At 67.4% G+C, this 227,389-nt stretch carries 226 protein-coding genes, 2 tRNA genes, 4 pseudogenes and 1 riboswitch (2 of these 233 cut by a window edge); of the genes and pseudogenes, 108 read left to right on the top strand and 124 right to left on the bottom strand.

What is annotated here, in order from left to right; genetic code table 11:
- Together P6281_RS04875 and P6281_RS04870 are read left to right on the top strand one after the other, a co-directional pair.
- On the top strand, positions 1-89 hold the end of the coding sequence (locus P6281_RS04875; RefSeq protein WP_008254112.1) for a FadR/GntR family transcriptional regulator. Its footprint begins 646 nt before the window's first position; only the last 89 of its 735 coding nucleotides appear in the window; its start codon lies beyond the left edge, outside the window; the stop codon is at positions 87-89.
- On the top strand, positions 86-784 hold the full coding sequence (locus P6281_RS04870; protein ID WP_008254110.1) for a sterol desaturase family protein: 699 nt from the start codon (positions 86-88) through the stop codon (positions 782-784). Before P6281_RS04875 ends, P6281_RS04870 begins: the two co-directional genes overlap by 4 nt.
- A 197-nt stretch (positions 785-981) precedes the next feature.
- On the opposite strand, the gene P6281_RS04865 is transcribed toward P6281_RS04870, so the two are convergent.
- Positions 982-1,911, bottom strand: coding sequence for a TIGR03619 family F420-dependent LLM class oxidoreductase (locus tag P6281_RS04865; RefSeq protein ID WP_008254108.1), 930 nt, complete (start codon positions 1,909-1,911; stop codon positions 982-984).
- Positions 1,912-1,996: 85 nt separating this feature from the next.
- The gene (locus P6281_RS04860; protein ID WP_009957800.1) at positions 1,997-2,620 is read right to left on the bottom strand and encodes an NADPH-dependent F420 reductase; all 624 of its coding nucleotides are present in this window, start codon (positions 2,618-2,620) and stop codon (positions 1,997-1,999) included.
- A gap of 102 nt (positions 2,621-2,722) precedes the next feature.
- On the opposite strand from P6281_RS04860, the gene P6281_RS04855 reads away from it, so the two are divergent.
- Positions 2,723-3,202: a MarR family winged helix-turn-helix transcriptional regulator gene (locus P6281_RS04855; RefSeq protein WP_008254102.1), complete on the top strand. Its 480-nt coding sequence runs from the start codon at positions 2,723-2,725 to the stop codon at positions 3,200-3,202.
- A gap of 122 nt (positions 3,203-3,324) precedes the next feature.
- Here P6281_RS04855 and P6281_RS04850 read toward each other — a convergent pair.
- The 5 genes from P6281_RS04850 to P6281_RS04830 form a co-directional block, all read right to left on the bottom strand.
- Positions 3,325-3,397 (bottom strand) — tRNA-Ala (locus P6281_RS04850).
- A 50-nt stretch (positions 3,398-3,447) separates the two neighbouring features.
- Positions 3,448-4,500 (bottom strand): divisome protein SepX/GlpR, encoded by a 1,053-nt coding sequence (sepX, locus tag P6281_RS04845; protein ID WP_201358857.1) that lies wholly within the window; start codon positions 4,498-4,500, stop codon positions 3,448-3,450.
- Between the two features lie 202 nt (positions 4,501-4,702).
- Positions 4,703-5,356, bottom strand: coding sequence for a GNAT family N-acetyltransferase (locus tag P6281_RS04840; RefSeq protein ID WP_179300620.1), 654 nt, complete (start codon positions 5,354-5,356; stop codon positions 4,703-4,705).
- Positions 5,357-5,376: 20 nt separating this feature from the next.
- Positions 5,377-6,666 carry a molybdotransferase-like divisome protein Glp gene (glp, locus tag P6281_RS04835; RefSeq protein WP_014941349.1) on the bottom strand — a complete coding sequence of 430 codons (1,290 nt, stop codon included), beginning with the start codon at positions 6,664-6,666 and terminating at the stop codon, positions 5,377-5,379.
- A 59-nt stretch (positions 6,667-6,725) separates the two neighbouring features.
- A complete protein-coding gene (locus P6281_RS04830) occupies positions 6,726-7,637 on the bottom strand; it encodes a UTP--glucose-1-phosphate uridylyltransferase (RefSeq protein ID WP_041784812.1) in 912 nt (303 codons plus the stop codon).
- Between the two features lie 76 nt (positions 7,638-7,713).
- Here P6281_RS04830 and P6281_RS04825 point away from each other — a divergent pair, with 76 nt between their 5' ends.
- The 3 genes from P6281_RS04825 to P6281_RS04815 all read left to right on the top strand — a co-directional run bounded on the left by P6281_RS04825 (position 7,714) and on the right by P6281_RS04815 (position 9,485).
- Positions 7,714-8,313 (top strand): 5-formyltetrahydrofolate cyclo-ligase, encoded by a 600-nt coding sequence (locus P6281_RS04825; RefSeq protein ID WP_008254092.1) that lies wholly within the window; start codon positions 7,714-7,716, stop codon positions 8,311-8,313.
- 88 nt (positions 8,314-8,401) lie between these two features.
- The gene (locus tag P6281_RS04820) at positions 8,402-8,740 is read left to right on the top strand and encodes an FmdB family zinc ribbon protein (protein ID WP_008254090.1); all 339 of its coding nucleotides are present in this window, start codon (positions 8,402-8,404) and stop codon (positions 8,738-8,740) included.
- Between the two features lie 64 nt (positions 8,741-8,804).
- Entirely contained in the window at positions 8,805-9,485 is a 681-nt protein-coding gene (locus P6281_RS04815) for an SAF domain-containing protein (protein ID WP_008254088.1), read from the top strand.
- Positions 9,486-9,521: 36 nt separating this feature from the next.
- On the opposite strand, the gene P6281_RS04810 is transcribed toward P6281_RS04815, so the two are convergent.
- From P6281_RS04810 to rpmF, 6 genes are all read right to left on the bottom strand, one after another.
- Positions 9,522-9,941, bottom strand: coding sequence for a large conductance mechanosensitive channel protein MscL (locus tag P6281_RS04810; RefSeq protein WP_008254074.1), 420 nt, complete (start codon positions 9,939-9,941; stop codon positions 9,522-9,524).
- 304 nt (positions 9,942-10,245) lie between these two features.
- Positions 10,246-10,743, bottom strand: a complete 498-nt coding sequence (locus tag P6281_RS04805; protein ID WP_008254072.1) for a MogA/MoaB family molybdenum cofactor biosynthesis protein — start codon at positions 10,741-10,743, stop codon at positions 10,246-10,248.
- A 59-nt stretch (positions 10,744-10,802) separates the two neighbouring features.
- Positions 10,803-12,257 carry a S1C family serine protease gene (locus tag P6281_RS04800; protein ID WP_008254070.1) on the bottom strand — a complete coding sequence of 485 codons (1,455 nt, stop codon included), beginning with the start codon at positions 12,255-12,257 and terminating at the stop codon, positions 10,803-10,805.
- Between the two features lie 72 nt (positions 12,258-12,329).
- Positions 12,330-13,892, bottom strand: a complete 1,563-nt coding sequence (locus tag P6281_RS04795; RefSeq protein WP_036397793.1) for a HAMP domain-containing sensor histidine kinase — start codon at positions 13,890-13,892, stop codon at positions 12,330-12,332.
- A 16-nt stretch (positions 13,893-13,908) separates the two neighbouring features.
- Positions 13,909-14,595 (bottom strand): two-component system response regulator MprA, encoded by a 687-nt coding sequence (gene mprA, locus P6281_RS04790; protein ID WP_008254065.1) that lies wholly within the window; start codon positions 14,593-14,595, stop codon positions 13,909-13,911.
- Positions 14,596-14,732: 137 nt separating this feature from the next.
- Positions 14,733-14,906 carry a 50S ribosomal protein L32 gene (gene rpmF, locus P6281_RS04785; protein ID WP_008254062.1) on the bottom strand — a complete coding sequence of 58 codons (174 nt, stop codon included), beginning with the start codon at positions 14,904-14,906 and terminating at the stop codon, positions 14,733-14,735.
- A gap of 271 nt (positions 14,907-15,177) precedes the next feature.
- Between rpmF and P6281_RS04780 the strand changes: the two genes are divergently transcribed.
- The 7 genes from P6281_RS04780 (at position 15,178) to P6281_RS04750 (ending at position 24,355) form a co-directional block, all read left to right on the top strand.
- Positions 15,178-16,887 carry an acyclic terpene utilization AtuA family protein gene (locus P6281_RS04780; protein WP_324738633.1) on the top strand — a complete coding sequence of 570 codons (1,710 nt, stop codon included), beginning with the start codon at positions 15,178-15,180 and terminating at the stop codon, positions 16,885-16,887.
- On the top strand, positions 16,884-18,032 hold the full coding sequence (locus tag P6281_RS04775; protein WP_009957815.1) for an acyl-CoA dehydrogenase family protein: 1,149 nt from the start codon (positions 16,884-16,886) through the stop codon (positions 18,030-18,032). Before P6281_RS04780 ends, P6281_RS04775 begins: the two co-directional genes overlap by 4 nt.
- A gap of 28 nt (positions 18,033-18,060) precedes the next feature.
- Positions 18,061-19,656: an acyl-CoA carboxylase subunit beta gene (locus P6281_RS04770; protein ID WP_009957816.1), complete on the top strand. Its 1,596-nt coding sequence runs from the start codon at positions 18,061-18,063 to the stop codon at positions 19,654-19,656.
- A 5-nt stretch (positions 19,657-19,661) separates the two neighbouring features.
- A complete protein-coding gene (locus tag P6281_RS04765; protein WP_009957817.1) occupies positions 19,662-21,650 on the top strand; it encodes an acetyl/propionyl/methylcrotonyl-CoA carboxylase subunit alpha in 1,989 nt (662 codons plus the stop codon).
- Positions 21,647-22,813, top strand: a complete 1,167-nt coding sequence (locus P6281_RS04760; protein ID WP_008254047.1) for an acyl-CoA dehydrogenase family protein — start codon at positions 21,647-21,649, stop codon at positions 22,811-22,813. Before P6281_RS04765 ends, P6281_RS04760 begins: the two co-directional genes overlap by 4 nt.
- Positions 22,814-23,617 (top strand): enoyl-CoA hydratase family protein, encoded by an 804-nt coding sequence (locus P6281_RS04755; protein WP_008254044.1) that lies wholly within the window; start codon positions 22,814-22,816, stop codon positions 23,615-23,617.
- Between the two features lie 132 nt (positions 23,618-23,749).
- Entirely contained in the window at positions 23,750-24,355 is a 606-nt protein-coding gene (locus P6281_RS04750) for a DUF1707 SHOCT-like domain-containing protein (RefSeq protein WP_008254042.1), read from the top strand.
- Between the two features lie 21 nt (positions 24,356-24,376).
- On the opposite strand, the gene P6281_RS04745 is transcribed toward P6281_RS04750, so the two are convergent.
- From P6281_RS04745 to P6281_RS04710, 8 genes are all read right to left on the bottom strand, one after another.
- Positions 24,377-25,225: an aldo/keto reductase gene (locus tag P6281_RS04745; RefSeq protein ID WP_008254041.1), complete on the bottom strand. Its 849-nt coding sequence runs from the start codon at positions 25,223-25,225 to the stop codon at positions 24,377-24,379.
- A gap of 20 nt (positions 25,226-25,245) precedes the next feature.
- Positions 25,246-27,231: a vWA domain-containing protein gene (locus tag P6281_RS04740; RefSeq protein ID WP_026071411.1), complete on the bottom strand. Its 1,986-nt coding sequence runs from the start codon at positions 27,229-27,231 to the stop codon at positions 25,246-25,248.
- Positions 27,224-28,618 (bottom strand): ATP-binding protein, encoded by a 1,395-nt coding sequence (locus P6281_RS04735; RefSeq protein WP_008254031.1) that lies wholly within the window; start codon positions 28,616-28,618, stop codon positions 27,224-27,226. The genes P6281_RS04740 and P6281_RS04735 overlap by 8 nt, the downstream gene beginning before the upstream one ends.
- A gap of 133 nt (positions 28,619-28,751) precedes the next feature.
- Positions 28,752-29,315 carry an LGFP repeat-containing protein gene (locus tag P6281_RS04730; protein ID WP_026071410.1) on the bottom strand — a complete coding sequence of 188 codons (564 nt, stop codon included), beginning with the start codon at positions 29,313-29,315 and terminating at the stop codon, positions 28,752-28,754.
- 105 nt (positions 29,316-29,420) lie between these two features.
- Positions 29,421-31,004, bottom strand: a complete 1,584-nt coding sequence (gene purH / locus P6281_RS04725; RefSeq protein ID WP_324738632.1) for a bifunctional phosphoribosylaminoimidazolecarboxamide formyltransferase/IMP cyclohydrolase — start codon at positions 31,002-31,004, stop codon at positions 29,421-29,423.
- A gap of 13 nt (positions 31,005-31,017) precedes the next feature.
- Complete coding sequence (purN, locus tag P6281_RS04720; protein ID WP_008254024.1) at positions 31,018-31,647, bottom strand: phosphoribosylglycinamide formyltransferase; 630 nt, start codon at positions 31,645-31,647, stop codon at positions 31,018-31,020.
- A 288-nt stretch (positions 31,648-31,935) separates the two neighbouring features.
- Positions 31,936-33,387, bottom strand: coding sequence for a cell division protein PerM (locus P6281_RS04715; protein ID WP_236591211.1), 1,452 nt, complete (start codon positions 33,385-33,387; stop codon positions 31,936-31,938).
- 38 nt (positions 33,388-33,425) lie between these two features.
- Positions 33,426-34,322: a DUF5336 domain-containing protein gene (locus P6281_RS04710; RefSeq protein WP_008254020.1), complete on the bottom strand. Its 897-nt coding sequence runs from the start codon at positions 34,320-34,322 to the stop codon at positions 33,426-33,428.
- A gap of 242 nt (positions 34,323-34,564) precedes the next feature.
- On the opposite strand from P6281_RS04710, the gene P6281_RS04705 reads away from it, so the two are divergent.
- Positions 34,565-35,413 carry an LLM class F420-dependent oxidoreductase gene (locus tag P6281_RS04705; protein ID WP_008254017.1) on the top strand — a complete coding sequence of 283 codons (849 nt, stop codon included), beginning with the start codon at positions 34,565-34,567 and terminating at the stop codon, positions 35,411-35,413.
- Between the two features lie 6 nt (positions 35,414-35,419).
- On the opposite strand, the gene P6281_RS04700 is transcribed toward P6281_RS04705, so the two are convergent.
- The 3 genes from P6281_RS04700 to sucC all read right to left on the bottom strand — a co-directional run bounded on the left by P6281_RS04700 (position 35,420) and on the right by sucC (position 39,100).
- A complete protein-coding gene (locus tag P6281_RS04700; protein WP_201408429.1) occupies positions 35,420-36,946 on the bottom strand; it encodes an acetyl-CoA acetyltransferase in 1,527 nt (508 codons plus the stop codon).
- Positions 36,947-37,021: 75 nt separating this feature from the next.
- Positions 37,022-37,924, bottom strand: a complete 903-nt coding sequence (gene sucD, locus P6281_RS04695; RefSeq protein WP_008254012.1) for a succinate--CoA ligase subunit alpha — start codon at positions 37,922-37,924, stop codon at positions 37,022-37,024.
- 12 nt (positions 37,925-37,936) lie between these two features.
- A complete protein-coding gene (sucC, locus tag P6281_RS04690) occupies positions 37,937-39,100 on the bottom strand; it encodes an ADP-forming succinate--CoA ligase subunit beta (RefSeq protein WP_009957827.1) in 1,164 nt (387 codons plus the stop codon).
- Positions 39,101-39,429: 329 nt separating this feature from the next.
- Here sucC and P6281_RS04685 point away from each other — a divergent pair, with 329 nt between their 5' ends.
- Both P6281_RS04685 and P6281_RS04680 read left to right on the top strand, forming a co-directional pair.
- Positions 39,430-40,482: a M23 family metallopeptidase gene (locus tag P6281_RS04685; protein WP_324738631.1), complete on the top strand. Its 1,053-nt coding sequence runs from the start codon at positions 39,430-39,432 to the stop codon at positions 40,480-40,482.
- A 1-nt stretch (position 40,483) separates the two neighbouring features.
- Complete coding sequence (locus tag P6281_RS04680; protein WP_179945066.1) at positions 40,484-41,074, top strand: hypothetical protein; 591 nt, start codon at positions 40,484-40,486, stop codon at positions 41,072-41,074.
- A gap of 84 nt (positions 41,075-41,158) precedes the next feature.
- On the opposite strand, the gene pcrA is transcribed toward P6281_RS04680, so the two are convergent.
- Positions 41,159-43,501 carry a DNA helicase PcrA gene (gene pcrA, locus P6281_RS04675; protein ID WP_324738630.1) on the bottom strand — a complete coding sequence of 781 codons (2,343 nt, stop codon included), beginning with the start codon at positions 43,499-43,501 and terminating at the stop codon, positions 41,159-41,161.
- A 391-nt stretch (positions 43,502-43,892) separates the two neighbouring features.
- Between pcrA and P6281_RS04670 the strand changes: the two genes are divergently transcribed.
- Both P6281_RS04670 and pgi read left to right on the top strand, forming a co-directional pair.
- Positions 43,893-44,213 (top strand): chorismate mutase, encoded by a 321-nt coding sequence (locus P6281_RS04670; RefSeq protein ID WP_080587981.1) that lies wholly within the window; start codon positions 43,893-43,895, stop codon positions 44,211-44,213.
- A 113-nt stretch (positions 44,214-44,326) separates the two neighbouring features.
- Complete coding sequence (pgi, locus tag P6281_RS04665) at positions 44,327-45,991, top strand: glucose-6-phosphate isomerase (protein WP_014381885.1); 1,665 nt, start codon at positions 44,327-44,329, stop codon at positions 45,989-45,991.
- A 7-nt stretch (positions 45,992-45,998) separates the two neighbouring features.
- Here pgi and P6281_RS04660 read toward each other — a convergent pair whose 3' ends face one another.
- The 4 genes and pseudogenes from P6281_RS04660 to cobF all read right to left on the bottom strand — a co-directional run bounded on the left by P6281_RS04660 (position 45,999) and on the right by cobF (position 48,401).
- Positions 45,999-46,748 carry an SDR family oxidoreductase gene (locus P6281_RS04660; protein ID WP_008253997.1) on the bottom strand — a complete coding sequence of 250 codons (750 nt, stop codon included), beginning with the start codon at positions 46,746-46,748 and terminating at the stop codon, positions 45,999-46,001.
- 41 nt (positions 46,749-46,789) lie between these two features.
- A complete protein-coding gene (locus P6281_RS04655; protein WP_237394267.1) occupies positions 46,790-47,257 on the bottom strand; it encodes a zinc finger domain-containing protein in 468 nt (155 codons plus the stop codon).
- Between the two features lie 153 nt (positions 47,258-47,410).
- A pseudogene (locus P6281_RS04650) lies at positions 47,411-47,653 on the bottom strand (DNA-formamidopyrimidine glycosylase family protein); the annotation flags it as partial.
- A 4-nt stretch (positions 47,654-47,657) separates the two neighbouring features.
- Complete coding sequence (cobF, locus tag P6281_RS04645; RefSeq protein WP_041785384.1) at positions 47,658-48,401, bottom strand: precorrin-6A synthase (deacetylating); 744 nt, start codon at positions 48,399-48,401, stop codon at positions 47,658-47,660.
- Between the two features lie 126 nt (positions 48,402-48,527).
- On the opposite strand from cobF, the gene P6281_RS04640 reads away from it, so the two are divergent.
- The 4 genes from P6281_RS04640 (at position 48,528) to P6281_RS04625 (ending at position 52,776) form a co-directional block, all read left to right on the top strand.
- Positions 48,528-49,433, top strand: a complete 906-nt coding sequence (locus tag P6281_RS04640; protein ID WP_324738629.1) for an AurF N-oxygenase family protein — start codon at positions 48,528-48,530, stop codon at positions 49,431-49,433.
- Between the two features lie 254 nt (positions 49,434-49,687).
- Positions 49,688-50,665 (top strand): DUF4873 domain-containing protein, encoded by a 978-nt coding sequence (locus tag P6281_RS04635; RefSeq protein ID WP_237394266.1) that lies wholly within the window; start codon positions 49,688-49,690, stop codon positions 50,663-50,665.
- Positions 50,666-51,045: 380 nt separating this feature from the next.
- Positions 51,046-51,810: an STAS domain-containing protein gene (locus tag P6281_RS04630; protein ID WP_202377964.1), complete on the top strand. Its 765-nt coding sequence runs from the start codon at positions 51,046-51,048 to the stop codon at positions 51,808-51,810.
- A 99-nt stretch (positions 51,811-51,909) separates the two neighbouring features.
- Positions 51,910-52,776, top strand: coding sequence for an LLM class flavin-dependent oxidoreductase (locus tag P6281_RS04625; protein WP_324738628.1), 867 nt, complete (start codon positions 51,910-51,912; stop codon positions 52,774-52,776).
- 207 nt (positions 52,777-52,983) lie between these two features.
- On the opposite strand, the gene P6281_RS04620 is transcribed toward P6281_RS04625, so the two are convergent.
- Positions 52,984-53,790, bottom strand: coding sequence for an enoyl-CoA hydratase/isomerase family protein (locus P6281_RS04620; RefSeq protein ID WP_036396658.1), 807 nt, complete (start codon positions 53,788-53,790; stop codon positions 52,984-52,986).
- Positions 53,791-53,852: 62 nt separating this feature from the next.
- Between P6281_RS04620 and P6281_RS04615 the strand changes: the two genes are divergently transcribed.
- Positions 53,853-54,770 carry a class I SAM-dependent methyltransferase gene (locus tag P6281_RS04615; protein ID WP_014381878.1) on the top strand — a complete coding sequence of 306 codons (918 nt, stop codon included), beginning with the start codon at positions 53,853-53,855 and terminating at the stop codon, positions 54,768-54,770.
- A 4-nt stretch (positions 54,771-54,774) separates the two neighbouring features.
- On the opposite strand, the gene P6281_RS04610 is transcribed toward P6281_RS04615, so the two are convergent.
- Both P6281_RS04610 and P6281_RS04605 read right to left on the bottom strand, forming a co-directional pair.
- Positions 54,775-56,727, bottom strand: a complete 1,953-nt coding sequence (locus tag P6281_RS04610) for a fumarylacetoacetate hydrolase family protein (protein WP_008253979.1) — start codon at positions 56,725-56,727, stop codon at positions 54,775-54,777.
- Complete coding sequence (locus P6281_RS04605; protein WP_008253977.1) at positions 56,724-58,991, bottom strand: ATP-dependent DNA ligase; 2,268 nt, start codon at positions 58,989-58,991, stop codon at positions 56,724-56,726. Before P6281_RS04605 ends, P6281_RS04610 begins: the two co-directional genes overlap by 4 nt.
- Positions 58,992-59,002: 11 nt before the next feature.
- On the opposite strand from P6281_RS04605, the gene P6281_RS04600 reads away from it, so the two are divergent.
- Together P6281_RS04600 and ku are read left to right on the top strand one after the other, a co-directional pair.
- Positions 59,003-59,926 carry a carbohydrate kinase family protein gene (locus tag P6281_RS04600; RefSeq protein WP_014383905.1) on the top strand — a complete coding sequence of 308 codons (924 nt, stop codon included), beginning with the start codon at positions 59,003-59,005 and terminating at the stop codon, positions 59,924-59,926.
- Between the two features lie 154 nt (positions 59,927-60,080).
- Complete coding sequence (ku, locus tag P6281_RS04595; protein ID WP_008253954.1) at positions 60,081-61,010, top strand: non-homologous end joining protein Ku; 930 nt, start codon at positions 60,081-60,083, stop codon at positions 61,008-61,010.
- A gap of 15 nt (positions 61,011-61,025) precedes the next feature.
- Here the strand turns inward: ku and pstA are convergent, their stop codons facing one another.
- The 4 genes from pstA to pstS (P6281_RS04575) all read right to left on the bottom strand — a co-directional run bounded on the left by pstA (position 61,026) and on the right by pstS (P6281_RS04575) (position 65,454).
- The gene (pstA, locus tag P6281_RS04590) at positions 61,026-61,928 is read right to left on the bottom strand and encodes a phosphate ABC transporter permease PstA (protein WP_008253952.1); all 903 of its coding nucleotides are present in this window, start codon (positions 61,926-61,928) and stop codon (positions 61,026-61,028) included.
- 48 nt (positions 61,929-61,976) lie between these two features.
- On the bottom strand, positions 61,977-62,975 hold the full coding sequence (pstC, locus tag P6281_RS04585; protein WP_014379265.1) for a phosphate ABC transporter permease subunit PstC: 999 nt from the start codon (positions 62,973-62,975) through the stop codon (positions 61,977-61,979).
- A gap of 6 nt (positions 62,976-62,981) precedes the next feature.
- Positions 62,982-64,094, bottom strand: coding sequence for a phosphate ABC transporter substrate-binding protein PstS (gene pstS / locus P6281_RS04580; RefSeq protein WP_014941334.1), 1,113 nt, complete (start codon positions 64,092-64,094; stop codon positions 62,982-62,984).
- A gap of 253 nt (positions 64,095-64,347) precedes the next feature.
- Entirely contained in the window at positions 64,348-65,454 is a 1,107-nt protein-coding gene (gene pstS / locus P6281_RS04575) for a phosphate ABC transporter substrate-binding protein PstS (protein ID WP_085976428.1), read from the bottom strand.
- Between the two features lie 237 nt (positions 65,455-65,691).
- Here pstS (P6281_RS04575) and P6281_RS04570 point away from each other — a divergent pair, with 237 nt between their 5' ends.
- The 7 genes from P6281_RS04570 (at position 65,692) to P6281_RS04540 (ending at position 71,473) form a co-directional block, all read left to right on the top strand.
- On the top strand, positions 65,692-66,483 hold the full coding sequence (locus tag P6281_RS04570) for an SDR family oxidoreductase (protein ID WP_014383903.1): 792 nt from the start codon (positions 65,692-65,694) through the stop codon (positions 66,481-66,483).
- 24 nt (positions 66,484-66,507) lie between these two features.
- Positions 66,508-67,584 carry an NAD(P)H-dependent amine dehydrogenase family protein gene (locus P6281_RS04565; protein WP_014383902.1) on the top strand — a complete coding sequence of 359 codons (1,077 nt, stop codon included), beginning with the start codon at positions 66,508-66,510 and terminating at the stop codon, positions 67,582-67,584.
- Between the two features lie 95 nt (positions 67,585-67,679).
- Positions 67,680-68,906 (top strand): Nramp family divalent metal transporter, encoded by a 1,227-nt coding sequence (locus tag P6281_RS04560; protein WP_008253939.1) that lies wholly within the window; start codon positions 67,680-67,682, stop codon positions 68,904-68,906.
- A complete protein-coding gene (locus tag P6281_RS04555; protein WP_008253936.1) occupies positions 68,907-69,986 on the top strand; it encodes a poly-gamma-glutamate hydrolase family protein in 1,080 nt (359 codons plus the stop codon).
- An 8-nt stretch (positions 69,987-69,994) separates the two neighbouring features.
- Entirely contained in the window at positions 69,995-70,819 is an 825-nt protein-coding gene (locus P6281_RS04550) for an LLM class F420-dependent oxidoreductase (RefSeq protein ID WP_009953038.1), read from the top strand.
- A gap of 48 nt (positions 70,820-70,867) precedes the next feature.
- Positions 70,868-70,940, top strand: a tRNA-Arg gene (locus P6281_RS04545).
- 140 nt (positions 70,941-71,080) lie between these two features.
- Complete coding sequence (locus P6281_RS04540; protein WP_080552569.1) at positions 71,081-71,473, top strand: hypothetical protein; 393 nt, start codon at positions 71,081-71,083, stop codon at positions 71,471-71,473.
- Positions 71,474-71,500: 27 nt separating this feature from the next.
- Here P6281_RS04540 and P6281_RS04535 read toward each other — a convergent pair whose 3' ends face one another.
- Entirely contained in the window at positions 71,501-72,877 is a 1,377-nt protein-coding gene (locus tag P6281_RS04535) for a PPE family protein (RefSeq protein WP_014381866.1), read from the bottom strand.
- 35 nt (positions 72,878-72,912) lie between these two features.
- Positions 72,913-74,142: a PPE family protein gene (locus P6281_RS04530; protein ID WP_020188652.1), complete on the bottom strand. Its 1,230-nt coding sequence runs from the start codon at positions 74,140-74,142 to the stop codon at positions 72,913-72,915.
- Between the two features lie 889 nt (positions 74,143-75,031).
- On the opposite strand from P6281_RS04530, the gene P6281_RS04525 reads away from it, so the two are divergent.
- Complete coding sequence (locus P6281_RS04525) at positions 75,032-75,247, top strand: hypothetical protein (protein ID WP_080587915.1); 216 nt, start codon at positions 75,032-75,034, stop codon at positions 75,245-75,247.
- A gap of 45 nt (positions 75,248-75,292) precedes the next feature.
- Here P6281_RS04525 and P6281_RS04520 read toward each other — a convergent pair whose 3' ends face one another.
- Both P6281_RS04520 and P6281_RS04515 read right to left on the bottom strand, forming a co-directional pair.
- Positions 75,293-75,673 (bottom strand): hypothetical protein, encoded by a 381-nt coding sequence (locus tag P6281_RS04520; RefSeq protein ID WP_026071406.1) that lies wholly within the window; start codon positions 75,671-75,673, stop codon positions 75,293-75,295.
- A 48-nt stretch (positions 75,674-75,721) separates the two neighbouring features.
- A complete protein-coding gene (locus P6281_RS04515) occupies positions 75,722-77,251 on the bottom strand; it encodes a DUF4185 domain-containing protein (protein ID WP_014381863.1) in 1,530 nt (509 codons plus the stop codon).
- Positions 77,252-78,110: 859 nt separating this feature from the next.
- Here P6281_RS04515 and P6281_RS04510 point away from each other — a divergent pair.
- Genes P6281_RS04510 through P6281_RS04500 form a run of 3 tightly spaced genes read left to right on the top strand, consistent with a single transcriptional unit; the run spans position 78,111 to position 81,341 of the window.
- On the top strand, positions 78,111-79,331 hold the full coding sequence (locus tag P6281_RS04510; RefSeq protein ID WP_009957327.1) for an acetyl-CoA acetyltransferase: 1,221 nt from the start codon (positions 78,111-78,113) through the stop codon (positions 79,329-79,331).
- 1 nt (position 79,332) lies between these two features.
- On the top strand, positions 79,333-80,853 hold the full coding sequence (locus P6281_RS04505; protein ID WP_008253916.1) for a carotenoid oxygenase family protein: 1,521 nt from the start codon (positions 79,333-79,335) through the stop codon (positions 80,851-80,853).
- Complete coding sequence (locus P6281_RS04500; RefSeq protein ID WP_008253915.1) at positions 80,853-81,341, top strand: VOC family protein; 489 nt, start codon at positions 80,853-80,855, stop codon at positions 81,339-81,341. Before P6281_RS04505 ends, P6281_RS04500 begins: the two co-directional genes overlap by 1 nt.
- Before the next feature lie 4 nt (positions 81,342-81,345).
- On the opposite strand, the gene P6281_RS04495 is transcribed toward P6281_RS04500, so the two are convergent.
- The 8 genes from P6281_RS04495 to P6281_RS04460 all read right to left on the bottom strand — a co-directional run bounded on the left by P6281_RS04495 (position 81,346) and on the right by P6281_RS04460 (position 89,339).
- Positions 81,346-81,780, bottom strand: a complete 435-nt coding sequence (locus tag P6281_RS04495) for a hypothetical protein (RefSeq protein WP_008253914.1) — start codon at positions 81,778-81,780, stop codon at positions 81,346-81,348.
- A 73-nt stretch (positions 81,781-81,853) separates the two neighbouring features.
- Complete coding sequence (locus P6281_RS04490; protein ID WP_008253913.1) at positions 81,854-82,624, bottom strand: VOC family protein; 771 nt, start codon at positions 82,622-82,624, stop codon at positions 81,854-81,856.
- Between the two features lie 84 nt (positions 82,625-82,708).
- Positions 82,709-83,170 (bottom strand): type II toxin-antitoxin system Rv0910 family toxin, encoded by a 462-nt coding sequence (locus P6281_RS04485; RefSeq protein ID WP_008253911.1) that lies wholly within the window; start codon positions 83,168-83,170, stop codon positions 82,709-82,711.
- 3 nt (positions 83,171-83,173) lie between these two features.
- On the bottom strand, positions 83,174-83,362 hold the full coding sequence (locus tag P6281_RS04480; protein WP_008253910.1) for an antitoxin: 189 nt from the start codon (positions 83,360-83,362) through the stop codon (positions 83,174-83,176).
- 65 nt (positions 83,363-83,427) lie between these two features.
- A complete protein-coding gene (locus tag P6281_RS04475) occupies positions 83,428-85,815 on the bottom strand; it encodes a cation-translocating P-type ATPase (RefSeq protein ID WP_014383899.1) in 2,388 nt (795 codons plus the stop codon).
- Positions 85,812-87,395, bottom strand: a complete 1,584-nt coding sequence (locus P6281_RS04470) for a serine hydrolase (protein WP_297847624.1) — start codon at positions 87,393-87,395, stop codon at positions 85,812-85,814. Before P6281_RS04470 ends, P6281_RS04475 begins: the two co-directional genes overlap by 4 nt.
- 96 nt (positions 87,396-87,491) lie before the next feature.
- Positions 87,492-88,601, bottom strand: coding sequence for an MBL fold metallo-hydrolase (locus P6281_RS04465; protein WP_324738627.1), 1,110 nt, complete (start codon positions 88,599-88,601; stop codon positions 87,492-87,494).
- Between the two features lie 6 nt (positions 88,602-88,607).
- A complete protein-coding gene (locus P6281_RS04460) occupies positions 88,608-89,339 on the bottom strand; it encodes an enoyl-CoA hydratase (RefSeq protein WP_014381858.1) in 732 nt (243 codons plus the stop codon).
- 27 nt (positions 89,340-89,366) lie between these two features.
- On the opposite strand from P6281_RS04460, the gene P6281_RS04455 reads away from it, so the two are divergent.
- Genes P6281_RS04455 through P6281_RS04435 form a run of 5 tightly spaced genes read left to right on the top strand, consistent with a single transcriptional unit; the run spans position 89,367 to position 94,878 of the window.
- Positions 89,367-90,848 carry an acetyl-coenzyme A carboxylase carboxyl transferase subunits beta/alpha gene (locus P6281_RS04455; RefSeq protein ID WP_014381857.1) on the top strand — a complete coding sequence of 494 codons (1,482 nt, stop codon included), beginning with the start codon at positions 89,367-89,369 and terminating at the stop codon, positions 90,846-90,848.
- A gap of 51 nt (positions 90,849-90,899) precedes the next feature.
- Positions 90,900-91,610, top strand: coding sequence for a two-component system response regulator PrrA (gene prrA, locus P6281_RS04450; protein ID WP_008253900.1), 711 nt, complete (start codon positions 90,900-90,902; stop codon positions 91,608-91,610).
- Positions 91,611-91,625: 15 nt separating this feature from the next.
- Positions 91,626-92,963, top strand: coding sequence for a sensor histidine kinase (locus P6281_RS04445; RefSeq protein WP_008253899.1), 1,338 nt, complete (start codon positions 91,626-91,628; stop codon positions 92,961-92,963).
- Between the two features lie 53 nt (positions 92,964-93,016).
- Positions 93,017-93,280 carry a DUF2630 family protein gene (locus P6281_RS04440; protein ID WP_008253898.1) on the top strand — a complete coding sequence of 88 codons (264 nt, stop codon included), beginning with the start codon at positions 93,017-93,019 and terminating at the stop codon, positions 93,278-93,280.
- Between the two features lie 26 nt (positions 93,281-93,306).
- The gene (locus P6281_RS04435) at positions 93,307-94,878 is read left to right on the top strand and encodes a phytoene desaturase family protein (RefSeq protein WP_008253897.1); all 1,572 of its coding nucleotides are present in this window, start codon (positions 93,307-93,309) and stop codon (positions 94,876-94,878) included.
- A 43-nt stretch (positions 94,879-94,921) separates the two neighbouring features.
- On the opposite strand, the gene P6281_RS04430 is transcribed toward P6281_RS04435, so the two are convergent.
- The 3 genes from P6281_RS04430 to pdxH all read right to left on the bottom strand — a co-directional run bounded on the left by P6281_RS04430 (position 94,922) and on the right by pdxH (position 98,047).
- Positions 94,922-96,217: a citrate synthase gene (locus tag P6281_RS04430; RefSeq protein ID WP_008253896.1), complete on the bottom strand. Its 1,296-nt coding sequence runs from the start codon at positions 96,215-96,217 to the stop codon at positions 94,922-94,924.
- A gap of 269 nt (positions 96,218-96,486) precedes the next feature.
- Positions 96,487-97,386: an amidohydrolase family protein gene (locus P6281_RS04425; RefSeq protein ID WP_014383894.1), complete on the bottom strand. Its 900-nt coding sequence runs from the start codon at positions 97,384-97,386 to the stop codon at positions 96,487-96,489.
- A 31-nt stretch (positions 97,387-97,417) separates the two neighbouring features.
- On the bottom strand, positions 97,418-98,047 hold the full coding sequence (gene pdxH / locus P6281_RS04420; RefSeq protein ID WP_041784806.1) for a pyridoxamine 5'-phosphate oxidase: 630 nt from the start codon (positions 98,045-98,047) through the stop codon (positions 97,418-97,420).
- Between the two features lie 117 nt (positions 98,048-98,164).
- Here pdxH and P6281_RS04415 point away from each other — a divergent pair, with 117 nt between their 5' ends.
- Entirely contained in the window at positions 98,165-99,286 is a 1,122-nt protein-coding gene (locus P6281_RS04415) for a citrate synthase 2 (RefSeq protein ID WP_008253892.1), read from the top strand.
- Between the two features lie 134 nt (positions 99,287-99,420).
- On the top strand, positions 99,421-99,879 hold the full coding sequence (locus P6281_RS04410) for a VOC family protein (protein ID WP_009957306.1): 459 nt from the start codon (positions 99,421-99,423) through the stop codon (positions 99,877-99,879).
- Positions 99,880-99,932: 53 nt separating this feature from the next.
- On the opposite strand, the gene P6281_RS04405 is transcribed toward P6281_RS04410, so the two are convergent.
- Both P6281_RS04405 and P6281_RS04400 read right to left on the bottom strand, forming a co-directional pair.
- On the bottom strand, positions 99,933-101,621 hold the full coding sequence (locus tag P6281_RS04405) for an FAD-dependent oxidoreductase (protein ID WP_202284650.1): 1,689 nt from the start codon (positions 101,619-101,621) through the stop codon (positions 99,933-99,935).
- A gap of 21 nt (positions 101,622-101,642) precedes the next feature.
- Positions 101,643-102,668 carry an AurF N-oxygenase family protein gene (locus tag P6281_RS04400; protein ID WP_009957570.1) on the bottom strand — a complete coding sequence of 342 codons (1,026 nt, stop codon included), beginning with the start codon at positions 102,666-102,668 and terminating at the stop codon, positions 101,643-101,645.
- 247 nt (positions 102,669-102,915) lie between these two features.
- On the opposite strand from P6281_RS04400, the gene serC reads away from it, so the two are divergent.
- A complete protein-coding gene (serC, locus tag P6281_RS04395) occupies positions 102,916-104,046 on the top strand; it encodes a phosphoserine transaminase (RefSeq protein ID WP_085981100.1) in 1,131 nt (376 codons plus the stop codon).
- Between the two features lie 135 nt (positions 104,047-104,181).
- On the top strand, positions 104,182-104,952 hold the full coding sequence (gene sepH / locus P6281_RS04390; protein ID WP_014379240.1) for a septation protein SepH: 771 nt from the start codon (positions 104,182-104,184) through the stop codon (positions 104,950-104,952).
- 51 nt (positions 104,953-105,003) lie between these two features.
- Here sepH and P6281_RS04385 read toward each other — a convergent pair whose 3' ends face one another.
- From P6281_RS04385 to P6281_RS04375, 3 genes are read right to left on the bottom strand one after another with little or no spacing between them, the layout of a single operon-like run.
- Positions 105,004-105,282, bottom strand: a complete 279-nt coding sequence (locus P6281_RS04385) for a DUF2537 domain-containing protein (protein WP_008253878.1) — start codon at positions 105,280-105,282, stop codon at positions 105,004-105,006.
- A gap of 10 nt (positions 105,283-105,292) precedes the next feature.
- Entirely contained in the window at positions 105,293-106,138 is an 846-nt protein-coding gene (locus P6281_RS04380; RefSeq protein ID WP_014379239.1) for a TrmH family RNA methyltransferase, read from the bottom strand.
- Positions 106,135-106,566 carry a MarR family transcriptional regulator gene (locus P6281_RS04375; protein WP_008253872.1) on the bottom strand — a complete coding sequence of 144 codons (432 nt, stop codon included), beginning with the start codon at positions 106,564-106,566 and terminating at the stop codon, positions 106,135-106,137. The genes P6281_RS04380 and P6281_RS04375 overlap by 4 nt, the downstream gene beginning before the upstream one ends.
- 150 nt (positions 106,567-106,716) lie before the next feature.
- Between P6281_RS04375 and P6281_RS04370 the strand changes: the two genes are divergently transcribed.
- A complete protein-coding gene (locus tag P6281_RS04370; RefSeq protein ID WP_008253869.1) occupies positions 106,717-106,992 on the top strand; it encodes a DUF2530 domain-containing protein in 276 nt (91 codons plus the stop codon).
- Positions 106,993-107,015: 23 nt separating this feature from the next.
- Positions 107,016-107,471, top strand: coding sequence for an SRPBCC family protein (locus P6281_RS04365; RefSeq protein WP_008253866.1), 456 nt, complete (start codon positions 107,016-107,018; stop codon positions 107,469-107,471).
- A 185-nt stretch (positions 107,472-107,656) separates the two neighbouring features.
- On the opposite strand, the pseudogene P6281_RS04360 reads toward P6281_RS04365, so the two are convergent.
- Positions 107,657-108,439 (bottom strand): annotated as a pseudogene (locus P6281_RS04360) (DUF3027 domain-containing protein); the annotation flags it as partial.
- Positions 108,440-108,569: 130 nt separating this feature from the next.
- On the opposite strand from P6281_RS04360, the gene P6281_RS04355 reads away from it, so the two are divergent.
- From P6281_RS04355 to P6281_RS04345, 3 genes are all read left to right on the top strand, one after another.
- Positions 108,570-110,219, top strand: coding sequence for an MFS transporter (locus P6281_RS04355; protein ID WP_036428514.1), 1,650 nt, complete (start codon positions 108,570-108,572; stop codon positions 110,217-110,219).
- A 20-nt stretch (positions 110,220-110,239) separates the two neighbouring features.
- Entirely contained in the window at positions 110,240-110,716 is a 477-nt protein-coding gene (locus P6281_RS04350) for a DUF2771 domain-containing protein (RefSeq protein WP_373307964.1), read from the top strand.
- Between the two features lie 193 nt (positions 110,717-110,909).
- Positions 110,910-111,845, top strand: a complete 936-nt coding sequence (locus P6281_RS04345; protein ID WP_014383889.1) for a hypothetical protein — start codon at positions 110,910-110,912, stop codon at positions 111,843-111,845.
- Positions 111,846-111,971: 126 nt separating this feature from the next.
- Here P6281_RS04345 and P6281_RS04340 read toward each other — a convergent pair whose 3' ends face one another.
- From P6281_RS04340 to P6281_RS04330, 3 genes are all read right to left on the bottom strand, one after another.
- Entirely contained in the window at positions 111,972-112,976 is a 1,005-nt protein-coding gene (locus P6281_RS04340) for a glutathione S-transferase family protein (protein WP_041785382.1), read from the bottom strand.
- A 15-nt stretch (positions 112,977-112,991) separates the two neighbouring features.
- Positions 112,992-114,944 (bottom strand): acyl-CoA dehydrogenase family protein, encoded by a 1,953-nt coding sequence (locus tag P6281_RS04335; protein WP_014383887.1) that lies wholly within the window; start codon positions 114,942-114,944, stop codon positions 112,992-112,994.
- A gap of 97 nt (positions 114,945-115,041) precedes the next feature.
- Complete coding sequence (locus P6281_RS04330; protein ID WP_008253852.1) at positions 115,042-115,449, bottom strand: cold-shock protein; 408 nt, start codon at positions 115,447-115,449, stop codon at positions 115,042-115,044.
- 165 nt (positions 115,450-115,614) lie between these two features.
- Here P6281_RS04330 and P6281_RS04325 point away from each other — a divergent pair, with 165 nt between their 5' ends.
- From P6281_RS04325 to P6281_RS04310, 4 genes are all read left to right on the top strand, one after another.
- On the top strand, positions 115,615-116,022 hold the full coding sequence (locus P6281_RS04325; protein ID WP_014383886.1) for a YccF domain-containing protein: 408 nt from the start codon (positions 115,615-115,617) through the stop codon (positions 116,020-116,022).
- A complete protein-coding gene (gene moaA / locus P6281_RS04320) occupies positions 116,019-117,113 on the top strand; it encodes a GTP 3',8-cyclase MoaA (RefSeq protein ID WP_041784803.1) in 1,095 nt (364 codons plus the stop codon). Before P6281_RS04325 ends, moaA begins: the two co-directional genes overlap by 4 nt.
- Before the next feature lie 4 nt (positions 117,114-117,117).
- On the top strand, positions 117,118-117,396 hold the full coding sequence (locus P6281_RS04315) for a MoaD/ThiS family protein (RefSeq protein WP_009957587.1): 279 nt from the start codon (positions 117,118-117,120) through the stop codon (positions 117,394-117,396).
- 232 nt (positions 117,397-117,628) lie between these two features.
- A riboswitch (cyclic di-AMP (ydaO/yuaA leader) is annotated at positions 117,629-117,812 on the top strand.
- A gap of 13 nt (positions 117,813-117,825) precedes the next feature.
- A complete protein-coding gene (locus tag P6281_RS04310) occupies positions 117,826-118,620 on the top strand; it encodes a transglycosylase family protein (RefSeq protein WP_014383885.1) in 795 nt (264 codons plus the stop codon).
- 100 nt (positions 118,621-118,720) lie between these two features.
- Here P6281_RS04310 and P6281_RS04305 read toward each other — a convergent pair whose 3' ends face one another.
- From P6281_RS04305 to P6281_RS04290, 4 genes are read right to left on the bottom strand one after another with little or no spacing between them, the layout of a single operon-like run.
- Complete coding sequence (locus P6281_RS04305; protein ID WP_008253842.1) at positions 118,721-119,146, bottom strand: molybdenum cofactor biosynthesis protein MoaE; 426 nt, start codon at positions 119,144-119,146, stop codon at positions 118,721-118,723.
- Complete coding sequence (locus tag P6281_RS04300; protein ID WP_009951770.1) at positions 119,143-119,625, bottom strand: MogA/MoaB family molybdenum cofactor biosynthesis protein; 483 nt, start codon at positions 119,623-119,625, stop codon at positions 119,143-119,145. Before P6281_RS04300 ends, P6281_RS04305 begins: the two co-directional genes overlap by 4 nt.
- Positions 119,622-120,152, bottom strand: a complete 531-nt coding sequence (gene moaC, locus P6281_RS04295; RefSeq protein WP_026071397.1) for a cyclic pyranopterin monophosphate synthase MoaC — start codon at positions 120,150-120,152, stop codon at positions 119,622-119,624. The genes P6281_RS04300 and moaC overlap by 4 nt, the downstream gene beginning before the upstream one ends.
- Positions 120,153-120,160: 8 nt before the next feature.
- Positions 120,161-120,361 (bottom strand): hypothetical protein, encoded by a 201-nt coding sequence (locus tag P6281_RS04290; protein ID WP_008253834.1) that lies wholly within the window; start codon positions 120,359-120,361, stop codon positions 120,161-120,163.
- Positions 120,362-120,470: 109 nt separating this feature from the next.
- On the opposite strand from P6281_RS04290, the gene P6281_RS04285 reads away from it, so the two are divergent.
- Positions 120,471-122,729 (top strand): helicase-associated domain-containing protein, encoded by a 2,259-nt coding sequence (locus P6281_RS04285; protein ID WP_014383884.1) that lies wholly within the window; start codon positions 120,471-120,473, stop codon positions 122,727-122,729.
- A gap of 54 nt (positions 122,730-122,783) precedes the next feature.
- Positions 122,784-124,433 carry a DNA repair helicase XPB gene (locus P6281_RS04280; RefSeq protein WP_014379227.1) on the top strand — a complete coding sequence of 550 codons (1,650 nt, stop codon included), beginning with the start codon at positions 122,784-122,786 and terminating at the stop codon, positions 124,431-124,433.
- Between the two features lie 60 nt (positions 124,434-124,493).
- Here P6281_RS04280 and P6281_RS04275 read toward each other — a convergent pair whose 3' ends face one another.
- Entirely contained in the window at positions 124,494-125,639 is a 1,146-nt protein-coding gene (locus tag P6281_RS04275; protein WP_014383883.1) for a thiolase family protein, read from the bottom strand.
- A 15-nt stretch (positions 125,640-125,654) separates the two neighbouring features.
- The gene (locus tag P6281_RS04270; protein ID WP_009951778.1) at positions 125,655-126,071 is read right to left on the bottom strand and encodes a Zn-ribbon domain-containing OB-fold protein; all 417 of its coding nucleotides are present in this window, start codon (positions 126,069-126,071) and stop codon (positions 125,655-125,657) included.
- 144 nt (positions 126,072-126,215) lie between these two features.
- Here P6281_RS04270 and P6281_RS04265 point away from each other — a divergent pair, with 144 nt between their 5' ends.
- Entirely contained in the window at positions 126,216-126,509 is a 294-nt protein-coding gene (locus tag P6281_RS04265; protein ID WP_008253825.1) for a putative quinol monooxygenase, read from the top strand.
- 14 nt (positions 126,510-126,523) lie between these two features.
- On the opposite strand, the gene P6281_RS04260 is transcribed toward P6281_RS04265, so the two are convergent.
- Positions 126,524-127,456, bottom strand: coding sequence for an AraC family transcriptional regulator (locus P6281_RS04260; protein ID WP_014383882.1), 933 nt, complete (start codon positions 127,454-127,456; stop codon positions 126,524-126,526).
- Positions 127,457-127,538: 82 nt separating this feature from the next.
- Between P6281_RS04260 and P6281_RS04255 the strand changes: the two genes are divergently transcribed.
- A complete protein-coding gene (locus P6281_RS04255; RefSeq protein ID WP_014383881.1) occupies positions 127,539-128,033 on the top strand; it encodes an anthrone oxygenase family protein in 495 nt (164 codons plus the stop codon).
- Here the strand turns inward: P6281_RS04255 and P6281_RS04250 are convergent.
- Positions 128,030-129,019, bottom strand: coding sequence for an LLM class F420-dependent oxidoreductase (locus P6281_RS04250; RefSeq protein ID WP_014383880.1), 990 nt, complete (start codon positions 129,017-129,019; stop codon positions 128,030-128,032). The two genes, P6281_RS04255 and P6281_RS04250, sit on opposite strands and share 4 nt — an antisense overlap.
- A 27-nt stretch (positions 129,020-129,046) precedes the next feature.
- Complete coding sequence (locus P6281_RS04245) at positions 129,047-129,583, bottom strand: TetR/AcrR family transcriptional regulator (RefSeq protein ID WP_009951783.1); 537 nt, start codon at positions 129,581-129,583, stop codon at positions 129,047-129,049.
- Positions 129,584-129,664: 81 nt separating this feature from the next.
- On the opposite strand from P6281_RS04245, the gene P6281_RS04240 reads away from it, so the two are divergent.
- From P6281_RS04240 to P6281_RS04230, 3 genes are all read left to right on the top strand, one after another.
- Positions 129,665-130,873, top strand: coding sequence for an FAD-dependent monooxygenase (locus P6281_RS04240; protein ID WP_014711022.1), 1,209 nt, complete (start codon positions 129,665-129,667; stop codon positions 130,871-130,873).
- Between the two features lie 63 nt (positions 130,874-130,936).
- The gene (locus P6281_RS04235) at positions 130,937-131,797 is read left to right on the top strand and encodes an LLM class F420-dependent oxidoreductase (protein ID WP_009951786.1); all 861 of its coding nucleotides are present in this window, start codon (positions 130,937-130,939) and stop codon (positions 131,795-131,797) included.
- Between the two features lie 32 nt (positions 131,798-131,829).
- Complete coding sequence (locus tag P6281_RS04230) at positions 131,830-132,435, top strand: class I SAM-dependent methyltransferase (RefSeq protein ID WP_014383878.1); 606 nt, start codon at positions 131,830-131,832, stop codon at positions 132,433-132,435.
- A gap of 71 nt (positions 132,436-132,506) precedes the next feature.
- Here P6281_RS04230 and P6281_RS04225 read toward each other — a convergent pair whose 3' ends face one another.
- Positions 132,507-134,651 carry a 3-hydroxyacyl-CoA dehydrogenase NAD-binding domain-containing protein gene (locus P6281_RS04225; protein WP_324738626.1) on the bottom strand — a complete coding sequence of 715 codons (2,145 nt, stop codon included), beginning with the start codon at positions 134,649-134,651 and terminating at the stop codon, positions 132,507-132,509.
- 4 nt (positions 134,652-134,655) lie between these two features.
- Positions 134,656-135,867: an acetyl-CoA C-acetyltransferase gene (locus tag P6281_RS04220; protein WP_009951789.1), complete on the bottom strand. Its 1,212-nt coding sequence runs from the start codon at positions 135,865-135,867 to the stop codon at positions 134,656-134,658.
- Positions 135,868-136,067: 200 nt separating this feature from the next.
- Between P6281_RS04220 and P6281_RS04215 the strand changes: the two genes are divergently transcribed.
- The gene (locus P6281_RS04215; protein WP_324738625.1) at positions 136,068-137,249 is read left to right on the top strand and encodes a pyridoxal phosphate-dependent aminotransferase; all 1,182 of its coding nucleotides are present in this window, start codon (positions 136,068-136,070) and stop codon (positions 137,247-137,249) included.
- Here the strand turns inward: P6281_RS04215 and P6281_RS04210 are convergent.
- Genes P6281_RS04210 through P6281_RS04195 form a run of 4 tightly spaced genes read right to left on the bottom strand, consistent with a single transcriptional unit; the run spans position 137,242 to position 139,798 of the window.
- Positions 137,242-137,697: an SRPBCC family protein gene (locus P6281_RS04210; RefSeq protein WP_026071396.1), complete on the bottom strand. Its 456-nt coding sequence runs from the start codon at positions 137,695-137,697 to the stop codon at positions 137,242-137,244. The genes P6281_RS04215 and P6281_RS04210 overlap by 8 nt on opposite strands.
- Before the next feature lie 58 nt (positions 137,698-137,755).
- Entirely contained in the window at positions 137,756-138,211 is a 456-nt protein-coding gene (locus P6281_RS04205; RefSeq protein ID WP_324738624.1) for an SRPBCC family protein, read from the bottom strand.
- 58 nt (positions 138,212-138,269) lie between these two features.
- A complete protein-coding gene (locus tag P6281_RS04200; RefSeq protein WP_324738623.1) occupies positions 138,270-139,349 on the bottom strand; it encodes a CaiB/BaiF CoA transferase family protein in 1,080 nt (359 codons plus the stop codon).
- Between the two features lie 5 nt (positions 139,350-139,354).
- Positions 139,355-139,798, bottom strand: coding sequence for an SRPBCC family protein (locus P6281_RS04195; protein ID WP_009951796.1), 444 nt, complete (start codon positions 139,796-139,798; stop codon positions 139,355-139,357).
- Positions 139,799-139,833: 35 nt separating this feature from the next.
- Between P6281_RS04195 and P6281_RS04190 the strand changes: the two genes are divergently transcribed.
- Entirely contained in the window at positions 139,834-141,549 is a 1,716-nt protein-coding gene (locus P6281_RS04190; protein ID WP_009951798.1) for an alpha-keto acid decarboxylase family protein, read from the top strand.
- A 4-nt stretch (positions 141,550-141,553) separates the two neighbouring features.
- Here P6281_RS04190 and P6281_RS04185 read toward each other — a convergent pair whose 3' ends face one another.
- The 5 genes from P6281_RS04185 to P6281_RS04165 form a co-directional block, all read right to left on the bottom strand.
- Entirely contained in the window at positions 141,554-141,739 is a 186-nt protein-coding gene (locus P6281_RS04185) for a (2Fe-2S)-binding protein (protein ID WP_008253794.1), read from the bottom strand.
- Between the two features lie 9 nt (positions 141,740-141,748).
- Entirely contained in the window at positions 141,749-142,375 is a 627-nt protein-coding gene (locus P6281_RS04180; RefSeq protein ID WP_014379215.1) for a hypothetical protein, read from the bottom strand.
- A complete protein-coding gene (locus P6281_RS04175) occupies positions 142,372-143,775 on the bottom strand; it encodes a FadD3 family acyl-CoA ligase (protein ID WP_014383874.1) in 1,404 nt (467 codons plus the stop codon). The genes P6281_RS04180 and P6281_RS04175 overlap by 4 nt, the downstream gene beginning before the upstream one ends.
- 257 nt (positions 143,776-144,032) lie before the next feature.
- A complete protein-coding gene (locus P6281_RS04170) occupies positions 144,033-145,223 on the bottom strand; it encodes an amidohydrolase family protein (RefSeq protein ID WP_009951843.1) in 1,191 nt (396 codons plus the stop codon).
- A 91-nt stretch (positions 145,224-145,314) separates the two neighbouring features.
- Entirely contained in the window at positions 145,315-145,734 is a 420-nt protein-coding gene (locus P6281_RS04165; protein WP_026071394.1) for a lipoprotein LpqH, read from the bottom strand.
- A 107-nt stretch (positions 145,735-145,841) separates the two neighbouring features.
- On the opposite strand from P6281_RS04165, the gene P6281_RS04160 reads away from it, so the two are divergent.
- Together P6281_RS04160 and P6281_RS04155 are read left to right on the top strand one after the other, a co-directional pair.
- Entirely contained in the window at positions 145,842-146,597 is a 756-nt protein-coding gene (locus P6281_RS04160) for an enoyl-CoA hydratase/isomerase family protein (RefSeq protein WP_014379212.1), read from the top strand.
- A 71-nt stretch (positions 146,598-146,668) separates the two neighbouring features.
- Positions 146,669-147,034, top strand: coding sequence for a hypothetical protein (locus P6281_RS04155; protein WP_009951839.1), 366 nt, complete (start codon positions 146,669-146,671; stop codon positions 147,032-147,034).
- Here P6281_RS04155 and P6281_RS04150 read toward each other — a convergent pair.
- Entirely contained in the window at positions 146,950-147,651 is a 702-nt protein-coding gene (locus tag P6281_RS04150; RefSeq protein WP_014379211.1) for a TetR/AcrR family transcriptional regulator, read from the bottom strand. The two genes, P6281_RS04155 and P6281_RS04150, sit on opposite strands and share 85 nt — an antisense overlap.
- A gap of 194 nt (positions 147,652-147,845) precedes the next feature.
- On the opposite strand from P6281_RS04150, the gene P6281_RS04145 reads away from it, so the two are divergent.
- Positions 147,846-149,141 (top strand): cytochrome P450, encoded by a 1,296-nt coding sequence (locus P6281_RS04145; RefSeq protein ID WP_009951837.1) that lies wholly within the window; start codon positions 147,846-147,848, stop codon positions 149,139-149,141.
- Between the two features lies 1 nt (position 149,142).
- Here the strand turns inward: P6281_RS04145 and P6281_RS04140 are convergent, their stop codons facing one another.
- Genes P6281_RS04140 through P6281_RS04125 form a run of 4 tightly spaced genes read right to left on the bottom strand, consistent with a single transcriptional unit; the run spans position 149,143 to position 151,611 of the window.
- Positions 149,143-149,427, bottom strand: a complete 285-nt coding sequence (locus P6281_RS04140; RefSeq protein ID WP_029383847.1) for a cytochrome C oxidase subunit IV family protein — start codon at positions 149,425-149,427, stop codon at positions 149,143-149,145.
- Positions 149,427-150,017 carry a cytochrome c oxidase subunit 3 gene (locus P6281_RS04135; protein WP_009951833.1) on the bottom strand — a complete coding sequence of 197 codons (591 nt, stop codon included), beginning with the start codon at positions 150,015-150,017 and terminating at the stop codon, positions 149,427-149,429. The genes P6281_RS04140 and P6281_RS04135 overlap by 1 nt, the downstream gene beginning before the upstream one ends.
- On the bottom strand, positions 150,014-150,829 hold the full coding sequence (locus P6281_RS04130) for a hypothetical protein (RefSeq protein WP_201358343.1): 816 nt from the start codon (positions 150,827-150,829) through the stop codon (positions 150,014-150,016). Before P6281_RS04130 ends, P6281_RS04135 begins: the two co-directional genes overlap by 4 nt.
- Positions 150,826-151,611 carry a hypothetical protein gene (locus tag P6281_RS04125; RefSeq protein WP_201358341.1) on the bottom strand — a complete coding sequence of 262 codons (786 nt, stop codon included), beginning with the start codon at positions 151,609-151,611 and terminating at the stop codon, positions 150,826-150,828. The genes P6281_RS04130 and P6281_RS04125 overlap by 4 nt, the downstream gene beginning before the upstream one ends.
- A gap of 101 nt (positions 151,612-151,712) precedes the next feature.
- On the opposite strand from P6281_RS04125, the gene P6281_RS04120 reads away from it, so the two are divergent.
- Positions 151,713-152,315, top strand: a complete 603-nt coding sequence (locus tag P6281_RS04120; RefSeq protein WP_009951830.1) for a TetR/AcrR family transcriptional regulator — start codon at positions 151,713-151,715, stop codon at positions 152,313-152,315.
- A 5-nt stretch (positions 152,316-152,320) separates the two neighbouring features.
- Here P6281_RS04120 and P6281_RS04115 read toward each other — a convergent pair whose 3' ends face one another.
- A complete protein-coding gene (locus P6281_RS04115; protein ID WP_014379207.1) occupies positions 152,321-152,710 on the bottom strand; it encodes a hypothetical protein in 390 nt (129 codons plus the stop codon).
- Positions 152,711-152,922: 212 nt separating this feature from the next.
- Between P6281_RS04115 and P6281_RS04110 the strand changes: the two genes are divergently transcribed.
- The 3 genes from P6281_RS04110 to P6281_RS04100 all read left to right on the top strand — a co-directional run bounded on the left by P6281_RS04110 (position 152,923) and on the right by P6281_RS04100 (position 154,984).
- Positions 152,923-153,717, top strand: a complete 795-nt coding sequence (locus P6281_RS04110) for a hypothetical protein (protein WP_201408023.1) — start codon at positions 152,923-152,925, stop codon at positions 153,715-153,717.
- The gene (locus tag P6281_RS04105; RefSeq protein WP_064893241.1) at positions 153,714-154,331 is read left to right on the top strand and encodes a hypothetical protein; all 618 of its coding nucleotides are present in this window, start codon (positions 153,714-153,716) and stop codon (positions 154,329-154,331) included. The genes P6281_RS04110 and P6281_RS04105 overlap by 4 nt, the downstream gene beginning before the upstream one ends.
- A 131-nt stretch (positions 154,332-154,462) precedes the next feature.
- The gene (locus tag P6281_RS04100) at positions 154,463-154,984 is read left to right on the top strand and encodes a hypothetical protein (RefSeq protein WP_014379205.1); all 522 of its coding nucleotides are present in this window, start codon (positions 154,463-154,465) and stop codon (positions 154,982-154,984) included.
- Positions 154,985-155,029: 45 nt separating this feature from the next.
- On the opposite strand, the gene P6281_RS04095 is transcribed toward P6281_RS04100, so the two are convergent.
- From P6281_RS04095 to P6281_RS04050, 10 genes are all read right to left on the bottom strand, one after another.
- The gene (locus tag P6281_RS04095; protein WP_014379204.1) at positions 155,030-156,769 is read right to left on the bottom strand and encodes an MCE family protein; all 1,740 of its coding nucleotides are present in this window, start codon (positions 156,767-156,769) and stop codon (positions 155,030-155,032) included.
- On the bottom strand, positions 156,770-158,056 hold the full coding sequence (locus P6281_RS04090) for an MCE family protein (protein WP_014383869.1): 1,287 nt from the start codon (positions 158,054-158,056) through the stop codon (positions 156,770-156,772).
- On the bottom strand, positions 158,053-159,480 hold the full coding sequence (locus P6281_RS04085) for an MCE family protein (RefSeq protein ID WP_009951822.1): 1,428 nt from the start codon (positions 159,478-159,480) through the stop codon (positions 158,053-158,055). Before P6281_RS04085 ends, P6281_RS04090 begins: the two co-directional genes overlap by 4 nt.
- Positions 159,477-160,595, bottom strand: coding sequence for an MCE family protein (locus P6281_RS04080; protein ID WP_009951821.1), 1,119 nt, complete (start codon positions 160,593-160,595; stop codon positions 159,477-159,479). Before P6281_RS04080 ends, P6281_RS04085 begins: the two co-directional genes overlap by 4 nt.
- Positions 160,595-161,617: an MCE family protein gene (locus P6281_RS04075; RefSeq protein WP_009951820.1), complete on the bottom strand. Its 1,023-nt coding sequence runs from the start codon at positions 161,615-161,617 to the stop codon at positions 160,595-160,597. The genes P6281_RS04080 and P6281_RS04075 overlap by 1 nt, the downstream gene beginning before the upstream one ends.
- Positions 161,614-162,777, bottom strand: a complete 1,164-nt coding sequence (locus P6281_RS04070; RefSeq protein ID WP_308440615.1) for an MCE family protein — start codon at positions 162,775-162,777, stop codon at positions 161,614-161,616. The genes P6281_RS04075 and P6281_RS04070 overlap by 4 nt, the downstream gene beginning before the upstream one ends.
- A gap of 129 nt (positions 162,778-162,906) precedes the next feature.
- On the bottom strand, positions 162,907-163,752 hold the full coding sequence (locus tag P6281_RS04065; RefSeq protein WP_026071391.1) for an MlaE family ABC transporter permease: 846 nt from the start codon (positions 163,750-163,752) through the stop codon (positions 162,907-162,909).
- A 40-nt stretch (positions 163,753-163,792) separates the two neighbouring features.
- Positions 163,793-164,599 carry an MlaE family ABC transporter permease gene (locus P6281_RS04060; protein ID WP_014381835.1) on the bottom strand — a complete coding sequence of 269 codons (807 nt, stop codon included), beginning with the start codon at positions 164,597-164,599 and terminating at the stop codon, positions 163,793-163,795.
- A gap of 372 nt (positions 164,600-164,971) precedes the next feature.
- Positions 164,972-166,177, bottom strand: a complete 1,206-nt coding sequence (locus tag P6281_RS04055; protein WP_009951816.1) for a CaiB/BaiF CoA transferase family protein — start codon at positions 166,175-166,177, stop codon at positions 164,972-164,974.
- Positions 166,174-167,751: an aldehyde dehydrogenase family protein gene (locus P6281_RS04050; protein WP_201406289.1), complete on the bottom strand. Its 1,578-nt coding sequence runs from the start codon at positions 167,749-167,751 to the stop codon at positions 166,174-166,176. The genes P6281_RS04055 and P6281_RS04050 overlap by 4 nt, the downstream gene beginning before the upstream one ends.
- A 252-nt stretch (positions 167,752-168,003) precedes the next feature.
- Here P6281_RS04050 and P6281_RS04045 point away from each other — a divergent pair, with 252 nt between their 5' ends.
- From P6281_RS04045 to P6281_RS04020, 6 genes are all read left to right on the top strand, one after another.
- The gene (locus P6281_RS04045; protein ID WP_064942042.1) at positions 168,004-168,705 is read left to right on the top strand and encodes an SDR family NAD(P)-dependent oxidoreductase; all 702 of its coding nucleotides are present in this window, start codon (positions 168,004-168,006) and stop codon (positions 168,703-168,705) included.
- A 57-nt stretch (positions 168,706-168,762) separates the two neighbouring features.
- A complete protein-coding gene (locus P6281_RS04040; protein ID WP_009951811.1) occupies positions 168,763-168,960 on the top strand; it encodes a ferredoxin in 198 nt (65 codons plus the stop codon).
- A gap of 46 nt (positions 168,961-169,006) precedes the next feature.
- Entirely contained in the window at positions 169,007-170,371 is a 1,365-nt protein-coding gene (locus P6281_RS04035; protein WP_014379197.1) for a cytochrome P450, read from the top strand.
- A gap of 100 nt (positions 170,372-170,471) precedes the next feature.
- Positions 170,472-170,915, top strand: a complete 444-nt coding sequence (locus P6281_RS04030; RefSeq protein ID WP_193375481.1) for a hypothetical protein — start codon at positions 170,472-170,474, stop codon at positions 170,913-170,915.
- A gap of 32 nt (positions 170,916-170,947) precedes the next feature.
- Complete coding sequence (locus tag P6281_RS04025) at positions 170,948-171,826, top strand: hypothetical protein (protein WP_202377954.1); 879 nt, start codon at positions 170,948-170,950, stop codon at positions 171,824-171,826.
- Complete coding sequence (locus P6281_RS04020; protein ID WP_014379195.1) at positions 171,823-172,395, top strand: hypothetical protein; 573 nt, start codon at positions 171,823-171,825, stop codon at positions 172,393-172,395. Before P6281_RS04025 ends, P6281_RS04020 begins: the two co-directional genes overlap by 4 nt.
- Before the next feature lie 264 nt (positions 172,396-172,659).
- Here the strand turns inward: P6281_RS04020 and P6281_RS04015 are convergent, their stop codons facing one another.
- The 3 genes from P6281_RS04015 to P6281_RS04005 all read right to left on the bottom strand — a co-directional run bounded on the left by P6281_RS04015 (position 172,660) and on the right by P6281_RS04005 (position 175,592).
- Complete coding sequence (locus P6281_RS04015) at positions 172,660-173,835, bottom strand: acyl-CoA dehydrogenase family protein (protein ID WP_201408027.1); 1,176 nt, start codon at positions 173,833-173,835, stop codon at positions 172,660-172,662.
- Positions 173,819-174,817 carry an acyl-CoA dehydrogenase family protein gene (locus P6281_RS04010; protein WP_095580733.1) on the bottom strand — a complete coding sequence of 333 codons (999 nt, stop codon included), beginning with the start codon at positions 174,815-174,817 and terminating at the stop codon, positions 173,819-173,821. Before P6281_RS04010 ends, P6281_RS04015 begins: the two co-directional genes overlap by 17 nt.
- A 124-nt stretch (positions 174,818-174,941) precedes the next feature.
- Positions 174,942-175,592 carry a nitroreductase family protein gene (locus tag P6281_RS04005; protein ID WP_324738622.1) on the bottom strand — a complete coding sequence of 217 codons (651 nt, stop codon included), beginning with the start codon at positions 175,590-175,592 and terminating at the stop codon, positions 174,942-174,944.
- Positions 175,593-175,816: 224 nt separating this feature from the next.
- On the opposite strand from P6281_RS04005, the gene P6281_RS04000 reads away from it, so the two are divergent.
- The 6 genes from P6281_RS04000 (at position 175,817) to P6281_RS03975 (ending at position 180,944) form a co-directional block, all read left to right on the top strand.
- Positions 175,817-176,197 (top strand): carboxymuconolactone decarboxylase family protein, encoded by a 381-nt coding sequence (locus P6281_RS04000; RefSeq protein ID WP_009952143.1) that lies wholly within the window; start codon positions 175,817-175,819, stop codon positions 176,195-176,197.
- Positions 176,198-176,206: 9 nt separating this feature from the next.
- The gene (locus P6281_RS03995) at positions 176,207-177,100 is read left to right on the top strand and encodes an NAD(P)-dependent oxidoreductase (RefSeq protein ID WP_014383860.1); all 894 of its coding nucleotides are present in this window, start codon (positions 176,207-176,209) and stop codon (positions 177,098-177,100) included.
- A 269-nt stretch (positions 177,101-177,369) separates the two neighbouring features.
- On the top strand, positions 177,370-178,461 hold the full coding sequence (locus tag P6281_RS03990; RefSeq protein WP_014379185.1) for an amidohydrolase family protein: 1,092 nt from the start codon (positions 177,370-177,372) through the stop codon (positions 178,459-178,461).
- 40 nt (positions 178,462-178,501) lie between these two features.
- Positions 178,502-179,647 carry an amidohydrolase family protein gene (locus P6281_RS03985; RefSeq protein ID WP_009952148.1) on the top strand — a complete coding sequence of 382 codons (1,146 nt, stop codon included), beginning with the start codon at positions 178,502-178,504 and terminating at the stop codon, positions 179,645-179,647.
- A gap of 1 nt (position 179,648) precedes the next feature.
- Complete coding sequence (locus tag P6281_RS03980; protein ID WP_324738621.1) at positions 179,649-180,062, top strand: Rieske (2Fe-2S) protein; 414 nt, start codon at positions 179,649-179,651, stop codon at positions 180,060-180,062.
- A 15-nt stretch (positions 180,063-180,077) separates the two neighbouring features.
- The gene (locus P6281_RS03975; protein ID WP_014383859.1) at positions 180,078-180,944 is read left to right on the top strand and encodes an alpha/beta fold hydrolase; all 867 of its coding nucleotides are present in this window, start codon (positions 180,078-180,080) and stop codon (positions 180,942-180,944) included.
- Positions 180,945-180,970: 26 nt separating this feature from the next.
- On the opposite strand, the gene P6281_RS03970 is transcribed toward P6281_RS03975, so the two are convergent.
- Complete coding sequence (locus tag P6281_RS03970; protein WP_009952151.1) at positions 180,971-181,444, bottom strand: hypothetical protein; 474 nt, start codon at positions 181,442-181,444, stop codon at positions 180,971-180,973.
- A 36-nt stretch (positions 181,445-181,480) separates the two neighbouring features.
- Between P6281_RS03970 and P6281_RS03965 the strand changes: the two genes are divergently transcribed.
- From P6281_RS03965 to P6281_RS03955, 3 genes are read left to right on the top strand one after another with little or no spacing between them, the layout of a single operon-like run.
- Positions 181,481-182,785, top strand: a complete 1,305-nt coding sequence (locus P6281_RS03965) for an NADH-ubiquinone oxidoreductase-F iron-sulfur binding region domain-containing protein (RefSeq protein ID WP_014383858.1) — start codon at positions 181,481-181,483, stop codon at positions 182,783-182,785.
- Positions 182,782-183,078 (top strand): ferredoxin, encoded by a 297-nt coding sequence (locus tag P6281_RS03960; protein WP_008253702.1) that lies wholly within the window; start codon positions 182,782-182,784, stop codon positions 183,076-183,078. The genes P6281_RS03965 and P6281_RS03960 overlap by 4 nt, the downstream gene beginning before the upstream one ends.
- 28 nt (positions 183,079-183,106) lie before the next feature.
- On the top strand, positions 183,107-184,282 hold the full coding sequence (locus tag P6281_RS03955; RefSeq protein WP_014941306.1) for an acyl-CoA dehydrogenase family protein: 1,176 nt from the start codon (positions 183,107-183,109) through the stop codon (positions 184,280-184,282).
- Here P6281_RS03955 and P6281_RS03950 read toward each other — a convergent pair whose 3' ends face one another.
- The 3 genes from P6281_RS03950 to P6281_RS03940 are packed head-to-tail and all read right to left on the bottom strand — an operon-like array spanning position 184,283 to position 186,939.
- Entirely contained in the window at positions 184,283-185,239 is a 957-nt protein-coding gene (locus tag P6281_RS03950; protein ID WP_009952155.1) for an LLM class F420-dependent oxidoreductase, read from the bottom strand.
- Positions 185,240-185,260: 21 nt separating this feature from the next.
- Positions 185,261-186,004, bottom strand: coding sequence for a hypothetical protein (locus tag P6281_RS03945; RefSeq protein ID WP_014383856.1), 744 nt, complete (start codon positions 186,002-186,004; stop codon positions 185,261-185,263).
- 11 nt (positions 186,005-186,015) lie between these two features.
- Positions 186,016-186,939 carry an NAD-dependent epimerase/dehydratase family protein gene (locus P6281_RS03940; RefSeq protein ID WP_014383855.1) on the bottom strand — a complete coding sequence of 308 codons (924 nt, stop codon included), beginning with the start codon at positions 186,937-186,939 and terminating at the stop codon, positions 186,016-186,018.
- Positions 186,940-187,045: 106 nt separating this feature from the next.
- Between P6281_RS03940 and P6281_RS03935 the strand changes: the two genes are divergently transcribed.
- From P6281_RS03935 to P6281_RS03905, 7 genes are all read left to right on the top strand, one after another.
- A complete protein-coding gene (locus P6281_RS03935) occupies positions 187,046-187,369 on the top strand; it encodes a hypothetical protein (RefSeq protein WP_014383854.1) in 324 nt (107 codons plus the stop codon).
- A gap of 114 nt (positions 187,370-187,483) precedes the next feature.
- On the top strand, positions 187,484-189,139 hold the full coding sequence (locus P6281_RS03930) for a thiolase C-terminal domain-containing protein (RefSeq protein ID WP_041784801.1): 1,656 nt from the start codon (positions 187,484-187,486) through the stop codon (positions 189,137-189,139).
- Positions 189,140-189,347: 208 nt separating this feature from the next.
- Complete coding sequence (locus tag P6281_RS03925) at positions 189,348-190,310, top strand: alpha/beta hydrolase (protein WP_014383852.1); 963 nt, start codon at positions 189,348-189,350, stop codon at positions 190,308-190,310.
- The gene (locus P6281_RS03920; RefSeq protein ID WP_324738620.1) at positions 190,310-191,125 is read left to right on the top strand and encodes an NAD(P)-dependent oxidoreductase; all 816 of its coding nucleotides are present in this window, start codon (positions 190,310-190,312) and stop codon (positions 191,123-191,125) included. The genes P6281_RS03925 and P6281_RS03920 overlap by 1 nt, the downstream gene beginning before the upstream one ends.
- Positions 191,122-191,922 (top strand): NAD(P)-dependent oxidoreductase, encoded by an 801-nt coding sequence (locus P6281_RS03915; RefSeq protein WP_014383851.1) that lies wholly within the window; start codon positions 191,122-191,124, stop codon positions 191,920-191,922. Before P6281_RS03920 ends, P6281_RS03915 begins: the two co-directional genes overlap by 4 nt.
- Before the next feature lie 112 nt (positions 191,923-192,034).
- Positions 192,035-193,240 carry a cytochrome P450 gene (locus tag P6281_RS03910; RefSeq protein WP_009952165.1) on the top strand — a complete coding sequence of 402 codons (1,206 nt, stop codon included), beginning with the start codon at positions 192,035-192,037 and terminating at the stop codon, positions 193,238-193,240.
- A 12-nt stretch (positions 193,241-193,252) separates the two neighbouring features.
- Positions 193,253-193,453 (top strand): ferredoxin, encoded by a 201-nt coding sequence (locus tag P6281_RS03905; protein ID WP_007777398.1) that lies wholly within the window; start codon positions 193,253-193,255, stop codon positions 193,451-193,453.
- A gap of 3 nt (positions 193,454-193,456) precedes the next feature.
- Here the strand turns inward: P6281_RS03905 and P6281_RS03900 are convergent, their stop codons facing one another.
- The 9 genes from P6281_RS03900 to P6281_RS03860 form a co-directional block, all read right to left on the bottom strand.
- Positions 193,457-193,741 (bottom strand): DUF1330 domain-containing protein, encoded by a 285-nt coding sequence (locus tag P6281_RS03900; protein ID WP_009952166.1) that lies wholly within the window; start codon positions 193,739-193,741, stop codon positions 193,457-193,459.
- A 30-nt stretch (positions 193,742-193,771) separates the two neighbouring features.
- Positions 193,772-193,960, bottom strand: coding sequence for a ferredoxin (locus P6281_RS03895; RefSeq protein WP_008253680.1), 189 nt, complete (start codon positions 193,958-193,960; stop codon positions 193,772-193,774).
- Positions 193,957-195,231 (bottom strand): cytochrome P450, encoded by a 1,275-nt coding sequence (locus P6281_RS03890; RefSeq protein WP_014379176.1) that lies wholly within the window; start codon positions 195,229-195,231, stop codon positions 193,957-193,959. Before P6281_RS03890 ends, P6281_RS03895 begins: the two co-directional genes overlap by 4 nt.
- Before the next feature lie 152 nt (positions 195,232-195,383).
- Positions 195,384-195,902 carry a hypothetical protein gene (locus P6281_RS03885; RefSeq protein ID WP_008253678.1) on the bottom strand — a complete coding sequence of 173 codons (519 nt, stop codon included), beginning with the start codon at positions 195,900-195,902 and terminating at the stop codon, positions 195,384-195,386.
- Complete coding sequence (locus tag P6281_RS03880; RefSeq protein ID WP_008253677.1) at positions 195,899-196,513, bottom strand: TetR/AcrR family transcriptional regulator; 615 nt, start codon at positions 196,511-196,513, stop codon at positions 195,899-195,901. Before P6281_RS03880 ends, P6281_RS03885 begins: the two co-directional genes overlap by 4 nt.
- A 123-nt stretch (positions 196,514-196,636) precedes the next feature.
- Complete coding sequence (locus P6281_RS03875; RefSeq protein ID WP_014941303.1) at positions 196,637-197,791, bottom strand: thiolase family protein; 1,155 nt, start codon at positions 197,789-197,791, stop codon at positions 196,637-196,639.
- A gap of 4 nt (positions 197,792-197,795) precedes the next feature.
- Positions 197,796-198,629, bottom strand: coding sequence for an enoyl-CoA hydratase/isomerase family protein (locus tag P6281_RS03870; protein WP_324738619.1), 834 nt, complete (start codon positions 198,627-198,629; stop codon positions 197,796-197,798).
- 59 nt (positions 198,630-198,688) lie between these two features.
- Positions 198,689-199,855, bottom strand: a complete 1,167-nt coding sequence (locus P6281_RS03865) for an acyl-CoA dehydrogenase family protein (RefSeq protein ID WP_008253669.1) — start codon at positions 199,853-199,855, stop codon at positions 198,689-198,691.
- A 96-nt stretch (positions 199,856-199,951) separates the two neighbouring features.
- Positions 199,952-201,250: an amidohydrolase family protein gene (locus P6281_RS03860; RefSeq protein WP_008253666.1), complete on the bottom strand. Its 1,299-nt coding sequence runs from the start codon at positions 201,248-201,250 to the stop codon at positions 199,952-199,954.
- A 397-nt stretch (positions 201,251-201,647) separates the two neighbouring features.
- Here P6281_RS03860 and P6281_RS03855 point away from each other — a divergent pair, with 397 nt between their 5' ends.
- The 8 genes from P6281_RS03855 (at position 201,648) to P6281_RS03820 (ending at position 207,760) form a co-directional block, all read left to right on the top strand.
- A complete protein-coding gene (locus P6281_RS03855) occupies positions 201,648-202,181 on the top strand; it encodes a carboxymuconolactone decarboxylase family protein (protein ID WP_009952174.1) in 534 nt (177 codons plus the stop codon).
- Positions 202,182-202,195: 14 nt separating this feature from the next.
- Positions 202,196-203,473, top strand: coding sequence for an aromatic ring-hydroxylating oxygenase subunit alpha (locus tag P6281_RS03850; RefSeq protein WP_009952175.1), 1,278 nt, complete (start codon positions 202,196-202,198; stop codon positions 203,471-203,473).
- On the top strand, positions 203,457-203,780 hold the full coding sequence (locus P6281_RS03845; protein WP_009952176.1) for a hypothetical protein: 324 nt from the start codon (positions 203,457-203,459) through the stop codon (positions 203,778-203,780). Before P6281_RS03850 ends, P6281_RS03845 begins: the two co-directional genes overlap by 17 nt.
- 3 nt (positions 203,781-203,783) lie before the next feature.
- Positions 203,784-205,004 (top strand): metal-dependent hydrolase family protein, encoded by a 1,221-nt coding sequence (locus P6281_RS03840; protein WP_014383848.1) that lies wholly within the window; start codon positions 203,784-203,786, stop codon positions 205,002-205,004.
- Positions 204,982-205,452 carry a nuclear transport factor 2 family protein gene (locus P6281_RS03835; protein WP_014383847.1) on the top strand — a complete coding sequence of 157 codons (471 nt, stop codon included), beginning with the start codon at positions 204,982-204,984 and terminating at the stop codon, positions 205,450-205,452. The genes P6281_RS03840 and P6281_RS03835 overlap by 23 nt, the downstream gene beginning before the upstream one ends.
- 23 nt (positions 205,453-205,475) lie before the next feature.
- Complete coding sequence (locus P6281_RS03830) at positions 205,476-206,573, top strand: acyl-CoA dehydrogenase family protein (RefSeq protein WP_014383846.1); 1,098 nt, start codon at positions 205,476-205,478, stop codon at positions 206,571-206,573.
- Positions 206,570-207,403, top strand: coding sequence for an acyl-CoA dehydrogenase family protein (locus P6281_RS03825; RefSeq protein ID WP_014383845.1), 834 nt, complete (start codon positions 206,570-206,572; stop codon positions 207,401-207,403). The genes P6281_RS03830 and P6281_RS03825 overlap by 4 nt, the downstream gene beginning before the upstream one ends.
- A gap of 87 nt (positions 207,404-207,490) precedes the next feature.
- Positions 207,491-207,760, top strand: a complete 270-nt coding sequence (locus P6281_RS03820) for a DUF4190 domain-containing protein (protein WP_008253654.1) — start codon at positions 207,491-207,493, stop codon at positions 207,758-207,760.
- An 8-nt stretch (positions 207,761-207,768) separates the two neighbouring features.
- Here the strand turns inward: P6281_RS03820 and P6281_RS26115 are convergent.
- Both P6281_RS26115 and P6281_RS26110 read right to left on the bottom strand, forming a co-directional pair.
- Positions 207,769-208,179: pseudogene (locus P6281_RS26115) on the bottom strand (acyl-CoA dehydrogenase family protein); the annotation flags it as partial.
- Positions 208,180-208,338: 159 nt separating this feature from the next.
- Positions 208,339-208,920: pseudogene (locus P6281_RS26110) on the bottom strand (acyl-CoA dehydrogenase family protein); the annotation flags it as partial.
- A 267-nt stretch (positions 208,921-209,187) separates the two neighbouring features.
- Here P6281_RS26110 and P6281_RS03810 point away from each other — a divergent pair.
- The 3 genes from P6281_RS03810 (at position 209,188) to P6281_RS03800 (ending at position 211,779) form a co-directional block, all read left to right on the top strand.
- Complete coding sequence (locus P6281_RS03810; protein ID WP_008253652.1) at positions 209,188-209,838, top strand: TetR/AcrR family transcriptional regulator; 651 nt, start codon at positions 209,188-209,190, stop codon at positions 209,836-209,838.
- A gap of 238 nt (positions 209,839-210,076) precedes the next feature.
- Entirely contained in the window at positions 210,077-210,925 is an 849-nt protein-coding gene (locus tag P6281_RS03805) for a mycofactocin-coupled SDR family oxidoreductase (protein ID WP_014383844.1), read from the top strand.
- Positions 210,926-210,948: 23 nt separating this feature from the next.
- Positions 210,949-211,779, top strand: a complete 831-nt coding sequence (locus P6281_RS03800; RefSeq protein WP_026071475.1) for an SDR family NAD(P)-dependent oxidoreductase — start codon at positions 210,949-210,951, stop codon at positions 211,777-211,779.
- Here P6281_RS03800 and P6281_RS03795 read toward each other — a convergent pair.
- From P6281_RS03795 to P6281_RS03755, 9 genes are all read right to left on the bottom strand, one after another.
- A complete protein-coding gene (locus P6281_RS03795) occupies positions 211,776-212,585 on the bottom strand; it encodes an SDR family NAD(P)-dependent oxidoreductase (protein ID WP_014941300.1) in 810 nt (269 codons plus the stop codon). The two genes, P6281_RS03800 and P6281_RS03795, sit on opposite strands and share 4 nt — an antisense overlap.
- A 6-nt stretch (positions 212,586-212,591) precedes the next feature.
- The gene (locus P6281_RS03790; RefSeq protein WP_036458227.1) at positions 212,592-215,015 is read right to left on the bottom strand and encodes a CaiB/BaiF CoA transferase family protein; all 2,424 of its coding nucleotides are present in this window, start codon (positions 215,013-215,015) and stop codon (positions 212,592-212,594) included.
- Positions 215,012-215,992, bottom strand: a complete 981-nt coding sequence (locus P6281_RS03785; protein WP_009952191.1) for an enoyl-CoA hydratase/isomerase family protein — start codon at positions 215,990-215,992, stop codon at positions 215,012-215,014. Before P6281_RS03785 ends, P6281_RS03790 begins: the two co-directional genes overlap by 4 nt.
- A 2-nt stretch (positions 215,993-215,994) precedes the next feature.
- Positions 215,995-217,134, bottom strand: a complete 1,140-nt coding sequence (locus P6281_RS03780; RefSeq protein ID WP_014379162.1) for a M24 family metallopeptidase — start codon at positions 217,132-217,134, stop codon at positions 215,995-215,997.
- Positions 217,124-218,368 (bottom strand): M24 family metallopeptidase, encoded by a 1,245-nt coding sequence (locus tag P6281_RS03775; RefSeq protein WP_014383841.1) that lies wholly within the window; start codon positions 218,366-218,368, stop codon positions 217,124-217,126. The genes P6281_RS03780 and P6281_RS03775 overlap by 11 nt, the downstream gene beginning before the upstream one ends.
- Positions 218,368-219,429, bottom strand: coding sequence for an amidohydrolase family protein (locus tag P6281_RS03770; RefSeq protein WP_026071473.1), 1,062 nt, complete (start codon positions 219,427-219,429; stop codon positions 218,368-218,370). Before P6281_RS03770 ends, P6281_RS03775 begins: the two co-directional genes overlap by 1 nt.
- A 164-nt stretch (positions 219,430-219,593) precedes the next feature.
- A complete protein-coding gene (locus P6281_RS03765) occupies positions 219,594-220,838 on the bottom strand; it encodes a cytochrome P450 (RefSeq protein ID WP_009952196.1) in 1,245 nt (414 codons plus the stop codon).
- 2 nt (positions 220,839-220,840) lie between these two features.
- Entirely contained in the window at positions 220,841-221,035 is a 195-nt protein-coding gene (locus P6281_RS03760) for a ferredoxin (RefSeq protein WP_026071472.1), read from the bottom strand.
- A gap of 12 nt (positions 221,036-221,047) precedes the next feature.
- On the bottom strand, positions 221,048-221,725 hold the full coding sequence (locus P6281_RS03755) for a TetR family transcriptional regulator (protein ID WP_014383840.1): 678 nt from the start codon (positions 221,723-221,725) through the stop codon (positions 221,048-221,050).
- Between the two features lie 278 nt (positions 221,726-222,003).
- On the opposite strand from P6281_RS03755, the gene P6281_RS03750 reads away from it, so the two are divergent.
- The 4 genes from P6281_RS03750 to P6281_RS03735 are packed head-to-tail and all read left to right on the top strand — an operon-like array spanning position 222,004 to position 225,992.
- Positions 222,004-223,050, top strand: coding sequence for a glycosyltransferase (locus tag P6281_RS03750; RefSeq protein WP_009952199.1), 1,047 nt, complete (start codon positions 222,004-222,006; stop codon positions 223,048-223,050).
- Complete coding sequence (locus tag P6281_RS03745) at positions 223,047-224,285, top strand: glycosyltransferase (RefSeq protein WP_324738618.1); 1,239 nt, start codon at positions 223,047-223,049, stop codon at positions 224,283-224,285. The genes P6281_RS03750 and P6281_RS03745 overlap by 4 nt, the downstream gene beginning before the upstream one ends.
- Positions 224,269-225,150 (top strand): glycosyltransferase, encoded by an 882-nt coding sequence (locus P6281_RS03740; protein WP_036458256.1) that lies wholly within the window; start codon positions 224,269-224,271, stop codon positions 225,148-225,150. The genes P6281_RS03745 and P6281_RS03740 overlap by 17 nt, the downstream gene beginning before the upstream one ends.
- Positions 225,150-225,992 carry a glycosyltransferase family 2 protein gene (locus P6281_RS03735; protein WP_202284642.1) on the top strand — a complete coding sequence of 281 codons (843 nt, stop codon included), beginning with the start codon at positions 225,150-225,152 and terminating at the stop codon, positions 225,990-225,992. Before P6281_RS03740 ends, P6281_RS03735 begins: the two co-directional genes overlap by 1 nt.
- On the opposite strand, the gene P6281_RS03730 is transcribed toward P6281_RS03735, so the two are convergent.
- Positions 225,964-226,773 carry an SDR family NAD(P)-dependent oxidoreductase gene (locus tag P6281_RS03730; protein WP_014379153.1) on the bottom strand — a complete coding sequence of 270 codons (810 nt, stop codon included), beginning with the start codon at positions 226,771-226,773 and terminating at the stop codon, positions 225,964-225,966. The two genes, P6281_RS03735 and P6281_RS03730, sit on opposite strands and share 29 nt — an antisense overlap.
- Positions 226,774-226,974: 201 nt before the next feature.
- On the opposite strand from P6281_RS03730, the gene P6281_RS03725 reads away from it, so the two are divergent.
- Positions 226,975-227,389, top strand: the start of a protein-coding gene (locus P6281_RS03725; RefSeq protein WP_324738922.1) for a helix-turn-helix transcriptional regulator. The gene runs 2,345 nt beyond the window's last position; the window shows 415 of its 2,760 coding nt (coding positions 1-415); its start codon is at positions 226,975-226,977; its stop codon lies beyond the right edge, outside the window.

The raw sequence follows: 227,389 nt of genomic DNA, 5'->3' as shown, positions 1-227,389 counted from the left end.
TCGGGGCCAAACGTGCCGCGACCGAACTCCTCGAGCCGGCCACCCGCGGCCTGCTCACCGCCCTATCCAGCCTGGATGACGAGCAATGAGAACACCCGTACGCAGCAACCTCACCCTGTCCGCGGCGGGCCGGGAGTTTTGGCGCCACCCTTCTCCCTGGGGCCTCGCACTGACGTTCGCCGGGGCGCTGACGGCCCGGATCGTCGTCGGTGACTGGCGGCTCACCGACGTCGTGCTGCCGGCGCTCATGATCGCGGCCTTCCCGGTCTTCGAGTGGATCATCCACGTCGCCATCCTGCACTGGCGGCCGCGCAGTGTCGGTCGCTTCGTCGTGGACCCCTTGCTGGCGCGCAAACATCGCGAACATCACTGCGAGCCGCGGAAAGTCGAGCTCATCTTCATCCCGTGGCAGACGTTGCCCTGGGTGATCCCGACGGCCGTCGCCGTAGCGTTCGTGGCCTTTCCTCGGCTCGGCCTCGGGCTGACGTACCTGGTCGTCTTGACCGCCGTCGGGCTGGCCTACGAGTGGACGCATTACCTCATCCACACCGACTACAAGCCCAAAAGCAGTGTGTATCGGTCGGTTTGGCGTAACCATCGACGGCATCACTTCAAAAACGAACACTACTGGTTCACCGTCACCACCACCGGAACCGCCGACCGGCTGCTCGGCACGTACCCGGACCAGTCGACGGTACCGACCTCCCCGACAGCCAAGAATCTGCACGGTGTGAGTGCGAGCTCGACCAACGCTGCGGCATCCGGACGGTTTGTACCTCGATAACGAAAACTATTGCTGAATCTACTGATCAACCACTGTGTACCGGACGGTGGTCAAAACGACTGCACGCGCCCCTCTGACCTAGTTCTGTCTTAATCGGACTGGCAGCATTGAACCCGGGCCCACTTTGCCCCGGTCGGACGTAGTCTGAATTTCAATGTGCTGCATCGTCTTTCGTGGGCTTCACCTGCGCAAGGGCGCTACCGGTTGATCACGCGTGATACCGCTACCTTGTCGTCAAGTTTTCGCGTGGTGCGTGCAATTACCTGACCGGCGAAGTCAAGCAACTCCTCAAGGGTGGGGAACATTGCGAAGGCATCCACGATCGCCTCGTCGGCGCCTGACTCGGCGAGGCGCTCGAGCTTGTCGGCAACGAAGTCAACGGGCGTGCCCGGTTCGAGGTTGATCCGCATGGCCGTCTTCAGCGCGTCAGGATCGCGGCCGGCGTCCTGGGCCGCGCCGCGCGCGATCGACCACAGGTGGTCGGTGACCTCGTCCTGCAGCCCCTCGACCCCGAGCCAGCCGGTGCCGCTGCGGCCGACCCGGCGCATCGCGGCCTCGCTGGCACCGCCGATCCAGATGGGTGGACCGCCGGCCTGGACCGGGCGCAGTTCGGCATGGACCGGCGGAAGCGAGAAGAACTCGCTTTCCCAGGACACCGGGGTGGTCGTCCACCATTGGTGCAGAAACGCCAGCAGATCATCGAGCATCCGCCCGCGCCGGTGCCAGTCCGCGCCGCGGGCGATGTCGTGTTCGTCCTTCATCCACCCGACCCCCACGCCTACGTCAAGACGGCCGTCGCTGAGCACGTCGAGCGTGGTCAGCAGTCGGGCCAGGTGCACCGGCTCGTAGTAGAACGTGCTGAGCGTGCTGGAGTTCAGCCGCACCCGGCTGGTCGCCGTCGCGGCAACGGTCCACAGCAGCACCGGATCGAGGTACCGGGTCATCTGGGGCGGGTACGGCTGCTCTTTGCCCGGGTAGGTGCTGTGCATATCGACCGGCGTGACCAGGCGATCGCCGACCCACAGCGTGTCGTAGCCAAGGTCCTCGAGTCCGCGGCAGAACGCGCTCAAGCCAACGGCGCTGCTGACAGCGGGCCCGACGATGGGAAGTGCGAAACCAAGTTTCATTGGGATTCCTTTCGGTGATCCATCAACCATTGTTTGGGCTCCCGGCGCCCCGGTCCGTCCACGGCTCGGACCGGGGCGGTGCGCCTCAGGCGGGAACGGTGGCGCCGAGGGCAAAGTCGAAATTCCCCACGCCGTGGCGGGCGAGGCCCATCACGACCAGGCCCATTCCTTCCAGCCAGTGCGCCATGTGCAACGCGCCGACGTCCAGCGGGCGCAGGTCGAGGCTCTCGATGAACGCCGCCACGTCCGCCTTGGCGCGCACGTCGTCGCCGGCGAGGAAGACGTCGAGCGGCCGGCCCTGGCCCAGGACAACGCCGAAGATGGTGTTGAACGCCTTCACCACGCTGGCGCTGGCCGGCGCGGCCTTGGCAACTTGCTGCGCGACCGAGGTGCCATCGGGGATGGCCAGCCCGTCGGCCGCGGCATTGAAGGGGTTGCTGATGTCGACGATGACCTTGCCAGCGAGGGCGTCTCCGTATTGGGCGACGACCGGAACGACATGGGCGTACAAGAGGGCGACGATGACGATGTCCCCGGCCGGAACGGCGCCGAACTCGCCGGTCGTGGCGTTGCGGCCGAGCGTCTTGGCCAGGTCAGCTGCCTTGGACTGATCGCGGCCGATGACCTCGACGGTGTTGCCACCGGCTACCGCCAGCTCGCCGATGGCTCGGGCCATGTTCCCGGTGCCGATGATGCTGATGCTGCTCATGAGGTGAGTCCTGTCTCGAATAGATGAACGAAAAGGTTGATGTGTCTACCTTAAGGGAGGTTTGATGACGCGTCAACCAAATCGGGGTAGCATGAGTGGCTAATGGATGCGAACTGGCTGAACCCTCGTGAAGACCGCGCCTGGCGGGCGTTCCAGCACGCGCATCATCAGCTCGACGTGCACCTGAACCGGGGGCTGCAGGAAATGGGCCTGTCGGGGGCCGACTACCAGATCTTGGCGGTGCTCTCGGAGCACGACCGGGACCGCATGCCCGCCCGCGACCTGTGCAACACACTGGGCTGGGAAAAGAGCCGTGTCTCCCACCAGGTGCGACGCATGGAGAAGGGCGGGCTGATCTGTCGTGAGCCCAACCCCGACGACGCCCGGAGCACCATGGTCTGCCTGTTGCCGGCTGGCCGCGCCGCGATCGAGAAGGCGGCGCCCCGGCACGTGGAGGACGTCCGCCGGAACTTCATCGAACTGCTTACCCCTGCTGAGCTCGACATGCTCGCCGCCCTCAACGAACGAGTCCTGCGCCACCTGACCAAAGACGACTCTCCAGCCGACGACGAGCCCTCGTAGGTGAGACGGCGGCGTCGCATACTTGGTGCCGCGATCGAATCCGCTGCGTACCCGCTGCGCGGCGGACACCATTCGGTGAACGCAAATAACCGGGAAATGCGCTGTTACGTGCTCAAACTTTGTGGAGCTAAGGGGAATCGAACCCCTGACCTACTCGATGCGAACGAGTCGCGCTACCAACTGCGCCATAGCCCCTGACCGCTAGCAGGCTACCAGCCGCGGCACCAACCGCCGAAACGCGAGCACTACTCGCCGACGGCGCGCGGCAAGTCCCGGGGCCACCCGTAGGTCCTCATCGCCATCGCGTAGTCCAGGTGTTCGAAGACCGGGTCCTCGTCGTCGATTTCCAGCACCACCGCGCCCGGGCGGCGCAGCCGCGACGGGACCACGTCGTACTCCCGGTCGTAGGCGTTCTCGACACCGAGGCGCGCCCGCGCCATCCGCTGCGCCCGGCGGCGGCGCACCTTCTCCTCGATGCGCGTCTGGCGGCGCAGATAGCCCAGGTACAGCAGGGTGATGCCGATCGCGCTGCCGCATACCCACCAGGCGCTCGGCGAGATCTTGAACGCCGCGGTGGCCGAGCCGATCAGGACGAGGGCCATCACCATCAAGACCTTCTTGCGGAACGCGTACTTGCGGGCGCTGACCGCGGCGGCCGTCTTGGCGTCGAGCCGGCGCCGGCGGGCAGCGCTGCGCGGCATCGGGGCTGGAACCTCGTCGTCGTCGTCGGCGTCTTCGGCGGGGGGCTCCAATCCGGACGAGTCCTCGACGTACTCGTAGCGGTCCTCGTCGTCGTGCTTGGCGACGGCCTCGGTGTCGACGTCGTCCTCGGCCGGTTCCTCGTCGACGTCCTCGGCCGCAGAATCGCTGGCCCCCACCGGAAGTGCGGCCGAATCCTCGACGACATCGACGTCGAGGTAGTCGGGCTCGTCGGCCTCGGCGGGCTCGGTCACGGCCATTTTCATCACCACCGGGCGCCGGCGGCTCAGCTCGTCGGTGTCGGCGTCGTCATCCGTCTCGCGGTCGTCGTCGTTCTCGGCAAGGTCGTGCTCCTCGTCGAGGTCGGTGCCGGCCGAGTCTTCCGGCGGTTGCCAGTCGGGATCGCTGCGGTGACCGGCGGCCGGACCGCTGCGCTTGATCAGCCGGGAGTTGGCCCCGCCGTTGAGGACTCGCGTCGCCAACGCCACATCGCTGGTGCGGCGCACCGCGTCGCGTTTGCTGACGAGCATCGGCACCAAGACAAACAGCCACAGCACCACGAGCGATATCCACAACAATGACTGCGGGATGCTTGGCATGATGACCTGCTCTCTGTGGTTCTCATCCCCCGCGAAGCCCATTCGTGGCCAACGCGGCCGGGTCATGACGACCAGGACAATTACACACCTGTAATTTGCCTCCCACAAGCACCACGAGTCACTCGTGTCGCGCCAGTCCCAAATCGGCAAAAATCCGGTCACGGTCGGAGCGTCGCCGACCGACCCAATTAATAGGTGGTCGTCATACCCAGCTGGCGTTACCGGCGCGGACCAGCGCCGATGCCACCGACCCCGTGACCTCTTCGACGGTGATGGCCATCAACAGGTGGTCGCGCCACGCCTTGTCGACTTCCAGGTAGCGCTGCAGCACGCCCTCCTGGCGGAACCCCACCTTTGCCAACACGGCCCGGCTCGCGGCGTTTTCCGGGCGGACGGTGGCCTCCACCCGGTGCAGCATCACCGGCCCGAAGCAGTGATCTAGCCCCAGAGCCAACGCCGCGGTCGCCACCCCGCCGCCGGTGGCCGACCGCGGCACCCAGTAGCCGATCCACGCCGACCGCAACGCGCCGTGGGTGACGTTGCCGATGGTCAGCTGGCCGCAGAACTGCCCGTCGAGTTCGATGACGTAGGGCAGCATCCGTCCCTGGCGCGCCTCCGCCCGCAGGCCGGAGCACAACGCCGGCCACGCGGCCACGGCATGCCGGACCGTCCAATCACCCTCGGCGCTGGGCTCCCACGGCTCCAGATGCGCACGATCGCTCAGCCGGATCCGGCTCCACTGCGCGCCATCGCGCAGCCGCACCGCCCGCAGGCGGACCACGCCCGCCGGAACCCGAAGCGGCCCAACGCTCATGGGCCAACCCGGATGACGGGAATTGGAGCGCAAGAGGTTCACCGTGGACGCAGTCGTTCCGCTCAGCCGCGCTGAGCCAAGAAGGCGACGTCGACGATCTCGCCGGTCCGAATCTGCTCGGCGCCGCTGGGCACCACCACCAGACAGTTGGCTTCGGCGAGGGTGGCCAGCAGGTGCGACGACGCGCCCGGGGCGCCGCCGAGCGCCTGCACCAGATACTCCCCACTCTCCTGGTCGCGCATCAGCTGGCCGCGCAGGAAACCCTTGCGCCCGGCCACCGACGTGATCGGCGACAGTGTGCGGGCCTGCACGATGCGGCGCATCGGCTGGCGCTTGCCCAGCGACAGCCGGATCAGCGGGCGCACCATCACCTCGAAGACCACCAGCGCACTCACCGGATTGGCCGGCAACAGGAACGTCGGGACGCCCTCGCGGCCCAGCTGACCAAAGCCCTGGACGGAGCCGGGATGCATCGCGACGCGGACGACCTCGAGCTCGCCGAGCTCGGAGAGCACCGAACGCACCACTTCGGCCGCCGCACCGCCGACGGCCCCGGCGATGACGATGACCTCGGCGCGATTGATCTGGCCCTCGACGATGTCGCGAAGCTCCTTGGCGCCGCCGCCGACGATCCCGACGCGGTTGACCTCGGCACCGGCGTCGCGGGCCGCGGCCGCCAGTGCATAGGAGTTGACGTCGTAGACCTGGCCGTTCCCCGGGGTGCGGGAAATGTCGACCAGTTCTCCACCCAGCGCCATGATCGTGACCCGCGGCCGGGGATGAACCAGCACCCGTTCGCGGCCGACCGCGGCCAGCAGCCCGACCTGGGCCGCGCCGATGACCGTTCCGGCGCGCACCGCGACATCACCGGGCTGGACGTCGTCGCCGGCGCGGCGCACGTAGGCGCCCGACGGCGCCCCGCGGTAGATCCGCACGCGCGACGTCCCGCCGTCGGTCCACCGCATCGGCAGGACCGCGTCGGCCAGGGTGGGCAGCGGGGCCCCGGTCTGCACGCGGACGGCCTGGCGTGGCTGCAAGCGGCTGGGCGTGCGCGAACCCGCCTCGACGGTGCCCATCACCGGCAGCACCAGCCCGTCGCGCCCGTCGCTCTCGGGTGAGTCGTCGATCGGCTCGGGCAGGCTGTCGTGGCCCACCTCGCCGACGCCGAGGACGTCGACGCTGCGCACCGCGTAGCCGTCGATCGCGGCCTGATCGAAACCGGGCATCGGGCGTTCGGTCACCACCTCCTCGGCGCACATCAATCCCTGCGCCTCGGCGATCGCCACACGTATCGGCCGCGGGGCCACCGCGGCAGCCGTGATCCGAGCCTGCTGCTCTTCCACCGAACGCACAGCGCGCCTCTCTGCCCTCGCTGCCTGACGGGCGGCCCGCCGGCCGGGTTACCGCCGGGCTACTGCTCGGCCAGGCCCAATCGCGCCACCAACCATTGCCGCAAATCCGGGCCGTAGTCGTCACGATCCAATGCAAAGTCAACCGCAGCCTTGAGGTAGCCGCCAGGATTTCCCAAGTCGTGTCGAGATCCGCGGTGCACGACCACATGCACCGGGTGGCCCTCCGCGATCAGCAGGGCGATGCCGTCGGTGAGTTGCACTTCGCCACCGGCCCCGCGCTCGGTGCGGCGCAACGCGTCAAAGATGGCGCGGTCGAGCACATATCGGCCCGCCGCGGCGAACAGCGACGGCGCGTCCTCGGCCTTGGGCTTCTCGACCATGCTCTTGACCCGCAGCACGTCGGGGTTCTCATCGTCGGGCACCGGCTCGACGTCGAAAACGCCGTACGCGCTGATCTCTTCGGGGGTGACCTCGATCGCGCACAACACGGTGCCGCCGTGGTGGGCCCGCACCTTCGACATCGTGCCCAGCACGCCGGTCGGTAACACCAGGTCGTCGGGCAGCAGCACCGCGATCGCGTTCTCGTCGTCGGACAGCCGCGATTCCACGCACCCGATCGCATGGCCGAGCCCCAGCGGTTCGCTCTGCACGACGGACTCGACCTTGATCAGTCGCGGCGCGCGGCGGACCTTGTCGAGCATCGCGGTCTTGCCGCGCTCCTCCAGCGTGCTTTCCAGTACGAGGTCTTCGACGAAATGCGCGACGACGCCGTCCTTGCCCTCGGAGGTGATGATCACCAGCCGTTCGGCGCCGGCTTCGGCCGCTTCGGCGGCCACCAGCTCTATGCCCGGGGTATCGACCACCGGCAGCAGTTCCTTGGGAACCGTTTTGGTTGCCGGCAAGAAGCGGGTACCGAGACCGGCGGCGGGCACAACAGCCGTGCGTGGCACCACCACGTTTGGGCATGACATCGTTCACACGATAACCCGCATCCGCTTTGCCGAGTCGATGTGGCGCGGGCAAAGTCCTGGCTGTCATGGTTGACGCATGGCAACCACGGGCAAGGCCGCGTTGCGCGAACAGCTACTCGCGGCCCGGCGCCGCGTTGCCGACGACGTTCGGGCCGCCGAGGCGGACCTACTGCGGGAAAAGTTGGAAGCCCCGGAAAGCATTGTGGCCAGCGACAGCACGGTCTGCGCCTATGTGCCGGTGGGCACCGAGCCGGGGTCGATTGAGCTGCTGGACATGTTGCTGCGCCGCGCCGGCCGGGTGCTGCTGCCGGTTGCGCGTACCACCGCCGACAACACGCCGCTGCCGCTGTCGTGGGGCGAATACCGGCCCGGCACCCTGACCACCGGCCGGTGGGGATTGCTCGAGCCCCCGCAGCCGTGGCTGCCGGCGGCGGCCCTGGCGGAGGCCGCCCTGGTGCTGGTGCCGGCGCTGGCCGTCGACCGCGCCGGCGTGCGGCTGGGCCGGGGGCGGGGGTTCTACGACCGCTCGCTGGGCGGCCGTGACCCCCACGCGCCGCTGGTGGCGCTCGTCCGCGACGCGGAATTGCTGGACGAGATCCCGGCCGGTCCGCACGACGTCCCGATGACCCACGCGCTTACGCCGCAACGAGGGCTGATCGCCCTCGATTCGCACTGACATGTCGGGAATGAGACATGTCACGTGGCGGTTCTAGCACTTGAGACGCTAGAGTGCTAACCAGGTTTGCAATCATCCGGAGGTTTTCGTGCCGACTTACAGCTATCAATGCACCGAGTGCGACGATCGCTTCGACATCGTGCAGGCCTTCACCGACGATGCGCTGACCACGTGCAAACGCTGCTCCGGTCGGCTTCGCAAGCGCTTCAACTCCGTCGGAGTGGTGTTCAAGGGCAGCGGCTTCTACCGCACCGACAGCCGCGAGTCCGGCAAGAAGTCGAGCGCCTCCACCAACGGCTCCTCGTCGAGCGACTCGGGTTCGAGCTCGGGTTCCAGCGAGAAGTCCGGTTCCAATGACAAGTCCGCCTCGAGCGAGAAGTCGAGCAGCAGCTCCACACCCTCCCCCGCCGCCGCGGCCACCAACTGAGCGTTATCCACACGCGCGTCGCTGACCGGCGACCCGGGCACCGCGTTGCGCCTACCGTTGCCCCGTGGGCGAATCATCGCTGAACCCAAGCGTATTGAGCCGGCTGTCGCTGTGGTTGCGACCGGACTGGACCCGCACCGTGCTGGCGCGCCGCGTCGCGGCGGGCGGGCTGGTCGTGCTGGCCGGCATCGCGACGCTGCGCTCCAATCCCGCCGGTGACTACACGCAGGTGGTGGTCGCCGACCACGACCTGCGCCCCGGCAACGCGTTGACCGCCGCCGACGTCCGAATCGAAAAGCGTTTGGCCTCAACAGTTCCCGACGGGGCTCGCGCCGACGTGGGCGCGGTGGTGGGTTCGACGCTGGCCGGCCCGGCCAGGCGTGGCGAGGTGCTCACCGACGTCCGGTTACTGGGCAACCGGCTGGCCGAGGCGGCGATCGGGTCGAAGGCGGGACCGGGGGCCCGCATCGTGCCGCTGCATCTGGCGGACGGCGCGTTGATCGACCTCGTCCGCGCCGGGGATGTGGTCGACGTGTTGGCGGCGCCGGCGACCGGCGCGCCGGAAACCGCCCATGCCGCCCCCAGGGTGGTGGCGACCGACGCCGTCGTGGTCCTCGTGTCGGCCAAGGAAAAGCTCCAGTCCGCCGATGCCGACCGCGTAGTGTTGGTTGCGCTGCCGGCTCGTGTGGCGAACACGGTGGCGGGCTCGGCGTTGGGCCAGACGGTGACGCTTACCTTGCACTGAGCGGGTCGCCCCAGCCTCGCATCCGTATTCGCTGGATCAGGCCGTCTGGAGGCTGGCACAGTACTTGCACTTGCGCGCGGCCTCCGGGATGTCGGACTTGCACTCCGCGCATGCCTTGGTGGCCGGCTCCTCCACGAACACGGTGACGCCGCGGCGGGCCTGGATGTGCTTGTACGGCACCACGATCATGAAGTACACGGCCGTCATGAAGACGACGAAGTAGATGATCGCCGAGATGAACGATCCGATGTCGAGGAAGGTCGCCTTGTTCCCCGCATCGCCGAGCTGCCAACCCAATCCGAATTTCGTACCGGGCTGCACGGCGGCGACCAGCGGGTTGATCACGCTGTCGGTGAAGGCCTTGACGAGGTTGGAGAAGGCCAGGGCTACGACCAGACCGATGGCCACGGTGATCACGTCACCGCGCATCACGAAACTCTTGAATCCCTTTATCATGCGCACACCTCCCGTAGCGCCGACTATCGGGGCAGCGCGCTGCCGCCCGGAGAAAACGCTATGCCAGGTTGTGCGCTATCACACATTTCCCGAACGATTAGTCACCAAAGGTTGACCGCGTCGTGATGTCTTTACACGCGAGCCGCTGCTCAACGGTGGTGCGGGGGCACGTTCTCCCGCAACCACTGCTCGTGCTCGTACGCGTTGGAATCGAGCCCGTCCGTTGACTCCTGGGTTCGTGAAACGAATTCGGCCTCGAAACCGGAAGGTCTTGTCACCGCCGGACCGACCCCAGGACCGCGAATCAGATCTCGAGGCTCGACAGCTGCCCAATGATCTGGGCCGCCAACGGATTAAGAGTCGCCATTCCGTCGCGCACCGCATAGCGGGAGCCGGCCAGGTTGACCACCAACGTACTGCCGGAGACCCCGGCCAGACCGCGGGACAAACCGGCGTCGATGATGCCCGCCGACAGCCCCGAGCCGCGGATCGCCTCCGCGATACCGAGGATCTCGCGATCGAGGATCTCGCGGGTGGCCTCCGGGGTGACGTCGCGTGGGGTGACACCCGTGCCGCCGACCGAGACGACCAGATCCACCCCGCCGATCACGGCGGTGTTCAGCGCATTGCGGATCTCGACCTCGTCGGCGGCGACCGCCACCACACCGTCGACGACGAATCCCGCCTCGGTCAGCAGCTCGGTGACCAACGGGCCGCTGTGGTCCTCGTCTCCGTGCGCGGTGCGGTCGTCGACCACCACGACCAGAGCCCGGCCAACTACCAATTCCGCCCCCGTTTCCATGGGTGCAACCGTATATCCGAGCTCCGACAACCCCGTCGTCGAGGGTTCGTCCACTCTCACTACTGGTCCGCCTTCCCGAGAGTCACCGGCAAAGTCCGGCTCCCGCCGCCGGCGGGGTCGGAGAACGTCAGCGAAATCTTGTCGCCGGGCGCCTTGGAGCGCACCGCGGCCACCAACGCGTCTGCGCTGTTGATCGGGCGGTCGTCGACCTTGGTGACGACCACGTTCTTCGGCACGCCCGCGGCGGCGGCGGCGCCGCCCGCGACGACGTCGACGACCTTGGCGCCCGGGGTGCCCTTGTCGCTGGTCACCTGGACGCCGAGCGAGGCGTGCGACGCCTTGCCCGTGGCGATCAACTCGTCGGCGATGCGTTTGGCCTGGTCGACGGGGATCGCGAAGCCCAGCCCGATCGAGCCGCTCTGGGCGTCCGGCGATTCGCCGCCGAGGGTGGCGATCGCGGAGTTGACGCCCACCAGCTGGCCGCTCATGTTGACCAACGCGCCGCCGGAGTTACCGGGGTTGATCGCGGCATCGGTCTGAATGGCGTCCAGCACGGTGTTTTGGTTGCCCGACTCACCCGTCGTGGACACCGGCCGGTTGAGCGCGCTGACGATCCCGGTGGTCACCGTGCCCGACAGACCCAACGGCGACCCGATCGCCACCACCGGCTGACCGACGTGCAGATCCGACGAGGAGCCCAGGGAGATGGGCGTGAGTCCGGACATGCCCTGCACGCGAATCACGGCGATGTCGCTGGTGGGATCGGTGCCGACGACGGTGAACGGGGCGGTACGACCGTCGGAGAAGGTCACCGTGGTTTTCGGTGTGGGTCCGCCGGGTCCGCCCGGCGCGACGGGAGGCACCGGGGCCCCGGGGAGACCCGCAGGAGGCTTGGGCGATCCCGCCGCGGCCGCGACGACGTGGTTGTTGGTGAGGATCAGCCCGTCGGTCGACAGGACGATCCCGGAGCCTTCTTCGGACTGCCTTCCGATATCGGTCTCGAGCATCACGACGCTGGGCACGACCTTGGAGGCCACCTGTTCGACGCTGCCCGGTGGCATGTTCGCGGCCGGGACGCTGGGCGCCGCCCCCACGACCCGCCCGCCGCCGTTGCCCGAGGCGTGGTCGCCGAGCTCGATCGCCGTCGCCGCCGCGCCGCCGATACCGGCCGACACCACCGCGATGGCCAACGCCCCAGCGGTCAAAAGCCCTGCGCGAGAACGCTTTCGCGGTTCCGGTGCGGCCGGCATACCGGGCAGCATGCCGGGCATCGGACCCGTGCCGGGGATCCGGCCAGGGCCGGTGTTGCCGAACGGTTCGTAGGGCGGACGGAACTGGCTCGTCTGCGACGGCTGCGACCGATAGCGCCAGTCGAACTGCTGGTTGTACGGCTGCTGCTGTCCCTGGGCATAGCCCGAGGACCCCGCGTGGCTCGGGACGGACGCAGTCTGATTCGGCGCGGGAGGGTATCCCGGCTGCTGCGGCGGTGGCGAATACCTCGGGTCATTCGTCATGTCGCTAAGTCGCTCTTCCTCTATCTCAGTGTTTCGGCAAGTCGACGGCTGGGTTCAACAGTAGCCGCAGACCTACCTTGCCCGCGCGGACTGAGAGTCCACTGAGATAACGTTCGCCGATTCCCCAGAGTTCGCCTCGTCGCCGGCCGCCGGCCCGCCCGCCTCGGTCGCGGCGTCTACCTGGCCGGCCTCCGGCTCGGTCGCGGAGTATGTCGCCGGCGGCAGTGGCCGTCCGGGCAGCAGCACATAGAAGGAGGTACCCGGGGGCTGGCCGCCCGGGACGGTGTCCTCGACGCGCAGCAAGCCGCCGTGGTTGAGCACGACCTTCTTGACGATCGCCAGACCGAGGCCGGAGCCGGGCATGGCCCGTGCCGTCGTCGAACGATAGAACCGCTCGAACACCAGCCGGCGCTCTTGCGGTGGAATCCCGGGTCCGTGGTCGGCGACCACCAGCTCGGCGTGCGACGGGTCGAGTTGCCGCATGGTGACGCCGACGTGACCGCCCGGCGGGCTCCACTTGGCCGCGTTGTCCAACAGGTTCAGGACCGCGCGCGACAGGCCGGCGGCGTCGCCGTACATCTGCCACGGCGTCACGTCGACGTCGAAGTGAATGTCGTTGCGGCGCCGCCTGACTCGCTCCAGGCTGCGGTCGACCACGTCGGACATGTCGACCGGCTCGTGCACCACCTGGCCGGCGTCGTCGCGGGTGAGGTCCACCAAATCGCCTACCAGCGTGGACAATTCCTCGATCTGAGCGACCACGTCGGCGCGCAGGTCGACCATCTCCTGTTCGGGTAGCCGCGGCGCTCCGGGTTCCATCGACGCCATCAGCAGCTCGACGTTGGTCCGCAGCGACGTCAGCGGGGTGCGCAGTTCATGCCCGGCGTCGGTGACCAGCCGCGCCTGCCGTTCCCGCGATTCGGCCAACGCCCGCAGCATCAGGTTGAACGACTCGGTGAGCCGGGCCAATTCGTCGCTGCCGAACACGGGGATGGGTCGCAGGTCGTCGGTGCGCGCGACGCGTTCGGCCGCTTCGGTCAGGCGGCCCACCGGGCGCAGGCCGGCCCGGGTGACCATGCCGCCCGCGACCGCGGCGACGGCCACCCCGACCCCGCCGACGATCAGCAGCACCCAGCGCAGTTTGTTCATCACCGCCTCGGTCGGCTTGAGGCTCTTGGAGATCAGCAGCGAGGTGCCGTTCTGCAGATGGACGGCGAGGATCCGCTGATCGCCGGCGGTGCGCCGCGACATGAACAGATCGCCGTGGATGACCGCCTTCTCCGCCGGACCAACCGGCAGGGTCTGACCGGGCTGCTGGGCGGTGTAGATGGCGTGGCCCGGGTTCACCAAAATCGCGTTGACGTCCGAATAGGCGGTGCCTTCGATCGCCTTGCCGGGGTCGGCGGCCAGGGAACCGCTGGCGATCAGCAGCTGGGCCCGGCTTTGCAGTTGGTTGTCGATGTCGCTGTAGAGCGCGGCCGAAATCACGGCGTAGACGGCGAACGCCATCAGCACCACGACCATGGCGACCATCGACATCGCCAGCAGCATGACCCGCCACCGCAACGACAGCGACGGGGTCGCGCGCAGCGGTGGGCGCATGGGTGGGCGCGGAGGCCGGGGGAACTTGATCATCGTGGGGATTGCATCGTCACGGCGGTGTCTCCCGCAGGACGTAACCCACCCCGCGCACGGTGTGGATCAGCCGGGACTCACCGTCGGCTTCGGTTTTGCGGCGCAGATAGCCCACGTAGACCTCCAGCGCATTGCCCGAGGTGGGGAAGTCGAACCCCCATACCTCCTCGAGGATGCGGCTGCGGGTGAGCACGCGGCGGGGATTGGCGATCAGCATTTCGAGCAACGCGAATTCGGTGCGCGTCAGGCTGATCCGGCGCTCCCCGCGGGTGACCTCGCGGGTCACCGGGTCCAGGGTGAGGTCGGAGAACTTCATCGCCACCGATTCGGCCTCGTCCTCCGGCTTGGTCCGGCGCAGCAGCGCACGCATCCGGGCCAACAGTTCTTCCAGGGCGAACGGCTTGGGCAGGTAGTCGTCGGCGCCGGCGTCCAGGCCGGCGACCCGCTCGGAGACCGAATCGCGCGCCGTGAGCACCAGGATCGGCAGGTCATCCCCGGTGCTGCGGAGCTGTCGGCACACCTCGAGGCCATCCAGCCTCGGCATCATCACATCCAGGACGAGCGCATCGGGGCGATCGCTTGCGATCAGTTCGAGAGCTTCGACCCCGTCATGGGCCAACTCGACCGAGTAGCCGTTGAAGGACAACGACCTACGCAGCGACTCGCGCACGGCGCGATCGTCGTCGACGACCAGTATTCGCACGGCCCCTAGTTTCGTCCCACCGCCTGAGACTGACCTGAGAGGCGCGCCGGTGAGGTTCTAGCGGCGGTCGCAAGTGCGGCGAAGCCGGGCGCAGCGGGCCGCCGCCATCAGGTCAGCGGCGGGCCGCCGCCATCGGGTCAGCGGCGGTCGAGGTCGATCAGGCCGAGGCGGGCGGCCTTGAGCAGCCTGCGCGGCACTCTGTGCCGCTGACCTGCGACCGTGACACCGACGAGTTCGGTCTTCTCGGCCTTCCACTGCGCGCGCCGGCTACGGGTGTTCGCGCGCGACATTCTGCGCTTGGGTACGGCCATGGTCGGGCCTGACTCCTCAATGTGGCTTGCGGTTCGGCATGTCGCGCGGCGTGGGCCGGGAGGCCGAACGGGCGACGATCGGGTATCAGGATAGTCGCTGGTCCGCTCGTCGCCAAAACCGACGCCCGCCGCCCCGGATCGCACCCTGCGCTAGCACGGCCCTGGCGCACCCGCCCCGAAGTGGGATCCTTGACGTGACACCCGCGGTACCCGATAACCTACCGGTTGGTTGGTTGGGTCTCACCGGTGAATCCCTGAATGGAGGACGGGCATGGCCTCTGCTTCCGGCGCTTGCGTCCGGATCGCGAACTGCTCCGGGTTCTACGGCGACCGGCTGTCGGCCATGCGCGAAATGCTCACCGGTGGCGAGGTCGACTACCTCACCGGCGACTACCTGGCCGAACTCACCATGCTCATCCTGGGCCGGGACCGGATGAAGCACCCCGAGCGCGGCTACGCCAAGACCTTCCTGACGCAACTCGAGGACTGCCTGGGCGAGGCCCGCGACCGCGGGGTCCGCATCGTGGCCAACGCAGGCGGCCTCAACCCGGCCGGGCTTGCCGACGCGATCCGCGCGCTGGCCGAGCGCCTGGGTATCGACGCCCGGATCGCGCACGTGGAAGGCGACGACCTGTTGCCCCGCGCCGCCGAACTGGGCCTGGGCAGCCCGCTGACCGCGAACGCCTACCTGGGCGCCTGGGGCATCGTCGACTGCCTGGCCGGCGGCGCCGACGTCGTCGTCACCGGCCGGGTCACCGACGCGTCGGTGATCGTCGGGGCGGCCGCCGCGCATTTCGGCTGGCATCGCACCGACTACGACCAGCTCGCCGGCGCCATGGTCGCCGGCCACGTCATCGAATGCGGGGTCCAGGCCACCGGCGGCAACTACGCGTTCTTCACCGAAATCGCCGACCTCACCCACGCCGGTTTTCCCCTGGCCGAGGTCTATGCCGACGGATCCTCGGTGATCACCAAGCACCCCGGCAGCGGCGGTTTGGTCAGCGTCGACACCGTCACCGCCCAGCTGCTGTACGAGATCACCGGGGCGCGCTACGCCAACCCCGACGTCACCGCTCGGATGGACACCGTTGAGCTCGCGCCCGACGGTCCGGACCGGGTGCGCATCAGCGGCGTGCGCGGCGAAGCCCCGCCGCCCACCTACAAGGTGTCGCTGAACAGCATCGGCGGGTTTCGCAACTCGATGACCTTCGTGCTCACCGGCCTGGACATCGAGGCCAAGGCGGAGCTGGTGCGCCGGCAACTCGACGCCGCGCTCACCGTCAAGCCCGCCGAACTGCAGTGGACCCTGGCCCGCACCGACCACGCCGACGCCGACACCGAGGAGGCCGCCAGCGCGCTGCTGCACTGCGTCGTGCGCGACCCCGATCCCGTTAATGTCGGACGCCAATTCTCTTCGGCCGCAGTGGAGTTGGCGCTAGCCAGCTATCCGGGCTTCCACGTGACCGCACCGCCGGGCGACGGCCAGGTCTACGGCGTGTTCACCCCCGGCTACGTCGACGCCGACCAGGTGCCGCACGTCGCGGTGCACGCCGACGGGACGCGCATCGATATCCCCTGCGCCACCGATACTTTGGTGTTGGCTCCGGCCGATCCCCCGCCGCTGCCCGAGCCGCTTCCGGATGGCCTGCTGCGCAGGGCGCCACTCGGCCGCATCGCCGGTGCCCGCAGCGGCGACAAGGGCGGCTCCGCCAACGTCGGTGTGTGGGTCCGCACCGACGAGCAATGGCGGTGGCTGGCCCACACGTTGACCGTCGAACGGCTCAAGGAGCTACTCCCCGAGGCGGCGGACTTCGATGTCACCCGCCACATGTTGCCGAATCTGCGGGCGGTCAACTTCGTCATCGACGGCATCCTCGGCCAGGGCGTCGCCTACCAAGCCCGATTCGATCCTCAAGCCAAGGGGTTGGGCGAATGGCTGCGCGGCCGCCACCTCGACATCCCGGAGAGTCTGTTGTCATGAATCTTTGGACCACACCCGAGCGTGAGCAGCTACGAAAGACGGTGCGCTCCTTCGCGGAACGCGAGATCCTGCCCCACGTCGACGAGTGGGAACGCAGCGGCGAGCTGCCGCGCGAATTGCACCGCAGCGCCGGGGCCGCCGGGCTGCTGGGCGCGGGCTTCCCCGAATCGGTCGGCGGCGGGGGTGGCGACGGCGCCGACGCGGTGATCATCTGCGAAGAGATGCATCAGGCCGGAGCCCCAGGGGGCGTCTTCGCGTCGCTGTTCACCTGTGGCATCGCGGTGCCGCACATGATCGCCTCCGGCGACGAGCGGCTCATCGAGGAGTTCGTCCGGCCGACGCTGGCGGGCGAGAAGATCGGTTCGCTGGCCATCACCGAACCGGGCGGCGGTTCCGACGTCGGCCACCTGCGGACCTCCGCCGAGCGCGACGGTGATCACTACATCGTCAACGGCGCCAAGACCTACATCACCTCCGGCGTGCGCGCCGACTACGTCGTCACCGCGGTGCGCACCGGAGGCCCTGGCGCGGCGGGGGTTTCGTTGCTGGTGGTCGAAAAGGGCACTCCCGGCTTCGAGGTGACGCGCAAGTTGGACAAGATGGGCTGGCGATCCTCGGACACCGCCGAGTTGTCCTACACCGACGTCCGGGTGCCGGCGGCCAACCTGGTCGGCGCCGAGAACAGCGGGTTCGCCCAGATCGCGCAGGCCTTCGTCGCCGAGCGAATCGGCCTTGCCGCCCAAGCGTATTCGAGCGCCCAGCGGTGCCTGGACCTGACCGTGCAATGGTGCCGCGACCGCGAGACGTTCGGCCGCCCGCTGATCTCGCGGCAGTCGGTGCAGAACACGCTGGCCGAGATGGCCCGACGCATCGACGTGGCCCGCGTCTACTCGCGCCACGTGGTGGAACGCCAGCTCGCCGGCGAGACGAATCTGATCCCGCAGGTGTGTTTCGCCAAAAACACCGCCGTCGAGGCCGGCGAATGGGTGGCAAACCAGGCCGTCCAGCTGTTCGGTGGCATGGGTTATATGACCGAATCCGAGGTCGAGCGCCAATACCGGGACATGAGGATCCTGGGCATCGGCGGCGGCACCACCGAAATCCTGACCGCACTGTCCGCCAAACTCCTGGGGTTCCAGTCATGATCGCAGCGATGAGGAGGAGTGGCGCCAAATGACCACCCTGCAATCCACGCTGAACCACGACGACGCCGAGTTCACCGAGGCCGCGTCGGCGGCGATCGCGAAACTCGACGAGATCGACGCCGAGCTGGCCAATGCGCTGGCGGGCGGCGGACCCAAATACGTTGAGCGTCACCACGAGCGCGGCAAACTGACCGCGCGTGAGCGCATCGAGTTGCTCGTCGACGCGGACTCGCCGTTCCTGGAGCTCAGCCCGCTGGCCGCCTGGGGCAGCGCCTTCAAGGTCGGCGCCAGCACCGTCACCGGCATCGGCGTGGTCGAGGGCGTCGAATGCATGATCGTCGCGAACGACCCGACGGTCAAAGGCGGCACCAGCAACCCATGGACCCTGAAGAAGATCCTGCGGGCCAACCAGATCGCCTTCGAGAACCGGCTTCCGGTGATTTCGCTGGTGGAATCCGGCGGCGCCGACCTGCCCACCCAGAAGGAGATCTTCATCCCCGGCGGGCGGATGTTCCGCGACCTGACCAGGCTTTCGGCGGCCGGGATCCCCACCATCGCTTTGGTGTTCGGTAACTCCACCGCGGGCGGCGCCTACGTCCCGGGGATGTCCGATCACGTGGTGATGATCAAGGAACGCTCCAAGGTGTTCCTCGCCGGTCCCCCACTGGTGAAGATGGCCACCGGCGAGGAGTCCGACGACGAATCGCTGGGCGGCGCCGAGATGCACGCCCGGATCTCGGGTTTGGCCGACTACTTCGCGGTCGACGAACTCGACGCCATCCGCATCGGCCGCCGCATCGTCGCCCGGCTGAATTGGACCAAGCAAGGCCCGAAACCCAAGCCGATCACCGAGCCGTTATTCGACACCGAGGAGCTCATCGGCATCGTCCCCGCGGATCTGCGCATCCCATTCGATCCCCGCGAAGTGATCGCCCGGATTGTCGACGGATCCGAATTCGACGAATTCAAGCCGCTGTACGGCTCCTCACTGGTGACGGGCTGGGCCCAGTTGCACGGCTACCCGATCGGGATCCTGGCCAACGCGCGCGGCGTGCTGTTCAGCGAGGAGTCGCAAAAGGCCACGCAGTTCATCCAGCTGGCCAACCGCTCCAACACGCCACTGCTGTTCCTGCACAACACCACCGGCTACATGGTGGGCAAGGACTACGAGGAGGGCGGGATGATCAAGCACGGCTCGATGATGATCAATGCCGTGTCCAATTCGACCGTCCCCCACATCTCGCTGCTGATCGGCGCCTCCTACGGCGCGGGCCACTACGGCATGTGCGGCCGTGCCTACGATCCGCGGTTCCTGTTCGCCTGGCCGACGTCGAAGTCCGCGGTGATGGGTGGCGCCCAGCTCTCGGGGGTGCTGTCGATCGTGGCCCGCGCGGCCGCGGAAGCCCGCGGCCAGCAGGTCGACGAGGAGGCCGACGCGGCGATGCGGGCCGCGGTCGAGGGCCAGATCGAGGCGGAGTCGCTGCCGCTGGTGTTGTCCGGGATGCTCTACGACGACGGGGTGATCGACCCACGGGACACCCGGACCGTGCTGGGAATCTGTTTGTCCGCCATCGCCAATGGCCCGATCAAGGGGACGTCGAACTTCGGCGTCTTCCGGATGTGAGCCCCATGATTACTCGAGTTCTGGTTGCCAACCGTGGCGAGATCGCGCGCCGGGTGTTCGCCACGTGCCGCCGGCTGGGCCTGGGCACCGTCGCCGTCTACACCGACCCGGACGCCGGCGCGCCGCACGTCGCCGAGGCCGACGCCCGGGTGCGGCTGCCCAAGACCAACGACTATCTCAACGCCGAGGCCATCATCGCCGCGGCCCGCGCCGCCGGTGCCGACGCGATCCACCCCGGCTACGGGTTCCTCTCGGAGAACGCCGATTTCGCGGCCGCCGTCCAGCACGCCGGACTGACCTGGATCGGCCCGCCGGTGGACGCGGTGCGGGCGATGGGCTCCAAGATCGAGGCCAAGAAGCTGATGGCCTCCGCCGGCGTGCCCGTTCTCGACGAGCTCGATCCCGACACGGTCACCCAGGCGCAGCTGCCGGTGCTGGTCAAGGCCTCCGCGGGCGGGGGCGGGCGGGGCATGCGGGTGGTGCGCGAATTGTCCGCCCTGCCAGCAGAAGTCGAGGCAGCGCGCCGCGAAGCGCAGTCCGCGTTCGGCGATCCGACGGTGTTCTGCGAGCGCTACCTGCCCACCGGCCACCACATCGAGGTTCAGGTCATGGCCGACACCCACGGCACGGTGTGGGCCGTCGGGGAACGCGAGTGCTCGATTCAGCGCCGCCACCAGAAGATCATCGAGGAGGCCCCCTCCCCGCTGGTGGAGCGCACCCCGGGCATGCGCGCCAAGCTGTTCGACGCGGCGCGACTGGCCGCCGGCGCGATCGGCTACACCGGCGCCGGGACGGTGGAGTTCCTGGCCGACGACGATGGCGAGTTCTACTTCCTGGAGATGAACACGCGGCTACAGGTCGAGCACCCGGTCACCGAAGAGACGACCGGGCTCGACCTGGTGGAACTGCAGCTCGCGGTGGCCGACGGCGCCCGCCTCGACGCCGAATCTCCTGCCGCCCAGGGTCATTCGATCGAGGCCAGGCTCTACGCGGAGGATCCCGCACGCGAGTGGCAGCCCCAGGCCGGTGTTATGCGCGCGTTCGAGGTGCCCTCCGTGCGAGCCGAGTTCGGCTCGCTGGGACAACGGACCGGCATCCGGCTGGATTCGGGGATCGCCGACGGATTCACGGTGTCGATCCACTACGACCCGATGCTGGCCAAGGTCATCTCCTACGCCCCGACACGCCGCCAGGCGGCGCTGGTTCTCGCCGACGCGCTGACCCGAGCCCGGGTGCACGGGCTGCGCACCAACCGCGACCTGCTGGTGAATGTGTTACGGCATCCAGCGTTCCTCGACGGCGCCACCGACACAGCGTTTTTCGACACGCACGGCCTGGCCGAACTATCGGCGCCGCTGGGTGACGCCGCAGCGGTTCGTCTGTCGGCGATCGCCGCCGCCCTCGCCGACGCCGCGCGCAACCGAGCGCTCGCCCCGGTGTTGGGTGCCATCCCCAGCGGCTGGCGAAACCTGCGGTCGGGTTATCAGGTCAAGACCTACGGTGACGATGACGGCAACGAACACCGCATTCAATACCGGTTCGACAGAACCCGGTTGGTCCTGCCCGACGATCCTTCGGTGCAATTGGTGTCGGCCACGGCGAAAGCTGTGGTATTGAGGACGGACGGCGTCGACCACCACTTCTCGGTGCGGCGCTACGACCCCAGCGATTCCGACGTCTACGTCGACTCCGCGCGCGGACCGGTGCACCTGATCGCGCTGCCGCGCTTCCCCGAGCCCGGTTCGACCGTCGAAAAGGGATCGCTGGTCGCCCCCATGCCCGGCAACGTCATCCGACTCGGCGCTGCGATCGGCGACACCGTCACCGCCGGTCAACCACTGATCTGGTTGGAAGCCATGAAGATGGAACACACCATCACAGCACCGGTCGACGGCGTTCTCGCCGAACTCGACGTCAAGACCGGTCAGCAAGTCGAAGTGGGCGCCGTACTGGCAAGAGTCGAAGCGCCGCAATCAGAAGGAGATCCCCAGTGACCGACAGCAGCTTCATCGAGAACGAGGAGCGTCAGGCCCTGCGCAAGGCGGTGGCTGAATGGGCGTCCAACTACGGCAGCGAGTACTACCTGAAGAAGGCGCGCGCCCACGAGCACACCGACGAATTATGGTCGGAGGCAGGAAAACTCGGCTTCCTGGGCGTGAATCTGCCCGAGGAGTACGGCGGTGGCGGCGCCGGAATGTACGAGCTGTCGCTGGTGATGGAGGAGATGGCCGCCGCCGGTAGCGCGTTGCTGCTCATGGTGGTCTCGCCCGCCATCAACGGCACCATCATCAGCAAGTTCGGCACCGAGGAGCAGAAGAAGCGCTGGCTCCCCGGTATCGCCGACGGGACACTGACCATGGCGTTCGCCATCACCGAGCCCGACGCCGGATCCAACTCGCACAAGATCACCACCACGGCCCGCCGCGACGGCAGCGACTGGGTCCTCAAGGGCCAGAAGGTGTTCATCTCCGGCATCGACCAGGCGCAGGCCGTGCTCGTGGTGGCCCGCACCGAGGAGGCCAAAACGGGCAAGCTGCGCCCCGCGCTGTTCGTGGTGCCCACCGATGCGCCCGGCTTCACCTACACGCCCATCGAAATGGAATTGATCAGCCCCGAACGCCAATTCCAGGTCTTCCTCGACGATGTCCGGTTGCCCAGCGACGCACTCGTCGGCGCCGAAGATGCCGCCATCGCACAGCTTTTCGCCGGCCTGAACCCCGAACGCATCATGGGCGCGGCCAGCTCGGTCGGGATGGGGCGGTTCGCGCTGGACCGGGCCGCCGAGTACGTCAAGACCCGCCAGGTGTGGGGAACCCCGATCGGCTCGCACCAAGGGCTGTCACATCCGTTGGCGCAGTGCCACATCGAGGTCGAACTCGCCAAGCTGATGATGCAGAAGGCCGCGACCCTGTATGACTCCGGCAACGACATGGCTGCGGCCGAGGCCGCGAACATGGCCAAATACGCTGCGGCCGAAGCTGCTACCCGGTCGGTGGACCAGGCCGTGCAGTCGATGGGCGGCAACGGGCTCACCAAGGAATACGGTGTGGGCGCCATGCTGACTTCGGCCCGGCTTGGCCGCATCGCCCCGGTCAGCCGCGAGATGGTGCTGAACTTCGTCGCGCAGACGTCACTGGGCCTGCCGCGAAGCTACTAAATGGACACCCTCGTCGAATACGCCGGACCCGCCGACACGGGCGGGCCGTACGCGCGGCTGACGCTGAACTCACCGCACAACCGCAACGCGCTGTCGACCACGCTGGTCGCCCAGTTGCACCAGGGGCTGCGCGACGCCTCGTCGGATCCGGCCGTGCGCGCGGTGGTGCTGGGCCACGCCGGGGGCACCTTCTGCGCCGGCGCGGACCTGAGCGAGGGCGGCGGCGCAGCCGGGCGAAGCGGGTCGCCACCCCCTGCCTATGACATGGCCGTCGCCCGGGCCCGGGAGATGACCGCTTTGATGCGGGCCATCGTCGCCTCGCCACTGCCGGTGATCGCCGCCATCAACGGCCATGTCCGGGCCGGCGGCTTCGGCCTCGTGGGTGCCTGCGATATCGCGGTCGCCGGGCCGCGCAGCACGTTCGCGCTGACCGAGGCGCGCATCGGCGTCGCCCCGGCGATCATCTCGTTGACTCTGCTGCCGAAATTGTCGCCGCGCGCCGCGGCGCGCTACTACCTGACCGGCGAAACATTCGACGCCGACGCGGCGGCGGAAATCGGGCTGATCACCATGGCCGCCGAGGACGTCGACGCCGCGGCCGAGAAACTGGTCGCCGATGTGGGCCGTGGGTCACCGCAGGGGCTCGCGGCTTCCAAGGCGCTGACGACGGCCGCTGTGTTGGAAGGGTTCGACCGTGACGCCGAACGGCTCGCCGAGGAATCGGCGCGGCTCTTCGTGTCCGACGAGGCCCGCGAAGGCATGTTGGCGTTCCTGGAGAAGCGGCCACCCCGCTGGACGAGTTAGCCAACGACAAGTTAGCCAGATGTCTAAGAGTGGTCCGGCCAAATCGGCCGGCGGTCCGGCCCGAGCCGATGCAAGGTTGCAGTTTAGCCAATCCTCTTGCAGCAAAACCTGGACGTCGTAGGCTCGTGGGTGATGAGCAACTCAACGCAACGGGATGCGGAGGACACGCGCGACCAGCCGTCGCGCGCGGCCGATACCGATCGCATACAGACTGCGCAGTTGCTGGCGTACGCGGCCGAGCAGGGCCGCCTGCAGCTCAACGACTACGAAGACCGTTTGACCAGGGCCTATGCCGCGACGACGTATGAGGAACTGGACCGGTTGAGGGCCGATCTGCCCGGCGCCCCGATCAGCCCGCGCCGCGGCGGCAAACCCAATCCGGCGCCGTCGACGCTACTGCTGGCGTTGATGAGTGGCTTCGAGCGGCGCGGCCGATGGAACGTGCCGAAGAAGCTGACCACCTTCACCCTGTGGGGCAGCGGGGTGGTCGATCTGCGCTACGCCGACTTCACCTCGACCGAGGTTGACATCCACGCGATGTCGATTATGGGCGTGCAGAACATTTTGCTGCCGCCCGAAGTCAACGTGGAGGTGCACGGCCGCGGGGTGATGGGAAACTTCGACCGCGGCGTCCACGGCCAGGGCACTCCCGGGGCACCGACGGTCCACATTCGCGGCTTCTCGCTGTGGGGAGCCGTCGGGATCGCGCGTAAGGCCCGCAGGCCCCGCGGCGGGTAGCCGCTTCCCAGCGACGGAGCCTCAGCGGGGCACGTAGTCGAAGGTGTCAGGGTTGGGTCCGTTGCGTCCCGACTCACCCTTGTTCAGCGCTGAGATCGCGTCCATGTCGGAATCGTCCAGTTCGAAGTCGAACAGCTCGAAGTTGGATTTGACCCGTGCCGGTGTCACCGATTTGGGGAAGACGATGTCGCCGCGCTGAATGTGCCAGCGCAACACGACCTGTGCGGGCGTTTTGTCGCGGGACCCGGCGATGCGGTTGATCACCGGATCGTCGAGCACCTTGCCCTGGGCGATGGGTGCCCACGCCTCCGTGGCGATGCCGTGCTCGCGTCCGTACGCCCTCACCTCGTCGTTGCCGAAGTATGGATGAACCTCGATCTGGTTGACCGACGGCACGGTGTCGGTTTCGTCGGCGAGCCGATTCAAATGTGCGACTTGGAAATTCGACACGCCGATGCTGCGCGCGCGTCCGTCCCGCGCGAACTCTTCGAAGACCTTCCACGTCGAGACGAAGTCGCCGTCGTAGAGCGTGGGCAGCGGCCAGTGGATGAGAAACAGGTCGACGTAGTCCGAATCGAGCGCCTTCAGCGTTTGGTCGAAGGCGCGGCGCGCGTCATCGGGCTTGTGAAAGCCGTTGTTGAGCTTGCTGGTGATGAAGACCTCGCCGCGCTCAAGGCCGGCGTCGCGGATGCCTTGGCGGACTTCCTTTTCATTTCCGTACATTTCGGCGGTGTCGATGTGCCGGTATCCGATGTCGAGCGCCGTCTTGACCGCCGCGGCCGTCTCGTCGGGCTTGATCTGGAACACCCCGAAACCGAGCTGCGGGATCTCGACACCGTCGTTGAGTTCGATCGTGGGAACCTTGCTCACGGGATTTCTCCTTTTATGGTCTATCGACGGCGGCGGGAACGTAGGTAGTCGCCGACCACCGCCGCTCCCAGCCCGTCGAGATCGGGCACCACGACGCGTCCCTCGACGCGCCGGGCGACCTGGTCAATGAAGCGCGCCAGGCCGGGATCGCTGCCCAGCCGGAAGATCGTGATTTGCGCACCGAGGCGCGCCATTTCATCGAAGCCGCGCACGGTGTGGGCGATGGTCCGCGGGTGCGGCGGGTAGTCGAAGAAGACCGTCGTGCCATCACCGTCGAAGTCCTCCAGGTGGGCGGTCGGCTCGCCGTCGGTCACCACCAGCACGACGGGCTGGGCATTGGGGTGGCGGCGCAGATGACGCCCCGCCAGCGCCAACGCGTGATGCAGGTTGGTCCCCTGCTCGTAGACACCTTCCAGGCCGGTGAGTTCGGCGGCGGTCACCGTCCGGGCGTAGCGGCCAAAGGCGATGATCTGCAAGGCATCCGAGCGAAAACGCGTGCACACCAAGTGGTTGAGCGCCAGCGCTGTCTGCTTCATCGGCAGCCAGCGGTTCTCCATCACCATGGAAAACGACGTGTCGACCAGCAGCGCGACCGCGGCCTGCGTGCGGGTCTCGGTCTCGGAGACCTCGACGTCGTCGACGGAGATCTTCAACCGCGCGTCCGGCCCATCGAGGGTGGCCGTTCCCGCCTGCCGCAGCACGGCATTGGTCAGCGTGCGCGAAATGTTCCACGGTTCGGTGTCACCGAACTGCCAGGGCCGGGTGGCGCCCGTGAGCTCGCCGGCCGCACCCGCCCGCCGATGATCACGCTCACCGCGCCGCCCGGAAAGTTGTTGCGCCACATCGCGTAGCGCCGTCTCGCCGAGCCTGCGCATCGCCTTCGGCGACAGCCGCCACTGGCCGTCGGAACCGCGGTCCAGGAAGCCCTGATTCACCAGCGCACGTTCCAATTCGGCGAGCGTGCGGGCATCGACGGCCGCCTCGTCGCCGAGCTGGCGTGCCAGCGCGTCGAGGTCGACGTCATCCATGGTGGCGCCGGGATAGCTTTGCGAGAGCTGCTCGGCCAGTTGCTCGAGCTCGGCGATGTCGGACAGCGCCTGGGTGCCCTCACCCATCCCGAACGGGTTGTCACCGGAGAACTGTTCGGATCCGGTCCAGTCCTCCCCGGGCCGCGCCGCCTGCAGGTGCGCATCGAGCCGACTCAGCGACTCCATCAGGGCCGGTGAGCCGAATGCCTGCTGCGCCAAGGCATCCAGCTCCGCGCGCTGCTCGGCGCTGAGGCTGTTGCGGAAGCGCTGCGCGGCGGCGGCCCGCTTGGCCAGCGAGTCCAGCAGCTCGTCGACGTTGCGCGGGTTCTCCGGGAAGAACTCGCCGTGGGAGTCCATGAAGTTTTCGAAGTCTTCCTGGGTGTCCTCGCCGCGCGCGTGCTTGTCCAGCAGGTCGTTGAGGTCGTTCAGCATGTCGTTGACGCGCTGGCGGTCCTCGTCGGTGGCCCCCTGAAGCGCCTGCTTCATGCCCGCGAAGCGCTGGTCGAGCATCTCGCGGCCGAGCAGATCCTTGATCTGGTCGTACTTTTCGCGCGCCTCGCCGCTGCGCCAGTTGTACTCGGAAAGCTCCTGGACGGCCTTGGCCGGCGACGCCGGTAGCGCGTCCAGTTGGAGTTCGCCGAAGCGGGCGTCGTCGTCGAGCGCGCGGGCCAGCTCCTTGCGTTCGGCCAGCACCGCCTCGTCCAGCAGTTTCTTGATCTCCTGCAGCGTGCCGTCCAAGTTGTTGCGCCGCAACAACTCCCGTCGCCGTCGGTTGGCCTCGGCCGCCAGCCGGTCCGCGCCCGGCATGTTCTTGGTGCCGCGGCGCAGCAGCTCGGAGAGCGCGCGTCGCGGCGAGGTACCGGCCATGACGTCCTGGCCGATCTGTTCGAGCGCCTCGCGCAGATCCACCGGCGGAGCCAGCGGGTCGGGCCCGCCGGTGTACGCCGAGTACCGCGATGAGTGCCCTCTATTAGCCATAGACGGTTTGCCCCTCCTCGGACACCTTGTCGATGCGCTTGGCCAGATACAAAGCCTCGAGCGCCAGCTCGAGCGCGGCGGCGCGTTCGCCCTCCGACCGCGCGCCCAGCTTGTCCGCGATCTTGTCCACCACCGGCAGGCGCGGGACGGCGGCCAGCACGTCCTTTGCCGACACCCGCTCGCCCGTCGTCACCGCGGACCCGCCCTCGACCGCCGACACCAGCGATCCGACGTCGATGCCGCCCAGCACCCGCGACGCGGTGTCCGCGGTCGCGCGGCGCAGCAGGTGTTCGAGCACCGCCTGTTCGCGGCCTTCCTCGCCGGACTCGAATTCCAGCTTGCCGCGCAGGACGTCGATCACGGTGCCCAGATCGACCACCCGTGCCACCGGGTCCGTCTCCCCCAGGATCGCGCCGCGATGGCGGGCGGCGGCCGCGACGGTCTCGGCGGCGGCGATGGCGAACCGCGCCGACACCCCCGAGCGTTGGTCGACGGAATTCGACTCCCGCAGGTAGCGGGCGAACCGGGCGATGATCTGCATGAGGTAGTCGGGCACCTGCGCCGACAGGTGCGCCTCCTGCGCGATCACCCCGACTTCCGCGTCGAGCTCGAGCGGATAGTGGGTCCGGATCTCCGCGCCGAAGCGGTCCTTGAGCGGGGTGATGATGCGCCCGCGGTTGGTGTAGTCCTCGGGGTTGGCGCTGGCGACCACCAACACGTCCAGCGGCAGGCGCAGCGTGTAGCCGCGGACCTGGATGTCGCGCTCCTCCATCACGTTGAGCATCGACACCTGGATGCGCTCGGCGAGGTCGGGAAGTTCGTTGACCGCGACGATGCCGCGGTGCGCGCGCGGAATCAGCCCGTAGGCGATGGTCTCGGGGTCCCCCAGGCTGCGGCCCTCGGCGACCTTGATCGGGTCGATGTCGCCAACCAGGTCGGCGACGCTGGTGTCGGGCGTGGCGAGCTTTTCGGTGTAGCGCTCGCTGCGGTGCTTCCACTCCACCGGCAGGTCGTCGCCCAGGGTGGCGGCCTTGCGGATCGACTCCGGCGTGATCGGCGAGAACGGATGCTCCCCCAGTTCGGCCCCGGCGATCACCGGCGTCCACTCATCGAGCAACCCGACCAGCGCACGCAGCAGCCGGGTTTTGCCCTGGCCGCGCTCGCCGAGCAGCACGAAGTCGTGACCCGCGATCAAAGCCCGCTCGAGCTGGGGCAAGACGGTGTCGTCGAATCCCAGAATGCCAGGCCAGATGGCTGCGCTGTCCGGCCCGTCGGCCAGTGCGGTCAGCAGATTTTCGCGGATTTCCTGCTTGACTCCCCGTTCACGGTGACCGGCGGCGCGCAGTTCGCCGACGGTGCGGGGCAGGTTGCTCGGTGACGTCACCACTCCACGCTACGACGATGCCGCCGATGGGACACTATGCCCTCCCCCAAGTACGCGGGTGCCGGGCAGGCTGATCGACTGCCCGGCACCCGGTCGGAGATCCCGAGCGCAGCGCGATGCTGCACCCGAACACCGCTCAGCTGTAGCTGACGACGGCCTGCGCGTCACCCGGCTTCCACGTGATCGTGCCGTGCTCGAAAGTCGACTTCTTCATGCCATCGGGGGTGTCGACCTCGTCACTGGTCGGATACCCGAGCTTGCCCTGCGAACCGCCGAGCTCATTCCACTTGTCGCGGATCAAGCCCCACACCACGTAGGCCTGCGTCTTGTTGACGATGACGCCGCCATCGAATTGCTGGTAGGTGCCACCGTCGGGATTCGTTTGCTGATTATCCTTCGGGGCCCCTAAGTCCTTGCGCGCCTTGTCGTCGAGGGACTGGTACTTCGCCAAAATTGGTCCCTGAACGGTGTACGGCGTGCCGTTTGCGCCCGGAATCTGCGTCGTGCTGCCTGGCGCACTCGGAGTCGTTGCTGCTGATGTTCCCGCGGCGGCTGAGCTCGAGGTTGCGGCCGACGAAGCGGGTGTAGTTGTTGAACTGCCGGCTTCACCCGATTTATTTGCCGAGCATCCTGCGCCGACGAGTGCGACACTCGCAATCGCGACGGAAATTGTGGCCGTTCGTATTGCGTTCGCGCGCATATCAATTCCTCTCGAATTGTGTTCGCCCCGCTATTGCCGACCCAAAGTGATGCTATTTCCATTCGCGACCATAGAGCAAGGACTGGGATCGACAATTGCCGATCTTCAGTGGGCGAAGTGGCGCGCCCCAGTGAGATACAGCGTGATGCCGGCGTTGGCCGCGGCCGCGGTCACCTCGTCGTCGCGCACCGATCCGCCCGGATGCACGATGGCCTTCACCCCGGCAGCGGTCAGCGTCTCGAGTCCGTCGGGGAAGGGGAAGAACGCGTCCGAGGCCGCGACCGCGCCGCGCACCCGATCCCCGCCGCGTTCGACGGCCAGCCGCGCGGCGTCGACGCGGTTCACCTGACCCATGCCGACGCCGATGGTGGCGCCACCGGCGGCGATCACGATCGCATTCGATTTGACGGCGCGGCATACCCGCCAGGCAAAAGCCAGGTCCGCCAGCGTTTCCGGGTCGGCGGGGTCCCCCGTCGCAAGGGTCCAATTCGCCGGGTTGTCCCCGTGGGCGCCGAGTTCGTCGCGCTGCTGCACCAACAGCCCGCCACTGACGGGCCGCAGTTCGGTGCCGCCGGTGAGCGGCTCGGAGGCGACCAGCACCCGGATGTTCTTCTTGCGGGTCAGGATGTCCAGGGCGGCCGGATCGTAGGCGGGCGCGATGATGACTTCGGTGAAAATCGTGCTGACGTATTCGGCCATCTCGACGCTGACTTCGGTGTTGGCCGCGATGACCCCGCCGAATGCGCTCAGCGGATCGCATTCGTGGGCCTTGCGATGGGCGTCCGCCACCGAGGCCGACGAAATCGCGATTCCACATGGGTTGGCGTGCTTGATGATTGCCACGCATGTCTCTTCGTGGTCGAAGGCGGCCCGCCATGCCGCGTCCGCGTCGGTGAAGTTGTTGTAGGACATCTCTTTTCCGTGCAGCTGCTCGGCCTGGGCCAGCCCGGGCCACGCGCTCGGGTCGTTGTAGAGCGCGGCCTGCTGGTGCGGGTTCTCGCCGTAGCGCAGCATCGCCGAGCGGCGCCAGCTGCGGCCCAGCCACTTCGGGAAGGCGGTCGCTGGATGTTCGGGGGCCAGCGTCGACTCCATCCAACTCGCCACCGCGATGTCGTATTCGGCGGTGTGCTGAAACGCCAGCGCCGCCAGTCTTTTGCGCTCGGCGAGCGTAAACCCGCCCTGCCGGACCGCGGCCAGCACGCCGTCATAGCCCTGCGGGTCGGTGATCACCGCCACGCTGGGATGGTTCTTCGCGGCGGCCCGCACCATCGACGGTCCCCCGATGTCGATCTGTTCGACGCAATCGTCGATGCTCGCGCCGGAGTCCACCGTCTCGCTGAACGGGTACAGGTTGACGACGACGAGTTCGAAGGCCGCGATGCCGAGCTGTTCGAGCGCCTCGGCGTGCTCGGGTTTGCGCAGATCCGCCAGCAGGCCCGCGTGCACGCGCGGGTGCAGGGTCTTGACGCGGCCGTCGAGCACTTCGGGGAACCCGGTCAGTTCCTCGACCCGGGTCACCGGAATGCCTTTTTCGGCAATGTTCTTCGCGGTGGATCCCGTGGAGACGATCTCGACTCCCGCCGCGGCCAGCCCCCGGGCCAGGTCGATGAGCCCGGTCTTGTCGTACACGCTGATCAAGGCGCGGCGGATCGGCCTTTTGGCGTTCTCCCGCCAGTCGTCGGTGCTCATCCGTTGTCGCCTTTCATCCGATCGTCGCTTTTCTCCCGACCAGGGTCAGCCCGCCGGTTGCGATCGCGGCCACCACGTCCGCGAGCAGCTTGCGTTCGGTGACCTTGATGCGTTCATGCAAAGTCTCTTCGTTGTCGCCGTCGAGCACGGGAACGGATTGCTGCGCCAGGATCGGCCCGGTGTCCGTCCCGGCGTCCACCAGGTGCACCGTACAGCCTGTGATTTTCACGCCGTAGGCCAACGCGTCGGCCACCCCATGCGCGCCCGGGAACGCCGGCAGCAGCGCCGGATGCGTGTTGATGACGCGTCCGTAGAACCGTGAAAGGAATTGTGGTCCAAGGATTTTCATGAATCCCGCGGACACCACTAGGTCGGGCGAGTGAGCGGCGGTGGCCTCGGTGATAGCGGTGTCCCAGGCGTCGCGGTCGGGGTGGTCGCCGAGCCGGACGGTGAAGGTGGGCAGGGACGCGGCCGCGGCGATCTCGGTGGCCAGGCAGTCGCGGTCGGCGCCGACGGCGACGATCCGGGCAGGATAGTCCGCGACCGCGGCGGCGATCAGGGAGTTCAGCAGCGATCCGGTGCCCGAGGCCAGTACCACTACCCGCGCCGACGCGTTGGGGGGCACATGGAGGGCTTCGACCACATCGGCGAGCCTAGTCGGGCGACGATGCGCGCCCTTACGGGCGCGCTGAGGAGCCCGACGATCGGCACAGCGGGCGACGATGCGCGCCCTCACGGGCGCGCTCAGGAGCCCGACGATCGGCACAGCGGGCGACAATGCGCGTCCGCACGGGCGCGCTGAGGAGCAGACGGCGGCGGCATGCGTTTGACGATCAAGCTGGCCAATAGGGCAATTGCCCACCTCCGAGCGACAACCGTCCGACGCCCGCGATTTCCCACGGCCGTTGTCGCTCGGAGGTGGGCAATTTGCCTATTGCTCCGGATCGCGTTCGGCAGCGGTAGGTCCCGGCTCGCCCTCCGCCGCGGGAGACCCCGCCTCGCCCTCCGCGGCGGGAGACCCCGGCTCGCCCTCCGCGGCATCGCCCTCCACCGCGGGAGACCCCGGCTCGCCTTCCCCGGCATCGCCCTCCACCGCCGGAGTCCCCGGCTCACCCTCCCCCGGATCACCCGCGGGACCCTCGAAGACGTCCTCCTCCGCCACCCGATCGTCGAAAACATCGGTGAAATCGGCCGGCTCTTCGGCCGGTGCGGCGGACGCGGGTTTGGCCCGCAACCGCCTGGGTCGGGGCCTGATCCCCCCACTCAGCACCACGGTGATCCCGCCGATCACCGTGAACCAGAAGAAGACACCGAGCAGCAACGCGCCCTGGTCGACGCCGACATGGCCGAAGTTACCCAGCTGGCCGCTCCCGGCGTACGCGAGCAGCGACATCACCAAAGCCCCGGCGGCCGAGGCGACCAACAGCTTGACCATCGCCGCGGCCGGCGGCAGCGCACGCCGGGCGCACTGCTGTCCCACCGCCACGCCCGACGACGCACCGATGATGAGCAGCGCAACCCATACCGGCCCCAGCGGCGGCCTGGGCACCGCCGCCAACACCGGCAAGGCCGGAATATCGCCACCGAACACGGTGAACGAGCTGAACGTCGCGAAACCGATGTGGGCGCTGGAGCCGACGGCGACCGCCGCGGTGCCCACAATCACGTTGGGCGCGTACAGCATTGACAGCAGGGTGAGGCTGAACTCGCCGAAGATCGAATCGGTGATGCCGTAGAGCTCCTGCATGGTCGCCCAGTGCACGACGAGCGACCCGGCCGTCACGAACCCGGAGAGCCCGAGCAACGCCAGCAGGCCGGCGGACGCGGCGCGCAGCGAATCGCCCAGCCAATAGGGCAACGACGACACCGCCAGCACGCGTGGCCCGACCCGGGACCACACCCCGATTCCCGCGCCGGCTGCGTGGACCACGAGCACGCTGAGGAACGCCCGCAGCGCGCTCGGGGTTTGCAGCTCGGTGATCACCGACGACGCGTCGTGGATGACGGCGAGGGCGATGGCCGTCATCAGCAAGGGTCCGCCCAGCGCCGACGCCACCACCCAGCGAACGACCAGCCACGACGAGTGCGGCGAGGTGGCCCGCGCCGTGCTGCGCGCGGTGGCCCAGACCATGAGCAGCACCGGCAGCAGCGGCATCACACCGAGTTCGCGGCCACCGATGGAGATCGGCACCTGGTGCACGCCGAGCCACATGCTGGCGATGGCACCCAGGGCGCCGGTCATGTCGCTGTTGGCGATCAGCAGTTGGATGAGCGTGACCGCGGCGATGATGACCAACGCCACCACGGCCGGGGCGAACGCGACCCTGACGAGGTCACGCGCCTGGCGAGCGCCCGCTGCCCGGTTGTCCTCTAGCCGTGTCACTCTTGGGCACGTCCCCGACTAGGCGCGACAGCGCACGGTTAAGCGGGCGCTGGGCCAGACGGTGAGGACGGCGACTGCTGCTCCTGGCCGAAGGATTGACCGCCGGATTGCTCGGAGTAGTTGGTGGGTGAACCGGCGTCCGATCCGCCGCCGACGTTCGGCGGCGGGCTGAAGCTGGGGAAGCCGGTGGGGGGCGTCGACGAGCCCTGGTGCTGCGCGGACGGCTGCGAGCCCGACTGCGGCGAAGGCTGGGCGCCGAAACCGCCGGTCGGTGCGCCGCCCTGGGTCGGCGCACCGCTGGCCCCATAACCGCCGTATTGCGATCCGTATCCCTGCTGGCCGCCGTGCTGCTGGCCGCCCGGCTGACCGTAGTAGGGCTGCTGGCCGTACTGCCCGTATTGCCCGTACTGGCCGTACTGCGAGTAGGGGTCGTACTTGGGGCGCGGCGTCGGCGCCGTGATCACGCCGGAGTCCAGCAACACGACGACGACTGCGGCGATCGCCTGCAGCACGATGGCCGCCACCAGGGGCCACATCGCCCAGCCGATGGCGAAACCGGCGGGCAGGTTGATCGTCTCGGTGATGGCCAGCAGCGCTCCCAGCACCGCGATGACCGCGACAACGCCCACGTAGCTCTTGGCTTTCGGGAGCAGGCTCAGGCCGGCGAGCAGCGCGGCCAGCAGGGCAACCACGACCGCGGTACCGGCATCGCCGGCCCGGCCACCGATGCCCGGCCCGAGGTCGGCGCTGATGGTGAACGTGGGCCCGAAGTTCAGGAGGTAAGCCACCAAGCCGAGCACCACCACCGCAATGTTCAGATACAGCGGCAGCTTGCTCTTGCCGTCGTCTTCTTTGGCGAACGAGGGTGTGGCGCCTGCATACGTGCCGCCGGACTGCGGCGGTGGGTATCCGGGGCTACCGGGAGAGTAGGTCATTGCTCCTCCTGTTGCTACCAGTGCCTTTAAGTGCCGAGCGGGCGCCGCGGTGGCGATGCGACGCTGTGCTTGCAGGCGCGTCACCGCATTGCGACGCGGTCGATCACCCACGCTAGCGCACGTGCGGGAACCGGTGGCGCCGCCACTGTCTTGGGCGGCGAGGCCCCCGGCGGCCCTCCGGCGAGACGGTCGGTATCACCGGAGCTTGCTCAGCACAGGTAGAACACGTTCTAATTCTCTGCATGGATTACGGGCTTGTGCTTTTTACCAGCGACCGCGGCATCTCTCCGGCGACGGCCGCGAAGCTTGCCGATGACCACGGCTTTCAAACCTTCTACGTGCCAGAACACACTCATATCCCGATCAAGCGAGAGGCCGCGCACCCGACGACCGGCGACGCGTCGCTGCCCGACGACCGCTACATGCGCACGCTGGACCCGTGGGTGAGCCTGGGCGCCGCCTGTGCCGTCACGTCGCGGGTGCGACTGTCGACCGCGGTGGCGCTGCCGGTCGAACACGACCCGATCACGCTGGCGAAAAGCATTGCCACCCTTGACCATCTCTCCGGCGGACGGGTCAGCCTCGGCGTCGGATTCGGTTGGAACACCGACGAACTCGCCGACCACAACGTGCCGCCCGGGCGCCGGCGCACCATGCTGCGCGAGTACCTCGAAGCGATGCGGGCGCTGTGGACCGAGGAGGAAGCCTCCTACGACGGCGAATTCGTCAAGTTCGGTCCCAGCTGGGCCTGGCCCAAGCCGGTGCAGTCGCACATCCCGGTGCTGGTGGGCGCCGCGGGCACCGAAAAGAACTTCAAGTGGATCGCGCGCAGCGCCGACGGCTGGATCACCACCCCCCGCGACTTCGACATCGACGAACCGGTCAAGCTGCTACAGGACACCTGGGCGGCCGCGGGCCGCGACGGCGCCCCGCAGATCGTGGCACTGGACTTCAAGCCCGTCCCCGAAAAGCTCGCCAAGTGGAGCGAGCTGGGCGTGACCGAGGTGCTGTTCGGGCTGCCGGACAAACCCGAGGCCGAGGTCGCCGCCTACGTCGAACGACTCGCCGGCAAACTAGCGGCTCTCGTGTAGGTGCGGTCAGGCCAGCGTGGCCCGGTTGTCCTTATCCGTCGACCGCACCACGATCGAAGCCCCCAGCGGCTCGCCGTCGCTGAGTAACCCGACCAGATCGGGGTCCTCGCTCAGGGCCAGGAAGCGGCTGCCGTCGTCGTCGAGGCGGCCGATGATGAGGCCGGTGCGCACCGGCCAGTCGTAGCGCACGGTGTAGGTCTCGATGGTCGCGCGACCGTCGGCCTTGATGGTCACCGCCATCTTGGGGCGGGCCGCGACCTCAGCGCGCAGTGCGGCGCTGTTGTCGGGCTTCCAATTCACCGGCGTGGTCGAGTACACCCCAACGGAGTACTTGCTCATGATCCCGCCGTTGGCGGCGACCAGGCCGAATTGCCCTGGCAGATCCCGCATTTCGCTGACCGTTTCGGCGATGCCGTGCAGTGAGTAGTTGTTGCCCGGTCCGCCGAAGTACGGCAGGCCGCCGGTGAGTGTGAGCCCCCGCGGATCGTCGGTGGCCAGCTGAGTCCCGTCGCAGAAGTTGAACACCGGCACCGGGAAGCAGCTGTAGAGGTCGAAGGTCGAGACGTCGTCGATGCCGACACCGGCCACGGCGAGCGCTTCCTGGACCGCCAGCACCGAGGCCGAGTTGTAGGTCAGGTCGAGGCGGTCCAGCAGTGGCTGGTCCACCATGTCGGCGTGGCCGTGCAGAAACACCCAGCGCTCCTCGGGCACACCGAGCCGGCGGGCGGCGCCCACCGACATCAGCAACGCGGCCGCGCCCTGATTGACCTGATCGCGGGCCACCAGCAGCCGCGGGTACGGATCGCAGATCATCCGGTTGGACTCGGTGACGGTGATCAGCTCGTCGACGCTGCGCTCCACCGGGGAGGACGCGAACGGGTTCTTCGCCGCCACCTTGGTGAACGGGGCGAACAGCTCGCCCATTTCGCGCCGGTAGTCGGCGACGCTCAAGCCCAGCCGGCCGCGGCGCGCGTTCTCCAGCAGCCCGTACTGGGCCGGCGCTCCGATGAGCCCATGCGCGACGGTGTAGTCGTCGAACAAGCCGTCGTATCCGAACCCGCGGTCCTCGAGGGAACCCTCGACCGTGTCGGAATGATCCGGCTTATCCCGGTCGGCGAAATACCGGATGCTGGACGTGTTTTCGGAGCCGAAGATCATCACGACCTCCGCCTCCCCCGAGGCGATGACACCGGCGAACTCGGTGACCAGATGCTGGGGGCCCTGGCCGCCGATGGGCTCGAGGATCGCGCGGGCCGGCGCGGCGCCGATGCGCTGGGCCACCGACCGCGGGTAGTTGTTGGACTTGCCCATCGGCGCGGGGGTGCGCCCGGAGATCTCGAACTGCCGGAGGGCGGCGACGGTGTCGATGGCCGTGGCGACGGCGGTGACGTCGGCCCCGGTGTCATGTAGCGCGGCCTGCGCCGCTGCCGTCGCCAACTCCACCGACGACATTCCGCGGTAGCCGGAGTCCTCGATGCGCTCGGTGAACTGCCCCACGCCGACGATGACGGGCGTGTTCGGGTCGAGATTCATAGACCCACTATCTACCGTGTGCCGGGCCACGGCCAAATCCGGGGCCCCCTCGCGGCATCGGCCGGGCACGGCCCCCTACAGGTTCTGCAGGATCTCCCGGGCGAGCGCCGCGGTCTCCGACGGGGTCTTGCCGACCTTGACGCCCGCGGCTTCCAGCGCTTCCTTCTTGGCGGCCGCGGTGCCCGACGAGCCGGACACGATGGCGCCCGCGTGGCCCATCGTCTTGCCTTCCGGCGCAGTGAATCCCGCGACGTAGCCGACGACCGGCTTGGACACGTTCGCCTTGATGTAGTCGGCGGCGCGCTCCTCGGCGTCGCCGCCGATCTCGCCGATCATCACGATGACCTTGGTGTCGGGGTCCTTCTCGAACGCCTCGATGGCGTCGATGTGCGTGGTGCCGATCACCGGGTCACCACCGATGCCGATCGAGGTGGAAAAGCCGAAATCGCGCAGCTCGTACATCATCTGGTAGGTCAGGGTGCCCGACTTGGACACCAGGCCGACCGGACCGGGGCCGCTGATGTTGGCGGGGGTGATGCCGGCCAGCGCCTCGCCCGGGGTGATGATGCCGGGGCAGTTCGGCCCGATGATGCGGGTCTTCTGCCCCTTGTCGACGTTGTAAGCCCACGCATAGGCGCTGTCCTGCACCGGAATTCCCTCGGTGATGACGACCAGCAGCGGGATCTCGGCGTCGATGGCCTCGATGATCGCGTCCTTGGCGAATTTCGGCGGGACGAAGACGACCGACACGTTGGCGCCGGTTTCCTTCATCGCTTCGGCGACGGTGCCGAACACCGGCAGCTCGACGTCCCGGCCGACCGGGTCCACGTGCGAGACGGTGGTGCCGGCCTTGCGGGCGTTCACGCCGCCCACCACCTGGGTGCCGGCCTTCATCATCAGCGCGGTGTGCTTGGTGCCCTCGCCACCGGTGATGCCCTGGACGATGACCTTGGAGTCTTTGTTCAAAAAGATCGACATGGCTTGGGTCCCTTACTTGTTCGCCAGCTCGGCGGCTTTGTCGGCACCGGCGTCCATGGTCTCGGCCTGGATCACCAGCGGGTGGTTGGCTTGGGCCAGGATGCGCCGGCCTTCGTCGACGTTGTTGCCGTCGAGCCGGACCACGAGCGGCTTGTTCGCCTCGTCGCCGAGCATGTTCAGCGCGGTCACGATCCCGTTGGCGACGGCGTCGCAGGAGGTGATGCCACCGAACACGTTCACGAAGACGCTCTTGACCTGCTTGTCGTTCAGGATGACGTCCAGGCCGGCGGCCATCACCTCGGCCGACGCGCCACCACCGATGTCCAGGAAGTTGGCCGGCTTGACCCCGCCGTGCTTCTCTCCCGCGTAGGCGACGACGTCCAGCGTGGACATCACCAGGCCCGCGCCGTTGCCGATGATGCCGACCGAGCCGTCCAGCTTGACGTAGTTGAGGTCGTGCTCCTTGGCCTTGAGCTCCAGCGGGTCGGTGGCGTCGCGGTCCTCGAACTCGGCGTGGCCGGGCTGACGGAAGTCGGCGTTGGCGTCGAGGGTGACCTTGCCGTCCAGCGCAAGGATTTGGTCTTTGGGGTCGCGCACCAGCGGGTTGACCTCGACCAGCGTGGCGTCCTCGGCGACGAAGACCTCCCACAGCTTGTTGATGGTGACGGCGGCGGCGTCCAGCACCTCGGCGGGCAGGTGGCCCTGCTCGGCGATGGAACGCGCGGTCGCCAGGTCGACACCCTTGACGGCGTCCACCGGAACCTTGGCCAGCCGCTCCGGCTTGGTCGCGGCGACCTCCTCGATTTCCATGCCGCCCTCGACCGAGCACATGGCCAGGTAGGTGCGGTTGGCGCGGTCCAGCAGGAAGGAGATGTAGTACTCCTCGGCGATGTCGCTGGCCTCGGCGACCAGCAGCTTCTTGACGACGTGTCCCTTGATGTCGAGACCGAGGATGTTCTTGGCGTGCTCGTAGGCGTCGTCGGGCGTCGCCGCGTACTTGACGCCGCCGGCCTTGCCGCGCCCGCCGACCTTCACCTGCGCCTTGACCATCACCGGACGGCCGATCTCGGTGGCGATCTCGCGGGCGCCCTCGGCGGTGTCGGTCACGCGTCCCGGCGTAGTCGGTACGTTGTGCTTGGCGAACAATTCTTTTGCTTGATACTCGAAAAGGTCCATGGACTCTCTGTCTTCGCTCGACTCAACTTTTAGGCCTCTTGGTGGGCGGTGCCGCAGCCGGCAACTCGCACGGACGAACTGTATCCACCCTCGAAATGGCTTTGACCGCCGCGTCCGCCGATGTGGCACAGCTCACGGGACATGGATAGACGGCCCGCGTGATCCAAATCACAATTCCGGCCGGATTGTGCGACGAGGTTGCCAGTCCCGCGCGTCAGCGGATACCTTCCTAGGGTCCAGATAACGTTATGGTCACGATACGAGGACATTTCAGGTTGCCCCAGCACCGTTTTGCCACGCCCGCTGCCGTAACAACAGGCATCTTGAGGGTGAGTCGCGCGGCAGGCGCCCGGTCGGCGGAGCCCCATCGCACCGAAGTCACGGAGATCCTTCCGCTCGACGGCTTCGACTTCGATGACCTTGATTTCAGCGATTCCTATGACGACGTCGGCGATCACGCCGGCCTGGACTTCAGCAACGACTCGACGTTCGACAACGAAGCGCAGGTCCTGCTAGCGCCGGAGCTCGACGACCTCCACGAGGTCGACGACCTGAGGCCTCGGTGGCTGGCCGCCCCCGCCCCCGAGGCGTTGTCGCGGGTCCCCGTCGAGCCCCACACCGAGCGCCGCCTCGATCACGCGCGCGCCACCGACGTCGTCGGCGCCGCCCGCCGCGGAGGACAGCACCGCAAGCAACCCACCAGCGCGGCCCGCGGTCGCCTGCTGATCTCGGCGATGGCCGCCGGCGCCGCCGCCGCGGCCGCCCACACGGCCACCAGCCACGCCGACACCCCCAAGACCGAGGCGGTGCTGACCGCCAACGCGTCCGCGCTCACCGGCGGGTCGGGCAGCAACACCGTCCGAGGCCCCCAGGTGATCGCGGTGGAGCCCGCGGCCACCGCGGCGCTGCACAACCAGGAACTCGCCCGGGGTGTGGCCTTCGCCAACGACCGCGCCGAGCGCGAGGCGCGCTTGCAGCAACCGCTCTACGTGATGCCGACCAAGGGCATCTTCACCTCCAACTTCGGTTACCGCTGGGGCGTGCTGCACGCCGGCATCGACCTGGCCAACTCGATCGGCACGCCGATCCTGGCCGTGTCCGACGGCGTCGTCATCGAAGCCGGACCGGCCGGCGGCTACGGGATGCTGGTCAAGCTGCGGCACGCCGACGGCACGGTCACGCTCTACGGTCACATCAACACCGCCCTCGTCAGCGTCGGCGAGCGCGTGATGGCCGGCGATCAAATCGCCACCATGGGCAACCGGGGCAATTCGACCGGCCCACACCTGCATTTCGAGGTCCTGCAGGGCGGCACCGAGCGGATCGATCCGGTGCCGTGGCTGGCTAAGCGTGGTCTTATGGTCGGCAACTACGCTGGTTGAGGTGACCGCGCCGAACGAACAACCTTCCGGTCCGCCTCCGTCCGAGCCCACTGCGGAGCCCTCATCTACCTCCGATTCACGGACGCGGATCATCCGCCGCGCGCCGACCGGACCGATCCCCACCACGCCGGACTCCCCTACTAGTCAATTCGTTCCACCGACCCCGACGTCCCGGGGCGGCCCGCGTGCGGGACGGACGGGTTATGCCGGAGTGCCGGCCCTGGAACCCAGCGATCGCACGGCTGTCGCCGCCTGCGCGGTCAGCATTCTCAGCGGATGGGCCACGTCGGTGGTGGCCACCGATCTGATCGCCGGCTGGTGGCGGACCGATCGCCTGTTCTGCATCGCGGTGGCGTTTCTCGCCCTGGTGTTCGGCGCCACCACGGTGACGGGTGTGATCGCGCTGCTGCAGCGCCGACCGGTCAGCCGCTACCTCCTGTTGGCCGGCGCGCTCGTCGCTTTCCTCACCTATATCGGCGTGTTCATCGCCGGCGCCCGTGTGGCGTGGGTCGTGCACCTGCTGCCGCTGTTGCCGATCTCCACGGCGGTGCTGGTGATGCTGCCGCAAACCAAACGCTGGCTGGACGCCTGACCTTCGCCGAACGTGTTCTGGCGGCGAAGATTTCGCCGATTTCTCGCCCAGGGTGCACGTTCGACGCGCTGTATTCTCGCCCGATTAGAGCTTGCTGATCGGGGCGTGGTTGTGCATCAGCTTGACCCGTCCCGAGCTGCCGAAGTCGATCAGCGACATCGCCGATTCGCCGACGCCGGAAACTTCTTCGACCCGTCCCAGGCCGTACTTGTCGTGGGTCACCCGGTCGCCGGGTTCGAGCACCAGCAGCGGTCGTTTGCTCATCCCGGAACGAGTGGGCGCCGCGCGCGGCGGGCCGAATCGTCCGGCGCCGCTCACCGGCGCGCTGAACGACGGCGCCGGCGCGGTGCGGCGCCAATCGATCAGTTCTTGCGGAATCTCCCGCAAGAAACGGGATTCCGGGTTGAGCATGGGCTGCCCCCAGGAGGAGCGGACGATGGCCCTGCTCAGGTACAGCCGCCGGCGGGCCCGGGTGATGCCCACGTAGGCCAGCCGCCGCTCCTCGGACAGTTCGGTCGGGTCGTCCAATGACCGCATGTGGGGGAACATCCCGTCCTCCCACCCGGTGACGAACACCACCGGAAACTCGAGGCCTTTCGCGGTGTGCAGGGTCATCAGCGTGACCATGCCGGCGCCGTCCTCGGGGATTTCGTCGCTGTCGGAAACCAGCGACACCCTTTCCAAGAACTCCGCCAGCACACCGGTATCCGGCACGTCCTCGTCTTCGGGCGTGTGCAGCGACTCGTCCAGCGCGTCGGCGTTCGCCCGGTCGGTACTGAATTCGTGTGCGACACTGACGAGTTCGTTGAGGTTGTCCAACCGCGCCAGTTCCTGGGGATCGCTGGAGGATTCCAGCTCCCTGCGGTACCCGGTGCGTTCGAGCACAGACTCGACGAGATCCCCGAGATCGTCATCCAGGCGGCCGCGCAGCTCGTCGAGAAGCTCGACGAAACCCGCGATCGCCTTCTCCGCGCGGGAATTCAGCATCGGCACTTTGCCTTCGGCCGCGGCGACGAGTGCGTCGGCGAAGCTGGCCCCGGTGTTCTCGGCGTACACCGCCACGCAAGCCTCGGCGCGATCTCCGATGCCCCGTCGCGGGGTATTGAGGATGCGCCGCATGCTGACCGCATCCCCGGGGTTGTCCAGCACCCGCAGATAGGCGACAATGTCGCGAATCTCCTTGCGCTCGTAAAACCGCACTCCCCCAACGACTTTGTACGGAATCCCGGCGCGGATGAAGACCTCTTCCAACGACCGCGACGAGTTGTTGGTGCGATAGAAGACGGCGACGTCGTTGTAGGTGATCTCGCCCTTGTCGGCGAGTGCGTCGATCTCCTCGGCGACGAATCTGGCCTCGTCGTGCTCGTTGTCGGCGACGTAGCCGACGATCAATTCGCCGGCGCCTTCGGCGGTCCACAGGCGTTTGTCCCGGCGCCCGGAATTGCGGGCGATCACGGAGTTGGCCGCCGACAAAATGTTCTGCGTCGACCGGTAATTCTGTTCCAGCAGAATGGTTGTCGCGTCGGGGTAGTCGCGTTCGAAGTCCTCGATGTTGCGGATGGTGGCGCCGCGGAACGCATAGATCGACTGGTCGGCGTCGCCGACCACGCACAACTCGGCGGGCGGCACATCGTCGGACGATGCCGGTGCTTCTGTGCCGCCGCGGCCCACCAGTTCCCGCACCAGCACGTACTGGGCGTGGTTGGTGTCCTGGTACTCGTCGACGAGCACATGCCGGAACCGCCGCCGGTAATGCTGGGCGATCTGCGGGAAAGCCCGCAACACCGCCACGGTTTCCCCGATCAGGTCGTCGAAGTCCAGCGCGTTCGCCGCCCGCAGCCGGCGCTGATACTCGCCGTAGACGCTCGCCACCGTGCGCGACAACTCGTCGGAATCGTCGGTCAGCTTGGAGACCGCGTCGGCGGGGTCGATCAGCTCGTTCTTCAGGTTGGAGATGGCGTTGGTCAACAGCCGCGGCGAGTAGCGCTTGATGTCGAGGCCCATGTCGCGCCCGATCATCTGCAACAGCCGCCGCGAATCGTCGGCGTCGTAGATCGAAAAGTTGGAGTTGAGGCCTTCGATCAGGGACGCCTGGTTGCGCAGGATGCGCACGCAGGTCGAGTGAAAGGTGGACACCCACATGGCGCGGGCCCGGTTACCGACCAGCCGCACCACCCGCTCCCGCATCTCGGCCGCGGCCTTGTTGGTGAAGGTGATCGCCAGCACCTGGCCGACCCCCACGCCGCGGGCCGCGATCAGGTAGGCGATGCGACGCGTCAACACCGCGGTCTTGCCCGAACCCGCCCCGGCGACGATCAGCAGCGGGGAGCCCTCGTGCACCACCGCCTGGCGCTGTTGCGGGTTGAGCCCCTCGAGCAGTTGATCGGCTTCCGAGGCCGGCTTGGTATCTGTTGCGTGCACACTCATGTCAGTCCAAACTTACCGCCGCCCAGTGACACAAAGCGCCCAGGCATCAAACCAGGCTAGTGGCTCGGCCGGCCTGGATCGCGCCCCGCGGGCCACCGGAGAATGGGCGTGTCGGAACGCATTCTTCGACCCCGTTCTCGTGCCGGTGCCGTAATTGCACCCAAGTCCAAAAAGCGCAGCTTAAACATGTTTTTTTGCGCGCCCACCGTTTTTAATGGCACACTCATTTCGTGCTCAATGTGCAGTGTCGACGACGCTCCTCGACCCCGGAGTGGCGCCGCCGATTTCCCTACGGGTGCCGGTCCGCGGTGCCCGTGGTCTAACTGCTTCCGCAGAGCCCCGGACCCGCCTTCGGCGCCCGGGGCTCGTCTTCAGTGAGGCCCGATACTGCATGAGTCCAGAACCCACACATCACGACGAAGGCGCGGAGGCAACAGGGATGAACATCGAGACGGTGGAGACCCAAGGGGCCACCGACATCGACGACCTACGTCTCGAGATCGATCGGCTGGACGCCGAGATCCTCGCCGCGGTCAAACGGCGCACCGAGGTATCACAAGCGATCGGCAAGGCCCGGATGGCATCCGGCGGGACGCGACTTGTCCACAGCCGCGAGATGAAGGTCATCGAGCGCTACAGCGAGCTCGGCCCCGACGGCAAGGACCTGGCGATACTGTTGCTGCGGCTGGGTAGGGGCCGGCTCGGTCACTGAGCCCGGCGCTCGCCCCCACACCTGGCTCCTTCACGTCAGAGCCCATAGGGTCGAAGCATGACGGCCCGCGTCGGCGACGATGCAGAGCGAAGCGATGAAGAGGAGCGACGCCAATGACTTCCCTGCACACCCTCCCCGACATCACCGCAACCCCCGCGTGGGACGCCCTGCGCAGACACCATGAACGCATCGGCGCCACCCATCTGCGCCAGTTCTTCGACGAGGACCCCGACCGCGGCCGCGAGCTGACCGTCTCGGTCGGCGACCTCTACATCGACTACAGCAAGCATCGGATCACGCGAGAAACGCTGCGGCTCTTGGTCGATCTGGCCCGCACCGCCAACCTCGAACAGCGCCGCGACCAGATGTTCGCCGGTGTCCACATCAACACCTCGGAGGATCGGGCGGTGCTGCACACCGCGCTGCGGCTACCCCGGGACGCCGAACTGACCGTCGACGGTCAAAACGTCGTCGAGGACGTGCATGCCGTGCTGGACCGGATGGGCGACTTCACCGACCGGTTGCGCAGCGGTGAATGGACCGGAGCGACCGGCAAACGGATCAGCACCGTGGTCAACATCGGCATCGGCGGATCGGACCTCGGCCCGGTGATGGTCTACCAGGCCCTGCGCCACTACGCGGATGCGGGCATCTCGGCGCGCTTCGTCTCCAACGTCGACCCCGCCGACCTGATCGCCACCCTGGCCGACTTGGACCCCGCCACAACGCTTTTCATTGTGGCATCGAAGACGTTCTCGACTCTGGAAACCCTGACCAACGCCACCGCAGCGCGCCGCTGGGTCACCGACGCCCTCGGCGACGCCGCGGTGGCCCAGCACTTTGTGGCCGTCTCCACCAACAAGCGCCTCGTCGACGACTTCGGGATCAACACCGACAACATGTTCGGGTTCTGGGATTGGGTCGGCGGCCGCTACTCGGTGGATTCGGCGATCGGCCTGTCGGTGATGGCCGCCATCGGCCGGGAAGCGTTCGCGGACTTCCTGTCCGGATTCCACATCGTCGACCGGCATTTCAAGACCGCCCCGCTGGAGTCCAATGCTCCTGTGCTACTTGGCCTTATCGGCCTGTGGTATTCCAACTTCATGGGCGCGCAGTCGCGCGCGGTGCTGCCGTACTCCAACGACTTGGCGCGGTTCGCGGCCTACCTGCAGCAGCTGACCATGGAGTCCAACGGCAAGTCGACCCGCGCGGACGGCAGCCCGGTCACCACCGACACCGGTGAAATCTTTTGGGGCGAACCGGGAACCAACGGCCAGCACGCTTTCTATCAGTTGCTGCATCAGGGCACCCGGTTGGTGCCGGCCGACTTCATCGGTTTCAGCCAACCCATCGACGACCTGCCCACCGCCGAGGGCGACGGCAGCATGCACGACCTGTTGATGAGCAACTTCTTCGCGCAGACCCAGGTGCTGGCCTTCGGCAAGACCGCCGAGGAGATCGCCGCCGAAGGCACGCCCGCCGATATCGTGCCGCACAAGGTGATGCCGGGGAACCGGCCGTCGACCTCGATCCTGGCCGACCGGCTCACCCCGTCGGTGCTGGGCCAGCTGATCGCGCTCTACGAGCATCAGGTTTTCACCGAGGGCGTCATCTGGGGAATCGACTCGTTCGACCAGTGGGGCGTGGAGCTGGGCAAAACTCAGGCCAAAGCCCTGCTGCCGGTGCTCACCGCGGACGCCTCCCCGGCGCCGCAATCGGACAGCTCGACCGATGCCCTGGTCCGCCGCTACCGCAGCGAACGAGGCCGGACCAGCTGATCGGTCCTCAGGCGAACATCTTGGTCAGCTGAGGCGGCAGCACCCGCATCAGCTGCACCAGCGGCGCCCACGGCCACCACGGCACCGCCGCCCGCCCGGGCTCCCGCTCCATGGCGGCGACGAGCGCGTTGACGCCAGTTTCGTTGTCCACCATCAACATTGTGCTGTTCGACTTGGCCGTCATCTCCGACTCGATGTAGCCGGGTTCGATGACCGACACCTTGACGGGTCCCTTGGCGTATTCGGCGCGCAACGATTCGCCCAGCGAGCTCAGGCCGGCCTTGCTGGCCGCGTACGCGGCCTTGACGCCCGGCACGCCCTTGTTGCCGAGCACCGACGAAATCAGCACCAGGTGGCCCGAACCGTTCTTGTTGAACATCTCCAGCGCGGTCTCGATCTGCACCAGCGCGGCCACCAGGTTGGTCTCGAGGGTCGCCTTGTTGGCCCACAGCTTGCCGGAGCCGAGTTTGGCGCCCTTGCCGATGCCGGCGTTGACGATGATGCGGTCGATGCCGCCCAGCTCGTCGCTGAGTTCGGCAAACACTTTGGGGACGGCCTCGTGGTCGTTGACGTCCAGCGCGGCGACGGCGATCGTCACGCCCGGATACTTCTGCGTCAGCTCGGCTTTGAGCTCCTCGAGCCGGTCGGTGCGACGCGCGCACAGGGCGAGGTCGCGGCCCTTGGCGGCGAAGGCGCGCGCCATGCCGGCGCCCAGCCCGGAGCTGGCGCCGGTGATGAGGATCTTCTGGCGAGTCATCGGGGCAGCATATCGACAGGTGTCAAGTCCCGGACGGGCGACTACTTCAGCAAACGCGACATCCGCCGGTCGGCCAAGACCTTGCCTCCGGTCTGACACGTCGGACAATACTGAAAAGACTTGTCCGCGAATGACACTTCGCGCACGGTGTCCCCGCACACCGGGCAGGGCAGTCCCGTGCGGGCGTGCACGCGCAATCCGGAGCGCTTCTCGCCCTTGAGCGTGGCCGCGCCCTGGCCGACGGAGCGGCTCACCGCGTCGGTGAGCACGGTGACCATGGCGTCGTGCAATGCGGCGAGCTGCTTCTCGGACAGCTTGCCGGCGGTGGCGAACGGCGAGATCTTCGCGACGTGCAAGATCTCGTCGCTGTAGGCGTTGCCGATGCCGGCGATCACCTTCTGGTCGGTGATGACGGTCTTGATCCGCCCGGTGTTGCCCGCCAGAACGCGGGCCAGGTCGTCGGGGCCGAGGTCCAGCGCGTCCGGCCCGAGGGAGGCGATCTGTGGGATCTGCTGCGGGTCGCTTACCAGCCACACCGCCAGCCGCTTCTGGGTGCCGGCCTCGGTGAGGTCGAAGCCGGGCGCCTCACCGGGCGTGCCCAGGTGCACGCGCAGCGCGATCGGGCCCTTGCCGGGGCGCAGCGGCGCCGCGGCCAGCGTGTCGGACCACCGCAACCAGCCCGCCCGGGACAAGTGGGCGACCAGGTAGAGGTCGTCCGTCCGCAGCCCCAGGTATTTGCCCCAGCGGTCGGCCCCGACCACGGTCTGGCCGTGCAGCGCGCTGATCGGCGGGTCGAAGGTCTTCAGGACGGACAGGGCGGCGATGTCGACGCGGCCGACCGTCAGGCCCACGGCGTTGCGCCGTAGATGATCGGCCAGCGCTTCGATCTCGGGCAGTTCGGGCACGGTTTCAGTCTGCCGGTCGGAGCAAATAGGTGTCCATGATCCAGCCGTGCCGGGCGCGCGCCTCGGCCCGCTGCGAAACGATGCGGGGTCCCACTTCGCCGACCGTGCCGGCGATGAGCAGTTCGTCGTCGGTGCCCAGGTAGGCGCCCCACCAGATGCGGGTGTTAGGCGGGCACGTGTTGAACGAGCAGTCCGCGTCGAGCATTACGACCGCATCGCCGGCCAATCCGTGCGCGCGCAGCTGCCGGCCGGTGGTGATCAGGACGGGTTCGCCGACCCCGTTGAGCGGGATGCGATGCCGGGCGGTCAGCGCCTGTATGGCGGTGATGCCGGGGATCACGTCGAACGTGAAATCGACCTGCGCGGCAACAGCGTCGAGGATGCGCAGGGTGCTGTCGTAGAGCGACGGGTCGCCCCAGGCCAAGAATGCGCCGACGCCGTGCGGACCCAGCTCGGCCGAGATGGCGTCGGCCCAGATCTGCGCGCGCGCGGCATGCCACTCCGCGACGGCGTCGCGGTACTCGGCGTGATCTGCGCGCCTGGGGTCGGCCAACTCGACGAACCGGTAGCCCGGTTCGCGGATGAACCGGGCGCAGATCTCGCGGCGCAGCGCCACCAGGTCGCTTTTCTGGTCGCCCTTGTCCATCGCGAAAAACACCTGCGTGTCGTTGAGCGCCTCGATCGCCTGCACGGTCACATAGTCGGGATCGCCGGCGCCAATGCCGATGACGTGGATGTGCCGGCCCAATGAACTCTCCTGACTCGCGTCGCTGCTCAACCACATTGCCGAATCGATACCGAATAGGCCTAGTCGGGACCTGAAGTACCCAGTACCATGGGTACCGTCTAAGCACCCAATGGAGGGACGCCAGGGATGACCACGTCGCTGAAGCCAGGTGGGCCGAGCCGTGAAGAGTTCTCCGAGCGCTTGCTGAAGGGCTCGGTCAAAAAGTCCTATGAGCCCGTCGTCGACATCGACTGGGACGCTCCGCTCGACCCGGACAAGTTCTATCTGCCGCCGCGGTTGGTGTCGCTGTACGGCACCCCGATGTGGGACGAGATGACCCGCGAACAGCAGATCGAGTTGTCCCGCCAGGAATTGGTCAACACCCTCTCGGCCGGGATCTGGTTCGAGAACATGCTCAACCAGTCGTTGCTGCGCACGATCCTGCACGAAGACCTGACCAGTAACTCGACGCATTACAAGCTGACCGAACTGGGCGACGAGACCCGTCACATGGTCATGTTCGGCAAGGCCATCGAGCGCGTCGGCGCAAAACCGGTGCGCCCCCGGCTGTTTCACCGGATGATCATCAACATGCTTCCGCTGGCGTTTCAGCGCGGGTCGATGCTGTGGGTGGCCGCCCTGATCGGCGAGGAGATCTTCGACTCGCTGCAGCGACAGATGATGGACGACCCCGAGCTGCAGCCAATCATTCAGCGGCTCATGCGCATTCACGTGACCGAAGAGGCGCGTCACATCCAATTCGCGCGCGATGGCGCGCGCAAACGCGTCGCCGAAATGCCTCGGTTCAACCGCTGGTTCATGGCCAACATCAACGGGCTGGGCGGCTACTTCTTCAACTATCTGTTCAGCAACCCGGTCCCCTATGCTCGAACGGGTCTCGACCCGCAGCGGGCCCGAAAGACCGCGCGCACCAGCCCGCATCGCCGTGACGTTCAGGTCGCCGGCTTCGCTCCACTGGCGGCGTTTCTCACCGAGGTAGGCCTGATGGGCCGCTTCGCGCGCCGCGGCTGGAAGCGCAGCAGGTTTCTGTGACGGCTTCGCGTCCCGGCAGCGAATCACGTTGCCACACGGCCATTGTCGGCGCGGGGGTCGGCGGTCAGAGCGCCTGTGATGCGTTGTCGGGGGCCGGCTTCACCGACCTGGTCCTGCTCGACCGGCCCGGCCAGGACGTCCTCCGGTCGCGGTTCGACGACGCCTCCGACACTTGGCTGTTGACCACGGCCGGTGGCGAGATCGTGCGGGCCGATGTCGTCGTCGCCGCGGGTGAAGACGTCTACGTTCCGTGGGTGCCGCACCTTGCCGGGCGTGACGAGTTTCGCGGCGAGTCGTTTCACGCGGCGGCGTGGGAGCCGGCGTTTGATCCGTCCGGCAAGCGCATCGCGGTCATCGGCACCGATGCCGCTGCCGGCTACCACCTCGGCCGGCTGGTCGAAGCCGCGGCATCCGTCACCGTCTTTGCCCGCGCACCCCGCCGTGTGGTCACCGAGGTGCCGCTGTGGTCTACCCGCGTCGCGCGCTGGCTGCGCCGCCACACCCGCCCGAGCGCGTCGCGGCCGTCGGTGGTGATCGCTTCGTCGGCGGTCGAGACGGTGACCCCGTTGGGGGTGCGCACCGGCGATGGTGTCCACCACAGCGTCGACGCCATCGTCTACGGCACCGGATTCTCGATCGCCGATCACGTCGCCGACGAGACGCTGACCGGCGCGGGAGGGCTGCCCATCCGAGAGGCCTGGCACGACGGCATGGAGCCGTTTTGCGGGGTGGCGGTGCGCGGGTTCCCCAACTACTTCTTCATCACCGGTCCCGACCCGGACGCGCAAGCCCGCTACATCGTGGAGTGCCTGAAGCTCATGCAGCGCACCGGCAGCCTCCGCATCGAGGTGCGCGCCAGCAGCCAGCATGTCTTCAACGAACGCGCCCAGCTGCGACCGATCGAGCCGCCACCGGCGGCGTCCGCCTTCGACCTTTCGGCCAGCGCGCCGGCCGGCGACGACGCCTACGACGGCACCGCCATGCTGGAGATCGCCGGAAGCCGTCATCCGGTACGAGTCCGGCTCACCGGCCATCTGGACCCGATCGACGGTCGCTACCACTGGCAGGGAACCGTGTTCGGTTCGCCGTCCGACGACCTCAAGCAGGCGCGGACGGCCACGCTGACGGTGGGTGAGCGCAGTGCGCCGGCGCGCATCGTCGAACGGACACCCTGGGGCACGCACTCGGTTGCGGGCGTGGGCGCTCCCCCCTACGCGCTGAGCAACGGGTGAACGGGCACCGCGGCTGCTGACGAAGGCCAGCGCATTTCTGCAGGAGACGACCTGTTTTCAGGCCATACCAGAAAGTTTGGCCGCGCCCCCTATGTGGTAATCCCGTGGAACAGCGCGTGTTGGGCAATGAACTCCATTGTGCGTGCGGGGCGGTGCGGACCGACGCCGCGACGGGCACGGAGGGGGGCGCATGATTCATTCGATGCGGGGCTGCGGCATGAGTCCGGGGGGATCGGGATCGCGGCCTGCCGCTTTTCGGTGCATCGAAGCGGGCTCGCCGCGAACTAGACTTTTGCCGCTGAGGGCGGATACTCAAGCAGTCGGCCCGGCAGAACACACAAGGAGCGGGAAATGAAACCGGACGTCCCGATCGAGCTGGGATGAGCCCGGTGGCTGAGTCGGCCAGCTCACTGGCCGTCGCGACGCGAACGGATGATTCGATCGCCGTTCTGACCGTCGACGGCGTGCTTGACGCCGCCAATTCCACCGCACTGCGCGACCGCCTCATCAAGGCGACATCCGACGCGGCTTCCGCCGTCATCCTCGACGTCTCCGGCCTCAAGCTGAACGCCGAACCGGCATGGTCGACCTTTATGGGCGCCTACTGGCAGATCGGCAGGGCGGCCCACGTTCCGATCGTCTTCGTCTGCAGCAATCGGGCGACCCGCGAGGCGATTACGCGCAGCGGGATCGCGCACTTCATGCCGGTGTATTCGAGCCAGAAGGCGGCGATGAAGTCGCTCGGGCAGAACGGCCGTCGTGCCGTGCGGCGCGCCGACGCGCAGCTGCCCGCCGACCTGACCAGCCTGCGCGAGTCGCGGCGGCTGGTCCGCGAGTGGCTCACCACGTGGTCGCAGGCCAAGCTCATCCCCGTCGCGTTGGTGGTCGTCAACGTGTTCGTGGAGAACGTGCTGGAACACACCGCCGGCGTCCCGGTGATGCGGCTCGAGGCGCAGGGCACGACGGCGACCATCGCGGTCTCCGATGCCAGCAACACGCCCGCCGTGCGGCTTCCGTCTCCAGCGAAGGGCATCGACGTCTCCGGCCTGGCGATCGTCGACGCGTTGTCCCGCACGTGGGGCAGCACGCCGACGGGGTCCGGCAAAACGGTGTGGGCGGTCATCGGCCCCGAGAACCAGCTCTGACTCGTTCCAACCAGTTCTAGCCACACCCATCTGGCGGTTGTGCTGAAACTAGAACACGTTCTAATGTCGTGGGACGACCCCTTCAGGAAGGCAGATGACGTGCGGTTTACCTACGCAGAGGCGATGACTGACTTTCGGTTCTACGTCCCGCTGGCCAAGGCGGCCGAGGCGGCCGGCTACGACGCCATGACGATCGCCGACAGCATCGCCTACCCGTTCGAATCCGACTCGAAGTACCCCTACACCCCGGACGGCAACCGCGAGTTCCTGGACGGCAAGGAGTTCATCGAAACCTTCGTGCTGACATCGGCATTGGGGGCGGTCACCTCGAAGCTGCGGTTCAATTTCTTCGTCCTCAAGCTGCCCATCCGGCCACCGGCGTTGGTGGCCAAGCAAATTGGGTCGCTCGCCGCGATGACCGACAATCGGGTGGGTTTCGGTGTGGGCACCAGCCCGTGGCCCGAGGACTACGAACTGCTGGGAGTCCCGTTCGCCAAGCGCGGCAAGCGGATGCACGAATGCATCGAGATCATCCAGGGTCTCACCTCCGGTGAGTACTTCGAATTTCACGGCGAGTTCTACGACATTCCCAAGACCAAGATGACGCCCGCGCCCACCAAGCCCGTCCCGATCCTGATCGGCGGTCACGCCGACGCGGCGCTGCGGCGCGCGGCCCGCCTGGACGGCTGGATGCACGGCGGCGGTGACCCCGAAGAACTCGACCAGCTGCTCGCCAAGCTCAAGCGTTTCCGCGAAGAAGCCGGCAAGACCGGGCCTTTCGAGATCCACGTCATCTCCGCCGACGCCTACACCCCCGACGGCATCAAGCGGCTTGAGGACAAGGGCGTCACCGACGTCATCGTCGGCTTCCGCATCCCCTATGTCAAGGGCAAGGACACGGAGCCGCTGGAGAACAAGATCCGCAACCTGGAGATGTTCGCCGAGAACGTAATCGCGAAGCTTTAGCGGCGGTCGCAAGCGCGGCGCAAGCCGGGCGCAGCGGGCCGCCGCCATCGGGCAAGCGGCGGTCGCAAGCGCGGCGCAAGCCGGGCGCAGCGGGCCGCCGCCATCGGGCAAGCGGCGGTCGCAAGCGCGGCGCAAGCCGGGCGCAGCGGGCCGCCGCCATCGGGCAAGCGGTGGTCGCAAGCGCGGCGCAAGCCGGGCGCTATCTCGTCACAGCGGATCCCACCTGGGCGCGCGCTTCTCCTGGTGAGCCTTGGCGGCCTCAACCGGGTTGTTGGTGAAACCGCTGAGGACCTGGGTGCGGTTCTCGATCTCGATGGCATGGCGGAGGCTGGGCGCGTCCAGCGCGGCATTGAGCCCAATCTTGGTCTGCCACACGCCATAAGCGTTGTTCTCGGCGATCGAGCGGGCTAGCCTCAGCGCGGCGGGCATCAGGTCGTCGGGCGCGACCACCTCATGCACCAGCTTGATGCGATAGGCCTCGGCCGCGTCGATGATGCGGCCGGTGAGCATGAGTTCGCGTGCCACGCCGGCGCCGACGATCTTCGGCAGCAGGTAGCTGGTGCCCATGTCCATCGACGAGAAGCCGGCCTTGATGAACACCGAACCGAACCGGGCCTGATCCGAGGCGACCCGGATGTCGCTGACCAACGTGAACGCCAGGCCGCCCCCGACGGCGACACCGTTGACCGCCGCGATCACCGGGATGTCCAGCTCGTAGATCCGGGTGTACAGGTTGGCCAGCCGGACCTGAGCGTCGTAGGTGACCTTGAACGCCGGGGTGGTCGGCTTGTTCTGCGTCCACGGCTGCCCGGTGCCGCTCAAATCCGCACCGGCGCAAAATCCCCGCCCGGCACCCGTCAGGATCGCCACCCTGAACTCGCCCGCGCTGAGCGCGTCCAACGCGTCGTCGACGCCGTCGATCAACGACCCATCGATCGCGTTGAGGCGTTCGGGCCGGTTCAGGGTGATGCAGGCGATGTTGTCCTCGAGGGTTTCCAGGTTCACTGAAGGCATACCGAGACCGTAGGCGACCGATCGGGCATACCGTGGTTGGGCCACACATCGAAGGAGCAGCCATGGCACGAAGCGAGGGCGACACCTGGGACCTGGCCAACAGCGTGGGCGCCACCGCCACCATGGTGGCCGCGGCCCGGGCGGCCGCCACCAGGCGGCCGCAACCGGTCATCACCGATGAATTCGCCGAGCCGCTGGTGCGCGCCGCCGGCCTGGACCTGTTCACCAAGCTGGCGACCGGCGAACTCGATTCCTCCGACATCGAAGAGGGGGTCGGGTTTTCGCGGTTCGTCGACACCTTCGCCGCCCGGGCGCTGTTTTACGACGACTATTTCGCCGCGGCCGGGCAGGCCGGCCTGCGCCAGGTCGTGATCGTGGCGTCGGGGCTGGATTCCCGCGCCTACCGGCTGCCGTGGCCCGCGGGGACCACGGTGTACGAGATCGATCAGCCGGAGGTGATCGCGTTCAAGACCGCCACGCTGGCCGAGATCGGCGCGGCCCCAACCGCCGAGCTGCGCACCGTGGGTGTCGATCTGCGCGAGGATTGGCCGGCGGCCCTGCAGGCGTCGGGCTTTGACCCGAGCAAGCCGACGGCGTGGCTGGCCGAGGGAGTGCTGATCGGATTCCTTCCGCCCGACGCCGAGGTGCGGCTGCTGGATGCCATCATTCCGCTGTCCAGCGAGGGCAGCCGGTTCGCCGCCGATTTCGGGGCCGTGGCCGGCACGTCGCCGGAGGCGCTGGAGAAATCCCGGCTCATGGCCGAGGGGTGGCGACGGCAGGGGCTCGACCTGGACATCACCGCGTTGACCTATCCGGGGGAGCACACCGACGTGGCCGCGCATCTGCGGGCCAACGGATGGGAGACCACCGAATTCCGGCTCTCCGACCTGTTTTCGGCGGCGGGCCTGCCGGACTTGGGGGAAGCCGAGCACCAGGCGCCCGCCGCCACGATCAGCTTCGTCCGCGCGGTGCGGACCTGAAGCGTCACACAGCCCGTTTGGCCAGCCACTCAGCCTGCATCACGAGCAGGCCCATGACCTCCAATTGCGGTGTCTGCGGGTCGAGTTCGCGGTAGCGCTGATAGACGTTGACGACGACGCGCTCGGCGTCCAGCCAGGACGCGTACTCACCGAGATCAATGGTGTCGGCGGCCTCCGCCCACGACAGCCCCTTGTGGTAGGCGGCCTCGGCCTGTTCGGCGACATGCATGAGATAGCCACGCACAGCACGGATCCCATCCGGATCGGTGACCGGGCCGTGGCCGGGTACCACCGTCGGCGCGTCCAGCGCGATCATCGCGTCACAGGCGGCGACCCAGTTGGCGATCGGGCCGGCCCACACGATGGGCGTGCAGCCGATGAACAACAGGTCGCCGCCGAACAACACCCCCGCGTCCGGTACATGCACCACCGAGTCGGCGGCGGTGTGCGCGGGACCCAGATTCAGCACATCGATGCGCCGCCCACCTACCTCGACGGCAAGGTTGCGCTCGAACGTCTGATCCGCATTGCGCAGCTTGATGTTGCTGAAGTCGAAGTGCCCGAAGCGTTCTCGTGTGTACGGCGTGGCGACCGGCCCGAGGTTGGCGGTCTGCGCCATGGCGAGCATCTCCGGGGCCATCCCATGTTCGATTTCCTCGGCGGTGCCGCGCGCGGCGATGATGCGCACCGAGGGATCGAGCAGTTGGTTGCCGTGTGTGTGGTCCCCGTTGGAGTGCGTGATCACCGCGTCGGTGATCGGCGCGGACGCGGTGAGCGGCCGCATCGCGGTGAGCATTTCGCGGGTCAACGCCAGGTCGAACAAGGTGTCCACCAGCAGCGACGCCCCGTCGCCGGCGATCAGCCCGGCGTTGCTCCATCCGTAGCCGCCGTCGGGCAGGGTCCAGGCCCACACCCGGCCGCCGACCTCGTGCAGCCCGCGGGTGTAGGGCACCCGCGCGCGGGCCGGGTTGACTCGCGGCGGGGCGGGAGCGGCGTCCGGATTCGGCCGCACCGCCAGCGGGTGCGGGGCACCGCTGGCCCGCACGGTTTGCCGGGTCTCTCCCAGCCCTTCGACCTGGAGCGTGACGATGTCGCCGTCGTGCAGCCAGCCCGGAAACGATTCCAGGGCCGCCGGATTGAGGTGCTCGACCAGCGTGCAGGTCGGCACGGTCCCGGAGCCGATGACGTCGCCGGGCGAGAGGGTGACGCCGCGCGAGGCATAGGAGATGACCTCGCCGAAGGTCCAGTCCATCTGGGCGGTCGACCCGGAACCGATGACGACGTCGTTGACCAGGGCGGTGACCCGCAGGTCCAATCTGCCCGGATAGGAGGGGTGGCGATACGGTTCGAGCTCGTCGGGGGTCACCAGGTACGGGCCCAACGTGACCCCGCTGTCTTTGCCCTTGCCTTGCCCGATCCCCAGTTGGCTCTCCATCTGCTGCAGATCGCGGGCGGACCAGTCGTTGAAGATGGTGTAGCCGATGATCGCCTGCTCCGCCTCTTCGACCGTGAGATCTTTGCCCCCGGTCCCGATCACGGCAGCGATCTCCAATTCGAAGTCCTGCCACGCGCTTCCGGGCGCCGTGGGGGCGTCGTCGTACGGACCCAAAACGGTTGCCGGGCAGGCGAAGTAGAAGGCCGGTATGCGGTACCAGGAGTCGCCGAGGGTGCGCCCGGCGCCCAGCGCGGCCTGGCAGTTGCGCATGTGGTCGAGGAAGCACAGGGAATCACGGATGGACGGCGGGCGTGGAATCGGCGCCAGCAATCGCACCTCCGCCAGCGGTGCCACCGCCGCCGGGGATCGCTGCGCATCCTGCCCCGCCTGCCGCAATCCCTCGGAACCGCGGGCGACGAGATCGAGCAGCGTCACGCCCGGTGGCATCGCATAGATCGTGTCGCCCGAGACCACGCCGACGTGTTCCGCGCCCGAAACATCTTGATAGGTAACCCATTTCACTCGCGCACCACCTCACTCGCCTCCTTGTCCGGTCGTAGTCCGCGCCAACTCGATTGGCGTAACCGGTCATCCGGGGTCCACTCGCTGTAGCGCACCTCCCCGACCAGCTCCGGCCGCACATACGTCACGCCGCGCGCTTCGCTCCTGGGAAGCGGTGGGTCAAAGGGGGATTCGTCGGTGTGCAGCGGTGCCAGCGTCTTCTTCAAGTTTGCCAGGTCGCGGTCGGTGAACCCGGTGCCGACGCGCCCGGCGAAGTGCAGTCCGCCCGCGGTTGGGATACCCATCAGCAGCGAGCCGATGCCGCTGCTGCGTCCGCCTTCCCCGGCTTTCCAACCGCCGATGACGACTTCCTGGGTGTTCCAGTGCTTGTCCTTGATCCACGACGACGAGCGGCGGCCCGGCTGATAGGTGGAGTCGCGCTTCTTGGCGATCACCCCCTCCCAACCGCGCTCCGCGGAGTGCTCCAGCGCCTCCCTGCCGTCGCCGGGCAGTAGGTCGGGGACGATGAGCCTGCTGCCGGCGGCCAACATTTCCAGCAGTTTTCGCCGATCCCGGTAGCGGGCCCGCAGCAACGAGCGGCCGTCGAGGTAGAGCAGGTCGAACGCCCAGAATTCGACCCGTGAGCCCCGTCCACGGTTTTGCATCTCGTGAAAGTTGGGCACCCCGGAGGAGTCCAGGACGACGGCCTCCCCGTCGAGCACCACGTGATGGTCGGCGAGATCGTCTGCCAGCCAACGCAGTTCGCGGTATTCCTGGGTGACTTCGCGACCGCGTCGCGACCGCACCCGAAAGGCACCGTGGTCGGCCTCGATCAGAAGCCGGTAACCGTCCCATTTGCCCTCGAACGCCCACTGACCTGCCTTCAGGGCCGTCACCGAACCGTGGGTGGCCAGCATGGGTGCGATGGTGTCGAACTCGAAGACCTTCTGGTCCTTCATCCGATGTGCCAACCACTGGTCGCCATTGGTTTGAATCAGCGCGTAGCGTCCGGAGATCTTGCTGCCGTGCAGGTTGACGATGACCTCGTCGTCAAGGAACTTTTCGGCGTCGTAGGTTCCGGAGTCCCAGATGATCACCTTGCCCGCGCCGTATTCGCCCTTGGGGATGACGCCTTCGAACCCGCCGTATTCCAGCGGATGGTCCTCGGTGTGGACCGCCAGGTGGTTCACCGACGTGGTTTCGGGCAGGTTTTTGGGCACCGCCCAGGACACCAGCACGCCGTCGCGCTCCAGCCGGAAGTCGTAGTGCAGGCGTCGCGCGTGGTGTTCCTGGATGACGAAGGTATTTCCTTGGCCGACAGCGGGTTTCGCCGCCGGAACCGGCTCGGGGGTTTTCGACGCGTCGCGCATGCTGCGGTACTTGGTCAACCGATCCGGCACCGGAGCGTCCTCGTCCAGCTCTGCAAGCAGGTCGCCGTCGCGCGCGACCCGGGACAGCACTTCGTCATACCGCAGCTGGCGCAGCGACGGGTCGTCGAGTTCGTCCCAGGTGCGCGGCGCCGCGACGGTGGGATGTTCGCGTCCGCGCAGGGAATACGGTGCGATGGTCGTCTTGGAGCCGTTGTTCTGGCTCCAGTCCAAAAAGATCTTCCCCGCCCGCAGGCTCTTGGTCATGGTCGACGTGACAAGCTTGGGCATCGTCTTTTCCAGCTGTTGCGCAACGCGTTTGGCTAACACCGTGGCGCCTTTGCTGCTCACCGGCTCGTCGAGCGGCGCATACAGATGCAGTCCCTTGCTGCCGCTGGTGAGCGGGAAGGTTCTCAGCCCGATCCCGGCGATCAGGTCGCGCACGGCGCGCGCCACCTTGGACATCTGCGCCATCGTCACGCCTTCGCCGGGGTCGAGGTCGAACACCAATCGCGTCGCCGGCCCGGGCTTGAGTTCTTCGGCCCGGCTGCGGGTCCACTCGGCGACGAACCGCCACTGCGGAACGTGAACCTCCAACGCCGCCTGTTGGGCGATCCAGGCCAGGCCGGTGGGGTCGTCGATGATCGGATAGGTCGTCGTTCCGGATCGATGGGTCACGCTGGCGCGCGGCAGCCAGTCGGGTGCCGACGCGGCGAGTTGCTTCTCGAAGAAGGATTCCTGTTCGACGCCGTTGGGCCAGCGTTTGCGCGTGGCCGGACGCCCGGCGATGTGCGGGATCATCACCTCGGCGATCCGCGTGTAGTAGTCGAAGATGTCGCTCTTGGTGGTTCCGGTGGCGGGATACAGCACTTTTTCGGCGTTGGTCAGCTTGACCCGTGGCCCCGCCGTCGGACTCATACTCTGAGTCTATGGGCGGCGCGCTGGTCATCGGTGAAGCGCTGATCGACAGGGTCGAACGGCGCGGCGCCGTCGAGCACGTCGGCGGCAGCCCCCTCAACGTCGCGGTCGGGCTGGCCCGGCTGGGTCGTCACGTCGACTTCTTGACCCATATCGCGGACGACGAATCCGGCCAGCGCATCGCCGCGGACCTGAAATCCTCTGGTGTGCAACTCGTTCCGGGAAGTGTCTCGGCCGAACGCACGCCGGCCGCGGTCGCGACGATCGCCGACGACGGCTCGGCCGCTTACACATTCGATCTGCAATGGCGGCTTTCCGGTACGCCCGAGGTGGCACCGCCGCTGCTGGTGCACACCGGGTCGATCGCCGCCGTGCGCGAACCGGGGTGCCTGGCGGTCGCCGCGCTGCTCGAGGCTTACCGCGTCTCGGCCACCGTGAGCTTCGATCCCAACGTGCGACCGTCGCTGATTCCCGACCGTGACGCCGCGCAGGCCCGCATCGCACACCTGGTCGAGCGCAGCGACATCGTCAAGGTCAGTGACGAGGACTTGAAGTGGATCGATCCCGACCGCGAGCCGCAGCGCACGGCCCGGGGGTGGCTGGCGTCGGGACCCGCGATCGTCGTCCTGACGCTGGGCGCCCGGGGCGCCGTGGCGTTCTGCGCGGCCGGCGATGTCCGGGTGGCGGCCAGGCCGGTCCGGGTGGTCGACACCGTCGGTGCCGGCGACGCCTTCATGGCCGGTTTGCTCGATGCGCTGTGGGAATTGGGTCTGTTGGGCGCCGACCGCCGCGCCGCCCTGAGCCGGGTCGGGCTCGACGCGCTCACGGCGGCACTACAAGCCGCCAGCCTGGCGTCGGCGGTGACGGTCTCGCGGTCCGGCGCCGACCTCCCCGATCGCGCCGCGCTGCGGGCCCAAGCAAACCGTCGCCGCTAGTGTCTTCGAGCGCGGCCCTTTCGCTCGCGGATGTAACGCCACGGCGAAAATTCGAGGACAATCTCGCCGTGGCGTTACGGGCGCGGGCTTTTGAACAGCGGCGCGGCGGCGGGGGTGCTGTTAGGCAGCGAACAGTGTGGGCATACTGACTTACATGCGCTCCATCTGGAAGGGTTCCATCGCGTTCGGGCTGGTGAACGTCCCGGTCAAGGTGTACAGCGCCACCCAGGACCACGACATCAAGTTCCACCAGGTGCACGCCAAGGACAACGGCCGCATCCGATACCAGCGCGTGTGCGAGGTGGACGGCGAAGTCGTCGAATACCGTGACATCGCCCGGGCCTACGAATCCGATGACGGCCAGATGGTCATCATCACCGACGACGACATCGCCACGCTGCCCGAGGAACGCAGCCGCGAGATCGAAGTGCTGGAGTTCGTGCCGGCCAGCGATGTGGATCCGATGCTGTTCGACCGCAGCTATTTTTTGGAGCCCGACTCCAAATCGTCGAAATCCTATGTGCTGCTGGCCAAGACGCTTGCGGAGACGGACCGGATGGCGATCGTGCACTTCACGCTGCGCAACAAGACCCGGCTGGCGGCGTTGCGGGTCAAGGACTTCGGCAAGCGCGACGTGATGGTCATCCATACGTTGTTGTGGCCCGACGAGATTCGTGATCCGGACTTCCCGATCCTCGACAAGAAGGTTGAGGTCAAACCCGCCGAGCTCAAAATGGCGGGGCAGGTGGTTGATTCGATGGCCGAGGAGTTCAACCCCGACCGCTACCACGACGACTACCAGGAGCAGCTGCACGAGCTGGTCCAAGCCAAACTCGAAGGCGGAGAGGCGTTTACCACCGAGGAGCAGCCCAAGGAGCTGGATGAGACCGAAGACGTCTCCGATCTGCTGGCCAAGCTGGAGGCCAGCGTGAAGGCGCGCTCCGGTGGAGGCAACGGCAAGGCAGCGGAGAAAAAGGCGCTCGCGAAAAAGAGCGCAGCGAAGAAGACCGCCGCCAAGAAGGCACCCGCGAAAAAGACCGCCGCCAAGAAGACTCCGGCCAAGAAAGCGGCCTCGAAGTCCTGACCCGACGCGCCTCGGTCAGCGTTTGCGGGTCGCCAGAAATCGGGTGGCCGCGGCGACGACGTTGATCACGGCGACCATGATGATGAGCGTCAGCGCCGCACCCCAGATCCGCAGGAATCCGGCGTGTTCGGGGTTGGTGAGCTCGGTGTAGATCAGCAGCGGCAGCGAGGCCATGTTGCCGTGGAAGATGTCGAAGTTGATCGACCTGCTGTAGCCGACCAGCACCAGCACCGGCGCGGTTTCGCCGATCACCCGCGCGATGGACAACAAGATGCCCGAGACGATGCCGGGCATCGCGATCGGAAAGACGATCGAAACGATGGTCTTCCATTTCGGCACACCCAGCGCGTAGCTGGCCTCGCGCAGGTCGTCGGGCACCAGCCGCAGCATTTCCTCGGCGGAGCGCACCACCACCGGCAGCATCAGCAAGACCAGCGCGAGCGACACCGCAAAAGAGCTCTGCTGGAAGCCCAGGGTGGCGATCCAGAGGCTGAAGATGAACAGGGCCGCGACGATCGAGGGGACCCCGGCCAGCACGTCGACCATGAAGGTGGTCAGCCGCACCAGGCGGCCAGAACCGTATTCGACGAGGAAGACCGCGGTCATCAGGCCCAGCGGCACGGCCAGCACGGCGGCCACCCCGGCCTGCACCAGCGTCCCGTACAGCGCGTGATAGACGCCGCCGAGGAACTGTTCGGGCAGCACGCCGCGCAGCGAGTGGGTCCACCACCCCGACCGGGTCACGGCGTACCAGCCCCGTGCGACCACGATCGACAGCACCCAGAACAGCGGCACCAGCGCGATGAGGAACGAGGTGAGAAAGAAGATCGTCGCGGCGCCGTTGGTGATCCGCCGCCGGAAGCTGAGCGGCCTGAACACCTCGGCCTTGACCGGCCGGTCGAGCGCGTCAACCGTCATGAGCGCCGCTTCTCCTCATCGCTTCGCTCTGCATCGTCGCGGCGCGCGTCATCCGTTGACCTTGCCGCCGGCGATCGCGCGGGCCAGCGCGTTGACGATAAACGTCAGCACGAACAGGGCGAATCCCGCCGAAATGTACGCCCCGGTGGGCAGCGGTGCGCTGAACTCCGCGGCCGCCGACGCGATCTTGGAGGCAAACGTGTAGCCACCGTCGAACAGCGACCAATTCCCCGGGCGGGCGGCCGAACGCAGAATGATCAGCACAGCCACGGTCTCGCCCAGCGCGCGTCCCAACCCCAGCATCGAGGCGGCGATGACGCCGCTGCGGCCGAACGGCAGCACGGTCATCCGCACCACCTCCCACTTGGTGGCGCCCAGCGCCTGCGCCGCTTCCATCTGGATGTGGGGGGTCTGCCGAAACACCTCGCGCGAGACCGACGTGACGATCGGCAGGATCATCACCGAGAGCACGACGCCGGCGGTGAAGATGGTGCCGCCGCCGGCCAACGACACGTTGCCCTGTTTGAACAGGAAAAACCATCCGAGGTGCCGATTGAGAAACGCCGCGACCGGCTCGAGCCGGGGGGCCAGGACGAAGATTCCCCAGAGCCCGAAGATGATCGACGGCACCGCGGCCAGCAGGTCCACCACCGCGCCGAACGGGCGCCCCAGCCGCTTCGGCGCGTATTGGGTGAGGAACACGGCGATACCGACCGCGATGGGCACGGACAGCACCAGCGCGGTGAGCGAACTGAGCACCGTGACCATGAGCAGGTCACGGATGCCGAAGGCCAGGTTGTGGGGGTTGCTGGTGCTGAACTCGGCGCTGGTGAAGAAGTTTGCGTGATTGACGCGCAACGACGGCAGGGCGCGCAGCAACAGGAACACCGCGATCAACAGGATGGCGACCACGATCGTGGAACCAGCGGCCGCGGCGACCAGCTTGAAGATCCGGTCGCCCCGCCGCGACACGCGTGCATTCAGCGCCGTTGATGCCGGTTTTTCCGCGGTCGACGGGCTGGTTGCTGTTCCTCGTGTCACGACCACCTCAGGTTATGTGATGGCGTTGATCGAAGAAGACAGCCTCGCCTTGAACGCGTCGGGGATCGGAATGTAGCCATTGTCGGCCAGGCCATTTTGCCCGGCGCCGATGGTGCTTTGCAGGAATCCCTTCACCGCCGCACCGACCCCGGAGTCGGGGTACTTCGAGCACACGATCTCGTAGGTCGCCAGCACGATCGGGTAGGAACCGGCCTGCTTGGGTTTGTAGAACGACAGCGTGTCGAGCACCAGGTCGTTGCCCTGGCCGGAGATTTTGGCCCCAGCAATCGTCTTGCCCACCGATTCGGCGCTGATCGACACCGCGTCCGGGCCGGCCGAGGTGATGATCTTGGCCATGTTCAGTTTCTGTGCCTGGGCAAACGACCATTCGTTATAGGTGATGGATCCTTCGGTGGCCTTGATCGCCGCCGACGTGCCGTCGTTGCCCTTGGCTCCCTCACCGACGCCGCCCTTGAAGGTCTTTCCGGCGCCCTTGCCCCATGCTCCGTCCGCGGCGGCGTCGAGATATTTCTGGAAATTGTCGGTGGTGCCGGACTCGTCGTTGCGGAAGACGACGTGAATCGGCACGTCGGGCAATGTGGCACCGGGGTTGAGGGCCTGAATCGCGGGGTCGTTCCACGTTGTGATCGAGCCGTTGAAGATTTTGGCGGCCGTGGGGCCGTCGAGGCTGAGCGAGTTCAGGCCCGTCACGTTGTAGGTGATGGCGATCGGGCCGAAAACGACCGGCAGATTCCAGGCCGGCGAACCGCACCGCTGCTGCGCGGCGGCGTATTCGTTGGCCGCCAGCGGCGAGTCAGAACCACCGAAATCCGTTTGGTTGCCGTTAAATTCGCTGATTCCCGCACCGGATCCGTTGGCCGTGTAGTTCAGCGTCTGGCCGGGGCAGGCCTGCTCGAACGCGTTGACAAAGCGGGTCATCGCGTTGGCCTGGGCCGTCGACCCGCTGGCCTTGAGGGCCTTCTTCCCGCCACAATTCACCTTGCCCGACGACGAGCCGGTCGGCGCACTGGCGCCGGACCCGTTGTTGTCGCTGCCGCACCCCGACAACGCCAGCGCAGTAACGCTCAAGGCACTCAGCACGGCGCCAAATCGGTTGAGTTTCAATTCGCTTCCTCACGGTAGGGATGAAACATGGTCGCGGCCGGTCAGTTAACCGTAGCGCGCCGACCAGCCGGTATCGCGGCCACGAACGTAACAGTAACAATTGAACGTTGAGCAAACTTTTCGGCGATCACCGCTGAACGCGTCGGCGGGGGGTCGCGACGTCGGCCGCAGCACACCGCGACGTCGCCTGGCCGGTGTTCGTCAGCAAAGGCCCCACCCGGCCCTCCGAGGGGCCGCCGACTGGTTGCTGACATCACGCGATGGCGTTGATCGCATCCGACAGCCGGGACTTGAACGACTCCGGCACCGGGATATACCCGTTGTCCACCAAGCCATTCTGGCCGGCACCGATGGTGCTTTGCAGGAACGCCTTTACGGCCGCGCCGACCTGCGGGTCGGGATACTTCGAACACACAATCTCGTAGGTCGCCAACACGATCGGGTAGGAACCGGGCCGGGTCGGCTTGTAGAACGAGAAGGTGTCCACCACCAAGTCGTTGCCCTGCCCGGTGAGGGTGGCACCGGAGATCGTTTTCCCGACCGATCCGGCGCTGATGCCCACCGCCTCGGGCCCGGCCGAGGTGACGATCCTGGCCATCGTCAGCTTCTGCGCCAGACCGAACGACCATTCGTTGTAGGTGACCGATCCTTCGGTCGCCCGGACGGCCGCCGACGTACCGCCGTTGCCGTCGGCGCCCTGCCCGACCCCACCGTGGAACGTCTTGCCGATGCCCTTGTCCCACACGCCGTCGGACGCGGAGTCCAGGTATTTCTGGAAATTGTCGGTGGTGCCGGACTCGTCGCCGCGGAACACGACACGGATGGGCTCGGCGGGCAGCGCGGTACCCGGGTTCAGCGCTGCGATCGCCGGGTCGTCCCAGGCAGTGATGGCGCCCTTGAAGATTTTGGCGGCGGTGGGCCCGTCGAGGATCAGCGAGCTGACGCCCCTGACGTTGTAGGTGATCGCGATCGGGCCGAAGACCACGGGCAGATTCCACGCCGGCGAACCGCATCGGGTCCGCGCCGCGAAGTATTCGATCGGGGCCAACGGTGAATCCGAACCCGCGAAATCGATTTGGTTTCCGGTGAATTGGCCGATTCCCGCGCCGGAGCCATTGGGTGTGTAATTCAGCGTCTGACCGGGGCAAGCGTGCTCGAAGGCGCCGGAGAATCGGGTCATCGCGTTGGCCTGGGCGCTCGAGCCCGCCGCCGTCAGGGCCTGCTTGCCGCCGCAATTGACCACGCCCGACACGCCCGCCCCGCTTCCCCGGGCCGTGCTGTCGTGGAATCCGCATCCCGACAACACCAGCGCAGCGGCTGTCAGGACGCCCAGCACAGCACCAAAACGGTTGCGTCCCAAGTCTCTTCCTCACAGTAAGGACCACAAAGATCGGCGTCACCGAGCTAACCGCACCAAGGTGAACGACGGGCAAATGGTCTGGCAACGCGCGCAACGTCACCGACACCGGGCCGCCGCCCCGACGGCCGCATCGGAAGCCCCCCGGATAGAAAAATAGAACTTGTTCTAGAAATGCCTTATCCGCGCCGCCGCGGCTTGCTACCGTGTCGCCTGACACCGAAACGAAGAGAGGCCGCCATGATCCTTGACAGGTTCCGTCTCGACGACAAAGTCGCCGTCATCACCGGTGCAGGCCGTGGCCTCGGGGCGGCCATCGCGCTGGCGTTCGCCGAGGCAGGCGCCGACGTCCTCATCGCCTCGCGAACTGAATCCCAACTAGAGGCCGTCGCCGAACAGGTCCGCGCCGCCGGGCGCCGCGCCCACGTCGTGGCCGCCGACCTGGCGCATCCGGAATCCACCGCCGAGCTGGCCGGCCAGGCCGTCGAGGCATTCGGGAAACTAGACATCGTCGTCAACAACGTCGGGGGATCCATGCCCAACACGTTGTTGACGACCTCGACGAAGGATCTCAAAGACGCCTTCACCTTCAACGTCGGCACCGCCCACGCGCTCACACTGGCTGCGGTGCCGTTGATGCTCGAGCACTCCGGCGGCGGCAGCATCATCAACATCACCTCGACCATGGGCCGGCTGGCCGGACGTGGCTTCGCGGCCTACGGCACCGCCAAGGCCGCGCTGTCCCATTACACCCGGCTGACCGCCCTGGACCTGTGCCCACGGATTCGGGTCAACGCGATCGCGCCGGGATCGATCCTCACCTCCGCGCTGGACGTGGTTGCCTCCAACGACGAGCTGCGGTCGCCGATGGAGAAGGCCACCCCGATGCGCCGGCTGGGCGATCCGGTCGACATTGCCGCTGCGGCAGTCTATTTGGCGTCTCCCGCCGGCAACTTCCTGACCGGCAAGACCCTCGAGGTCGACGGCGGCCTCACCTTCCCCAATCTCGACATCCCCGTCCCGGACCTGTGACCCACGACCGCTAAGGAGCACGTCATGCCCATCCCCGTCGTCCAACTGGGCACCGGCAACGTCGGTATCCACGCGCTGCGCGCGCTCATCACCAATCCGGAGTTCGACCTGAAAGGCGTGTGGGTGTCGTCCGACGCCAAGGCGGGCAAGGACGCCGCCGAGCTCGCCGGGCTTGCGGAGGCGACGGGGGTGCTCGCCAGCACCGACCTGGACGCCGTGCTCGCCACCGGGCCGCAGTGCGCGGTGTACAACGCGCTGGCCGACAACCGGTTGCCCGAGGCGCTCGAGGATTACCGGCGCGTGCTGGCGGCCGGGATCAATATCGTCGGCAGCGGCCCCGTCTTCTTGCAGTATCCGTGGCAGGTGATCCCCGAGGAGCTGATCAAGCCGCTGGAAGACGCAGCGCGCGAAGGCAATTCAAGCCTCTACGTCAACGGCATCGACCCGGGCTTCGCCAACGACCTGCTGCCCCTGGCGCTGGCCGGCACCTGCCAGAGCATCCAGCAGATCCGGTGCATGGAGATCGTCGACTACGCCACCTATGACAGTGCGGCGGTCATGTTCGACGTCATGGGATTCGGCAAGCCACTCGACGAAATTCCCATGTTGCTGCAGCCCGGTGTGCTCAGCCTGGCGTGGGGCTCGGTGATCCGGCAAATGGCGGCGGGCCTTGGCATTTCGCTCGACGAGGTCACCCAGTCGCACGTGCGCGTACCCGCCCCGGAGGACTTCGACATCGCCTCGGGCCATATCGCCAAGGGCACCGCCGCGGCGCTGCGCTTCGAGGTGTTCGGCATGGTCAACGGCGATCCCGTCGTCGTCCTCGAACACGTCACCCGGCTGCGCGAGGACCTGTGCCCGGACTGGCCGCAACCCGCACAGGAGGGTGGCTCCTACCGCATCGAGGTCACCGGCGAGCCGTCGTACGCCATGGACATCTGCCTGAGCAGCCGCAAGGGCGATCACAACCACGCCGGGCTGGTGGCCACCGCGATGCGAGTCGTCAACGCGATTCCCGCGGTGGTGGCCGCCGATCCGGGAATCGTCACCACGCTCGACTTGCCGCTGATCACCGGCAAGGGGCTCTACCGTCCGGCCTGAGCCTGGACGGCACGAAACACCGCGGCCGCTGGGCAGCCCGACGGGATGTTCGACTAACCTCACTTTCTTATTCGGTGAAGTGAATCGAGGTCACGTTGGCGCAGCGCACCCAGGGCTCGCTCAAGGGCAACTGGTATCTGCTCGGGCCCGCGTTCGTCGCCGCGATCGCCTACGTCGACCCCGGAAACGTCGCGGCCAACGTCAGCGCCGGCTCACAGTACGGCTACCTGCTGTTGTGGGTGATCGTCGCGGCCAACGTCCTCGCGGGCCTGGTGCAGTACCTGTCGGCCAAGCTCGGGCTGGTCACCGGGCGATCGTTGCCGGCCGCTCTGGGCAAGCGGATGAGCAGCCCACTGCGGCTGGTGTATTGGGCGCAGGCCGAACTCGTGGCGATCGCCACCGACGCCGCCGAAGTCGTCGGCGGGGCCATCGCCCTACACATCCTGTTCGGCTTGCCGCTGATGGTCGGCGGGCTCATCACCGGCGTGGTGGCCTTGCTGTTGCTGGGCATTCAGGATCGGCGCGGACAGATCATCTTCGAGCGGGTCATCACCGGCTTGCTGCTGGTCATCGCGATCGGGTTCGCGGCGAGCTTCTTCGTCAAGACCGCGCCGCCCCACGACGTGCTGGGCGGCCTGGTGCCGAGGTTCCGCGGCACCGAGAGTGTGCTGCTGGCCGCCGCGATCCTGGGGGCCACCGTGATGCCGCATGCGGTGTACATGCATTCGGGTCTGGTGCTAGACCGGCACGGGCATCCCGACCATGGGTCGCATCGCCGCCTGCTGCTGCGGATCACCCGCTGGGACGTCGTCCTGGCGATGGCGGTGGCCGGCACGGTGAACGCCGCCATGCTGCTGGTCGCCGCGATCAACCTGCAGGACCGCAACGTGAGCGCCTCCATCGAGGGCGCCTATTCCGCCATCCACAACACGCTGGGGGCGACCATCGCGGTGCTGTTCGCGATCGGTCTCCTCGCGTCCGGGCTGGCGTCCTCGTCGGTGGGCGCCTACGCCGGCGCCATGATCATGCAGGGGCTGCTGCACCGGTCGATCCCGATGGTGGCGCGCCGCCTGATCACCCTGTGCCCCGCCCTGGTGATCCTGGCGGTCGGGTTCGACCCCACCCGCGCGTTGGTGCTGTCCCAGGTGGTGCTGTCGTTCGGCATTCCGTTTGCGGTGCTGCCTCTGATCAAGCTGACGAGCAACCGCGAGCTGATGGGCGACGACGCCAACCACCGCATCACGACGATTCTTGGCTGGGGCGTCGGCATATTGATTAGTCTGCTTAACATGGTGCTCGTCTGGCTGACGGTGACCGGCTGAATGCCGGCCCTGCGTCATCTGTACTTCGCATACGGCTCGAACCTATGCGTACGGCAGATGGCGCGCCGCTGTCCCGACGCCGCCGATCCGCGCCCCGCGGTCCTCGCCGACCACGACTGGCTGATCAACCAGCGAGGCGTGGCCACCGTCGAGCCGTTGGCCGGAAACCAGGTGCATGGGGTGCTCTGGCAGATCTCCGACGGCGACCTGGCGACCTTGGACAGCGCCGAGGGTGTGCCGGTGCGCTACCGGCGCGACCGGCTGACCGTGCACACCGACGACGGGCCGTCACCGGCCTGGGTCTACATCGACCACCGGGTGACGCCGGGCCCTCCCCGCCCGGGCTACCTGCCCACCATCATCGACGGTGCCGCGCAGCACGGGCTGCCCCCACGCTGGCTCGAGTTCTTGCGCCGCTGGGATCCGGCCGGCTGGCCGCGCCCGAAATCGTCGGCGGCGTGCGGGCCTGGGCCGCAGTCGTTTTCGGCGTTGCTGAGCGAGCCCGGGGTGGCCGAGAGCTGCCAATTGCGTTCGCGTTTCGGATTTTTGGCGATCCACGGCGGCGGACTGGAAGAGATGACCGACGTGATCGCCGAGCGCGCCGCCGAGGCCGCCGGTGCGTCCGTCTATGTGGTGCGTCATCCCGACCACTACCCGCATCACCTGCCGTCGGCCCTGTTCGATCCGGCCGAGTCGCCACGGCTCGCCGCTTTCCTCGACCATGTCGACGTCGCGGTGTCGCTGCACGGCTATGGCCGCGACGGGCGCAGCACACAGCTGCTGGCCGGTGGTCGCAACCGGGAGCTGGCTGCCCATTTGGCCCGCCACATCCGGCTGACCGGCTATCAGGTCATCACCGACCTCGACGACGTGCCACCGGAATTGCGCGGGCTGCACCCGCGGAACCCGGTGAACCGGGTGCGTCAGGGCGGAACCCAGCTGGAGCTCTCGGCGCGGGTCCGCGGGATCAGCCCGCGCAGCCCGCTGCCCGGCGATGACGGTTTGTCGTCGGTCACCAGCGTGCTGATCCAAGGGCTGGCCGAGGCCGCTCGTCGTTGGTCTATGTCGTCGGATCGCTAAAACGGAGGTTGTTGGTGGCCAAGGATTTTCGCTTCGGAATGAGCATGCGGTTCTTTAAGTCCCGCGAGGCGCTGCTCGACAAGGCCAAGCGGGCTGAAGACGCCGGTTTCGACATTCTTTGTGTGCCGGACCATTTGGGCGCGGCGGCGCCCTTCCCGACGCTGACCGCGGTCGCGATGGTCACCACCACGCTGAAGCTGAGCATGTATGTGCTCAACTCCGCCTTCTACAAGCCGGCCCTGCTCAGCCGGGACATGCAGGCCCTCGATCTGCTCAGCGACGGCCGCCTCGAAATCGGGCTGGGCACCGGCTACGTCCGCGAAGAGTTCGAAGCCGCCGAGATCCCCTATCCCAGCGCCGGTGCCCGCGTCGACTACCTCGAACACATGACGAAGTACCTGAAGGAACACCACCCGTCGACGCCGCTCATCATCGCCGGCAACGGCGACCGGGTGCTGACCATCGCCGCCCGCAACGCCGACATCATCGGCCTGACCGGCTCCAAGGTGCGCGCGGTCGAGGACCCGTTCGCCGAACGTGTCGATTTCGTCCGCAACGCCGCGGGGGATCGCTTCGACGCCCTGGAGCTGAATCTGGCGATCACGGCGATGCCGCGGGTCGGCGAGACCGAGCCGGACCTGAAGCTGACCCGCAGCTACGCGCCGGACCTGTCCGATGAGGAGATCCTGTCCCAGCCCTCGGTGCTCAGCGGTTCCCCCCGCGAAATCGCCGAGACGTTGATCGCGTACCGCGACAAGTACGGTGTCTCATCCTTCACCGTGCAGGACAACAACATCGAGAACTTCTCGAAGGTGATCGCCGAACTGCGCTGACGCCGTGGCCCTCGGCTTTTGATCCAGCCCGGTAAGCTCAGGCCGTCCGCCCTCGTAGCTCAGGGGATAGAGCACGGCTCTCCTAAAGCCGGTGTCGCAGGTTCGAATCCTGCCGGGGGCACTTTTGTTGTATGACGTCGGTTGATGCATGTCGTTTCGCCTTCGGGTGATGCTTGACGGTGTTTCGGCTGATGCTTGACAGCTACTTCGGCTGATCCTTGACACTCCCTAGATGAGGGAGTTGAGGACGAGGATGTTCCTATGACCACTGCACCGAACAGCGCCCTCATCCCCACATTCGCCGCACTGCGATTCGCCACCGGTGTCGCCGCATGGGCTGTACCGGCGAGGGCGGCGCGTCTGTTTGGGCTCGCTTCCGCGAGACAGCAGCCATTCATTACTCAGTTGTTCGGGTCTCGCGAACTGACTCTGGCGCTCGCGGTCACGGACCCGTCACAGCAGCTGCGCACCCGGGCGTTGCAATTGGGGCTGCTCACCGACGCACTGGACATCGTTGCAGCACTCCGCGGCGTCCAACGCCAGACCTTGCCGCCAGCCGGCGCATTCGTTACCGGGGGTGGCGCAGCGCTGTTTCTTGGCTTAGGCCTTGCTGCGTTGGCCAATCAACAACGCGCAAATGCTTCAACAAGATAAGCCGGTGGTGAGTTAGGCCCCTTCTCACTAGCCCCACGTTGCCCGTGGCGGTGTGACCTTGGACTTGTCGGCCGAGGACAAGTGCACCGCGTGGACACCCGGCTTCTTCGACAGCTGATCCAAAAGGCTTTCCAGGTGCGCCTTGTCGGTGTGCCAGTGCTGAACAGACTCCGGCGCCTCCTGCAGTTCCGCCAGGACCGTCTTCAGTTTGTCCGGGGTCTTGTCGTCGTTGTCCGACGAGCGGCGGCCCAATCCCCGGGTGGGGCTTGCGGCGACCGCGCGGGGCACCGCACCGCCCAGCGCTCCTCCGGCCAGGCCCGCCAGGCCCATCTGACCGAGGGCACCGGCGCCGGCCGCGACCGTCGGCGCGGCACCCGCGCTGGTGTACTCCAACACGGTGGCGGCCAGCTTGACCGCGGGACTGGCCACGGCCCAGCTCGGCGGTACTGACAACGCCCCCGCCAGACCCGCATTGCCGAGACCTGCGGTCACCGCAGACGCGCCAACGGCTCCTGCGGCCGGGGTGCTCGAACCCAGCGAAGCGAACAGCGGCCCTTCGAGTTCGACGGCGGTGTCACCCCACGTCCGTGCCGTTGCCACCAGGCCCAAACTGAGGCTCAGCAACGTGTCGTTGACCGGGCGGATGCCTTTGGTGACGAACTCGATGTTCGCGGCGATCTTCGCCAACGGCGTGGAATTCAGGTTGTTCAACCATGTCGCCAATGACGACGGATCGGCCGCCGGCAATGCGGAAGGCGACGCGAAGCTTTGCAGCGTTCGCGGGGTCGACGACATCAGCTGCGCCAAGGCCGACTGCGCGTTGGCGGGCGCCGTACCGGCGGCTTGGGCGACCGCGCCCGATTGGCCGGCTCCTCCCGCTGGGTTGGTGGTTTGCGGTGGCGCGTTGAAGGGCTCCAATTGCGCAGCGATCGCCGAAGATCCGGCGTAGCCGTACATCGCGGCGGCGTCTTGCGCCCACATCTGTGCGTACTCCGCCTCGGTGGCCGCGATGGCGGCGGTGTTCTGCCCGAGAAGGTTCGTCGCCACCAGCGACGCCAGCCGGCCGCGGTTCTCCGCGATCGCCACCGGGGGCACCGTCGCGGTGAACGCGGCCTCGTACGCCGCCGCGGCCGCTCTGGCTCGAGAGGCGGCCTGTTCGGCTTGAGCGGCGGTCGTGCTCATCCACGCCGCATACGGCGCGGCCGCACCGGCCATGGTCAGCGAGGACGGCCCCTGCCAACCGCTGGTCAAGTTCGAGATCACCGACTCATACGACGTCGCCGCAGAGTGCAGTTGGGCGGCCAACCCATCCCATGCCGACGCCGCGGCCAACATTGAGCCTGCGCCTTCACCGGCGTACATTCGACCAGAGTTGATCTCCGGCGGAAATGCTCCGAAATCCATTGTCACTCCTTGTTCTTCGCGATAAGTAGTCCGTGCTATTCCTGCGGGTCGTCCGCGTTGATGACGATGATCGTGGCCGTGGTCGCGGCGCGCCCGAAACCGGCGCCGATGCCCGATGCCCGCGCGGAGCCACCGCCGGTGGCGGCCATGGCGCGCCCGACCAGACCCGACGCGGCCATGCTGGAGAACAGCGATCCCTCTCCTTCGGCCGCGAGGGCCGAAGGAGCGCCGGCAAAAGCGGTTTGTGGAATCACCGTGGCGACCGACCGGATCTCCGGGGCGGCCGCCGCCCATCCCGGCGGCACCGACAAGCGCCCGACGACGCCGGCACGACCGATGCCCGGCGACATTCCGGTTCCAGCGGCTCTCGGCGAGCTCACCATTTGCGTCCCCGAATTGACCTCGCCACCCAACCGCCCCAGCGCCGACCGGTCCCGGTCCAGCCTTTGCCGGGCACTGTTCACATTCGCCACGTTTTGGGGCACCAGGTAGTTTTCGACGCCCAGCAGATACGGGCTGCCGCCGATGCCGAACAATGACACCGGACCCAACGGGCCCGTGAGCGCCGAGTCGAATGCTGACAGCAGCGATGGTGGATCGGCGGCGGCGGCAGGCGTTGTCAGGGTCTGCAACGATTGCGGTACGGACGACATCAGTTGCGGGAGAGCCGATTCCGTGTTCGTCGCGACCGAGCCGCCGGTGGCCTGCGCGACGGCGGCGGCCTGTCCCGCGGTCCCGGCCGGATTGGTGCTACGCGGCGGCGGGGCGAATGGCGTCACCTGCGCGGCGGCCGCCGAGGCACCGGCGTAGCCGTACATCGCCGCGGCATCCTGGGCCCACATCTCGGCGTACTGGGCCTCGGTGGCCATGATCGCCGGGGTGTTCTGACCCAGAAAATTGGTCGCGATCAGCGCCATCAACTGCGCCCGATTGGCCGCGATGACCGGTGGCGGCACCGTCGCGAGGAACGCCGCCTCGTACGCGACCACCGCCGCCCTCGCCTGGCTGGCGGTCTGCTCGGCCTGGGCGGCGGTCGCACTCATCCATGCCGCATACGGCGCCGCCGCGGCGGCCATCATGCTCGATGAAGGACCGCGCCACCCGGCGGTCAGGTTCGAGATCACCGACTCGTAAGACGCTGCGGCGGCGTGCAACTGAGCTGCCAGCGCTTCCCAGGCCGCGGCGGCGGCCAGCATCGGCCCCGCCCCGGGGCCAGAGTACATTCGACCGGAGTTGACCTCCGGCGGCATCACTCCGAAATCCATTGCTATACCTCATAACTCGTTGCGGGACGCCCGAGGGCGACGTGAGTCGACCGCTGCATCGCCTGAATGATTTGATGAACTTCTGTAACCGCGCCCTATAGACGCGCGACTCGGCCGGATCGTGAGAGCGGTTATCCGCTGCGGCCCCGGCGATGTCCCGTTAGCGTTGTAGCGCGGACTGATTCAACGACGGGAACATGCATCCCACGGCAGAGCTGACATGCCTAGTACCGATGCCGCGACCAGATACGTTGCCGCGGTGTGAACTTGCTAGCTGGACACCGGTGTGCGCATCATCGGCGTGACGAAGCGACGCCAACCGTCGTCGACATGACGGTCAAAGCCGAAGGCTAGGAACCCCGGTTGCGCCACGGGCGGTGCCGCCGACGCTGCAGATAGGACTCGACGCGGCGGTTGTGCGTATTGGCGATGATTTCAATTGCGCGCCAGCTGTCTTGGCGTGTTTGCTCACGGGCGACCGAGGCGAGGCACAGCCGCATCCGCCCGAGCGGGCGGCCGGCCAAGGGGGTAAAACTGCGCGGGGCGATTGGACAAGCGCTCACCGCCGTCGATGACGGCGAACCCTCATCGACATATCTCATCGCGGTGCTCCTGCTTGCATATCAGATAAATGACAGACCACGATCGTACTTATTCCGGTCAGGCCGTGTCCAGTTTGCGTTCACGCCATACCGGCAGGTCGGCGCGCGTCCGCACCTGCGCAAACCCGCTCACGACCCCCACCAGAGCGGCACCCCGAAAAGCCCAGAGCAAATGCAATCAAGTCCCACAAAGCGCAGGAATGCGGACTACCATCGATACCGTGCGCGTAAGGGAAGAAACGTAGCGACCGTCGCTTCGTTGGGGCATAGCACTTGCCGGGCCTGCGATGCGGAAGCTAGTCGCCACACAGATGGCCGTTGGGGCTTTAATGCTCAGCGGGGCGATCGCACACGCTGAGGACCAGCCGCCACCGCCTCCTCCCGCCCCTTCGTTCTACGCACCGAAGTGCCTGAGTTTCGATCCCAATCCGCCGGCGCACTGGAACTACCTGCCGTGCGGATGGACAACGGATGGCAAGCGGTGGATTCCGCTGCCTCCGTAGCCGATACCGCGTGACCTCGCCCCGCGAAATTCCCTCAGCCGCTGACTAACTGGCCTTGAGGTGTCCGCCTCCCCGGCAGCTAACGCCGCAGACGCCCGCATCCCCCCGGGCGTCTGCGAGCGAAAGCGCCTGGTCAATCGGGAGCCCGCTGCAATCCAAACCGTTGACCACCAGGCCCAGACTGATGGCGCCGTCCGCGCGGGCGCTCTCGATGCACACCTCGATGTCTCGGAGCCCCGGCCTGCCCACGGTCCAATAATCCGGGCGGTGCCCATCGAACACCGTGTGATCGTCCGCGCCGTCACCGCTCTCCCGCAGTTCGCCCGCCGATGAGACAGGCACGTCGTCGGGTAACGCGGCCGCGGCGAGAGGAGTGAGCGGATCAGCAAGACCGCAACAGTTGTCGTGATACTCCAAGGCGATCATCATCGCCCTCCTCTCACCAGACCATCGTATCTTCGACGGCGACGTTTCCTACGGCAACACGGTGTGCATCAGCATCACGTCGTACGCCGACCACAGCGACAGGTTGAAGTACAGGTCCCGTCCCGACGACCAGGGATGGATCATCGGCGCATAGATGCCGCCGGGCATCTGGAACGAGGACACCAGCGGTTGCGGGGGACTCCACGGCCCCTGCGGCGCCGGCGCGGTCCGTGCGATGACGTCGTTGCTGCCGCCGTCGGTGTAGAGGACCAGGTATTGCTTGAGGTAACTGTTGTACTGGGCCGACATTTCGCCCACCGGCGCCGGGAAGATCGGCGTCGCCGCACCCGGATTGTTCGGGACCCAACGACCGCCCTCGTCGCCGTTCCAGTATTGGTACTTGGTCAGGTCCGGCAATTGGTTCGGTGGAACCCGCGAGAGGAAGGCCGCGCCGCCGCGACCCGACGGCGTCCCGAACTGGTAGATGTAGCCGTCCTTGCCCTTCAAGAACGCGCCCATCTGGAAGTTCTCGTTTCCAGGCGTAAACCCGGCTCCCGGAATGGCATCCGCGGACGCCGTGCGGATCGTGGTGGGGAAGATCCCCCAGTTCTGGCCGTTGTCGTTGGACCGCGCGATCGCCGAATAGTTCGTTGTCCATTCGCCGTCACGGCCCCACTGGCGGATGGACATGTAGCTCATGTACTGGGTTCTGCCCATCGACATCGCCCCGGTCGGAATGATTCCCGTCTCGTGCGCGGCCTTGTGGATGGTGTTGACGACCTGTTTGGAGAGCCCGGGCGCCCACACCGGCGAGCCGGAATACTTGTCGTTCGGCACGCCGTCGGCGATGTGGATTCCCTTGGACAGATCGCGATCGTTGCTGCGGAACAGGGTGTTGTAGCGCCACTGCTGGCCGTGCACCTTGCAGTAGCCGAAGGTGTCACCGAAGGCCATCAGCACCTGGCGGTTGACGGGATCGCCGTTGTCCCAGGCAATCCCGAGGTCGGTGCCGGAGATGCCGAACCGTTGCAGCGTTTTGTTGGGGCCGTCCGGCCCGGTGACCCAGTCGACGAGGGACGTCGGAGCGCCCGCGATCGACGGAGGCGGCGGGCCCGGCTCGGGTTGCGGCTGCGGCACCGGGGCGGCGTTCGGCCGTAGCGGGTTGGCGTTCGGCAGTTGCGGGACCGCGGGCGGGTTGGGAGCCGGAGGCAGGACCTCGGCTTGCTGTTGCAGCGGCGCGGAGGGTCCGGGTCCCGGCGTCGGCCCCTCGGCTCGCGGATGGACCGGCGCGGAGTAGCGCTGCCCCGGCGTCGCCGGCTTGAGCAACGAGGAGATCAGCGGACCCAGCCTCGGCAGCGGCGCCTGGTCATTCGTGTGACTGGGCCTGCGCCCGGTCGGCGGCTGCACGACCGGCTGAGGCGCGGGCATCGCCGGCTGCGCGGCGGGAGGGTCGACGTTTGCCTCGGGGGCACCGCATGGCGTGGCGTGGGCGGTAGGCGCGGGCCCCACCACGAGGACGAATCCGACAGCGGCCGCCGACGCCATCGATAGCGACACACTTCGAAGAATCGCCGACATGTAACACCTTTCGAGGGGTAGGACACCGCGCTGACGTCCGTAGTTGGCTCATGTGACGATAGTGATCTGCGGGGCATATGTGACCAACGATGAACCGATAGGTATGCATCCGTGACCGTGTCGCAACGCGGCAGTCGCCGCCCCGACTTCCCTCGCGTGGCATTAGCTGGAAGCAATATGTAAGCTGCTAATCGGCGTTTCTGATTTTGCCAACGCTGCCACTGGCTGGGTCAGGTATCGACCCGGAAGATGTCACGATGGACCGCAGACCGACCCGCCCCGGGGGGTGAGCCCGCCCCGGGCCTTCCACCCGGTCGCCATGAGCCGGTCGCGTCCTCACAAGTGGCCGCCTGCCCCCGCGGGGTCGTCGCCGGCCGGGGGTGGACGTCGCGGCTACTTTGCTGGGACGGCCGCAAAACGAACGGCCGACGGGTGCGCATATCGGCTTACACCGCAGCCTCGCGCGACGCCACGATGCGGGGTGGCCGCTTCGCGGTGGGACTGGCCGCACGACGGCGCAACCCCACCACATCGCCGCAGCTCAGACTTCCGGCCGACCGCCTGCCCGAGTGCCCCGCGCGCACCCGGAAAAGGTGAATCGACGTTAACCGGACCCGGCGCCGTCGGCGGCCCGGCATCAACGAGACGTCAAATAGATTGAGGCCGCATGTTTGTCGGCACCGCTGGGGGGCAATGATCCAACAGTAGGCGAGTGCGTCGGCCGGCCTTCGCGCCCGCCTAGGTCCCGTCGGTTCAGCCCGAGAGCCGACGGGGCCGCCCTCTTTGGACCGCCCAGGGACCCGCGCCGGCCCGCCGATAGGCCCTCAACAACCGCCCCGCCCGGGAGTACCGTCGGCGTATGGATCGCTCCTCCGGTGTGTGGATTCTCGGCGGTTACCAAAGCGATTTTGCTCGCAACCTCACCAGGGAAGGCCACGACTTCGCCGCGCTGACCGCCGAGGTCGTCGACGCGACGCTGGCAACGGCCAAGCTGGACGCGGCCGGCATCGAAGTGGTGCACGTCGGCAACGCCTTCGGCGAGATGTTCGCCCGGCAGGGCCACCTCGGGGCGATGCCCGCCACGGTCTGCGACGGCCTCTGGGACACCCCGGCGTCGCGCCACGAAGCCGCCTGCGCTTCCGGCAGCGTGGCGGCGCTGGCGGCGATGGCCGATCTGCGGTCGGGCGCCTACGACACCGCGCTGGTAGTGGGCATCGAGCTCGAGAAAACGGTCCCGGGCGACACCGCCGCGCAGCATCTGGGGGCCGCGGCATGGACCGGTCACGAGGGGGCCGACGCGCGCTACCTGTGGCCGTCCATGTTCGCCCGGGTGGCCGACGAGTACGACCGCCGGTACGGACTGGACGACGCGCACCTGCGGGCCATCGCCCAGCTCAACTTCGCCAACGCCCGCCGCAACCCCAACGCCCAGACCCGCGGGTGGACCGTCGCCGATCCCATCACCGACGACGACGACGCCAACCCGATCACCGAGGGCCGGCTGCGACGCTTCGACTGCAGCCAAATGACCGACGGCGGCGCGGGATTGGTGCTCGTCAACGACGCCTACCTGCGCAACCACCCCGACGCGCGCCCGATCGGCCGGATCGAGGGCTGGGGTCATCGCACCGTCGGGCTGGGGCTGCAGCAGAAACTGGACCGTGCCGGCGACGATCTCTACGTGTTGCCGCATGTGCGGGCGGCGGTGCTCGACGCGCTGCGCCGGGCGGGGCGCGGCCTCGACGACATCGACGGGTTCGAGGTGCACGACTGCTTCACTCCCAGCGAGTACTTGGCCATCGACCACATCGGGTTGACCGGCCCGGGCGAGTCATGGAAGGCGATCGAAAACGGCGAGATCGAGATCGGGGGGAGGCTGCCGATCAATCCCAGCGGCGGGTTGATCGGTGGCGGGCATCCGGTGGGCGCCTCCGGGGTGCGGATGCTGCTCGACGCGGCCAAGCAGGTCAGCGGCGCCGCCGGCGACTATCAGGTCGACGGTGCGCAAACCTTCGGGACCCTCAATTTCGGCGGCAGCACCGCCACCACCGTGAGTTTCGTTGTCAGCAAAGGCGGTTGAGATGGACTTGCCAAAAGATATAGCGATCGTCGGCAAGTTCCTGTCCACCCTTCCCGAGGACGACGACCACCCCTACCGGACGGGCCCGTGGCGTCCCCAGACCACCGAGTGGGACGCCGACGACCTGGCCGCGGTCGAGGGTGAGATCCCGGGCGACCTGGACGGCGTCTATCTGCGCAACACCGAGAACCCGCTGCACCCCGCGTTCAAGACCTATCACCCCTTCGACGGCGACGGCATGCTGCACGTGGTCGGCTTCCGCGACGGAAAGGCCTTCTACCGCAACCGTTTTATCCGCACCGACGGATTCCTGGCCGAGAACGAGGCCGGCGGGCCGCTGTGGCCGGGGCTGGCCGAGCCCGTGCAACTGGCGCAGCAAGGCTGGGGCGCGCGAACGCGGATGAAGGACGCGTCGAGCACCGACGTCATCGTGCATCGCGGCGTCGCGCTGAGCAGTTTCTACCAGTGCGGCGACCTGTACCGAATCGACCCGTATTCGGGTGACACGCTCGGCAAGGAGTCCTGGAACGGGCGCTTCCCGACCGCGTGGGGCGTGTCCGCACACCCCAAGGTAGACAACGCAACCGGTGAACTGCTGTTCTTCAACTACAGCAAGCAAGACCCGTACATGCATTACGGTGTCGTCGACGAGCGCAACGAACTGACTCACTACGTCGACATCCCGCTGCCCGGTCCGCGCCTCCCCCACGACATGGCGTTCACCGAAAACTACGCCATTCTCAACGATTTCCCGTTGTTCTGGGATCCTCAGCTGCTCGAGCACGACGTGCACCTGCCGCGCTTCCACCCCGACATCCCGTCGCGGTTCGCGGTGATCCCGCGCCGCGGCGGGACCGAGGACATTCGCTGGTTCGAGGCCGACCCCACGTTCGTGCTGCACTTCACCAACGCCTACGAGGATGGCGACGAGATCGTGCTCGACGGCTTCTTCGAAGGCGACCCGTCCCCGCTCGATACCGGTGGAACCAAGTGGGACAAACTGTTCCGCTTCTTAGCCCTGGATCGCCTGCAGGCACGCCTGCACCGGTGGCGTTTCAACCTGGTCACCGGCGAGGTGCGCGAAGAGCGGCTCTTCGAATCCGTCACCGAGTTCGGCACCATCAACCCCGGCTACGCGGCCGCCGACTACCGCTACGTCTATGCGGCCACGGGCAAGCCGGGTTGGTTCCTGTTCGACGGCCTGGTCAAACACGACCTGCGCACCGGAACCGAGGAGCGGTTCTCGTTCGGGGACGGCGTCTACGGCAGCGAGACCGCGATGGCACCGCGCGTCGGCGGCACCGGCGAAGACGACGGCTACCTGATCACGCTCACCACCGATATGAATACCGACGCCTCGTATTGCCTCGTGTTCGACGCCACCCGCCCCGGCGACGGGCCGGTGTGCAAACTCCCACTGCCGGAACGGATTTCCAGCGGCACCCACTCGACCTGGGCGCCCGGCTCCGAGCTGCGCCGCTGGGACACCGCCGAGTCCGCCGCGGACGCGATCGGACTGTGATGAGCACCGACCAGCACAAGCACCACCGCACGACGCACTGGCCGCCGCAGTTGGCCCCCATCGGCGGCATCCGCTTCGCGCGCCGCTCCTCGCACTTCGCGGAAACGGTGCGGTTCTACCGCGACCTCGTCGGCCTGCCGCTCTACGAGACGTTCGAGGACAGCTACGGCAGCAACGGCGCGATCTTCGGGCTCCCCAGCTGGAACCTCACCATGGAGATCGTGCAGGCCGCCGACGACGTCGCGGTGGACCCCCATGAACAGCTCTGTCTTTATTTTCCGAACCCCCAAGCACAACGAGCCGCACTCGCGCGCCTGCACGACGCGGGCGTCGAACCCGTCGACCAGCACCCGTACTGGGCGGCCACGGGCGCGATCACCTATCGGGATCCCGACGGGCGCGAGATCGTATTCGCGCCCTTCGTGTTCGGCGTCAACGAGCCCGACACCAGCGCCGCTTCGGGGAAGCACGAGTTCCCGTCGGCGTGAGGGCTCAGCGCCGCGGCCGTCCCGAGGCCAACGCCGAGATCACCGCCACGATCGAGCACGCTGCGGCGCACACCGCGCCGCCCGCACCGACGTAGAGGCCGTATTCGGCCGACACCGGCGGGTTGACGTTGAGCTTGTAGTACCACACCGTCAGCGCCACGATCAACAGCGAAATCAGCAGCGCCGCAACCGAAGCGAGCTTCACCGACAATCCTCGGCCCATCATTGCGCCGGCCACCAGCAGGGTCGAGGCCAGCAGCACGATGAGCTGGCCGGCGCCGAACCCCGGGGGCAGTTCCAAGTTGCCGTGGGCGCCTCCGATGGCGTTGGCCCAGCCCCCGCCGTTGACCGCCGTCCTCAGCCACGGCAGCCACGCGCTGGCCGAAACCACCACGGCGAAAAACGCCACCAGCCAACCGGGGCGCAGTCGGCGAGTCATGGTAGCGAGGTTAACCGACTCCGCCGCCGGTCCGCGGCACCGAGCGTCGTCCTAGCGTGGCGGCGCTCGTCGGCTAGGCCTGCAGCGATGACAGGTTGAACGGGGCGCCCGTCGGATCGGTCGCGGCGGCCAGCCGTCCATACGGGGTGTCCTCGGCGTCGCGCACCACAGCGCCGCCGTTGTCGACGATCACTCGCAGGGTCTTGTCGACGTCCTCGGCGCCGAAGAAGGTCACCCAGTTCGACGGGACGGCCTCGGGTAGCAGCGAGGCGCCGTCCATCACGCCGAGCAATTGCTCGTCGCCGAACCACGCTGTGGTGTAGCGGAATTCGTCGGTATCGGACTCGGATTCGGTACGCCAGCCGAGGACGTCGCGGTAGAAGTCGAGGGCCGCACCGTAGTCGCGGGTGGTCAGCTGATGCCAGACGGGGGCGCCGGCCGCTCCGATGATCTCGAAACCGCGGTGCTGCAGCGGCTGCCACAAACCGAACGTCGCGCCGGCGGGGTCGGTCGCCAGGCCCATATGGCCCTTGGCGGGCACCTCCATCGCCATGCAGACCGAACCGCCCGCCCCGGTCACCGCGGCCAGCGTGGTCTGGATGTCGGCGGTGTGGAAATAGGTAACCCAGCGGTCCGGCGCCTCGGCCCCGGCCCGGTTGGCCATGATCCCGGCGACGGGGTGGCCGCCCTTGGCTGCGTTGACATATCCGCCGTACTCGGGCCCGGCGGATTCGAACGTCCAGCCGAAGACCGTGCCGTAGAAATCCTGGGCGCGGGCGACGTCGGACGTGGTCAGATCGATCCAGCATGGGGCGCCCAGCGGGGCGCTGTCACGAATAGGCATGGTGACCTCCTGATGATGTGTCCCCGGAAGAAAGGGGGTTCACACTATCGACCGCGCCCGAGGCGAAAACTCATCGGCGGGCGATCAGCGATGCCCGTTGCTGCTCGGATCGGGCCGGGTGAACACCGTCACGAAGTTCTCCAGCGACTGGTCGATATCGCCGCGCAGTGCGGCGGCGACGATCATGCCGATGGGGCCGAACAGTGCGGGGCCACCGAGGTGCACGTCGAAACTGACGAGGGAGCCGTCCCCTTTGGGCTGGATCTTGGCCATCAGCTTGACCTTGACCCCGCCGACTCCGTCGCCGTTGAGCGTCATGCCCTCGGGTGGCTTGTAGCGCACGACCGTCCATTTGATCCGGTTGGGCATGCCCTTGACCTCGACAATCGACTCGACGACCGAGCCCTTCTCGATCTCGTCGGGCAATGCGCTGCGCCACACCCGGTGGATGGTCAGCCAATCCTTGTACCGGGACAGGTCGGAGGCGTGCTGCCAGGCCACCTCGGGCGGCAGCGGGACATCGATGGATCCGGAAAGCTTGGCCATGGCTCAGTTCTGCTGGTCGCCCGTGTCCGCGGCGCCGGCCGCCTTCTTCGCCTGCTCCTGCACCTGGTGAATGGTGTCGGAGTATTTGCCCTGCGTCTTTTCGTCGACGAACTCGCCTGCCTTGTCGATGGCCGTCTCGACCTTGTCGGCGTTCTGCCACAACAGATCCTTGGCCTTGTCCAGGAATCCCATGTGCCCTCCCTTTTTCCGGCATCGTACTTGCCCGGTGAAACCGGCCGGCGCCGAGTTCGCTGTGCTCAGCGCCACAGCCGCGGCTGCACGCCCAGCATCCTGGCGCGGATCCACCACATGGCCTCGACCGCGGCTACGCCCAGCAGACCGATCCCCAGCGCGGTCGCGGTCACCGTGACATTGGACGGATCCAGCAGGAACTGCTTGCGGGCCAGGGGGAGGCTGAAGATCACCACATACGCCAGGCCCGAGACGATTACGAGCGCCACCCGCCACCACTGGTAGGGCCGTGCGACCACCGCGAGCACCCACAGGGCCGTCATGAGCAAGGTGATCAGGGCCGCGGTCGACGCCTGATCCTGTTGCTGGAAGCCGGCGTGCCGGCCAGGGTAGGCGGCCAGGTACGACGCGAAGGTCGCGGTGCCGACGATCAGCCCGGACGGCAGCGCCGAGCTCAGCACCCGGCGCACGAAACCGGGCTCGGCGCGCTCGATGTTGGGCGCCAGGGACAGGATGAACGACGGTATTCCGATGGTGAACCACGCCGCGATGGTGACGTGGATCGGCTGGAACGGATACAGCAACGGATCGGCTTTCAACGCTTTGGAAAACAGGCATTCGATGCCCACCAACAACGCCAGCAGCACCGAGTACACCGTCTTGGTCAGGAACAGGTTGGCGACCCGCTCGATGTTGCCGATCACGCGTCGGCCCTCGCCGACCACGTACGGTAGCGTGGCAAACCTGTTGTCCAGCAGGACGATCTGTGCGACGGCACGGGAAGCCGGGCTGCCGGCCCCCATCGCGACACCGATATCGGCGTCCTTGAGGGCCAGCACGTCGTTGACGCCATCACCGGTCATCGCGACGGTGTGTCCGTGCGATTGCAGGGCGTGCACAACGGCGCGCTTCTGATCCGGCCGCACCCGGCCGAACGTGGTATGGGTGTCCAGCGCGTCAGCCAATTGCACCGGGTCTGAGGATAGTTGGCGCGCATCCATCGTCTCGCCGTGCAGCCCGAGCTTGTCGGCGACGGCGCCGACCGAGACGGCATTGTCCCCGGACAACACTTTGACCACAACACCTTGATCGGCAAAGTAATCCAGCGTCTCCCGCGCGTCCGGGCGGACCTTCTGTTCGAGGACCACCAGTGCGACGGGGATGACATGCCCGGGTGCATTCGGGTGGTCGACGGCCACCTCCCCGGCGCCTACAAGCAGCACCCGCAGCCCTTGCGCCCCGATCCGCTCCGCCTGTCCAGCCGCCGCGGACGCAGGCTCGAGCAACACGTCGGGCGCCCCCATCACCCAGTTGCCGTGGCCTTCGAAGGACACGCCGCTCCATTTGGTGGCCGACTTGAAAGGTGCTGTCGCCGTGGCGGTCCAGCCGGGGGGCTCGTGATAGGTCTCGGCGATCGCCCGCATGCTGCCGTTGGGCCGCGGGTCGGCGGCGGCCAACGCGGCCAGCACGTCGGCGATCCGATCCCGATCCTCGGCATCGTCGAGCTCGTCGACCCGCGCGACCCGCATGCCGCTTTCGGTCAGGGTGCCCGTCTTGTCCGCGCAGACCACGTCGACCCGCGCGAGTCCCTCGATGGCGGGAAGCTCCTGCACCAGGCAGCGGCGCTGACCGAGCCGGACCACCCCGACAGCGAACGCGACCGATGTCAGCAGGACGAGCCCTTCGGGCACCATCGGCACCAGCGCGCCCACCGTCCGCAGCACGGACTCCCGCCAGCCCGCGTGCGTGGTGAACAGCTGGGTGTAGATCGTCAGCAGGCCGGCGGGCACCAACAGGTAGGTGATGAACTGCAGGATGCGGTTGATGCCGTTGCGCAGTTCGGATTTCACCAGGGTGAACTTGCTGGCCTCCTCGGCGAGCTTGGCCGCGTAGGCGTCCGGCCCGACCTTGGTGGCCCGGTAGGCGCCGGCGCCCGCGACGACGAAACTGCCCGACATCACCGCGCCGCCGACGGCCTTGGAGATCGGGTCGGCCTCACCGGTCAGCAGCGACTCGTCGACTTCCAGGTTCGCCTCTTCGACGACCTCTCCGTCGACGACGACCTGATCACCGGGCCCCAGCTCGATGATGTCGTCGAGCACCACCTCCTCGGGCGGCACCGCCCGCGTCCCGGATTGCCTGCGCACCAATGGTTTTGCTTGCCCGACGATCGCGAGCTTGTCCAGTGTCTGCTTGGCCCGGATCTCCTGAACCATGCCGACGACGCTGTTGGCGATGATCAGCAGGCCGAACATCCCGTTGATCAGCGAACCCGTCGACAGCACGATCAGCAGCAACACCCCCAGGATCGCGTTGATCCGGGTGAACACGTTGGCCCGGACGATATCGGTGATGCTGCGCGTCGCGCGTTTCCGTACCGCGTTGCTCTGGCCGTCGGCAACGCGCTGGGCCACCTCGGCATCGGTCAGGCCGTGGATCAGCGATAGGCTCATCGGGCGAAGGTCCCCAGCTTCTCCGAGTCGTAGTACTCCAGGTTGAGGGTGTTGCCGGAGAACACAGCTTTGGAAATCGTTCCGGGCGGTGCGTTTTCGTCGGTCAATGGGAACGCGAAGGTGTCGCCGTCCCAGTGGGTGAGGGTGACCGTCCGGTTTTTCGGGCCCATCGCCAATTGCAGGGCGCCGTCGTGTTCGGTCACGATGGCCGGGCCCCAGTAGTCGCTGGCGTAGACGCCGGTGTAGTCGCCGAGCGGCTTGGCCGGGGCGGCGTTGGCGGGGGGTTGCTTGCCGACCAGCGAGCCCACCGGATCGTTCAGCCAGCCGATCGCCTTCTTGTACAAGGGGCCCCAATCCTCGCGGATCTGGCCGTACTGGACGAGGTCCATGAATTCGGCGGTCAGCGTTTCCGGGATGCCGTAGGGCGCACCGTTGGTCAGCGCGATGATGCCCAAGTCCTCCGACGGCATCGCCACGAAGTTCGTCGCCGCCCCCAAATCGAAAGCGCCGGAATGGCTGTACTCGGTGCGGCCCGAGGAGTCGACCGACGCGTTGAAGCCGTATCCGTAGAATCCCGTGCGCGCCTTGGGGTTCGTCGCGGGCGCCGACACCATCTGCGGGCTGGTGGCGGGCAGCAGGGCTTCCGGCGAGGCGATCCGCCGGCCGTTGTACGTTCCGTTGCCCAGCACCATCATCAGCCAGCGCGCCATGTCGTTCACCGAGGAACTCACGCCGCCCGCGGGTGACTGGGGATCGGGGTCACGCTGGAAGCGGGCCTCCCACTTGTCGGCGACCTTGATGTGGTTGACCGCACGGTTGGGCCGGGCGATGAAGTCGGCGAAGCGCGAACTCGTCGACGTCATTCCCAGGGGGCGGTAGAGCACCTCGTCGGACAGGTCCTCCCATGATCTGCCCGCCGCGGCCGCCACCGCCTCCGCGCCGGCGGTGACCCCATAGTTGGTGTAGGCGTAGCTGATCCGGAAGGGATCCAGCGGAAGGTACTTGAGCCGCTCGAGGGTTTGACGACGGTCATAGCCCAGGTCTTCGAGCTTGTCGCCGGCGTGGTCGGGCAGCCCGGAGCGGTGCGAATACACGTCGGCGACGGTCACGTGGCCGGTGACATAGGGATCGCTCAGCGTGAACCACGGCAGCTTCGAGCGCACGGGCGTATCCCACGCGACGACGTTGTCGCTGACCTCGTGCGCGATCACCGTCGCGCCGACCGATTTGGACACCGAGGCCAACTGGAAGACCGTGTCGGCGTCCACCCTGTTGTCTCGCCCCTGCCCCTTGCTCGCGTCCCTGACGCCGAAGCCCTTGGCGTACAACACTTTCCCGCCGTGGACAATGGCTACCGCCATTCCCGGGACACCGGTGCTTTTCATCAGGTCGCCGACCAGGCCGTCGACCTTGGCGACGGCGTCGTCGACGCGGCCGGCGGGAATCGCCACACCGGACACCTGGTTGGGCGGAACGTCAGACAGTGCGGACGGCGGCGCGGCTGTCGGCTGCGCCGAGCCGCATCCCGTCAACCCGAGCAGCGCCGCCGTGACAGCGGCCGCGGCCGCGCGTTTGGTCATGGCGCGACCTTAGCCCGGTGACGATGCGCGCCGCAGGCGGCGCGAGGAGGAGGCGGGCAATCGAGCCCCGCCCGGTGACGATGCGCGCCGCAGGAATCAGAGCTGCCACCACGGGTTCGATTTCACCGGGGCCGCGAGATCAATGCGCTGACCGGGCGCGGGCACCGCCACGTTCACCCGCTCGGGCTCCGCTGCGGCGAGCAGCCGCTCGACCGGTTCGGCCCACGGGTGCGGCGCCAACCGGAAAGTGCCCCAGTGGACCGGCACCAGCAGTCCCCCGTCGGTGACGTCCAGATGCGCCCGCACCGCCTCCTCGGGGTTCATGTGCACGTCGGGCCACGCCGTGTTGTAGGCCCCGATGGGCAGCAGGGTCAGGTCGAACGGCCCGTGGTCGGCGCCGATCTGCGCGAAGCTCTTGGTGTAGCCGGTGTCGCCGCCGAAGTACGCGCGATGGGTCGGCCCACGAAAGACCCAGGATGCCCAGAGCGTGTTGTTGCGCCCGAAAAAGCGTCCCGAGAAGTGCCGCGCCGGTACACAAACGACCGTGAGCTCGTCGACCTTTGCGCTCTGGTGCCAATCGAGCTCGACGATGCGGTGCCCGGGGATGCCCCACTTGCGCAGGTGGGCGCCGACGCCGAGCGGGACGACGAACGGCGACCGCTGAGTGCGGGCCAACGCCATGATCGTGTCGAGGTCGAGATGGTCGTAGTGGTCGTGGCTGATCACCACCGCGTCGACGGCGGGCAGCCCTTCGAGTTGAATCGGCGGCGGATGGAGCCGCTGCGGCCCGACGATGTCCGACGGTGAACACCGGTCGCTCCACACCGGATCGGTGAGCACCCGGTAGCCGTCGATTTCCACCAGCGCCGTGGAGTGGCCGAACCAGCTGACGGCCAGCCCGCTCGGATCCGCGCGGAAGACCCCGGGGGCCGTCAGCGGGATCGGCCCGCGCGGCCGGCTTCCACCCCGGTTGCCCACCAGCTCCCACGCGATGAGCCGCAGTTGCTCGCGGTCCATCTTGGTTTCCGAGGCGGGCTCGAGGTTGACGAAGACGCCGTCGCGACAGTTCGGGGACCCCGCGGTCGCCGCGGCGATCGATGCGGGGTGGGCGCCGAGGGCGTCCGGCGCGCCGTGCAGCGCGCGCAGCAGCCAACCCCCGCCCGCCAGCGACGCCGTGCCGGCGATCAGCCGTAGCGTCCCCCGCATGGCTCGTCAGGCCCCCTGGAACTTCGGTGGCCGCTTCTCGATACGCGCGACCTGGGCCTCGATGACGTCCTGGCTGCCCCACGCCTTGTCGAAAAGCTCCTTGTGCACCGGGTCGGCCTCCTCGATGGCGCCGTCGTCGTTGAGCACCCGCTTGGCGTGCTGGATCGCCAACGGGGCCAGGCCGGCGATCTCGGCGGCCCAGGCCTGGGCGTCGGACAGCGTCCCGATGCGGTTGGCCATCCCGGTCTGCAGGGCCACGTCGGCCGTCAGCTTTTCGGCGGCCAGCAGCATCGCGCGGGCCCGGCCGTGACCGACCAGTGAAGCCAGGCGCCGGATGCTCCAGTTGTCAAGGGCCAGACCGTATTTCGATGTGGGGAATTGGAAGAAGGCGTCCGGCGCGACGACCCGGAGATCGCATTGCATGGCCAGCTGCAGGCCCGCGCCGATGGCGGGGCCGTTGATGGCGCCGATCACCGGGATGAGGGTGGCGTCCAAGACCCTGTGCAGCTCGATGAGGCGGTCGGGATAGTCGGCGGCGAATGCGTCACCGCTCAGGTCCGCGCCGGCGCAAAACACCGTGCCCTGCCCGGTCAGCACGATCGCCCGGGTGGAGCCGTCGCCCGCCTTCAGCACGGCCTCGCGCAGCTCCTCGACGAGCTGGGAGTTCAAGGCGTTGCGGCGCTCGGGGCGCTGCAACTCGATGGTCAAAACCGCTTCGGCCTGGCTGACACCGATCATGGCAGCCACCCTATATAGCCTCGTCACGTGAGTCGTATCACGGCTGGTCAACTACGCGACGCGGTCCTGGACGAGAATTCCTTCATCCGCTGGGACAGCGAGCCGCTCGCCGTGCCGGCCAGCGCCGCCTATGCGCGAGAGCTGGCCAATGCCCGCGCCGCGACGGGCCTGGACGAATCCGTGCTGACCGGCGAAGGGCGCATCTTCGGGCGCCGGGTCGCGGTGGTGGTCTGCGAATTCGGCTTTCTGGGTGGCTCGATCGGGGTGGCCGCCGCCGAACGGATCACCGCGGCGGTGCAGCGGGCGACCGCCGAGGGGCTGCCGCTACTGGCCTCGCCGAGCTCCGGCGGCACCCGCATGCAAGAGGGCACGGTCGCGTTCCTGCAGATGGTGAAGATCGCCGCGGCCGTCCGGCTGCACACCCGGGCTCACCTGCCCTACCTGGTCTATCTGCGCAATCCGACCACCGGTGGGGTCTTCGCGTCGTGGGGCTCGCTGGGCCACGTCACGCTCGCCGAACCGGGCGCGTTGATCGGCTTCCTCGGACCTCGCGTGTACCAGCTGCTCTACGGCGAACCGTTCCCCGAGGGCGTGCAGACCGCGGAGAACCTGCAGCGGCACGGCGTGATCGACGACGTCATCCCGCTCGACGAGCTGCGCCCGACGCTGGACCGAGCGATGACCGTCATCGCCGACCCGCCCGGGCCGCTGCCCACGCCGCCACCACCCGAACCGACACCCGACGTCGCGGCGTGGGATTCGGTGGTGGCATCGCGGCGTCCGGACCGGCCGGGCGTCGGACTTCTGTTGCGGCACGGCGCAACCGACCAGGTGCTGTTGTCGGGGACCGGCCGGGGAGAGGCGGCGACGACGCTGCTGGCGCTGGCCCGATTCGCCGGTCAGCCGGTGGTGGTGCTCGGCCAGCGGCGGATAGCGGGCGGCCGGGCGAGCACCGTGGGCCCCGCGTCGTTGCGCGAGGTCCGGCGCGGCATGGCGCTGGCCGCCGAGTTGCGCCTGCCGCTGGTGCTGGTGATCGACACGGCGGGACCGGCGCTGTCGGCCGACGCCGAACAGGGCGGGCTCGCCGGGCAGATCGCCCAGTGCCTGGCCGAGCTGGTGACCCTGGACACCCCGACGGTCTCCGTGCTGCTGGGCCAGGGCAGCGGCGGGCCGGCGCTGGCGATGGTGCCGGCCGATCGGGTGTTGGCCGCGCTGCACGGCTGGCTGGCGCCGCTACCGCCGGAAGGCGCGAGCGCGATCGTCTTCCGCGACACCGATCACGCCGCCGAACTTGCCGCCGCACAAGGCATCCGGTCGACCGACCTGTTGGCGTCCGGGATCGTCGACGTCGTCGTCGCGGAACATCCCGATGCCGCCGACGAGCCCGTCGAGTTCTCGCGGCGACTCTCACGCGCCATCGCCGCCGAGGTGCAGGCGTTGCGCGGGATACCCGCCTCCGAGCGGCTGGCCGCCCGGCTGCAGCGCTACCGCAACATCGGTCTGCCCTGAAACGCTCGCGACGGTGGTGCCTCCCGCATCCATAGGCGGCAATCAGGCAAGATGGGCGGCATGGACACAGGAGCTAGCTCACCTCGGGTCTTGGTCGTCGACGACGACTCCGATGTGCTCGCGTCGCTGGAACGTGGCCTGCGCCTGTCCGGGTTCGAGGTGTCGACCGCGGTCGACGGCGCCGAGGCGTTGCGCAGCGCCACCGAAACGCGGCCGGACGCGATCGTGCTCGACATCAACATGCCGGTGCTGGACGGGGTCAGCGTCGTCACCGCGCTGCGCGCCATGGACAACGACGTCCCGGTCTGCGTGCTCTCCGCCCGCAGCTCGGTCGACGACCGGGTGGCGGGCCTGGAGGCCGGCGCCGACGATTACCTGGTCAAACCGTTCGTGCTGGCCGAGCTGGTCGCGCGGGTCAAAGCGCTGCTGCGCCGCCGCGGCGCCACCGCCACCTCCTCGTCGGAGACCATCACGGTGGGACCGCTGGAAGTCGACATCCCCGGCCGGCGGGCTCGCGTCAACGGCGTCGACGTCGACCTGACCAAGCGGGAATTCGACCTGCTGGCGGTGCTGGCCGAACACAAGACCGCGGTCCTGTCCCGTGCGCAGCTACTCGAGCTGGTATGGGGCTATGACTTTGCCGCCGACACCAACGTCGTCGACGTCTTCATCGGATACCTGCGCCGCAAGCTCGAGGCCCACGGCGGGCCCCGGCTGCTGCACACCGTGCGCGGAGTGGGATTCGTGCTGCGCATGCAGTAACCCGGTCGAGCGGCCATGAACTTCCTGTCCCGGATCCTGACCCGTACGCCGTCGCTACGGGCCCGGGTCGCGGTCGCGACGGCGATCGGCACCGCGATCGTGGTGGTGATCGCGGGGGCGGTCGTGTGGTTCGGCATCACCAGCGCCTGGAAGGAGCGGCTGGACCGCCGCCTGGACGAGGCGGCCGGTTTCGCCATCCCCTTCCTGCCCCGGGGCCTCGACGACATCCCGCGCGCACCCCACGACCAGGACACCGTGATCACCGTCCGGCGCGACGGCCAGGTCAAGTCCAACTCGGACGTCACACTGCCGCCGCTGGAGGTGGGGTATGCAGACACCTACATCAACGGGGTGCGCTATCGCGTCCGAACCTTGGAGGTCGCCACGCCGCAGCCGGCGACGGTGGCAGTGGGCGCGACGTACTACGACACGATCGCCCAGACCAACAACCTGCATCGCCGGGTGATCCTGATCTGTGCGCTGTCGATCGGCGCGGCGGCGGTGTTCGCTTGGCTCCTGGCGGCTTTCGCGGTGCGGCCGTTCAAACGCCTGGCCCAGCAAGCCCGTTCGATCGACGCCGACGAACGGCCGCAAGTGGCGGTGCGCGGTGCCACCGAGGCGGTCGAGATCGCCGAGGCCATGCGGGGCATGCTGCAGCGCATCTGGACCGAGCAGGACCGGACCAAGGATGCGCTCGCGTCTGCGCGCGACTTCGCCGCCGTGTCCTCGCACGAGCTGCGCACCCCCCTGACCGCGATGCGCACCAACCTCGAAGTGCTCTCCACCCTGGACATGCCGGACGAACAACGCAAAGAGGTGCTGGGCGACGTCATCCGCACGCAGTCGCGCATCGAGGCCACGCTGACCGCCCTCGAGCGCCTGGCCCAGGGCGAGCTGTCGACGTCCGACGATCACGTGCCGGTCGACATCACCGAGCTGCTCGACCGCGCCGCCCACGACGCCACCCGCGTCTACCCCGGGGTCGACGTCTCACTGGTGCCCTCGCCCACCTGCATCATCGTCGGGCTGCCGGCCGGGTTGCGCCTCGCGGTCGACAACGCGATCGCCAATGCCGTCAAGCATGGCGGCGCCACCCGCGTCGAGCTGTCGGCGGTCAGCTCCCGCGCCGGCGTGGAGATCGCCATCGACGACAACGGGCGCGGCGTCCCGGAGGACGAGCGCCAGGTGGTGTTCGCGCGGTTCTCCCGCGGATCGACGGCCTCGCATTCCGGGTCGGGCCTGGGATTGGCCTTGGTAGCCCAGCAGGCCGAGCTGCACGGCGGGACTGCCGAGCTGGAAAGCAGCCCGCTGGGCGGTGCGCGGCTGGTGCTGCGACTACCCGGACCCAGTTAGCCGCGGGCCGTCGGCGGCTATCCGCCCCCTCCCGAGTCGGGCAGACTGGAGCGATGGCCAACGGCAGCAAACCCACCGACAACGACACCCTGGCACACATCCGCGAACTGGTCGCCGAAGAAAAAGCGCTGCGGGCCCAACTGCAGCGCGGTGACATCGACACGTCGGAGGAACATGACCGCCTTCGGCGCATGGAGATCGAACTCGACCAGTGCTGGGATCTGCTGCGGCAGCGCCGGGCGCTCCGCGAGAGCGGCGGCGACCCGCGCGAGGCGGAGGTGCGGCCGCCCGACGAGGTCGAGGGCTACCTGAGCTGAGCGGCCACGCGGACGCCGACGACGCGGTGGACGTCGCCGTCGTCGGGGGCGGGCACAACGGCCTCGTCGCGGCGGCCTACCTCGCGCGGGCCGGCCTGCGGGTGCGCCTGCTGGAACGGCTGGAACAGACCGGCGGGGCCGCGATCTCGGCGCAACCCTTCGACGGGGTCGGCGTCCGGCTGTCGCGCTACTCCTATCTGGTCAGCCTGCTACCGAGCCGCATCGTCGAGGACCTGGGCGCCGGGATTCGGCTGGCCCGGCGTCCCTATTCGTCGTACACGCCCGACCCCGCCACCGGCGGCCGCAGCGGGCTGCTGATCGGGGCGCCCGGTAACACCTTCGCCGCCATCGGCGCGGCCGACGACGCCCAGGGCTTCGCGGACTTCTACCAGCGCTGCCGGCTGGTGACCGAGCGGCTGTGGCCGACGCTGCTCGAACCGCTGCGCAGCCGCGAGCAGGCCCGCCGCCACGTACTGGAAAGCAACGACCGCCGCGCGGCGGCCGCCTGGGAAGCCCTGATCGAGGAACCGGTCGGCGAGGCCATCACCGACGCGGTGGGCAACGACCTGGTTCGCGGGGTGATGGCCACGGACGCCCTCATCGGCACCTTCGCGCGCCTCGACGATGAGTCGTTGACGCAGAACGTCTGCTTCCTGTACCACGTGCTCGGCGGCGGCACCGGGGACTGGGACGTCCCGATCGGCGGGATGGGCGCGCTGACCACCGCCCTGGCCGCGGCCGCCGTCGGCCACGGTGCCGAAATTATCAGCGGCGCAGAGGTTTACGCGCTCGACCCGAGCGGCGAAGTGCGCTATCGCAGCGGCGGCCATGAGCGCCGGGTCCGGGCCCGGTTCGTCCTCGCCGGCGTCACGCCCACCGTGCTGGCCGGGCTGCTCGGCGACGAACCGCCACCGGCGGACGGCGGCGCGCAGGTCAAGGTGAACATGGTGCTGCGGCGCCTGCCCCGCCTACGCGACCGGGGCGTCACACCCGACCAGGCCTTCGCCGGCACGTTCCACGTCAACGAGACCTGGACGCAACTGGATACGGCCTATACCCAGGCGGCCGCGGGGCAACCGCCGAATCCCCTGCCGTGCGAAGCGTATTGCCACTCCCTGACCGATCCCAGCATCCTGTCCGATGACCAGCGCCGCTCGGGCGCCCAGACGATGACGGTGTTCGGCCTGCACACCCCGCACGCGCTGTTCGGCGACGCCGACCCGGACGCGCTGCGCGATCGGCTCACCGACAAGGTGCTGGGATCGCTGAATGCTGTTCTGGCCGAACCGATTCAAGAACTGCTGCTGCACGATGCGCAGGGGCGCCCGTGCATCGAGACGACGACCACATCAGATCTCGAGCGCACCCTCGGCATGAGCGGCGGCAACATTTTCCACGGCGGGCTGTCGTGGCCGTTCGCCGATGACGACGATCCGCTGGACACCCCGGCGAGGCAGTGGGGCGTGGCCACCGCTCACGAACGAATCATGTTGTGCGGCTCGGGCGCTCGCCGCGGTGGGGCGGTGTCGGGCATCGGCGGGCACAACGCGGCGATGGCAGTGCTCGCCTCCCTCGCGACCAGGCAGAGAATCGCGTAAATCCCGCCGCCCGCAGGCGATTCTGCGTCTGCTCGGCAGGAAACTAGCGCGCGTCGATCGTCGCGTAGTCGCGCTCGGTGTAGCCGGTGTAGATCTGGCGCGGACGGCCGATCTTGCTGTCGCCCTCGTCGTGCATCTCACGCCAGTGCGCGATCCAGCCGGGCATCCGGCCCAGCGCGAACAGCACGGTGAACATCCGGGTCGGGAACCCGAGGGCGCGGTAGATCAGGCCGGTGTAGAAGTCGACGTTGGGGTACAGCTTGCGTTCGACGAAGTAGTCGTCGGTCAGCGCCGCCTCTTCGAGCTCCTTGGCGATGCTGAGCAGGTCGTCGTCGCCGCCGAGCTTGGCCAGGATCTTGTCCGCCTGCTCCTTGACGATGCGGGCCCGCGGGTCGTAGTTCTTGTAGACGCGGTGGCCGAAGCCCATCAGCTTGACGCCGGCCTCGCGGTTCTTCACCTTGCGGACGAATTCACTGACGTTGTCGTCGCTTTCGCGAATCTGCTCGAGCATCTCGAGGACCGCCTGGTTGGCGCCGCCGTGCAGCGGGCCCCACAGCGCGTTGATCCCACCGGAAACGGAGGTGAACAGGTTCGCCTGCGACGACCCGACCAGCCGCACCGTCGACGTCGAGCAGTTCTGTTCGTGGTCGGCGTGCAGGATGAGCAGCATGTCCAGCGCCCGGATGATCTCGGGGTCCGCCTGGTACGGCTCGGCCGGTAGGCCGAACGTCATGCGCAGGAAGTTCTCCACCAGGGTCAGCGAGTTGTCCGGGTAGAGGAACGGCTGACCGACCGACTTCTTGTACGCGTAGGCGGCGATGGTCGGCAGCTTGGCCAACAGCCGGATGGTGGACAACTCGACCTGCTCGTTGTCGGTCGGGTCGAGGGAATCCGGGTAGTACGCCGAGAGCGCGTTGACCGCGCTGGACAGCACCGGCATCGGGTGGGCGTTGCGCGGAAATCCGTCGAAGAACCGCTTCAGGTCCTCGTGCAGCATGGTGTGCAGCTGAATCCGCTTGGTGAACTCGGCCAGCTGCTCCTTGCTGGGCAGCTCACCGTAGATCAGGAGGTAGCTCACCTCGATGAAGGTCGACTTCTCGGCCAGTTGCTCGATCGGGTAGCCGCGGTAACGCAGGATTCCGGCGTCGCCGTCGATGTAGGTGATGGAGCTCTTGCACGACGCGGTGTTGACGAAGCCGTTGTCGAACGTGGTGTAGCCGGTCTTGGACAACAGCGAGCCCAGCGCGATGCCGTCGGCGCCTTCGGTGGCGCTGACGATCTCCAGGTCGGTCTCACCGCCCGGGTACTTCAGAGTGGCGGTGTCGTCGGTGTCGGCCACGAGAACCCCTTCGTGCTTCCGGCTGATATGGCTGCCCCTGACTTGGTGCTTACAGCTGAAGGTAGTCGTTATCGCGACGAGGCGCCCGTCCGGGGTCGGGTCTGGGAACCTTCCTTAAGCTTTCATCAGGTAGCGCGGTGACGATCCCGGCAGCTCGTGTCTTTCGCCGCTGCGCGCCCGGCGGTCGGCGACGCGTGCCGCGCGGATCTGCCGTGGCGCGGGCCACAACAGGTACGGCGCACCGCCATTGTCCCGGAAAGCGGCGCCCATCACCCCGCCGTGGACATCGGCCCGGCCAACCCGAAGGCGTGAGCGGCGTTGTCGTGTAACACCTTTCGCAGCCACACATCGTCGATGCCGGGCAGCCGGGTGAGGACCTCGACCGCGTCGACGTAGCCGTACGGGATGTTGGGAAAGTCGCTCCCGAAAAGTATGCGGTCGGCGAGATCACGGAGGCGTCCGTACTCGGCGGGCGGGAAGGGCATGGCCTCCTCGACGAACGGGGTGAACGCCATCGTGGTGTCGAGCCGCACGTCGTCGTAGCGCTCGGCCAGGTCGAGGAAATCCGTGTACTCGGGCATGCCCAGGTGGGCGATGATCAACCGCAGGTGCGGATGGCGCGCGAGCAGTGCCGCGACGGGCCCGACGCCGGTGTGTTCGCCGGGGACGGGACCCGAGCCGCAGTGGATGATCACGGGGATCGCGGCGTCTTCGATGACGCCCCAGGCGCCGTCGAGCAACGGGTCGGTGGGGCTGTAGCGGCCGACCTGAATGTGGGCCTTGAATACGCGGGCGCCGGACGCGATGGCCTGACCGACGTAGTCCTCGACGCCGGGTTCGGGGTACAGCGTCGCGGTGTGCAGGCAGTCGGGCGTCGTCGCCGCGAACGATCGGCCCCACTGGTTCAACCAGGCCGCCATGTGCGGCTTGTGCGGATAGATCAGCGCCGTGAACGCCCGGACCCCAAAGCCGCGGAGGGTTCGCAGTCGCTGTTGTTCGTCGCTGCGGTAGGCGATCGGCCAATGCCGTCCCACCAGCGGGCCGGCGTCATCGAAGTACCGCCACACCTTGTCCATCACGGATTTGGGCATGAAGTGCGTGTGCACGTCGACGATGCCGGGCAGCCCGAGCGCCGTCCAGATCCGACGTACCGACTCCGTTTCGTCCATCGCCAGCCAAGTTAGCCGCCGCGCGGGCACGCTACGGCTGGAGGCGCTCGATGCGACCGCCGCTGACCCGGATGCGGTTATGCAACCGGTTTTCCCGTCCCTGCCAGAACTCGACCACCTCGGGCGCGATGAGATAGCCGCCCCAGCCCGGCGGCACCGGAACCTGCTCGCGGTCGGCGAAGCGCGCGGTCACCTCCTCCAGCTGGCCCAGCAGGGCCGCCCGCGACGCGATCGGTTGCGACTGATGCGAGGCCCAGGCGCCCAGCTGTGATCCGCGCGGTCGTTTCGACCAGTACTCCTGGGTCGCCTCCGCAGTGACCTTGCTCACCGGGCCGCGGACGTGGACCTGGCGGCCGAGCTGGTACCAGGGAAACGTGACCGCGGCGTACGGCGTCGCGGCCAGATCGCCGCCCTTGGCCGAGTCATAGTTGGTGAAAAAGGTGATCCCGGTCTCGTCGACGCCCTTGCACAGCACCGATCGGCTCGCCGGCCGCCCGTCGGCGGTGACGGTGGCCAGCACCATCGCGTTGGGCTCGGCGACACCCGATCGCTCGGCGTCGTCGATCCATTTGCGCAACAACGAAACCCAACCATCGCCGAGCCAGTCCGCGTCGAGATCGGGACTGCCGTCCTTCTCCGCCGATCCGTATTCCACACGCATTCTTTGCAGGTGCTCTTTTCCTGGCTCGGGGTCCCGTCGTGCCATCGCGTCAACGCTACCGGCGCTTGCTACCGGCCGGTAGCGTCGGCCCGAGCGGGGGGTGCGAGAATTTTCGGCATGACTGTGGTCCCCGAAGACTTTGTCCCCGGCCTCGAAGGCGTGGTCGCCTTCACCACCGAAATCGCCGAGCCGGATAAAGACGGCGGCGCGCTGCGCTACCGCGGTGTCGATATCGAAGACCTGGTGGGTCAGCAGGTCACTTTCGGCGACGTGTGGGCGTTGCTGGTCGACGGAAAGTTCGGCCACGGGCTGCCGCCCGCCGAGCCGTTCCCGCTGCCCATCCACACCGGCGACGTGCGCGTCGACGTGCAGGCCGGCCTGGCGATGCTCGCCCCGATCTGGGGGTACAAGCCGCTGCTGGACACCGATGACGCCACCGCCCGCAACCAGCTGGCCCGGGCGTCCGTCATGGCGCTGTCCTACGTTGCCCAGTCCGCGCGCGGCATCTATCAGCCCGCGGTGCCCCAGCGGGTGATCGACGAATGCGAAACGGTCACTGCCCGTTTCATGACGCGCTGGCAGGGCGAGCCGGACCCGCGCCACGTCGAAGCGATTGACGCCTACTGGGTTTCGGCCGCCGAGCACGGGATGAACGCCTCGACGTTCACCGCGCGCGTGATCGCCTCCACCGGCGCCGACGTGGCGGCGGCGCTGTCCGGGGCGATCGGCGCGATGAGCGGTCCCCTGCACGGGGGCGCGCCGGCGCGGGTGCTGCCGATGATCGAAGAGGTCGAGCGCACCGGCGACGCGCGCGGCCTGGTGAAGAAGATCTTGGACAGCGGCGACAAGCTGATGGGATTCGGGCACCGGGTGTACCGCGCCGAGGATCCGCGGGCGCGGGTGCTGCGCGCCACCGCCGAGCGGCTGGGCGCACCGCGCCACGAGGTTGCCGTGGCGCTGGAGCAGGCCGCGCTGGCCGAGCTGCGGGAGCGGCGCCCGGACCGGGCCATCGAGACCAACGTCGAGTTCTGGGCCGCGGTCATCCTGGACTTCGCCCGGGTGCCGGCCAACATGATGCCGGCGATGTTCACCTGCGGACGCACCGCCGGGTGGTGCGCCCACATCCTCGAGCAGAAGCGGCTGGGCAAGCTGGTCCGGCCGTCCGCCATCTACGTGGGCCCCGCCCCGCGCAGCCCGGAATCCGTCGAGGGTTGGGACCGCAGCCTCACCAACGCCTGAGGCCTTCCTGGTTGTCGGTGCCCGGCGATCTAATGGTTGCTGTCGCGCGATGACTTTGCGTCGCCGACGCAGTCATACGTCGTGAGCCTGTCCGCGGTGGGCAGGCGACGGAACCGACAGCAAGGAGAATCAGGATGGCGATCAACATCGAACCCGCACTGTCCCCCCACCTCGTGGTCGACGATGCCGCCGCGGCAATCGACTTCTACGTCAACGCTTTTGGGGCCGAGGAGATCGGGCGCGTGCCGCGCCCGGACGGCAAACTGGTGCACGCCGCGCTGCGCATCAACGGCTTCACGGTGATGCTCAACGACGACTTCCCGGAGGTGTGTGGCGGCAAGTCGATGACACCGACCTCGCTGGGAGGCACCCCGGTGACGATCCACCTCACCGTCACCGACGTCGACGCCAGCTTCCAGCGGGCGCTGGACGCCGGTGCCACCGTGGTGGCCCCGTTGGAGGACCAGTTCTGGGGCGACCGCTACGGCGTGGTCGCCGACCCGTTCGGCCACCACTGGTCGCTGGGGCAGCCGGTCCGCGAGGTCAGCATGGAAGAGATCACCGCGGCGATGTCCGGGCAGGGCGCCGGCTAGCGGCGATCGCAAGCGCGGCCGCGGCCGGGCGCGGCGGGTCGCCGCCATCGGCATTAACCGAGCAGCCGGTCCAAGAGCCGGCGTCGCGGTGGCGGCGCCGGCTCGGCGGTCGCGGCGGCCGCGAGCATCGCGGCGACGTCGGTGAACTTGTTGCGGGGCCGGCCGTCACCGCTGCCGCGCGCGATTTCGGCGGCGTCGATGGCACGCCATCCCGCCGCGTCGACGGCCTCAGGCCGACGGGAGCGCACCAGGGCGGCCAGCGCCTCGGGCTTGGCCGCCGGTTCGGTCAGCTTGCCGGCGTTGAAATCGGCCACCAGGGCCTGCACGGTCTCAAACGAGCACGACTTGTTGGTCCCGATGAACCCGCTCGGTCCCCGCTTGATCCAGCCCGCGACGTACGCGCCGGGCACGGGTGCGCGCGAGGCGGGATCGACGACGCGCCCGCCGTCGTTGGGCACCACGGCCGACGATTCGTCATAGGGAAGCCCACGAATCGGCTTGCCGCGGTAGCCGATCGACGTCAGCACCAGGCCCGTGTTCAGGCGGCGCGCCTCATCGGTGCCGGTGACCGAGAACTCCAGACCGGAGACACGCTGCTCCCCCAGCACACGGGTCGGGGTGAGCCGGTATGCCAGCCTGATCCGCGGGCGTGCCGCCGGCACCGAATCGTCGCCGAGCGTGCTCAGGATTTCCAGCTTGTTTTTCGTCAAGGGATCCGACGCCGTCGCCAGGTCGGCCGCGACCAGTTCGTGGTCGGCCGCGCTGAGGACGACCTCGGAGCTGCCCGTGAGCCCGATCAGCTCGGGCAACGTGAACGCCGACTGGGCCGGGCCGCGCCGGGCGGCGATCACCACCTCACGCACAGCCGAGCCGCGCAGCGCCGCCAAGGCGTGGTCGGCGATGTCGGTGCGGGCCAGGTCGTCGGGGTCCGCGGTGAGCACCCGGGCGACATCGAGGGCGACGTTCCCGTTGCCGATGATTACCACCCGCTCGTGGCCGAGATCGACTGGCAGGTCGGCGAAGTCGGGATGCCCGTTGATCCAGGCCACCAATTCGGTCGCGGTCCCGGTGCCGGCCAAACCCATGCCCTCGATGTCCAGGCGACGGTCCTCGGGCGCACCCACGGCGTACAGCACGGCGTGGTGGTGAGCCAGCAGGTCGTCGTGGCTGAGGTGTTCGCCGATCTCGACGTTGAGATAGAAGCGGAAGCGCTCGTGGCCGGCGACCCGCTCGAAGAGGCGGGTGACCCGCTTGGTGTTCTGGTGATCGGGCGCCACCCCGGCCCGCACCAACCCGTACGGGGTGGGCAACTTCTCAAAGACGTTGACGCGCACGCCATGCTGGGTGAGTAGCTCGTCGGCGGCATACATCGCCGCCGGACCCGATCCGACGATGGCCACGGTCAGCGGCCGGCGGCGGGCCCGCACTTCGGCGGCCGGGATGACCGGCGCCAGCTTCGACGTCGGCGGAAGCTTCTCACCCTCGGGCCGTTTCGGGTAGAACGACGCGTTGATTTCGACGAAGGGCAGCTGGTTGGTGTCCAACCGGGTGTCGGGCGCGATGGCCCCGACCGGGCACGCGCTCACGCAGGCGCCGCAGTCCACGCAGGCCGCCGGATCGATGTAGAGCATCTCCGAGGTGGCGAAGCCGGGCTCGTCCGGCGTGGGGTGAATGCAATTCACCGGACACGCGAAAACACAGGACCCGTCGTTGCAGCACGACTGGGTAATAACGTGCGGCATGAAACCTACAGACCGGACTCGTTACGCGGCCGGGACCGAGGCCAGGTGCTGGCGCTGCGGCTCGCTGCGGTAGCGCGACGGCTTGCCGTTGATCTTGCACAACCGCCACATCAGCCGCGCCGAGCGCATCTCCATCAGGCCGGTGTCATAGGCCAGCATCCGCACGTCGCCGAACATGTCGCTGAGCCACTTACGCGATTCCGGCGAGCGGAAGAACAGTTCCTTCTTGACCTCGCGCGGGATGTCGAACTCCTGCCAGAAAGCCTTGGGCGGCACCACAATCGCGCGGCAGAGCACCTTCATGGTCAGCGGCAGGTACAACGCGGTCCAGAACCGCTGCCTCTTGGTCAATTCCGGCACCCGCTTGCGCAGGAACTCGTGAGCGAACGAGATGTGGCGCGCTTCCTCGGCGACGTGGATCGCCATCACCCGTTCCATGATCGGGTGCAGGGACTTGCCTTCGCGCAGCACATTTTTCTGTGTGTGGTCGATGGGCTCCTCGCCGGCGAGCACGCCGATGAAGAACGCTACCGGCAGCGGCCCCGCCACCAGCGGAACCAACGGCGACAGCCACTTGAGCATCCGCGGCATGCCCGGGACGTCGGCGCCGATCCGGTTCACCATCTCCTGGAACATCATGGTGTGGTTGCATTCTTCGACCGACTCGTGCAGGCAGTACCGGTATTCGGGCGAGCCGTTGGGCACCCAGAACGTGTAGTTCATCAGGCCGCGGATCAGGATGGATTCGAAGTGCAGTCCCACCTTGGCCACGTTGGCCTGCCGCCACATCCCGATCTTGATCTTGCGCTCGTCGGACTGCGCCAGGTACCAGGGATGACGGCCCAACGGGTCGGTCTCCGGCAGGATCCACCGAGGGTCGTTCTCGGTGACAGCGAATTCCGGTGAGTCCCAATCGATGTCGGTGTACGGGTTGAAGTTGCGCCGCACCGACCCCTCGGACAGTGTGGCAAGCATGTTGACGTAGTCAGCGTCGTCGCGCACTTCCATGTTGCGGCGCCAACGCCGGACCAATCGCGTCCTAGCCATAACCTAGGCCTCCTCAATGAGGTTTACATTTGGACGTGCTATGTCCAGACAGTACCGGAGGTACCGGATATTTCCTAGACCCGTCCGAGGCACTGTGACCTGACCAGTGGTCATCGAATTCGTATGCCCTGGATCACAACGGAGGAAACGTCGGAGGCCCCCCGAGCAGGCGTTTTGCGTTGACGGCCCGGTCCGACGGTCGGCCCGCCGCAACGGCCCGCCAGGGTGGCTCACTACCCTGATGAGCATGGCTGACCAGCTCGCAGATTCCCTTCAAATTCCCGACGCCATCAAGCCCCGCGACGGCCGCTTCGGGTGCGGCCCGTCCAAGGTCCGGCCCGAGCAACTGCAGGCGCTGACCACGACGGCGGCGCCGCTGTTCGGGACCTCGCACCGGCAGGCGCCGGTCAAGAATCTGGTGGGCCGACTGCGGTCGGGGCTCGCTCAGCTGTTCTCGGTGCCGGACGGCTACGAGGTCATTCTGGGCAACGGGGGGGCGACGGCGTTCTGGGACGCCGCGGCGTTCGGCCTGATCGACAAGCGCTCGCTGCACCTGTCCTATGGGGAATTCAGCTCGAAGTTCGCCTCCGCGGTGGCCAAGAACCCCTTCGTCGGCGACCCCGTCGTCATCAAGTCGGATTCGGGCGGCGCCCCCGAACCCCAGAGCGATCCGTCGGTGGACGTGATCGCGTGGGCCCACAACGAGACCTCGACCGGGGTCGCGGTGCCCGTGCGCCGACCCACCGACTCCGGTGACGCGCTGGTCGTCATCGACGCGACGTCCGGGGCCGGCGGCCTGCCCGTCGACATCGCCGAGACCGACGCCTACTACTTTTCGCCGCAGAAGAACTTCGCCAGCGACGGCGGGCTGTGGCTGGCCGTCATGAGCCCCGCCGCGCTGGCCCGCGTCGAGTCCGTCGCCGCTTCGGGCCGCTGGGTGCCCGACTTCCTGTCGCTGCCCATCGCGGTGGAGAACAGCCTGAAGGACCAGACCTACAACACCCCCGCGGTCGGCACCCTGGCGCTGATGGCCGAGCAGGTCGACTGGATGCTGGGCAACGGCGGGCTGGACTGGGCCGTCAAGCGCACGGCGGACTCCTCGGGACGGCTGTACTCGTGGGCACAGGAGCGGCCCTACACCACCCCGTTCGTCAGCGACCCGAAGCTGCGCTCGCAGGTGGTGGGCACCATCGACTTCGCCGACGACGTCGACGCCGCGGCCGTGGCGAAGGTCCTGCGGGCAAACGGCATCGTCGACACCGAGCCGTACCGCAAGCTCGGCCGCAACCAGCTGCGGGTCGGGATGTTCCCGGCCGTGGATCCCGACGACGTCAGCGCCCTCACCGAGTGCGTCGACTGGGTCGTTGAGCGGCTCTAGTCGCGCGCCCTTGAACAGCCGGTAATCGGCGCGCCGCCGCCCAGCGTGTCAGCACAGATGATGGGCGGTTGCTGGACTAAAGTGCGCCGTGACGGGTCCGTCGCTGATCTGCACGGAGCCTGCGAGGAGATAGCCATGCGGGAACTCAAAGTGGTTGGGCTCGATGCCGACAGCAAATATGTCATCTGCGAGAGCGATGATCCCGCGGAGCAGTTCAAGCTGGCGGCCGACGACCGCCTGCGGGCCGTTCTGCGCGACGCGGCCCAGCACCCCGAGCAGCCGCAGCTCGAGATCGAAGTCACCAACATGCTCAGCCCCAAAGAAATTCAGGCCAAGATCCGCGCCGGCGCGTCCGTCGAGCAGGTCGCCGCGGCGTCGGGGTCGGACGTGTCGCGGATCCGCCGCTTTGCCCACCCGGTGCTGTTGGAACGGTTCCGGGCCGCGGAGCTGGCAACCGCCGCCCATCCCATGCTGGCCGACGGTCCCGCCGTGCTGACCCTGCTGGAGACCGTCAGCACCGCCTTGGTGACGCGCGGCCTCGATCACGACAAACTCAGCTGGGACGCCTGGCGCAACGAAGACAACCGGTGGACGGTCCAGCTCGCGTGGAAGGTCGGCCGTTCGGACAACCTCGCGCATTTCTGCTTCACGCCCGGCGCCCACGGCGGGACCGTCACCGCCATCGACGACGCGGCCAGCGCGTTGATCGACCCGACCTTCGAGCGTCCGCTGCGGCCGGTGGCGCGGGTGGCCCACGTCGACTTCGAAGAGCCCGCGAAGCCGCCCGTCACGCAGGAGCCGGCCCCGGAGCCGGAAGAAAAACCCGTGCACACGCGCCGGGGCAAGCCGGTCATCCCGGCGTGGGAGGACGTGCTGCTCGGCGTGCGCTCGGGAGGGCAGCGCTAGCCCGCTAGGCGCGGCCCGCTTCGCCCGGCTGCGCCGCGCTCGCGATCACCACTAGGCGCGGCCCGCGGCCGCCAGGGCGAGAAGCGCGACCCACGCTCCCGTCACGCCGACTCCGGCGCCGAGCACGAACCAGCGCAGGACCGGGGTGCGCCGCCACCCCCACAGGGTCGGCGCCAGTCCCCCCGCGGCCACGATGTTGAGCCCGACGGCCAGCAGCAGGTGCACGCGAACCAAGCCCAGAGTGAGCACGACGATCGCCGCGGCGGTGACCGCCGCGACGAACGCGGCCACCGTCAAACCCGTTGCCCAGGGCACGGACTCGTCCTTCATCAGCCGAAGCCTAGCCTGACCGTTCATCGCCGCCTTTCGTCACCGAGCGCTCGTAGAACGCCAGCGCAGCCGCGGTCGCGACGTTGAGCGAGTCGGTGCCGCGCGACATCGGAACGCGCACCCGCACATCGCTGCACCGCAAGGTGGCCGGCGTCAGCCCGGGACCCTCGGCGCCCACCAGCACCGCGACGCGTTCGCCGCGCGCGGCCGTCATCGCCTCGGCCAGCGGGCACGCCGACTCGTGCGGGGTCATAGCCAGCAGCCGAAACCCGTTCTCCTTCAACGTCATCAGCTCGGCCGGCCAACAGGTTGCGCGCGCATACGGCACCAGCAGTGCGTGTCCCATCGACACCCGGACGGCGCGGCGGTACAACGGGTCGGCGCACCCACTGCCGAATACCACGGCGTCGACGCCGAGCCCGGCCGCGTTGCGGAAAATCGAGCCCAGGTTCTCGTGATCGTTGACCCCTTCGAGCACGGCGACGGTGCGAGCGCCGGCGATCACCTCGGCCACGCTGGGCTCCCCCACCCGCCGGGCGGCCGCCAGCACGCCGCGATTGAGGTGGAAGCCGACCACGCGCGCCATGACGTCGGCGGACGTCCGGTAGAAGGGGACGGCGCTGCCGGCGAGGTCGTCTTTGAGCTCGGTGAGCCGGCGGTCGGTGCCGAGCAGGGCATGCGGGTGGAACCGGGACGCGAGCATGCGCTGAACCACCAGCACGCCTTCGGCGATCACCAGCCCCTTGCCCGACGGCAGGTCGGGACGGCGATCGACACTGTTCAGGTCCCGGAAGTCGTCGAGCCTCGGGTCATCGGGATCCTCGACGTCCTGGACGTTGCCGGCATCGGCGCTCACGGGCTTTCGTCGACCAGCGCCAACATCAAATCGGCGGCGCTGCGCAGGATGTCGCGCTGCTCGGTGTCCAACGTCGACAGCCGCTTGGCCAGCCATTCCTGACGGGCGCGACGGTTGGCCTTGACCAACTCGGCCCCGGATTCGGACACCGAGACGAGCACCTGCCGGCCGTCGACGGGATGCGGCACGCGGTCCACCAAACCCATCTCGGCCAGCGACGCGATCACCCGCGTCATCGACGGCGGCCGAACCCGTTCGCGAATCGCCAGGGCGCCCGGCGTCATCGGACCTTCGTTGGCCAGCATCGCCAGCGCCGACAGCTGCGACAGTGACACCGGCGACGACGGGTTGCGGAACCGCAGCTGGCGGGCCAGCCGCATGACAGCCAGTGACAGGTCGCTGGCGAGCCGCGCATCGCTGTCAGGCATGGCGCGAGGTTACACGCAAGCCTGAGAAACCGGGACACCAACCGGCTCTTGATTCGTTCCGCCAAATGCCGCGGAATTTCATCGAAGCGCTTAGTTTCGGCAAGTAGGTGAGCGCCCGGCGGGGACCGGCGGCGGGCTATGTTATTCGCGATGTCCGCCGAACCTGATCACCACCGCGCACCGCCGCCGCTGCCGGCGGTACTGGTGCACGCGTGGGCGTTCATCGCGCTCGGGGCGCTGGGTTGGGTCGCCGCGGCGGCCGCGGCGTTCCTGGTGCCCGCCCTGACGAGCTGGCGCCCGGTGACGCTGGCCGGTCTGGGCGTGGGGCTGCTCGGTACGACCATTTTCCTGCTCCAACTCGCGGCGGCACGCCGCGGCGCCCGCGGCGCCCAGGCCGGACTCGAAAACTACCTCGACGAAAAATGATTCGCTGACCCATTGGAGGAGCGATGGTAGCCCCGCTATTGCAAGCGCACGTCGACATCAACGCACCGGTTGCCAAAGTGTGGGAATTGATTTCCGACCTTCGGCGAATGCCGGAGTGGAGTCCGCAGTGCCGCTGGATGAAGCCGTTCGGCCCGCTGCGTCAGGGCACGCGCACCCTGAACCTCAACCGCCGCAACCGGATGTTCTGGCCGACCACCTGCACGGTGGTCGAGATCGTCCCGGACCGCAAACTCGCGTTCCGCGTCGACACCAACAACACAATCTGGAGCTATGAGCTCGAACCGGCCGGCGAGGGCACCCGGGTGATCGAGAGCCGCCACGCCGAAAACGGTGTCACCGCGTTTTCGAACCTGTCGGTCAAAGCGCTCTTCGGCGGCACCGACAACTTCGAACACGAATTGCTCGACGGCATGAACGCCTCGCTGGCGCGCATCAAGGCCGCCGCAGAAAAGGGCTAGTCCAGCGACTCGCTCTGGGGCTCGGGTGCGGACTGCTGCTCGGATTCGGCAGTCTCGGTCTCGGACTGCGCCTCCGGCGCTCGGATCACCGACTCCGGCTGGGCTTCCGACGTCTCCTGCGTCGGCTCGGCCGCCTCCTCCGTGGTCTCGGTCGTCTCTTCCGTCGGCTCGGACGGCGCGGTCGGCTCGACCGGCGCCTGGGTGACGTCCAGCAGGCCATCGTCGTAGGGCTCGTACGCGGGGGACCCGGTGCCCGCGGGCGCCGGGGTGTCCGAGTGCGCACCGCAGCCATACTGCTTGTCGACGATGTGCCCGTCGGCCGACAGCTCGTTGCCGCACACGCCGAACATCGCGCCGAGGGATCCCGATAGCGGCAGGAAGAAGCCGCAGTCGCGGCAAACGCGCTTGGTGGATCGTGCCATCGGCGAGTCGGGGCCGTAATCGCCGGTGTGCCAGCGTTCGGCCGCTGCCGCGCGGCCCTCGCCGCTCATCACCCAGCGACGGCCCAGCCCGATCTCGGCGGCGGTCTCGTCGACCTGCGGGTCGCCGCTGGCGGTGTAGCCGGGAACCAGGCGGGGATCGTCGGCGGCGGGCGCCAACAAATCCCCGGGACTGAGGTCCCCGGGGCGCACCCGGTGTTCCCACGGCACCCATTCCGGCGCCAGCAAAGCCGTCGGCCCCGGGACCAGCACCACCTCGCTGACGGTGGCGTGATCGGCGCCGGGATAGGCGGCCACGACCACGGCCCACTGCCACCCCTGGTAGCCGGGTAGGTGCGCCAGGAACCGGTGGGTGGCGGTGTTGGGGTCTTCGTAGCCGACGCCCAGGTAGTCGCCGACCATCTCCGGTCCGCTGAACTCCGCAACAGCCGCCCTGGCCTGGTCGGCCGCGCCCGTGAGCACCGCCGCCAGCCCTTCGGGCCACTCGTCCACGGTCGCCACGGAGGATCCTTCGGTGGGTCTGGTCACGTTGTCTTCTGTCTGCATTGCGGTTCCAATACTAGGTTGACGAGCCACGCCCCGTTACCTGCAGACGCATGTCGCCGGCATAGGGGAGAATCGGGGAGTGTCTGGGCGGCGGCAACACGATCCGGGCCGGGTGGCCTCCAAGCCAGGCCGCCGGGCCCCTAATGGCGTGGCCGCACAACATCCGGGCGCGGCCAACTACCCCGCCGGCGACGGTGCGCAGCGCCGAACGCGCCGCCCGCCGCCGATGCCGAGCGCCAACCGCTATCTGCCCCCGCTGGGCCAGCAGACGGAGCCGGACCGTGGCAGCAGCGCGCCCCCTCGCGGGCCGTCTTCGGGCGAGCGGATCACCGTCACCCGCGCCGCGGCGCTGCGCAGCCGCGAGATGGGTTCGCGGATGTATTGGATGGTGCAGCGCGCGGCGACGGCCGACGGCGCCGACAAGTCCGGCCTGACGGCGCTGACGTGGCCCACGGTGGCCAACTTCGCGGTCGACGCCGCGATGGCCGTCGCGCTGGCCAACACGTTGTTCTTCGCCGCGGCGACCGGGGAGAGCAAGGGCCGCGTCGCGCTGTATCTGCTGATCACCATCGCGCCGTTCGCGGTGATCGCGCCCCTCATCGGTCCGGCGCTGGACCGGCTGCAGCACGGCCGCCGCGTCGCGCTCGCCGCGTCGTTCGCCCTGCGCACGGCGTTGGCGCTGGTGCTGATCCTGAACTACGACGGCGCCAGCGGGAGCTACCCGTCGATGGTGCTGTACCCGTGCGCGCTGGCCATGATGGTGTTCTCGAAGTCGTTCAGCGTGCTGCGCAGCGCGGTGACGCCCAGGGTGATGCCGCCGACCATCGACCTGGTGCGGGTCAACTCGCGGCTGACCATGTTCGGTCTACTGGGCGGCACCATCGCCGGGGGCGCCATCGCCGGGGGCGTCGAATTCGTCTGTACCCACCTGTTCAAGCTGCCCGGCGCATTGTTCGTCGTCGTGGCCGTCACCGTCGCCGGGGCGTCGCTGTCCATGCGGATTCCGCGCTGGGTCGAGGTGACCGCCGGGGAGGTGCCCGCCACCTTGAGCTACCGCCACGACAGCGAACCCCTGCGCCGAAGCTGGCACAGGGAGGTCAGCGGGGCACTTCGGCAACCGTTGGGCCGCAACATCATTACTTCGCTGTGGGGTAACTGCACCATCAAGGTCATGGTGGGGTTTCTGTTCTTGTATCCGGCATTCGTCGCCAAGGCGCATGACGCTAGCGGGTGGGCGCAGGTCGCCATACTCGGGGTGATCGGCGCAGCGGCCGGCATCGGCAACTTCGTCGGCAACTTCACCAGCGCGCGCCTGAAACTGGGCCGGCCCGCCGTGCTGGTGGTGCGCTGCACGCTGGCGGTGAGCGCGGTCGCATTGGCGGCCTCGGTGGGCGGCAACCTGGTGCTGGCCGCGATCGCCACGCTGGTGACGTCGGGGGCCAGCGCGATCGCAAAGGCGTCCCTGGACGCCTCGTTGCAGAACGATCTGCCCGAGGAATCCCGGGCATCGGGGTTCGGGCGCTCGGAGTCGACGCTGCAGTTGGCCTGGGTCCTCGGCGGCGCCGTGGGTGTGTTGGTGTACACCGAACTGTGGGTCGGTTTCACCGCGGTCACTGCGCTGCTCATCCTGGGCCTGGCGCAGACGCTCGTCAGCTTCCGCGGCAACTCGCTGATTCCCGGCCTGGGAGGTAATAGGCCCATCATGGTCGAGCAGGAGGGCGCGCGTCGCCGTGTCGGCAGCCCGGCGGTGGTCGCCGAGTGAAACCCCGAATCAACCGCGGCATGTCCGTGTTGCTGGCCTGCCTGATGGCCCTGCTTTGTGTGGGCGTCGGGGTCGGCACCTGGCTGCTGGTGGGCCGCTCCGGTCCGCAACGCCCGGAGATCAGTGCGTACTCACATGGACACCTGACCCGGGTGGGGCCCTACCTCTATTGCAACGTGCTCAACCTCGAAGACTGTGCGACGCCGCAGACGCAGGGCGAGCTACAGGTCAGCGAGCGGTATCCGATTCAGCTCTCGGTGCCCGATGCCATCTATCGGGCGCCGTGGCGCCTTGTGCAGGTGTATGAGGATCCAACGAACAGCACCAGCACCATCTTTCGGCCGGGCACCCGACTCGCCGTGACCATTCCGCCGGTGGACCCGCATCGCGGTCGCCTCGCCGGGATCGTCGTGCAGTTACTGACTTTGGCGGTGGACCCGGCCGGCGAACTCCGCGATGTCCCGCACGCGGAATGGTCTGTGCGGCTCGTCTTCTAGGTCTTTTCCGTCCAACGTTCGCCGCCCTCCGCGCCCACGTTCGACACCCTCCGCGCCCAGCGTCGTTACCCTCCGCGCCCAGCGTCGCCACCCTCCGCGCCCAGCGTCGACTTGTTGCGACGACACGCCGCAAATTCCCGCCACAACCCCACGTTCGACCAGACGTGTCGGTGCCGACCGGCACCGTGTCCCCATGGAAATCCCGGACTGGCCATTTCGAGGCACCGACGCACTGGCCGCTGGAGTTATTACTCGGCACCGATTGCGAACCGAATTCGAGATGGTTCATCGCAACGTCTACATCCGCCGTGGACAACTGTTGACGCCGGTGACCCGAGCGGTCGCCGCCTGGCTGTGGTCTGGAAGGACCGCAACGCTGGCGGGGCTATCCGCGGCGGCGCTACACCGCACCAAGTGGATCGACGACTGGCTGCCGGCCGAGCTCAACCGTGCCGGCCGCGACAAAGCACGGGGCATCATCGTGCACAGCGACACCTTGGACGACGACGAAATATGCACGCGCGACGGGATGCGCCTGACCACGCCGGCGCGCACGGCGTTCGACCTTGGTAGGCGAAAGGGCTTGACCACAGCGGTGATTCGGCTCGATGCCCTCATGCATGCAACAGACTTGAAGCCAGCCGACGTCGAACTGCTGGCCGACCGCCATCGTGGCGCCCGCGGCCTGGTGCAGTTGCGAACTGCTCTGACCATGGTCGACGGGGGCGCTGAATCGCCGTACGAGACGAGGACCCGGTTACTACTCGCCGGCAGCGGATTGCCGCGGCCACAAACCCAGATCGAAGTGCTCAACGAATGGGGCGCGGTGCTGGCGCGCATCGATATGGGCTGGGAGGAATGGAAGGCCGGTGTGGAATTCGAAGGCGCGCATCACTGGACCGACCCGGCGCAGCGGGCCCGAGACATCGATCGCCTGGCAGAACTCGAAGCCCAGGGCTGGTCAATCATCCAGGTGAGCGCCGAGATGCTGCGGTACCGGCCGTACGTCGTCGTGGAGCGCGCCCGCGGCGCTTTGGTCGCGGCGGGTTGCCCGGTCTCAGCCGCCGAGCGTGGACTTGTTGGGCCAAAACGCCGCGATTTCCCGCCACAACTCCACGTTCGGCGGTAGCGGGTGGGCCACGTTCGGTGGTAGGGGGTGGGCCACGTTCGGCGGTAGAGGGTGGGCCACGTTCGGCGGTTGGGGGTGGGCCACGCTCGGCGGTAGAGGGTGGGCCACGTTCGGCGGTAGGGTGGGTCACGCACCGTGGCCGGGCGGTACCCGTTCGCCTTCGACGGGCGGACCCGGGGGCGTCCCCTCCCCGAAGGGCTTGCCGCCCAAGCTCTCTCGCCCGTGCGGCGATAGCCACCCGGACAGGTCGGGACCCTTGGGCACGATGCGGGTGGGGTTGATGTCGGCGTGGACGATGTAGTAGTGCTGCTTGATCTGGACGAAGTCGACGGTGTCCCCGAAACCCGGCGTCTGGAACAGGTCGCGCGCGTAAGCCCACAGCACCGGCATCTCGCTCAATTTGCTGCGATTGCACTTGAAATGCCCGTGATACACCGGGTCGAAGCGGGCCAACGTGGTGAACAACCGCACGTCGGCCTCGGTGATGGTGTCGCCCACCAGATAGCGCTGGCCGCCCAGCCGATCGCTCACCCAATCCAGCGCGGCGAACAGCCGGTCGTAGGCGGACTCGTAGGCCTCCTGCGAGCCGGCGAAGCCGCACCGGTATACGCCGTTGTTGATTTCGGTGTAGACCCGCTTGTTGACCTCGTCGATCTCCGCGCGCAGCCGCTCCGGGTAGAGCTCGGGCGCGCCGTCGCGATGAAAGGCCGACCACTCCGTCGACAGGTCCAACGTCATCTGCGCGAAGTCGTTGGTGACCACCGCCCCACTCGGCACATCGACGATCGCGGGAACCGTGATGCCCTTGGGGTAATCGGGGAACCGCTTGAAGTAGGCGTCCTGCAGCCGCGGGATCTTCAAGACCGGGTCCACACCACCGGGATCGAGATCGAACGTCCAACTGCGCTCGTCGTGCGTCGGGCCGCAAAAGCCAATGGAGAGAACGCCTTCGAGGCCCAACAACCGGCGGACGATGATGGCGCGGTTGGCCCACGGGCACGCGCGCGCCACGACGAGCCGGTACCGGTCGGGCTCGACCGGGTAGCCGTCACGGCCATCGGCGGTGATGCGGGTGGTGATGTAGTCGGTGTCGCGATTGAACTCGCCTTCTTGGGCGATGTAGGAAGCCATGTGTTCCATCGTGGCTCAACGCCGGCTCGTTGCCGAACGGTCGCCGGATGAGAACCGCCGGGCCAGATTGGCCTCGGTCGACTCACCCTCTTCCCAGTGGGCGATCCACGGCCCGGTGCCCTCGGACTGATCGATGATGCCGGCCTCGAGCCAGCCGTACCGGCCCTGCAGCAGGTTGCGCGTCAGCTGCACATCGCTTGCGTCAGTGTTGTCCCACAACCCGCGAAACAGCGCCTCCACCCGCAGGGTCGCCTGGGCGCAGAACGCCTCGGCCAGCTCGTAGGCCTGTTGCCCCACCACCGGATCGGCGGCGCGTTGCGACTCCGCGTGCACGCACGCCGCGGACATCGCGAACAGCTCGGCACCGATGTCGACGACGCGCCCGAGGAACCCCTGCCGCTGCTCCAGCTTGGCCTGCCAGCGCGCCATGCCATAGAAGGTGTTTCGTGCGAGCTTGCGGCTGGAGCGTTCGATGAACCGCAGGTGCGCCGCCAGCGGACCGAACTCGTGGTAGGCCCGCGGCCGCTGTCCTTCACCGAACACCAACTGCGGCAACCACTTTGCATAGAATCCGCTCGCACCGACCGCCGCGGCGGCCTTCTGCCGCAACCCCGTGTCGGGCTTGGCGAGGTCGCCGGCCGCGGCAAGGTGCGCGTCGACCGCCTCGCGCGCGATGAGCAACCTCATGATCTCGCTGGACCCCTCGAAGATGCGGTTGATCCGCAGGTCCCGCAACGCCTGCTCGACGGGCACGGCGCGTTCGCCGCGTGCGGCCAGAGACTCCGCGGTCTCGTAGCCCCGCCCGCCCCGGATCTGCATGACCTCGTCGGCGATCACGCAGGCCATCTCGCTGGACCACAGCTTGGCCAACGCCGCCTCGATCCGGATGTCGTTGCGCCCTTCGTCGGCCATCTGCGCGGACAGCTCGAGCACGGCGTCGAGCGCATAGACGGTCGCGGCGATGAACGAGAGCTTGCGGGCCACCGCTTCGTGCTCGGCCAGCGGCTTGCCCCACTGCACACGCTCGCCGGACCATTCGCGCGCGATCTTCAACGCCCACTTCGACGAGCCCGTTGCGCTCGCGGGGATCGACAACCGTCCGGCGTTGAGCGTGGTCAACGCGATCTTCAAACCGTCTCCCTCGGAGCCGATCAGGTTTTCGCGCGGGACCCGAACGCGGTGCAGCCGGGTCACGCCGTTTTCGATGCCGCGCAGGCCCATGAACTTGTTGCGCCGCTCCACGGTGATTCCGGGTGAATCGGCCTCGACGACAAAGGCGCTGATGCCGCCGCGGCGCCCTTCGCTCTTCGGCACCCGCGCCATGATCACCAGCAGTTCGGCGACCACGCCGTTGGTAGTCCACAGCTTCACGCCGTCGAGCTCGTAGGCCTGCCCGTCGTCGATGGGGGTCGCCGTCGACGCCAACCGGGCGGGATCGGAGCCGACGTCGGGTTCGGTCAGCAAAAACGCCGATATGGCGCCAGCGGCGCAGCGCGGCAAAAACTTCTTTTTCTGCTCGGGGGTCCCGGCGAGTTTGAGCGGCTCGGGCACCCCGATGGATTGATGGGCCGACAGCAGTGCGCCCAGACTGGGATGAACGCTCGTCACCATCATCAGCGCCCGGTTGTAGGCGACCTGCGACATCCCCAGGCCGCCGTATTCGGTGGGAATCTTCATCCCGAAGCAGCCCAGGTCGGCCAAACCCTTCACGTACTCGTCGGGAATTTGGGCGTCGCGTTCGATGACGCTGCCATCGACGGTCTCCAGGAATTCGCGCACGCTGTCGAGAAACGCGCGGGTGCGGGTCTCGTCGGCTTCCGTGGGAGTGGGGAACGGGTGTATCAGCTCCAGCGGAAAACGACCGAGAAATAGTTCTTTCGCGAAGGACGGTTTATCCCAACCTGTTTCGCGAGACTCCTCGGCGAGCGCTCTCGCCTGTTCCTCGGTGACCTGCGCTTGCTGTGCCATCGCAGCCTCCTTGCTAGACGACCGTCATGGGGTGTGGAGTACCCCATCTGCGGCTCGCCACCGAGCCGTCGCCTGCGAATTGGCTGCGTTTCGCGCGTTAGGCGTCGAGCTCCCGCGCCACGGCCTTGACGACCTCGGACACCCGGCGCGCGGTCTTGCGGTCCGGGTAGCGACCCTTGCGCAGCTCGGGCTGCACGGTGCTCTCCAGCAGCGTGATCATGTCCTCGACCATGCCGTGCAGTTCGTCGGGGTTGTGCTTGTGTTCGGCGGGCGCGTCGCGCCGCGCCTTGGTCAGGCTGGGCGGCGGCTCAATCAGCTTGAGGCTCAACGCCTGCGGTCCGCGCCGTCCCGAAGCGATACCGAATTCCACCCGCTGGCCCGCCTTGAGCCCCTCGACCCCAGCGGGCAGCGCCGACGAGCGGACGTAGACGTCTTCGCCGTCCTCTTGCGACAGGAAGCCGAAGCCCTTGTCAGCGTCGTACCACTTAACCTTGCCGGTCGGCACTGGTCTCACCTGCTTGTCTTACGGATCAATAGAAATAGGCAACACAATAAGCGTCCCGCCTGCGCAGGACGCCGTATTAAGAGTCTGATCCTACTCGGATGCGGCCCTAACGAGCACCCCCGTTATTGGTCACTCGGTACGCTTGGTATTACCCGCGGAGGTGATATGCGCCTGATCCTGAACATCATCTGGCTTCTGTTCGGCGGCCTATGGATGGCCGCCGGATACCTCGTCGCGGCGCTCGTCAGCTTTCTGCTGATCATCACCATCCCGTTCGGCTTCGCGTCGCTGCGCATCGCCTCGTACGCGCTGTGGCCGTTCGGCCGCACGATCGTCGACAAGCCGACCTCGGGGTCGGGCGCCTTGATCGGAAACATCGTCTGGGTGGTGCTGTTCGGGCTCTGGCTCGCGATCGGTCATCTGATCAGTGCGGTGACGATGGCGCTGACGATCGTCGGCATTCCGCTGGCGCTGGCCAATCTCAAACTGATTCCGGTGTCGCTGATGCCGCTGGGCAAGGAGATCGTTCCCGTCGACTCGCCGGTTCATTACGCGCCGCCGGTGGCCGCATGACCCTGACGGCGTTGGGTTTCCCGACGGTGCGGAGCCGCCCTGACGGCCCGCCCGGCGGGCGTGCCGTTGCCGGGACGGCGCCGTCCGCGGGCCCATTGGTGGACACCTACGGGCGGGTCGCCACGGATCTGCGGATCTCGCTCACCGATCGCTGCAACCTGCGCTGCACCTACTGCATGCCCGCCGAGGGCCTGGACTGGTTGCCGGGCGAGCAGCTGCTGACTGCCGGCGAGCTGGCCAGGCTGATGGACATCGCGGTCACCCGGCTGGGGGTCACCAACGTCCGGTTCACCGGCGGTGAGCCGTTGCTGGCGCGCCACCTCGAAGAGGTGATCGCCGCGGCGGCCGGGCTACGGCCCCGCCCCGAGATCTCCCTGACGACCAACGGCGTCGGGCTGGCACGGCGGGCCGCCGGGCTCGCCCGGGCGGGCCTGGACCGCGTCAACGTCTCGCTGGACAGCGTGGATCGGCAGCATTTCGCGGCCATCACCCGCCGTGATCGGCTCGACGACGTGCTGGCCGGGCTGGCCGCCGCCCACGAGGCCGGCCTGGCGCCGGTGAAGGTGAACGCCGTGCTCGACCCCGCGACGGGACGCGAGGACGTGGTGGACCTGTTGCGGTTCTGCCTCGAGCACGGCTACCAGTTGCGTGTCATCGAGCAGATGCCGCTCGACGCCGGGCACCAATGGCGGCGCGACGCGGCGTTGAGCGCCGAGGACGTGCTGGCCGCGCTGCGCCCGCATTTCCGGCTGCGACCGGACCCGGCGCCGCGAGGATCCGCTCCCGCCGAGCTGTGGCTGGTCGACGAGGGCCCCGGCACGCCGGCCGGCAAGGTGGGTGTCATCGCGTCGGTCTCGCACGCGTTTTGCTCGACATGTGACCGCACCCGGTTGACGGCCGACGGCCAGATCCGCAGCTGCCTGTTCGCCAAGGAAGAGACGGACCTTCGGGCGCTGCTGCGCAACGGCGCACCCGACGAGGCGATCGAGGCGGCGTGGCGCACCGCGATGTGGGGCAAGCCCGCCGGCCACGGCATCAACGACCCGAACTTCATCCAGCCCGACCGCCCGATGAGCGCGATCGGTGGCTAGCCCCATGGGGCAGTCCCCCGCCCAGGAGACCGGCATCGGAGTGACGGTGCGCTACTTCGCGGCCGCCCAGGCGGCCGCGGGCGTCGAAGCCGAGACGCTGGTGGTGCGCCCCGGCACCACGGTCGGCGAGCTGGTCGAGCGGCTGGCCGCGCGCGGATCACGCCTTGCCACCGTCTTGAGCCGATGCTCGTACCTTTGCGACGGGGTCGCCGTGCGCGACGAGACCACCGCGTTGCGATCCGGTGACACGATCGATGTCTTGCCGCCATTTTCCGGCGGCTGAAACTGTGAAACATCTCACATAACGGAACGATAACGGCGCGGTCACGCTCCAATCTCGAGTGTAATGACCTGCGCAAACACCGTGTGTTGCTGCGGTTTTCGCAGATGACCGAGAGCGAAACGCCAGGTTTCGCGACACGTGACGAGACCAACAGAAACCGTTACGGTCTCCGAAGGCTCGCCAGCCATCCCGATTGGCGGACCTCCCCTCCCTATCGCGCCGAGCTCCATCCAATAGGCGGGGGCCACCAACTCATGGATGGAGACGGGGGACCCACCGGTCCACCGTGATCGGACTGGGGCCGTTCGCGGCCCCTAGGGGTGAAGCCGGCGTCGTCCTCGACGGCCGCGCCGGCCGGGTGGCCTCTCCAACCCGAACCCGACAGCTGACCTCGCAGGCGCGTGACGAGAGAGGAATACATCGGCGCGCATGAGCGGACGTCACCGTAAGCCCACCGCATCCAGTGTCAACGTCGCCAAGATCGCCTTTACCGGCGCAGTGCTCGGTGGCGGCAGTATCGCCCTAGCCGGCCAGGCGGCCGCGGCCACCGACGGCGAATGGGACCAGGTAGCCCGTTGCGAGTCCGGCGGCAACTGGGCCATCAATACCGGCAACGGCTACCACGGCGGGGTGCAATTCAGCGCCAGCACGTGGTCCTCGCACGGTGGCGGCCAATACGCCCCGTCGGCCGAGCTTGCGACCAAGGAACAGCAGATCGCCGTCGCCGAGCGGGTGCTGGCGACCCAGGGTCGCGGCGCGTGGCCCGTCTGCGGCGGCCCGCTGTCGGGTCCCAGCCCGCGCGAAGTGCCCGCCCCGGCCGGCCTGGACGCCCCGCTGGATGCGCCCGGCGTCAACGGCGCCCCGGCGCCCGACGCTCCACCGCAGGACGCCCCGCCGCCCGCTCCAGTACAGCTGGCCTCCTTCGACCGTCCGGCACCGCCGGAGGCTCCGCCCGCAGACCTGCCGGCGCCCCCTGAGGAGCTGCCGCCCGCTCCCCCCGCGGACGCCGCTCCCCCGGCCGATCTGCCCCCCGCCCCGCCCGCCGACGCGATGCCGCCCGTACCCGTAGCGGACGCGGACTTCCACGGTTTCGTCCCGGTCGGCATGCCGGAGGTCGCCTCCGACGCCAGCTACACCCAGCAGCTGTGGGAAGCGATTCGGGCACAGGATGTTCAGGGGAACGACGCGCTGGACGCCCTGGCGCAGCCGTCGCCCAACGCCTGAGGCTCTAGCGCCACCAGATTCCCCGCACGCCCCGAAAACCCTCCTGTTCGGGGCGTGTTGGGCACGGCGCACCAACTCCCGGACTCAGCTGGCCACGGCATCAGGCCGAGCCCACCCACTCCTCGGTGCCGTCGGCGAAGAACTGGTGCTTCCACACCGGTAGCCGCGCCTTGATGGTGTCGACGAGTCGCGCACAGGTGGTGAACGCCGCCTGGCGATGGTCGGCGGCGACGGCCGCGACCAATGCCGCCTCTCCGATGTGCAGCACACCGACGCGGTGGCTGGCGGCGACGGCGCGGACACCGCTGGACTGCGCCGCCACATCGGCCACCACGTCGGCCATGACCTGGGCGGCCGAGGGGTGCGCCGAGTACTCCAGCCGCACCACCCGGCGCCCCACGTCGTGGTCGCGGATCATGCCGACGAACCCGACGATGGCCCCCGCCGACTGATGGCCCACCAGCTCTTCGTGCTCAGCCAGAAGAATCGGCTGCTCGGTCATGGCTGCGCGCACGACCAGCGTCATCGCTGATGGTCTTTACCGGCGAGTTGATCGAGCGCGTGGTCGAGCACGTCGGCGAGCACCCCGAGCCCGTCGCGCACCCCACCGGGTGAACCCGGCAGGTTGACGATCAGGGTCCGTCCGGCCACCCCGCACACGCTGCGGGACAACACCGACGTCGGCACCTTGGGCAGGCCCGACTGGCGGATCGCCTCTGCCAAGCCGGGGATGAGGTAATCGATGACGGCCACGGTCTGGTCCGGGGTGCTGTCACTGGGTGAGATGCCGGTGCCGCCGGAGGTGAGGATGACGTCGACGTCGTCATCGATCGCGTTGCGCAGCGCATCACCGACCGGCGACCCGTCGGCGACCACCTCCGGCTCCCCGGCCGAAAAGCCCCGCTGGGTCAGCCATTCGGTGATGATCGGCCCGCATCGGTCTTCGTACTGTCCGGCCGACGCCCGGGTCGAGGCGATGATGACGCGGGCCGATCGGGTGCTCATGACCGCGTCCACATTCCGGTTTTGCCGCCTTCCTTGCGCAGGACTCGAATGTCATCGATCCGCGCGGCCGGGTCGACCGCTTTGATCATGTCGTAGAGCGTCAGGGCCGCGACGCTGACGGCGCTCAGCGCTTCCATCTCCACCCCCGTGCGGTCGGTGCTGCGCACCGTCGCGGTGATCTCGATGTCCGACTCCGCCACGTCGAAGTCGATGTCGACCCCGGTCAGCGCCAGCTGATGGCAGAGCGGGATGAGCTCGCTGGTGCGCTTCGCCGCTTGGATACCCGCTACCCGGGCGGTGGCAAGCGCGTCGCCCTTGGGCAGGCCCCCGGTCGAGATCAGCTCCACCACGTGTGCCGACGTGCGCAGGGCGCCCGCGGCGACGGCGGTCCGCTTGGTGGCTACCTTCTCGCTGACGTCGACCATGTGGGCCGCCCCCTGGTCGTCCACGTGTGACAGCGCACCCGAGCGGGATTCTCCCGACGCCCAGGTCGCCGAGGCTTTCGAGGCCTCAGAGGCCCTAGCCATGGAAAGACCTACCGATTGACGACGGTGACCGGGTGCAGGTAGGGCAGCTCGGTGGAGGGCAGCGGGAACGTCAGCTCGCCGAAGGGCGACAGCGCACCCGTCCGGTCGGTGACGAGTTCACTGACCGCGTGGTCGTCGGGGTCCGTCGTCGGCCAGCCGTTGTCGACGTACTTGGTTTTGCGAGCTTTGCCCTCAGCAGTGTCAGCCACGAGGTCCATTCTGACAGGTGACCCAGGAGCGCGTGGCGCAAGACCGTAGGTTCGCGCCGCCCCTTCGCGATCTGCTCGGCATCCACGACCTGCTTTACGCTGGTCAGCGATGACCGACAACACCCCGGATATCCCGCTGGGGTCGTGGCTGGCCGAGTTGTCCGATGAGCGCCTGATCCGACTGCTGGAATTGCGGCGGGACCTCGCCCAGCCCCCGCCCGGCAGCATCGCCGCACTGGCGGCCCGAGCCCAGGCCCGCCAGTCGATCAAGGCCGCCACCGACGACCTCGACTTCCTGCGGCTGGCGGTGCTCGACGCGCTGCTGGTGCTGCGGGCCGACGCGGAACCGGTGCCGACCGCGAAGCTGCTGGCGCTGATCGGTGATCGCGCCCCCGAAGGCGACGTCCTCGACGCGGTCGACGACCTCCGGCAACGCGTCCTGGTCTGGGGCGAGACCGCGCTGCGGGTCGCCCCCGACGCCGGGACGGGAATGCCGTGGCATCCGGGGCAGGTCATGCTCGAGGACACCTCGCGCGACGCCGAGCAGATCGCGGCCCTGATCGACGACCTCGACCGGGCGCAGCTCGAGGTGCTGGAGAAACTTCTCGAAGGCTCCCCGATGGGCCGCACCCGCGACGCGGCGCCGGGCGCGGCGGCGGACCGCCCGGTGCCCCAGCTGCTGGCCATGGGCCTGTTGCGGCGCATCGACGCCGAGACCGTGATCCTGCCCCGCCACGTGGGACAGGTGCTGCGCGGCGAGCGGCCCGGCCCGATGCAACTGACCGCGCCGAACCCGGTGGTGTCGACCACCACCGCCGACGACGTCGACGCGACGGCCGCCGGAGCCGCCATCGACCTGCTGCGGGAGCTCGACGTTCTGCTCGAAACGCTTTCCGCCGCACCGGTTTCCGAGTTGCGCAGCGGGGGCCTGGGAATCCGGGACGTCAAGCGGCTGAGCAAGGTGACCGGGATCGACGAGTCACGGCTGGGTTTGATCCTCGAAGTCGCCGCCGCGGCCGGGTTGATCGCCAGCGGCATGCCCGACCCCGAACCGGCGGCCGGCGAGGCACCGTACTGGGCGCCGACGGTCGCCACCGATCGGTTCGCCGCGCTGTCCGCCGCCGAGCGTTGGCGCCTGTTGGCCAGCAGCTGGCTCGACCTGCCCAGCCGGCCGGCGCTGATCGGCACGCGCGGTCCCGACGCCAAACCCTATGGGGCCCTTACCGATGCCCTGTATTCCACCGCCGCGCCGCTGGATCGCCGCCTGTTGCTCGGCATGCTGTCCGGGCTCCCGCCCGGGGCCGGCGTCGACGCGGCGGAAGCATCGGCCGCGCTGATCTGGCGGCGTCCGCGGTGGGCCAAGCGGTTACAGCCGGGGCCCGTCGGGGATCTGCTCGCCGAAGGCCACGCCATGGGGCTGGTGGGGCGCGGGGCGATCAGCACGCCCGGCCGGGCGCTGCTGGACGAGGACAACGATCCGCAGGCCGCGATCGACGCCATGACCAGGGCGCTGCCCGAACCGGTCGATCACTTCCTGGTGCAGGCGGACCTGACGGTTGTCGTGCCGGGTCCGCTGCAGCGCGACCTGGCCGAGCAACTCGCCACCGTGGCCACCGTCGAATCGGCGGGCACGGCGATGGTGTACCGCGTCAGCGAGCAGTCGATCCGGCATGCGCTCGACGTCGGCAAGACCAGCGACTGGATGCATGCCCTGTTCGCCAAGCACTCCAAAACGCCAGTGCCCCAAGGGCTTACCTATCTCATCGACGACGTCGCGCGCAGGCACGGGCAGCTGCGGATCGGCATGGCCGCGGCGTTCGTGCGGTGCGAGGATCCGGCGCTGCTGGCCCAGGCCGTGGCCGCTCCCGCGACCGAAGAGGTGCAGTTGCGCGCCCTGGCCCCCACGGTGGCGGTGTCGCCGGCGCCGATCGGCGAGGTGCTCGCCGCGCTGCGAGCCGCGGGCTTCGCTCCGGCGGCCGAGGACTCGACCGGCGCCATCGTCGACGTCCGGCCCCGGGGCGCCCGGGTGGCCACACCGCAACAACGCCGTCCCTATCGCCCGCTGCGCCGTCCCAACAGCGACAGTCTCCACGCGGTGGTCGCGGTGCTGCGCAAGGTCACCGCCGCACCGTTCGGCAACGTTCGCGTCGATCCGGCGGCCACCATGACGCTGTTGCAGCGCGCCGCCCGGGAACAAGACACCCTGGTGATCGGTTATCTAGACGCGGCCGGCGTGGCCACCCAGCGCGTCGTGTCGCCGATCACCGTCCGGGGCGGTCAGCTGGTGGCCTTTGATTCGGCATCGGGCAGGCTGCGCGACTTCGCCATCCACCGCATCACGTCGGTGGTGTCGGGCTCGGGCCGATAATGGACGGCATGCCGGAGCTTATGCAGGGCGAAGCGATGAGGAGTGGCGCCATCTATGTCTGACGGACCGTTGATCGTGCAGTCAGACAAGACGGTGCTGCTCGAGGTGGAGCACGAACAGGCCGGCGCGGCGCGGGCCGCGATCGCGCCGTTCGCCGAGCTGGAACGCGCACCCGAGCACGTGCACACCTACCGCATCACACCGCTGGCACTGTGGAACGCCCGCGCCGCCGGGCACGACGCCGAACAGGTCGTCGACGCGCTGGTCTCCTTCTCCCGCTACGCGGTGCCGCAGCCGCTGCTGGTCGACATCGTCGACACCATGGCCCGCTACGGCCGCTTACAGCTGGTGAAAAACCCGGCGCACGGCCTGACGCTGGTGAGCCTGGACCGCGCGGTGCTCGAGGAAGTGTTGCGCAACAAGAAGATCGCCCCGATGCTCGGCGCCCGGATCGACGACGACACGGTCATCGTCCACCCGAGCGAGCGCGGCCGGGTCAAGCAAATGCTACTCAAGATCGGTTGGCCCGCAGAGGATCTCGCTGGCTACGTCGACGGCGAGGCGCATCCGATCAGCCTGGCCCAGGACGGCTGGCACCTGCGCGACTACCAGCAGATGGCCACCGACTCGTTCTGGTCGGGTGGCTCCGGCGTGGTGGTGCTTCCCTGTGGCGCCGGCAAGACCTTGGTGGGCGCCGCCGCGATGGCGAAAGCCGGTGCGACAACGCTGATTTTGGTCACCAACATCGTCGCGGCGCGGCAGTGGAAGCGTGAGCTGATCGCCCGCACCTCGCTCACCGAGGACGAGATCGGCGAATACTCCGGTGAGCGCAAGGAGATTCGGCCGGTGACCATCTCGACGTACCAGATGATCACTCGCCGCACCAAGGGCGAGTACCGCCACCTCGAGCTCTTCGACAGCCGCGACTGGGGGCTGATCATCTACGACGAGGTCCACTTGTTGCCGGCGCCGGTGTTTCGGATGACCGCCGATCTGCAATCCAAGCGGCGCCTGGGGCTGACCGCCACGCTGGTCCGCGAGGACGGCCGCGAGGGCGACGTGTTCTCCCTGATCGGCCCGAAACGCTATGACGCGCCGTGGAAGGACATCGAGGCGCAGGGGTGGATCGCACCGGCGGAGTGCGTCGAGGTGCGGGTCACCATGACCGACAACGAGCGGATGATGTACGCCACCGCCGAGCCCGAAGAGCGCTACAAGCTGTGCTCGACGGTGCACACCAAAATCGCTGTGGTCAAATCGATTCTGGCGAAGCATCCGGGTGAGCAGACCCTGGTGATCGGCGCGTACCTCGATCAGCTCGACGAGCTGGGCGCCGAGCTGGGCGCCCCGGTGATCCAGGGCTCCACGCGGACCAAGGAACGCGAGGAGCTGTTCGACGGCTTCCGCCGCGGCGAGGTGAACACGCTGGTGGTTTCCAAGGTCGCCAACTTCTCCATCGACTTGCCGGAAGCCGCGGTGGCCGTGCAGGTTTCGGGAACCTTCGGCTCGCGCCAGGAAGAGGCGCAGCGGCTGGGCCGGTTGCTGCGGCCCAAGGCCGACGGCGGCGGCGCCATCTTCTATTCCGTGGTGGCGCGCGACAGCCTGGACGCCGAATACGCCGCCCACCGGCAGCGTTTCCTGGCCGAGCAGGGTTACGGCTACATCATCCGCGACGCCGACGACCTCCTGGGTCCGGCCATCTAGCGAGCGAACGCAAAAGCCCCCGAAACTCCGTTGTTTCGGGGGCTTTTGTGTCTGGCGGCGCTACCGAGACAGGATGGTCGCCGAGGCGGTGCCGGGCGCGCCGTACACCTGGGCCAGGCCGACGCGCGGATCGCCGGGGACCTGACGCTCCCCCGCCTCGCCGCGCAACTGGCGCACCAGTTCGTGCATCTGCCGCAGCCCCGACGCACCGATCGGCTCGCCGTTGGCGATCAGCCCGCCGTCGGTGTTGACGGGAATCGAGCCGTGGATCTCGGTGGCGCCGTCGGCCAGCAGCTTCTCCTGTTCGCCGTCCGCGCACAATCCGGTCTCGGCCATGTGGATCACCTCGGCGCCGGCGTCGGTGTCCTGCAACTGCGCGACGTCGACGTCTTCGGGTCCGATGCCGGCCGCCTCGTAGGCGGCCTTGGCCGCGTACACGGTCGGTGACGCGTCCTCGTCCAGCGGCGCCGACGTGGCGTGCACCTCGTAGGCGCCGAAGCGCCGGGTGCGAATCTCGCAGGCGCGCACATAGACCGGCTTGTCGGTGAATTTCTCGGCCATGTCGGCGCGACACATGATGACCGCGGCCGCCCCCTCGTCGGGCGCGCAGAACATGTACTGCGTCAACGGGTAGTTCAGCGCGGGCGAGGCGAGGATCTCCTCGACGGAGATCTCCTTGCGCCGGAAGGCATTCGGGTTCAGCGCACCGTTGCGGAAGTTCTTGTTGGCCACCCGCGCCAGCGTCTCCTGGGAGATGTTGTGGTCGTGGATGTACTTGTTGGCCTTCATGCCGAAGAACTTGGTGGTGACGAACTGCCCGTTGTTGGCGTACCACTGCGGCAGCGCCAGCTTGGCGGGGTCGTCGGTGAAGGCACCGCGCGGATGCTTGTCGAGGCCGATGGCAATACCGATGTCGTACTTGCCCAACCGGATGGTGTCGGCGGTCTGCTGGATGGCGCTGGCCGCGGTGGCGCAGGCGTTGAACACGTTGGTGAACGTGATGCCGGTCAGGCCGACCAGGCGGGTCACGGCGTCGGGGTTGGAGACCTCGTAGCTGCCGCCGAATCCGAATTGGATGTCTTTCCAGTCCACTCCGGCGTCTTTGAGCGCGAGCTGGACGGCCTCGGCGCCCATCTGCATCGCCGTCTTGTCGAACCTGCCGAACGGGTGCAGGCCCACGCCGATGATGGCGACGTCGTTGGTCATCTCGATCCTCCTGACTCAGGCGACGGGCTGGAACGCGAAGGTGATGATTTCGGCGCCCTCGTCGTCGGTGGCGAACGGCACCATGGTGAGTTCGACTTCCTGGCCGAACTTCAACTTGGCCGGGTCGTTCTCGGTCAGGCGGCCTTCGACCCGGATCACATCACCGAGCTGGACCAGTCCCACTCCGAAGGGCACGAAGTCCTTACCGGCCGGGCCGATGTAAGGGGCTCCAGGGGGAAAGCCCTGGGTCGTCCACGCCACCAGCGTTCCGCGCCGGGGCAACAGCACGTCGGACATCTCGCCACCGCTGCAGCGCGGGCACCACTGCTGCACCGGGAAGGTGGTCGCCTCGCAGCTGCCGCATCGGCTGCCGATGAGCTGCGGGCTCTCATCGGGCCAGGTAGAGATCTCCGGGGCAAGTGCCTTCTGCATCGGGGGGTCCTCCAGGAACGTCGACAATCCGCCAACAGAACTCACTGAACCGTATAACAGCTTTCCGAAAAGTGGAAACCGCATTCTCGCCTCCGCGCAATGGGCGAGGACTGGCGTCGGGCGCGGGGAAGATATGTTGGCGCCATGACGGTCACCGTGATACTCGAGCTCAGGTTCAAGCCCGACGAGGTCGCCGCGGGGCGCGAGCTGATGGGCCGGGCGCTGCAGGACACCCGCGCGTTCGACGGGAATGTCCGCACCGACGTGCTCGTCGACGAAGACGATGAAGCGCACTGGCTGATTTACGAAATTTGGGAGACGGTCGAGCACGACGAGGCTTACCGCGCGTTCCGCGCGGGCGAGGGCAAGCTGACGCAGCTTCCCCCGCTGCTGGCCGCGCCCCCGGCCAAGACCAGGTATCTCACCAGCGACGTGTAGCTCGCGCCGGCCGATCAGCCCGCGCCGGCGCGGTGGGTATTCGGGCTCACCCCGTAGGCGCGTTTGAAGGCGGTACTCAACGCGAACGGGGTGGCGTAGCCGACCTCTCGGGCGACGGCGGCGATGGTCGCCTGGCTGGACCGCAGCAGATCGGCGGCCAACGCAAGCCGCCAACCGGTCAGGAAAGCGATCGGCGGCTCGCCCACCTGCTCGGTGAACCGGCGGGCGAACGCTGCGCGTGACGCGCCAACTGCCGCAGCGAGATTCGCGACGGTCCAGGGGTGCGCGGGGTTGCTGTAGATCAGCTTCAAGGCCGGCCCCACCACCGCGTCGCGTTCGGCGTGCCACCAGGCGGGCGCGTTGACGTCGTTGTCGAACCAGATGCGCAGCACCCCGATGAGCAGCAAGTCGAGCAGCCGATCCAGATACGCCTCTTGGCCGGGGCCGCCACGGCCGGCCTCGCTGGCCAACAGCGGAACCAGCGGACTGTCCCATTCGTCCGCGCGCAACACCAGCACGGCGGGCAGCGCGTCGAGCAACCGGGCGCTGACCTCGCTGCGTCCCTCGTACGCGCAGACGATGGAGCGGGTCGCACCCGAGGGACTGTTACCCCACGTCCGCACGCCCAACGACATTTCGAAGTGCAAGTCGTCCCCGGTCTGCGTGGTGCACCGTTGACCCGGATGGATCACCGCCGTCGGGGCGGTCCCCGGGTCGTCCGCGAAGACGTAATGCTGGGTGCCGCGGGTGAGCGCAATGTCCCCGGGACGTAGCCAATCGGTGCCGCTGTCGTCGCCGACGATGACGGCGCTGCCATGCGTCTGGCAGATGATCGCCAGCGGCGCGTCGTCCTGGATGCGCAGCGACCACGGCGGGTCCATCATCATGCGCAACACAAATGCCCCGCGCGCCCGAACGCCGTCGAGCAATCCCACCACGGCGTCCACAACCGGATCGTAGACGGGCGCATATGTAATCGGGACGGATAGCGATGGATGGTCTCAGCCGGCCCGCGGTTGACTTCAGGCCATGAACGCAAGTCCGGTTGTCATCCTGACCTCCATCGCCACGATCGTCGGCGCCGCCGCCGGCGGAATGATGTACGTGTTCTCCACATTCGTGATGCGCGGCCTGAATGGCATCGATTCGCGCGAGGCGATTGCCGCGATGCGCGGTATCAACGTCGCAGCGAATTCCAGTCCCGCGTTTCTGCTCGCGTATTTTGGTGCGGCGATCCTCGCCTTGGCGGTCGGCGTCGTTGCGGTGACGCAGTTGCCCCAACCCGGCAGCTGGTGGCTGTTGGCGGGAGCGGTTTTCGCGATCCTCGCCGCGATCATCACGGTGGTGTTCAACGTGCCGCTGAACAACCGTCTCGACGGCGTAGACCCGGTGGGGCTGTCGGCCGCCGACGCCGCGCGCGAATGGCAGACGTACTTCTCCACGTGGACGGCATGGAACCATGTCCGCACCGTCACCGCGTTCCTCGGCGCCGCACTGATGCTGGTCGGGCTGCGCTGCCGCTAGCTCAGTGCGGGAATGACCTCTCGTTCGAACAGCTCGATGCCGGAACGGTCGTAGGCGGCCTCGGGGAAATAGCAGATGGCGTAGTCGCATCCGAGATCTCGGAGCTTCGTCAGACGCTCGACGACCTGTTCCGGCGTGCCGGTGGCCGAGTCCGGCCCGCTGGTGCCGGCGATCATCGCGTCCGCGGCGGCCTCCCCGACGTAATCGGCCATGCGTCCGCGGACCCGTTGCAGCCGGTCTTTGACGTCGGCCTCCGACGGGCCGACGACGGCGTTGACGTTGACCGAACGCACGATGGCGTCGAAGTCGGTGCCCACTTCGCGGCAGTGCCCGGCCAGCACCTGCGACTTGTGGGCGAACGCGGCCGGCTCGGGCGTGAAGTTGGTGTACTGCGCGTACCGGGCGGCGATACGCAAGGTCACCTTCTCGCCGCCGCCGGCGATCCACAGCGGAATCCCGTTGTCCTGCAGTGGCTTAGGGGCGACGATCGCGCCGTCCACCTGGTAGTGCTTGCCGTCGAAGCTGACCTTGCCGTCGCGCCAGGCGTCGCGCATGATCTGGACGCCTTCGTCGAGGCGACCCAACCGGACGCCCGCCGACGGGAATCCGTAACCGTAAGCGCGCCATTCATGTTCGTACCAGCCGCCGCCGATCCCCATCTGAATCCGGCCACCGGAGATGATGTCGGCCGTCGCGGCCACCTTGGCGAGGTAGACCGGGTTGCGGTAGCTCATGGCCGTGCACATCTGGCCGAGCTTGATGCGCGACGTGGTGGCCGCGTACGCGGACATGAGCGACCACGCCTCGTGGGTGGCTTCCCCGGTGGGCACCGGGACGGTGTGGAAGTGGTCGTAGACCCACAACGAGTCCCACCGGCCGCGGTCCGCGTGATCGGCCAGATCGCGCATCACCGCCCAGTGTTTGTCGGGTTCGATGCCGACCAGATCCATCCGCCAGCCTTGCGGAATGAAGAGACCGAAGCGCATACCAACGGACTTTAGCCCCGCCACTATTCAGCCATTCAGCGCGTCGAACGCGGCCGCGACCGACTTCTCGCGCAGTTCCTCCTGCGGCGCGTCGACGAACTGCACGCAGCAGTCCTGCAAGCCGCCGAACGCGACGACCGCGCGGGTGGACTGTGCGAGCGTCGGCGTCTCACCGAACACCAGCCGCGCCAACCGCTCTCGCCACGCCAGCACGGTGTCGATGAGGTCCAGGTCGATCAGCGTCGACAACTCGGTCAGCAACAGCACCAGGTCCCGGCGGTGCCGGTAGTGGAAATCGAAATAGCCCTCCAACAACTCGCGAACATCGACGGCGCCGCGGCCCTCGTGGTCGGCGACGAACCGCTCGCCCTCGTCGATCAGCGGCACCAGGATGCTGCGCACCAGGTCCTCGCGTGACGGAAAGTGGTAGTACAGCGCGGGTTTGGTGATGCCCAGCTGGTTGGCGATGTCCTGCAGGCTGGTGCGCTGCACGCCGCGCTGCAAAAACAGCTCGCGAGCGACCTCCTGAATCCGCTCGCGCGTGTCTGACCGGGGCCTGCTCACCCGCCCGAGTTTATCTGACTTACCGATCGGTAAGTGGGATGCTATGCTTACCGAACGTTAAGTAAGTGCGGGAGGTGGATCGTGCGGATACTCATTTCCGGCGCCAGCGTCGCCGGCCCGGTGCTGGCGTACTGGCTGTCCCGCTACGGCTTCGACGTCACCGTCGTCGAGCGCGCCCCGACGCTGCGCAAAACCGGCGGCCACGCCGTCGACTTGTTCCGTCCGGCGATGGAGATCTCGGCGAAGATGGGCGTCCTGCCCCGCATCGAGGCCCTGGCCACCGGAACCACCCGCCTGGCGCTGTACCGAGAAGGCCGGCCGCGGGCCACCGACATCGACCTCACCAAGATCTACGCCGCCAGCTCCGACCGGCACGTGGAGATCATGCGCGACGACCTCAGCGAGATCTACTACGACGCCGCCCGCGACGACGTCGAGTACCTGTTCGGCGACTCGATCACCGAGATCGAGCACGACGGCACCGTGGCGTTCGAGCGCTCCGAGGCACGCACCTTCGACGTCATCGTCGGCGCCGACGGCCTGCACTCCAACGTTCGGCGCCTGACCTTCGGCGAGGAAGCCGGCCTGACGCGCTTCCTCGGGGGATACCTGTCGGTGCTGTCGGCGCCCAAGGCGCTGGTGCGGGCCGGCGAGATGGTCGGCCACGTCGGCGTCGGCCGCTTCGCCGGTATCTACACTGCGGACCACCTGGACGACGCGCGGGTGGTGTTTCTGTTTCGCCGCCGGGAAGAACCCGACTACGACCACCGCGATGTGTTGCGGCAGAAGGAGTTACTGCGCGACGCGTTCACCGGGATGCATGACCAGGTGGACGGCTGGCTGGCCGAAATCGAGCGCACGCCCACCTTCTACTTCGACTCCATCACCCAGCTCCGCACGGACAGGTGGTCGCGCCGCCGCGTCACCCTGGTCGGCGATGCCGGATACTGCCCCGGGCCGGCGGTGGGCGGCAGCACCAGCCTCGCCGTCCTCGGCGCCTACGTGCTCGCCGGAGAACTCGCCCGCGCCGACGGCGACCACCTGCGCGCCTTCGCCGCCTACGAACTGCAGATGCGCGAACCGGTGCATCGCAGCCGGTCCTTCGCCCGCGGCGCGGCCAAGGGCATCATCCCCGGTTCCCGCGCCGGAGTCTGGGCGTTAACCCGTGGAGCCCAACTGATCTCGGCGATGCCGGGGTCGCTGTCCCGGTCGCTGGCCAAGCTGAACACCAAGGGCGTCCGCATGCACGACTCGATGCCGGTCCCCGACTACGCCGGAAGCGACGTCTGACAGCATGTCCAGTAGGCCGCGGACCCGAGCGGCCGCGCGCGTGCCACGAAGGGAAGGCCTCAGATGGAACTGACCGGTGTTGGGATCTGGAGCAGTCAACTGCGCTACGGCGACCCGGCCGAATCCGCCGACGCCGCAGCCGAACTCGATGAACTCGGCTTCCCCGCGCTGTGGATTCCCGACGTCGGTGGGCCGGTGTTCGACTCGGTCGGTCATCTGCTCGCCGCGACCAAGCGGACCGTGATCGCCACCGGCATCCTGAATCTATGGATGCATGGGCCCGGCGACGTCGCCGAATCCTATGCGACGCTCACCGCTGAGCACGGCGACCGCTTCCTGCTCGGAATCGGCGTCAGCCACGCACCGCTGATCGACGCCGGCCAGCCCGGACGCTACCGCAAACCGCTCGCGGCCACGGCGTCGTTCCTGGACGGGTTGGACGCCGCGCCGCGGCCGGTTCCCACCGGGCGCCGGGTTCTTGCCGCGCTCGGACCGAAGATGCTGAAGCTGTCCGCGAGCCGCGCCGCGGGCGCCCACCCCTACCTGGTCACCCCCGACCACACCGCTTCTGCCCGTTCGACTTTGGGCCAGGGCCCCCTGCTCCTGCCGGAGCAGACGGTCATCCTGACCGACAGCGCCGACGAGGCGCGTCAGATCGGAACCGAGTGGCTGCGGTCCTATTTGGCGTTGCCCAACTACGCGAACAACCTGCTGCGCAGCGGCTTCTCCGAAGACGATGTGGCGCAGGTGAGCGATCGACTGTTCAACGCGATCATCGCCTGGGGTGACGAAGACGCCATCATGGGCAGGGTCGCCGAACATCGTTCCGCCGGCGCCGATCACGTCTGCGTCCAGGTGTTGCGGGCCGATCCGAGAGCCTTCCCGCGCGAGGAATGGCGCCGAATCGCCGCCGCCTGCCGATAGCAGGTGATCCGCCGCGCGGCATAGGGTGAGCTATGGCTTCCAAACAGATGCTGTTTCGGATCTTCTACCGCATCGGTTTCACCCCATGGGACGGTCACCCGCTGGCCCGCAGTGTGCGGGACCTGGTCGAGGGAACCGGCGACACGGCCCCGCTTGCCGCCGGGTCCGCCCTCGAACTCGGATGCGGTACCGGTGACTGCTCGATCTACCTCGCTCAGCACGGCTGGCGCGTCACCGCGGTGGATTTCGTGGCCAAACCCCTGGAGCGGGCGCGGGCCAAGGCCACCAAGGCCGGCGCGGCCGTCGACTTCGTCCAGGCCGACGTCACCCAGCTGAGCCGGGCCGGAATCGGCGCGAACTTCGAGCTGATCGTCGACAACGCCTGCCTGCACAACATGAGCGACGCGGATCGCGACGCCTACGTCCGCGAGGTCAGCGCCGTGGCGGCCCCGCATGCCCGGCTGCTCATCATCGCGTTCGTGCCCGGCGGCCGCGTCGGGGTGCGCGGCATCGACCACGCCGAGATGGAACGGCGCTTCACTCCCAACTGGACGTTGCTGTCCGCGGGCGCGGAACGCGAACTGGACCGCGCCGAGAAGACCCCGGCTCGGTACTACCTGTTCCAACGGCGCACCTGACCGGCGAGCAGACGTAAAAACCCCCGACACGCCGTGCGTGCGAGGGTTTTTACGTCCGCTCGTGGCAGGACTTAACTCAGTGACTTCGGCGGCAGGAACCGCTCGCCGTACTTGGCCGCCAGTTCCTTGGCGCGGGCCACGAACGCATCCTTGCCCGTGCCGCCGGCACCGGAGTAACCGACGATGAACTGTGCGCTACCACCGGTGTACGGCGGGAAGCCGATGCCCATGATCGAGCCGATGTTGGCGTCGGCGGTCGAGGTCAGCACGCCCTCGTCCAGACACTTCTGCGTCTCGAGCGCCTCGGCGAACAGCATGCGATCGATCATGTCCTGCAACGGAATCTCCGCGCTGCCCGACTTGAACGTCTCCTGCAGGCCGGGCCACAGGCGGGTCCGCTTGCCGTCCACGTACTCGTAGAAGCCGGCGCCCTTCAAGCGGCTGGGCCGTCCGATTTCGATCATCTTGTCGACGACGGCCTCGGCCGGGTGCGGCTCGTAGGTGCCGCCCGCGTCCTCGACGCCCTTGCGGGTGGCCGCGGCGATCTTGTGCATCAGCTCCAGGTTGAGCTCGTCGGACAGCTGCAGCGGCGGCGCCGGGTAGCCGGCCTGCGAACCGGCGTGCTCGATGCTGGCCGGGGCCACGCCCTCGCCGAGCATCGCCAGCGCCTCGTTCACGAACGTGCCGATCACGCGGCTGGTGAAAAACCCGCGGCTGTCGTTGACCACGATCGGCGTCTTGCCGATCGCCAGCGTGTAGTCGAACACCCGGGCCAGGGCCTCGTCGGAAGTCTTCTCGCCCTTGATGATTTCCACCAGCGGCATCTTGTCGACCGGCGAGAAGAAGTGGATTCCGATGAAGTCCTCCTGCCGCTTGACGCCGGTCGCCAGACCGGTGATCGGCAGGGTTGAGGTGTTCGACCCGAGCAGCGCGTTGGGTTCGACGATGTCCTCGATCTCCTGGAACACCTTGTGCTTGAGTTCCTGGTTCTCGAACACCGCCTCGATCACGAAGTCGACGCCCGCCAGCTCGGCGGGGTCGGCAGTCGGCGTGATGCGGTCCAGCAGCGCCTTGCTCTTCTCCTCGGTGGTCTTGCCACGCTGAAGTGCCTTGGCCTCAAGCTTTTCCGAGTAACCCTTGCCCTTCTGGGCGGCCTCGATGTCGACGTCCTTGAGCACCACGTCGAAGCCGGCCTTGGCCGACACGTAGGCGATGCCGGCGCCCATCATGCCCGCGCCCAGCACACCGATCTTGTTGATCTTGACCGGCTCGATGCCGTCGGGGCGCGAACCGCCGCCGTTGATGTGCTGCAGGTCGAAGAAGAACGCCTGGATCATGTTCTTGGCGACCTGGCCGGTGACCAGCTGGGTGAAGTAACGGCTTTCGATGCGGCTGGCCGTGTCGAAGTCCACCTGCGCGCCCTCGACGGCCGCGTCCAGGATGGCCCGCGGCGCCGGCATCGGGGCGCCCTTGAGTTGCTTCTTGAGCAGCGCCGGGAACGACGGCAGGATGCCGGCCAGCGCGGGGCTGGACGGGGTGCCGCCGGGCATCTTGTAACCCTTTTTGTCCCAGGGCTGTTCGTGCGAATCGGGGTTGGCCTTGATCCACGCCTTGGCGGCGGGCACCAGTTCGTCGACCGAGCCGACGAGCTCGTCGACCAGGCCGATCTCCTTGGCTTTCGCCGGCTTGAAGCGGGTGCCCTGGCTCAACACCTCCATGAATGCCTTCTGGATGCCGAACATCCGCACGGTGCGGGTCACCCCGCCGCCGCCCGGCAGCAGGCCCAGCGTCACCTCGGGCAGACCGAGGACGCTGCCCTTGACGTCGGCGGCGATCCGGTGGTGGCAGGCCAGCGCGATCTCCAGGCCGCCGCCCAGCGCGGCGCCGTTGATGGCGGCCACCACCGGCTTGCCCAGGGTCTCCAGCGCACGCAGGTCGCGCTTGACCGACTCGACGGTGTCGAACGCCTCGCCGGCGTTCTCGGGGCCGAGGTTGATCATGCCCTTCAGGTCACCACCGGCGAAGAAGGTCTTCTTCGCGCTGGTGATCACCACGCCGGCGATCGAATCCTTCTCGGCGGCAAGGCGTTCCACAGCGTTGTGCATGGACTCGCTGTAGTGCTCGTTCATCACGTTGGCCGACCCGGTGGGGTCGTCAAGCGTCAGGGTGACGATGCCGTCGGCGTCCTTATCCCACGCAATGGTGTTCTCTGCCATGGTCTTAAACCCTCTCGATGATGGTGGCGACACCCATGCCGCCGCCGATGCACAGCGTGATCAGGGCGCGACGCGCGTTGCGGCGCTCGAGCTCGTCGACCATGGTGCCGGTGATCATGGCGCCGGTGGCGCCCAGCGGGTGGCCCATCGCGATGGCGCCGCCGTTGACGTTGAGCTTCTCGTCGGGAATGTTGAGGTCCTTCTGGAACTTCAGCACCACCGACGCGAACGCCTCGTTGAGCTCGAACAGGTCGATGTCGTCGATCGTCAGGCCCGCGCGGTCGAGGACCTTGCGCGTGGCCGGGGTCGGGCCGGTCAGCATGATGACCGGGTCGGAGCCGCTGGTCGCCGTGGCCACGATGCGGGCCCGCGGCGTCAGGCCCTGCGACTTGCCGGCGGCCTCCGAACCGACCAGCACCAGCGCGGCGCCGTCGACGATGCCCGAGCTGTTGCCACCGGTGTGGACGTGGTTGATCTTTTCGACCCAGTGGTACTTGGTGAGCGCGACGTCGTCGAAGCCGCCCATCTCGCCGATGCCGTCGAACGCGGTCTTGAGTTTGCCCAGGCCCTCGAGCGTGGTGTCGGGCCGCATGTGCTCGTCGTGGTCGAGGATGACCAGGCCGTTCTGGTCGCGCACCGGCACGACCGACTTGGCGAAGTAGCCGCCCGACCACGCCGCGGCGGCCTTCTGCTGGCTGCGCAGCGCGTAGGCGTCGACGTCGTCGCGGGAGAAGCCCTCGATGGTGGCGATGAGGTCGGCGCCGATGCCCTGCGGCACGAAGCCGATCTGGTAGTTGGTCTCGGGGTCGGTCGCCCAGGCGCCGCCGTCGGAGCCCATCGGGACGCGGCTCATCGACTCGACGCCGCCGGCCAGCACCAGGTCGTCCCAGCCGGAACGAACCTTCTGAGCGGCGGTGTTGACGGCCTCCAGACCGGAGGCGCAGAACCGGTTGAGCTGCACACCCCCGGTGGTCTCGGGCAGGCCCGCGGCCAGCACTGCGGTGCGGGCGATGTCGCCGCCCTGGTCGCCGACCGGGGACACGACGCCGAGGATCATGTCGCTGATCAGGTTCTCGTCCAGGTCGGGGAAACGCCGCCGGAGCTCGTCGACCAGGCCGACGACCAGGTTGAGCGGCTTTACCTCGTTGAGCGAGCCGTTACGCTGCTTGCCCCGCGGTGTGCGGATGGCCTCATAAATGAAAGCTTCTTCGGACATGACGACTTCCTTGTTCGCGAATAGGGTTCGAATCCCGTCTTCAAGACTAGGTCCCGCACCACCCTAACAGCAGGCCCGGCCAACCTGTTGGTTGAGCAGGTTGGCGCTGGTCAGAGCCTCGAGCGTGACGCGACAGTCACGTTCGGCGCCGAACGTGACGGTGCAGTCACGCTGGGCGCAGGAAGTTAAGCTCGACGACCATGACGGTCTCGCGACTGCGCCCGTACGCGACCACGGTGTTCGCCGAGATGTCGGCGCTGGCCACGCGGATCGGAGCGGTGAACCTCGGCCAGGGGTTTCCCGACGAGGACGGGCCGCCGGCCATGCTGAAGGCCGCCCAGGAGGCCATCGCCGACGGCGTCAACCAGTACCCGCCGGGGATCGGCATCGCGCCGCTGCGACACGCGATCGCCGCCCAGCGCCACCGCCAGTACGGCATCGAGTACGACCCCGACACCGAGGTGCTGGTGACGGTCGGGGCGACCGAGGCCATCGCCTCGGCGGTGATCGGCCTGATCGAACCCGGCTCGGAGGTCCTGCTCATCGAGCCGTTCTACGACTCCTATTCGCCCGTGGTGGCGATGGCCTCCGCGCGGCGGGTCGCCGTGCCGCTGGTCCCCCACGGTCGCGGCTTCGCCCTGGACGCCGACGCGCTGCGCCGGGCGGTGACGCCACGGACCCGCGCGCTGATCGTCAACTCGCCGCACAACCCGACCGGCACGGTGCTCAGCGCGGCCGAGCTGGCCACCATCGCCGAGATCGCCGTCGCGGCCGACCTGTTGGTGATCACCGATGAGGTGTACGAACACCTGGTGTTTGACGGGCGCCAACACGTGCCGCTGGCCGGCTTCGACGGCATGGCCGAGCGGACCATCACGATCTCCAGCGCGGCCAAGATGTTCAACTGCACCGGCTGGAAGATCGGATGGGCTTGCGGCCCAGCGCAACTCATCGCCGGGATGCGCGCGGCCAAACAGTATCTGAGCTATGTCGGCGGCGCGCCGTTCCAGCCGGCCGTGGCCTTGGCGCTCGAGCAGGAGGGCGCCTGGGTGGACGACCTGCGCGCCACGTTGCAGGCCAGGCGCAATCGGCTGGCCGCCGGGCTGATCGACGTCGGGTTCGAGGTGCACGACAGCGCCGGCACGTACTTCTTGTGCGCCGATCCCCGCCCGCTGGGCTACGACGACAGCGCCGCGTTCTGCGCGGCGCTACCCGAAAAGGTGGGGGTCGCCGCCATCCCGATGTCGGCCTTCTGCGACCCGGACACGGCACGCGGGCCGGCCGACGTGTGGAATCACTTGGTGCGCTTCACCTTCTGTAAACGCGACGACACCCTGGACGAGGCGATCAAGCGACTGGCCGCACTGCGCGACGCTACCTAGCCGGGCCGAAGCCCCGAGGCCCCATCACTCGCTTGCGCAGGCCCTCCAGCGCGGAGTGCAGGATCTTCTTGCGGGCCCGCGCGACCCAGAACTCCGGCAGCGGGGCCCACGGTTCGACGGTGATGGTGAACCGCACCCTGGTCCGGTCGTCGCCCAGCCGGCTCAGGTTGTACTCCCCGTGCTGGCCGTGTTGCTGGGCCGTCTTGTGGGCGTCCCACACCATCCAGTCGGGCCCCCAGTGGTATTCGAGCAGTTCGGTGTCGTGGATGCCGGTCACCGCGATCGTGACCTTCACGTGGTGCGGTCGCCCGTCGGGGTGCTTGTCGATGACCTCGACCCGCTTGTGCACCGACGACCATGACGGCACCGCGTCCATATCGGCGAGCGCCTCCATGATGACCTCCGGAGGCGCATCGATCACGATTTCCGACGATGCTTGTACAGCCACTGCTAACAAGTTAACTACAGCGCCGCGGCCGGCGAGGGCCGAAAACCACAGACGCCGGCTATTCGGGCTCGGCGGGACGGGTGCCGCGCATCACCATTTCACGCAATCCCTTTTCCGCCCCGTCGAGGGCGCTTTCGCTGGCCCGCCGGACGATGAACGCGGGCATGGGCCGGCCCGGTTCGACGGTGATGTCGAAACGCACTCGGGTCCGGCCCACGCCTTCGGGTTTGAGGTTGTATTCGACGTGCTGACCGTGCTGCTGGGAGGTTCCTTTGGCGTCGTAGCAGACCCAGTCCGGGCCCCAGTGATATTCCAGGATCTCCTTGTCGACGAGCCCCAGGATCTTGATGGTGGTCTTGACGTGGTGGGGCCGGCCGTCGGGATACCGGTCGATCACCTCGATGTTCTTGTGCAGCGGTGACCAGGACGAGAGGACGCCGACATCTGTCAGCGCCTCCATGACCACTTCTGGCGGCGCGTTGACGACAAATTCGCGTGATGCTTTTACGGCCACTGGGATCAAATTTAGCAACGCCGGCCCGGGCATGGATCGGTTCGTCGTAATCGATGGCCTACCAGTTGATTTCGTCAAGCGGTGTCGTCGCCGCCGGGGGTCGCTCGACCGGCCCGGTGGGTGTTCGCGAAAAGCGCGGGGCGGGTGCGGCCTGGTCGACGCCGTGGGCGGTGATGACGGTGGACCGCGTCCGCAGGTGGTCGTCGGTCGCGGCTTCGGTCCATGTCAGCACCGGGGTGACGCACGCATCGGTGCCGGCGAACGTGCGCGCCCATTCGTCGCGGGTTCGGCTCGCGAACCGTTTCGTGAAGATCTCGCGCATCCGTGGGTAGGAATCCTTGTCGAGCTGGCCGGGCACGTCCTCGGGTGACAGGCCGAGCCCGTCGAGCAACGCCGCGAAGAATTGCGGCTCGATGGCGCCGACGGCCACGTATCCGCCATCGGCGGTCTCGTAGCAGCCGTAGAACGGGGCGCCGCCGTCGAGCAGGAAGGATTGGCGTCGGTCGCGGAGTGCGCCAGTGGACTTCATCGTCCACATCATCTGGGCCAACAGACTCACCCCGTCGACCATCGCCGCGTCGATGACCTGACCCTTGCCCGACCGTTCCCGTTCGTAGAGGGCGACGGCGATGCCGAACACCACCAGCATCGAGCCGCCACCGAAGTCGGCGACCAGGTTCAGCGGCGGAATCGGCGGACGGTCGGCGTAGCCGAGCGCCGAGAGCGCGCCGGTCTGCGACAGGTAGTTGATGTCGTGACCCGCCGTGCGCGCCAGCGGCCCGTCCTGCCCCCAGCCGGTGATCCGCGCGAAGATCAGGCGCGGATTGGCCGCCGCGCAGTCGTCGGGACCGATTCCGAGCCGCTCGCACGTGCCGGGGCGAAAGCAGTCCAGCAACACGTCGGCCTTGGTGGCCAGCTCGAGCAGGGCCTGCGGTTGCGTCTTGACGTCGAGGTCGACGATCCGCTTGCCGCGATGCAACAAGTCCCGGCCCTCGGCCGGCATTTCGAGGCCGCCCGACGGCCGCCGCACCCGCACCACGTCGGCGCCCAGGTCCGCCAGCAGCATTCCCGCGTGCGGCCCCGGTCCGATGCCGCCGAGTTCGATGACCCGCACCCCGGCCAGCGGGCCGCCGCCCACCGTGACTACTTGCCCTTCTTGACCGTGAGCACCCGCTCGCGCAGGGCCTTGGTGGCGGAGTCGATCGTCCCCTTCACGGCACGCTTCAGCACGAAGCCGGGCAGCGGCACGTTCGGGTCCGCCAGCAGCTCGAACTTCACCAGGGTCTTGTCGCCCTGCGGTATCAGGGTGTACTTCCCGTCCTGCGCCTTCTGCTGCGAGGAACTCACCAGCGTCCAACTCACGGCGTTGTCCGCCCAGGTGTAGGCGACCACCTGTTCGTCGGTGATCCCGGCGACCTTGACCCTCATCCTGACTTGGCGGGGCCGCCCGTCGTCGCCGGTCTCGAGGACCTCCGCGCTCTGGTGCGGTTCCGACCATTCGGGCATCGATTCGAAATCGGCGATGACGTCCAGAATCTCCTCGGGACTGGCTTCGATCACGATGTCGCGGGATTCTTTGAGTGCCATGGCCCGCACGATACTGGCCCGGCGTCCCGCCCGGAATGGATTCGGCCGAGCGTACCGTCGTGCCTGTGACAGATGCCGCGACCGATCCCGCTTACACCGTCGGTGACTACCTGTTGGACCGTCTCGCCGAACTCGGCGTGTCCGAGATCTTCGGCGTTCCCGGTGATTACAACCTGGAGTTCCTCGACCACATCATCGCCCACCCCAGCCTGCGCTGGGTCGGCAACGCCAACGAGCTGAACGCCGGCTACGCCGCCGACGGGTATGGACGGCTGCGCGGAATGTCGGCGTTGGTAACGACATTCGGCGTCGGTGAGCTGTCCGCGGCCAACGCGATCGCGGGCAGTTACGCCGAGCAGGTGCCCGTCGTGCACATCGTCGGCGGCCCGTCCAAGGACGCGCAGGGCACCCGCCGGGCGCTGCACCACTCCCTCGGCGACGGGGACTTCGAACACTTCTTCCGGGTCAGCCGCGAAATCACCTGCGCCCAGGCCAATCTCATGCCCGCAACGGCCCGACGGGAGATCGACCGGGTGCTGTGCGAGGTGCGCGAGCAGAAGCGACCCGGATACATCCTGCTGTCCACCGACGTGGCCCGCTTCCCCACCGAGCCGCCCGAAGCTCCGCTGCCCCGCTACAGCGGCGGCACCAGCCCGCGCGCGCTGGCGATGTTCGTCGAGGCCGCGACCGAGCTCATCGGCGGCCACCGGTTGACCGTCCTCGCCGACCTGCTGGTCCACCGCCTGCAGGCGATCAAAGAACTCGAGGCGTTGTTGGCCGCGGACGTCGTGCCGCACGCCACGCTGATGTGGGGGAAGAGCCTGCTCGACGAGAGCTCACCGAATTTCCTGGGGATCTACGCGGGATCGGCCAGCGCGCCGGCGGTGCGCACCGCGATCGAAGAGGCACCCGTGCTGGTCACCGCCGGGGTGGTGTTCACCGACATGGTGAGCGGCTTCTTCAGCCAGCGGATCGACCCGGCCCGGACCATCGACGTCGGGCAATACCAAAGCAGCGTCGCCGGAGAAGTCTTCGCGCCGTTGGAGATGGGCGCCGCGCTCGAGGCGCTGGCCACCATCCTGGCCCGTCGCGGGACCGCGTCGCCACCGGTGGCGTCGCCGCCGGCCGCACCGCTCCCGCCGCCCCCGCCCCGCGATCAACCCCTGACCCAAAAAATGCTGTGGGATCGGGTTTGCCGGGCCCTCACACCGGGCAACGTGGTGCTGGCCGACCAGGGCACCTCCTTCTACGGCATGGCCGATCACCGGCTGCCGCACGGTGTCACCTTCATCGGCCAACCTCTTTGGGGCTCAATCGGTTACACGTTGCCCGCCGCGCTGGGGGCCGCCGTCGCGCATCCCGACCGCCGCACGGTGTTGCTGATCGGGGACGGCGCCGCGCAACTGACCGTCCAGGAGCTCGGCACCTTCTCACGCGAGGGGCTCTCCCCCGTCATCGTGGTGGTCAACAACGACGGCTACACCGTCGAGCGCGCCATCCACGGCGAGACAGCGCCCTACAACGACATCGTCAGTTGGAAGTGGACGGACGTCCCGCACGCGCTGGGCGTCACCGACCACCTGGCGTTCCGGGTCCAGACCTACGGGGAGCTCGACGACGCGCTGACCGCCGCCGCCGAACACAAAGACCGCATGGTTTTCGTCGAGGTGGTGCTGCCGCGGCTCGAGATTCCCCACCTGCTGGTCGAACTCGTGCAACCGACGTCACCGGACGGCAGTCCGCGCCGCTGAAGTTCTAGCGCGGATTCGGCGTCCGCTCCGGGGACGATGATCGCAGGATGGCTTGCACCGTCCGCCGGCAGCGACCGCAGTCGGTGCCCGCTCCGCACGCCTGGGCGACTTCGTTGGTGGTCGACGCCCCGCACTCGACGGCCTCGGTCACGGTCTGGCTGGTGACCCCGTTACACAGGCACACGAACACCGGCGAACCTCAGTCCGCCTCGATGCGCATCATGTCGGAGAACCGGCCGACGAACAGCGGGGGGTAGGCGCCGATGCCCGCTCCCGACATCCACTGCGCCGCGGCGTCCGGGTGGTCGATCCACTCTCGCGCGCGTTCTTCGTCGGGGAACTCCTGCAGGATCAGCACCTCGTGGTCGTCGTCGAAAGCCTGGAACACCCAGGTCTTTCGGATGCCGGCCGTGGTGAACCTGTCGATCGCCGTGCTGACTTCGGAGGTCAGCAGGGTCACGTCGTTGACCGACGCGATGGCGGCCACCACGACGCCCGGCGCTGCCGGGGTTTGCGGCGGCTGGGCAATGAACCGGTCGATGATCTCGCCGGCGAACACCGCGGGGATGTCGTCGACACCGGCTTCGTCGAACCAATCGAAGAAGACCCGCGAGCGCAGCAGCTCGACGATCGGCTCACGGCTGTGGACCCCGATCATCACCAGGACCCGGCCGTAGTCGTGGGTCGAGGTGTAGACGAGCACGTGGTGCGCGCCGATGTCGGCCAGGGCCGCCTTGTTGCGTTCCAGCAGCGGCCATACTCGCGACGGATCGGGGACGCGGTAGTCCGACGCGATCACCATCGAATGAATATCGCCGTTATTCATCGAAGTTGGTCCTTCATCACTTTCCCCGTCGCGTTGAGTGGGAGTGAATCAAGGAACTGTACCGCGCGCGGCACCTTGAACCCGGCCATGCGGTCGCGGCACCAGCCGATCAATTCGTCGGCGCTGACCTCGCCCTTGCGGACCACGAACGCCTTGCCCACCTGGCCCATCCGTTCGTCGGGGATACCGATGACGGCGGCCTGCGCGACGGCGGGGTGGTTGAGCAGGAAACCTTCGATCTCGGCGGGATAGGCGTTGAAGCCGCCGACGATGAACATGTCCTTCTTGCGGCCGACGATGCGCAGCCGCCCGGCGTCGTCGAAACTTCCCAGGTCCCCGGTGTGCAGCCACCCCTCGGCGTCGATCGCCTGGGCCGTGGCGGCCGGGTCGTCGAGGTAGCCCTGCATGACGCCGTAGCCGCGGACCACCACTTCGCCGTCGTCGGCGATGCGCACCTCGACTCCGTCGCAGGGCAGGCCGGCGGTGGTGGCGACATCCTCGAAGGAATCCCCGGGCCGCGACAGCGTCACGTTGCCGGCCTCGGTGAGTCCGTAGCCGGTCATCAACGTCTCGAACGGCAATTCGCCGTGGATGCGACGGACGAGTTCGACCGGGATGTCGGCGGCGCCGGTCACCGCCGCCCGCAGCGTCGACAGCTTGGACTTGTCGCCGACGCTCAGCAATGAGTGGTACAGCGTCGGCGGCCCCGGAAGCATCGTGATGCGTTCGCGTTCAATGAGTTCCACCACGGTGTCGATGTCGAAGACCGCGACCGGCAGCATCGTCGCGCCGCGCAGGAAGGACGTCACCAGCCCCGCCTTCAGGCCGAACGTGTGGAAGTACGGGTTGATCTGCAGGTAGCGATCGCCCTCGCGCAGATCCGCAAGCGACGCCCACTCCTCGTACATCCGCAGCGTTTGGCCGTGGTTCAGCATCGCCCCCTTGGGGCGGCCCGTCGTGCCCGAGGTGAAGATGATGTCGGAGATGTCGGTGCCGCTGACCGGCCGCTCGAAGGGCGAACCGCTGGACAAGAAGTCGGACTTCAGATCGATGACCGGTGTCCCGGCCGGCGCGGTGTAATCCTGGTCCAGAAAGCCCTTTTGGACCAGGACGGCCTTCACCTTGCTGCGGACGATGATGTCGCCGGCTTCCTCGGTCTTGAACCGGGTGTTGACCGGGACAAGCACGCCGCCGGCCGTGAGCAACCCGAACGCCGCGATGATCCACTCGGCCGAGTTGGGCGCCCAGATCGCGACCCGGTCGCCCTTGTCGATGCCAAGTTCCGCGAAAGCGCCTGCGGCACAGCGTATCCGCTCGACGACTTCGGTGAAGGTGAGGCGCAGCGGACCGTCGACGACTGCTTCCGCGTCGCCGAAGCGGTCCGCCGCGCTCAAGACCATCTCGGGGATGGTCCGCCACTCAGGCTCGATTGGTCAGCTCCTCCTCATCGCGCTGCGCGCTCTGCATCGTCGCCGACCGGGGCTCGATTGGTCAGCTCCTCCTCATCGCGCTGCGCGCTCTGCATCGTCGCCGACCGGGGCTCGATTGGCCGGCTCCTCCTCATCGCGCTGCGCGCTCTGCATCGTCGCCGACCGGGGCTCGATTGGTCAGCTCCTCCTCATCGCGCTGCGCGCTCTGCATCGTCGCCGACCGGGCCTCACACCGTGACGAGTCGACCGAGGTTGCCGCCCATGATCTTTGCCTGGTCTTCAGTGGACAGGTGCGACAGCGCCTCGATGTAATAGGTCGGCTCCGCCAGCCCCTCCGGGTGCGGCCAGTCCGACCCGTAGAGCACCTGGTCCACACCGACCAGGTTGACCAGATCGTCGATGCCGTCCTCGAAGAACGGGCTGACGTGAATCCGGCTCTTGACCATCTCGACCGGGTCGCTCGGGAACGCCTCCGGGGCCTTGCGGAAGACCTCCGCCAGGCCGTCCAGCAGCGGGGTCATCCACTTCGAGCCGGCCTCGACGATCGCGACCTTCAGCTTGGGATGCCGGTAGAGCGCGCCGTGAATCACCCACGACCCCACCGAGTCCTGGATCGGCCGCCACTCGTTGAGGATGCCCATCGCGTTGGTCTGGAACGGCAGCATCTCCTGGTCGGCACCGTCCCACTCGGAGGTGTACCGGGAGTAGCCGCTGTCGGACGAGTGCATGCCGACCAGCACGTCGTGCTCGACGACCCGCTCCCAGAACGGGTCGAACTCGGGCACCGCGAACGACCGCGGACCACGGAAGCCGGGGACCGGAGCCGGGCGGATGAGGATGGCGCGAGCGCCACGCTTGACCGCCCACTCCAGCTCCTCGATCGCCTTCTCGACGATCGGCAACGTGATGACGGGTGTGGTGAAGATTCGGTTCTGGTAGTTGAAGCCCCAGACCTCGTCCAGCCACTGGTTCAGCGCGTGCACCAGGACGTGGATGGCGACCGGGTCGTCACGCAGACGCTCCTCCAGGAGGCTGGCCAACGTCGGGAACATCAGCGTCTTGTCCAGGCCCAGCTCGTTCATCGTCTCCAGGCGCGGGCCGGGCTCGAAGAACGCCGGGATGGCGCGCATCGGCTCGCCGAACAGCTCACGCTTGCTCTTGCCGTCCGGGTTGCCGTACTTGAAGTACTCCTCCCAGGCGCCCGGCCGGGCGACGACCTCGAAGGTCGGGTTGGGAATGTAGTTGCTGATCTGGCCGCGGATGGCGATCTTGGTGCGACCGTTGACCTGCACGTACTGGACGTAGTCCTTGTACTCCTTAGGCAGGAACTTGGTCAGCGCCTCCGGCGGCTCGTAGAGGTGGTTATCCGCGTCGAAGATCGGGAACGGAACGTCCACCTTGTGGGACAACTGGCCCATGGAATCCTCCTTCTTGATTTGTGAGAATACTATTCTCTACAGGTGCCCAACCGCAACGTGTGGGCCCCGCCGAGCCCGGTTCGGCGCGATGTCAGCACGTCACGACGATTTTGAACGTGGCGGCGGCGGGTTCACTGGGTTTGTCGGTCTGGTAGCCGTTGGCGGTGCCGCTGACGGTGAATTTGTCGCCGGTCATGCTCATGTCGGCGTTGCCGTCGCCGCCCTGCGAGTACATCCCGCTGAACCCACCCACGTTCCGGATGCGCACGGACTGGGTCGTCGCCGGCTGCGCGTTCTCGTCGACGACGACCTTGGCGCCGGAGAATTCGCTGCCGATGTCGATCATCCGAGTCCACTGCACCTGACCACACTTGACGATGTGGAAGGTTCGATCGTGACCGTTCACGGTCACTGATGCCGTGCTGGAGATGTGGGTCGGTGGATGCGAAGTGCATGCCCCGAGCAAGGCAGCGGTGAGGACCGCGCCGGCGGCCACTGTTCGGTTCCGCACCGAGTCACCTCCATCCTCCCAGCGAAAATTCTTTTGCCTGCAGCGATGATGTTATTCTCGCGAAAAGAGAATGCCAATATCGGGTTGGTGTCGAGGAGCGATGACGCATGGTGGACCTGGAGATCGACGGCGGGCTGGCGGTGGTCACCATCGACCGTCCGCACGCGCGCAACGCGATCGGCCTGGACACCATGGACCAGCTGGAGAAGGCGCTCGATGCGGCGGCGGGCGCCCAGGCGCTGGTGATCAAGGGCGCCGGAGAGCACGCTTTCGTCTCCGGCGGTGACCTCAAGGAACTGAGCGCGCTGCGGACCGAAGAAGACGCGGCGGCGATGGCCCGGCGCATGCGGTCCATCTGCGATCAGTTGGCGGACTTCCCCGCTCCCGTCGTCGCCGCGCTCAACGGTCATGCCTTCGGTGGGGGTGCCGAGGTCGCCGTCGCCGCCGACATCCGGGTGGCCGCCGACGACATCAAGATCGCCTTCAACCAGGTGCAGCTCGAGATCATGCCCGCGTGGGGCGGGGCCGAGCGGTTGGCCGCGCTGGTCGGAAAGAGCAAGGCACTCTTGTTGGCCGGCTCGGGAACCGCGCTGAGCGCGGCGGACGCCGAGCGACTCGGCCTGGTGGACAAGGTGTTGCCTCGCGCCGTCTTCGACTCGCCCGACGAGGGGTGGCGTTCTGTGGCGCGGTCGCTCGCCCGCCTCCCGGCGACCGAGATAAAGCGGGTGATCCGCGGAGTTTCCCCCGAGGAGGCGATAGCATCCTTTGCACGGTTATGGGTTGCCGACCCGCACTGGCAGGCTGCGGAACGGGTCATGACCCGCAACAGCAAACCTCGCCCGGCGGCCGGAGGAGCGTCATGACGATCAAAGTGAGGACGGCGATGCGCGTCGGGTCGGTCCTGTCGTCGGCTTCCCTCTTGGTCGCAGCGGGTGTGCTGGCGGGAAGCGGCCGGGCACATGCCGACGACCTCGTCATGCACCACGTCAAGTACACGGTCTCCACGCAGAACCCGATCTACACCAGCATCTATTACCTGGACCATGAGCCGGCCATTTTCGCCGACTACAGCCACAACCCTTACTCGTTCACGCCGCACGTCGACGTCGACCTCGCACCGGGCAAGCCGTGGAGTTACGAGCTGGACCTGTCAAAACCCGACGTGTATGCGATGGTCGTGGCAAGCACCGGTACCGAACCCGGAACGCCAAACCTTCACTGCGACTTGGCGGTCGACGGCGCTGTCGTCGTATCCAAGGACGGTCCCAAGGGTGTGCTCTGCTCGCTGCGGCATTGGTGAACCACCCAGGTTTGCGGGATATCTTCCATGGGGCGCGGTTCGCCTTCCAGGCGACGCAGATAACTTTCGACCAGTGCCACGGTTTCGGCGTGGCCACCATGAATGCCCACCGCCTGCTCGAGCACCAGGAACCACGACAGGCTGCTCATCAGGACCGTCCACACCACCGGCGGCATGTCTTCCCTGACTTCCCCGTACCGCTCCAACGCGGCCGTCACCGCCTGGCGCTGGTCCTCGCGGAGGCGCTGGGCGTAATAGGCGATTTCGGCACGCATCTCCTTGCGGTGGTTTGCCAGCGCCATGAATTCCATGGAGATCCGGGTGAACGCGGGGTCGGTGCCGAACCGCCACAACGCCCACAGCGGCTGCGGCGATTGCAGCAGTCGCGCATGCACGTCGAGCGCTTCCTCGGCGCGGCGGCGGAAGACCTCGAGGAACAACTCCTCCATGGTGCGGAAGTAGTAGTGCACGAGCTGAGGCTTCAGCCCCGCCTTGTTCGCGAGGCGGCGCGAGGTCACCGCGGCATAGCCCTCTTCGAGCATCAATTGCTCGGCGGCGTCGAGCAACAACCCGCGATTTTTCGCGTCCGGCGCCCCGATCCTGCGGGCAGATGTCATGTCCCTGCTCCGTACTGTGTGCCATCCCGTGCCGACCACACGGATCGTATCGTGGCGCGGCACCCTCGATCTTGACCCTGACATTACCGCCATGCTAAGCAGGTGCTCAGCACATTTCCGATTTCGAATTCACCGCGGCGGTACCGCTTGCCGCCGATACCACCGGTAAACCCAGCCCAGGGAGACGCAATCCGATGAGCACCTTCGAGTCGATCGACTTCTTCACCGATCCGTCTCTGGTCCCAGATCCGCACCCTTACTTCGACTATCTGCGCAGCCAGAACCCAGTGCTGCGGCTGCCGCACTACGGCGTCGTTGCGATCACCGGCTACGACGAAGCCTGCGAGGTCTACAAGGATCCCGAGACGTTCTCGAACATCGTCGCGCTCGGCGGGCCGTTCCCTCCGCTGCCGTTCACCCCCGAAGGCGACGACATCAGCGCACAGATCGACGCGCACCGCAGTTCGTTCCCGATGTTCGAGCACATGGTCACCATGGATCCGCCGGACCACACCAAGGCCCGGTCGGTGCTCGCCAAGCTGCTGACCCCGAGCCGACTCAAGCAGAACGAGGAGTTCATGTGGCGCCTCGCCGACCGTCAGCTCGACGAGTTCCTCGGCCTCGGTGAGTGCGAGTTCATCGCCGAATACTCAAAGCCGTTCGCCACCTTGGTGATCGCGGACCTGCTCGGTGTGCCGGAGGAGGACCACAAGGAGTTCCGCACCGTGTTGGGTGCCGATCGTCCTGGCGCGCGGGTGGGCGCCCTGGACCACGAGTCGGTCGGCATCAACCCGCTGGAGTGGCTCGACGACAAGTTTTGTCACTACATCGAGGATCGGCGTCGCGAGCCGCGCGGCGACGTCCTGACCTTCCTCGCCGAAGCGAAGTACCCGGACGGCTCGACGCCCCCGGTGATCGAGGTCGTCCGCTCGGCGACGTTCCTCTTCGCCGCCGGCCAGGAAACCACGGCCAAACTGCTCAGTGCCGCCCTGCAGGTGCTCGGCGATCGGCCGGACATCCAGCAGCAGCTGCGTGAGGACCGCAGCCTGATTCCGGGCTTCATCGAGGAGTCGCTGCGGATGGACAGCCCGGTGAAGAGCGACTCACGCCTGGCCCGCAAGTCGACCAGCATCGGCGGAGTCGACATCCCCGCCGGCACCGTGGTCATGATCCTGCCGGGCGCCGCCAACCGCGACCCGCGCCGATTCGACAACCCGCACGAGTTCGACCTGCGCCGCAAGAACGTCCGCGAACACATGGCGTTCGCGCGCGGCGTGCACTCCTGCCCCGGTGGCCCCCTGGCCCGCGTCGAGGGACGCGTGTCGATCGAGCGGATCCTGGATCGCATGCCGCACATCGAAATCAACGAGGCCCACCACGGGCCGGCCACCGAGCGTCGTTACACCTACGAGCCGACGTACATCCTGCGGGGTCTGAGCGAGCTGCACCTGACGTTCACGACCGCCGACGCCGTCGCACCCGTGGCCTGAGTCAGACCTGCATGCCGACGAAGTAACAGCCGAGCAAGACGGCGCCGACCAGCGCCACCCACGCATCGGTGAGTCGGCACAGCAGGACCGGAGCGTTTCGCACCTCCATGAACTCGCGAAAAATGATGCGCACCTTGATGAGTGCGATCACGATGACGCTCGACGTCACCACCGCGCTGGACTTCAGCAATCCGCCGGCGGAGTGATCTATCCATAGGTAGGCCAGCGTCAGCGCCGAGAGGACGAGCCATACGAACATCAGCCGCTTGTTGAATTTGATTGCGATCACCTCACCACGTACAGCAGCGCAAAGATGAGCACCCACAGGAAATCAACGGTGTGCCAATAGGTAGCGCAGGTTTCGACGAGTTGCTGGGCTTGGACGGGCCCCTGCGCTTTTCGCGCCGCCCTGCGGATTTGGTAGACGATGACGCCGAGCGCGACGAAGCCGATCAGCAGGTGCACGAAGTGGATACCGGTGAGAAAGAAGTAATAGGTGAAGAAGTCGTCGCTGTCGAACCCGTGCCCGATGCCGACCAGCCGGGCCCACTCCAACACCTTGAAAAAGAGGAACATTGCGGCGAAGGCGGCCGTGATGTACACGTCCTTGAGCGCCGCCCGGTAGGCGCCGGCCCGGGCCGACTGGACGCAGCGCGCCACCGACCAGGAGCTCAGCAACAAGACGAGCGTGTTGAAGACCCCGATCCGCAAATCCAGCTGCGCCTGCGAGTGCAAGAAGAGCTCGGGATTGTGGGCGCGGTAGAACAAGTAGAACCCGAAATACGCTGTGAAGACCAGCGTTTCGAACAGCACGAAGGCCCACATGTCCGGCTGGCCCGGCACGGCGCGCTTGTTCGAATCGGCGAGGTCCGTCATCGTGTGGCCGCCTCCTTGCGGGGACGGTCGGGCAGCGGCCCGGTGCCGAAGTCTTCGCGCCGGATCATCTGGAACAGCATGACGATGAACGTGACCTGGTAGATGCCGAACACCACCATGTCCAGCCACCAGGCGATCTGGCCGTTCCAGGCCAAGATACCCCGCCGAAAGATCCAGCACGGAGCCACGACGACCTCGGTCAGCGCGTTGCACAGGTTGAGATAGCCGAACCACTTGGGGAACACGCGATTCCTGTCGAGCAGGATCGCGACCATCCAGATCAGCGATCCGATCAGGAACACCCCCATGGTCCCGTCGAAAGACAGGAACGCGAAGTCGTAGAGCCAGCCCAGCGCTTCGGGGTCTCGCTCGGGTCGCAGCGTCCCCACGATGAGCGCGATGTTGAGCAGCAGCATGCCGGGAACCGCGCTGAGCGAGTAGATGATCAGATAGCTGTAGCCGAACGCGGGACTGACGGACATGCGCCGCATGGAATACGCGATGAGGGCGTTGTTGATCGCGATCATGCCGCTGATGGCGAAGATGACGCCGAAGCCAAACGGTATGCCGAGGTGGCGCTCCGAGAACCAATGGGCTTGCGTCGCCAGATCCCAGGTGGGCTGCGGCGGCGGCTGGACTTGGGCCACGATGAAGAACATCGGAAAGAAGATGTTGTAGAACACCACGAGCGTCCACCACGCCAACCAGAGTTCGCGTTTGGGGTTGTGGCGCAGGTGCCAGGCGAATCGCTGGTGCAGCGGTCCGGCGGGCGGCGTGACCGGAACGGGCGGCGGTGTGATCACCGCGCTCATGCGCCGACCAGTTCCTCTGCGCGCCTGGCGTTCTCGGCGCGCTCCCGGTAGACGGCTTGCCCCAACACCACGCCCGTCACGACGATCCAGACGGCGATCGCCACGTTTTTGACCCAGAAGGACAAGAGCCCGTCCCAGGCCAGCGGGCCGGTCAACGACACGCCGACGAAAGCGGCGGGAACCAGCGCGGCCGCCACCACGAGATTGAAGTGGGCCACCCAGTGGCGGAATACCGGACGCGGCTGATCGTCGAAATAGATTGCCAAGGCCAGGATTACGCTTTGGCCGATCAGGAACGGGACGAGGATGGTGAAGGTCATCCAGCCCAGGTCGTTGAGCAGCTGGGTCAGCGCCGGGCTGCGTTCCGGGCGAAAAGCGGCCAGTAACCAGCAGACGTTGGCGACGAGAAACAGTGTCGGACCGCCGGCCGCGCAACCCAGCATCGCGTACGAGAAGATCGGCGTCCGATGCGCCATGCGGCGGATCTGCAGCACGATCAGGGCCAGGATCGGGACCAGGCACACGCCGAACCAGTTGAACAGGATCATGCTGTAGCGGATCTCTGGGAGGTGGGCCGGATCGCGATAGAACGCGGCAACCTGATCCGCCGGCATGGTGGGCGACATCGGCGGGTTGAAGCCGGGAAACAGGAAGAAGGAGGCGATCCACAGGATCAGCGCCACCGGCAACGTCCAGAGCAGGATCACCTCGCCGTCCGTCCGCCGGGGCGCGGTGCGCGCAAGCCGGCGACGGCCTGCATCGTTTCGTCCGACGTCGGACATCGATACTCCTTCCCCGCACGAGATCACCGCACGAGCTCGGCTCGTGAGCGAAGCTAGCCGATCGGCTAGCCTCGGTCAATAGCGTCGTCTAGTCTCGGTGCGTGGGAACAGCACGCCAGCCGGTCGCCGGAGAGCAATTCTGGCTGATCGCGCACAGCGCGGCCCGGACGCGCGTGCTCGACGCCGCCTTGGACCTGATCGCCACCCACGGGGTCAGCGGTACGTCGCTGCAGATGATCGCCGACGCCGTCGGCATCACGAAAGCTGCTGTCTACCATCAGTTCCGCACCAAAGAGCAGATCGTCATCGCCGTGACCGAGCGCGAACTCGGCCGCCTCGCGCCCGCGCTCGAGGCGGCCGAAGCCTACGACGACGGCCCTCAAGCACGAGATGCCTTGCTGGTGGGCGTCATTGAGATGGCCGTTCGCGACCGCCGGTTGGTGCGCACGCTGCAATTCGACCCCGTCGTCGTCCGGCTGCTGGCCGAGCACAAGCCGTTTCAGCTTTTCATGGACCGCCTGTACCGGGTGCTACTGAGCGATGCGGGCCTCGACGGCCGGATCGAGGCGGCGATGTTCTCCGGCGCGCTGAGCACCGCGGTCATGCATCCGCTGGTCGCCGACATCGACGACGACACACTGCTCGACCGGGTTACCGATCTGAGCCGCCGACTGCTGGGTCTGCCTCGGCAGACCCGCGACTGACGAAGCTACGTGTCGGCGCGGACCCAGCTCGATATGCCGTCGTGAGCAATACAGATCAGGAACAGGCCATCGGGCGCCTGCGCGACATAGTTCAGATAGTTCGTGCAGTCGGCGTTTTCTTCCTTGACCCCAGCCATGGGCGGGGAGCGGAACCATCGAGGCTGGTATCGCCTTGGCGACCCGCAGAACATCAACCGTCCGGGTTCCGAGGCGAAGGAGACGTAGCCGTCGGCGACACCGAAGGCGTAGTAGGTGGTGTTGTCACACGGCGCGCCGAGAACCTGATGGGGCATGATGCCCGGGGTGCAGGCGGGGTAGTCGCAGACGGTCGGTCCTGCCGAGGCTGGCGGCGCCGCCACCACACCGGCGCCCAGCAACGCGGCAACCAGAGGCACGATTGATCGCACCCGATTACTCTGCCACACCTGAAAAGAAAATTCTCCTGGTTGGAGAAGATCTCCATTACCGAACGGTGGTGGCGCCGGGCCCTCCCGAACACATGGAAGCCCCGTCCCCCGGCCAGCGCGCATTTCCGCACGTAAGAGCCATGAAGGCGGCCGTCCGGCGACGGCGTTGAGCCCAGGTTCCAGTGATAAGCTGCTTCTCCGTGCACGACCCGGAGGGACCTAACGTCGACGATCGTAATGACCCGAGGGACGCAGTCGATCCTGACGCACCACAGTCGGGCGCAGGGGCCGACAGCGACGACGTAGCGGCCCCCTCAGAATCGGACGTAGAAGACGAAGTTGCCAAGGCCGAAGCGCGCGCCGAGGCGGCCCTGGCACGCCTGCTGAAGCTGCGCGGGGCAACCGAAACCGCGGGCGCGGACGACAGCGAAGATGCCGAGCAGCGCCCCGCCAAGTGGACCCGGAAACGGCTACGGTTGGGGCGGCTTCGACGTCCGGGGTGGCTCCGGCGCCCAGGGCGGAAAACGATAGCCGCCGGCGTCGGCATCGTGCTCGCCTTCACGTCGCTCGCCGCGAGCGGCTACATGCTGTGGCAGCACCGCATCGCGGTGCATAACCACCACCTCGCCGCGGAGTTCAGTGCGGCCGCCCGGCAAGGGGTCACGGCACTGATGTCGATTGACCCCGATCATGCCCGGGAGGATGTTCAGCGCTCGATCGATGCCTCGACGGGCGACCAGAAGAACCAGCTATCTGTGCTGTCGCCCCTGATCGTCAACAAGGCCCAGGAAACGAAGGTCGGCACCAAGGTCACCATCGAAGCCGTCGCCGTCGAGTCGCTGAGCGACAATTCCGGCGTCGTGCTGGTGGCGGCGAAAACCATTCCCACCGGACCGGATAACGCCAAACCGCCACCGGCCTTGTTTCGGCTCAGCGTCAACATGGACCGCGACGACGGCCAACTCAAGATGTCGAAAGTTGATTTCTTGCGATGACCGAGGAACATGGCTCGTCGCCGAACGGCACCGCCAAGCCGGTTGACGACGCGGAGACTTCACCCGCCGGCGAGGGTGCGGCACGCTCGGGTCGGCTGGCAGCGATTCGGCGTCGCGCGCACCGGTATTTGGCACGGTGGCGTTCGATGGTCGCGACGACGTTGGTCATTGCCGCGGTGGGAGTCGCTGCCGGCGTGTACTTCTTTCTGTATCGGCCCGATCAGCAGGTCGGCGACGCGGCGGCGCGCCGGGCAATCCAGGCGGCGTCGGATGGTGCCACGGCGGCGTTGTCGTATTCGTACGAGCATTTGAACCGCGATTTCAACAACGCGAAGTCCCATCTCACCGGCGACTTTCTCACCTACTACAGCAAATTCGCCGAGGAGGTGGTGGCGCCGACGGCGCAGAAGGGGCAACTGACGGCCAGCGCCAAGGTGATTCGGGCCGCGGTCTCGGAATTGCATCCCAATTCGGCCACCGTGCTGGTTTTCATCGACCAGACCACGGCAAGCGTGAAAAAGAAAGATCCCGAGAAGACGCAGAGCAGCATCCTGGTCACGATGACAAAAGTCGACGGTTCCTGGCTGATCTCGAAATTCGACCCGGCCGGGTGAGCCCAGCGGATCTTGTCCTAACCGTTACCGGGCCGACCGAAGCGGTGTAACGTCATCGCTCGAGGACGCCGCAACCGACGGCGGAAAGGTGCCACAGGCACTCTCGGATTACGCGCTTCGAGGAGCACCTGATGCGTTCAGTCAAAACACTCACCACCGCAACGCTGGTGGCCGCCACTGCATTCGGCGGTTTGAGCGCTGCCCCCACGGCCCGGGCAATAACCAAAGAAGACGTGGCGATCAACGGAACTTTCCGGGCCACGTCCATTGGCGATTATGCCCAGACCAACGATCAGTACAAGGGTGAGCCGACGGTCTACCAGGTATGGACCATCACTTCCACGTGCGACTCAACCCAGGAATGCCATGGCCAGGTGACGAGCGACCAGGGTTGGACCGCCCCCCTGTACATGAACGATGGGGAGATGTGGAAGGTGAGACGCGAAGTGCCGAACTGGGAACGGTGTGAAGACGGCACCACATTCACCGGAGTGCAGACCTACTTTTTCTACCCCGTAAACGACAACGGCGGATGGCAACTCGGGTCTCGAGTCTTCTCGGGCAAGGACAAGACGGTCGGCCCCAGCGGTGCCTGCGGGCAGAACCAGTGGCTTGATGTTGCGATGCCGTTGCGCCTGGACCAGCTGTCCTGACCGGGCGGCCATAACGTCGTTCCCGCGCTTCGCCTCCGGGTGGATTCAGGTGGGGAGCATGTCCTTCCACGTCTTGGGCGCCTTCTGAGCGACGAGATCCGACTGCTGGTACAACTTTCCGTCCGGCCCGACATAACGACCGGTGTGCGGATCGTACTTCGCCACCACGACCGAGGGCGCGGGCTTAGATGTGTTGGCGCCGAACGAGCTTGGCGCGGCCTGGGGCTGTCCACCGTCGACCTGATCCAGCGGTGCAGGCGCTAGTGCGGGCACCGGTGGTGGCGGCGGTGGCGTCGGAAGCTCGCCCGGGGCAGCGACATCGAGCGGCGCAAAAGCCGGGATGTCAGCCGACATTCTCGTCATCGGCGCCAGCGTTGGTCCCGACGACGGCATGGGGGGCACAGCTGCCCCCGCCGTGCCCGGCGGTGGATTTTCTCCCCGCGGCCCCGCCGCGTCGCCGCGAGGCACCGCCCCCGGGGGCAGCGGCGTGCCCTCGACCGGGCCGAAGATCCTGTCGTTGACGGTAATCCGGTCATCGGGCGGGACGCCCTGGGAAATCAGGTTCGGATCCAATGGGTAGGGCCCCGTGGTGTGTTGGCGCATCGCCAGCGGCATGTACGGCTTGTCGCTGTTGCAGATTTCGACGGTGGGCGCGCGCTTCCCCGGGTGACCCATGCAGGGATAGTTGCGGGCACCGCGAACCGCGATCGGCGAATCCTGCGGGAGTTTGCAATACAACCCGTCCGGTGTGTCGATGTCGCTGAGGTCGTCCGGGGATCGCCAGGTGTTGGGCGGCATGAAGCCGACGGTGCAGATCGGCGGATCGTCGACCGTGGCCGCGAAGTCGCCGTAAGCCCTACCGTCGGGGTGGTTTTCACCCGTAGCGGCCTGCTCGATTGCGACCCCCGAGGGCAGCAGCACCAGCAGCTGCTCGATCGAGGGGTGGTAGGTGATGCCGATCTGCCCGATGGTGGTCAGGTTGGCGAGCAACACCGGCAGCGTCGGCTTGATCTGTTCGAGAAGCCGGGATGCTTCGTTCGCGGTGTCCGGACCCTTCTCCAGGATGGTCCGGAAGTGGGAATCGTTGTTCACCAACACATCCGAGATGCCGGCGAAGCTGCGCGCCCACGTTCTGATCGAGTCGGTGGTGTGCGCCTGGGTATCCAGCAGCGGCCCGGTGTCTTCGGTGAGGGCCCGGGTGCGATCGACGACGCCGTTGGCGTCGCGCGACAGGGTCTTCGAGGAATCGATCAGTGAGCCCAGGTCGTAACCGGTGCCGTTGAAGCCCTCGAAGGACTCGTCGAGCAATTGGCCGAGTTTGGCCTTCGGGATGCTTTGAACCATGGCATTGACCTGCTCGAGCATCGGGGCGACCGGCTGCGGAATCGTGGTGTCGCGCACGGAGATTACCGAGCCGTCGTGCAGGTAGGGCGGCGAATTGGTTTTGGGCCGCAGGTCCACGTACTGCTCACCCACCGCGGAGACACTGAGCACCTCGGCGGTCAGGTCCGCGGGGACTTTTGGTGAAGTGCTCAGCGACAGCGTCGCTTTCGCGCCCGTCGGCGTCAAACCCACCGCGGTGACCTTGCCGAGCTGAACACCGCGGTAGGTCACGTTGGAAAACCGGTACAGCCCGCCGGTGGCCGGCAACTCCAGCGTCACCGTCATCCGGCCGATGCCGAGCAGGGTCGGCGCCTGAATGTAGAAGAGCACCATCGCGACCACGCCGATGATCCCGGCGACCAAAAAAATCCCCAGCTGAATACGAACGAAGCGCGTCAGCATCTATCCACCCGCTCCCGTCGAAGGTGCCTCCGCCGGCGGTGGCGTTTGACCCAGATTCGCGTCAGGCATCGGCGCCTCAGCCGGAGCAGGCCCCGGACGAGGTCCATAGTTCCCCGGTCCCGGCACCGCACCCGGCGGTGGCGGGGGCAACGGCAACGCGTCGGGATCGACCCACGGTGGCCTCAGCGGGTTATGCAAGGGATCGAGCGTGTAATTCATGCGATACGGATCCCCGGGCACCGGCGGCACCGGCATATCGAGTTGCCCCCAGTGGGTTCCCAGGAACAATCCCTTCTTGAGCCTTGGGATCGTCAGGTCGAAATCGAAATGCAGGTTGAAGAAGTCGCCTCGGACGGCTCGGTCGACGAAGTTCTGGGTGAACGGGAACACGAACGACGCCGCGATGGCCGCGCCGAAATCCGGTCCGACGTCGGCGAGCGCTTTGATGGTCGGCTCCAAGTTTTTGAGGTTCCTCACCAGGTCGGCCTGGGCGTCGTTGACCAGCCGGTTGGCGGTGTTGCTGAACACGCGGAGGTGATCCAGCGCCGCCGTCAGACGCGGCCGCTCCTTGATCAACACCTCGAGCGCCGGCGGTATCTTGCGCAGCGCGTCGGTGACAACGTCGCGCTGGTCGGCGAAGGTGGCCGACAGCCGATTCAGCGCCTGGATGGAGGCAATGATGTTGTCCTGCTGGTCGTCCAGAGTTCCCACGAACGTGTCCAGGCGGGTGATCAGATCACGCACCGCACCCTCGTGCCCGGACAGGGCGGCCGAGAAATTGTGGATGACCTCCCCGATCTGACCCAGTCCACCGCCGTTGACGACCGCGCCCAGCGATGACAGCGTCTGCTCGGTCGACGGGTAGGCCGAGGACCGGCTCAGCGGGATGGTGGCGCCCGGCTGCAGCCGTCCGCTGCCCTGCTGGCCCAGCGGGGTATTGAGCTCCACATGCATCGAGCCCAGCAGGCTGGTCTGACCGACGGTGGCCACCACATTGGCCGGGACCACCACGTCGCGCTTGACGGAGATCTCGACGTCGGCGTGCCAGCCATGCACCCTCATCGTGCCGACACTGCCGACCACGACGTCGTTGATCATCACCGGCGAATTCGACTCCATCGTACCGACATTGGGGAGTTCGACGTGGTAGATGTTGGCCCCCGGCCCGCGTCCGACCGCGCCCGGCAGGGGTAGTGAATTCAGGCCGTGGAACGCGCATCCCGTCGCCGTCAACACCACGCAACAGCCGACGGTGAACACCCGCCGTGCCGCCACCCGGGCGATCATTGTTGCGGCCCGTCTGTCGGCAACAGCATCTCCGAGGCACTCGGCGCCGGCGGTGGTGGCGCCGGTGTCGACGGTGGGGGCGGCAGCGGCATCGCCGCGCCCGGTATCCGCGCCGGTGGCACCGCCCCCGGCGGTCCCACCGGGTCACCCGGCAGGCCGGTGTAGGCCGATACCGCGGGCGGGATCTCGGGTGCCGTGGGCTTCGGGCCCTCCCCGCCGGGTGCCAGGCGCGGTTCGGTGTAGAGAACCCTCGCCGGGTCAATCGACTTGGATATGAACGGGTTTAGCGGAAGGGGCGAGTTATTCCAGCTGGTCTGCCGCAATCCAGGACCAATGAACAGGGAGCAGAGCTTGCCCGTTTCGACCGAGGTGATGTTCCCGATGGCGCCGATTTGTGTGCAGCCGGGTACGGATAACAGAACCTGACCGCCCCATGTGGGATTCGACATGTTCATGAGCCCGAATCCTCCGACGATGGTTCCGGTGTCGGCGTTGTAGTCGTTGAAGAAGTTGCCGAACGCGTTCGGCGCTGCGTGCAGGATGTTCTCCAGGTCCAGGTGGTGATCGACCAGGTTCTGCGTGACGTCGGCCAATCGGGCGATCTGTTCGCTGGTCTGGTTGCGCGTGCCGGCGATGAAGCGCTGTACCTCGCCGACCGCCGTCGACAGATCGGTCAGCGCCGCGTCCAGGTCGGATTTGCTGTCGTTGACGACGCTTGTGAGCGTGGCCAGGCGACCGTTGAACTGCTCGATCTGCACGTTGCTGTCGCGCAGCGCGCCGATGAACGTCTGCAGGTTTTTGATGATGTCGACGATGTTGCCGCTGCCGTTGGCGAGGATCCGGCCGACGCCCGAGAGCTGACCGAGCGTTTGCCGCAGCTTGTCGCCGTTGCCGTCGAGGGCGTTGGCGGCGCTGTCGATGAACCGGCCGACGGATGTGCCCGATACCCCGCTTTTGGGTCCCAAATCCGTTGCCAGCCGCATCAACTGGGTTTTGACCTCGTCCCACTCGACCGGCACGGCGGTCCGTTCGACCGGTATGACCGCGCCGTCCCGCATGACCGGCCCGCTGTCTCGATAGGCCGGGGCGAGCTGAACGTAGCGGGCGGACACCAGGTTCGAGGCGACGATCACCGCCTTCGCGTCCGCCGGAATCGGCACGTCATGGTCGACCTTGAGGATCATCTTGGCCTGGGTGCCCTGCGGCTGAATGGATTTGATGGTGCCGACTTTGACACCCGAAACCCGCACCTCGTCGTGGGGATAGATTGCGGTGGCGGTGGTGAAATAGGCCGTGATCGTCTTCTGCCCGAAGAACGTATTGCGGACGACCACGGCGGCTCCGGCAAGCAGGAGCCCGACCAAGGCAACCGCCGTCACGGCCGCGAGCCGCTTGCGCGGGATCCGAGAGGTCCAGGAGGTCACTGTGACCCTCCGACCCGTCCGCCCAACGTGCAGCCAGGGCACATTGGAATGGAGTTGTAGGGCCAGGGGGTCAGCGCCCGAGGCACCGGCGATGGGAAGCCGGGACCCTTCGACGTATCGAAGGTGCGGAATCCCCAGAGGTAGTCGAACAACTCCTGGAAGAGTTGCGGGATAAGGAAGTTCGGGGCGAACGCCTGGTAGGCGTACATACCGGCGATGGCCTCACCGACCGTGATCTGAAATTTCTTGAGGCCCGCCAGCGACTTGGCGATGTTGTCGCGGTTCTTTTCCAGCATCGCGGTCACCGAATTCAGTCTCTCCAGCGTCGGCGCCAACGTGCTTTCGTTGTCGTGCACCAATGCCGTCAGCTGCTTGGCCACCGCCGACGTGTTGGCCAGCAGGTCGACGATCTCTTGACGCCGCGCCACCAGGACTTGGAGCAGGGAGTCGGAATTGAGGATGAGCTTGTTGACCTGCTGGCTGCGTTCGGAAAGAACCCCGGTGACGTCGCCGGCGCTCTTGAAAAGGTCTCCCAGGTTCTTGTTGCGACTGTTGAGGGTGCGCGATAACCGAGTGAGCGCGTCGAAGGCCGGGCCCATTTGGGGCGCAATCTGATCCAGCGTCGCCGCCAGCGTGTCCAGCGACTGATTCAGCGCCGCGGTATTGGTTCCCGCGGTGTCGGTGGTCAGGTCGCTGACCGCTTCGGTCAACGAATACGGCGAGGACGTGCGCGAGACGGGGATGAGGGCCATCGGGTGCATCGTGCCGCTGCCGGCGGACTCCACAGCGAGCATCCGCTCGCCCAGCAGCGTGCCCGTGCGGATGTGCGCGGAGGTCTCCGAGCCGAGCAGGACGTTGCCCTTCATCGCGAACGTCACCAGCGCATCGCCATGGCGCAGCTTCACATCCGACACCGTGCCGACCTTCATCCCCGACACGATGACGGGGTTGCCCGCCGCAAGGCCCCCGGCTTCGGTGAACAGCGCCTGGTACCTGACCATCGTCGCCCATGCGACGAATCGGTCGGGCGACAGCCCCACCAGGATGACCATCACCGCCAGGACGGTGCCGATGAGTCCGGCTTTGACCAGCCCGGCTCCGCGATACTTGAGCATTAGGGTTCCGTGCACCTTCCTGCATCTGACCTGAAGATATTGGCGCGCACGGTCTTGCCGTTGAGATCCGTACCGCGGAGCCCGAACTGGCAGATGTAGTACGGGATGGTGGCGCCGTTCACGCCGAGTCGAACCAGCTTGCGGTAGTTCCTGGGCGCCTTCTGAATTGCGGTGTCGATGCGGTCCTTGTCGTTGTCGAGAATGGGTGCCAGTCGATTCAGCTGAGCGATGGTCCCCGACAGCGGCGGGCGAGCCTCGGCAAGCAGGTCCGCCAGCGAGGCGGTTCCCCTGTCCAGGGCGTCAATCGCGGACCCGATCGTGTCGCGGTCATTCGACAGCCCGCTGACAAGCTGCTCGAGGCGATCGATTGCGCCGGAGAACTGTTTGCCGTCCTTGGCGATCGTGCCGATCACCGTGTTGAGGTTGTCGATCAGCTGCTGCACGGTTTGATCGTTGTCGGCCAAGGCGTTCGAAAACGACGTCGTCTTAGTGAATAGCGACTCGATCGTCCCACCCTGACCCTGGAAGACCTGCAGCAGCCCTGCGGTCAACGCGTTGACATCGTGCGGATTCAGCCCCTGCGTAACGGGTTTCAGTCCGCCGAGGAGGAGGTCGAGGTCAAGCGCGGGCGCGGTGCGGCTGACGGGAATCTGACCGCCGGCGGGCAGCCGTTTGGGCGAGCCCGGACCATCGAGCAGTTCGAGGTAGCGGTCGCCCACCAGGTTCAGGTAGCGGACCGCCGCCCTGCTGCCCTCGGTGAGGACGACGTTGCGGTCGGCATCGAACTTCACCACGACTTTTTTGTCGGGCCGCAACGAAACGCTGTCGACGGTGCCGACGCGAATCCCGGCGACGCGCACCGACTCGCCCGGTTTCAGCCGCGACACGTCGTTGAACACCGCCGAGTACCCGGTCGTCGCGCCCGTCCGGTACTGGCCGAAGATGAAGAACAGGAAGGCGGTCAGCACCGCCATCACGACCGCAAAGGTCGCGAACTTGATGAGCGTTGCGCGCGTTCTCATCCCTGTTGTCCGATCTGGGCGGGGTTGCGCGGCGGGCCGGCGATCGGCCCGTACAACAGCTGCTTCAGCCCGTCGAAGTTGAGCAACAGCTGCGGGTTTCCGTAGTTCACCGGGTTGGCGCCGATGTCGGCAATCAACTGCGGCGGGGCGGTATTGAACGGCAGCTTCGGCAGGCCCACACATTGCGGGCCGCCCGTCGCCGCGACCTTGGGCAGGTTCGTCGGATACCGATAACGTTCGGCGCCCCACGTGAGGCTCGCCGAGATGTTGATGCTCGGTTCCGACAACGGCGCCCCGTGCGTTATCTGTACGAGCCCGGCGAAAGCACAGTTGAGCGCCGGGGCGTACTCATTGGTCAGATCCGTGGTCGGTGCCAGCAGATGCACCACGTCCGTCAGCGGTTGACGGTTCGTCGACAAGACGTCGTTGCCGATGTCGGCCAGGCCGATCGCGCTGATCAGCAACGCATCCAGGTTGCGTTGCTCGTCGACGATCGTCTTGCTGATCCGCGTCGCGTTCGAGGCGGTCTTCATCAGGTCGGGCGCCGCGTCGGCGTAGGCGTTGGACACCACCGGTAAGACCGAGAGGTCATGCCGGAAAGCGGGCAGGCTCGGCTCCAGCCTGGCGAGAAAGGAATCCAGGTCGCTCAGCGATTGGCCAAGCTGTGGACCCCGCCCACTGAACGCCTGTGCCAGCGCACCCAGCGACTCGTTGAGCTTGGGCGGATCGATGTGGCTCAGGACCGACACCAGTTGCTGGAACACCGTGTTGATTTCGACCATGACGTGCTGGCCCTGCAGCGTCTGGCCGCTGTGTAGCCGCTGCGCCGAGGGTTGGGCCGGTTCTACGAGCAGGACGGACTTGGCGCCGAACACCGTCGAGGACGCGATGTCGACGAGCACGTTGCCGGGGATGAAGTGCAACTGGGACGGGTCCATCGCCAAGTGGATGGCCGCTTGGCCGTTGGGCAGCGGGTCGATCGAGGCGACCTTGCCCACCTGCACGCCGCGCATCTTGACCTTGGCGTCCGGGTTCATGACCAGGCCGGCTCGTTGCGAAATCACGGTCACCGGCACGGTTTCGGTGAAAGAGCCCCGAAACAGGCCAACGGCAACGGCGACGATCACGGCGACCACGGCGACGGTCGCCAAACCGGCCAGGGGGCGCGCATACGATTGCGCGCCGAAGTTGCCACCGGGTGACGCCGCGACAGGCGCTGCGCTGCTGGCTGTTTCCGAACGGTCGATAGGGCCGGGTCCGAGGCGGTCCGTCACGTCAGGTCTCCTCCCCTACCCGGACAAGTTGAAGTTGCCGTTGGAGCCGTAGATCGACAGCGAGACCAGCAGCGTCACGGATACCACCACGACCAGCGAGGTGCGCACCGCGTTGCCGGTCGCGACGCCGACGCCGGCCGGGCCGCCGGAGGCAAAGTAACCGAAGTAGGTATGGATCAACAAGACGGTCAGCGCCATCAAAACGGCTTGCAGGAATGACCACAACAAGTCGATGGGGTTGAGGAACGTGGTGAAGTAGTGCTGATACAAACCGCTTGACTGACCGAACATGAACACCGTGATGAACTGACTGGCCACGAACGACAAGATGACGGCGATGGAATAGAGCGGGGTCACCGCGAGCATCCCGGCGACGATCCGGGTGCTGACCAGATACGAAACCGGCCGGATAGCCATGGATTCCAGGGCGTCGATTTCTTCGTTGATCCGCATGGCGCCCAGCTGCGCGGTCACGCCGGCGCCGAACGTGGCCGCCAAACCGATGCCTGCGACGATCGGCGCGGCAATCCGCACGTTGATGAAGGCCGATAGGAATCCGGTCAGCGCCTCGATGCCGATATTGCCCAGCGAGCTATAGCCCTGGACGGCCAGCACGCCACCGGCGGCGAGTGTCATGAAGCCGACGATTCCCAGCGTGCCGCCGATCATCGCCAATGTGCCCGCCCCCATGCTGATTTCGGCAATGAGGCGAATAATCTCGCGGCGGTAGTGGGCCGTCGCGAACGGCACCCCGGCCAGCGCCCTGGCGTAGAACAGCGTGTGATCGCCGATCCGACTCAACGTGCTGACGGGCTTCTCAAGCTGCCGCGTCAGACGCGGGTAGGTAGCGCGTAGGGCTATCACGATCTGTCCTTACACCTCCTTCGTCACTACTTGGCCGCTACTTGGCCGAAAATCGGATGCCGATGGCGGTGACAACCACGTTGACGACCATCAGGGACATGAACGCATACACCACGGTTTCGTTGACGGCGTTGCCGACGGCCTTGGCGCCACCGCCGGTGATCGTCAACCCGCGATAGCACGCGACCAATCCGGCAATAAGGCCGAAAAGCGCTGCCTTGACGCAAGAAATGATCACTTCCGGCACGCCGGTGAGCAAGGTGATGCCCGCAGCGAACGCGCCTGGGTTGACGTCTTGAATGAACACCGAGAAGGCGTAGCCACCGACGATGCCGATGATGACGACCAGACTGTTCAGCAACAGGGCCACCAGCCCCGCGGCCAGCATGCGCGGAGTCACCAGGCGCTGCACCGGATTGATGCCGAGCACCTCCATCGCGTCGATCTCTTCTCGGATGGTTCGCGACCCCAAGTCCGCGCACATCGCCGTGGAGCCGGCGCCGGCCACGATCAACACGGTCACCATGGGGCCGATCTGAGTGACGGCACCGAACGCCGCGCCCGCGCCGGAAAGGTCCGCGGCACCGAGTTCCCGCAGCAAGATGTTCAGGGTGAAGCTGACCAGAACGGTGAACGGGATGGCCACCAACAATGTCGGCGCAATCGCGACCCGCGCGATGAACCACGACTGCTCGAGAAACTCACGCCACTGGAACGGGCGCTGGAACAAGAACTTGACCGCGTCCGCCGACATCGCGAACAACCCACCGATCGCCTGTGCCGGCTTGGAGCCGCGCCCCAACATGATCCCGGGTGACCAGCGGTCAGCCCCTTTATTCGCCATGGGAACAACACCCTTTCGGCATTACGAGACTGCCAGTCTTGTTCCGGCGCAAGGCCTGCGGTAGATTCGGCAGAACCGGCGCCCGCGAAGCCGTGCCGCCGATGGCGAAATGCGCAGCGGGCGGCCGCATTTCGGAGTCGACATCCGGTACGACAGCCGCGACCTCGGTCACGCCAGTCCTCCGTTCTGCTGCGGGAGTCGGCGCTGCAAAACGGGTGGCCCCACGTCTTGAAGCGTCCGGAGATTATGACTCATGCGCCGTCCCGGCGGAGCGAAAAAGGCATAACCGTTATCGGACTCCGCAACGCCGGAACGGCGACGCGGCACGGGTGGGTCGCAACAAACATGTTCGGCATCAGGCAAACTCCAGTCCTAGGTGACGGCGCCGGCCGTCTTGAGCTCGATGATGCGGTCCCAATCGAGTCCGAGTTCCATCAGAATTTCGTCGGTCTGCTCAGCGAACCCGGGGGCCGGTCCGGTCTGTGGCGCTGCGACGTCGAACTGTACCGGGTTGGCAACCAATTCGAGCTCACCCGCTCGCACCATGTACTCGTTCGAGCGGATCTGCGCGTCGTCGACGGCTTGCAGGGTGTCCTGCACCGGCGCCCACGGCCCGGACAGCGTCGCGAAGCGTTCGCTCCACTCGGCCAGGGTGCGGGTTGCGATGGCCTTGCTCAAAAGCTCCACCGCTTCCGCCGTGTTGGCGGCAATCTCCTCCACCGTGGCGAAGCGCGGATCGTCGGCCAGCTCCGGCAGGTCGACGTGGCGGCACACGTCAGCCCAGAACTTGGTGGGCTGCATCATCACAAAGGAGATGTAGCGGCCGTCGGACGTCGTGTACAGCCCCACCAACGGATTGTTGGGCGCGCCGTGCACGCCGGGCGGGGGCGCTTCGAGCCGCTGCCCCAGATGCTTGGTCAGCGCGACGGTGTGCCCCATCGACCACAGCCCACTGCCCAGCAGTGACACGTCGACGACGGACGGTTCGCCGGTGCGCTCACGTTTGAGCAGCGCGGCCGCGATGCCGCCGGCGAGGTTGGTTCCCGAGATGGTGTCGCCGTAGGCGGGTCCGGGCGGGGCGATCATCCCCGGCATCCCGGCGGGGGTGATGGTCGCCGCGGTTCCCGCCCGGCACCAGAAGGCGGTCATGTCGTAGCCACCCTTCTCCGCCTCGCCGCCGCGCGGGCCGAGTGCGCTGCCGCGGGCGTAGATGATGTTCGGGTTGACCGTACGAATGTCGTCGACGTCGATGCCGAACTTGTTCCGATGAGCGGGAAGGAAGCTGGTCAGGAACACGTCGGAGCGACGGGCCAGCTCGTAGAGCACTTCCTTGCCCTCGGGCACCGACATGTCCAGCCCGATGCTGCGCTTGCCGCGGTTGGCGTGCTCGATGTTGGGGTTGGGATCGCCTTCGACGCGCAACATCCCGGTCTGGCGCAGCCCGCGCTGCGGGTCGCCGGTCACCGCGTGCTCGACCTTGACCACGTCGGCGCCCCATTCGGCGAGCACCGCGCCCGCCGACGGGACGAACCCGTACATGGCGACTTCCAGCACCCGGATGCCCTCCAGCGGCCTCACGCGCCCGCCCCCTTGGTCGGCACCGCGGGAACGGCGAACGTCTTGCGCTCCAGGAACTCCTCCAACCCGGCCACCCCCATCTCGCGGCCGACGCCCGACTGCTTGAAGCCCCCGAACGGGCTGTCGGCGCCGAAATAGTTGCCGCCGTTGATCGAAAACGATCCGGCCCGGATCCGGCGCGCCACGGCCAGCGCCCGGTCCTGGTCGCGGCTGAACACCGCGCCCGCCAGGCCGTAGATCGAGTTGTTCGCGATGCGCACCGCATCGTCGTCATCGTCGAACGCGATCACCGCGAGCACCGGCCCGAAGACCTCGTCCTGGGCGATCTCGCTGTCGGGATCGACGTTGGTGAGCAGCGTCGGCGCATAGAAATAGCCGGGATCGAGCCGCTTGCCGCCCGTGACCAGGGTTGCCCCGGCGGCGACGGCGCGCTGGACCATGCCGTCGACCTTGTCCCGCTGCCGTTCGTTGATCAGCGGGCCCATGTAGGTCTTGGGGTCGGCCGGGTCGCCGTGGCTCACCTTGGCGAAGTTCTGCGCGATGAGGTCGACGATTTCGTCGTGGTGCGATCGGGGCACCAGGAGCCGCGACGTGAGCGCGCACCCCTGGCCGGCGTGGGTCACCATGCTGAAGGCTGCGAACAGCGCCGCGTTGGCGAAGTCGGCGTCGTCGAGCATGATCGCCGCCGACTTGCCGCCCAGCTCCAAAAAGACGCGCTTGACGGTCTGGCTGGCGGCGGCCATGATCTTGCGCCCGACCTCGGTCGATCCGGTGAAGGTGATGACGTCGACGTCCGGGCTGGTGGTCAGCGCGACCCCGGACACGGGATCCGACGAACTGAGCACGTTGACCACGCCGGCGGGAATGTCGGTGTGGTTGGCGATCAGCTCGCCGAGCGCCAAGGTGACCAGCGGCGTGTCCGGGGCGCCCTTGAGCACGACCGTGCATCCCGCGGCAAGCGCCGGCGCCAGCTTGGCGAGCGCGAGCTGGTTCGGATAGTTGTAGGCGATGATGGCGCCGACCACCCCGGCGGCTTCCTTTTCCACCCAGCGGTGGTGCAGCATGCCCCGCGATTCCCGTTCCCCGAGGTCCTCGGAGAACTGATAGGTGCGCAGCAGGTCCGCGTAGAAGCGCACGATGCCGATCGGCTCGTCGAGCTGCGCGCCCTGGGTCAGCGCGCGGGTGGCGCCGACCTCGGCGATGGTGAGCTCACGCAACTCGTCGGCGTGCTCGACGAGCGCCCGGTGCAGCTGGTCGAGGCAGCGAATGCGCAACTCGACATCGGTGGGCCAGTCGGTGCTGTCGAACGCGCGACGCGCCGCCGCGATCGCCGCTTCGGCCTCCTCGGCGCCGGCGTCCGGCGCGTGCCCGATGACAGCGCCCGTCGCGGGATTGATCGAAGCGAACGTCTTGCCGGCGGCGACGAGGCGGCCGTCGATCAACAGGCGGCGGTCTGCGCCTGACCCCGGGCCCGGCTCAGGCGCGGCTTCCGCGATGGTCGCTGTGGACCCAACGGCGGGTTCTGCCGTGTCCTGGGCAGGCATGCCGGTACCCCCTGGTGTGGTGACGATCACGATAATTTCATTCTCTTCCCCGGCGAATCTTACATTCGAGTTTCGATAATTCAAGAAAGTCTCAGGAATGAGATCGAGGTGCTGACCAGCGGCGCAAACGGCCAGAAGTTGCCCCCGAGCCCCTCTCGACGCAGGCCGAACGCGGTTTCGCGGGCGTGTTGCACGCCACTCCGCGTGGAGAGTAGGGTTCTCATAATTGTAAGGGAGATTCTTTGTGGCTGAAATGGCCCCCGTCAAAGTAGAGGCCTCAAGATGAAGACTGCGGTGGTCACCGGTGGCGGATCCGGCATCGGCCTTGCCGTCGTGCAGCGCCTACGCGCCGACGGCTTGAACGTCGCCACCATCGACCTGCGGCCGTCGGACGCCGAATTCACCTTCACCGCCGACGTGACCGACCGGTCGCAAGTGGACGCCGCGCTCTCGGCGATCCGCGCCCAACTCGGCCCGGTGACGGTGCTGGTCAACGCCGCCGGGCTGGACGGCTTCAAGAAGTTCCACAACATCACCTTCGAGGACTGGCGGCGGGTGATCGACGTCAACCTCAACGGCGTCTTCCACACCGTCCAGGCGGTGCTGCCCGACATGGTCGAGGCCGGCTGGGGACGCATCGTCAATATCTCTTCGTCGAGCACACATTCCGGCGCGCCCTACATGAGCCACTACGTGGCGGCCAAGTCGGCGGTCAACGGCCTCACGAAATCGCTGGCACTCGAATACGGGCCCAAGGGCATCACGGTCAACGCCGTGCCGCCCGGCTTCATCGACACCCCGATGCTGCGCGCCGCCGAGAAGAACGGCTTCCTCGGCGACATCGACGAGACCATCGCCCGCACCCCGGTCCGTCGCATCGGCACACCCGAGGACATCGCCGCGGCGTGCGCGTTTCTGGTGTCCGAGGAAGCCGGCTACATCACCGGTCAGATCTTGGGCGTCAACGGCGGTCGCAACACCTGAGCGGTGGCGATTCGTCGACAGTGCCCGGCAACCAGCATCAGGTGAGAGGAGACAGCCGTGAAGGTTTGGGTGGATTCGCAGCGATGCCAGGGCCATACCCTGTGCGCGATGATCGCTCCGGATTCGTTTCAGCTCAGCGACATCGACGGCAGCTCGTCGGCGATCGACGAAGTGGTGCCCGCCGATCGGGAGGACCAGGTTCGTGAGGCGGCGCAGTCCTGTCCGGAGCAGGCCATCATGATCACCGAAGACTGAGCCGGCACCGAAGTCGTAGAAGCGAAACACTGAGGGAGACAGAGCGTTGAGTGTCGACGACGTCGTCAATGACGGTGACCGGAAGAAGAACCGATACCACTTCGATCGGCATTCTTCCGAGTATCGGTCGCAGTTCAAGGCCATCACCGAAGAGATGCACGCCAAGTGCCCCATGGCCTGGACGGATACCTACGGCGGCCACTGGGTGGCGGCCGGCAGCCACGAGGTCTTCGAGCTGGCGCGCTGCCCGGCGGTCTCCAACGACCACGACATCCACGGCGAACGCCGTGGCTATAAAGGCATTTCGATCCCCACGGCCAGCCGCGTCAGCGCCGTCCGCGGCGGCATCCTGGAGATGGACGACCCCGAGCACCGCACCTACCGGACCGTGCTCAACCCTTATCTGTCCCCGGCCGCGATCAAGCGCTGGGAGCCGTTCATCGACGACGTGACGCGCGCCTGCCTCGACGAGAAGATCGAGGGCGGCAGCATCGACTTCGTCGACGACCTCGCCAACATCGTGCCCGCCGTCTTCACCCTGGCCATGCTCGGCATCCCGCTGAAGAAGTGGAACATGTACAGCGAGCCGGTGCATGCCGCGGTCTACACACCCGAGCACTCCCCCGACATCGAGCGGGTCACCGCGATGCACCGGGAAATGGGACTCGACATGGTCAACAACATGATCGAGATCCGCGCCAACCCGCGGCCAGGAATCGTGAACGGTCTGCTCCAGATGCGCATCGACGGCGAGCCCGCCCCGGAACTGGAGATCCTCGGCAACCTCGGGTTGGTCATCGGCGGTGGCTTCGACACCACGACCGCACTCACCGCGCACTCGCTGGAGTGGCTTTCGGAGCACCCGGAGCAACGGCAGCTGCTCAGCGACGAGCGCAAAACCCTGCTCGACCCGGCGACCGAAGAGTTCCTGCGCTACTTCACCCCGGCACCCGGGGACGGCAGGACCTTCGCCGAAGACACCGAACTCGACGGCACCCGGTTCAAAGAGGGCGAGCGGCTGTGGATTTCGTGGGCGATGGCCAACCGAGACCCCGCGGTGTTCCACGACCCGGACGAGATCATCCTCGACCGTAAGGGTAACCGGCACTTCAGCTTTGGGCTCGGGGTCCACCGATGCATCGGGTCGAATGTGGCACGCACGGTGTTCAAATCCATGCTGACCGCGGTTCTCGACCGGATGCCCGACTACAAGTGCGATCCCGAGGGGACCGTCCATTACGAGACCATCGGTGTCATCCAGGGCATGCGTAAGCTGCCGGCGACCTTCACGCCCGGCCGCAGGATCGGAGCCGGCCTGGACGAGACGCTCGAAAAGCTCCAACGCATTTGCGACGAACAAGAGCTCGCCCGGCCGATCACCGAACGCAAGGAAGCCGCGGTCATCGACTAGGTAGGCCTGGACGGACCAATCGTTGACGGCCGCAATTTTTCCGAGTAGGCCTGTTCAGCGTGACCGCCCCCTATATTTGGGCGCAAGCGCGTGTGCAGAGATGGGAGACGCAACGGTGAAGCGATTCGCAGTGAGCCTTGCGGTTGCCATGACCGCGCTGACCGTCGCGCCGACCGCCCACGCGGACATGCTGTATTCCAACTACAGTGTGAACTCGGACCGGGATCCCGGCCATTTCTGGGTTTGGTCGATCAACCCGTGCTTCCCTAATCAGCCGGGATGCCTGCAGATCTACGCGACTCCGCAGCCCAACGGGCAGGCGACGGTCTACCGGGGAGAGGCCCGCCTGTCCAACGGCCGCTACACCATGGCCGTCGACGTGCCCGATGGTGTGCGCTGCGTGGTCCAGTTCTTTCCCTCGCATGATGTTTACTCGTGGGATGCGGTGACGCTGGCGGGTCAGGTCGACTCGACGTTCGACACCGGTTGCGGTGGCGGACCGGGGGGCACCAACAGTTGGCCGTTCACGCTCGTGCGATTCTAGCCGCGTGAGAGGTACAGGAGTCGGTAAGCACGATGGCTGAGGCCAAAGAACCGCCGCGCGATTCGGCCACGTCGAAAGCCGATGCCAGGGCATTGCTCGAGGAAGCCGAGGCCGAAGCAGCCGAAGCCGAAGCGCTTGCCGCAGCGGCGCGCGCCCGCGCCCGCGCCGCCAGGCTCCGGCGCGAAGCGCTGGACGAAGCCCGAAAAGAGGCCGAGGCAAAGGCCGCCGAGGACAAGGCCGCCGAGGAGAAGGCCGCCGAGGAAGCAACCGACACCGACGGGCCGAAGGCCGACGACGACGTCGCCGACACCGACGAGGCAACCGACGCCGACGAGGCGGAGACCGAGAAAGAAGAAGTCTCCGACGAAACCTCCGAAGACGCGGAACCGGAAACCGAGCCGGCCCGCAGCCGGCGGCGCTTGCGAATGCCGCCGCTGTCCGTGACGTGGAAAGTGGCCGTCATCCTGCTCATCTGCGCCTTCGTCGCGGCCGGCGGATACATGATGTGGAACCGCCATGAAGTCAACGAGCGCAGCCAGCGGATCGCGAACTTCGTCGCGGGAGCCAGACAAGGTGTCGTCAACTTGACTTCCATGGACTGCAATAAGGCCAAGGAGGACGTCCAGCGGGTGATCGACAGCTCGACCGGCCAGTTCCACGACGACTTCCAGGCCCGCGCAAAAGATTTCACGACCGTCGTCGAGCAGTCCAAGGTGGTGACCAAAGGAACCGTGAACGCGGCGGCCGTGCAATCCATCAACGGCGATTTCGCGTTGGTTCTCGTCGCCGCGACGTCGCGCATCACCAACGCCGCGGGCGCCAAAGACGAACCGCGCAATTGGCGGCTCAAGGTGACCGTCAAAAATGACGGCGGGCAATACAAGATGTCCAACGTGGAGTTCATCCCATGAGTGAGGACGAGCCCAGCATCGACACCGCCGACGAGTCTGCCGACCGAACCGAGGGCGGCGAAACAAGTGCCCCACCGGCGCGGCGCAGGGTGAAAGTCGTTCCCGCGATTCTGATTGCGCTGCTGCTGCTTTCCGGTGGTGGGGCGACGTGGCTGTACTTCAAGCAGTACCGGCCCGATAAGCAGACAGACGCCAGCGTCGCGACCGCGGTCGTCAATGCCGCCTCCGACGGAACGGTCGCGCTGCTCTCCTACTCGCCCGACTCTCTCGACAAAGATTTCGCCACCGCCAAGTCGCACCTGTCCGGCGACTTCTTGTCGTACTACAACCAGTTCACCGAGCAGATCGTGGCTCCGGCGGCCAAACAGAAGTCACTGAAGACCACCGCTCGAGTGTTGGGGGCCGCGGTCCAGGAGTTGCATCCGAATTCGGCAGTCGTGCTGGTGCTGGTCGATCAGAGCACCACGAGCAAGGACAACCCAGACCCAGCGATGGCGTCCAGCAGCGTGCTGGTGAGCCTCACCCGGGTCAACGGCAAGTGGCTGATCACCAAATTCGACCCTGTCTAAAAACACGTTAGGTGTCGCCGGGTCGCATCGTCATCGAGTGTGAATCCGCGGCTTTGACTGTGCGCTGAGGGCGACGACACGCCGGTGGCTGCCACCGTGGCTTCACGCTCAAAGCCGTGGCTTCACGCTGCGCGGCGGCCCGTCGCCATGCTGAGCACATGGCCTCCCCACCGCGTTGCCGTGCTTGCCGGCCAGCTGGCAACTCCGGACGTGGTCCGGATCCCGTTGCCCAGCAAGTTCTCTGGACAGGCGCTTTGACACGCGCTAGGCGCGCGGGAGTCCGAGCACCCGCTGGGCGATGATGTTGCGCTGGATTTCCGACGTGCCGCCGGCGATGGTCCCCGAGAAGCTGCGGGCAAAGCGCTCAAACCAACTGGCGAAGTAGTGGTCGAGATTCATGTGCGCATACGGCCCGGTCTGCCCGGGCTGGACGAGCCCGTCGGCGCCCGCGGAGGTCAGCGCCAGTTCCATCCCGCGCAACTCCGCTTCGGAGCCGAGCAGCTTGAGCACCGAGATCGCGGCCACGTCGTCTTCGCCACGGGCGGTGCGGGCCAGGGCGGCCGAGCCCAGCAGGCGCAGCGCCTGCCGGTCCATGATCGTCGTGGCGTACTGGTCGCGCTCGACATCGGTGGTGGGGTGGAAGTCGTCGATCATGTTCTCGAGACGGTCCGCAAAGCCCAGCCACATCATGGTGCGCTCGTGGCCCAACGAACCGTTGGCCACCATCCATCCCTGGTTGAGTTCACCGACCAGGTTTTCCGCCGGCACCCGCACGTCGGTGAAGAACACCTCGTTGAAGTCCAAATCGTCGATCGAGCAGATCGACGGGAAGGGCCTGCGGACGACGCCGGGGGTGTCGGTGGGAATGACCAGCGCGCTGATTCCCTTGTGCTTCGGCGCATCTGGATCCGTCCGCACGAAGGTCAACAAGAAGTCGGCGTCGTGGGCCCCGGAGGTCCACACCTTCTGCCCGTTGACGACGAAGTGATCGCCATCAAGCACCGCGCGGGTGCGTAGCGACGCCAGGTCAGAACCCGCGCTGGGCTCGCTCATCCCCAGCGACGCGGTCATCTCGGCGCGCAGGACGGGCACGGCCCAGCGTTGTTTCTGCTCATCGCTGCCGAACGACAACAGCGATGCCGCAACGATATTGACGCCCTGCGGGTTGAAGCTGTGATAGATGCGGCGGCGGCTCAGTTCCTCCAGGTAGACGAACTGCTGCAGCACGGTCGCGTTGCGGCCACCGTATTCCGGTGGCTGGTTCGGCAACAACCAGCCGTTGTCGAAGAGGAGCCGTTGCCAACGTCGCGCCCACTGCGGCATATGCGACACCGACCGCGGGCGCTCGCTCGTTTCGCTTGCGGGAGGCAGGTTTTCGTCGAGGAAGGCCGCAAACTCGGACCGGAACGCCTCGACGTCGGGATCAAAAGTCAGCTGCACGATATTCCTCGGCGATCCTCGCCCGATGCTCCGCCGCGCCGCCCAGCATGAGTTCGCCCGCCTTCGCGCGCTTGAGCGCGAACTGCAGGTCGTTCTCCCACGTGAATCCCATCGCGCCGTGCAGCTGCAAGCCGTGACGGAAGACCAGCGACTGGCACTCCCCCGCCGACGCCTTGGCCATCGCGGCCGCCAGCCGGCGGCGCGGATCGTCCGCCGCGATCGTCAATGCCGCGAAGTACGCCAACGCCCTCGCCCGTTGCACCGCGACGTGCATGTCGGCGGCCTTGTGCTGCACGGCCTGGAACGAGCCGATCGGCACACCGAACTGCTGGCGGCTACTCACGTGCTCGAGCACCAGGTCGAGGATGCGTTGGCAGGCGCCGACCATGGTGATTGCCATGCCCGTCAACGCAATATGGTGCGCGCGCTCGTCGTCCACGCTGATACGGGCGGTGTCGGGGACCCGGACCTCGCCGAACGACAGGTCGGCCACGTGCAGGACGGGGTCGAAGACCGCCGTGCGGCGGGCCGACACCTGGCTGGACGGCGCGATGAACACGCCCGCGTCGGTCACCACCGCGAGGCGGTCGACGCGATCGCCGTCGAGCACATGGCGCGCGGTGCCGTCCAACACCCAGCCTTCGGCGTCGCGGTATGCCACCACCCCGCCGTACACGGCCGTGCCCGACTCGTGCGGGTCGAAGCGATCCGCCACCAGCGGCGCGAACTGGCTCATCGTCGCCAGGAACGGTGTGGGATCGGTGGCGCGGCCCAGCTCTTCGAGAACGATGGCGAGCTCGACCGTGCTCTCCGGGTCGTTCAGCTCGGTCCAGCCCTGATCCACATAGGACTTCCACAGCGGGCTCGGGTCGACGCCTTCTTCGGCCACGCTGCGCACCAGCGAGGGCGGGCACTGCTTGGTGACGGCATCGCGCACCGTGTCCTGCCACAGTCGCTGATCAGCATCGAACTCCAACAGCATCCGCGCCGCCTCTCGTCGTGACTGTCACGGCGAGAATATCATTCTCGGTTCCGGAAGTAATAATCTCTGAATCCGGGCATGGGTTCACCGAACGGTGCGTGACGAGCCGGATCGCTGAGGCCACCTAGTCGCTGGTCAGCAGCCCGTCGGCGGCTCCATCCCAGCGGTCGAGGTTCACGAACTCGGCAAGCGGACGGCGGCGCAGCGGCCCGTGTTTGCCCTTGGGCCATCCGACCACGATGTGCCCGGCGACCATCCAGCCGTCGGGGATACCGACGGCATCGCGCAGCAGCTGCTCACCGCCGTACGAGGCCCAGCTGGTCATGCAGGCGCCGAGCCCCTGTGCACGAGCGGCGAGCAGAAAGTTCTGCATGGCGGGGAAGATCGAACCGCCCAGCAGCAGTTCCGATGCCGTCGGGTAGTGCGCCTGCGCGAACAGCACCGACGTGAATTCACCGGCGCGGTCGTGCAATTCGTAGGTCGCGCGGTAGGTGCGGGCGCGACGGCTGTTGTCGCCGTCGGCGGGCCGGCTCATTCCGTAGACCGGCTCGATCACCTGCAGTGCGTGGGCGGCGGCCTTGGCCACCACGGCGCGCTGCTCGGGCGACCGCAGCACCACGAAACGCCAGCCCTGGGCATTGGCGCCGGAGGGGGCCCATCGCGCCGCCTCGAGGCACCGCGTCAGGGTCGCGTCGTCCGCCGGTTGGTCGGTGAAGCGCCGGATCGTTCGGGCGGTCGCCATGACTTCCCAGACGTCGGCGCTTGCTCCGGTCATCGCGTCTCCTCCACGTCGAGGTTCGTTTCGCTCGTATTCTTGTTCACCGCAGGCGAATTGGGACGCGGTGACGTTCCGTGGGGAACGACGAGGTGAGCGGGAAGGTCCATGTGAACCTCGACTGTAGACCTCGCGGTTTTGGCGCGGTGCAAGACTGCGCTCAGGCAGTTCGAGCTCAGCGGCAACCACCGCGGCCGCCGCACCCGGAGTGGAGGAGGAAGACATTGGATCGCGAAACCTATGAGCGGGGGCTGCAAATCCGCTCCGAGGTACTGGGGGCGGACTACGTCGAGCGCGCGCTGGCCGGAGCGGACGACTTCACCGGGCCCCTGCAGGATCTCGTCACCGAGTACTGCTGGGGCGCCGTGTGGGGTCGCGACGAACTGCCGCGCAAGACCCGCAGCATGCTCAACCTCGCGATGATCGCAGTGCTCAATCGGCCCAACGAATTGCGGATGCACGTCAAGGCGGCGCTGACCAACGGTGTCACCCGCGAGGAGATTCGCGAGATCTTTCTGCAGGTGGCCATCTACGGCGGCGTGCCGGCCGCGGTCGACAGCTTTCGCATCGCCCGCGAGGCGTTCGCCGAGCTGGACCGGGACTAGGGGCGCATCATGGAGATCGGCTTCATCGGGTTGGGAAACATGGGCTTTCCCATGGCCTGCCGCCTCATTCAGGAAAAGCACGACGTCGTCGCCTTCGACACGCGCAGCACCGCACTCGCGCGCGTCGTGGCGCTGGGGGCACGCCCGGCGTCGTCACCCCACGAGGTCGCCGATCGCGCCGACACGGTGCTGGCCAGCCTGCCCACACCCGGGGTGTCGCTGGAGGTGGCCACCGGCCCGGCGGGCGTGATCGAGGGCGAACGGATCAAGCGCTACGTCGACTTGTCCACGGTCGGTAGCCAAATGGCGATGCGGATCCACGGCCTGCTCGCCGAACGGAACATCGCGCGGATCGACAGCCCGGTCAGCGGAGGTGTGGGCGGCGCGGAGAAGGGGACGCTGGCGCTCATGGTGTCCGGGCCCGGCGGCGAATTCGAGGCCATCCGAACGGTGCTCGACGCCCTCGGCCGGCCCGTGTATGTCGGGGACACCCCCGGTTCGGCGCAGACGATGAAGCTGGCCAACAACATCCTGGCGGCCAACGTCTTGGCCGCGACGGCCGAAGTGGTCGTCATGGGGGTCAAGGCCGGGCTCGACCCGGGCGTGATGATCGAGGTGCTCAACGCGGGGTCGGGCGCGACGAGCGCGAGCCGCGACAAGTTTCCCCGCGCGATCCTGCCGCGCACCTTCGACTACGGCTTTGCCACCGGCCTGATGGTCAAGGATGTGCATCTTTACCTCGACGAGGCCAAGGCGCTCGGCGTGCCCGCCGAGGTCGCGGAGGCGACCGCCCGGCTGTGGGAGGCCGTCGCCCGCGACGAGGGGCCCGATTCCGATTTCACGACGGTGATCAAACCGCTCGAGAGGGCCGCCGGCGTCACGGTGGGCCCGTCCCCGGCCTAGCTCGCGCGGGGGCCACAGCAAGTTTGTGAGGAGTGCGCGCGGCGCGGGCCACGCGGATCGTATCCCTGGACAACCCGGAGAATGGTATTATCCGTAATGAAGAACGACACTTGCTCAGTAACCCGCAAAATGCCCGCTACCAGCTATAACGACTAAACGGAACGCTTACCGAAAACCTATTGATTGAGCGCTCAGCAAAATGTTAGATTGGCTATTCACATGACCTCGCACGGCTCGTTGTTGGCCGCCGGAGCCGAAGGGTGGCTCTCGTGATCACACACGCTGACGGGACAAGCACACCGCTGATCGACGCGAGCGTGCACATCTTCTTCCCGTCCAACAAGGCGCTGCGGAAGACCCTGCGGGAGCCGTTCAAGAGTCGCGGCTTCCCCGATTACGAGATGGACTGGTACGGCGCCCCCGGCGGGGAGTACGCGCCCAACACCGAGGGGCCGGACCGGCAGTACCCCGGGTCGGATCCGGATTTCGTTGCCGCCGAACTCTTTACGAAGCGCGGGGTCGACGTGGCGGTCCTGCATCCGATGGGCCGTGGCATCATGCCGGACCGGCATCTGGGCAGCGCGCTGCACGCCGCGCACAACGAAATGATGGTGTCGAACTGGCTCGAGTCCAGCGAGTTCGGCGAGCGGTTCCGCGGCACCATCCGGGTGAACCCCGACGACATCCCCGGCGCGTTGCGGGAGATCGAGAGATGGCGTTCCCATCCGCGCGTGGTTCAGATCGGCGTCCCGCTGCAGTCCCGCGAGCTGTATGGCAAACCGCAGTTCTGGCCGATCTGGGAAGCCGCGGTCGACGCCGGCCTGCCCGTCGCCGCGCACATCGAGGTGGGGTCGGGCATCGCGTTTGCGCCGACGCCATCAGGGAACACCCGAACCTACGAGCAGTACGTCAGCTTCATGGCGCTGAACTACCTGTATCACCTGATGAACATGATCGCCGAGGGGGTCTTCGAGCGGTTCGACGGCCTCAAGTTCGTGTGGGGCGACGGCGCCGCCGACTTCGTGACGCCGTTCATCTGGCGGATGGACACCTTCGGCCGGCCGCACCTGGAGCAGACGCCGTGGTCCCCGCGGATCCCCAGCGATTATCTGCCCGGCCACGTGTATTTCGTCCAGGGCAGCCTCGACGGCCCCGGCGACGTCGAGTTCGCCGGCGAATGGTTCGGCTTCACCGGCAAGGACGACATGGTGATGTTCGGCTCCAGCTATCCGCACTGGCAGTGCGGCGATATCACGAAGCTGCCCCGCGCCCTGTCCGCCGAGCAGCGCGAGAAGTTGTGCTGGCGAAACGCCGCGCAGCTCTACGGCATAGACATTCCCGCCGGGGTGGGCGCACAGTAGAAGTGGACGCGGGCGGACCGAGAAAGACGAGGAGTTTCAGATGAGTTTGACCCATTCTCAGGAGCGGCTTCCCGCTGCCGAGCGCATCGCCGTCCGGTGCGTCGACTCGGACGTCCACCCGGCACCCAAGCGCGGAGAGCTCCTCCCGTACATCCCCGAGCCCTGGCGCAGTAAGTACTTCCTCACCCGCAACGTGGGTGAGCAGATCTACTACGACGCCCCGGACTACGCGCACTCGTATGCGATGCGGGTGGACTCCTTCCCCGCCAACGGCGAGTTCCCTTGCAGCGACCCGGACTTGGCGTTTCGCCAGCTGATCATGGAGGCCGGCTCCGACATCGCGATCCTGGAACCGGCGGCGTACCCGGCGCGCATTCCCGAAGCGCAACACGCGATGTCGGCCGCGCTCAACGACTGGCAGGCCAATCACTGGCTGGACAGCCACAACAACTGGCACGAGCGCTGGCGCGGTTCGATCTGCCTGGCCATCGAGGAGCCGGAAGAGTCGGTGCGCGAGATCGAGCGCTGGGCCGGACACCCGTACATGGCGCAGATCCTGATCAAGGCCGAGCCGCGGCCGTCATGGGGCCATCCCAAGTACGACCCGATCTGGGCGGCCGCAACCAAGCACGACATCACGGTGAGTTGTCACCTGTCGCGCAGCCACTTCGACGAGCTGCCGATGCCGCCGGTGGGGTACCCCAGCTACAACCACGATTTCATGGTGACCTACTCGCTCCTGGCCGCCAACCAGGTGATGAGCCTGATCTTCGACGGCGTCTTCGATCGGTTCCCGACGCTGCGGATCGTGTTCGTCGAGCACGCGTTCAGCTGGATCCTGCCGTTGATGTGGCGCATGGATGCGATCTACGACGCCCGCAAGTCGTGGGTGGACATCAAGCGCAAGCCCTCGGAATACGTCAAGGACCACATCAAGTTCACCACCCAACCGCTGGACTACCCCGAGGACAAGACCGAGCTGACCCGCGCGCTGGAGTGGATGGAGTGCGAGAAGATCCTGCTCTTCTCCTCGGACTACCCGCACTGGACGTTCGACGACCCGCGCTGGCTGGTCAAGCACCTGCCCAAGCACGCGCGGGACGCGGTGATGTACAAGAACGGCATCGCGACTTACCACCTGCCCGAGACCGTTCCGGTTCTCGAGGGTCAGACCCGGGTGCTCTGAATTGACGACCCAAGAGGAAGGGGCAACCACCAGGCGCCCCGAGCCCCGTCTCGCCCAGGGCCGCGAACATGTAGTCGCCACCGTGGACGAAATCCCGCCGGGCACACACAAACTGGTGCCGATCGGACGTCATGGTGTCGGTGTCTACAACGTCAACGGCACCTTCTACGCCATCGCGAATTACTGCCCCCACCAAGGCGGGCCGCTGTGTTCGGGACGTGCCCGAGGACGCACGATCGTCGACGAGACCGCGCCCGGTGACTCGGTCATGGTGCGCGACCTGGAATACATCTACTGCCCGTGGCACCAATGGGGTTTCGAGCTGGCGACCGGCACCACCGCGGTCAAGCCGGAGTGGAGCATCCGCACCTATCCGGTGCGCGTCGTCGGCCAAGACGTTTTGGTACAGGCCTAACAACAGGAGAATCGGGTGCCTTCTATCGAGATCAACGGGGGAAATGTCGTCTACGAAATCCTCGGTGACTCGGGCGATCTCATTGCCCTGACGCCGGGCGGCCGGTTCAGCAAGGAGATCCCCGGCCTGCGCCCACTGGCCGACGCGCTGGCCGCGGGCGGCTATCGGGTGCTGCTGTGGGACCGCCCCAACTGCGGCGCCTCGGACGTGCAGTTCTACGGGCAGAGCGAGTCCCATATGCGCGCCGAGACGCTGCACAAGCTGGTGACCGGCCTGGGCTTCGAGCGCTGCATTCTCGCCGGAGGCTCTGGCGGGGCGAGGGATTCGATGCTCACCACGATGCTCTACCCCGAGATGGTCACCAAGCTCGTGGTGTGGAACATCGTCGGCGGCATCTACGGCACCTTCGTGCTCGGTTCCTTCTACATCGTTCCCAGCATCCTCGCGGTGCGCGGCACCGGCATGGACGGCGTGGTGAAGGTGCAGGAATGGCGGGAGCGCATCGAGGAGAACCCGGACAACAAGCAGCGATTCCTCGACGTCGACAAAGACGAATTCCTCAAGGTGATGCTGCGCTGGCTCAACGCGTTCGTTTCCAAGCCGGGGCAGACGATTCCCGGCGTCGAGGATGAGATGTTCGACCGGATCAAGGTCCCCACCTTGATCATTCGCGGCGGCGAGAACGACATGGATCACCCCAAGCGGACGTCGCTGGAGGTCAGTTGCTTGATCAAGGGGTCAAAGCTCATTGATCCGCCCTGGCCCGAGGACGCCTGGGAGCGCGCGTCCGAAGACCGCGCCGCCGGCAGGGTGCAGCATTTCAACATGTTCGACACGTGGGTGCAGGCGGCGCCCGCGATCCTGGAATTCCTGGGCTCGTAATGTCCCTACGTCGTCTTTTGTGGTTCCTACCGGGTGCGAATGTGGACCTCGCAATTGAGCGACGCCTCCAGCGCCGTGTGCACACGGCTTTCCGGAATCCGTTCGAGGTCTTTCTCCCGAAGCGTCACGTGCACGATGTCGAAGCCGTCGTCGCCCGGGGTTCGCTCGATGTCACCGGTCAGCCCGAAGGCGGACAGCACCCCGTGTGCGTCGTCGTTGGTCCCCCGGCTGACGAAGGTGATCACGCCCGGGCGCGGGGTCGTGCCGAAAGCTTTGGCGCACACATTGATTGCGGTGTTCTGCGCGGCGGCGCTGTCTTCGGCCGCGATGAGCAATTCGACCTCGCGGCGGCGCACCGGCATCGTGGCGAGGTCGTTTTTGACCACGTCGGCGCCCACCGCGGTCGCGAGCTCGTGGAGAGCTGCCATGCCGACACGTAGTTGTGCGGGTGTGAGCCCGCTTTCCGGGTCGACGTTGACACGCACCACGGCAGTTCGCATGTGTGCAAGCCTAACTAAGACGATGGCAGGCCAGCTTTGAACACCACCCAGTCCGCAACCACCACCGCCGTCCCCGCCGGGTGCTCGCCGCGGCTGCTGTCCGAGCAGGGCGGCCGGGAAGACCTGGCCGCCTATCGGCAGGCCGGCGGCTATCACCCGCTGACCGACACCGATGCGTTGCTGGGCGAGGTGGAGGCCGGCGGACTGGTGGGCCGGGGCGGCGCGGCGTTCCCGCTTGCGGTGAAACTGCGGACGGTGCGCGAGAACGGGCGCCTGATGGTGGACACCGGGGGCCCCGTCGTGGTCGCGAACGGCGAAGAGGGAGAACCGGCGTCGATCAAGGACCGCTGGCTGCTGCGCAACCGTCCGCACCTGGTCTTGGACGGGCTGCGGTTGGCCGCAACGATTGTTGCCGCCGACCGCGCCTACCTCTATGTGTCGGACGCGGAGTCGGCGCACAGCGTCGAGACCGCGCTGGGCGAACTGGGCCCCGACACGCTCGGCGTGCCGATCACCATGCTGGCCGTGCCGGCCGGCTACGTGGCCGGCGAGGAGACCGCGGCCGTCCGCGCGATCAACGGCGGCCCGGCCAAGCCAACGGACAAGCCGCCCCGCCCATTCGAGGCGGGCGTCGACGACCGGCCGACCTTGGTGAGCAACGTCGAGACCTTGGCCAACCTGCCTTACCTGCAGCGGCATGGCTCGGCGGCGTTCCGCGCGCAGGGCACGCCGCTGTCGCCGGGTACCTTCCTGGCCACCATCACCGGGGCCGGGCGACCGCCGGTCCTCTACGAGCTTCCCCACGGCCTGCCGTTCACCGAATTGCTTGCCCTGCACGGCGTTCCGGCCGACCAAGTGCGCGGCGCATTGATGGGCGGCTACTTCGCCGGCCTGCTCAACCGCTCTGTGCTGGAGACGACGCTGGACCACGAGACGATGCGACGGGTCGGCAGCGGGCTGGGCTGCGGCGCGATCTCGGTCATCACGGACGACTGCCCCGTCGCCGTGGCGGCGTCGGTGCTGGCCTATTTCGACCGCGAGAACGCCGGACAGTGCGGCTCGTGCTTCAACGGGACGGCGGCGATGGCCGCGGCGGCCGGTGCCCTACGTGACGGCGCCGCAACCCCAGAGGACGTCGAGCGGCTGCGACGCTGGTCGGTGGTGCTGCGCGGGCGCGGGGCCTGCGCGACCCTGGATGCCGCCACCAACGTGGCCGCCAGCCTGCTCGATCAGTTCCCGGACGAAGTCGGCGCGCACGTCGATGGCGCGTGCCCGGACTGCGCCCGCGGCGCGTTCCACGCCGAGCGCCCCTACGAGGCGGAAGCTGTGAGGCACGCATGAAAATCCGTCTGGACCGCACCATTTGCGACGGCTTCGGCATCTGCGCCAAACACGCGCCAGGATACTTCTCGCTGGACGACTGGGGGTATGCATCCCTGATCGGCGATGGCACGGTCGCCGAAGCGGACCGCGATGCGGTCATGCGGGCGCTGCTGGACTGCCCCGTGCACGCGATCACCGAAATCGGTCAGCGCACCGCTCGCGCCCCCCAGCCGCCACTCGCCGATGCGGAGGATCCGGCGGAAAACCTCAAAACCGAAGAGAACGAAGCCGAATGGGGATTCACCCGTTGAACTTCTGCGGGCCTGAATTTTAGCGACCATGCAACTCACCTTTGACGCCGACGTTGAAACCTTCCGCGCGGAATTCGTCGCCTTTCTCGACGAACATCTGCCGGTGGAGGCCCAGGCCGCGGAGCGCCCCTCGTCGACCTCGCATGTGCCCGAGTGGTCGCGCCGCTGGCAGCGGCTCCAGTTCGACCACGGGTGGCTGCTGCCCGGAAACCCACCCGAATTCGGCGGCCGCAACGCCAACATCCTGCAGCAGTTCGTGCACCGCGAAGAACTCTCGCGGCGCCGGATCTATCACTGCTTCAACCCCCAAGGCGTCGGCATTATCGCCGCGTCGCTGCTGTCCTTCGGGACCGAGGAGCAAAAGCAGCGCTGGGCCGTCCCGATTCTGCGGGCCGACAAGACCGCCTCACTGGGAATGAGTGAACCCGGCGCCGGCTCCGACCTGGCCGGGTTGCGGACGAAGGCCGAGTTGGTGGGCGATCACTTCGTGGTCAACGGGCAGAAGGTATGGACGTCGGGCGCCCATGACGCCGACGTCATCCTGACCTTCGTTCGCACCGACCCAGATGCGCCGCGGCACAAGGGGATCAGCGCCCTGCTCATCCCCACCGAAACCCCCGGGGTTCAGCGCCGCCCCTTCGCCTCGGTCTATGACCCCGACGAGCTGGACTTCAACGAGGTGTTCTTCAACGACGTCCGGGTGCCCGCGGACAACCTGGTCGGCCCGCTCAACGGCGGATGGCGGGTGGCCAACGGGTCGCTCGGCCACGAACGCACCCTGATGTGGATGGCGTTCGCGAACCGGCTCGAGCAACTGCTCGAGGACTACCGGCCGGCCGACGAGTTGAACGCAGACCACTACGCCACCATTGTGATGGACTACTACGCGCTGCGGCTGCTCGGTTCGGCGGCGCTGGGGCGCGCGGCCCGCGGCGACGTCGACGTCGCCGCCTTGTCGGTGCTGAAGGTCTTCGGTTCGGAGGCCGAGCAGAGCGCGCTGCGGCACGCGCTGGACGCGGCCGGCGCCGACGGGTTGCGCGCCAAGGGGCTGACGGCCCCGTACAACCCTTACGCCCCCGACCTTTTCACCGCCGGCTGGTTCGCCCGCTACATCAGCAGCTACGCGGGCACCATCGCCGGTGGCACGTCGGAGATTCAGCGCAACATCATCGCCCAGCGGGTCCTCGGCCTGCCGGCGCGCTGATCACAACTCCGGACACAGCGACGACAGGAAGTCCTGGGTCCGGCGCCGCGAGTCGGCCCGCTCGCCAACATCCTTGCCCAGCGGCACAATTCGCGCCGCCAGGTCGGTCACGCCCGCGTCACGGTAGCGGGACAACCGGGCGAGGATGGCCCGTTCATCGCCGGCCGCCATGGTGTCGCCGACGTCCTCGGCGTCGCCGTGTTCCAGCAGCCGCACGTAGTTCGGCGAGAAATCCGCGTGTCCGAGCACCTCGCTGGCGTAGGCGCGGGCATCGCCGACCTCGTTGGCCGAGCACAGGGCGACAGGAACACCGGCGACGATTCGTGGCGCCTGCCGCCCGGCCCCGGTCGCCGCCGAGGTGATGCGCGGGACGACGTGGTCCGCGATCGCGCGCTCGTCGGCCATCCACAAGATGGTGCCGCCGGCCCGCTCGCCCGCGAGCCGCAGCATCGCCGGTCCCAGCGCCGACAACAAGATGGGCACGCCGTAGGCGTCCGTGACATCCACCGGCGAATGGACGCAATAGCTTTCGTTGTCGACGTCGACGCTGCCCGGTCCCGCGAAGGACGCGTTCAGCACGTCGAGGTAGTCGCCCATCAGGCGCGCCGGGCGGTCGTAGGCCAGCCCCAGTTGACCGTTGACGATCCAATGATGCGACGGACCGATGCCGAGCGTGAACCGCCCGCCGCACGCGATCTGCGTCGTCAAGGCTTGCTGCGCCATGATCATCGGGTGGCGCGTCTGGATCGGCACGACCGCGGTCCCGATCTCGATGCGATCGGTCGCCTGCCCGATGAGCGTCACGGCGGTCATCGCGTCGAGGTAGCCGGGAACCTGGGGAATCCAGAACGCGGCGAAGCCGGCGCTTTCGGCGCCCGTCCCGTCGTCGATCAGCCCGGCCAGCCGGTCCGCCCGCGCGCGCTCCTTGTCGGAGCCAACCATCAAGCCGATGCGCACGCGACCCTCGACTCTCGCCGTCTACGGGACATATCGATCCCATTCATAGGGCACCACCGCGAAAAACGGTGCGGCGAACAAGGGTTCGACGCGGTGATCGGCCCAGCGGTCGGTCAGCACCGGTCGCATCCGCTCCGCGGTGTCGACCGGGTCGTCAGCCAGGAAGCAGTACGTGATCGACTGATTGCCCTGAGCGCTGGCCAGTTTGGCGTCGACCCGGCGCGATAGTGCGGACCAGACACCGGTCACACCGTCGACTTCGAGCAGCGGGTCCGGCGATGCCGACCCGCGTTCGACCAACAGGTACACGCCCCGCGCGGGCAACCATGGCAGGACGTCCGACCCGGCCTTGATCCCGGGCGCCGCCGCCTTGTGCTGCACGTCGTACACGCCGCGCTCCACGGGTGGCAGCAAGGCAAGCTTGCGGCCGGCGTTGCCGAGCGCGGTGGACAATTCGTTGAAATCGTGCAGTCCGGCGACGTCGGTGAAGAAGTAGGTCATCACGTGGTCGACCGCGTTCAACGGCCCCTCGGTGAGCGCGCGTGCGGTGCGGCAGGCCGGCGTGGACACCAGGCGCAACGAGGCGCGCACCGCGGCCAGCCGGTGTTGTTCGGGGCGGTGGTCGAGGGTGTGCCAGCGCAGGTATTCGGCGTCCTTGCCCTCGGGGTGGCGCGTGGCCATGGACACGAACAGGGTGGTGATCCCGCCGTCGCCGGTGGCGAGGACCTCGGGGACCTCGTCCGAGGGTGTGCCGGGTAGATGCATCGCGTTCGTCCTCACCCTCGCGTCGAATCGTGCTGGGGCAGCGCTATTTCGGGATGACGGGCTGCAATCATGCGGCGGAAGCCCTCGCGCCACGGCACCTTCGTGCGGCCGAGCACCTCGTGCATGTGGGTGACGTCCGGCCACAGCGGCGTGTGCGCGTCGGGCGTGTATTCGAAGGTGGGCTCGACACCGATCAGCTCACCCATGAACGTGCAGTAATCCTCGACGCTGACCGTTTCACTGCCGGCCCAGTTCACCACGACCGGCGGCGTCGCGGCCACTTCCATGGCGCGGATGCCGAGTTCCACGTAGTCGTCCTCATAGATCGGGTTGTAGTTGTTCGGCTTGTCGGGATGCAGTCGAATGGGCTTGCCCGCCAGCATCGCATCGAGGCGGTCGGCGGGCGCACCGCCCTGCGGCCCGTACGTCGAACAGATCCGGATGATGGTCAGCGGAATGCGAAAATGCCTGGCGATCCACGTGCAGACCGCCTCTGCCGCAACCTTGGAGAAGCTGTAGTTGGCGCGCAGCGGCACCCCAGGCGGGTCGGCCTCGGTCAATGGGCGCTGTCCCTGGTACGCGTAAATCGAGCCGGTCGAGCACAACACGAATCCCTTGGCGGCGCGGCAGTGATACAGCAATTCGCCCGACATCTGCGCATTGGTTTCGACGCAGCGGCCCCAGTCGTCCGCGCCGGGGTCGACTGCCGCGTGAAAGACGTAGCTGAAATCCTCGGGGAGACCGGAGAACTCGCCGGCGCCGACGTCCAGCGCGACGGGTTTGATGCCGGCCTCGACGAGTTTTCCCCGCGCCGTCGCATCTTTCAGGCGCGCGGCGCCCCACACCTCGTTTCCCGCTGCCACCAGGGCGCGCGCGATGGGAAACGCGATCTTGCCCGTCGCCCCGGTGATCAGGATCTTCTCCGCTACGAGCAACCAGGCCTCCGAATGTTAAGTACTTGATATCGCGCTTGGAGCATAGCGCCCGACGCAATAAGCTGAAACCCGCCAACGTCGGAAAGGCCCCAACAGGAGGCCCACCATGCAGTGGTTTGTTCGTCGTTTGACCACCGGCATCGCGCTCGCCGTCGCGGCGATGGCGGTCGGGGTGATCGCGACTCCGGCGATCGCCTCCGCGGAGTGCGATCGCAACATGTCGTGGAATCGGACGACCGAAGAGTGCAAACCGCCGCCGCCACTGCCGGACTGGTACACCGCTCCGCCGGACTACGCGCCGGAGTTTGCGGCGCAGGACGTGCCACCGCCGCCTCCGCCGCGGCCATGGTGGTCACCGAACGAACCGATGTGGAATGCCGGCTTTCACCAATGGGGTACCTATTTCACCGGCACCTGGGTCCCGTACTGACGGCACCGGTGCGATACGTGCGGTCTAGATCGTGCCTGCGCGCAAGTGATAACGTGATTCTCCGATTCGTATAACGGCCCTACCGAATTGGTCGTGCGACGCACCGGAGGTGACGTGTCAGCAGCACCCGGCCGACCATTGCCCCTGGTCACGCCCGAGAACGAGTTCTTCTGGACCTCGGGTGCCGACGGAAAGCTACGGCTGCAGGAATGCAAGAGCTGCGAATCGCTGATCCACCCGCCCGCGCCGGTATGCCGGTACTGCCGCTCATTGGATGTCGGGGTCCGGGCCGTCTCGGGCAGGGCGACCCTCGCGGGATTCACCATCAACCGCCGGTTCAGCCTGCCCGGCTTGCCGGCGCCGTACGTGATCGCCCAGGTCGCGATCGATGAAGACCCCCGGGTTCGGCTGACCACCAACATTGTGGAATGCGATCCCGACGAGCTCGAACTCGGCCAACAGGTCGAGGTCGTGTTCGAGCAGGCCGAGGACGTGTGGTTTCCGCTGTTCCGGCCCGTCTCCGGCGCCGAGCCCGGCCGGCTGCCGGTCGACGAGATCGCGCCCGAGCGCTTCGGCGAATACGTCCGGCCCATGCTCACCACGGAGAAGTTCGAAGACAAGGTCGCGCTCACCGGAATCGGCATGTCGCCCATCGGGCGTCGGCTGATGCAGCCGCCGCTGGCGCTGACCGTGCAGGCCTGTGAGGCGGCGATCGCCGACGCCGGCCTGACGTTCGCCGACATCGACGGCCTGTCCACCTACCCCGGCGCGATCAACGTCGGCGGCTTCGGGGAGGGCGGCGTCACCGCCCTGGAGGCCGCGTTGGGCATCCGGCCGACATGGCACAACGGCGCCATGGAGACGTTCGGCCCGGGTGGCTCGGTGATCGCCGCGATGCTCGCCGTCGCGTGCGGGTTGGCGCGTCACGTGCTGTGCTTCCGGACGCTGTGGGAAGCCACCCACGGTGAGCTGATGAAGCAGGGCAAGATCGCCCCGTCCATGGGCCGAATGTCGGGCTGGCAGATGCCATTCGGCGCGACCTCTGCGGCACACACCCTGGCGATGAACGCGCAGCGGCATTTTCAGCGTTACGGCACCACCAAGGAGACGCTGGGCTGGATCGCGTTGAACCAGCGAGCCAACGCCGAACTCAACCCGACCGCGATCTACCGCTCCCCGATCACGATGGAGGACTACCTCGACGCGCGGCCGATCACTACTCCCTTCGGCCTCTACGACTGCGACGTGCCGTGCGACGGCGCGATCGCCGTCATCGTCTCCGCCGCCGACGCCGCCCGCGACCTGGCCAAGCCGCCCGTGCTCGTGGAGGCCGTGGGAACCCAGATCGTCGAGCGAATCGACTGGGACCAAAGCACTCTCACGCACGAACCGCAGGTATTGGGCCAGGCGGCGCACGTCTGGACGCGGACCTCGCTGCGTCCCGCCGACGTGGACGTGGCCGAGCTGTATGACGGGTTCACCATGAACTGCCTGTCCTGGATCGAGGCGCTCGGATTCTGCGGGATCGGTGAGGCCAAGGAATTCCTGGACGGCGGCAAGAACATCGCCCGCGACGGCCAGCTTCCGCTCAACACGCACGGCGGCCAGCTTTCGCACGGCCGCACCCACGGCATGGGTCTGCTGCATGAGGCCGTCACCCAGCTGCGCGGGGAAGGTGGTGACCGGCAGGTCGCCGATGCCCGCGTCGGCGTCGTCAGCAGCGGCGGCCTCACTCCCAGCGGCGTGATCCTGCTGCGAGCGGACCGGTGAGTCCCGCCGCGCCGGCGACGATGCAGAGCGAAGCGATGAGGAGGAGCGGCGCGATGGGCACCGCCGGCGACGATGCAAAGCGAAGCGATGAGGAGGAGCGGCGCGATGGGCACCGCCGGCGACGATGCAGAGCGAAGCGACGAGGAGGAGCGGCGCATGAGTGCCCGCCGGCGACGATGCAGAGCGAAGCGATGAGGAGGAGCGGCGCATGAGTGCCCAGCCCCGCCCTCGACTCGTCATCGTCGACGGGGTGCCGATGTCGGCCATTGTCGCCGAAGCCGCCGACCCGAAGGCCGTGATCGTGGCCATCCACGGCGGCGGCACCACCGCCGTCTACTTCGATTGCCCCGGCCACCCGTCGTCCTCACTGTTACGCAGCGGCGCCGCAGCGGGATTCACCGTCGTCGCGCTCGACCGGCCCGGCTATGGCAGCTCGGCCCCCTATCCGGAGGCGATGGCGCGGCCCGAGCAACGAGTCGACCTCGCGTACGGGGCGGTGGATCGCATCCTCGCGCAGAAGCCGCGCGGCGCCGGGCTGTTTCTGATGGGCCATTCGGGCGGCTGCGAACTCGTCATGCGGATGGCGGCCGACGGGCGCGGCGCGGATCTGCTCGGGATCGAATTGGCCGGGACCGGCCGGCACTATCACCCCGCGGCCCGCGACATCCTGAAGACGGCGACGCGCGAACGTCGTCCCGCGGGACTGCGTGACCTGTTGTGGCAGCCCGAAAGCCTTTATCCGCCCGAGGTTCTCAACGGCGCGACGGTCTCCCCGAGCGCCCCGTCCTACGAGGACCAGATGGTGTCGAACTGGGCGCGCCAGGATTTCCCGGCGCTCGCCCCCGCCATACGCGTGCCGGTGCGGTTCAGCATCGCCGAGCACGAAAAGGTGTGGCAGAACGACACTTCGGCGATGGACGAGATTGCGGAGCTGTTCTCCACGACACCGCGGTTCAGCGTTCATCGGCAACCCGATGCGGGACACAACATCAGCCTCGGGCACACGGCGCCCGCTTACCACGCCACGGTTCTGGCGTTCGCGGACGAATGCGTGAGGGCCCGGTCGGATTCGTCCGACTCGCCGAACGTGACAGCACAGTCACCGTCGGGCCCGAACGTGACTGAGGTGTCACGGTCGGCCGATGACGAAGCCGATTTGGAGGCCGGTTGATGCGCGTCGGGTTCATCGGGTTGGGCAGTCAGGGCGGGCCCATGGCGCGGCGCATCGCCGAGGGCGGCTACGCCACCACGCTGTGGGCGCGCCGGCCCGCGACGCTCGAGGCGTTCGCCGACACCCCGGCCCAGATCGCCGGTTCGCCGGCCGAACTCGCCGCGGCCAGTGACCTGGTCTGCCTCTGTGTCGTCGGCGACGCCGACATCGACGAACTCACCGGCGGCGAAGGCGGATTGCTCTCGGCGATGAAGCCGGGCGGCATCATCGCGGTGCACAGCACGGTGCACCCCGAGACGTGCCGAGAACTGGCGAAGCGGGCTGGGTCGGTCGGTGTTTCGATCGTCGATGCGCCGGTGAGCGGGGGCGGCGGAGCGGCGGCGGAAGGCCGCCTGCTGGTGATGGCCGGCGGTGACACCGAGGCCGTCGAGCGCTGCCGCCCGGTCTTCGAAACCTATGCCGATCCGGTGGTTCATCTGGGCGAGCTGGGTTCGGGGCAGACCACCAAGCTGCTCAACAACTTGCTGTTCACCGCCAACCTCGCCACGGCGGCGACGGCCTTGTCGCTGGCGGACGCGCTGGGTGTCACCCCGGAGCGTCTCACCGAGGTCGTCTCCCGCAGCAGTGGAAACAGCTTTGCGCTCAATGCTCTTGGCGGCATCGGCGGGCTGGATCGGCTGGCCGGTGTCGCCGGGGGGCTGCTGCAGAAGGACGTCCGGCTGGTCGTCGACCTTGCCGACCAGGCCGGGGCCGACGGCGGCGCCGTGCTCGCGGCGGCCGATGCGGCACTGACGCTGATGGAGCACCCCCGTTGAGGGTCGGATTCGTCGGCGCGGGGCGGATGGGTGGCCCCATGGTCGGTCGTCTGGTCGCGGCCGGTCACGACGTCCACGCCCTGGGCCGCACCGCCGAAAAGCGCCGCGAGCTCGAGCAACTGGGCGCGCGCGTCGTCGCGGAGGCCGCCGACGTCGGCGCGCACGCCGACGTGGTGGTGCTCTGCGTGTTCACCGACGAACAGGTGCGCCGCGTGTGCCTGGACGGCGGATTGCTACCGGCCATGCCGTCGGGATCGACGCTGGTGGTGCACACCACCGTCAGCCCCAACACCATCGAGGCCATCGCCGCGCGCGCCGATCACGTCGACGTCGTCGACGCCGCGGTCAGCGGTGGCCCGCACGACATCGCGACCGGCCGGCTCACCCTGTTCGTGGGCGGGGCCGAGCCAGCGGTGGACCGGGTACGACCGCTGCTGGGTTGCTACGGCGATCCGGTCCTGCACGTCGGGCCCGCCGGCGCCGGCCAGAAGGTGAAGCTGGTCAACAACGCCCTCTTCGCCGCACAGATCGGGCTGCTCGCGGAGGCCATCCGGCTGGGCGAACGCCTCGGCGTGCCCGAATCGACGTTGCTGAGCGCCCTGGGCCATGGCAGCGCGACCAGTCGCGTGCTGGACCTCGTCGCGGCGGGCGGGTCCGTCGCGGAGTTCATCGAGGTAACCGGCGACTTCGTCGGCAAGGACGTGGCCGTGGTGCGCGATGTCGCGGCGGAACTGGGCAGCGACCTGGGCGCGCTGGATGACGTCATCACGGCGATCGACACCGCGAAGATGGTTTGAGATGCCAGCGTTTTGGTCTTTCCGGTTCGTCACGAAGGTATTACCGTTAGCGTTACAGTCGGGGACTCCGCTGTAAAGGTTTCAGCCCGACCTCGCCGCTGAGGAGGATTCAGTGACAAAAGCGAAAGTCGTCTTCGATCCATACTCCGAGGACTACTTCAACAACCCGTACGACATCTACCGGCGGATGCGCGAGGACGCGCCCCTGTATTACGACGAAAAAGAGGACTTCTACGCGTTGACCCGCCATGAAGACGTGGCGGCCGCGTTCAAAGACTTCGAGACGTACTCGTCGGCACGCGGCTGCGACCTGGCGATGGTGCGGCGGGGCATTGCCCCCGAGCAGAAGTCGATCATCTTCATGGACCCACCAGAGCACCGCCACATGCGCAGCCTGCTCAACAAGGCGTTCACCCCCCGGGCGATCCAATCGCAGCGCGAGACGATCATCGAGGTGATCGACAAGTATCTGGGCGCGGTCGACCCCGACAACTTCGACGTCGTGCAGGACTTCTCCGGGCCGTTCCCGGTGGAGGTCATCACCCGGATGGCCGGTGTGCCCGAGGAATACCGCCAGCAGGTCCGGCACTGGATCGACACCAGCCTGCACCACGAGCCGGGCCAGATCGAGGTCAGCGAGGCCGGCGTGCAGGCCAACATCGACACGGCGATGTACTACTTCAGCCTGGTCCAGGAACGGCGCCAGGAGCCGCAGGACGACATGATCAGCCGGCTGATCGCCGCCGAGATTCCCGGCGAAGGCGGGCAGCTGCGCAAGCTCGACGACATCGAGATCTGCGGGTTCGCAACCCTTCTGGGCGGCGCGGGCGCGGAGACCGTCACCAAACTGATGGGCAACGCCGCGGTGATCTTCGCCAATCACCCCGACCAGTGGCAGAAGCTGCAGGAGGACCGCGACAAGATCCCCGGGGCGGTCGAAGAACTCCTGCGCTACGAGGGGCCGGTGCAATACAACGTCCGCTACACCCTCAAAGAGGCCCACGTCAGCGGCGGCGTCATTCCGGCGGGCAAACCCGTGTTCCTGTGCGGAGCCGCGGCCAACCGCGACCCGGATGCCTTCACCAACGCCGACACGTTCGACATCGAGCGCGATCACACCGAGGCGCAGCACCTCGGACTCGGGTACGGCATCCACAGTTGCCTGGGCGCCGCGTTGGCCCGCCTGGAGAGCAGGATCGCGCTGGAGCGGCTGCTCGACTTCATGCCGCGCTACGAGGTCGACTTGGCCGGGTGCAAACGGGTGACCATGCAAAACGTGGCGGGCTGGAAGAACGTGCCCGTCAAGGTGCTTCGTTAAAAGGGGGCCACGATGACGAAGAAGATCGAAGTCGACTGGGGACTCTGCGAGAGCAACGGTGTCTGCATGGGCATCAACCCGGACATCTTCGAGCTCGGCGACGACGACATGCTGACCGTCCACCAAGAGGAAGTCACCCCGGAGAACGAGGCGGACGTGCGCGAGGCCGTCCGTCAATGCCCTCGGCAGGCAATCTCCATCGTCGGTGAGTAGCGATCAGAATCCGGAGAGGATGACCGCGTTGCAGTCGGCGGCCTGCTGGCGCAGTTTCGCTGCCTTTTGGTAGCCCTCGGATTCGTACCAGGCCCGGGCGGCATCCACCGATTCGAATTCCAGGACGACGGTCTGGTCGCCGTGCCAGTCACCCTCAATGACTTTGGGCGCGGTGTCCACCGCGAGAATGGTGGCCCCGCTCATCGCCGATCCGGCCGCCTGGGCGTACGCCTTCATGCCCTCCGGATCCTTGATCGCCTCGGTCAGGATGACATAACCTTTTGCCACGCCGAATCTCCTTGCCTGCCTGTGGATTAGTTACTTCTCGCTGATCGCCTGCTCGGGACAACACTGGATGGCTTCCCGGGCGTCGGCCTCCAATTCCGTTGGGACGTCGGAATCTATCGCTTCGGCGTAGCCGTCGTCGGTCAGGCTGAACACGTCGGGACACAGCGTCAAGCACATCCCATGACCGCGGCACCGCTGATCGTCCACCCAGACCTTCATGCGAGCGTGAACTCCAGGTGCAGTTCGGTCAGACCGCGCAGGATATACGTCGGAACATATTGGTAGCGACGGTTATTCGCCGGGCCGTGCTTGTCCTCGTTGATCCTGATGTCGGTCGTGCGGTCGAGCAGCCGCTCGAGCGCCACCCGCGTTTCGGCCCGCGCCAGCGGCGCGCCCGGGCAGCTGTGAATTCCGCGGCCGAAGGAGATGTGCTGTCGGGCGTTCTTGCGGGCCGGGTCGAACGTGGCGGGGTCCTCGAAGCGACGCGGGTCGCGGTTGGCGGCCGCCTGCACGATCATCACGGTGCTACCCGCGGGCAGGTCGACCCCACCGACATTGGCCGGCACCCGGTTCATCCGGAAGTCGCCCTTGACCGGGCTCTCGTGGCGCAGGGACTCTTCGATGAAGTTGGGGATCAGGCTGCGGTCCTTGCGCAACTGCGCCTGGACGTCGGGCCGCTCCCCCAGCGTCTGCAGCGCGGCACCGAGCAGCCGCACGGTGGTCTCCTGGCCCGCCGAGAAGACGTTGGCCGCCACGCGCGCCACGTCCTCGACCTCGGGGATCGAGCCGTCGGGGAAGGTGGCGGTCGCCAGGCCGGTCAGCACGTCGTCGCGGGGCTCGCGGCGACGGTCCCGCACGTAGTCGGAGAACAGGCCGTAGAGGAATTCCAGCGGGCTGTGGGCCAGCGATTCCTTGCCGGTGCCGCCGACGCCGCCACCCGAGTGCTCGCGGATGCCCTTGACGAATTTGTCGCGGTCTTCCATGGGCACGCCCAGCAGGTCGGCGATCACCAACAGCGTGAAGGGGCCGGCGAAGCCCTTGATCCATTCGCCGTGACCGGGCGCCAGGAACTCGTCGAGCGCCTGGTCGGCCAGCGCCCACATCGCGTCCTCGTTCTCCTTGAGGCGCTTGGGGGTGATCAGCCGCATCAGCAGGGAGCGGTGGTTGGTGTGGGTCGGCGGGTCGAGCGTGGGCAGCTGGTCGCTGAAGGGCAGTTCGTCGCGGTGCCGCTCGATGAGCTCGGTGACGTCGTCGCCCTCGAGCGGCACCGGAAAGCCGGGGAACGGCCCGGTCACGGAGATGCACGACGACCACGTCTCGGCGTCGTTGAGCACCGCGCACGCCTCGTCCCAGCCGGTGATCATCGTGACGTCGTGATGGCTTTCCCGCGTGACGGGGCACCGCTGGCGCAGCGCCTCGTAGTAGGGGTACGGGTCCGCGATGAGCTCGCTGCCGCGGAAGAAGTCCAACTCGGAGAATTCCTTCGTCATCTCCTGCTCCTTGAATCTCGGCTAGTGAGAACGTGCCTCTCGCAGATGAGCATTACATTTCCATAGGGCGCGGTGGTCGTCAACGCGGGGTCCCGTCCGCGCGCCGAGACGGGCGGCACGTCGAGCCGTCGTGCGGGCCCCGGCACGCCGAATCAGCTGGCGGGCACCAGATCGGCGGCGACCGACGGCCACGCCAAAAGACCGCTCCGAAAGGTCTCGACGTGCCCCACGGGAAGCTGCGGGGCACCCGCGGCATTCGACGCGGCCGCCAGGGCCTGCGCCTTGAACGTCTGGGCGGCCATGCTCAGCTGGTGTTGCACCAGTCCGACGCTTTCGTCGAGTTCGGACGGCCAGTTCTCCCCCCACAGCGTGACCTCGGTGACGCCGTGATCGAGGGCCTGCAGCACGCCCTGACGCACCCGCGGATCGCAGCCGAACAGGTCGGCCGCGGCGGCCAGGGCCTGCGGTCGGGGACGCGACTGCACCGACGTCAGGGCGTCCTCGAGGTCGAGCACCCGGGCGCCGACGATCTGCAAGGGCCGGACGTCGGGGTGGTCCGCGACCAGCACGGTGACGTCCCATCCCGCCATCGACCGGTCGAAGATCCAGCCGCCGGCGAAGCGCACCACGTCGATGACGGTGGCGGCGACGACGTCGAGCCGGTATCTCATGGCGTCGCGGGTTTCTTCGTGGGCGCGAAGTCCCGCGCCAGTGTCTCGGCGTACTGCTTGAACACCTCGGGGAGCGGTATCGAAGGATCGAGCAACCATGTGGTTTCCATTCCGTGGACGAAGGCGAGGATTTCCACTGCCTTGACGGCGGGGTCGATGTCGTCGCGGTACCGGCCATCGGCCTGACCGCGACGGATGAGATCGGCGACGATGTCGGTCGCGGCGCGGTGCCGGGCCAGCATCCGGTCGTGCAGCGGCGCCTCGGGGAGGATGTTCTCCACCAGGAGCACCGTGAAGGTGCCCACCAGCTCGGGGGCGCGGTGGAACCGGTCGGCGACCTGGGTGATCTGGTCGAACAGGTCGCCGGTTCGGTCGGCGTGGGTGTCGTCGTCGAGGTCGCGCGCATCGAGCACGGCGTGCAGCAGCTGCTCCTTCGATTCGAAGTGATGCAGCAGGCCCGCGGGGGTCACCCCGGCCTCGCCGGCGATCTGCGCGAGCGTCGTGCTGCGCCAGCCGTTACGGGTCAGGAGGCGTTGGGCGACGTCGAGGATCCGCTGTTTGCGGTCCTCCCCCTTGGCGAGAAGCGTGTCGTAGCGCCGTGCGACGGCCAACTGGACTCCCTGGAGCAAACGGGTGCGATTGGCGGCTGAACCAACCTAGTGAACACACAGTAGGTTAGTTGGGCCGCTGTGACAAGGGTCACCGGGGTGTCTTTTTCGTGAGCCGGGTCGCCGCTAGCCGACGAGCTCGACCAGCGTCGCGTTGGCGGTCCCGCCGCCCTCGCACATGGTCTGCAGCCCGTACCGAATCCCGTTGTCGCGCATGTGATGCGTCATGCGGGTCATCAGCACGGCTCCCGAAGCGCCCAGCGGGTGCCCCAGCGCGATCGCGCCGCCCAGCGGATTCATCCGGGCTGGGTCCGCCCCGGTTTCCGCCAGCCACGCCAGCGGGACCGGCGCGAACGCCTCGTTGACCTCGAACACACCGACGTCGGACAGCGCGACGCCGGCCTTGCTCAGCACCTTCTCGGTCGCGGGAATGGGGCCGGTGAGCATGAGCACCGGGTCCGCCCCGGTGACCGCGCCCGCCACGTACCGCACAATCGGGGTCAGACCCAGTTCGACGGCCATCTCGGCGGTGGTCACCAGCAACGCGGCCGCACCGTCGGAGATCTGCGAGGAATTGCCGGCATGGATCACGCCGTCCTCGGTGAAGGCCGGCTTGAGCGCGGCGAGCTTCTCCGCGCTGCTTCCGCGCCGCACCCCCTCGTCGGCGGCCACGACGTTGTTCTCGGCGCCGTCGACGAACACCGGCACGATCTGGTCGGTGAACGCGCCGCCGTCCTGGGCCGCGGCCGCCCGCTCGTGGGACTCGGCGCTGTACTCGTCGAGGCGGGTGCGGGAGAAGCCCCACTTTTTGGCGATCATCTCCGCCGAGAGGCCTTGGTTGAAGGAGAAATCGTCATAGCGGGCAAGCACTTTCGGGCCATAAGGCATGCCCGAGGCGCGCGCCGAGCCGAGGGGGACGCGGCTCATGACCTCGACACCGCCGGCCACCACGACATCCTGCTGGCCCGACATCACCGCCTGCACGGCGAAGTCCAGCGCCTGCTGGCTGGAGCCGCAGGCGCGGTTGACGGTGGTCCCGGGGATGCTTTCCGGCCAGCCGGCGGCCAGCACCGCGTAGCGGCCGATGTTGCTGGACTGGTCGCCCACCTGGGAGACACAGCCCCACACCACGTCGTCGATGATCTCGGGCCCGATGCCGGTGCGTTCGGCGAGTTCGTTGAGGACGATCGCGGACAGGTCGGCGGCGTGCATGCCCGCAAGTGCGCCGTTACGCTTCCCGACCGGGGTGCGCACGGCCTCGACGATGACTGTTTCACGCATATCTCTACTCCGATTGTTTCTCGCCCGAATCCGGTTCCACCCCGGATTTTGTTAGGGCCCATCGACCAGTAAACGACGGCTCCCGCCGCTGCGCGAAAGCGGCATAGGCCGCCGCGGTGTCCGCGGTGGCGAAGTTGACTCCCTGCGCGCGGGCCTCGCTGGCCAGCGCGTCGCGCAAGGTGCGGTCGGCGCCCTCGTTCAGCAGCGCCTTGGTGTGGGCGAGCGCGATCGGGGGGCCGGCGGCCAGCCGATCGGCGAGATCCGTGACGAAGGCGTCGATCTCCGCGGCCGACACCACCCAGGTCACCAGGTTCAGCGCGCACGCCTCCTCGGCATCGATCGTGTCCGCGAGCAATGCGAGGCGCTTCGCCTGTTGCAGGCCAACGATTTTGGGCAGCAGCCAGGAGCCACCGAGGTCGATCGACAGACCACGCTTCGAAAAGATCTGACAGAACGTCGATTCCGGGGTCGCGACCACCAGGTCGCAGCCCAGCGCGAGATTCCAACCGGCCCCGACGGCCACACCGGTCACCTTGGCGATCGTCGGAATCGATAGCTCGTGCAACGCCAGCGCCACGTCGGTCAGGCGCTGCAACTTGTATTTCGGATGGATGTCATCGGGCACCGAGATGTCGGCCCCCGAGCAGAAGCTGCCCCCGGAACCGGTGAGCACGAGCGTGCGCACGCCAGGATCGTGACCGGCGGCGTCGAGCGCGTCGCGCAGGGCGACCCACAATTGCGGGTTGATCGCGTTCTTGCGCCGTGGCCGGTTGAGGGTGAATGTGCGCACGCCGTCGCGGTCTTGCGACAGCAACAACGGTTCGTCGTTCGTGGTCATCGGTGTCGAACGCGCGTCACATCACCACGCCGCCGTCAACCGGCGGCAGCCGACCGGCATCAGTAGCTCCTCGGCAGCTTCAAAACGTTGGCTCCCAGGAAATTCAGGATCATCTCCTGGCTGACCGGCGCGATCTTCATCAGCCGGGCCTCACGGAAGTAGCGGGTGATGTGGTACTCCTCGGCGTAACCCATGCCGCCGTGGGTTTGCAGCGCGCGGTCCGCGGCGGTGAAGCCGGCATCGGCGCACAGGTACTTGGCCGTATTGGCCTCGCGCCCACAGGGTTTGCCGTTGTCGTACAGCCAGGTGGCCTTGCGCAGCATCAGCTCGGCGGCATCGAGCCGGGCCAGGGAATCGGCGAGCGGGAACTGCAGGCCCTGGTTCATCCCGATCGGCCGGCCGAAGACCTCGCGCTCGTTGCCGTATTTCACCGCCTTCTCGAGCGCCACCCGGCCGATACCGAGGGCCTCGGCGGCGATCAGCATCCGCTCCGGGTTCAAGCCATCGAGGATGTACTGAAATCCCTTGCCCTCCTCACCCACCCGGTCCTCGACCGGCACCTCGAGGTTGTCGATGAACAGCTCGTTGGAGCTGACGGCGTTGCGGCCCATCTTGCGGATCGGACGGATGTCGACCCGGCTCCGGTCGAGGTCGGTGAGGAACAGCGTCATCCCGTCGGTCTTCTTGGTGACCTCGTCATAGCTTTGGGTCCGGGTCAGCAACAGGATCTTGTCGGATTCCATCGCTTTGGAGATCCACACCTTGCGACCGTTGACGATATAGCGATCGCCATCGCGCTTGGCGAACGTGGTGATGCGGGAAGTATCAAGCCCCGCACCGGGTTCGGTCACGCCGAAGCACACGTGTACCTCTCCGGTCGCGACCGCGGGCAGCGTCCGGGCCTTGAGGTCATCGGAGCCGTGCACCACCACGGGCTGCATGCCGAAGATGGACAGGTGGATCGAGCTGGCGGCGTTCATGGCGCCGCCGGACTTGGCGACTTCCTCGAGCAGGATGGTCGCTTCGGTGATCCCGAGGCCGTGGCCGCCGTATTCGGTGGGGATGGTCATTCCCAGCCAGCCGCCATCGGCGATGGCGCGGTAGAACTCGGTCGGGAATTCGTGCGCCTGGTCCTTTTCCATCCAGTACTGGTCGTCGAACTTGCGCGCCAACTCCGCGACCGACCGACGTATCAGTTCCTGGTCCTCGGTCAATTCAAAGTTCATTCCACCCACTGGTGGCACTCCTCGTCCTCAGCGCGAGAAGACGCAGAATCGCACGAATTCCGCCCGAACAGTGCGATTCTGCGTCCGCTCGCCAGGTCAGTCCTTGTTGCCGGAAAGGGCTTTGGCGTTGGCCGCGAAATCCGCGAAGGACGAGCCGCCTCGGCTGTCCTTATCGTGGCCCTGGGCCTTGATTGACACGTCGTGCCCCTCGGCGGCTTTGCGCAACGCACCGACGGTCGCCTGCTCCCGCGAAATGTGGGTGAACGGGTCGAACGAGTACCAGCGCATGGCGTTCTCGTAGGTCATCTTGTTGATCTCGTCGTCGGGAACGTTGTTGAGGGACAAGACATCCCACAGCTCTTCGGGCGCACCCGGCCACATCGAGTCGCTGTGCGGGTAGTCGGCCTCCCAGCAGATGTTGTCGATGCCGATCATGTTGCGCAGCGCCACGCCGACCTTGTCGCTGATGAAGCAGGTCAGGAAGTGGTCGCGGAACACCTCGCTGGGCAGCTTGCCCTTGAAGTCCTGGTGCGTCCAGGCGGAGTGCATCTCGAAGGTGCGGTCCGCGCGCTCCAGGAAGTAGGGAATCCAGCCCGTTCCGCCCTCGGACAGCGCGATCTTGAGGTCCGGGTATTCCTTGATCGGCCTGGACCACAGCAGGTCGGCGGCGGCCTGCACGATGTTCATCGGCTGCAGCGTGATCATCACGTCCATCGGCGCGTCCGGCGCGGTGATGGCCAGCCGCCCTGAGGAACCGATGTGCACGTTCATCACGGTGTCCGTGTCCACCAAGGCTTTCCACAGGGGGTTCCAGTATTCGTCATGGAAGCTGGGATAGCCCATCGCGGCGGGGTTCTCGGTGAAGGTCAGCGCGTGCACACCCTTCTTGGACACCCGGCGCACCTCGGCGGCGCACGCCTCGGCGTCCCAGATGACCGGTATCGCCATCGGGATGAACCGCGCCGGGTAGGCGCCGCACCACTCGTCGATGTGCCAGTCGTTGTAGGCCTGCACCAGCGCGATCGAGAAGTCGTTGTCGTCGGTGGCGAACAGGCGCCCGGCAAAGCCGGGGAACGACGGGAAGCAGATCGAGGCCAGGATGCCGCCGGCGTTCATGTCCTTGACGCGCTCGTCCACGTTGTAACAACCTGGCCGGATCTCGTCGAGCCCGGTCGGCTCGATGCCGTACTCCTCCTTCGGCCGGCCGGCCACCGCGTTGAGGGCCACGTTGGGGATCACGGTGTCGCGGAACTTCCACATGTCCGAGCCGTCGGCGTTGTGCACCAGCCGGGGCGCATCGTCCTGGTACTTCTTCGACAGATGGTTCTTGAACATGTCGGGCGGCTCGACCGTGTGGTCGTCGACGCTGATCAGGATCATGTCCTCTTTGTTCATGGCCGTCCCTTCCGTCGGTTCCACCGAATCGATCACGGACTCGGCGAATCGCTGTCCCGTGCCAAGATCACTAAAATGAAAACTATCTTCTCGCCAGGCGAGAATCAACATCCATCGGTTGCTGAGCCGGCCCGCACCCGCCTGACCAGCGACCGAAGGAAAGGGAGGAATTTCCCGCCGCCGACCGGCGATGCCATGAGGTAGGACCCGGCCTGACGCCGCGGCGGGCCGCGCCGCCCGTTGTTCGGTACGGCGGCCATCCCGACCACCGCGTAGACCAGGCGATGACCGCACCTGTACTCGGGCGACACGCCGGCATTGACCGGGCGCACGTTTCGTGCCAGTCTGTTAGTTGCAAATGAGAATATGATTCTCTTTCACCGAGAGGACACTGCTAATGCGCTTGCGGCCGCTCCCCGCCGATCAGTGGGACGAGGCTACCCAGCAGGCACTCTCGGCCATGCGTGAAGCGGACACCAACAACGCGCTGTCGACGCTGGCCCACCACCCGGCCCTGGCCAAGGCGTTCCTTCGCTTCAATGTCCACCTGCTGACGTCGTCCACGCTGCCGCCTCGCATCCGCGAACTGGCCATCCTGCGGGTGGCCCATCGCCGACAGTCCGCCTACGAGTGGTCCCACCACGTACGCATGGCCAAGGAAGAAGGGGTCACCGAGGACCAGATCGCGGCGGTGCAGCGTGGGGAGGGACTCGACGCGTTCGACCAAGCGGTCATCATCGGGGTCGACGAGCTCGACGAGAAATCGGAATTGTCCGACCACACGTGGGCGACGTTGGGCGAGCGCCTCAACGACCAGCAACGCATGGACTTTGTCTTCACGGTCGGCTGCTATGCGCTGCTGGCCATGGCCTTCAACACTTTTGGCGTCCAGCCCGAACACGCCACCACAGCCGCTAACAACGTCGAATAAGAGGAGTAAGAACGTTGCCGCACTTCCCCAAGCCAGCCGCCGGCAGCTGGACAGAAAACTACCCCGATCTGGGCACCGAACCGGTCGACTACACCGACTCGATCGATCCCGCATTCTTCGAAGCCGAGCGCGACGCGGTCTTCCGGCGAATGTGGCTCAACGTCGGAAGGGTCAACCGGCTCCCCCGCACCGGCAGCTACTTCACCAGGGAACTGCCGTCGGCCGGCAAGGGGACGTCGGTGATCATCGTCAAGACCAAGGACGGGTCGGTCAAGGCCTACCACAACGTCTGCCGCCACCGCGGAAACAAACTGGTGTGGAACGACTTTCCGAACGAGGAGACGTCCGGCACCTGCCGGCAGTTCACCTGCAAGTACCACGCCTGGCGTTACAACCTCGACGGTGACCTGACCTTCATCCAGCAGGAAGAAGAGTTCTTCAACGTCGACAAGGGCGACTACGGGCTGGCGCCCGTCCGCTGCGAGGTGTGGGAAGGTTTCATCTTCATCAACTTCGATGACAACGCGGCGCCGCTCACCGACTACCTCGGGCCGCTGGCCAAGAGCATCGAGGGCTACCCCTTCGGCGAGATGACCGAGACCTACTCGTACCGGGCCGAAGTCGGCAGCAACTGGAAGCTGTTCATCGACGCGTTCGTCGAGTTCTACCACGCGCCGATCCTGCACCAGGGTCAGTACACCAAGGAAGAAGCCGCCAAGATCCAGAAGTTCGGCTACGAGGCGCTGCACTACGAATTGGCCGGCCCGCACAACCTGCAGTCGACGTGGGGTGGTCAGGCACCGCCGGAGGACATGTCCATGGTCAAGCCGATGGACCAGGTGTTGCGCAGCGGGTTGTTCGGTCCATGGGACAAGCCGGAGATCATCGAAAAGCTCGAGCTGCCTGCGGGTGTCAACGTCAAGCGGGTGCCGCAGTGGGGCATCGACTCGTGGCTCTTCTACCCGAACTTCATGCTGCTGATCTGGGAGCCCGGCTGGTACCTGACCTACCACTACTGGCCGACCGCGGTGGACAAGCACATCTTCGAGTCCACCCTGTATTTCGTCCCGCCGCGCAACGCGCGGGAACGCCTCGCCCAGGAGTTGGCGGCCGTGACGTTCAAGGAGTATGCGCTGCAGGACGCCAACACCCTGGAAGCGACCCAGACCATGATCGGCACCCGGGCCGTCAAGGAGTTCCTGTTGTGCGACCAGGAAGTCTTGATCCGTCATCTGCACAAGACGACCAATGACTACGTGAAGGAGTACCAGCGCAATGGCGCTACCGTCTGAATTCGCCGCCCTCGAGCCCTATTTGGATTGGGACCTGGCCACCGAGCCCGAGCGCTACGCCAAACGGCTGGCCTCGACGATGGCTGAGATGCAGGAGTTCTACGACGTCGCGTTCCCGTTGCTGAACGACGTGATCGCGTACTGCGACAAGTTTCCGCTGGACGACCTGCCGGATGACGCAAAGACCCTGATGCACATGATGCAATCGTTGGTGATGGTGTCGTTCCCGATCGAGGCGTGGAAGCAGCCGCGCGTCCCGGACAGCGGCGCGGCGTGGGTTGAAGTGCTTCGGGAACCGGTGATCTGACTCGTGCTGACCCTCAAGGCCGCCGGGCTTCTCGACGTTGACAGCGGCGAGATCCTTCGGCCCGGCATCGTGCGGATCGAGGGTGGCCGGATCGTCGGTGTGGGGGGCGAGCCGGAAGGCGAGCTCATCGATCTCGGCGACCAGATACTGCTGCCCGGGTTGATGGACATGGAGGTCAACCTCTTGATGGGCGGGCGCGGCGAGACGCCCGGGCTGTCCCAAGTGCAGGACGACCCACCGACGCGGGTGCTGCGCGCGGTCGGCAACGCCCGACGCACGCTGCGCGCCGGGTTCACCACCGTGCGCAACCTCGGCCTGTTCGTCAAGACCGGCGGATACCTGCTGGATGTCGCGCTGGGCAGGGCGATTGACGCGGGCTGGATCGAGGGGCCCCGAATCGTCCCGGCCGGTCACGCGATCACGCCCACCGGCGGGCACCTGGACCCGACGATGTTCGCCGCGTTCATGCCGGGCGCACTCGAGCTCACGGTCGAAGAGGGCATCGCCAACGGCATCGACGAGATCCGCAAGGCGGTGCGATACCAGATCAAACACGGCGCCGCATTGATCAAGGTGTGCGTTTCGGGCGGCGTGATGTCGTTGACCGGCGAGGCCGGCGCACAACACTATTCGGACGAGGAACTGTGCGCGATCGTCGACGAGGCGCACCGGCGCGGGCTGCGCGTCGCCGCGCACACGCACGGGGCGGAAGCGGTCAAGCACGCGGTCGCGTGCGGTATCGACTGCATCGAACACGGCTTCCTCATGGACGACGAGGCCATCCAGATGCTGGTCGACAACGACCGGTTCCTGGTGACCACCCGCAGGCTCGCCGAGGCGATGGACGTGTCCCGCGCGCCGAAGGAGTTGCAGGACAAGGCCGCCGAGATGTTCCCGAAGGCGAAGACGTCGGTCAGGGCCGCCTATGAGGCCGGCGTGAAGATCGCGGTCGGCACCGACGCGCCGGCGATACCGCACGGCAAGAACGCCGACGAACTCGTCACGCTGGTGGAGTGGGGTTTGCCGCCTTTGGCGGTGCTGCGCGCGGCCACCACCACCGCGGCCGAGCTTATCAACAAGACCGACCGGGGGCGCCTCGCGACGGGCCAGCTCGCCGATATCATCGCGGTGCCGGGAAATCCGTTGGAGGACATCACCGTTACCCAAAACGTCAGCTTCGTGATGAAAGGTGGCAAGGTCTATGTCGACCCCCGGTCAGCCTGAAGGCGGCCCAACCAAAACCGACGACCTCGTCGAGATCCAGCAACTGCTCGGCCGCTATGCGGTGACCATCACCCAGCAAGACATCGACGGTCTCGTCGCTGTCTTCACCCCGGACGGAACCTATAGCGCGTTCGGCGAAACCTACAGCCTGAGTCGATTCCCGGAGCTGGTGGCGGCGGCCCCAAAGGGCTTGTTCCTCACCGGGACTGCGGTGGTCGATCTCGACGGTGACGCGGCCAGCGGGACCCAACCGCTGTGCTTCATCGACCACTCCAGTCACGACATGCGGATCGGCTACTATCGCGACACCTATGTGCGAACCGCCGACGGATGGCGCCTCAAGACCCGCGCGATGACGTTCATCCGCCGCAGCGGTGTGCACGATTCCGGGCGCCCGCACGCCATCGGGCGTCCCGCCGGTGACTCGGCGTCCCAGGCAACGACCTAAGGAGCCAACCAATCGACAGTGCGGTGAATGTCGAGCAGTTCCGGGCGGACCTGCGCGCGTGGCTCGACGACAACGATCTGACACCCGGGCCCGACCACTCGCTGCAGGGCCATATGCAGCAGTTCGCCCGGGTCAGTCGCGCGCTCTACGACGCCGATTGGATGCGCTACGGCTGGCCGGAGAAAGTCGGCGGATTGGGCGGTCCGGCGGTGCTGCGGGCGGTCGTCGGCGAAGAAGTGGTGGGCCGTCGGCTGGCCGAACCCGGCCCGTACTCGATGCTCGAGGTGCTGGCACCCACCATGATCGACTACGCGCCCCCGGAGCTCGCCGCGGAGATGGTGCCGCGGCTGCTGAGCGGCGAAGAGCAATGGTGTCAGGGCTTTTCCGAACCGGGATCCGGCAGTGACCTCGCGTCGCTGACCACTCGCGCAACCCAGCAGGGCGACAACTGGATCGTCAACGGACAAAAGGTGTGGACCAGCTTCGCGCAGTTTTCGACGCGGTGCGTCCTGCTCACCCGCACCGCGCCCGGCCACGACGGCATCACCGCCTTCTTCGTCGACCTCGACACCCCCGGCATCACCATCCGGCCACTGCGCACGATGCACGGCGTCGACGAATTCTGCGAGGTGTACTACGACGACGTGGTGATTCCGGCGAGCAGGATGCTCGGCCGGCCCGGGGACGGCTGGCGGCTCGCCATGGACCTGCTGCCCTATGAGCGTTCCTCGTGCTTCTGGCAGCGAATCGCCTACCTCTACTCCCGGTTCGACGACCTGATCGCCGAGGCATCCGAGATCGGTGAGCCCGACGAATCCGCGCTGGGCGGAGCCTATCTGGCGCTGCACACCCTGCGCTGCCGTTCGCGCGCCACCCAGCACCGGATGCGCGACGGGGCCCGCCTGGGCCCGGACACCTCCATCGACAAGGTGTTGTTGGCCGCCGCCGAGCAGCGGCTCTACGACACCGTCCATGACCTGTTGCCGGGGAAGCTCGAACTCGAAGACACACCGTGGCGTTCGGAGTACCTGTACTCGCGCGCGGCGACGATCTATGGCGGTACCGCCGAGATCCAGCGCAATATCATCGCCCGCCGATTGCTCGACCTCGGGAAGGAGTGACCGTGACGCCTTCGCCGGACACCGAGTCAGACCCCGAATCGCTGCGGCTGCTGGCCGACTCGCTGCGGACGACGATGGGCGCCGCCTCCGGAGCCAAGCTCGACGCCGCACTGACCGACCTCGGCTGGCGCGACATGCTCGAGGAAATGCCCGACGCCGCAATACCGTTGGTCTTCAGGCTGCTCGGCGAGACCGGCTCGCACGCGCCCGTGCTCAACGATGTGCTGCTGTGCGCGGCCGGTGATGCGCCCGGGGGCGCGCTTCCGCTGCCGTTCGCCGGCGGGTCCTGGGTGCTGTGGGAGCGTCGCGACGAGTCCGACGCTGCGATCGACGAGCTGCTTCCCATACACCCTGTGCCGCAAGGCGATCCATTGCCGTCGGCCGCGCTGCACGCGGGATGGCGCGCCCTTGGCTGGTGGCTGGTCGGCACCAGCCGCGCCATGCTCTCGCTGGCCCGTCAACATGCCCTGGACCGCGTTCAGTTCGGTCGCCACATCAGCTCCTTCCAGGCGATCCGACACCGTCTGGCCGAGACGCTGGTGGCCATCGAGGGCGCCGAGGCGACGCTGCAGGCGGCCACCGAGTGCGACGACGAGGGGCTGGCCGCACTGCTGGCCAAAGCCGCGGCCGGCCAGGCGGCGCTGACCGCCGCGCGGCACTGCCAGCAGGTGCTCGGCGGTGTCGGATTCACGGCCGAACACCCGCTGCACCACCACATCAAGCGTTCGCTCATTCTCGACGGACTGCTGGGAAGCGCGCGAGAACTCACCCGCGAGGCCGGAAGAGCTTTGGTGACAACGGGTTCCGCCCCACGGCTTGCCCAGCTGTGACGGATCGGCCCGCGCGGTGCCGATCGGCGGGCCTCTTCTCGGCGGCGTCCACGTAGACTCGTCCCGACACCATAAGGATGGGACGCAATGAGTCACCCCGACGCACCGCGCAACGAGGCCGGCGTCGCCTCGCTGCTGCTGGGCCTGGTCGGGCTCATCACGTGTTGGATGATGCTGGGGGTGCCGTTCGGTATCGCGGCGGTGGTGACGGGCGACGTCGCCCGGCGGCGCGTCGCCCGCGGGGAGGCGAACAATCCCCGAACCGCGTTGGCGGGAATGGTTTTAGGCGTGATCGCGATACTGGTCGGTCTCGTCGCCATCGGCTATTACGCCAGGCTGGACGTCGCCAGGCACTGACGCGCGGATCAATTCCGCGGGAGCCCCAGCACGCGTTCGGCGATGATGTTGCGCTGAATTTCCGAGGTGCCGCCGGCGATGGTCGCGGCGAACGTGCGCGCGTACCGGTCGAACCAGGCGCCGTAGTGGCTGTCCAGGTTGAGTGGGGCGAACGGGGCGGTGACCCCGTGCAACGCCAGTCCCTCCCCGCCCTTGGCGCCCAGCGCGTCTTCGCAGGCGCGTTGCATTGCCTCCGATCCCAGCAGTTTGAGCACCGACTGGGCCGGCACGTCCTCTTCGCCGCGCGCGGCTTTGGCCAGCGTCGCCGACCCGAGCAGTCGCATCGCGTAGAAATCCATCACCAGCGTCGCGTAGCGATCCCGCTGGACGGGCCCCGCGGGCCTGGACTCGACGGTCAGCGCGTGCAACATGTCTGCGTAATCCAGCCACAGCATCGCGCGTTCGTGACCGAGCGAACCGGTCGCCACGCGCCAGCCCGCGTCGAGCTCCCCCACCAGGTTCTCGGCCGGCACCCGCGCGTCGGTGAAGAAGACCTCGTTGAAGTCGACGTCTTCGATGTCGCCCATCGACGCGAATGGACGGCGGACCACACCGGGGGTGTCGGTCGGAATCAGTAACGCGCTGATGCCCTTGTGCTTTGGGGCGCCCGGATCGGTGCGCACGAACGTCAACAGCACGTCGGCGTGATGGGCGCCCGATGTCCACACCTTCTGCCCGTTGACGACGAAGTGGTCGCCGTCAAGCACCGCACGGGTTTTCAGCGACGCGAGGTCGGATCCCGCGCCCGGTTCGCTCATGCCCAGTGACGCGGTGATCTCCGCCCGCAGGATCGGCACCGCCCAGCGCTGCTTCTGTTCGGGGGTGCCGAACGTCAACAACGACGCCGCGATGATGCCCACGCCCTGCGGGTTGAAGCTTTGATAGATCCGCCGTCGTGACAACTCTTCTTGGTACACGTATTGCTGCAGCAGCGTCGCGTTGCGCCCGCCGAACTCGGGCGGGTTGCCGGGCAGTAGCCATCCGCTGTCGAACAGCAGGCGTTGCCAACGGCGGGCCCACGTAGGGATGTCCGAACTCGACCGCGGCCGGTCGAGTGCCTCGGCCTCGGAAGGCAGATGTTCATCGAGGAACGCGATGAATTCGGCGCGGAACGCCTCCACGTCGGCGTCAAACGTCAGCTGCACGGCACTTCCCGAAATGGTCCTGAGCGCAATCGCGCCGCCGGTAGATCACGCTTTCCGCCAGCGGCGCGGTTCACTCTTGCGATTACGCTTCCATACACACGTCTAAGAGAATAGTATTCTCGTGGTAAGAAAGTTACAATCTCCGACACGTGATCCGTGAGGGGGTCGAGCGCAGCGATGTCACGGCGTTCTCCGGTAGAGTCCAACCATGTTCTCCCAGCGCGGCAATCACCTGAGTCGGCCGTGACCAGTCCCAGCGAAGAGCCGGCCTGGAAGCAACGCGCTGTCGAGCGGTCCATCAAGACGGCGAAACTGCGTGCGGCGCAACGTGTTCAGCGCTTCCTCGACGCCGCCCAGGCCATCATCATCGAAAAGGGCAGCACCGACTTTACCGTCCAGGAGGTCGTCGACCGCTCCCGTCAGTCGCTGCGCAGCTTCTACCTGCAGTTCGACGGCAAGCACGAGCTGTTGCTGGCGCTGTTCGAAGACGCGCTGAGCCGCTCGGCCGACCAGATCCGCGCCGCCACGGAAAGCCACACGGATCCGCTGGAGCGGCTGCAGGTCGCCGTGCAACTGCTGTACGAGGCCTCGCGCCCGGATCCGACCGCCAAGCGCCCGCTGTTCACCGACTTTGCTCCGCGGCTGCTGGTGACGCATCCGGCCGAGGTCAAGGTCGCGCATGCTCCGCTCCTGGCGTTGCTGACGGAACTGATGGACGCGGCTCACGATGCCGGCAAGTTGCGTAACACCATCAATCCCAAGCGCGTGGCCGCCATGACCATGCAGACGGTGATGTTCATCGCGCAGTCCAGCGGCGGCCCCGACGACGCGACGACCCACCCCATCACCGCAGAAGAGGTATGGGACTTCTGCTCGCGCGGTTTCGTCGCGTAGCACGCCCCCACGGGCCGTAATCTTCCTCACTCCGGAGCTGAGCAGATAGCGCACGCCGTTTGCCCGGGAGAATGAGATTCTCTAATATCTAGAACCACAAATGGCCGAAACGGATTCGCCATTGACACCCGTGTTGGCCGAATGACAGAGTTCAAAAGCGGCAAGACCCACGATCCGGGGACGCGATTGTTCTCCGCGCAGGCGAGCCGATCAGATCAAGTCAGGAGTTGAGGTAGCCATGACCGGACGTGTTGAGGGCAAAGTCGCCTTGGTCACCGGAGCGGCGCGCGGTCAGGGCCGCAGCCATGCGGTGCGATTGGCGGAGGAGGGCGCCGACATCATCGCCGTCGACATCTGCAAGCCCATCCGCGAGGGCGTGCTGGACACCGCGATCCCGGCGTCGACGCCCGAGGACCTCGCCGAGACCGCCGACCTGGTCAAGGGGCACAACCGCAGGATCTTCACGGCCGAAGTCGACGTGCGCGATTACGACGCGCTCAAGGCGGCGGTCGACAGCGGCGTCGAGCAACTCGGCCGGCTCGACATCATCGTGGCCAACGCCGGAATCGGCAACGGCGGAGAGACTTTGGACAAGACCAGCGAAGAAGACTGGACCGAGATGATCGACATCAACCTGGCCGGGGTGTGGAAAACCGTGAAAGCCGGTGTGCCCCATCTTCTGGCCGGCGGTCGCGGCGGATCCATCATCCTGACCAGCTCGGTCGGAGGGCTCAAGGCCTACCCCCACACCGGCCACTACGTCGCGGCCAAACACGGTGTCGTCGGGCTCATGCGCGCCTTCGGAGTTGAATTGGGACAGCACATGATTCGCGTCAACTCCGTGCACCCCACGCACGTCAAGACCCCCATGCTGCACAACGAGGGCACGTTCAAGATGTTCCGGCCGGACCTGGAGAACCCGGGCCCCGACGACATGGCACCGATCTGTCAGCTGTTCCACACGCTGCCGATCCCGTGGGTCGAGCCGATCGACATCAGCAACGCCGTGCTGTTCTTCGCCTCGGACGAGGCGCGCTACATCACCGGTGTGACCCTGCCGATCGACGCGGGTAGCTGCCTGAAATAGAGTTCCGTCCCATGGACGGATTTCTGTCTGGCTTCGACGGCCGCGGGGCCGTGGTCACCGGCGGTGCCAGCGGCATCGGCCTGGCCACGGCCACCGAATTCGCCCATCGCGGCGCCCGCCTGGTGCTCTCCGACGTCGATCAACCCGCGCTGGAACAGGCGGTGAACCGGCTGCGCGGCGAGGGTTTCGACGCGCACGGAGTGGTCTGCGACGTCCGGAATCTCGACGAGATGGTTCACCTCGCCGACGAAGCCTTCCGGTTGCTCGGCAGCGTCGACGTCGTTTTCAGCAATGCCGGCATCGTCGTCGCGGGGCCGATCGGCCAGATGAACCACGACGACTGGCGCTGGGTGATCGACATCGACCTATGGGGATCGATCCATGCCGTCGAGGCCTTCGTGCCCAGGTTGATCGAACAGGGCAGCGGCGGGCACATCGCCTTCACCGCGTCCTTCGCCGGGTTGGTGCCCAACGCCGGTCTGGGGACGTACGGCGTCGCCAAATACGGTGTCGTCGGACTCGCCGAGACACTGGCGCGTGAGGTCAAGGCCAATGGCATTGGCGTATCGGTGTTGTGCCCGATGGTCGTGGAAACCAAGCTGGTCTCCAATTCCGAGCGAATCCGGGGCGCGGACTACGGGCTGTCGGCCAGTCCCGAGGGCGCGTTCGGGACGTTGCCCACCCAGGACGAGAGCGTCAGCGCCGACGATGTCGCGCGGCTGACCGCCGATGCGATCCTGGCCAACCGGCTGTACATCCTGCCGCACGCGGCGGCCCGGGCGTCCATCCGCCGCAGGTTCGAGCGCATCGACCGGACCTTCGACGAACAGGCCGCCGAGGGCTGGACGCACTAGGTCGACGGGCCCAGCCGGTAGTCGCCGGTCCGCGGGTCGTGATACCACCCGCTGGAGGCCTGGGTGCCGCCGTCGATGTGCAGCGTCTGGCCGGTCAGATAGGCCGCCATGTCGGAGGCCAGAAATACTGCCGCGCTGGCGATTTCGTCGACATGGCCGGGACGGCCCAGCGGCACCATGTCGCGCATGGCGCTCGTCGCGGCCTCGCCGCCGAGCTGCGCGAGCCCCTCGGTGAGCGTGATGTCCGGGGCTATCGCGTTGACCCGGATCCCGTGCGGCGCCAACTCCAGCGCCGCGGTCTTGGTGTAGTTGATGACACCGGCCTTGGCGGCCGCGTAGGCGGCGTAGCCCGGCGCCGCGCGCACGCCCTCGATCGAGGTCAGCGAGACGATGCTGCCGGACAGGCCCTCGGACACCATCTTCCGGGCGACGCGCTGGCTGCACAGCAGCACGTGGCGCAGGTTGGCGCGATAGAGCGCGTCCCAACCGTTTTCGCTCGTTTCCAGCAACGGCGAGGAGAACACGCCGCCGGCGTTGTTCACCAGGATCGTCGGCGTGCCCAGTTCCGCGATGGTGCGTTCCAGCGCGGCATCCACCTGGCCGCCGTCTCGGACATCGGTGACGATCCCCAGGCCGCCGATGGATTCGGCTGCCTGTGCGCAGGTTTGGGGGTCGCGCTCCCAGATCGCCACCCGAGCGCCGAAAGCCGTCATTCCGGCCGCGATGCCGCGGCCGATGCCCGCGCCCCCGCCGGTCACCACCGCGACGCGGCCGGTCAGCAGGATGTTCGAGGGGTCGATCGCCATCGTCGATCAGCCGTGCATCGCCGGCGCGCGGCCGATGACACCGTCGGATTCCAGGCCGGCGATCTCGGCGTCGGACAACCCGAGCCCGGCCAGCAGCTCGCGGTTGTGCTGCCCGAGCAGCGGCGCGTGCTCGGTGTGGAACTTGTCGGGCCCTGCTGAGCATCTCATCGGCACGGTGCTGAGCCTAGCCGGACCGTTGACCGGGTGGTCGACCTCTTCGAAGAAGCCGCGGAACGCCAACTGCTCCAGCTCGGTTTGACGATGCGGTTGCATGACCTTGGCCACCGGCACTCCGGCGTCCCAGAGGGTTGCGACGATCTCGTCGCGGCTGCGCCGTTGGCACCAGGCTGCGAGTTGTTCGTCGATCAGATCGTGGTGCTCACTGCGGCCGGCGTGCGTCGTCAGCCCGGGATCCGTTGCCCAGGAGGGTGATCCGATGGCGCGACACAGCTTCGCCCACTGATCGTCGGTGGCCACGGCGATGGCGACCCAGCTGTCGAGCCGGCCGAATTCGTCGATATCCGCGCTGAGGTAGAGGTTCTGCGGTGCGGCCGCCGGTCCACGGTTGCCGGCGCGCTCGAGCAGCGCCCCGTACGCCGAGTACTCGAGGACCTGCTCGGCCGAGATGCTCAGGGCCGCATCGACCATTGCCGCTTCGACGAACACGCCCTCGCCCGTTCGGCGGCGATGCTCCAGCGCCAGTAGCAGGGCGTTGGCCGCGTGCACACCGGCATTGGGGTCACCGATCGAATACGGGTCATAGGGTGTGCGGTCCGGGTAGCCGGTGAGCCAACTGACTCCGGAGGCGGCTTCGATGACGTAGGCGAAGGCGGGATTGTCACGCCATGGCCCTTCGAGGCCGAAGCCGGGCATCCGCACCATCACCACGTCGGGCCGAATCGATTGAACGGTGGCGAAATCCAGCCCGATCTGGTCCAGCACCCGGGGGGTGAAGTTTTCCACGACGACGTCGCAGGTGGCGATGAGCCGGCGCAACAACTCCCTGCCGCGCGGGCTCTGCAGGTCCAGCGTCAGACCCTTCTTGTTGGTGTTCAGCGCCTCGAAGATCGGCGACTTCTCCCACCATTGCTCCTCGGTGACCGGCACGCCGGCGATCAGCCGCGTGCCGTCCGGCCGTCGCGTCGATTCGACGTGGATGACCTCGGCGCCGAGCATCGCCAGAAAGTGCGTGGCGCAGGGTCCCGCCCAGAATGTCGTCATGTCCAGCACTCGAATGCCGCTGAGTGGCAGTGCTTTTGCTACGCCCGTCGGAGTAGGCCGGGCGGGGAGGTTCGCGGCCCGGTAATGCTCGGTGTGCGCCCCCAACCGCGGCGCCGGGCGCGGTCCGCGCAACTGCGCCGGCCGCATCCGGTAGGGGTGACCCGGCTGCTGGTAGCCGTCGCGCGGATTGCGGACGAACGAACCGCGTTCCACGAACTGATCGAACGACGTGACGTTGGCGCCGTTGGCTACCGGCGCGTTGGGAATGCGGAACGCCGAAGCGAGTTCCCGGATTTCGGCGACCGTGGTGTGGGCCAGCCAGTCGAAGAGCTCCTCGGCGTGGATGTTGGCCTGCTCCGTGATCGACAGCGGCGATTCCTCGTCGATCCACTCCGGGTGGCCCACCATCGCGCACAAGTCGAACCACTGCTGCGCGGTCCCGCAGCCGAGGTCCACCAGTCCGTCTTTCGCCTGAGCCACGCCCGGAATCGTCGGCCGTCGCATGTCCCGCCACGGCCGCCCGAGCACCTCGAAGTACGACACCGGGTAATAGGTGAGACACAGGATCTGCGTCTCGAGCATCGACAGGTCCAGCAGTTCCCCTGGCCCGCCGTCGAAGCGGCGCCATCGCGACGCCAGGGTGGCCGCGCTCGCGTAGGCTCCGGCCAGGTACTCGCCGACCTGACCGCCGACGAAGACGGGCGGGCGTTCCTGCTCGCCGCGGCCGAGCCCGACGATTCCTCCCGACCACGCCTGCAGCGTGAATTCCGTTGCGGCGCGGTCACGCCAGGGGCCTTCCAGCCCGAACGGCGTGATCGCCGTGACGGTCAGCTGCGGGTGCCGCCGGTGGATGGCGCGCGGCGCGAAGGCCGGGTGCTCGGCCACGTTCGAACCGGCGGACCAGACCACCGCGTCCGCGGAGGCCAGGAGCCGGTTCACCAGCTCGGCGTCGTCCTCGTCGGAGGGGTCGGCGATGACGCTGTGTTTTGCACCGGCCAGGAAGCCGAACAACGCGCCGTCGTCGCCGGGCGCGATGGGCACTCCCGAGGCAGACCATTTGCGCAGCGGATCTCCTTGCGGCGGCTCGACTTTCACGACATCGGCGCCACCGTCGCAGAGCAACTTGGTGCAGTAGGCGCCCGCTATGCCGGTGGACAGATCGATCACCGTATAGCCGTTCAGTGGCGGTTCGACCCGGGATGGCGTCACGAGTTCTTTTTCTTCGCTTTGGCTTTTTTGCGGGCTTTCTTGCTCAGGCGCCACTCGGCGGGAAACTTGCCGTCGTTGTCTTTGACCGCATCGCCCAGCCCCTGTTCCATGGCGTCAGCGAGCGTCAGTTCGTCACCGACATCCGGGCGCACCATGGCGCCCATCGACTCGAAGACACCGCTGAGCATGCTGCCCAGATACTCGCCCTGGAACTGCTTCATGATCTCGAAGAAGACCTTCTGCATGAAGACGGTGTCGGTGGGGCGGTTGCGGGCGCAGGCCAAGGCGTACTTCTCGACCTCCGCCTCGAGTTGGTCCCTGGGCACCACGCTGTTGAGGAAGTTGCAGTCGTACATCTCGGCGGCGGTGAAAGCCCGTCCGGTGAACACCATTTCCTGGAATTTGCGGATGCCCATGGTCTGCGCCCACCACCACATGCGGGGACCCCAGCCGTAATACCGGAACGACGGATGCCCGAACAGGGCGTCGTCGCTGGCGATCACCAGGTCCGCGTCGGCGGCCTGGTAGAAGTGCCAGCCGTAGCAGTAGCCCTTGGCTTCGAGGATGCTGATCTTCTTGAAATCCTGCAGGCCGCGGATGCCGGAATTCGGATTGGCATACCACTGACCGAGCGTGGCGCCGTTGCGAAACGAGCCCTCCGGCGGGTGCCTGACCTCCTGGGCACCGATCCGGTATTCGGCGAGCCGCGGCCCTTGGTCGGCCGCGGCACGGACCCGCATCACCTCGACCAGGTCCGCACCCGAGCCGAGGTCGTCGCCGGCTCCGCGGACCACCAGGACCTTGACGTCGTCGTCAATGCCGGCGCGGTGCAACAAATCCGCGTAGCGCAGGCGCGCGGCGATCGTCGGCGCGTTGAGGTAATCCGGGCGGTCGAACGTGATCGTGGCGATCCGCGTCTCGGCGTCTTTGTCGTACCGGATGATCTCGTCGGCCGGTGGCTCTGCGGGATCGGTCATGGCTAGGGCTGCCAGAACGGGCTGGCGGTGAGCACTTCCGGACCGTCGGCGGTGATCAGGACCGCTTCTCGCCCGAATACCGCGCCGACTCCTTCTTCCCAGACATAACCCGTCACGGCGAGCACCATCCCCGGTTCCAGACGTTCGCCGGCCGCGGTGGCGGGCAGATGCTTGGAGACGACGGGTGGGTCGAACCCCATGCCCAGGCCACGGGCGACCGGCATCGGTGGGTCCGGCTCCCCCGCGGCGTGGTACGCGGCCATCAGCTCGGCCGCGCCGGCGCCGGGCCGACAGGCCCCGATCAGCCTGTCCCACAGGCTGTCCCAGCGCCGATAGAGGGCCGCGGCACCGCCGGGAACCTGCTTCTTGCCGGCCGGCCAGGTGCGTCCCACCTCGCCGACGTACCCGCCGGCCAGGACTCCCGCGGAGAACGCCACCAGATCGCCGTCCTGGATGCGGCCTTGAACACGGTCACCGCCGTCGGCGCGCCGCCACGGGTGCGTGCGCGAGGTCGCCCACGCGACGTCTTGATTCGACGGCGTGCTCACGCCGCCGGCCGCCGAGGCCTCCAACACGACGCCGGCCAGCGCTTGTTCGCTCACCCCGGGCCGCAATTCCGCGACCGCGGCCGCCAGGGCCGATTCGGCCACCGCGACGGACTCCCGCACCGCGGCGATCTCTTCCGCCGTCTTGACGCGGCGTGCGGCCCGCATCGCGAGCTCGCCGTCGATCAGCTGGGCGTTGGGGAATGCGGTCGGCAGCAGCTGCGCGAAAACCGGTGAGAGCGCGTCGGTTCCGACCCGCTGTGCATCGGCCGCGCCGTCGATGCGCTGCAGCGCCGACATGGTGTTCACCGGGTTCCACGAGATGCCGTAGAGGTTCTCGTGGGGGATGTCGTCGGGCACGCCCTCGTCCCACGTGCTGAGGAGGTGCACGGCACCTGTCTCCCGCACCACCACACAGGTCGGACCGAACGGCCGGGTGCCGGCGACCCAAAGCTGCGGCGCGCCGGTGACGTAACGGACATTGGCTTGCCGGCCGAGGACCAGGACATCGAGGTCGTGCGCGGCCATCTGGTCGAGCGCCCGCTGGCGACGCCCCGAGCGCAGCGCGCGCTCGTCGGGCAGGACTTCAGTTCCCATAGGGGTCATAGGGGTAGTCGGTCAAACGGATCCAGCCTTCCTCGGTGATCACCAGGACCTCTTCGCTGCGGTAGCCGCCGGTGCCGTCCTCCCACACCACGGGCTCCAAAACCAGCACCATCCCGGATTGAAGGACGAAATTCTCGTCGAACTCCTGGCCGAGATCCGTTCCGATCATCGGCATTTCGGCGGCATTGACGCCGATGCCGTGGCCCAGGTAGAAGTGCGGCAGCCAGGGCTTGGTGCCGCCGTTGGCCTTGATCGCGGCCCGGCCGAGGTCCGCCGCGGTGGCGCCGGCCTTGGCGACACCCAGGACGGCGGTCATGATCTCGAACCAGCTGTCGAACTGCGCCTGTTGGCGCGGGGAGGGGTCCCGCCCGACGATCCAGGTGCGTCCGAAGTCCGAGCAGTAGCCCTGGTAGGTGATGCTGACGTCGGTCCACAGCACGTCGCCCTCGGCCAGCTCGCGCTCGGTGCTCAGCAGCGGCAACGCCAGGTCGCCGTGCGTGGTCCACACGCCCTCGGCCTTGCTGGGCGGCATCACCTGCCAGATCGGTTCGAGCATGCTGGCCGTGGCGCCCAGCTCGAAGGCGCGTCGCAAAAAGCTTGCCGACAAATCGATCTGACGTATCCCGGGCGCCAGCCGCTTCTGCACCTCGACCATGGCCTCGTCGGTGATCCGGATGGCGGTGCGCATGCACGACAATTCGTCCGGGGTCTTGACCGACTTGGCCGCGCTGACGACGGCCGCGGCGTCGACGGGGGCCCCGTTCGGGAACAGGACGTTCGCGGCGCGCGACATCGCCCCCGTGCATTCGTCGACAGCGACCACCGATTTGGCCGGGATCAGCTCGGCGAGTGTCCGCGCGAAATGGGCCACGCCCTCGTCGAATTCGAGATAGACCGGCCCGTGCAGGTGGTCGGCGGGCAGATCCGACTCCTGTGCGGCCCCCTCCCGGAACGGGAGGAACAGGTGCGGCCACTCGTCGTCGGCGAGCACCACGGCCACCGGGCGCTCGACATAGGACAGTCCGGCGTCGCCCAGTGGCCAACTGGCGCCGGTGGCGTAGACGACGGCGTTGTTGCCGAGCAGGATCATCGCGTCGACGCCGCGTTCGGTCATCGCCGACCGCAGCCGCGCTCCCGTCTCGCGGCGCAGGCGCGCCAGGTCGGGTGTTTCGGGAATCACCAGTCCGTTGCCTCTGCTGGTGCCCAGGTCCGCGAGCGTCTTCACTACAGGCCCAAGAACGTTGTGATGTTGTCGCTGACGATCTTCTTCGCGTTCGCCGGACCGACGGCGTCGACAACGGCCTTCAGCGACTTCTCCGAGTAGCCATAGGTGCTTTCGTTGTGCGGGTAGTCGCTGGACCACATCACCCTGTCCACCCCGATCTGGTCGATCAGCTGCAGGCCCAGGGGGTCGACCATGAACGACGCGCTCATGTGGGTGTCCCAGTAGTAGCGCACATCGTGCTGCAGCGGCCGGTTGAACATGTGCTGATAGGACGCGACCAGGTGCTCGGCGTCCTGCAAAGCCCATGGCACCCAGGCGATTCCGCCCTCGAACCAGCCGATCCGCAGCCCGGGATGATCGTCGAGAATTCCGGTGAAGAGATACTTGGCGAACTGCTCGCGGAAGCCGTCGACGTTGATCATCATGCCGACCACCACGCTGTTGAACTGACACGGGGTCTTCGGCGGGGTCTCGCCGATGTGGTGGGTCACCGGCAGGCCGGCGGCCTCGATCTCGTCCCAGACCGGTTTCATCGCGGTACTGCCGTAGTCGATGATGTTGCCCTCGTCGTCCTTGCCCGGGTTGAGCGGCAGTAGGAACGTCTTGAGTCCCAGGGACTTCAGCTCTTCGAGGGTCTTGCGGGTCCCCCGAGGGTCCCACCAGTTGATCAGGCCCGCACCGTAGAAGTGGCCGCCGGAGCGCTCCTGCAACTCAGCGATGTATTCGTTGTAGATGCGGAAGGCGAGCTCGCGAAGTTGCTTGTCCGGGTAGTGGAACAGCGCCAGCACCGCGTTGGGAAAAGCCAGTTCCTTCTCGACCCCGTCGTCATGCAATTCCTGAATCCGGGCCTCGATGTTGGTGCTGGCGGCGCCGGGCAGGTCGTCGTACTGCATCAGGACCGCGCTGAAATCACCCGGCAGGAACGACTGTCCCTTGCGGCCGACCTGGTAGGCGCCCTCCTCGTACCAGATCCGCGGTGCCTTGTCCTTCAGGTCTTCCGGGAAGCGTTGGTAGAAGATGTCATCGGCGAGCGAGATGTGGTTGTCCGCCGAGAAGACCACGGTCCCCGCGGGCAGGCCCACATCGCTGCCGGCGGCGTGGCCGCGCCGGTCCTTCGGAGCGCCATAGCCTCCGGGCGGGTAGAGCGTGCTTGCTTGAGTCGTCATCGTTGACCCTCCATTCGGATCCGCTGTTGTCGGCAGTTTTTCAAAGGCAGCGAGCTGGGCTACCAGGTCACCGGCAGTTCGTAGACGCCGTAGGCGAGGCGGTCGTGCTTGAACGGGACTTCTTCGATCGGCACGGCCAGTTCCATCGTCGGGACGCGGCGCAGCAGGGTCTGGAACACGATCTGCAGTTCCGCCCGCGCCAACTGCTGGCCCACGCACTGGTGGCGGCCGTATCCGAAGGCCACATTGCGATCGGCTCCCGAGCGATGCAGGTACAGGCGATCGGGTTCGGCGAAGGCCTGCGCGTCCCAGTTGGCCGGTGCCAGGTCGATGATGATGCCCTCGTTGGCACGAATGGTCTCGCCACCGATATGAATGTCTTCCACGGCGACGCGGCGCTGTCCGTTTTGGATGATGCTGAGGTAGCGCAGCAATTCCTCCACCGCGTTGGCGAGAATCTTCGGGTCCTCGGCATCGCGGATGACGGCGGCCTGGTCCGGATTCTCCAGCAGCGCAAGCACTCCGAGCCCGATCATGTTCGCGGTCGTCTCGTGCCCGGCGATCAGCAATCCGGTGCCCAGCTGCGCGGCTTCCTTGACACTGAGCTCGCCGGCCTTGACCCGCTCGGCGAGGTCGGAAACCGCGTCTTCCGCAGGGTTTTCCATCTTGGCTTCCACCAGCTGAGCCAGGTACTTGTGCAGGCTCATCGCGCCCTTCATGGTGTCCTCGGCGGCGGCAAAGCGCGCGAGGCCGACGTTGGCGTGGTGCTGGAACATCTCGGCGTCCTCGTAAGGCACGCCCAGCAATTGGCTGATCACCAGCGACGGAACCGGAAGCGCAATGGCGGCAACGACATCCGCGGGCTGCGGGCCGGCCAGCATCGTGTCGATGTGGTCGTCGGTGATCTGCTGGATCGTCGGGCGCAGACCCTCCACCCGCCGGAACGTGAAGGGCTTGGACAGCATCCGCCGGAACCGGGTGTGCTCCTCACCATCGGAGGTGAACACCGACCGGGGCCGCTTGTGCACGGTCGACAACATGCCTTCGTTCCAGTGCGGGAAGCCGGGCACCCGGTCGTCGACGCTGACCCGCGAATCCGAGAACAGCTCGCGCACTTGCTCGTAGCCGGTGATGAGCCACGGCGTACTGCCATCCCAGATCCGCACCCGAGACAGCGGCCGGGACTCGGCCAGCGCCATGACGTCCGGCGGCGGGGCGAACGGGCAGCGCGGCTCCCTGGCCATCGGATAGTCCGGAATGTCGGCGGTCTGCTCTGTGGTGGCACTCGTCAGAATGTCTGACATCTCTATTCCTCGATGTGGATGGCCAGGGCGGGACAGGCGGCCGCCGCCCGCCTCGCACCTTCGGCCTGGTCGGCCGTAGGACTGGGATTGAGTAGGACGACCACGCCGTCGTCATCGCGCTGGTCGAACACTTCGGGCGCATTCATGACGCAGTTCCCGGACGAGGCGCAAACATCTTGGTCAACAGTCACTTTCATCTTCAAACCCCCTCACTCGTACGCCGTCACGGGCGCCAGCCACAGGCCCACGATCGCGTCGATGAGCCCGGACGCCGCAGCGCGCCAGGAACGATGGGACGTCAACGTTCCCGCGACAAGCGCGCGTTCACGGTCGGCGCAGGTGTGCATCAACAGGTTTCGGGCCATGATGTTGCGTTCGAAGTGCACCTCGGCCGGCAGCTCGGGCAGACACCGGTTGATGCCCTCCACGACCTGAACCAGCGAGGGCGAGCTGAGCGCGCCCTTGACGATGATGTTGTAGTAGGCGGGGTCGGTCATCGCCTGCGCCGCGAACCGCGCGTACCACGTCGGATTTCCGAGCTCCTCGAGGTGATCGGTGAGCGGGCGCACCAGGCAGGCCACCCAGTTGCGCAGTTCGGCGTCCCGGCCGTCGGCGGTGGCGGAGGCCAACAACTCGTCGACCATCCGCTCGCGGAGCTGCTCGACGGGTCCGCGGTGCTTGTGCTCGATGGCGCGCACCAGGTCGGCCTTGGTGCCGAAGTGGTAGCCGACCGCGGCGTTGTTGCCCTGGCCGGCGGCCTCGCTGACTTGTCGGTTGGACACCGCGAACATGCCGTGCTCGGCGTAGAGCCGCTCGGCGGCCACCAAGATCGCCTCTTGGGTGGAGCTGGCCCGCTCGGTGCGCACGGTCCGGCCGACGGTGGTCATCGGCCCAGTCAACCCGCCGCAAGCCGTTAAGTCAAGCGCTTGATTTAATCCACAGACCGACCTTGGAGCGGGAGGCCGCCGGCACAGGCGGCCCGGGCGCGGGCTTACGGTCGCGTATCCGAGTTTGGCCCCGCGGGTTGCGGGTATTGCAGCTTCGCAGCGTCCTTCAGTCAACAGGGACGGTTCTGCTTCTCGACAGACGGGACGGTGCCGCCAGGACGCGCGGCTGCCCCTACAGATTTTGAGAAGGGGCCTTGAGTTTGTTGCGCGTAGCTTCGGTGCCGGCGTCGCACGTCTACGTCCGTCACCTCGGCAATCCGCACTCGGATTGCGTTGTGCGCCTGGATGATCCGGCGCCGGCGGATGGCCGCACCGTGCCGGGAGGCTGGTGGCCGCCGCTGATGTTGGAGCCGGGCTGGGTCAGCGACAACCACTCACGATTCGACGTGTTCCACATCCACTTCGGGTTCGACGCCATCACTCCGGAGGATTTGGCCGGAGTCGTCCAGGAGCTCAAGGAGCACAACAAGCCGCTGGTGTACACGGTGCACGATCTGCGCAATCCACATCACCCGGAACCCGAGGCCCACGCCGCGCAGCAGGACGTCCTGATTTCCGCCGCCGACGAGCTGATTACGCTGACACCCGGTGCCGCACAGCTGATTTGGCGAAACTGGCGGCGGCGGGCCCGCGTATTGCCGCACCCGCACGTGCTCGAAAAGGAGTGGATCGAGAGGCCCCGCGGCCGCGGCGAGCGATTCGTCGTCGGCCTGCACGCCAAAAGTCTGCGCGCCAACATGGACCCGTTGCCCGTCGTGGACGCGCTCGCGGCGATCGTGTCGTCCCTGCCCGACGCGATCCTGCAGGTCGACGTCCACGACGAGATCTTCGATCCCGACAATCACTGGTTCGCACCGTCGACCGGCGCGGCACTGCTGGCCTACGACTCCCACGAGCATGTGCAGGTCCGGGTGCACCCGTACTTCTCGGACGACGAATTCTGGGACTACCTCGCTTCGCTGACGGTTTCCGTACTGCCCTACCGGTTCGGCACCCATTCGGGCTGGCTCGAGGCGAGCTACGATCTCGGAACCGCCGTGGTGGCCCCCAGCTGCGGCTTCTATCGCCAGCAACGCCCGTGCGGCGTTTTCGGTTTCGGCGACCGGGGCTTCGATCCCGTGTCGCTGTGCGGTGCGATCCACCGGGCACACGCGCGTTGGGCCGCCGGCTGCCCCGCCCCCCGGGCCGACTGGGTGGCGCGGCTCGCCGAAAGGCGAGAGCTCGCCGCGGCGCATCGTGCCATCTACGCGAGCGTCCTGCGATGACGGAGCCACTGCGCGTGGCGCTGATCGCCTCGACCCGCCATCCGATCCGGCAACCGTTCGCCGGGGGGCTCGAAGCGCACGTCTGCCACCTGACCGGCGCGCTCGCATCCCGCGGCTATCGGGTGTCGCTGTTCGCCGCGGCGGGTTCGGATCCCGGTTTGAACTGTCAGACGCTCGACGTGCGCCCGTTGGATCTGTCGGAGGCGGCGCGCCACGACGTGTCGATGCCGCCGGCAGATTTCATGGCCGATCACCACGCGTACCTGTCGTTGATGTTGTGGCTGGCGGGGCCCGGGAGCCAACAGTTCGACGTCATCCACAACCACAGCCTGCATTACCTTCCGGTGGCGATGGCCTCGGCGTTGTCCACTCCGATGCTCACCACGGTGCACACGCCGCCGACGCCCTGGCTCGAGTCGGCGATCGGTGCCGCCACCGGGAAGGGCACCCGCTTTGCGGCGGTCTCCCGGCACACCGCTGCGGCGTGGCGAAGCCTCACCGGAGATATCACCGTGGTTCCCAACGGCATCCATACGGGCCAGTGGCCCCTCGGCCCGGGTGGGCCGTCCCTGGTGTGGTTTGGTCGGATCACACCGGAAAAGGCACCCCATCTGGCGATCGCCGCGGCCCAACGGGCGCGCCGACCGCTGGTCCTCGCCGGTCCGATCTCCGACCAGCAGTACTTTGTTCGCCACGTCGAGCCCCACCTTCGGGGCGACATCCGGTATGCGGGCCATCTGGACCACCGGCGTCTGGCCCACGTGGTCAGCCACGCCGCAGCGGCGCTTGTCACCCCGAGCTGGGACGAGCCGTACGGGCTTGTCGTCGCCGAAGCGATGTCGTGCGGCACCCCCGTCGTTGCGTTCGCCCTCGGTGGCATCCCCGAACTCATCAGCGCGGCGTCGGGGCGACTCATCGTCGCCGGTGACGTCGCCGCCATGGCGGACGCCATAGGCACGGTGCTCGCGCTACCGCGAAAGCGGGTGCGCGAGCACGCCATTCGCCAGTGTTCGGCCGAAGCGATGGTGACCGCCTACACCAATGTGTACCGAGAAATGATCGACGACTTCGCGGGCAGGCAACATGATCGGGTACTACATTCACCACCACGGGTTCGGGCATCTGGCTCGGGCCATGAGCGTCTGCGCACGGATGCGCCGCCCGGTGACCGCCATGACATCGCTCGATGTGCCGGAGCCCCAGCCGTTTTCGGCGGTCATGAGGCTACCGTGTGACGACGAGGGACCGCGGCCACGCGAGGCCACCGCACACGGCGCGCTGCACTGGGCGCCCCACCACGACGCCGGGCTGAGCGCCCGAATGAATCAGATCGCGGAGTGGGTGTCCGACGCGCGGCCCGAGGCCGTCGTTGTCGACGTATCGGTGGAAGTGGCGCTGTTCATCCGGTTGCTCGGCGTACCGGTGATCGTCGTGGCGTTGCCCGGCACCCGCGTGGACGCCCCGCATGTGCTGGTGCATCGCCTCGCCGATCACATCGTGGCGGCCTGGCCGCGCGCGTTGTGTGTGCCGTCATGGCTGCGGCAATGGGAGGACAAGACCAGCTACGTCGGTGGCATCAGCCGCTTCGAGGGCCGTGACCGTCGCGGCGACGAGCCCGAGTCATCGGCACGACCGTTGAAGGAGACGCGCGTCGTCGTATTGGGCGGGGCCGGCGACGCCTTCGGAACCTCGCTACAGGATTGTGCCGCAGCGGATTCGGTCCGGTCATGGACGACGCTCGGCGGCAAGGTCGGTGCGTGGAGAGATGATCCGTGGCCCGAGATCCGCGGGGCGGATGTCGTCGTCACCCACGCGGGTCAGAGCTGTATTGCTGATGTCGCCGCGGCGAGGCGCCCCGCGTTGGTCCTCCCGCAGCCGCGGCCCTTCGATGAGCAACACGCGACGGCCCGGATGCTCAAGCGCCATCAGCTTGCGGTGGTCGCGCACGGCATGCCCGACCCACGGGCGTGGCCGGCGCTGCTGACCGCCACCGCGGCGACCGACCCGCGACGGTGGCGACGGTGGGAAGTGGATGGGGCGGCCGACCGTGCCGCCGAAGCCATCGAGTCGACGGCCCGCCGTTGCAGGCAAGGCACGTAGTGCGCACCGCCGTCATCACCATCGTGCACGGCAGGGGCGCCCACCTGCGGCGGCAGCTCGAAGGCCTCGCCACCAGCACACTGCGGCCGGACCTGCACATCGTGGTCGCGCTCGGTGACCCCACCGTCGCCGCCCTGGTAAGCGAGCTGAAGGCGCCGGCGCTGGTGGTTGAGTACGAGGCCGCCCGCCCGCTGCCGGTGGCGATGGGACGCAACGTGGGAGCCGCCGCGGCGATACGAAATGCCGCCGAGCTCTTGGTTTTTCTCGACGTCGATTGCATTCCCGGCGCGGAGTTGCTCGACCGCTACCACGGGGTCGCAGGCAGATCCGAGCACGCGGACGCGATCCTGAACGGCCCGGTCACGTATCTGCCACCACCCGGGCCGGGCGGCTACGTGATCTCCGAGGTGCGGTCGAATCCCGATCCGCATCGTGCTCGGCCCGCGCCGCGGGACGGCGCTGTCCTGTCCACGACGGACTATGCGCTGTTCTGGTCGCTGTCTTTCGCGGTGAAAGTCCCTACGTGGCAGCGGATCGGGGGATTCTGCGAGCGGTACCGCGGCTACGGCGGAGAGGACACGGACTTCGCGCAATGCGCGGCGGCACGCCAAGTTCCGATGCGCTGGGTCGGCGGGGCCCACGCATTCCACCAGCACCATGCGGTCGCCGATCCCCCCGTCGACCACCTCGAGGACATACTGCGCAACGCCGAGATCTTCTATGGGCGTTGGGGTTGGTGGCCGATGGAGGGCTGGCTGTCCTCCTTCGCGGACCAAGGCCTGATCCGTCGCGACGCCGACGGGCGTCCCCGCCCTATCCCCCACCCTTCTTGGGCCGAATGACCTTGCCCGCCACCGTTCCGCCGTCGACGGGCAGCACGGTCCCGGTGACGTATCGCGACCGGTCGGTGGCGAAATACAGCGCGGCCTCGGCGACGTCATCGGGCGTGCCGTCGCGCTTCAGCGGGCGGTCATCGCGCATCCCCTGGCGAATCCGCGCCTCGAACCGCTCGAGCTGTTCGGGGTCCATGCCGGCCGCCGACTTCCCCAAGATCGGCGTGGGGATGCTGCCCGGCGCGATGGCGTTGACCCGAATCTCGTGATACGCCAACTCGATTGCGGCGGACTTGGTGAACTGGATGACCGCCGCCTTGGACGCGCGGTAGATCATCACGCCGCCGCCGGCCTGGATCCCGCCGATCGAGGTGATGTTGATAATGGATCCGCCGCCATGTTCGGCCATGTGCCGCGCGGCATCTCGGGTGCCCGCCATGACGCCCAGCACGTTGACCCCCATCACCCTGTGGAAATCGGTCAGGTCGTCGTCGAGCAACTTCCGCAGGGGGCTCGAGATTCCGGCGTTGTTGACCATCACGTGCAGGCCGCCGAACTTCGCGACGGCAGCGGAGACCAGCGCGCCGACCTGCTCGAGGTCGGAGACATCCGTCGGCTGGAAGAGCGCATTGTCGCCCAGCGATGCCGCCAGCGCCTTGCCCCGGTCGGTCTCGACGTCGGCGATGACGACGCGTGCGCCCTCGGCCACAAACCGCTCCACGAGGCCCCGGCCAATGCCGGACGCGCCGCCGGTGACGATGGCGACCTTGCCATCAAGTTCGTTAACCACCTGACGAGTTAATCGGGGCCCTCAGCGTTAAGTCAAGCAGTTGATTTAAGACTGCGCGGGCCGGGTGCTCGTCGCCCCGGCGACGCGCGCCATCGGTAAGGTCGTACAGCAAATCCTTCGGACGCGGCGGTGTGGGTGAAAGTTCAGCAGGCGCAACCTTTGCGCGGCCGGAGCGCGGAATGCGCGGCGCTCGAACGCCTGGTGTCGGACGCCCGCGCCGGCCAAAGCCGGGTCCTGGTGTTGCGGGGGGAAGCGGGCATCGGCAAGACCGCATTGTTGGACTTCGTTTCCGAGCGTGCTTCGGGATTTCGCGTGGCGCGGGTGGCGGGCGTGGAGTCCGAGATGGAGCTCCCGTTCGCCGCGCTGCAGCAACTCTGCGTGCCGCTGCTCGAATTCTCCGACCGCTTACCGGCTCCGCAACGCGACGCCCTGGAGATCGCCTTCGGGCGAAGCGCCGGACGGGCACCGGAGCGCTTCCTGGTCGGGTTGGCGGTGCTCAGTTTGATCGGCGCGGCGACGGAATCGCAGCCCTTGATCGTCCTGGTCGACGATGCGCAGTGGATTGACCGTATCTCGGCCCAGACGTTGGCGTTTGTCGCCCGCCGCCTGATCGCCG

Source organism: Mycobacterium sp. 5-140-3-2, from assembly GCF_035666375.1.
Classification (GTDB): Bacteria; Actinomycetota; Actinomycetes; order Mycobacteriales; family Mycobacteriaceae; genus Mycobacterium; species Mycobacterium intracellulare.
This window is presented reverse-complemented; position numbering and strand designations above follow the sequence as displayed.

Bases quoted from the DNA above. Each gene is read 5' to 3' on its own strand.
- P6281_RS04325 (WP_014383886.1), top strand. From the start codon at position 115,615: ATGCGCCTGATCCTGAACATCATCTGGCTTCTGTTCGGCGGCCTATGG.
- P6281_RS04535 (WP_014381866.1), bottom strand. From the start codon at position 72,877: ATGGATTTCGGAGCATTTCCGCCGGAGATCAACTCTGGTCGAATGTAC.
- P6281_RS04525 (WP_080587915.1), top strand. From the start codon at position 75,032: ATGCGGAAGCTAGTCGCCACACAGATGGCCGTTGGGGCTTTAATGCTC.
- P6281_RS04255 (WP_014383881.1), top strand. From the start codon at position 127,539: ATGAACGCAAGTCCGGTTGTCATCCTGACCTCCATCGCCACGATCGTC.
- P6281_RS04345 (WP_014383889.1), top strand. From the start codon at position 110,910: ATGGAAATCCCGGACTGGCCATTTCGAGGCACCGACGCACTGGCCGCT.
- P6281_RS04800 (WP_008254070.1), bottom strand. From the start codon at position 12,257: ATGACGAATGACCCGAGGTATTCGCCACCGCCGCAGCAGCCGGGATAC.
- P6281_RS04130 (WP_201358343.1), bottom strand. From the start codon at position 150,829: ATGAGCGCGGTGATCACACCGCCGCCCGTTCCGGTCACGCCGCCCGCC.
- P6281_RS04605 (WP_008253977.1), bottom strand. From the start codon at position 58,991: ATGAGTCCGACGGCGGGGCCACGGGTCAAGCTGACCAACGCCGAAAAA.
- P6281_RS03855 (WP_009952174.1), top strand. From the start codon at position 201,648: ATGCGCTTGCGGCCGCTCCCCGCCGATCAGTGGGACGAGGCTACCCAG.
- P6281_RS04195 (WP_009951796.1), bottom strand. From the start codon at position 139,798: ATGGCACTCAAAGAATCCCGCGACATCGTGATCGAAGCCAGTCCCGAG.
- P6281_RS04710 (WP_008254020.1), bottom strand. From the start codon at position 34,322: ATGACCTACTCTCCCGGTAGCCCCGGATACCCACCGCCGCAGTCCGGC.
- P6281_RS04465 (WP_324738627.1), bottom strand. From the start codon at position 88,601: ATGCGGGGGACGCTACGGCTGATCGCCGGCACGGCGTCGCTGGCGGGC.
- moaC (WP_026071397.1), bottom strand. From the start codon at position 120,152: ATGGCTAGGGCCTCTGAGGCCTCGAAAGCCTCGGCGACCTGGGCGTCG.
- P6281_RS03740 (WP_036458256.1), top strand. From the start codon at position 224,269: ATGAGGCTACCGTGTGACGACGAGGGACCGCGGCCACGCGAGGCCACC.
- sepH (WP_014379240.1), top strand. From the start codon at position 104,182: ATGCGGGAACTCAAAGTGGTTGGGCTCGATGCCGACAGCAAATATGTC.
- P6281_RS04530 (WP_020188652.1), bottom strand. From the start codon at position 74,142: ATGGATTTCGGAGTGATGCCGCCGGAGGTCAACTCCGGTCGAATGTAC.
- P6281_RS04615 (WP_014381878.1), top strand. From the start codon at position 53,853: ATGGCACGAAGCGAGGGCGACACCTGGGACCTGGCCAACAGCGTGGGC.
- P6281_RS04770 (WP_009957816.1), top strand. From the start codon at position 18,061: ATGACCACCCTGCAATCCACGCTGAACCACGACGACGCCGAGTTCACC.
- P6281_RS03925 (WP_014383852.1), top strand. From the start codon at position 189,348: ATGAGTGCCCAGCCCCGCCCTCGACTCGTCATCGTCGACGGGGTGCCG.
- sucD (WP_008254012.1), bottom strand. From the start codon at position 37,924: ATGTCGATCTTTTTGAACAAAGACTCCAAGGTCATCGTCCAGGGCATC.
- P6281_RS04270 (WP_009951778.1), bottom strand. From the start codon at position 126,071: ATGCAGAAGGCACTTGCCCCGGAGATCTCTACCTGGCCCGATGAGAGC.
- P6281_RS04150 (WP_014379211.1), bottom strand. From the start codon at position 147,651: ATGACATCTGCCCGCAGGATCGGGGCGCCGGACGCGAAAAATCGCGGG.
- P6281_RS03820 (WP_008253654.1), top strand. From the start codon at position 207,491: ATGAGTCACCCCGACGCACCGCGCAACGAGGCCGGCGTCGCCTCGCTG.
- P6281_RS04490 (WP_008253913.1), bottom strand. From the start codon at position 82,624: ATGCCTATTCGTGACAGCGCCCCGCTGGGCGCCCCATGCTGGATCGAT.
- P6281_RS03985 (WP_009952148.1), top strand. From the start codon at position 178,502: ATGAGTTTGACCCATTCTCAGGAGCGGCTTCCCGCTGCCGAGCGCATC.
- P6281_RS04660 (WP_008253997.1), bottom strand. From the start codon at position 46,748: ATGACTCGCCAGAAGATCCTCATCACCGGCGCCAGCTCCGGGCTGGGC.
- P6281_RS04860 (WP_009957800.1), bottom strand. From the start codon at position 2,620: ATGAGCAGCATCAGCATCATCGGCACCGGGAACATGGCCCGAGCCATC.
- P6281_RS04030 (WP_193375481.1), top strand. From the start codon at position 170,472: ATGGGAGACGCAACGGTGAAGCGATTCGCAGTGAGCCTTGCGGTTGCC.
- P6281_RS04795 (WP_036397793.1), bottom strand. From the start codon at position 13,892: ATGATCAAGTTCCCCCGGCCTCCGCGCCCACCCATGCGCCCACCGCTG.
- P6281_RS03745 (WP_324738618.1), top strand. From the start codon at position 223,047: ATGACGGAGCCACTGCGCGTGGCGCTGATCGCCTCGACCCGCCATCCG.
- P6281_RS04755 (WP_008254044.1), top strand. From the start codon at position 22,814: ATGGACACCCTCGTCGAATACGCCGGACCCGCCGACACGGGCGGGCCG.
- P6281_RS04075 (WP_009951820.1), bottom strand. From the start codon at position 161,617: ATGAGAACGCGCGCAACGCTCATCAAGTTCGCGACCTTTGCGGTCGTG.
- pstA (WP_008253952.1), bottom strand. From the start codon at position 61,928: ATGACGGTTGACGCGCTCGACCGGCCGGTCAAGGCCGAGGTGTTCAGG.
- P6281_RS04825 (WP_008254092.1), top strand. From the start codon at position 7,714: ATGGCAACCACGGGCAAGGCCGCGTTGCGCGAACAGCTACTCGCGGCC.
- P6281_RS03875 (WP_014941303.1), bottom strand. From the start codon at position 197,791: ATGCGTGAAACAGTCATCGTCGAGGCCGTGCGCACCCCGGTCGGGAAG.
- P6281_RS04225 (WP_324738626.1), bottom strand. From the start codon at position 134,651: ATGGCAGAGAACACCATTGCGTGGGATAAGGACGCCGACGGCATCGTC.
- P6281_RS04540 (WP_080552569.1), top strand. From the start codon at position 71,081: ATGACCACTGCACCGAACAGCGCCCTCATCCCCACATTCGCCGCACTG.
- P6281_RS03920 (WP_324738620.1), top strand. From the start codon at position 190,310: ATGCGCGTCGGGTTCATCGGGTTGGGCAGTCAGGGCGGGCCCATGGCG.
- P6281_RS03765 (WP_009952196.1), bottom strand. From the start codon at position 220,838: ATGTCAGACATTCTGACGAGTGCCACCACAGAGCAGACCGCCGACATT.
- P6281_RS03845 (WP_009952176.1), top strand. From the start codon at position 203,457: ATGGCGCTACCGTCTGAATTCGCCGCCCTCGAGCCCTATTTGGATTGG.
- pcrA (WP_324738630.1), bottom strand. From the start codon at position 43,501: ATGAGTGTGCACGCAACAGATACCAAGCCGGCCTCGGAAGCCGATCAA.
- P6281_RS04145 (WP_009951837.1), top strand. From the start codon at position 147,846: ATGAGCACCTTCGAGTCGATCGACTTCTTCACCGATCCGTCTCTGGTC.
- P6281_RS04350 (WP_373307964.1), top strand. From the start codon at position 110,240: ATGTCCGTGTTGCTGGCCTGCCTGATGGCCCTGCTTTGTGTGGGCGTC.
- P6281_RS03945 (WP_014383856.1), bottom strand. From the start codon at position 186,004: ATGCATCTACCCGGCACACCCTCGGACGAGGTCCCCGAGGTCCTCGCC.
- P6281_RS03865 (WP_008253669.1), bottom strand. From the start codon at position 199,855: ATGAACTTTGAATTGACCGAGGACCAGGAACTGATACGTCGGTCGGTC.
- P6281_RS04730 (WP_026071410.1), bottom strand. From the start codon at position 29,315: ATGCGCGCGAACGCAATACGAACGGCCACAATTTCCGTCGCGATTGCG.
- P6281_RS04775 (WP_009957815.1), top strand. From the start codon at position 16,884: ATGAATCTTTGGACCACACCCGAGCGTGAGCAGCTACGAAAGACGGTG.
- P6281_RS04765 (WP_009957817.1), top strand. From the start codon at position 19,662: ATGATTACTCGAGTTCTGGTTGCCAACCGTGGCGAGATCGCGCGCCGG.
- P6281_RS04750 (WP_008254042.1), top strand. From the start codon at position 23,750: ATGAGCAACTCAACGCAACGGGATGCGGAGGACACGCGCGACCAGCCG.
- P6281_RS04060 (WP_014381835.1), bottom strand. From the start codon at position 164,599: ATGGCGAATAAAGGGGCTGACCGCTGGTCACCCGGGATCATGTTGGGG.
- P6281_RS04670 (WP_080587981.1), top strand. From the start codon at position 43,893: ATGAGTCCAGAACCCACACATCACGACGAAGGCGCGGAGGCAACAGGG.
- P6281_RS04500 (WP_008253915.1), top strand. From the start codon at position 80,853: ATGAGCACCGACCAGCACAAGCACCACCGCACGACGCACTGGCCGCCG.
- P6281_RS03805 (WP_014383844.1), top strand. From the start codon at position 210,077: ATGACCGGACGTGTTGAGGGCAAAGTCGCCTTGGTCACCGGAGCGGCG.
- P6281_RS03960 (WP_008253702.1), top strand. From the start codon at position 182,782: ATGAAAATCCGTCTGGACCGCACCATTTGCGACGGCTTCGGCATCTGC.
- P6281_RS03995 (WP_014383860.1), top strand. From the start codon at position 176,207: ATGGAGATCGGCTTCATCGGGTTGGGAAACATGGGCTTTCCCATGGCC.
- P6281_RS04305 (WP_008253842.1), bottom strand. From the start codon at position 119,146: ATGACGCTGGTCGTGCGCGCAGCCATGACCGAGCAGCCGATTCTTCTG.
- P6281_RS04230 (WP_014383878.1), top strand. From the start codon at position 131,830: ATGGCTTCCAAACAGATGCTGTTTCGGATCTTCTACCGCATCGGTTTC.
- P6281_RS04370 (WP_008253869.1), top strand. From the start codon at position 106,717: ATGTCCGCCGAACCTGATCACCACCGCGCACCGCCGCCGCTGCCGGCG.
- P6281_RS04700 (WP_201408429.1), bottom strand. From the start codon at position 36,946: ATGAATCTCGACCCGAACACGCCCGTCATCGTCGGCGTGGGGCAGTTC.
- P6281_RS04495 (WP_008253914.1), bottom strand. From the start codon at position 81,780: ATGACTCGCCGACTGCGCCCCGGTTGGCTGGTGGCGTTTTTCGCCGTG.
- P6281_RS04425 (WP_014383894.1), bottom strand. From the start codon at position 97,386: ATGGACGAAACGGAGTCGGTACGTCGGATCTGGACGGCGCTCGGGCTG.
- P6281_RS04740 (WP_026071411.1), bottom strand. From the start codon at position 27,231: ATGGCTAATAGAGGGCACTCATCGCGGTACTCGGCGTACACCGGCGGG.
- P6281_RS04520 (WP_026071406.1), bottom strand. From the start codon at position 75,673: ATGATCGCCTTGGAGTATCACGACAACTGTTGCGGTCTTGCTGATCCG.
- P6281_RS04375 (WP_008253872.1), bottom strand. From the start codon at position 106,566: ATGCCTGACAGCGATGCGCGGCTCGCCAGCGACCTGTCACTGGCTGTC.
- sepX (WP_201358857.1), bottom strand. From the start codon at position 4,500: ATGCCAAGCATCCCGCAGTCATTGTTGTGGATATCGCTCGTGGTGCTG.
- P6281_RS04100 (WP_014379205.1), top strand. From the start codon at position 154,463: ATGCGTTCAGTCAAAACACTCACCACCGCAACGCTGGTGGCCGCCACT.
- P6281_RS04250 (WP_014383880.1), bottom strand. From the start codon at position 129,019: ATGCGCTTCGGTCTCTTCATTCCGCAAGGCTGGCGGATGGATCTGGTC.
- ku (WP_008253954.1), top strand. From the start codon at position 60,081: ATGCGCTCCATCTGGAAGGGTTCCATCGCGTTCGGGCTGGTGAACGTC.
- P6281_RS04620 (WP_036396658.1), bottom strand. From the start codon at position 53,790: ATGCCTTCAGTGAACCTGGAAACCCTCGAGGACAACATCGCCTGCATC.
- P6281_RS03905 (WP_007777398.1), top strand. From the start codon at position 193,253: ATGACGAAGAAGATCGAAGTCGACTGGGGACTCTGCGAGAGCAACGGT.
- P6281_RS04175 (WP_014383874.1), bottom strand. From the start codon at position 143,775: ATGGTCTTGAGCGCGGCGGACCGCTTCGGCGACGCGGAAGCAGTCGTC.
- P6281_RS04565 (WP_014383902.1), top strand. From the start codon at position 66,508: ATGCCCATCCCCGTCGTCCAACTGGGCACCGGCAACGTCGGTATCCAC.
- P6281_RS04300 (WP_009951770.1), bottom strand. From the start codon at position 119,625: ATGAGCACCCGATCGGCCCGCGTCATCATCGCCTCGACCCGGGCGTCG.
- serC (WP_085981100.1), top strand. From the start codon at position 102,916: ATGGCTGACCAGCTCGCAGATTCCCTTCAAATTCCCGACGCCATCAAG.
- P6281_RS04780 (WP_324738633.1), top strand. From the start codon at position 15,178: ATGGCCTCTGCTTCCGGCGCTTGCGTCCGGATCGCGAACTGCTCCGGG.
- P6281_RS03885 (WP_008253678.1), bottom strand. From the start codon at position 195,902: ATGAGATACCGGCTCGACGTCGTCGCCGCCACCGTCATCGACGTGGTG.
- P6281_RS04600 (WP_014383905.1), top strand. From the start codon at position 59,003: ATGGGCGGCGCGCTGGTCATCGGTGAAGCGCTGATCGACAGGGTCGAA.
- P6281_RS03895 (WP_008253680.1), bottom strand. From the start codon at position 193,960: ATGAAGGTCTGGGTGGACGATCAGCGGTGCCGCGGTCATGGGATGTGC.
- P6281_RS04045 (WP_064942042.1), top strand. From the start codon at position 168,004: ATGAAGACTGCGGTGGTCACCGGTGGCGGATCCGGCATCGGCCTTGCC.
- P6281_RS04630 (WP_202377964.1), top strand. From the start codon at position 51,046: ATGAGCCCGGTGGCTGAGTCGGCCAGCTCACTGGCCGTCGCGACGCGA.
- pgi (WP_014381885.1), top strand. From the start codon at position 44,327: ATGACTTCCCTGCACACCCTCCCCGACATCACCGCAACCCCCGCGTGG.
- P6281_RS04865 (WP_008254108.1), bottom strand. From the start codon at position 1,911: ATGAAACTTGGTTTCGCACTTCCCATCGTCGGGCCCGCTGTCAGCAGC.
- P6281_RS04190 (WP_009951798.1), top strand. From the start codon at position 139,834: ATGGATTCGGCCGAGCGTACCGTCGTGCCTGTGACAGATGCCGCGACC.
- P6281_RS04280 (WP_014379227.1), top strand. From the start codon at position 122,784: ATGTCTGACGGACCGTTGATCGTGCAGTCAGACAAGACGGTGCTGCTC.
- P6281_RS03860 (WP_008253666.1), bottom strand. From the start codon at position 201,250: ATGAACAAAGAGGACATGATCCTGATCAGCGTCGACGACCACACGGTC.
- P6281_RS04385 (WP_008253878.1), bottom strand. From the start codon at position 105,282: ATGAAGGACGAGTCCGTGCCCTGGGCAACGGGTTTGACGGTGGCCGCG.
- P6281_RS04400 (WP_009957570.1), bottom strand. From the start codon at position 102,668: ATGGCTAGGACGCGATTGGTCCGGCGTTGGCGCCGCAACATGGAAGTG.
- P6281_RS04415 (WP_008253892.1), top strand. From the start codon at position 98,165: ATGACTGTGGTCCCCGAAGACTTTGTCCCCGGCCTCGAAGGCGTGGTC.
- P6281_RS04025 (WP_202377954.1), top strand. From the start codon at position 170,948: ATGGCTGAGGCCAAAGAACCGCCGCGCGATTCGGCCACGTCGAAAGCC.
- P6281_RS04705 (WP_008254017.1), top strand. From the start codon at position 34,565: ATGGATTACGGGCTTGTGCTTTTTACCAGCGACCGCGGCATCTCTCCG.
- sucC (WP_009957827.1), bottom strand. From the start codon at position 39,100: ATGGACCTTTTCGAGTATCAAGCAAAAGAATTGTTCGCCAAGCACAAC.
- P6281_RS03955 (WP_014941306.1), top strand. From the start codon at position 183,107: ATGCAACTCACCTTTGACGCCGACGTTGAAACCTTCCGCGCGGAATTC.
- P6281_RS04570 (WP_014383903.1), top strand. From the start codon at position 65,692: ATGATCCTTGACAGGTTCCGTCTCGACGACAAAGTCGCCGTCATCACC.
- P6281_RS04215 (WP_324738625.1), top strand. From the start codon at position 136,068: ATGACGGTCTCGCGACTGCGCCCGTACGCGACCACGGTGTTCGCCGAG.
- P6281_RS04505 (WP_008253916.1), top strand. From the start codon at position 79,333: ATGGACTTGCCAAAAGATATAGCGATCGTCGGCAAGTTCCTGTCCACC.
- P6281_RS04335 (WP_014383887.1), bottom strand. From the start codon at position 114,944: ATGGCACAGCAAGCGCAGGTCACCGAGGAACAGGCGAGAGCGCTCGCC.
- P6281_RS04870 (WP_008254110.1), top strand. From the start codon at position 86: ATGAGAACACCCGTACGCAGCAACCTCACCCTGTCCGCGGCGGGCCGG.
- P6281_RS04275 (WP_014383883.1), bottom strand. From the start codon at position 125,639: ATGACCAACGACGTCGCCATCATCGGCGTGGGCCTGCACCCGTTCGGC.
- P6281_RS04855 (WP_008254102.1), top strand. From the start codon at position 2,723: ATGGATGCGAACTGGCTGAACCCTCGTGAAGACCGCGCCTGGCGGGCG.
- P6281_RS04410 (WP_009957306.1), top strand. From the start codon at position 99,421: ATGGCGATCAACATCGAACCCGCACTGTCCCCCCACCTCGTGGTCGAC.
- P6281_RS04440 (WP_008253898.1), top strand. From the start codon at position 93,017: ATGGCCAACGGCAGCAAACCCACCGACAACGACACCCTGGCACACATC.
- P6281_RS04020 (WP_014379195.1), top strand. From the start codon at position 171,823: ATGAGTGAGGACGAGCCCAGCATCGACACCGCCGACGAGTCTGCCGAC.
- P6281_RS04510 (WP_009957327.1), top strand. From the start codon at position 78,111: ATGGATCGCTCCTCCGGTGTGTGGATTCTCGGCGGTTACCAAAGCGAT.
- pdxH (WP_041784806.1), bottom strand. From the start codon at position 98,047: ATGCGTGTGGAATACGGATCGGCGGAGAAGGACGGCAGTCCCGATCTC.
- P6281_RS04315 (WP_009957587.1), top strand. From the start codon at position 117,118: ATGGGGCAGTCCCCCGCCCAGGAGACCGGCATCGGAGTGACGGTGCGC.
- P6281_RS04005 (WP_324738622.1), bottom strand. From the start codon at position 175,592: ATGACCGGAGCAAGCGCCGACGTCTGGGAAGTCATGGCGACCGCCCGA.
- P6281_RS04810 (WP_008254074.1), bottom strand. From the start codon at position 9,941: ATGATAAAGGGATTCAAGAGTTTCGTGATGCGCGGTGACGTGATCACC.
- moaA (WP_041784803.1), top strand. From the start codon at position 116,019: ATGACCCTGACGGCGTTGGGTTTCCCGACGGTGCGGAGCCGCCCTGAC.
- P6281_RS04640 (WP_324738629.1), top strand. From the start codon at position 48,528: ATGACCACGTCGCTGAAGCCAGGTGGGCCGAGCCGTGAAGAGTTCTCC.
- P6281_RS03935 (WP_014383854.1), top strand. From the start codon at position 187,046: ATGCAGTGGTTTGTTCGTCGTTTGACCACCGGCATCGCGCTCGCCGTC.
- P6281_RS03870 (WP_324738619.1), bottom strand. From the start codon at position 198,629: ATGACCACGAACGACGAACCGTTGTTGCTGTCGCAAGACCGCGACGGC.
- P6281_RS04555 (WP_008253936.1), top strand. From the start codon at position 68,907: ATGCCGGCCCTGCGTCATCTGTACTTCGCATACGGCTCGAACCTATGC.
- P6281_RS04220 (WP_009951789.1), bottom strand. From the start codon at position 135,867: ATGTCCGAAGAAGCTTTCATTTATGAGGCCATCCGCACACCGCGGGGC.
- P6281_RS03890 (WP_014379176.1), bottom strand. From the start codon at position 195,231: ATGACGAAGGAATTCTCCGAGTTGGACTTCTTCCGCGGCAGCGAGCTC.
- P6281_RS04805 (WP_008254072.1), bottom strand. From the start codon at position 10,743: ATGGAAACGGGGGCGGAATTGGTAGTTGGCCGGGCTCTGGTCGTGGTG.
- rpmF (WP_008254062.1), bottom strand. From the start codon at position 14,906: ATGGCCGTACCCAAGCGCAGAATGTCGCGCGCGAACACCCGTAGCCGG.
- P6281_RS04160 (WP_014379212.1), top strand. From the start codon at position 145,842: ATGGTGGACCTGGAGATCGACGGCGGGCTGGCGGTGGTCACCATCGAC.
- P6281_RS04080 (WP_009951821.1), bottom strand. From the start codon at position 160,595: ATGCTCAAGTATCGCGGAGCCGGGCTGGTCAAAGCCGGACTCATCGGC.
- P6281_RS04365 (WP_008253866.1), top strand. From the start codon at position 107,016: ATGGTAGCCCCGCTATTGCAAGCGCACGTCGACATCAACGCACCGGTT.
- P6281_RS04310 (WP_014383885.1), top strand. From the start codon at position 117,826: ATGAGCGGACGTCACCGTAAGCCCACCGCATCCAGTGTCAACGTCGCC.
- P6281_RS03970 (WP_009952151.1), bottom strand. From the start codon at position 181,444: ATGCGAACTGCCGTGGTGCGTGTCAACGTCGACCCGGAAAGCGGGCTC.
- P6281_RS03760 (WP_026071472.1), bottom strand. From the start codon at position 221,035: ATGAAAGTGACTGTTGACCAAGATGTTTGCGCCTCGTCCGGGAACTGC.
- P6281_RS04475 (WP_014383899.1), bottom strand. From the start codon at position 85,815: ATGAGCCTATCGCTGATCCACGGCCTGACCGATGCCGAGGTGGCCCAG.
- P6281_RS04170 (WP_009951843.1), bottom strand. From the start codon at position 145,223: ATGGGCCAGTTGTCCCACAAGGTGGACGTTCCGTTCCCGATCTTCGAC.
- P6281_RS04285 (WP_014383884.1), top strand. From the start codon at position 120,471: ATGACCGACAACACCCCGGATATCCCGCTGGGGTCGTGGCTGGCCGAG.
- P6281_RS04105 (WP_064893241.1), top strand. From the start codon at position 153,714: ATGACCGAGGAACATGGCTCGTCGCCGAACGGCACCGCCAAGCCGGTT.
- P6281_RS04010 (WP_095580733.1), bottom strand. From the start codon at position 174,817: ATGCTGTTGGAGTTCGATGCTGATCAGCGACTGTGGCAGGACACGGTG.
- P6281_RS04235 (WP_009951786.1), top strand. From the start codon at position 130,937: ATGGAACTGACCGGTGTTGGGATCTGGAGCAGTCAACTGCGCTACGGC.
- P6281_RS04135 (WP_009951833.1), bottom strand. From the start codon at position 150,017: ATGACGGACCTCGCCGATTCGAACAAGCGCGCCGTGCCGGGCCAGCCG.
- P6281_RS04265 (WP_008253825.1), top strand. From the start codon at position 126,216: ATGACGGTCACCGTGATACTCGAGCTCAGGTTCAAGCCCGACGAGGTC.
- P6281_RS04830 (WP_041784812.1), bottom strand. From the start codon at position 7,637: ATGTCATGCCCAAACGTGGTGGTGCCACGCACGGCTGTTGTGCCCGCC.
- P6281_RS03785 (WP_009952191.1), bottom strand. From the start codon at position 215,992: ATGACCGATCCCGCAGAGCCACCGGCCGACGAGATCATCCGGTACGAC.
- P6281_RS03755 (WP_014383840.1), bottom strand. From the start codon at position 221,725: ATGACCACCGTCGGCCGGACCGTGCGCACCGAGCGGGCCAGCTCCACC.
- P6281_RS04480 (WP_008253910.1), bottom strand. From the start codon at position 83,362: ATGGGATTCCTGGACAAGGCCAAGGATCTGTTGTGGCAGAACGCCGAC.
- prrA (WP_008253900.1), top strand. From the start codon at position 90,900: ATGGGCGGCATGGACACAGGAGCTAGCTCACCTCGGGTCTTGGTCGTC.
- P6281_RS03780 (WP_014379162.1), bottom strand. From the start codon at position 217,134: ATGGGAACTGAAGTCCTGCCCGACGAGCGCGCGCTGCGCTCGGGGCGT.
- P6281_RS04340 (WP_041785382.1), bottom strand. From the start codon at position 112,976: ATGGCTTCCTACATCGCCCAAGAAGGCGAGTTCAATCGCGACACCGAC.
- P6281_RS03795 (WP_014941300.1), bottom strand. From the start codon at position 212,585: ATGGCGATCGACCCCTCGAACATCCTGCTGACCGGCCGCGTCGCGGTG.
- P6281_RS04405 (WP_202284650.1), bottom strand. From the start codon at position 101,621: ATGCCGCACGTTATTACCCAGTCGTGCTGCAACGACGGGTCCTGTGTT.
- P6281_RS04445 (WP_008253899.1), top strand. From the start codon at position 91,626: ATGAACTTCCTGTCCCGGATCCTGACCCGTACGCCGTCGCTACGGGCC.
- P6281_RS04095 (WP_014379204.1), bottom strand. From the start codon at position 156,769: ATGCTGACGCGCTTCGTTCGTATTCAGCTGGGGATTTTTTTGGTCGCC.
- P6281_RS04125 (WP_201358341.1), bottom strand. From the start codon at position 151,611: ATGTCCGACGTCGGACGAAACGATGCAGGCCGTCGCCGGCTTGCGCGC.
- P6281_RS04180 (WP_014379215.1), bottom strand. From the start codon at position 142,375: ATGAATAACGGCGATATTCATTCGATGGTGATCGCGTCGGACTACCGC.
- purH (WP_324738632.1), bottom strand. From the start codon at position 31,004: ATGAGCACCGACGACTGGCGGGAGAACGCCAAAAGGCCGATCCGCCGC.
- P6281_RS04090 (WP_014383869.1), bottom strand. From the start codon at position 158,056: ATGATCGCCCGGGTGGCGGCACGGCGGGTGTTCACCGTCGGCTGTTGC.
- P6281_RS04460 (WP_014381858.1), bottom strand. From the start codon at position 89,339: ATGATCGGTGTCAGCCAGGCCGAAGCGGTTTTGACCATCGAGTTGCAG.
- P6281_RS04515 (WP_014381863.1), bottom strand. From the start codon at position 77,251: ATGTCGGCGATTCTTCGAAGTGTGTCGCTATCGATGGCGTCGGCGGCC.
- P6281_RS04485 (WP_008253911.1), bottom strand. From the start codon at position 83,170: ATGGCCAAGCTTTCCGGATCCATCGATGTCCCGCTGCCGCCCGAGGTG.
- P6281_RS04470 (WP_297847624.1), bottom strand. From the start codon at position 87,395: ATGACCAAACGCGCGGCCGCGGCCGCTGTCACGGCGGCGCTGCTCGGG.
- P6281_RS03835 (WP_014383847.1), top strand. From the start codon at position 204,982: ATGTCGACCCCCGGTCAGCCTGAAGGCGGCCCAACCAAAACCGACGAC.